This is a genomic window from Allopusillimonas ginsengisoli (genome assembly GCF_004153455.1).
In the GTDB taxonomy this organism is placed as follows: Bacteria; Pseudomonadota; Gammaproteobacteria; order Burkholderiales; family Burkholderiaceae_B; genus Allopusillimonas; species Allopusillimonas ginsengisoli.
In genome coordinates this window covers 282,666-510,941 of the sequence record NZ_SDQE01000002.1, presented here as the reverse complement: position 1 = coordinate 510,941, position 228,276 = coordinate 282,666, and the positions used below count along the sequence as shown (strand labels likewise).

215 protein-coding genes, 3 tRNA genes and 5 pseudogenes (2 of these 223 running past the window's edge) are annotated in these 228,276 nt (G+C 57.9%); 140 read left to right on the top strand and 83 right to left on the bottom strand.

What is annotated here, in order from left to right:
- Together ERE07_RS07370 and ERE07_RS07365 are read left to right on the top strand one after the other, a co-directional pair.
- Positions 1-1,340: the 3' portion of a primosomal protein N' gene (locus tag ERE07_RS07370; protein WP_425330962.1), read on the top strand. It extends 769 nt beyond the left edge of the window; only the last 1,340 of its 2,109 coding nucleotides appear in the window; the start codon falls outside the window, past its left edge; it ends in the stop codon at positions 1,338-1,340.
- 53 nt (positions 1,341-1,393) lie between these two features.
- A complete protein-coding gene (locus ERE07_RS07365; RefSeq protein ID WP_130008313.1) occupies positions 1,394-3,499 on the top strand; it encodes a UvrD-helicase domain-containing protein in 2,106 nt (701 codons plus the stop codon).
- Between the two features lie 128 nt (positions 3,500-3,627).
- Here ERE07_RS07365 and ERE07_RS07360 read toward each other — a convergent pair whose 3' ends face one another.
- On the bottom strand, positions 3,628-3,861 hold the full coding sequence (locus ERE07_RS07360) for a hypothetical protein (RefSeq protein ID WP_130008155.1): 234 nt from the start codon (positions 3,859-3,861) through the stop codon (positions 3,628-3,630).
- Between the two features lie 123 nt (positions 3,862-3,984).
- Complete coding sequence (locus ERE07_RS07355) at positions 3,985-4,974, bottom strand: NAD(P)H-dependent flavin oxidoreductase (protein WP_130008154.1); 990 nt, start codon at positions 4,972-4,974, stop codon at positions 3,985-3,987.
- Between the two features lie 232 nt (positions 4,975-5,206).
- On the opposite strand from ERE07_RS07355, the gene ERE07_RS07350 reads away from it, so the two are divergent.
- Complete coding sequence (locus ERE07_RS07350; protein ID WP_130008153.1) at positions 5,207-6,433, top strand: CaiB/BaiF CoA transferase family protein; 1,227 nt, start codon at positions 5,207-5,209, stop codon at positions 6,431-6,433.
- 42 nt (positions 6,434-6,475) lie between these two features.
- Positions 6,476-8,002: a 3-hydroxyacyl-CoA dehydrogenase gene (locus tag ERE07_RS07345; protein ID WP_130008152.1), complete on the top strand. Its 1,527-nt coding sequence runs from the start codon at positions 6,476-6,478 to the stop codon at positions 8,000-8,002.
- A gap of 137 nt (positions 8,003-8,139) precedes the next feature.
- On the opposite strand, the gene ERE07_RS07340 is transcribed toward ERE07_RS07345, so the two are convergent.
- On the bottom strand, positions 8,140-9,117 hold the full coding sequence (locus ERE07_RS07340; protein WP_130008151.1) for a c-type cytochrome: 978 nt from the start codon (positions 9,115-9,117) through the stop codon (positions 8,140-8,142).
- 259 nt (positions 9,118-9,376) lie between these two features.
- Between ERE07_RS07340 and ERE07_RS07335 the strand changes: the two genes are divergently transcribed.
- Positions 9,377-9,451 (top strand) — tRNA-Arg (locus ERE07_RS07335).
- 490 nt (positions 9,452-9,941) lie between these two features.
- Here ERE07_RS07335 and ERE07_RS22330 read toward each other — a convergent pair.
- The 3 genes and pseudogenes from ERE07_RS22330 to ERE07_RS07320 all read right to left on the bottom strand — a co-directional run.
- Positions 9,942-10,943, bottom strand: a pseudogene (locus tag ERE07_RS22330) (recombinase family protein); the annotation flags it as partial.
- 13 nt (positions 10,944-10,956) lie between these two features.
- A complete protein-coding gene (locus tag ERE07_RS07325; RefSeq protein WP_130008150.1) occupies positions 10,957-11,274 on the bottom strand; it encodes a hypothetical protein in 318 nt (105 codons plus the stop codon).
- 119 nt (positions 11,275-11,393) lie between these two features.
- Positions 11,394-11,864, bottom strand: coding sequence for a hypothetical protein (locus ERE07_RS07320; RefSeq protein WP_130008149.1), 471 nt, complete (start codon positions 11,862-11,864; stop codon positions 11,394-11,396).
- Between the two features lie 77 nt (positions 11,865-11,941).
- On the opposite strand from ERE07_RS07320, the gene ERE07_RS07315 reads away from it, so the two are divergent.
- On the top strand, positions 11,942-12,283 hold the full coding sequence (locus tag ERE07_RS07315; protein WP_130008148.1) for a hypothetical protein: 342 nt from the start codon (positions 11,942-11,944) through the stop codon (positions 12,281-12,283).
- Positions 12,284-12,312: 29 nt separating this feature from the next.
- On the opposite strand, the gene ERE07_RS07310 is transcribed toward ERE07_RS07315, so the two are convergent.
- Positions 12,313-13,953: a type IV secretory system conjugative DNA transfer family protein gene (locus ERE07_RS07310; protein WP_167670766.1), complete on the bottom strand. Its 1,641-nt coding sequence runs from the start codon at positions 13,951-13,953 to the stop codon at positions 12,313-12,315.
- Positions 13,954-13,958: 5 nt separating this feature from the next.
- Positions 13,959-14,240: a hypothetical protein gene (locus ERE07_RS21640; RefSeq protein ID WP_167670764.1), complete on the bottom strand. Its 282-nt coding sequence runs from the start codon at positions 14,238-14,240 to the stop codon at positions 13,959-13,961.
- A gap of 1,101 nt (positions 14,241-15,341) precedes the next feature.
- On the opposite strand from ERE07_RS21640, the gene ERE07_RS07305 reads away from it, so the two are divergent.
- On the top strand, positions 15,342-15,872 hold the full coding sequence (locus ERE07_RS07305) for a hypothetical protein (protein WP_130008146.1): 531 nt from the start codon (positions 15,342-15,344) through the stop codon (positions 15,870-15,872).
- 603 nt (positions 15,873-16,475) lie between these two features.
- On the opposite strand, the gene ERE07_RS07300 is transcribed toward ERE07_RS07305, so the two are convergent.
- Entirely contained in the window at positions 16,476-16,766 is a 291-nt protein-coding gene (locus ERE07_RS07300; RefSeq protein ID WP_130008145.1) for a helix-turn-helix domain-containing protein, read from the bottom strand.
- Between the two features lies 1 nt (position 16,767).
- Entirely contained in the window at positions 16,768-17,121 is a 354-nt protein-coding gene (locus tag ERE07_RS07295) for a type II toxin-antitoxin system RelE/ParE family toxin (RefSeq protein ID WP_130008144.1), read from the bottom strand.
- A 304-nt stretch (positions 17,122-17,425) separates the two neighbouring features.
- On the opposite strand from ERE07_RS07295, the gene ERE07_RS07290 reads away from it, so the two are divergent.
- On the top strand, positions 17,426-17,611 hold the full coding sequence (locus ERE07_RS07290) for a hypothetical protein (protein ID WP_130008143.1): 186 nt from the start codon (positions 17,426-17,428) through the stop codon (positions 17,609-17,611).
- Between the two features lie 739 nt (positions 17,612-18,350).
- On the opposite strand, the gene ERE07_RS07285 is transcribed toward ERE07_RS07290, so the two are convergent.
- The 3 genes from ERE07_RS07285 to ERE07_RS07275 all read right to left on the bottom strand — a co-directional run bounded on the left by ERE07_RS07285 (position 18,351) and on the right by ERE07_RS07275 (position 20,195).
- Positions 18,351-19,142, bottom strand: a complete 792-nt coding sequence (locus ERE07_RS07285) for a relaxase/mobilization nuclease domain-containing protein (RefSeq protein WP_130008142.1) — start codon at positions 19,140-19,142, stop codon at positions 18,351-18,353.
- Positions 19,139-19,576: a plasmid mobilization relaxosome protein MobC gene (gene mobC, locus ERE07_RS07280; RefSeq protein WP_130008141.1), complete on the bottom strand. Its 438-nt coding sequence runs from the start codon at positions 19,574-19,576 to the stop codon at positions 19,139-19,141. Before mobC ends, ERE07_RS07285 begins: the two co-directional genes overlap by 4 nt.
- 316 nt (positions 19,577-19,892) lie before the next feature.
- Positions 19,893-20,195, bottom strand: coding sequence for a HigA family addiction module antitoxin (locus ERE07_RS07275; protein WP_130008140.1), 303 nt, complete (start codon positions 20,193-20,195; stop codon positions 19,893-19,895).
- 297 nt (positions 20,196-20,492) lie between these two features.
- Between ERE07_RS07275 and ERE07_RS07270 the strand changes: the two genes are divergently transcribed.
- The 4 genes from ERE07_RS07270 to ERE07_RS07255 all read left to right on the top strand — a co-directional run bounded on the left by ERE07_RS07270 (position 20,493) and on the right by ERE07_RS07255 (position 24,524).
- Complete coding sequence (locus ERE07_RS07270; protein WP_130008139.1) at positions 20,493-21,020, top strand: cysteine dioxygenase family protein; 528 nt, start codon at positions 20,493-20,495, stop codon at positions 21,018-21,020.
- Between the two features lie 40 nt (positions 21,021-21,060).
- On the top strand, positions 21,061-22,044 hold the full coding sequence (locus tag ERE07_RS07265) for a Bug family tripartite tricarboxylate transporter substrate binding protein (RefSeq protein WP_130008138.1): 984 nt from the start codon (positions 21,061-21,063) through the stop codon (positions 22,042-22,044).
- A gap of 29 nt (positions 22,045-22,073) precedes the next feature.
- Positions 22,074-23,009 carry a uroporphyrinogen decarboxylase family protein gene (locus tag ERE07_RS07260; RefSeq protein ID WP_130008137.1) on the top strand — a complete coding sequence of 312 codons (936 nt, stop codon included), beginning with the start codon at positions 22,074-22,076 and terminating at the stop codon, positions 23,007-23,009.
- A gap of 363 nt (positions 23,010-23,372) precedes the next feature.
- Positions 23,373-24,524 carry a DJ-1/PfpI family protein gene (locus tag ERE07_RS07255; RefSeq protein WP_130008136.1) on the top strand — a complete coding sequence of 384 codons (1,152 nt, stop codon included), beginning with the start codon at positions 23,373-23,375 and terminating at the stop codon, positions 24,522-24,524.
- On the opposite strand, the gene ERE07_RS07250 is transcribed toward ERE07_RS07255, so the two are convergent.
- Positions 24,515-25,108 carry a hypothetical protein gene (locus ERE07_RS07250; protein WP_209021102.1) on the bottom strand — a complete coding sequence of 198 codons (594 nt, stop codon included), beginning with the start codon at positions 25,106-25,108 and terminating at the stop codon, positions 24,515-24,517. The two genes, ERE07_RS07255 and ERE07_RS07250, sit on opposite strands and share 10 nt — an antisense overlap.
- 157 nt (positions 25,109-25,265) lie before the next feature.
- Here ERE07_RS07250 and ERE07_RS07245 point away from each other — a divergent pair, with 157 nt between their 5' ends.
- Positions 25,266-25,985, top strand: coding sequence for a haloacid dehalogenase type II (locus ERE07_RS07245; protein ID WP_130008135.1), 720 nt, complete (start codon positions 25,266-25,268; stop codon positions 25,983-25,985).
- Between the two features lie 71 nt (positions 25,986-26,056).
- Here the strand turns inward: ERE07_RS07245 and ERE07_RS07240 are convergent, their stop codons facing one another.
- From ERE07_RS07240 to ERE07_RS07230, 3 genes are all read right to left on the bottom strand, one after another.
- Positions 26,057-26,281, bottom strand: coding sequence for a hypothetical protein (locus ERE07_RS07240; protein WP_130008134.1), 225 nt, complete (start codon positions 26,279-26,281; stop codon positions 26,057-26,059).
- Positions 26,282-26,297: 16 nt separating this feature from the next.
- Entirely contained in the window at positions 26,298-27,629 is a 1,332-nt protein-coding gene (locus tag ERE07_RS07235) for a S8 family peptidase (protein ID WP_130008133.1), read from the bottom strand.
- A gap of 72 nt (positions 27,630-27,701) precedes the next feature.
- Positions 27,702-28,628, bottom strand: a complete 927-nt coding sequence (locus ERE07_RS07230) for a LysR family transcriptional regulator (protein WP_130008132.1) — start codon at positions 28,626-28,628, stop codon at positions 27,702-27,704.
- Between the two features lie 108 nt (positions 28,629-28,736).
- Between ERE07_RS07230 and ERE07_RS07225 the strand changes: the two genes are divergently transcribed.
- The 3 genes from ERE07_RS07225 (at position 28,737) to ERE07_RS07215 (ending at position 32,056) form a co-directional block, all read left to right on the top strand.
- Positions 28,737-29,603: a pirin family protein gene (locus ERE07_RS07225; protein WP_130008131.1), complete on the top strand. Its 867-nt coding sequence runs from the start codon at positions 28,737-28,739 to the stop codon at positions 29,601-29,603.
- Between the two features lie 75 nt (positions 29,604-29,678).
- Positions 29,679-30,305 carry an isochorismate family cysteine hydrolase YcaC gene (ycaC, locus tag ERE07_RS07220; RefSeq protein WP_130008130.1) on the top strand — a complete coding sequence of 209 codons (627 nt, stop codon included), beginning with the start codon at positions 29,679-29,681 and terminating at the stop codon, positions 30,303-30,305.
- Positions 30,306-30,445: 140 nt separating this feature from the next.
- Positions 30,446-32,056, top strand: a complete 1,611-nt coding sequence (locus ERE07_RS07215; protein ID WP_425330961.1) for an ABC transporter substrate-binding protein — start codon at positions 30,446-30,448, stop codon at positions 32,054-32,056.
- Positions 32,057-32,098: 42 nt separating this feature from the next.
- Here the strand turns inward: ERE07_RS07215 and ERE07_RS07210 are convergent, their stop codons facing one another.
- Positions 32,099-33,019 carry a LysR family transcriptional regulator gene (locus ERE07_RS07210; protein WP_130008128.1) on the bottom strand — a complete coding sequence of 307 codons (921 nt, stop codon included), beginning with the start codon at positions 33,017-33,019 and terminating at the stop codon, positions 32,099-32,101.
- A gap of 167 nt (positions 33,020-33,186) precedes the next feature.
- On the opposite strand from ERE07_RS07210, the gene ERE07_RS07205 reads away from it, so the two are divergent.
- From ERE07_RS07205 to ERE07_RS07150, 12 genes are all read left to right on the top strand, one after another.
- Positions 33,187-34,152: a M14 family metallopeptidase gene (locus ERE07_RS07205; RefSeq protein WP_130008127.1), complete on the top strand. Its 966-nt coding sequence runs from the start codon at positions 33,187-33,189 to the stop codon at positions 34,150-34,152.
- An 88-nt stretch (positions 34,153-34,240) separates the two neighbouring features.
- Positions 34,241-35,827 carry an ABC transporter substrate-binding protein gene (locus ERE07_RS07200; protein WP_245153548.1) on the top strand — a complete coding sequence of 529 codons (1,587 nt, stop codon included), beginning with the start codon at positions 34,241-34,243 and terminating at the stop codon, positions 35,825-35,827.
- A gap of 46 nt (positions 35,828-35,873) precedes the next feature.
- Positions 35,874-36,851 carry an ABC transporter permease gene (locus ERE07_RS07195; protein ID WP_130008125.1) on the top strand — a complete coding sequence of 326 codons (978 nt, stop codon included), beginning with the start codon at positions 35,874-35,876 and terminating at the stop codon, positions 36,849-36,851.
- Positions 36,852-36,864: 13 nt separating this feature from the next.
- A complete protein-coding gene (locus ERE07_RS07190; protein WP_130008124.1) occupies positions 36,865-37,782 on the top strand; it encodes an ABC transporter permease in 918 nt (305 codons plus the stop codon).
- Positions 37,779-38,765 (top strand): ABC transporter ATP-binding protein, encoded by a 987-nt coding sequence (locus tag ERE07_RS07185; RefSeq protein WP_130008123.1) that lies wholly within the window; start codon positions 37,779-37,781, stop codon positions 38,763-38,765. The genes ERE07_RS07190 and ERE07_RS07185 overlap by 4 nt, the downstream gene beginning before the upstream one ends.
- Entirely contained in the window at positions 38,762-39,763 is a 1,002-nt protein-coding gene (locus ERE07_RS07180; RefSeq protein ID WP_130008122.1) for an ABC transporter ATP-binding protein, read from the top strand. Before ERE07_RS07185 ends, ERE07_RS07180 begins: the two co-directional genes overlap by 4 nt.
- 7 nt (positions 39,764-39,770) lie before the next feature.
- Positions 39,771-40,679, top strand: a complete 909-nt coding sequence (locus ERE07_RS07175) for an alpha/beta hydrolase family protein (protein ID WP_130008121.1) — start codon at positions 39,771-39,773, stop codon at positions 40,677-40,679.
- A gap of 31 nt (positions 40,680-40,710) precedes the next feature.
- The gene (locus tag ERE07_RS07170) at positions 40,711-41,841 is read left to right on the top strand and encodes a M20 family metallopeptidase (protein ID WP_130008120.1); all 1,131 of its coding nucleotides are present in this window, start codon (positions 40,711-40,713) and stop codon (positions 41,839-41,841) included.
- Positions 41,842-41,925: 84 nt separating this feature from the next.
- Positions 41,926-42,549 (top strand): LysE family translocator, encoded by a 624-nt coding sequence (locus tag ERE07_RS07165; protein ID WP_130008312.1) that lies wholly within the window; start codon positions 41,926-41,928, stop codon positions 42,547-42,549.
- Positions 42,550-42,680: 131 nt separating this feature from the next.
- On the top strand, positions 42,681-44,048 hold the full coding sequence (locus ERE07_RS07160) for an 8-oxoguanine deaminase (protein ID WP_130008119.1): 1,368 nt from the start codon (positions 42,681-42,683) through the stop codon (positions 44,046-44,048).
- A 99-nt stretch (positions 44,049-44,147) separates the two neighbouring features.
- A complete protein-coding gene (locus tag ERE07_RS07155; RefSeq protein ID WP_130008311.1) occupies positions 44,148-45,641 on the top strand; it encodes a nucleobase:cation symporter-2 family protein in 1,494 nt (497 codons plus the stop codon).
- 131 nt (positions 45,642-45,772) lie between these two features.
- Positions 45,773-46,645, top strand: coding sequence for a Rossmann-like and DUF2520 domain-containing protein (locus tag ERE07_RS07150; RefSeq protein WP_167670762.1), 873 nt, complete (start codon positions 45,773-45,775; stop codon positions 46,643-46,645).
- 33 nt (positions 46,646-46,678) lie between these two features.
- Here ERE07_RS07150 and ERE07_RS07145 read toward each other — a convergent pair whose 3' ends face one another.
- The 3 genes from ERE07_RS07145 to gshA all read right to left on the bottom strand — a co-directional run bounded on the left by ERE07_RS07145 (position 46,679) and on the right by gshA (position 50,182).
- Positions 46,679-48,004: a sigma-54-dependent transcriptional regulator gene (locus ERE07_RS07145; RefSeq protein WP_130008117.1), complete on the bottom strand. Its 1,326-nt coding sequence runs from the start codon at positions 48,002-48,004 to the stop codon at positions 46,679-46,681.
- Positions 48,005-48,142: 138 nt separating this feature from the next.
- Entirely contained in the window at positions 48,143-48,328 is a 186-nt protein-coding gene (locus ERE07_RS07140; RefSeq protein ID WP_130008116.1) for a DUF3008 family protein, read from the bottom strand.
- Between the two features lie 273 nt (positions 48,329-48,601).
- Positions 48,602-50,182, bottom strand: a complete 1,581-nt coding sequence (gene gshA / locus ERE07_RS07135) for a glutamate--cysteine ligase (RefSeq protein ID WP_130008115.1) — start codon at positions 50,180-50,182, stop codon at positions 48,602-48,604.
- 71 nt (positions 50,183-50,253) lie between these two features.
- Between gshA and ERE07_RS07130 the strand changes: the two genes are divergently transcribed.
- Positions 50,254-50,772 carry a hypothetical protein gene (locus ERE07_RS07130; RefSeq protein ID WP_130008114.1) on the top strand — a complete coding sequence of 173 codons (519 nt, stop codon included), beginning with the start codon at positions 50,254-50,256 and terminating at the stop codon, positions 50,770-50,772.
- On the opposite strand, the gene ERE07_RS07125 is transcribed toward ERE07_RS07130, so the two are convergent.
- Positions 50,660-50,992 carry a helix-turn-helix domain-containing protein gene (locus tag ERE07_RS07125; RefSeq protein WP_130008113.1) on the bottom strand — a complete coding sequence of 111 codons (333 nt, stop codon included), beginning with the start codon at positions 50,990-50,992 and terminating at the stop codon, positions 50,660-50,662. The genes ERE07_RS07130 and ERE07_RS07125 overlap by 113 nt on opposite strands.
- 267 nt (positions 50,993-51,259) lie before the next feature.
- On the opposite strand from ERE07_RS07125, the gene metX reads away from it, so the two are divergent.
- The 3 genes from metX to ERE07_RS07110 are packed head-to-tail and all read left to right on the top strand — an operon-like array spanning position 51,260 to position 54,419.
- The gene (gene metX / locus ERE07_RS07120; protein ID WP_130008112.1) at positions 51,260-52,513 is read left to right on the top strand and encodes a homoserine O-succinyltransferase MetX; all 1,254 of its coding nucleotides are present in this window, start codon (positions 51,260-51,262) and stop codon (positions 52,511-52,513) included.
- Entirely contained in the window at positions 52,510-53,133 is a 624-nt protein-coding gene (metW, locus tag ERE07_RS07115; RefSeq protein WP_130008111.1) for a methionine biosynthesis protein MetW, read from the top strand. The genes metX and metW overlap by 4 nt, the downstream gene beginning before the upstream one ends.
- Before the next feature lie 8 nt (positions 53,134-53,141).
- A complete protein-coding gene (locus ERE07_RS07110) occupies positions 53,142-54,419 on the top strand; it encodes a muropeptide transporter (RefSeq protein ID WP_245153513.1) in 1,278 nt (425 codons plus the stop codon).
- Between the two features lie 31 nt (positions 54,420-54,450).
- Here ERE07_RS07110 and ERE07_RS07105 read toward each other — a convergent pair whose 3' ends face one another.
- The 5 genes from ERE07_RS07105 to ERE07_RS07085 all read right to left on the bottom strand — a co-directional run bounded on the left by ERE07_RS07105 (position 54,451) and on the right by ERE07_RS07085 (position 59,492).
- Positions 54,451-55,155 (bottom strand): glutathione S-transferase N-terminal domain-containing protein, encoded by a 705-nt coding sequence (locus ERE07_RS07105; RefSeq protein ID WP_130008109.1) that lies wholly within the window; start codon positions 55,153-55,155, stop codon positions 54,451-54,453.
- 35 nt (positions 55,156-55,190) lie between these two features.
- Entirely contained in the window at positions 55,191-57,185 is a 1,995-nt protein-coding gene (locus tag ERE07_RS07100; RefSeq protein ID WP_130008108.1) for a BCCT family transporter, read from the bottom strand.
- Between the two features lie 89 nt (positions 57,186-57,274).
- Entirely contained in the window at positions 57,275-57,598 is a 324-nt protein-coding gene (locus ERE07_RS07095; protein ID WP_130008107.1) for a DUF3325 domain-containing protein, read from the bottom strand.
- Positions 57,595-59,190: a PepSY-associated TM helix domain-containing protein gene (locus tag ERE07_RS07090; RefSeq protein WP_130008106.1), complete on the bottom strand. Its 1,596-nt coding sequence runs from the start codon at positions 59,188-59,190 to the stop codon at positions 57,595-57,597. Before ERE07_RS07090 ends, ERE07_RS07095 begins: the two co-directional genes overlap by 4 nt.
- Positions 59,187-59,492 carry a hypothetical protein gene (locus tag ERE07_RS07085; RefSeq protein WP_130008105.1) on the bottom strand — a complete coding sequence of 102 codons (306 nt, stop codon included), beginning with the start codon at positions 59,490-59,492 and terminating at the stop codon, positions 59,187-59,189. The genes ERE07_RS07090 and ERE07_RS07085 overlap by 4 nt, the downstream gene beginning before the upstream one ends.
- A gap of 112 nt (positions 59,493-59,604) precedes the next feature.
- On the opposite strand from ERE07_RS07085, the gene ERE07_RS07080 reads away from it, so the two are divergent.
- From ERE07_RS07080 to ERE07_RS07070, 3 genes are all read left to right on the top strand, one after another.
- Positions 59,605-60,291, top strand: coding sequence for a response regulator transcription factor (locus tag ERE07_RS07080; protein WP_130008104.1), 687 nt, complete (start codon positions 59,605-59,607; stop codon positions 60,289-60,291).
- Positions 60,284-61,612: a sensor histidine kinase gene (locus ERE07_RS07075; RefSeq protein ID WP_130008103.1), complete on the top strand. Its 1,329-nt coding sequence runs from the start codon at positions 60,284-60,286 to the stop codon at positions 61,610-61,612. Before ERE07_RS07080 ends, ERE07_RS07075 begins: the two co-directional genes overlap by 8 nt.
- A gap of 147 nt (positions 61,613-61,759) precedes the next feature.
- Positions 61,760-63,742, top strand: a complete 1,983-nt coding sequence (locus tag ERE07_RS07070) for a TonB-dependent receptor domain-containing protein (RefSeq protein WP_209021101.1) — start codon at positions 61,760-61,762, stop codon at positions 63,740-63,742.
- Position 63,743: 1 nt separating this feature from the next.
- On the opposite strand, the gene ERE07_RS07065 is transcribed toward ERE07_RS07070, so the two are convergent.
- On the bottom strand, positions 63,744-64,526 hold the full coding sequence (locus ERE07_RS07065; RefSeq protein WP_130008102.1) for an exodeoxyribonuclease III: 783 nt from the start codon (positions 64,524-64,526) through the stop codon (positions 63,744-63,746).
- Between the two features lie 281 nt (positions 64,527-64,807).
- Between ERE07_RS07065 and pyrE the strand changes: the two genes are divergently transcribed.
- On the top strand, positions 64,808-65,479 hold the full coding sequence (gene pyrE / locus ERE07_RS07060; RefSeq protein ID WP_130008309.1) for an orotate phosphoribosyltransferase: 672 nt from the start codon (positions 64,808-64,810) through the stop codon (positions 65,477-65,479).
- A 92-nt stretch (positions 65,480-65,571) separates the two neighbouring features.
- Here the strand turns inward: pyrE and gatB are convergent, their stop codons facing one another.
- From gatB to gatC, 3 genes are read right to left on the bottom strand one after another with little or no spacing between them, the layout of a single operon-like run.
- Positions 65,572-67,026, bottom strand: a complete 1,455-nt coding sequence (gatB, locus tag ERE07_RS07055) for an Asp-tRNA(Asn)/Glu-tRNA(Gln) amidotransferase subunit GatB (protein ID WP_130008101.1) — start codon at positions 67,024-67,026, stop codon at positions 65,572-65,574.
- A complete protein-coding gene (gene gatA, locus ERE07_RS07050; RefSeq protein WP_167670760.1) occupies positions 67,026-68,552 on the bottom strand; it encodes an Asp-tRNA(Asn)/Glu-tRNA(Gln) amidotransferase subunit GatA in 1,527 nt (508 codons plus the stop codon). The genes gatB and gatA overlap by 1 nt, the downstream gene beginning before the upstream one ends.
- Positions 68,553-68,564: 12 nt before the next feature.
- Complete coding sequence (gene gatC, locus ERE07_RS07045; protein WP_130008099.1) at positions 68,565-68,873, bottom strand: Asp-tRNA(Asn)/Glu-tRNA(Gln) amidotransferase subunit GatC; 309 nt, start codon at positions 68,871-68,873, stop codon at positions 68,565-68,567.
- A 234-nt stretch (positions 68,874-69,107) separates the two neighbouring features.
- Here gatC and ERE07_RS07040 point away from each other — a divergent pair, with 234 nt between their 5' ends.
- The 5 genes from ERE07_RS07040 to rodA all read left to right on the top strand — a co-directional run bounded on the left by ERE07_RS07040 (position 69,108) and on the right by rodA (position 74,753).
- The gene (locus tag ERE07_RS07040; protein ID WP_130008098.1) at positions 69,108-70,151 is read left to right on the top strand and encodes a rod shape-determining protein; all 1,044 of its coding nucleotides are present in this window, start codon (positions 69,108-69,110) and stop codon (positions 70,149-70,151) included.
- 64 nt (positions 70,152-70,215) lie between these two features.
- Entirely contained in the window at positions 70,216-71,106 is an 891-nt protein-coding gene (mreC, locus tag ERE07_RS07035; protein WP_130008097.1) for a rod shape-determining protein MreC, read from the top strand.
- Positions 71,084-71,662: a rod shape-determining protein MreD gene (mreD, locus tag ERE07_RS07030; RefSeq protein ID WP_130008096.1), complete on the top strand. Its 579-nt coding sequence runs from the start codon at positions 71,084-71,086 to the stop codon at positions 71,660-71,662. Before mreC ends, mreD begins: the two co-directional genes overlap by 23 nt.
- Before the next feature lie 8 nt (positions 71,663-71,670).
- Positions 71,671-73,620: a penicillin-binding protein 2 gene (gene mrdA, locus ERE07_RS07025; RefSeq protein WP_130008095.1), complete on the top strand. Its 1,950-nt coding sequence runs from the start codon at positions 71,671-71,673 to the stop codon at positions 73,618-73,620.
- On the top strand, positions 73,617-74,753 hold the full coding sequence (gene rodA / locus ERE07_RS07020) for a rod shape-determining protein RodA (protein WP_130008094.1): 1,137 nt from the start codon (positions 73,617-73,619) through the stop codon (positions 74,751-74,753). The genes mrdA and rodA overlap by 4 nt, the downstream gene beginning before the upstream one ends.
- Positions 74,754-74,757: 4 nt before the next feature.
- Here rodA and mutY read toward each other — a convergent pair whose 3' ends face one another.
- Genes mutY through ERE07_RS07005 form a run of 3 tightly spaced genes read right to left on the bottom strand, consistent with a single transcriptional unit; the run spans position 74,758 to position 77,542 of the window.
- The gene (gene mutY, locus ERE07_RS07015) at positions 74,758-75,969 is read right to left on the bottom strand and encodes an A/G-specific adenine glycosylase (protein ID WP_130008093.1); all 1,212 of its coding nucleotides are present in this window, start codon (positions 75,967-75,969) and stop codon (positions 74,758-74,760) included.
- Positions 75,969-76,877: a cell division protein FtsX gene (locus ERE07_RS07010; RefSeq protein WP_130008092.1), complete on the bottom strand. Its 909-nt coding sequence runs from the start codon at positions 76,875-76,877 to the stop codon at positions 75,969-75,971. Before ERE07_RS07010 ends, mutY begins: the two co-directional genes overlap by 1 nt.
- A complete protein-coding gene (locus ERE07_RS07005; RefSeq protein WP_130008091.1) occupies positions 76,874-77,542 on the bottom strand; it encodes a cell division ATP-binding protein FtsE in 669 nt (222 codons plus the stop codon). Before ERE07_RS07005 ends, ERE07_RS07010 begins: the two co-directional genes overlap by 4 nt.
- Before the next feature lie 151 nt (positions 77,543-77,693).
- Between ERE07_RS07005 and ERE07_RS07000 the strand changes: the two genes are divergently transcribed.
- The 6 genes from ERE07_RS07000 to ERE07_RS06975 all read left to right on the top strand — a co-directional run bounded on the left by ERE07_RS07000 (position 77,694) and on the right by ERE07_RS06975 (position 83,771).
- A complete protein-coding gene (locus ERE07_RS07000) occupies positions 77,694-78,710 on the top strand; it encodes an amino acid ABC transporter substrate-binding protein (protein ID WP_130008090.1) in 1,017 nt (338 codons plus the stop codon).
- A gap of 108 nt (positions 78,711-78,818) precedes the next feature.
- Positions 78,819-80,000: an amino acid ABC transporter permease gene (locus tag ERE07_RS06995; RefSeq protein ID WP_130008089.1), complete on the top strand. Its 1,182-nt coding sequence runs from the start codon at positions 78,819-78,821 to the stop codon at positions 79,998-80,000.
- A 23-nt stretch (positions 80,001-80,023) separates the two neighbouring features.
- A complete protein-coding gene (locus ERE07_RS06990; RefSeq protein WP_425330960.1) occupies positions 80,024-81,100 on the top strand; it encodes an amino acid ABC transporter permease in 1,077 nt (358 codons plus the stop codon).
- 52 nt (positions 81,101-81,152) lie between these two features.
- Positions 81,153-81,893 (top strand): amino acid ABC transporter ATP-binding protein, encoded by a 741-nt coding sequence (locus ERE07_RS06985; RefSeq protein WP_130008088.1) that lies wholly within the window; start codon positions 81,153-81,155, stop codon positions 81,891-81,893.
- Positions 81,894-81,927: 34 nt separating this feature from the next.
- Positions 81,928-82,926, top strand: coding sequence for a Bug family tripartite tricarboxylate transporter substrate binding protein (locus tag ERE07_RS06980; protein WP_130008087.1), 999 nt, complete (start codon positions 81,928-81,930; stop codon positions 82,924-82,926).
- Between the two features lie 182 nt (positions 82,927-83,108).
- A complete protein-coding gene (locus tag ERE07_RS06975) occupies positions 83,109-83,771 on the top strand; it encodes a YiaD family glycine zipper/OmpA-like lipoprotein (protein ID WP_209021100.1) in 663 nt (220 codons plus the stop codon).
- 72 nt (positions 83,772-83,843) lie between these two features.
- On the opposite strand, the gene ERE07_RS06970 is transcribed toward ERE07_RS06975, so the two are convergent.
- Entirely contained in the window at positions 83,844-84,251 is a 408-nt protein-coding gene (locus ERE07_RS06970) for a helix-turn-helix domain-containing protein (protein ID WP_130008086.1), read from the bottom strand.
- 122 nt (positions 84,252-84,373) lie between these two features.
- On the opposite strand from ERE07_RS06970, the gene ERE07_RS06965 reads away from it, so the two are divergent.
- On the top strand, positions 84,374-85,180 hold the full coding sequence (locus ERE07_RS06965; RefSeq protein WP_130008085.1) for a helix-turn-helix domain-containing protein: 807 nt from the start codon (positions 84,374-84,376) through the stop codon (positions 85,178-85,180).
- Here ERE07_RS06965 and ERE07_RS06960 read toward each other — a convergent pair.
- A complete protein-coding gene (locus ERE07_RS06960) occupies positions 85,167-86,414 on the bottom strand; it encodes a D-amino acid dehydrogenase (RefSeq protein WP_130008084.1) in 1,248 nt (415 codons plus the stop codon). The genes ERE07_RS06965 and ERE07_RS06960 overlap by 14 nt on opposite strands.
- A 176-nt stretch (positions 86,415-86,590) precedes the next feature.
- Here ERE07_RS06960 and ERE07_RS06955 point away from each other — a divergent pair, with 176 nt between their 5' ends.
- Complete coding sequence (locus tag ERE07_RS06955) at positions 86,591-87,079, top strand: Lrp/AsnC ligand binding domain-containing protein (protein ID WP_130008083.1); 489 nt, start codon at positions 86,591-86,593, stop codon at positions 87,077-87,079.
- Here the strand turns inward: ERE07_RS06955 and proB are convergent.
- The 5 genes from proB to ERE07_RS06930 form a co-directional block, all read right to left on the bottom strand.
- Positions 87,060-88,235: a glutamate 5-kinase gene (gene proB / locus ERE07_RS06950; RefSeq protein ID WP_130008082.1), complete on the bottom strand. Its 1,176-nt coding sequence runs from the start codon at positions 88,233-88,235 to the stop codon at positions 87,060-87,062. The two genes, ERE07_RS06955 and proB, sit on opposite strands and share 20 nt — an antisense overlap.
- Positions 88,236-88,268: 33 nt before the next feature.
- Positions 88,269-89,375, bottom strand: a complete 1,107-nt coding sequence (gene obgE, locus ERE07_RS06945) for a GTPase ObgE (RefSeq protein WP_130008081.1) — start codon at positions 89,373-89,375, stop codon at positions 88,269-88,271.
- 200 nt (positions 89,376-89,575) lie between these two features.
- On the bottom strand, positions 89,576-89,836 hold the full coding sequence (gene rpmA, locus ERE07_RS06940) for a 50S ribosomal protein L27 (RefSeq protein ID WP_130008080.1): 261 nt from the start codon (positions 89,834-89,836) through the stop codon (positions 89,576-89,578).
- A gap of 35 nt (positions 89,837-89,871) precedes the next feature.
- Complete coding sequence (rplU, locus tag ERE07_RS06935) at positions 89,872-90,183, bottom strand: 50S ribosomal protein L21 (RefSeq protein WP_130008079.1); 312 nt, start codon at positions 90,181-90,183, stop codon at positions 89,872-89,874.
- 45 nt (positions 90,184-90,228) lie between these two features.
- A complete protein-coding gene (locus ERE07_RS06930; protein WP_130008078.1) occupies positions 90,229-91,128 on the bottom strand; it encodes a LysR substrate-binding domain-containing protein in 900 nt (299 codons plus the stop codon).
- A gap of 179 nt (positions 91,129-91,307) precedes the next feature.
- Here ERE07_RS06930 and ERE07_RS06925 point away from each other — a divergent pair, with 179 nt between their 5' ends.
- The 3 genes from ERE07_RS06925 to ERE07_RS06915 all read left to right on the top strand — a co-directional run bounded on the left by ERE07_RS06925 (position 91,308) and on the right by ERE07_RS06915 (position 94,593).
- Positions 91,308-92,294 (top strand): Bug family tripartite tricarboxylate transporter substrate binding protein, encoded by a 987-nt coding sequence (locus tag ERE07_RS06925; protein WP_130008077.1) that lies wholly within the window; start codon positions 91,308-91,310, stop codon positions 92,292-92,294.
- A 62-nt stretch (positions 92,295-92,356) separates the two neighbouring features.
- Positions 92,357-93,232 (top strand): N-formylglutamate amidohydrolase, encoded by an 876-nt coding sequence (locus tag ERE07_RS06920; protein ID WP_130008076.1) that lies wholly within the window; start codon positions 92,357-92,359, stop codon positions 93,230-93,232.
- Between the two features lie 59 nt (positions 93,233-93,291).
- Positions 93,292-94,593: a Zn-dependent hydrolase gene (locus tag ERE07_RS06915; protein WP_130008075.1), complete on the top strand. Its 1,302-nt coding sequence runs from the start codon at positions 93,292-93,294 to the stop codon at positions 94,591-94,593.
- A 35-nt stretch (positions 94,594-94,628) separates the two neighbouring features.
- Here the strand turns inward: ERE07_RS06915 and argJ are convergent, their stop codons facing one another.
- Together argJ and ERE07_RS06905 are read right to left on the bottom strand one after the other, a co-directional pair.
- Entirely contained in the window at positions 94,629-95,855 is a 1,227-nt protein-coding gene (gene argJ, locus ERE07_RS06910) for a bifunctional glutamate N-acetyltransferase/amino-acid acetyltransferase ArgJ (RefSeq protein ID WP_130008074.1), read from the bottom strand.
- 171 nt (positions 95,856-96,026) lie between these two features.
- Positions 96,027-96,500, bottom strand: a complete 474-nt coding sequence (locus tag ERE07_RS06905; RefSeq protein ID WP_130008306.1) for a MarR family winged helix-turn-helix transcriptional regulator — start codon at positions 96,498-96,500, stop codon at positions 96,027-96,029.
- A 213-nt stretch (positions 96,501-96,713) separates the two neighbouring features.
- Here ERE07_RS06905 and ERE07_RS06900 point away from each other — a divergent pair, with 213 nt between their 5' ends.
- From ERE07_RS06900 to ERE07_RS06875, 6 genes are all read left to right on the top strand, one after another.
- Positions 96,714-97,796 carry a M14 family metallopeptidase gene (locus ERE07_RS06900; RefSeq protein WP_245153510.1) on the top strand — a complete coding sequence of 361 codons (1,083 nt, stop codon included), beginning with the start codon at positions 96,714-96,716 and terminating at the stop codon, positions 97,794-97,796.
- Positions 97,797-97,994: 198 nt separating this feature from the next.
- Complete coding sequence (locus ERE07_RS06895) at positions 97,995-100,337, top strand: bifunctional salicylyl-CoA 5-hydroxylase/oxidoreductase (protein ID WP_130008072.1); 2,343 nt, start codon at positions 97,995-97,997, stop codon at positions 100,335-100,337.
- Between the two features lie 11 nt (positions 100,338-100,348).
- Positions 100,349-101,134 carry an SDR family NAD(P)-dependent oxidoreductase gene (locus ERE07_RS06890; protein ID WP_245153509.1) on the top strand — a complete coding sequence of 262 codons (786 nt, stop codon included), beginning with the start codon at positions 100,349-100,351 and terminating at the stop codon, positions 101,132-101,134.
- Between the two features lie 24 nt (positions 101,135-101,158).
- Positions 101,159-102,010 carry an enoyl-CoA hydratase family protein gene (locus ERE07_RS06885; RefSeq protein ID WP_130008070.1) on the top strand — a complete coding sequence of 284 codons (852 nt, stop codon included), beginning with the start codon at positions 101,159-101,161 and terminating at the stop codon, positions 102,008-102,010.
- Between the two features lie 79 nt (positions 102,011-102,089).
- Positions 102,090-103,739 (top strand): AMP-binding protein, encoded by a 1,650-nt coding sequence (locus tag ERE07_RS06880; protein ID WP_130008069.1) that lies wholly within the window; start codon positions 102,090-102,092, stop codon positions 103,737-103,739.
- 7 nt (positions 103,740-103,746) lie between these two features.
- Positions 103,747-104,157 (top strand): RidA family protein, encoded by a 411-nt coding sequence (locus tag ERE07_RS06875; RefSeq protein ID WP_130008068.1) that lies wholly within the window; start codon positions 103,747-103,749, stop codon positions 104,155-104,157.
- A 124-nt stretch (positions 104,158-104,281) separates the two neighbouring features.
- On the opposite strand, the gene hemL is transcribed toward ERE07_RS06875, so the two are convergent.
- The 3 genes from hemL to thiD all read right to left on the bottom strand — a co-directional run bounded on the left by hemL (position 104,282) and on the right by thiD (position 107,100).
- Positions 104,282-105,559 (bottom strand): glutamate-1-semialdehyde 2,1-aminomutase, encoded by a 1,278-nt coding sequence (hemL, locus tag ERE07_RS06870; RefSeq protein ID WP_130008067.1) that lies wholly within the window; start codon positions 105,557-105,559, stop codon positions 104,282-104,284.
- 84 nt (positions 105,560-105,643) lie between these two features.
- On the bottom strand, positions 105,644-106,303 hold the full coding sequence (thiE, locus tag ERE07_RS06865) for a thiamine phosphate synthase (protein WP_130008066.1): 660 nt from the start codon (positions 106,301-106,303) through the stop codon (positions 105,644-105,646).
- On the bottom strand, positions 106,300-107,100 hold the full coding sequence (thiD, locus tag ERE07_RS06860) for a bifunctional hydroxymethylpyrimidine kinase/phosphomethylpyrimidine kinase (protein ID WP_130008065.1): 801 nt from the start codon (positions 107,098-107,100) through the stop codon (positions 106,300-106,302). Before thiD ends, thiE begins: the two co-directional genes overlap by 4 nt.
- Positions 107,101-107,245: 145 nt before the next feature.
- On the opposite strand from thiD, the gene ERE07_RS06855 reads away from it, so the two are divergent.
- From ERE07_RS06855 to ERE07_RS06840, 4 genes are read left to right on the top strand one after another with little or no spacing between them, the layout of a single operon-like run.
- Complete coding sequence (locus ERE07_RS06855) at positions 107,246-107,410, top strand: rubredoxin (RefSeq protein ID WP_130008064.1); 165 nt, start codon at positions 107,246-107,248, stop codon at positions 107,408-107,410.
- A 42-nt stretch (positions 107,411-107,452) separates the two neighbouring features.
- Positions 107,453-108,046, top strand: a complete 594-nt coding sequence (locus tag ERE07_RS06850; RefSeq protein ID WP_130008063.1) for a YqgE/AlgH family protein — start codon at positions 107,453-107,455, stop codon at positions 108,044-108,046.
- The gene (gene ruvX / locus ERE07_RS06845) at positions 108,039-108,470 is read left to right on the top strand and encodes a Holliday junction resolvase RuvX (RefSeq protein ID WP_130008062.1); all 432 of its coding nucleotides are present in this window, start codon (positions 108,039-108,041) and stop codon (positions 108,468-108,470) included. Before ERE07_RS06850 ends, ruvX begins: the two co-directional genes overlap by 8 nt.
- Before the next feature lie 7 nt (positions 108,471-108,477).
- The gene (locus ERE07_RS06840) at positions 108,478-109,221 is read left to right on the top strand and encodes a lysophospholipid acyltransferase family protein (RefSeq protein ID WP_130008061.1); all 744 of its coding nucleotides are present in this window, start codon (positions 108,478-108,480) and stop codon (positions 109,219-109,221) included.
- A gap of 70 nt (positions 109,222-109,291) precedes the next feature.
- Here the strand turns inward: ERE07_RS06840 and ERE07_RS06835 are convergent, their stop codons facing one another.
- The 8 genes from ERE07_RS06835 to mpl form a co-directional block, all read right to left on the bottom strand.
- The gene (locus tag ERE07_RS06835; RefSeq protein WP_130008060.1) at positions 109,292-110,143 is read right to left on the bottom strand and encodes a symmetrical bis(5'-nucleosyl)-tetraphosphatase; all 852 of its coding nucleotides are present in this window, start codon (positions 110,141-110,143) and stop codon (positions 109,292-109,294) included.
- Positions 110,140-111,318, bottom strand: coding sequence for an LPS export ABC transporter permease LptG (lptG, locus tag ERE07_RS06830; RefSeq protein WP_130008059.1), 1,179 nt, complete (start codon positions 111,316-111,318; stop codon positions 110,140-110,142). Before lptG ends, ERE07_RS06835 begins: the two co-directional genes overlap by 4 nt.
- An 80-nt stretch (positions 111,319-111,398) precedes the next feature.
- Positions 111,399-112,118: a monofunctional biosynthetic peptidoglycan transglycosylase gene (mtgA, locus tag ERE07_RS06825; protein ID WP_130008058.1), complete on the bottom strand. Its 720-nt coding sequence runs from the start codon at positions 112,116-112,118 to the stop codon at positions 111,399-111,401.
- A gap of 3 nt (positions 112,119-112,121) precedes the next feature.
- On the bottom strand, positions 112,122-112,988 hold the full coding sequence (aroE, locus tag ERE07_RS06820; protein WP_130008057.1) for a shikimate dehydrogenase: 867 nt from the start codon (positions 112,986-112,988) through the stop codon (positions 112,122-112,124).
- Positions 112,985-113,869, bottom strand: a complete 885-nt coding sequence (locus tag ERE07_RS06815) for a TonB family protein (protein ID WP_130008056.1) — start codon at positions 113,867-113,869, stop codon at positions 112,985-112,987. The genes aroE and ERE07_RS06815 overlap by 4 nt, the downstream gene beginning before the upstream one ends.
- A gap of 24 nt (positions 113,870-113,893) precedes the next feature.
- Positions 113,894-115,780: a ribonuclease catalytic domain-containing protein gene (locus ERE07_RS06810; RefSeq protein WP_130008055.1), complete on the bottom strand. Its 1,887-nt coding sequence runs from the start codon at positions 115,778-115,780 to the stop codon at positions 113,894-113,896.
- Positions 115,781-115,820: 40 nt separating this feature from the next.
- A complete protein-coding gene (locus tag ERE07_RS06805; protein WP_130008054.1) occupies positions 115,821-116,441 on the bottom strand; it encodes a YqiA/YcfP family alpha/beta fold hydrolase in 621 nt (206 codons plus the stop codon).
- Positions 116,441-117,805, bottom strand: coding sequence for a UDP-N-acetylmuramate:L-alanyl-gamma-D-glutamyl-meso-diaminopimelate ligase (gene mpl, locus ERE07_RS06800; RefSeq protein ID WP_130008053.1), 1,365 nt, complete (start codon positions 117,803-117,805; stop codon positions 116,441-116,443). The genes ERE07_RS06805 and mpl overlap by 1 nt, the downstream gene beginning before the upstream one ends.
- 176 nt (positions 117,806-117,981) lie before the next feature.
- Between mpl and ERE07_RS06795 the strand changes: the two genes are divergently transcribed.
- The 10 genes and pseudogenes from ERE07_RS06795 to ERE07_RS06755 form a co-directional block, all read left to right on the top strand.
- Positions 117,982-118,497, top strand: coding sequence for a TlpA family protein disulfide reductase (locus ERE07_RS06795; protein ID WP_130008052.1), 516 nt, complete (start codon positions 117,982-117,984; stop codon positions 118,495-118,497).
- Between the two features lie 116 nt (positions 118,498-118,613).
- A complete protein-coding gene (gene aroQ / locus ERE07_RS06790; RefSeq protein ID WP_130008051.1) occupies positions 118,614-119,048 on the top strand; it encodes a type II 3-dehydroquinate dehydratase in 435 nt (144 codons plus the stop codon).
- Between the two features lie 82 nt (positions 119,049-119,130).
- A complete protein-coding gene (gene accB, locus ERE07_RS06785; protein WP_130008050.1) occupies positions 119,131-119,562 on the top strand; it encodes an acetyl-CoA carboxylase biotin carboxyl carrier protein in 432 nt (143 codons plus the stop codon).
- A 3-nt stretch (positions 119,563-119,565) separates the two neighbouring features.
- Positions 119,566-120,912: an acetyl-CoA carboxylase biotin carboxylase subunit gene (accC, locus tag ERE07_RS06780; protein WP_130008049.1), complete on the top strand. Its 1,347-nt coding sequence runs from the start codon at positions 119,566-119,568 to the stop codon at positions 120,910-120,912.
- A gap of 69 nt (positions 120,913-120,981) precedes the next feature.
- Entirely contained in the window at positions 120,982-121,908 is a 927-nt protein-coding gene (gene prmA, locus ERE07_RS06775) for a 50S ribosomal protein L11 methyltransferase (protein WP_130008048.1), read from the top strand.
- 23 nt (positions 121,909-121,931) lie between these two features.
- Positions 121,932-123,242 carry a zinc-ribbon and DUF3426 domain-containing protein gene (locus ERE07_RS06770; RefSeq protein ID WP_167670782.1) on the top strand — a complete coding sequence of 437 codons (1,311 nt, stop codon included), beginning with the start codon at positions 121,932-121,934 and terminating at the stop codon, positions 123,240-123,242.
- A gap of 8 nt (positions 123,243-123,250) precedes the next feature.
- Complete coding sequence (locus ERE07_RS06765; protein ID WP_130008046.1) at positions 123,251-124,192, top strand: carbohydrate kinase family protein; 942 nt, start codon at positions 123,251-123,253, stop codon at positions 124,190-124,192.
- 87 nt (positions 124,193-124,279) lie between these two features.
- Positions 124,280-124,765, top strand: coding sequence for an outer membrane lipoprotein (locus ERE07_RS06760; RefSeq protein WP_130008305.1), 486 nt, complete (start codon positions 124,280-124,282; stop codon positions 124,763-124,765).
- 886 nt (positions 124,766-125,651) lie between these two features.
- Positions 125,652-125,918 (top strand): hypothetical protein, encoded by a 267-nt coding sequence (locus tag ERE07_RS21635; protein ID WP_167670733.1) that lies wholly within the window; start codon positions 125,652-125,654, stop codon positions 125,916-125,918.
- A 79-nt stretch (positions 125,919-125,997) separates the two neighbouring features.
- Positions 125,998-126,189: pseudogene (locus tag ERE07_RS06755) on the top strand (IS256 family transposase); the annotation flags it as partial.
- Between the two features lie 819 nt (positions 126,190-127,008).
- Here ERE07_RS06755 and ERE07_RS06750 read toward each other — a convergent pair.
- The 5 genes from ERE07_RS06750 to ERE07_RS06730 form a co-directional block, all read right to left on the bottom strand.
- A complete protein-coding gene (locus ERE07_RS06750; RefSeq protein WP_130008045.1) occupies positions 127,009-127,572 on the bottom strand; it encodes a YggT family protein in 564 nt (187 codons plus the stop codon).
- A gap of 167 nt (positions 127,573-127,739) precedes the next feature.
- A complete protein-coding gene (locus ERE07_RS06745; protein WP_130008044.1) occupies positions 127,740-128,486 on the bottom strand; it encodes a histone H1-like DNA-binding protein in 747 nt (248 codons plus the stop codon).
- 156 nt (positions 128,487-128,642) lie between these two features.
- The gene (locus tag ERE07_RS06740) at positions 128,643-129,806 is read right to left on the bottom strand and encodes a ribonucleotide-diphosphate reductase subunit beta (protein WP_130008043.1); all 1,164 of its coding nucleotides are present in this window, start codon (positions 129,804-129,806) and stop codon (positions 128,643-128,645) included.
- 20 nt (positions 129,807-129,826) lie between these two features.
- A complete protein-coding gene (locus ERE07_RS06735) occupies positions 129,827-132,763 on the bottom strand; it encodes a ribonucleoside-diphosphate reductase subunit alpha (RefSeq protein WP_130008042.1) in 2,937 nt (978 codons plus the stop codon).
- Between the two features lie 312 nt (positions 132,764-133,075).
- Positions 133,076-136,684, bottom strand: a complete 3,609-nt coding sequence (locus ERE07_RS06730) for an indolepyruvate ferredoxin oxidoreductase family protein (protein WP_130008041.1) — start codon at positions 136,682-136,684, stop codon at positions 133,076-133,078.
- Between the two features lie 111 nt (positions 136,685-136,795).
- Here ERE07_RS06730 and ERE07_RS06725 point away from each other — a divergent pair, with 111 nt between their 5' ends.
- On the top strand, positions 136,796-137,254 hold the full coding sequence (locus tag ERE07_RS06725; protein ID WP_130008040.1) for an Lrp/AsnC family transcriptional regulator: 459 nt from the start codon (positions 136,796-136,798) through the stop codon (positions 137,252-137,254).
- A 74-nt stretch (positions 137,255-137,328) separates the two neighbouring features.
- A complete protein-coding gene (locus ERE07_RS06720; protein WP_130008039.1) occupies positions 137,329-137,826 on the top strand; it encodes a hypothetical protein in 498 nt (165 codons plus the stop codon).
- A 4-nt stretch (positions 137,827-137,830) separates the two neighbouring features.
- Here the strand turns inward: ERE07_RS06720 and gltX are convergent, their stop codons facing one another.
- Positions 137,831-139,240: a glutamate--tRNA ligase gene (gltX, locus tag ERE07_RS06715; protein WP_130008038.1), complete on the bottom strand. Its 1,410-nt coding sequence runs from the start codon at positions 139,238-139,240 to the stop codon at positions 137,831-137,833.
- Between the two features lie 125 nt (positions 139,241-139,365).
- Between gltX and ERE07_RS06710 the strand changes: the two genes are divergently transcribed.
- Entirely contained in the window at positions 139,366-141,837 is a 2,472-nt protein-coding gene (locus tag ERE07_RS06710; RefSeq protein ID WP_130008037.1) for a bifunctional acetate--CoA ligase family protein/GNAT family N-acetyltransferase, read from the top strand.
- 53 nt (positions 141,838-141,890) lie between these two features.
- Here ERE07_RS06710 and ERE07_RS06705 read toward each other — a convergent pair whose 3' ends face one another.
- Positions 141,891-142,565 (bottom strand): alpha/beta hydrolase, encoded by a 675-nt coding sequence (locus ERE07_RS06705; RefSeq protein ID WP_130008036.1) that lies wholly within the window; start codon positions 142,563-142,565, stop codon positions 141,891-141,893.
- Between the two features lie 2 nt (positions 142,566-142,567).
- Positions 142,568-143,185: a ribosome biogenesis factor YjgA gene (yjgA, locus tag ERE07_RS06700; protein ID WP_130008035.1), complete on the bottom strand. Its 618-nt coding sequence runs from the start codon at positions 143,183-143,185 to the stop codon at positions 142,568-142,570.
- A 59-nt stretch (positions 143,186-143,244) separates the two neighbouring features.
- Between yjgA and pmbA the strand changes: the two genes are divergently transcribed.
- From pmbA to erpA, 7 genes are all read left to right on the top strand, one after another.
- Positions 143,245-144,612 carry a metalloprotease PmbA gene (gene pmbA / locus ERE07_RS06695; RefSeq protein ID WP_130008034.1) on the top strand — a complete coding sequence of 456 codons (1,368 nt, stop codon included), beginning with the start codon at positions 143,245-143,247 and terminating at the stop codon, positions 144,610-144,612.
- 103 nt (positions 144,613-144,715) lie between these two features.
- A complete protein-coding gene (locus ERE07_RS06690; protein ID WP_130008033.1) occupies positions 144,716-145,813 on the top strand; it encodes a TRAP transporter substrate-binding protein in 1,098 nt (365 codons plus the stop codon).
- Between the two features lie 209 nt (positions 145,814-146,022).
- On the top strand, positions 146,023-146,451 hold the full coding sequence (gene rplM / locus ERE07_RS06685) for a 50S ribosomal protein L13 (protein WP_130008032.1): 429 nt from the start codon (positions 146,023-146,025) through the stop codon (positions 146,449-146,451).
- A 9-nt stretch (positions 146,452-146,460) separates the two neighbouring features.
- Positions 146,461-146,853: a 30S ribosomal protein S9 gene (gene rpsI, locus ERE07_RS06680; protein WP_130008031.1), complete on the top strand. Its 393-nt coding sequence runs from the start codon at positions 146,461-146,463 to the stop codon at positions 146,851-146,853.
- A 177-nt stretch (positions 146,854-147,030) separates the two neighbouring features.
- Positions 147,031-148,095 (top strand): N-acetyl-gamma-glutamyl-phosphate reductase, encoded by a 1,065-nt coding sequence (gene argC, locus ERE07_RS06675; RefSeq protein WP_130008030.1) that lies wholly within the window; start codon positions 147,031-147,033, stop codon positions 148,093-148,095.
- A gap of 42 nt (positions 148,096-148,137) precedes the next feature.
- Entirely contained in the window at positions 148,138-149,001 is an 864-nt protein-coding gene (locus tag ERE07_RS06670) for a DUF6776 family protein (RefSeq protein WP_130008029.1), read from the top strand.
- Positions 149,002-149,124: 123 nt separating this feature from the next.
- Positions 149,125-149,493: an iron-sulfur cluster insertion protein ErpA gene (erpA, locus tag ERE07_RS06665; RefSeq protein WP_130008028.1), complete on the top strand. Its 369-nt coding sequence runs from the start codon at positions 149,125-149,127 to the stop codon at positions 149,491-149,493.
- Here erpA and ERE07_RS06660 read toward each other — a convergent pair whose 3' ends face one another.
- Positions 149,494-150,630 (bottom strand): anhydro-N-acetylmuramic acid kinase, encoded by a 1,137-nt coding sequence (locus tag ERE07_RS06660; RefSeq protein ID WP_130008027.1) that lies wholly within the window; start codon positions 150,628-150,630, stop codon positions 149,494-149,496. It abuts the gene before it with no gap.
- 1 nt (position 150,631) lies between these two features.
- On the bottom strand, positions 150,632-152,005 hold the full coding sequence (locus tag ERE07_RS06655; protein WP_130008026.1) for a M23 family metallopeptidase: 1,374 nt from the start codon (positions 152,003-152,005) through the stop codon (positions 150,632-150,634).
- A 244-nt stretch (positions 152,006-152,249) separates the two neighbouring features.
- Here ERE07_RS06655 and tyrS point away from each other — a divergent pair, with 244 nt between their 5' ends.
- From tyrS to ERE07_RS06625, 6 genes are all read left to right on the top strand, one after another.
- The gene (tyrS, locus tag ERE07_RS06650; RefSeq protein WP_130008025.1) at positions 152,250-153,479 is read left to right on the top strand and encodes a tyrosine--tRNA ligase; all 1,230 of its coding nucleotides are present in this window, start codon (positions 152,250-152,252) and stop codon (positions 153,477-153,479) included.
- 21 nt (positions 153,480-153,500) lie between these two features.
- Positions 153,501-154,142 carry a YbhB/YbcL family Raf kinase inhibitor-like protein gene (locus ERE07_RS06645; protein WP_130008024.1) on the top strand — a complete coding sequence of 214 codons (642 nt, stop codon included), beginning with the start codon at positions 153,501-153,503 and terminating at the stop codon, positions 154,140-154,142.
- A 272-nt stretch (positions 154,143-154,414) separates the two neighbouring features.
- On the top strand, positions 154,415-155,659 hold the full coding sequence (glyA, locus tag ERE07_RS06640; protein WP_130008023.1) for a serine hydroxymethyltransferase: 1,245 nt from the start codon (positions 154,415-154,417) through the stop codon (positions 155,657-155,659).
- A gap of 37 nt (positions 155,660-155,696) precedes the next feature.
- On the top strand, positions 155,697-156,158 hold the full coding sequence (nrdR, locus tag ERE07_RS06635) for a transcriptional regulator NrdR (protein WP_130008022.1): 462 nt from the start codon (positions 155,697-155,699) through the stop codon (positions 156,156-156,158).
- Positions 156,155-157,315: a bifunctional diaminohydroxyphosphoribosylaminopyrimidine deaminase/5-amino-6-(5-phosphoribosylamino)uracil reductase RibD gene (ribD, locus tag ERE07_RS06630; protein WP_280634362.1), complete on the top strand. Its 1,161-nt coding sequence runs from the start codon at positions 156,155-156,157 to the stop codon at positions 157,313-157,315. The genes nrdR and ribD overlap by 4 nt, the downstream gene beginning before the upstream one ends.
- 71 nt (positions 157,316-157,386) lie before the next feature.
- A tRNA-Ser gene (locus tag ERE07_RS06625) sits at positions 157,387-157,477 on the top strand.
- Between the two features lie 330 nt (positions 157,478-157,807).
- On the opposite strand, the gene ERE07_RS06615 is transcribed toward ERE07_RS06625, so the two are convergent.
- The 7 genes from ERE07_RS06615 to ERE07_RS06585 form a co-directional block, all read right to left on the bottom strand.
- Entirely contained in the window at positions 157,808-158,119 is a 312-nt protein-coding gene (locus ERE07_RS06615) for a hypothetical protein (RefSeq protein WP_130008021.1), read from the bottom strand.
- A gap of 176 nt (positions 158,120-158,295) precedes the next feature.
- Entirely contained in the window at positions 158,296-158,682 is a 387-nt protein-coding gene (locus ERE07_RS06610; RefSeq protein WP_130008020.1) for a type II toxin-antitoxin system RelE/ParE family toxin, read from the bottom strand.
- A 24-nt stretch (positions 158,683-158,706) separates the two neighbouring features.
- Complete coding sequence (locus tag ERE07_RS06605; RefSeq protein WP_130008019.1) at positions 158,707-159,009, bottom strand: type II toxin-antitoxin system Phd/YefM family antitoxin; 303 nt, start codon at positions 159,007-159,009, stop codon at positions 158,707-158,709.
- 74 nt (positions 159,010-159,083) lie between these two features.
- Positions 159,084-160,301, bottom strand: coding sequence for an extracellular catalytic domain type 1 short-chain-length polyhydroxyalkanoate depolymerase (locus tag ERE07_RS06600; RefSeq protein WP_130008018.1), 1,218 nt, complete (start codon positions 160,299-160,301; stop codon positions 159,084-159,086).
- A 67-nt stretch (positions 160,302-160,368) separates the two neighbouring features.
- Positions 160,369-160,782 carry a CopG family transcriptional regulator gene (locus ERE07_RS06595; RefSeq protein ID WP_130008017.1) on the bottom strand — a complete coding sequence of 138 codons (414 nt, stop codon included), beginning with the start codon at positions 160,780-160,782 and terminating at the stop codon, positions 160,369-160,371.
- A gap of 210 nt (positions 160,783-160,992) precedes the next feature.
- Positions 160,993-161,601 (bottom strand): malonic semialdehyde reductase, encoded by a 609-nt coding sequence (locus ERE07_RS06590; RefSeq protein WP_245153505.1) that lies wholly within the window; start codon positions 161,599-161,601, stop codon positions 160,993-160,995.
- Complete coding sequence (locus ERE07_RS06585) at positions 161,594-163,312, bottom strand: N-acyl-D-amino-acid deacylase family protein (protein WP_130008016.1); 1,719 nt, start codon at positions 163,310-163,312, stop codon at positions 161,594-161,596. Before ERE07_RS06585 ends, ERE07_RS06590 begins: the two co-directional genes overlap by 8 nt.
- Before the next feature lie 162 nt (positions 163,313-163,474).
- On the opposite strand from ERE07_RS06585, the gene ERE07_RS06580 reads away from it, so the two are divergent.
- Complete coding sequence (locus tag ERE07_RS06580) at positions 163,475-164,401, top strand: LysR family transcriptional regulator (RefSeq protein ID WP_245153504.1); 927 nt, start codon at positions 163,475-163,477, stop codon at positions 164,399-164,401.
- 51 nt (positions 164,402-164,452) lie between these two features.
- Here the strand turns inward: ERE07_RS06580 and ERE07_RS06575 are convergent, their stop codons facing one another.
- A complete protein-coding gene (locus ERE07_RS06575) occupies positions 164,453-165,457 on the bottom strand; it encodes a Bug family tripartite tricarboxylate transporter substrate binding protein (RefSeq protein ID WP_130008014.1) in 1,005 nt (334 codons plus the stop codon).
- A 409-nt stretch (positions 165,458-165,866) separates the two neighbouring features.
- On the opposite strand from ERE07_RS06575, the gene ERE07_RS06570 reads away from it, so the two are divergent.
- The 14 genes from ERE07_RS06570 (at position 165,867) to ERE07_RS06505 (ending at position 178,121) form a co-directional block, all read left to right on the top strand.
- On the top strand, positions 165,867-167,057 hold the full coding sequence (locus ERE07_RS06570) for a mandelate racemase/muconate lactonizing enzyme family protein (RefSeq protein WP_130008013.1): 1,191 nt from the start codon (positions 165,867-165,869) through the stop codon (positions 167,055-167,057).
- A gap of 32 nt (positions 167,058-167,089) precedes the next feature.
- Positions 167,090-167,761: a 4-carboxy-4-hydroxy-2-oxoadipate aldolase/oxaloacetate decarboxylase gene (locus tag ERE07_RS06565; RefSeq protein ID WP_130008012.1), complete on the top strand. Its 672-nt coding sequence runs from the start codon at positions 167,090-167,092 to the stop codon at positions 167,759-167,761.
- Positions 167,762-167,802: 41 nt separating this feature from the next.
- On the top strand, positions 167,803-168,201 hold the full coding sequence (locus ERE07_RS06560) for a carboxymuconolactone decarboxylase family protein (protein WP_130008011.1): 399 nt from the start codon (positions 167,803-167,805) through the stop codon (positions 168,199-168,201).
- A 29-nt stretch (positions 168,202-168,230) separates the two neighbouring features.
- Entirely contained in the window at positions 168,231-169,232 is a 1,002-nt protein-coding gene (locus ERE07_RS06555) for a Bug family tripartite tricarboxylate transporter substrate binding protein (protein WP_130008010.1), read from the top strand.
- Positions 169,233-169,253: 21 nt separating this feature from the next.
- Positions 169,254-170,228 (top strand): Bug family tripartite tricarboxylate transporter substrate binding protein, encoded by a 975-nt coding sequence (locus ERE07_RS06550; RefSeq protein ID WP_130008009.1) that lies wholly within the window; start codon positions 169,254-169,256, stop codon positions 170,226-170,228.
- Between the two features lie 4 nt (positions 170,229-170,232).
- Positions 170,233-171,018, top strand: coding sequence for an RraA family protein (locus tag ERE07_RS06545; protein ID WP_130008008.1), 786 nt, complete (start codon positions 170,233-170,235; stop codon positions 171,016-171,018).
- 5 nt (positions 171,019-171,023) lie between these two features.
- Positions 171,024-171,899: an NAD(P)-dependent oxidoreductase gene (locus tag ERE07_RS06540; protein ID WP_130008007.1), complete on the top strand. Its 876-nt coding sequence runs from the start codon at positions 171,024-171,026 to the stop codon at positions 171,897-171,899.
- Positions 171,900-171,973: 74 nt separating this feature from the next.
- Positions 171,974-172,972, top strand: coding sequence for a zinc-dependent alcohol dehydrogenase family protein (locus ERE07_RS06535; RefSeq protein ID WP_130008006.1), 999 nt, complete (start codon positions 171,974-171,976; stop codon positions 172,970-172,972).
- On the top strand, positions 172,959-173,861 hold the full coding sequence (locus ERE07_RS06530) for a LysR family transcriptional regulator (RefSeq protein WP_130008005.1): 903 nt from the start codon (positions 172,959-172,961) through the stop codon (positions 173,859-173,861). The genes ERE07_RS06535 and ERE07_RS06530 overlap by 14 nt, the downstream gene beginning before the upstream one ends.
- 45 nt (positions 173,862-173,906) lie before the next feature.
- Positions 173,907-174,590: an RraA family protein gene (locus ERE07_RS06525; protein WP_130008004.1), complete on the top strand. Its 684-nt coding sequence runs from the start codon at positions 173,907-173,909 to the stop codon at positions 174,588-174,590.
- A 405-nt stretch (positions 174,591-174,995) separates the two neighbouring features.
- Positions 174,996-175,895 carry an amino acid ABC transporter substrate-binding protein gene (locus tag ERE07_RS06520; protein ID WP_130008003.1) on the top strand — a complete coding sequence of 300 codons (900 nt, stop codon included), beginning with the start codon at positions 174,996-174,998 and terminating at the stop codon, positions 175,893-175,895.
- Positions 175,896-175,914: 19 nt separating this feature from the next.
- On the top strand, positions 175,915-176,673 hold the full coding sequence (locus ERE07_RS06515) for an amino acid ABC transporter permease (protein WP_130008002.1): 759 nt from the start codon (positions 175,915-175,917) through the stop codon (positions 176,671-176,673).
- A complete protein-coding gene (locus tag ERE07_RS06510; protein WP_130008001.1) occupies positions 176,670-177,359 on the top strand; it encodes an amino acid ABC transporter permease in 690 nt (229 codons plus the stop codon). The genes ERE07_RS06515 and ERE07_RS06510 overlap by 4 nt, the downstream gene beginning before the upstream one ends.
- 27 nt (positions 177,360-177,386) lie before the next feature.
- Entirely contained in the window at positions 177,387-178,121 is a 735-nt protein-coding gene (locus tag ERE07_RS06505) for an amino acid ABC transporter ATP-binding protein (RefSeq protein WP_130008000.1), read from the top strand.
- A 66-nt stretch (positions 178,122-178,187) separates the two neighbouring features.
- Here ERE07_RS06505 and mdeB read toward each other — a convergent pair whose 3' ends face one another.
- Positions 178,188-180,869, bottom strand: coding sequence for an alpha-ketoglutarate dehydrogenase (gene mdeB, locus ERE07_RS06500; RefSeq protein ID WP_167670780.1), 2,682 nt, complete (start codon positions 180,867-180,869; stop codon positions 178,188-178,190).
- A gap of 141 nt (positions 180,870-181,010) precedes the next feature.
- On the opposite strand from mdeB, the gene ERE07_RS06495 reads away from it, so the two are divergent.
- Positions 181,011-181,472, top strand: a complete 462-nt coding sequence (locus ERE07_RS06495; RefSeq protein WP_130007998.1) for an Lrp/AsnC family transcriptional regulator — start codon at positions 181,011-181,013, stop codon at positions 181,470-181,472.
- A 123-nt stretch (positions 181,473-181,595) separates the two neighbouring features.
- On the opposite strand, the gene ERE07_RS06490 is transcribed toward ERE07_RS06495, so the two are convergent.
- On the bottom strand, positions 181,596-182,645 hold the full coding sequence (locus ERE07_RS06490) for a metal-dependent hydrolase (protein ID WP_130007997.1): 1,050 nt from the start codon (positions 182,643-182,645) through the stop codon (positions 181,596-181,598).
- Positions 182,646-182,658: 13 nt separating this feature from the next.
- Positions 182,659-183,003, bottom strand: a complete 345-nt coding sequence (locus ERE07_RS06485) for an I78 family peptidase inhibitor (RefSeq protein ID WP_130007996.1) — start codon at positions 183,001-183,003, stop codon at positions 182,659-182,661.
- A 102-nt stretch (positions 183,004-183,105) separates the two neighbouring features.
- Between ERE07_RS06485 and trhO the strand changes: the two genes are divergently transcribed.
- Complete coding sequence (trhO, locus tag ERE07_RS06480) at positions 183,106-184,086, top strand: oxygen-dependent tRNA uridine(34) hydroxylase TrhO (protein ID WP_130007995.1); 981 nt, start codon at positions 183,106-183,108, stop codon at positions 184,084-184,086.
- A 5-nt stretch (positions 184,087-184,091) separates the two neighbouring features.
- Positions 184,092-184,829: a glutathione S-transferase gene (locus ERE07_RS06475; RefSeq protein ID WP_130007994.1), complete on the top strand. Its 738-nt coding sequence runs from the start codon at positions 184,092-184,094 to the stop codon at positions 184,827-184,829.
- 958 nt (positions 184,830-185,787) lie between these two features.
- Here the strand turns inward: ERE07_RS06475 and ERE07_RS06470 are convergent.
- The 4 genes and pseudogenes from ERE07_RS06470 to gloB all read right to left on the bottom strand — a co-directional run.
- Positions 185,788-185,978 (bottom strand): annotated as a pseudogene (locus ERE07_RS06470) (IS256 family transposase); the annotation flags it as partial.
- Positions 185,979-186,470: 492 nt separating this feature from the next.
- Positions 186,471-187,253, bottom strand: a complete 783-nt coding sequence (gene fabI, locus ERE07_RS06465) for an enoyl-ACP reductase FabI (protein WP_130007993.1) — start codon at positions 187,251-187,253, stop codon at positions 186,471-186,473.
- Between the two features lie 49 nt (positions 187,254-187,302).
- The gene (locus ERE07_RS06460; protein WP_130007992.1) at positions 187,303-188,685 is read right to left on the bottom strand and encodes a transglycosylase SLT domain-containing protein; all 1,383 of its coding nucleotides are present in this window, start codon (positions 188,683-188,685) and stop codon (positions 187,303-187,305) included.
- 10 nt (positions 188,686-188,695) lie between these two features.
- Entirely contained in the window at positions 188,696-189,493 is a 798-nt protein-coding gene (gene gloB, locus ERE07_RS06455) for a hydroxyacylglutathione hydrolase (RefSeq protein ID WP_130007991.1), read from the bottom strand.
- Positions 189,494-189,507: 14 nt separating this feature from the next.
- On the opposite strand from gloB, the gene ERE07_RS06450 reads away from it, so the two are divergent.
- From ERE07_RS06450 to ERE07_RS06395, 12 genes and pseudogenes are all read left to right on the top strand, one after another.
- Positions 189,508-190,284: a class I SAM-dependent methyltransferase gene (locus tag ERE07_RS06450; RefSeq protein WP_130007990.1), complete on the top strand. Its 777-nt coding sequence runs from the start codon at positions 189,508-189,510 to the stop codon at positions 190,282-190,284.
- A complete protein-coding gene (gene rnhA, locus ERE07_RS06445; RefSeq protein ID WP_130007989.1) occupies positions 190,275-190,745 on the top strand; it encodes a ribonuclease HI in 471 nt (156 codons plus the stop codon). The genes ERE07_RS06450 and rnhA overlap by 10 nt, the downstream gene beginning before the upstream one ends.
- Before the next feature lie 201 nt (positions 190,746-190,946).
- On the top strand, positions 190,947-192,047 hold the full coding sequence (locus ERE07_RS06440; protein ID WP_130007988.1) for an efflux RND transporter periplasmic adaptor subunit: 1,101 nt from the start codon (positions 190,947-190,949) through the stop codon (positions 192,045-192,047).
- A 12-nt stretch (positions 192,048-192,059) separates the two neighbouring features.
- The gene (locus ERE07_RS06435) at positions 192,060-195,110 is read left to right on the top strand and encodes an efflux RND transporter permease subunit (RefSeq protein WP_130007987.1); all 3,051 of its coding nucleotides are present in this window, start codon (positions 192,060-192,062) and stop codon (positions 195,108-195,110) included.
- Positions 195,111-195,493: 383 nt separating this feature from the next.
- Positions 195,494-196,213 (top strand): annotated as a pseudogene (locus tag ERE07_RS21630) (transposase); the annotation flags it as partial.
- Between the two features lie 361 nt (positions 196,214-196,574).
- The gene (locus tag ERE07_RS06425; RefSeq protein ID WP_130007986.1) at positions 196,575-197,090 is read left to right on the top strand and encodes an Lrp/AsnC ligand binding domain-containing protein; all 516 of its coding nucleotides are present in this window, start codon (positions 196,575-196,577) and stop codon (positions 197,088-197,090) included.
- A 42-nt stretch (positions 197,091-197,132) separates the two neighbouring features.
- Positions 197,133-198,074 carry an ABC transporter permease gene (locus tag ERE07_RS06420; protein WP_130007985.1) on the top strand — a complete coding sequence of 314 codons (942 nt, stop codon included), beginning with the start codon at positions 197,133-197,135 and terminating at the stop codon, positions 198,072-198,074.
- An 8-nt stretch (positions 198,075-198,082) separates the two neighbouring features.
- Positions 198,083-199,009, top strand: coding sequence for an ABC transporter permease (locus tag ERE07_RS06415; protein WP_130007984.1), 927 nt, complete (start codon positions 198,083-198,085; stop codon positions 199,007-199,009).
- The gene (locus tag ERE07_RS06410; protein ID WP_245153503.1) at positions 199,006-200,697 is read left to right on the top strand and encodes an ABC transporter ATP-binding protein; all 1,692 of its coding nucleotides are present in this window, start codon (positions 199,006-199,008) and stop codon (positions 200,695-200,697) included. Before ERE07_RS06415 ends, ERE07_RS06410 begins: the two co-directional genes overlap by 4 nt.
- 32 nt (positions 200,698-200,729) lie before the next feature.
- Entirely contained in the window at positions 200,730-202,331 is a 1,602-nt protein-coding gene (locus ERE07_RS06405; RefSeq protein WP_130007983.1) for an ABC transporter substrate-binding protein, read from the top strand.
- A 56-nt stretch (positions 202,332-202,387) separates the two neighbouring features.
- A complete protein-coding gene (locus ERE07_RS06400; RefSeq protein WP_130007982.1) occupies positions 202,388-203,335 on the top strand; it encodes an aminotransferase class IV in 948 nt (315 codons plus the stop codon).
- Positions 203,336-203,387: 52 nt separating this feature from the next.
- Positions 203,388-204,869, top strand: coding sequence for a M81 family metallopeptidase (locus ERE07_RS06395; protein WP_167670758.1), 1,482 nt, complete (start codon positions 203,388-203,390; stop codon positions 204,867-204,869).
- A 66-nt stretch (positions 204,870-204,935) separates the two neighbouring features.
- Here the strand turns inward: ERE07_RS06395 and ERE07_RS06390 are convergent, their stop codons facing one another.
- Positions 204,936-206,012, bottom strand: a complete 1,077-nt coding sequence (locus ERE07_RS06390) for a hypothetical protein (RefSeq protein WP_130007980.1) — start codon at positions 206,010-206,012, stop codon at positions 204,936-204,938.
- 388 nt (positions 206,013-206,400) lie between these two features.
- On the opposite strand from ERE07_RS06390, the gene dnaQ reads away from it, so the two are divergent.
- Complete coding sequence (gene dnaQ, locus ERE07_RS06385) at positions 206,401-207,120, top strand: DNA polymerase III subunit epsilon (protein ID WP_130007979.1); 720 nt, start codon at positions 206,401-206,403, stop codon at positions 207,118-207,120.
- On the opposite strand, the gene ERE07_RS06380 is transcribed toward dnaQ, so the two are convergent.
- Complete coding sequence (locus ERE07_RS06380) at positions 207,115-208,110, bottom strand: LysR family transcriptional regulator (protein WP_130007978.1); 996 nt, start codon at positions 208,108-208,110, stop codon at positions 207,115-207,117. The genes dnaQ and ERE07_RS06380 overlap by 6 nt on opposite strands.
- A gap of 162 nt (positions 208,111-208,272) precedes the next feature.
- Between ERE07_RS06380 and ERE07_RS06375 the strand changes: the two genes are divergently transcribed.
- The 8 genes and pseudogenes from ERE07_RS06375 (at position 208,273) to ERE07_RS06340 (ending at position 214,444) form a co-directional block, all read left to right on the top strand.
- Positions 208,273-209,517, top strand: a complete 1,245-nt coding sequence (locus tag ERE07_RS06375; RefSeq protein ID WP_130007977.1) for an NAD(P)/FAD-dependent oxidoreductase — start codon at positions 208,273-208,275, stop codon at positions 209,515-209,517.
- Positions 209,518-209,528: 11 nt separating this feature from the next.
- Positions 209,529-210,611 (top strand): ABC transporter substrate-binding protein, encoded by a 1,083-nt coding sequence (locus tag ERE07_RS06370; protein WP_130007976.1) that lies wholly within the window; start codon positions 209,529-209,531, stop codon positions 210,609-210,611.
- Positions 210,593-211,654 (top strand): ABC transporter ATP-binding protein, encoded by a 1,062-nt coding sequence (locus ERE07_RS06365; protein ID WP_130007975.1) that lies wholly within the window; start codon positions 210,593-210,595, stop codon positions 211,652-211,654. Before ERE07_RS06370 ends, ERE07_RS06365 begins: the two co-directional genes overlap by 19 nt.
- A complete protein-coding gene (locus tag ERE07_RS06360; protein ID WP_130007974.1) occupies positions 211,647-212,519 on the top strand; it encodes an ABC transporter permease in 873 nt (290 codons plus the stop codon). Before ERE07_RS06365 ends, ERE07_RS06360 begins: the two co-directional genes overlap by 8 nt.
- 10 nt (positions 212,520-212,529) lie before the next feature.
- Positions 212,530-213,312 carry an ABC transporter permease gene (locus ERE07_RS06355; RefSeq protein ID WP_130007973.1) on the top strand — a complete coding sequence of 261 codons (783 nt, stop codon included), beginning with the start codon at positions 212,530-212,532 and terminating at the stop codon, positions 213,310-213,312.
- Positions 213,313-213,431: 119 nt separating this feature from the next.
- Positions 213,432-213,506, top strand: a tRNA-Val gene (locus tag ERE07_RS06350).
- 263 nt (positions 213,507-213,769) lie between these two features.
- Complete coding sequence (locus ERE07_RS06345; protein ID WP_130007972.1) at positions 213,770-214,021, top strand: type II toxin-antitoxin system Phd/YefM family antitoxin; 252 nt, start codon at positions 213,770-213,772, stop codon at positions 214,019-214,021.
- Positions 214,021-214,444, top strand: a pseudogene (locus ERE07_RS06340) (PIN domain-containing protein). Before ERE07_RS06345 ends, ERE07_RS06340 begins: the two are co-directional and overlap by 1 nt.
- Positions 214,445-214,780: 336 nt before the next feature.
- Here the strand turns inward: ERE07_RS06340 and ERE07_RS21625 are convergent.
- A complete protein-coding gene (locus tag ERE07_RS21625; protein ID WP_167670757.1) occupies positions 214,781-214,915 on the bottom strand; it encodes an alpha-hydroxy-acid oxidizing protein in 135 nt (44 codons plus the stop codon).
- Between the two features lie 175 nt (positions 214,916-215,090).
- Between ERE07_RS21625 and ERE07_RS06330 the strand changes: the two genes are divergently transcribed.
- From ERE07_RS06330 to ERE07_RS06305, 6 genes are all read left to right on the top strand, one after another.
- Positions 215,091-216,338: an amino acid ABC transporter substrate-binding protein gene (locus ERE07_RS06330; RefSeq protein WP_130007970.1), complete on the top strand. Its 1,248-nt coding sequence runs from the start codon at positions 215,091-215,093 to the stop codon at positions 216,336-216,338.
- A gap of 8 nt (positions 216,339-216,346) precedes the next feature.
- Positions 216,347-217,219 carry a branched-chain amino acid ABC transporter permease gene (locus ERE07_RS06325; protein WP_130007969.1) on the top strand — a complete coding sequence of 291 codons (873 nt, stop codon included), beginning with the start codon at positions 216,347-216,349 and terminating at the stop codon, positions 217,217-217,219.
- Positions 217,220-217,300: 81 nt separating this feature from the next.
- The gene (locus ERE07_RS06320; protein WP_130007968.1) at positions 217,301-218,236 is read left to right on the top strand and encodes a branched-chain amino acid ABC transporter permease; all 936 of its coding nucleotides are present in this window, start codon (positions 217,301-217,303) and stop codon (positions 218,234-218,236) included.
- On the top strand, positions 218,229-218,960 hold the full coding sequence (locus ERE07_RS06315) for an ABC transporter ATP-binding protein (protein ID WP_130007967.1): 732 nt from the start codon (positions 218,229-218,231) through the stop codon (positions 218,958-218,960). Before ERE07_RS06320 ends, ERE07_RS06315 begins: the two co-directional genes overlap by 8 nt.
- On the top strand, positions 218,950-219,690 hold the full coding sequence (locus ERE07_RS06310) for an ABC transporter ATP-binding protein (protein WP_130007966.1): 741 nt from the start codon (positions 218,950-218,952) through the stop codon (positions 219,688-219,690). The genes ERE07_RS06315 and ERE07_RS06310 overlap by 11 nt, the downstream gene beginning before the upstream one ends.
- A gap of 2 nt (positions 219,691-219,692) precedes the next feature.
- A complete protein-coding gene (locus ERE07_RS06305) occupies positions 219,693-220,574 on the top strand; it encodes an NAD(P)-dependent oxidoreductase (protein ID WP_130007965.1) in 882 nt (293 codons plus the stop codon).
- Here ERE07_RS06305 and ERE07_RS06300 read toward each other — a convergent pair.
- Positions 220,518-220,997 carry a LysR family transcriptional regulator gene (locus ERE07_RS06300; RefSeq protein ID WP_130007964.1) on the bottom strand — a complete coding sequence of 160 codons (480 nt, stop codon included), beginning with the start codon at positions 220,995-220,997 and terminating at the stop codon, positions 220,518-220,520. The two genes, ERE07_RS06305 and ERE07_RS06300, sit on opposite strands and share 57 nt — an antisense overlap.
- Before the next feature lie 166 nt (positions 220,998-221,163).
- On the opposite strand from ERE07_RS06300, the gene ERE07_RS06295 reads away from it, so the two are divergent.
- The 7 genes from ERE07_RS06295 to eno form a co-directional block, all read left to right on the top strand.
- Entirely contained in the window at positions 221,164-221,553 is a 390-nt protein-coding gene (locus ERE07_RS06295) for a DUF4148 domain-containing protein (RefSeq protein WP_130007963.1), read from the top strand.
- A gap of 84 nt (positions 221,554-221,637) precedes the next feature.
- Entirely contained in the window at positions 221,638-222,261 is a 624-nt protein-coding gene (locus ERE07_RS06290) for a TetR/AcrR family transcriptional regulator (RefSeq protein WP_245153501.1), read from the top strand.
- Between the two features lie 47 nt (positions 222,262-222,308).
- Positions 222,309-223,520: an MFS transporter gene (locus ERE07_RS06285; protein ID WP_130007962.1), complete on the top strand. Its 1,212-nt coding sequence runs from the start codon at positions 222,309-222,311 to the stop codon at positions 223,518-223,520.
- A 211-nt stretch (positions 223,521-223,731) separates the two neighbouring features.
- Positions 223,732-224,790 carry a LacI family DNA-binding transcriptional regulator gene (locus ERE07_RS06280; RefSeq protein WP_130007961.1) on the top strand — a complete coding sequence of 353 codons (1,059 nt, stop codon included), beginning with the start codon at positions 223,732-223,734 and terminating at the stop codon, positions 224,788-224,790.
- Positions 224,791-225,229: 439 nt separating this feature from the next.
- Entirely contained in the window at positions 225,230-226,156 is a 927-nt protein-coding gene (locus ERE07_RS06275) for a VOC family protein (RefSeq protein ID WP_130007960.1), read from the top strand.
- 46 nt (positions 226,157-226,202) lie between these two features.
- Entirely contained in the window at positions 226,203-228,053 is a 1,851-nt protein-coding gene (locus ERE07_RS06270) for an NAD(P)-dependent oxidoreductase (protein ID WP_130007959.1), read from the top strand.
- Between the two features lie 14 nt (positions 228,054-228,067).
- A protein-coding gene (eno, locus tag ERE07_RS06265; RefSeq protein ID WP_245153499.1) for a phosphopyruvate hydratase crosses the window boundary here: on the top strand, positions 228,068-228,276 show its 5' portion. Its footprint extends 1,090 nt past the window's final position; 209 of the gene's 1,299 nt are visible here — the first part of the coding sequence; it begins with the start codon at positions 228,068-228,070; its stop codon lies beyond the right edge, outside the window.

The window sequence follows — 228,276 nt, the reverse complement described above, 5'->3', positions numbered from 1 at the left end:
AGCGCGGCCAGGCCAGGGTATTGCTGGGCACGCGGATGTCGGTGTTTGCGCCCATGCCAGCGCTGGGCCTGATCATCGTCGACGAAGAGCACGACACCTCTTACAAGCAACAAGAAGGCCTTCGATATTCCGCCCGAGACCTCGCAGTGTGGCGCGCGCGCGATCTGGATATCCCGGTTGTGTTGGGTTCGGCGACGCCCTCGCTCGAAACCTGGCGCCACGCGGAAAGCGGCCATTACTTGCGTTGTACGCTGGCTCAGCGCGCACGGGCTGTGGAGTTGCCGCGGATCCGGCTGGTCGACACGCGGCGGCTGGCCATGGAGCAGGGGTTTTCTCCACAACTGATCGAAGCCATGGGTCAGCGTCTGGAGGCAGGCGAGCAGGTGCTTATTTACTTGAATCGCCGGGGCTATGCGCCCGTGCTCAATTGCGCCTCTTGCGGCTGGGTGAGCCAATGCCCTCGCTGCACTGCCTATGCGGTGCTGCATAAAAGCGGGCATCGCCGCAACTATCTCCAATGCCATCACTGCGGCTATCAGGCCAGCGTGCCGCGCTCCTGCCCCGATTGCGGTGATCAGGATCTCAAGCCCATGGGCCGCGGCACGCAACGTGTCGAGGAGCATCTGGGCACATTGTTTCCGGACGCCCGCATCGCCCGTATCGACGCCGACAGCACACGTTTGAAGGGCAGCGCACAGGCCTTGTTTTCCAAAGTGCACGCTGGCGAAGTGGACATTCTGGTCGGCACGCAGATGGTCGCAAAAGGCCATGATTTCACGGGGCTGGGATTGGTCGGCGTGCTCAATGCGGACGCCATGTTGTTTGCGCAGGATTTTCGGGCGCCAGAGCGACTGTTCGCGCAATTGATGCAGGTGGCCGGCAGAGCAGGGCGACACGTGAAGGGCGGAGAAGTGATCATCCAGACCGATTACCCCGAACAGTCGGTTTATCAAGCCTTGCAGCGGCACGACTACCTGGGTTTTGCCAATTACGGCCTTGCCGAGCGCAAAGCCGTGGGGCTGCCGCCTTACGCGTATCAGGCACTCTTGACAGCAGAGGCGCGAGAGCTGGCGGATGCGCTGGCGTTCCTGGCTGGCGCGCGCAGCTTGCCGGAGCAACATAGCGACCGCTACCCCTCTGCGCCGGACGTAACGCTTTATGATCCCGTTCCCTTGCGGATTGTGCGTGTTGCGCATGTCGAACGCGCTCAATTACTGGTTGAAAGCGCTCATCGGCCTGCGCTGCAGCATTTTCTGTCAAGGTGGTCCGACGAGCTTCCCGATTGCGCCCGCGGTTTCAAAGTTCGCTACCATCTTGAAGTTGATCCGTTGGAGATATGACCATAGCGGCGGACATTCCTCTTCAATCTCGCGGCCACACGGTACCGCCAGACATGAATGCCATGCAGCGCCAGGCAGTGTTGTATCTGGATGGTCCATGTCTGGTGCTTGCCGGTGCAGGCAGCGGCAAAACCCGCGTAATTACGCAAAAGATTGCCTATCTCTTGCGCGAATGCGGCTACCAGGCCCGTAATGTTGTGGCGCTTACCTTCACCAACAAGGCCGCGCGTGAAATGAATGAGCGGGTGAAGCAACTGGTGGATCCCAAGATGGCGCGGGGCCTGACCGTGAGCACCTTTCATTCGCTGGGCCTGCGATTCTTGCGAGAAGAGGCTGAGCTCGTTGGGCTAAAGCCCCGGTTTTCCATACTGGACGCCAACGATGGGCTTGGCATTGTCCAGGAACTGCTCGCAACGACAGACAAGGCGCGTCTTCGTGCGGTTCAGCAGAACATCTCTCTCTGGAAAAATGCATTGATGGATCCGGACGCGGCCGAGCGCGCAGCTGCATCGCCCAGCGAAGCGGAAGCCGCCAAAGTGTATCGCAGCTACAGTGCAACGTTGGCGGCATACCAGGCTGTTGATTTTGACGATCTCATCCGGTTGCCCGCCATGCTGCTGCAGGACAACGACGACGTTCGCCGGCGCTGGCAGGCACGGGTGCATTATCTGCTGGTGGATGAGTACCAGGACACGAACGTGTGTCAATACCGGTTGGTGCAATGGCTGACGGGCGGGCGTTCTCTGTTTACCGCAGTGGGAGACGATGACCAGGCCATTTATGCCTGGCGTGGCGCCACTGTAGAAAACCTGGCCAACCTGACAAGTGACTATCCCACCCTCAAGATTATCAAGCTCGAGCAGAACTATCGCTCTGTGCAGCGCATATTGTCTGCCGCCAATCGGGTGATTGGACACAACCCCAACATATTCGGCAAGAAGCTCTGGTCAGACCTTGGTGTCGGCGAAGCGATACAAGTTACACCGATGGCCAACGAGGAGGCCGAGGCGGAATCCATTGCTATGCGACTGTCTGCTGCGCGCTTTGAGCGGCGCGCAGAGTGGCGGGATTTTGCCGTGCTGTATCGCAGCAATCACCAGGCCCGGATACTTGAGCAGGCGTTGCGCAATCTGCATATCCCCTACACGATATCGGGCGGGCAAAGTTTTTTCGAAAAGCCAGAAATACGGGACATTCTTTCCTACATCCGGCTGATTGCCAATGATGACGATGACCCGGCTTTTATCCGTGCGGTCACCACGCCCAAACGAGGCATAGGGCAGGCGACGCTGCAAACGCTGGGGCAATTTGCCGCCAGGCACAAGCTTTCATTGTTTGCGGCTATTTTCGAAATTGGCGAGGCGGATGGATTGTCGGTGCGCCAGCTGGAACCATTGCAGGCATTTGGCCAGTTCATACAGCGGTTGCAGGCGCGTGCGGGGCGCAAGAGCGCTGCGCGTGCTTTGCCGGCTCCAGCGCAGGCGTCGCTGTCATCGTTGGATGCGCAGGAACCCGGTGATGATGTGGGCATTGATGGGGCAAGGGAAGATTCCGCAGGCGCCGTGCTGGACGATCTCCTGAACACAATCCAGTATGAGCGGTATCTGTACGATACGCTTGAGGAACGGCCAGCCCAAAATCGTTGGCAGAATGTGCTGGAACTGACAGGCTGGCTCAAGCGCAAGGCCGAAGAAGACGAACTAACGTTGCTGGAACTGGCTCAGCATGTTGCCCTGGTGACGATGCTCGAGCGCGGCGACGAGGACGACCCTGACACGGTCAAGCTTTCAACCCTGCACGCCTCCAAAGGGCTGGAGTACCCACATGTGTATCTGGCTGGCGTAGAAGAAGGCCTGCTGCCGCATTTGGGCAGGGACGACGAGGATACCGACCCCGACAAGGCAGCCGAAACGCTGGCTTCCCGCATACAAGAGGAGCGCCGATTGATGTATGTCGGTATTACCCGGGCCCGGCGAAGCCTGCACCTTACATGGTGCAAGAAGCGGCGCCGCGCACGTGAAGATTTGGTGCGGGAGCCGTCGCGTTTTATCGAGGAAATGGGGCTGGCTCAACCAAAGGAGGGGGATGCCGAGCCCGAGAGCAGCATCAGCCCCAAGGAGCGGCTAGGAATGCTCAAGGCGTTGCTGGGCAAGAGTTAACCGTGACGTTATTTGCCGAGCGCGGCGACCTGAAAAGCAAAAGCCTGCCGAATTAGGCAGGCTTTGGAACCCGGGAGTGTCTGGTCAGAGCGTTGCCTGATGGCAATCTTGACCTTCTCAACCGCTACTTACCACTGCGCGCCGGAAAAGCGGCTGTCTTTTGCGCGGGCGTCGTTCAGTGCGACGGTGACATCAACGACGTAGCTCCAGAAAGCGACGACGAAATTCTTCACGCTGACCGCAACGCTTTTGCTAAGTTTGGCAATGGAAGTCGATTCGCCGTTGGTCAGTTCCTGACGCATCAGGTCGCGTTCCAACGCATCGCTTAAACGGGTATTGGAGTTTAAAGCGTAGATCGACATAATTAACCTCACCTTTCAATGTGTCTTCAAACAACATGTTTGGCTGACAGAACCTATTATAGGGTAAACCCTAAATATAGGCAAGGGTTTACCCTAATTGATGGGAAAGGTGTGGTTTATCCGTTACAGCGCGCAAAAATGATCGCCAAGTGCCGCATAGGCTTGGCGGTATTCATTTTTCAGCGTATCCACAATTTGGGCAACGGGCTGGATCGTCTCGATGCTGCCTACACCTTGGCCCGCGCTCCAGATGTCACGCCAAGGTTTGCTCAGGGCGCTGGAAGGCGCCGTAACGGAAGAAAGACCGGCATTGGAATCTGGCTGGGTGAGCTTCTCGGGATCCAGTCCCGCCTGCACGATGCTAGGCCGCAGATAGTTGCCTGGGATACCTGTGAAAAAAGGGGTATAGACAATGTCGCTGGCCTGCGCTTTGGTGAGCATGTCTTTGTAGGCCTCGTGCGCGCGGGCTTCGGTGCTGGCAATAAAGCGGGTGCCGATATAGGCGAAGTCCGCACCCATTGCCCGAGCCGCCAGAATATCCCTGCCGCTCGAAATGGCGCCGGATAACACAATGGGGCCGTCGAATATCCTGCGGACCTCGCCCAGAAGCGCAAAGGGGCTCAGGGTGCCGGCATGCCCGCCTGCCCCCGCGCAAACCAATATGAGTCCGTCAACGCCGGCATCGATGGCTTTGCGGGCATGCCTCAAGGTGGTGACGTCGTGAAACACCTTGCCACCCCAGGCATGGACGTTTTCCACTATTTCGTTGGGTGCGCGCAGGCTGGTGATGATCAGGGGCACCTTGTGCTCCGCGCAGACTTCCATATCCTGCTCCAGCCTTTCGTTGGAGGCGTGAATAATATGGTTGATGGCGTAGGGAGCGATGACGCGATTGGGCTCGCGCTGCCGAAGCGCGGCCAGCTCGGTTTCTATTTGAGTCAGCCATTTGGTCAATTCGGACTGCGGGCGGGCGTTGAGGGCCGGCATGGCGCCGATGATCCCGCTCGCGCACTGCGCTACAACCAGCTCCGGCCCCGAAACTATGAACATGGGGGCGGACATGACAGGTAAAACCATTTGTGGATACAACGTGCTGGTCAATGGGTGAGGCATTGATGAATCTCCAAAAAAGAGTGTGCGCAAGCAGGCTCCAGGAAGGCAGGGCTGTAGGGCCTGCAATTCTTGACATGGGCTATTTTGCTGTGCCGCGCAAAAACTGTACAACGCATTCTAGGGCGAAATGAGCGGGACGCAATGGGGGGATTGCCTCTTACGCGAGCATACTGGCGGGCAGCACTGCGTGTAATGAGGCAAAATGATGCTTTTTACCTAGGATATGTTCACCATGTCGCCTATACGCTCCGCCCCGTTGGCTGGAATCAAGGTCCTGGATCTCACCAGGGTGCTGGCTGGTCCTTGGTGCACTCAGAATCTGGCCGATCTGGGCGCCGAAGTCATCAAGATAGAACGTCCGGGCGCTGGGGATGATACCCGAGGGTGGGGTCCGCCCTATATCAAGGATCAACAGGGCAACGACACGTCCGAAGCCGCCTATTATGCGTCTGCCAATCGCAACAAGCAGTCCGTAGCGCTTGACATCGCAAGCCCTCGCGGCGCCGAACTGGTGCGCGAGCTGGCCAAGCAAAGCGATATTCTCGTCGAGAACTTCAAGGTAGGCGGACTGCGCAAGTATGGTCTGGATTATGAAAGCATCAAGGCGATCAATCCCGCACTTATCTACTGTTCCATCACGGGATTCGGTCAAGATGGGCCTTATGCCAAGCGGCCGGGTTATGACTTCATGATCCAGGGTATGGGCGGGTTGATGAGCATTACCGGAGAGCGAGACGATCTGCCAGGCGGCGGTCCGCAGAAGGCGGGCGTGGCGGTTGCCGATTTGATGACCGGCATGTACGCCACTGTGGGCGTGCTTGCAGCGCTGCATGAGCGTACCCGCAGTGGCTTGGGACAGCATATCGATATGGCATTGCTTGATTGCCAGGTGGCGATGCTTGCAAACCAGAACCTCAACTTCATGACCAGTGGCGTGTCGCCCAGGCGCGCGGGCAATGCACACCAGAATCTGGTGCCTTATCAGGTGTTTGCGGCGGCCGATGGCCATCTTATTGTGGCAGTGGGCAACGACACCCAGTTCCGCGCCTATTGCGAAGTGATTGGCAGGCCGGGGCTGTCAGATGATGTGCGTTTCAATACCAATTCCAATCGCGTGATCAATCGCGAACTGCTGGTCCCCATGCTGATAGAGGCCATGAAACTGCAAAGCAGGGACTACTGGTTGGAGGAACTGGAGCGCGTAGGTGTGCCGGCCGGGCCCATCAACACGATAGAGCAGGTCTACGACAATCCGCAGGTCAAGGCGCGCGGTATGCGCCAGTCGCTTCCGCACAGCAGCGCGGGCGTGGCGCCGATCAGCGCCAGTCCGCTCAAGCTCTCTGATACGCCGGTACGCTATCAGCATGCGGCACCGCTGCTGGGAGAGCATACTGAACAGGTATTGCGCGAACGCTTAGGATTGTCGGCTGAGGAAATCCAGCAGGTTATGGCGAATTAGGCACGGCGCCCCATAGGGGGTTGGTTTCAGATGGAGAAGACAATGAGTATCAGAACGATCGGAGTGATCGGGGCAGGAGCGATGGGGCGCGGGATTGCGCAGATTGCGGCGCAGGCTGGTTTTGAGGTGTTATTGTTCGATCAGAACCAGGAAGCGGTGGCTGCGGCTCGGCAATCCTTGCAGCAGGTGTGGGAAAAACTCTCGGCCAAAGGCAAAATCACGGAGGCCGTGGCAGGCGAGTCGCTTGCTCGTGTGCGCACATGCGCTTCATTGCAGGATATGGCGCAGGCCCAATTGGTGATTGAGGCGATCGTCGAGCGGCTGGACATCAAACGCGAGTTGTTTAAACAATTAGAAGAAATTGTTGCCGCAGACTGCATACTGGCGTCAAATACCTCGTCGCTGTCGATCACAGCCATTGCCCAGGCGTGCGAAAAGCCCGGCAGGGTTGCTGGCTATCACTTTTTCAATCCCGTTCCCCTGATGAAGGTGGTCGAAATCATTGATGGGCTGCGCAGTGACGCGCAAACGGGAGACGCGTTGATCGCGCTGGCGCGCGAGATGGGGCACACCCCCGTGCGCGCGCGCGATATGCCTGGGTTCATCGTGAATCATGCCGGCCGGGGCATGAACATCGAAGGCCTCAAGGCTGTGCAAGAGTCGGTTGCCTCATTTGCCCAGGTGGATGCGATCATGCGAGAGCAGGCGGGTTTTCGCATGGGGCCATTTGAGCTTATGGATCTTACGGGGCTGGATGTTTCACATCCCGTTATGGAATCTGTTTATCGTCAATTCTATGATGAGCCGCGTTTTCGTCCTTCTCCCATCACGGCAGTCAGGGTAGCGGGCAAGCTGCTGGGCCGCAAGACCGGCCGGGGATTTTACGATTATGGCGAAGATCAAACCGCCAAGCCAGAAGCGCCCGCCGTCCCGCCGCTGCCGGATGGCCTGAGGGTCTGGCTCGCTCCGTTTCAATCGGTGGGCCATCGGCGGGCTGCGGCGTTGCTCAAAGCGCTCGGGGCAAACTTGATCACGTCGGATCGTCCTCCCCACGATGCCTTGATCGTGGTCACGCCTTTTGGGGAGGACGCAGCGAGTATTGTTGGCGCGTACGAGCTCGATGGTGAGCGCACGGTTGCGTTGGACACGTTTTTCGGTCTCGAGCAAGGCCGTAGACGTGTGCTGATGTGTTGTGCTGCCACCGCGCCGCAATGGCGCGATGCCGCGCATGCATTGTTTGCCGGCGATGGCACAGCTGTTTCCGTCATCCAGGATTCGGCCGGTTTTGTCGCGCAGCGTATTGTTGCAGCCATTGTGAACGTGGCCTGCGATATCGCCCAGCAGTCTATCGCCAGTCCTGGCGATATCGATCTGGCCGTGTCGCTTGGGCTGGGTTATCCCCATGGCGGCCCGCTGTCCATTGGCGACAAACTGGGTGCGTCGCATCTGCTCGAAATTCTGCGCGCCATGCAGCGCGTAACGGGCGACATGCGCTACCGGCCCAGCCTGTGGCTGCAGCGTCGCGTGCAATTGGGGATGTCGCTGCGCGCGGAGGCGGCGAGCCAGTAATTGAGTTGGCCGCCGCGCTTTCGGTACGACGGCCACAGGCAAAAAAACAGCCCCCGGATATGGACGCCAAGTCCGATATCCGGGGGCTGTTTGGTGCGCGTTAGGCCGCCAGCGTAGCCCTTTCTGGCTCAGCCGGCTTATTGGGCTGCGTGCACCATGTACTGAACAGCTGCTTTGATTTCGTCATCGCTGGCTTGCGAGCCACCGCGTGGTGGCATCGCGCCTACGCCGCTGATGGCCTTCTCGACCATGGTGTCCAGGCCGCTCGCGATAAATGGGGCCCAGGCGGCCTTGTCGCCGAACTTGGGCGCGCCAGCGACCCCAGCGTCGTGACAGGCAAAGCAAACAGACTTGTAGAGCTTTTCGCCGGCGGGGTCGATAGCACCGGCATCAGCGGTTTGCTCTGCCGCGGGAGCTGCAGCCTGCTCGGCCGGCGCTGCTTCAGCGGAAGGCTCTGCTTGCTCGGCGGGCTGGTCAGCGTCTGCCTTGGCAGGCTCGGCAGCTGAAGCTGTTTGAGCGGCAGCGGCAGCGGGTGCGGCCTCTGCGGGAGCGGCTGCCGCGGCTTTGTCATCAGCCTTTTCGCCTTCGGCGGCGGGCTCCTTGGGTTCGTCGAACGAGGCGCCGGACTGATTGACGATGTAGACCACAGCACGTTCGACCTCGAAGTCGTCCAGAGAGGGATTGCCGCCCTTGGGAGGCATGGCGCCGACGCCATGCAAGGCGTTCTTGATCAGATCGTCGTAGCCTTTTTCGATGAAGGGCGCCCACGCGGCCTTATCGCCCAGTTTTGGGGCGCCGGCAACGCCCGCCGTGTGACAGGCGCTACAGGTGGATTCGAATACTTGTTCGCCCGTTTTGAAGACCTTGGGTGCACTGGCGTCGACAAGCTTGAAGTCGGCAACGGGCTTGATGCGGGAGGCGATTGATTCCGGGTTCTTGGCATCGGAGCCTGGATTGTTGCTGATGCCGGCCGTAACCAGGTTGGCAAGCATGACGATGACCACGATTGGCACAATAAAGGACAGGATGACAGTGACTATCAACTGCTTGGGTGTCTTGATGAACCCCTCGTGATCCTCGATGTGCTCTTCGATGTGCTCTTCCGTGTTATTCATGATCGAATCCTGCGTCTTCCTGTTTTTGAGGGGCACCAAGACCTCATGCAGCAATAGAACCCATACTAAAGTGGGCCGAACCGAAACGAGGGATTGTGCCAGCCGTAGGCCGTTGGGGCAGGACTATTCAGCGCGCGCCCACAACGTCCAGAATGAATGATTATAACGAGAGTGCCGCAGGCGTGCATAATACGAGGTTAGGTCGCTTGAGCCGAGGCGGCTGCCAACCGTCGCCAAACACGCTACAATGTCGTCCCTTGCGCCCGTAGTTCAATGGATAGAATGAGAGTTTCCGAAGCTCTTGATACAGGTTCGATTCCTGTCGGGCGCGCCACTACCAAATTGCCCCCTTTAAAGCGATCTAAAGCCTTGAAAAGTAAGGAGAAATTGGGGGTTCTAAACCCTTCGTTTCTTGTGTAGGCCAGCTGCTCGACGAAGGCCAGTTTAAGGACGATTCGTTTGTCCTCTAGCCGCTCAGAAGTCCATAGTTTCCAAGGACTTGCGAGGAAATCGAAGGCGGTTCTAAGTGTTTCATCAAAGCTGCGTACAGGACGCCCACAATTGGCGATGTTTTCGGCTAGAACAATCTTCCGGTCTTCCAGTGTTTTGATGCGGGTTTCATAGGCCGCGATCACAGATGGCACAGAAGCATCCGCGATTCGGTCAAGGAACTGTTCGACCTGCTCGCTGACTTTCGCCAATTCGGCCTTTAGCGTCTTGGTCCGGGTCGCGCCTGTCGCAAGGCGATGGTCCCAAAGGTCTTTGAACATGGCGCGTGCCGCTTTAAAGAGATTGGCTGACGGTTGCATTTTTCTTAGCAATTCCTCGAAATCCGCTTCAATCACGCTGCGGCGGATGGATTTGCCGTAACTATCGCAGCCGCGCAAGCGGCAGAGGTAATACGGGTGATACGCTGTATTTCCCTTGGACCAGCACGCTGTTAGCGGCGTACCACAATCCCCACAGGCTACGGCTCCGCGCAATGGAAAATCAGCGCTCAGGTCCTTGCGGTTCGGCACCCTGGCTTTGCCGTTGATCCGGTCCTGAATCTTTATCAGTGTTTCATAGCTAATAAGGGCTTCGTGATAGCCTTTGCGTTGGGATATGTCCCATTTGGGCGCGGCTACGTACCCGGCATAGACCGGGCGTGTCAGAATATCGGTTACTTGCTGGCTGCGGACATTCCCTTTGCGGTCACGCGGGAATTCCGGGAACGATTCCAGAAAGCGCCCGACTTCGGCTTGAATTTGAAAGCGGCCAGAAGCAAAACCTTCGAGGGCTTCTTGAATAATGGATGCTAACGGTTCGTTGCGTATCAGAACGTTGCCATGACCGGGAACCCGCTGATAGCGGTAGCCTACCGGGCAAGCAAACGGCCAGTAGCCGTTCATGACGCGCGCTCGCATACGATTCTTGGTTTGTTCCGCATTTTTGCGGCGCTGGTGCTGCGCCACGGTTGCAAGGATGTATTCCTGCAATTCGCTATCGGCATCGTCACCGAATTCGACGCTGGGTGATTCCAGTGTTCCACCCGCAAGGCTAATCGCGGCGCGTAACTCGATATGCGCTTTCATGCCACGAGCGAGCCGGGAAATATCGTCAATCAGGACGGCAAGTCCCGCTTGACGGTGCTTTTTGAGAAAGGCCAACATGGATTTCATGCCGGGGCGTTCAATCAGGCTGCCAGAAGCATCGTCCATAAAGGTTTCGATGACTTTGTAGCCCCTTGCGTTGGCGTATTCGATACAGCGTGTCTTTTGAGAACCTAGGCCATCGCCGCGCTTGGTCTGCGCTGCGCTGGATACCCGCAATAGATGACGGCGCATTGTTGCTCTATGGTCATGTCACTTCCTCCTCGTCGTCCACCGTATCATCGGCGGAGACATTGAATTCATGCGTTGGAATAGCCTGTTCTAGCGTATTCCCGCTGTTTTCTGAAGCCTTTTGAAAGAGGATGGGCAGTGCATATTCAACAACGAACCCTAACCGGACAAACGTTGCCATGATGTCCCAAAGCGTTTGAAGGAACTCTGCCTTTTGAGTTTCGGTCAGTTCGCAATCTTCGATATGTTCAAGGTATTTTTCCACCTGAAACGGTAGAACACCAGAAGCCTGCTGCGGTGCAGAATTAGGAGTGAAAGGTTTTTTGTCTGTCATGGCAACCCCCCGCGGGTATTAATTTCCATAATACAGTCATCCCTATTAATAATTCGTAAAGGAAATGGCTGCGCGAATACGTTTGTGTGTTGTTCTCCTTGTTTAAAATGGGCCAGTTATTAACGTGATTGCTCGAAATCGCGAGTTAAGGAAGGCGAAGATGGGCGGTCCCGCGATGCGTGGTTTTCTTGCGCTTCGCGCAAAAGGCGTTCCTCCCGATGGTGGGAAAGAAAAGCGTCTTCACGTTCACGGTGTTTGTGGGTTAAGGCGTTCACGATTACCGCATTTCGGGCATACACCAAGTGTTCCGCCGATGCTTGCAGATCGGCCTTGTGTCGCTTATCCCTGCGTAATCGCCACGGTGGGGCGAGTTCGGGCTTTGGTCGTTCTGTGCTGATTTCGCGCTTGGCCGTGCCGAGGTCTTCCGCCCGGCGTGCCTGTAGCTCGTCATGCAGCCGTGCTTCTTCCCTTGCGCCTTGCTCCTGTATCTTCTTGAATTCTTTTCGGGCGGCATCTGACAGCAGGAAAATTTCTAAAATTCGCTCACCTGCTTTTGCCGAAAATTCAGAGTTGATTTGCTGGTGGTTCATAGCCACATCTCCAATTTGTGCTTGCGGGTCGGAATCCCCCGTGGCAGGGTGGATTGATCAGAAAGAGCGAGTTTCCAATGATTAACTCAAAAATCGAATTGCCGCCCACGCAGGAAGAATTGGACCAAGACGACGATGCACGGCGTGCGGAAATGCAATTTCTCGCCATTGCGCGTGGCTTGGTTGATGAGGGGATGCCGATGATTTCGGTCGTGCGTGGCCTTGCGGATTCGATCATCGGTCTGATTGATGATGAACACATGAAAGGCCATGCTGAATTTCTCTGGGTGCAGGACTTCTTGCGGGAAATCGAAGCGGGTTTTGGCGATTGGCGGGAGCGTCTGGAACTCATCGGAGACTTGGCGAATGAGATTGAGCGCAGCCGTGCGGCTGGCGGAACCGGAAACCCGTTTCAGTAGCGATTGATGGCGGAGCATGGCTTTCCCCTTTAGACAGGCCGATGGCCTTCGACATAGGCCCATTCGCCGGATTGATGCTGCGGCCAATGGGCGAGGCTGGCAGGTACGCGTTCCCGGATCACCTTCGCCCAACGGCGTGACCAGCGCCCGGCGATGTGCACGCGATCATATGGCTTGTGGTAAGGGTTGGGCAGGTATCCGCCTGCCATTTCGGGACGAGTGAAATAGGGGCGCTTATGTGCGCGGACTGGCGCAAGACCAAAGCCGGATATAAAGAGAATTTGCCTGTCTTCCGGCATATTCAGCACTTCATCGGGCGTCATGAGGGCACGGGCCTGCTTTGTGCGGTGTGACGCTGCACGTGTATGTTGGGCAAGCTCAAATCCAGTCGTAAAGGGATCGCCGCCTGCAAGGATGTTTTGAACGGCGTGTTTTGCCCGGATGCGTGCCATGCCCTGTTCCAGCACGGCATCGTATTCCAGCGTTTGCTGACCGAGCATATTAGAGGCCAGCCGTGCGGTTTCCAGATCGCGCACACCGAAGAACTGGCGGCATTGGCTGGAACCGATGAACCCGGAGAGCGCCGCCTCGCCGTAATTGCGCGTGATCTGGCCGGGGTCTTGCCAGAACGACCATGTCCGCAAGCCCATGCCGCGCCCGTAGCTATAGGCGCGTATCAGGGCTTCAAAATTGCCAAGCTGTGCCGCTTCATCGACCACCAGCAACACGCCGGGGGCGGCGGGGTGGCGATTTTTGTAAAGAATGGCGGTGCCAAAGATGGCCCGTTGCACAGGGGCCAGCAGACCCAGATATTCGGCGGGGATCACAATATAGATATTACAATCCTGCTGGCAGAGGATTTCCAGCGAGAAATCAGACCCGCTCAACGTGTCGCGAATGGCGGGATCGCTTAAGGCTTGGATGCTTTCATAAAGGCTGCCGACAATGGCACCGTATTCCTTGGGGGCTTCCTTACGCTTGCTGGACATTTCTTCGGCCACGCGGTGAATGTCGCCGTCCGGCATTGCCATCATCCGGGTAACAAGGGTATCCCAGCCTGACGGAATCGCCATCATATTGACCAGATCGTAAAAGGTGGACAGGCTGATTGCATCCCGCGTCTTGCTGGACCCGGCTCCTGCAATATGGGTTTTGATAAGCGCCTCTGATAATTCACGGGCGCGTCTGCCAAAGTAATCATCACCACGGGCGGGGAGCGTGATTAAGTCGCTGACCAGTAATTTGACGTCCGCGTGAAAGGTGGGGGAGTCTTGGCGCAAGATGTTCCACGGATTGACCCGGTGTCGGGGCAGGCCGTGCAGCCCAAAGGGATTGATGCAATAGGCGGCTTTTCCAAGACTTAGCTGGTTGCTAATGGAAATGGCGGACAACTCGCCGCGTGGGTCGTTGACGAGCATACGGCGGGGCGCGTGCCATGAGCCTTTACCATCACGGATGCCGCATAAATTATAAGCAAGGCAATCACGCAATTTGCCTGATCCCGCCCCGCCGAATGTAATCAAGGGAGAATCATTCGCCAGACGCAAGGGGCGCTGCCCTAAAAACCCCAGAAACGGACCATGAGGTATATGCAGCCCGGCTCGTGCAATCTCGCGGGATGTTGCCCATTGGGCACTGCCGAAACGGAATTCTTCATGATGGGTTGTCATGGCGATCACTCCCGGAAACTGCGTGTGGCAATGACAGTTATGAGCCAGACAATGCCCGCCGTGATGATGAAGGACACGGCGGCGTAGATGACATAGGCCTCGATTGCCGCCAGCACCCAGATGAGTATTTCGGCAGTGCTTAAGCCCCATGTCTTGGCGAGATAGAAGAAGGCGATTTGCTGGGTGGCATCGAAAACTATGGGGGTGCCGATAAGGGCCGCGCCCAGCGCAATGGCATTTCCGAGCATAGAAATGCTTTTGTAGAGTCCGCTGCTTTCCTTGTTCATGGCTGGCTTCTTGCAATGGTGGCAATGAAAACAGCTTATCGGCAAGCGTTGGAATCGGTTGGAATCCGTGACGAGGCAACAGTTCTAGGGATTGATGGCGCTCGTCTCTTAGCCCTTTAAATGGGAAGGGCTAAGGGCTATAAAGGATTCGGTACTTCCATTTGCAAAACGAGCAGGGCATCGCACAAATGATTGGCATTTTCCAGAATTCGAGTGGGGGGGTAAGACCATTTTTTGATAAGCCCTTGCTTGGGCTTCATACGTAGGGTGGGCCGTTTAAGGACGAGCCTGTTTTTCTGTGCGTTTTTATTGGGTGTATCGACTCTCTCGCCTATGCCAGCCTTTGCTGCCTGCGCTGATCCCGACGGTGTGCCGGGGAGTTAATGTATAACGATACCCATGATGTGATCAGGGCTGGAAGGCGTTCGGCGGCGAGTGTGGAAAGAGTGGTGCTTTATCCGGTCCGGCAGATTGCTCGGAGATCGGAGATAAATGCGCGGACACAACAATTTTTGTCGGCTTCCATCCGAAGACTGGCGAGAATTTATTTATCCCGCCCACGGATCAGGGGGCTATACATAACTGGAAAAACGCAACAGAAACAAACGATGTTAGCCCTAACTCTTACATTGATGGATACTTAAACCACACCAACAGGGTTGGTGCGATTGCTGATTTTTCTGCATTGAAAGCTATGGGCTACACATTAACTGTTCGAGAGCGGTCATGGTACCAACATTGAATGCTTCGTCACGATGATCCACGTGTCGACTTATTTGGGCTTAATTGCCCCGAATATGTCCGTCACATCCTTTCAGAGGCTCGCTCCGCGTGTATCCCATGATCGGGACCTATATACTAAAGTTAAGGTGCTGGCAAAGGATGGGGTCGATACGGTAACATGAGAAAGCAGGCGGTAGTCAGAAAAATATATACAAAGATATTTGAATCCTATAGTTTCTTAGTAGCAAGTAACGGTGCGGTTTTGATCGAACCCACCTTTTGCATTCGCACAACTCCTAAAGCTGCTTACATCGGGGTTTCGGGAGTTTCACGACAGAATTGTTTATGCTCAAGTTCAAGCAGTTGTAAGGAAGACGATTGACCATCATGATCGTGGCTGGTCCGCCAGCGGTGGGACATAACACAGTCTCTGACCTTGTAGGAACGTTACACCCGAACCTTGCGGTGATTGACGTTGACGATGTGCGTGCAATGGCGCGATCACCGATCGAAGGGCTGTTGGGTGGTCCTGCGTGGAATCGAGTCTATGAACGCTCGATCCGCCAATCATGCATGCTGGCACGGGACTTCGATCGGGATGGATTCGACGTAATCCTCCTCGACGTCGCTCCGCCGGAGACGCTTCCCATCTATCGTGCGGAGTTATCGGACGTTGAGACTGTGCGGATCGTGCTTCTCATGGCCGATGTTGAGACGCTTCTGCAACGAGATCGCGACCGTGATCCTAATCCTGACCCTGATCCCGAACCTCTGCGGGTCTGGCATGACCGGATACGCATGCTGCACCGTGAACTCGCCTCTGCGACAGACGCCTACGACGAGGTGATCGACAACGGATCGGTCGCCGCCGAGGAAACGGCAAAACGTCTTTTGAGTTTCTTCTTATGAATTTCGCGGTCTTGGAGCGTGAGCATGCGTAGCGGGGATGAACCGCATTAACAGGCTGGACCGCGCCGAAGCACTGCATGCCGAAACGCTGCTCGTATGCCCCATTGATTTTGCGTTTGCAGTTATTGCCATATGGTGAATGCACATCGGGCAAGTGATACTGCCCGGCAGTTCATCCGCAACTGCTCGGAGCTGTAAACCTAAGTAGCTATCTGCACTCGTAAGATAAATTATTAAGTGATCTATGCTTCGTGTTAACGGGATCATGATCCATTGATTGGCATAGTTTTTCTTCATTTCCTTAATTCTCTGCGGCACCATTTCGCGTTCGAAAAGAAAGCTATGCTCTTGACGCAGGCTTGCTACGACCGCAAGTGTTTTGCAGATTACCTAACACTTTTTAGGCACCTGCCCGCTGCGCGATCAAAAAAACAACAAATGTACCATTTGGTTAATCAGGTTGGGGCTGAGGGCGGTCCGCTTGTCCTTCAAACGCTTGAAAGCGCATAGTTTGCAAGGACTGGATCTATAAGGAAATCGACGGTGGTTCTAAGTGTCTTGTCGAAGCTGCGTACGGGACTGCTCGTAGTTGACGATGTTCCCTTAAACTTTAAGCGCGGCCTGCGCTTCCACTGGCAGTTTCTCGATAACATTCAGGTAGGCTGCTGCGGTTGCATCAGGTTGACGCCGCCCTTGTTCCCAGCCTTTGAGCGTTGCCAGAGGGATTCGGTAGGTCGCGGAAAAAGTCTGCTGCGACATATTCAGCCGTTCGCGCAGGCTGCGTACATCGGGCACTTGTACCACATGCACCTGTGCCGCTTTCGATTGCCCCTTTGCGTGGACAATCGCTTGATTCAGGCTTTCGATCAAATCATTGCCAAAAGTCTTTTCCATTTCAATCTCCTTTCGGGCCGTGCTGCTCTTTCAGCAGTCCGGTCAGTTTTGCTACCTGTCGTTTTTGGTCCGGCGTCAGGTCTGTACTTGCGGCCTTGGCATAGGCCAGCAGCAGATAAATCGGGGCGTCCGTGTGGTAATAGAAATAGATAACACGTGCGCCGCCACGCTTGCCGATGCCAGCTCTGCCCCATCGCAGTTTTCGGACGCCACCCGTTCCGGGAATGAGGTCTCCGTTTTCGGGGTTCCGTGCCACATAGTCAATCAATTCCGCCCGTTCCTCGTCGGTCCAGATTGCCCCGGCCAAATTCAGGAAAGCAGGGGTTTCGACGATGGTTATAGGCCGTATCTTCATTCTTCAACTATACGTCATTGACGCCCCGTTTGGCAAGGGAAAAAGGTGTCATTCATGCCCGCCCCTGAGTGTCCGGTGATGTCGGGGGATGGGTATGTTCTAGCGCCTGCGGCCCCGTTACGCGCCCTGTTTGGCCCTTGCTGCCGTTTCTGGCACGGGATGCTTGTGCTGACAAGCCGGAAATGTCCAGCTCCTTCTCTGGCGTTGCGGCCCCTGCGGAGTGTCGGACCCACGCTTACCCGCGCCCGTTCCGGTCTTCGCAAAGGCCGCACAGGGCGGCCTCCGAACCGAACAGGAGGCAGCGATGAACACGCATACCCCGACCATCCAAGACTTGAACCGCAAGAGCGTACAAGAATTGCATGTGATATTTCATGCCGCGGCGATGGTTGCCGAATCTGAACGACATCCAGCAGATGAGCGGGAAGCCGCACGGCAGACGCTGGACCATATCCGGCGCAGCCTTACCGTGAAAGCTCCCCGGCCATAGGGTCGGGGGCCTTCACGTGGCGCAGGCCCGGTGATGATGATTCACCGGGCCTGTTACGCGCATCCAATCCGCGCAGGGTTGGGCGATGGGGGATGCAAGGGGGAGAGCGAAGTCGCCCTCTTGCCTGATGGGTTCCAAGGGAAAGCGGAAAACGCCCTTGGTCATGGGGGTGTCGGGGGAGATGGAACGCTCCGCCCGACCTGCCTGTATTGGCGCTTTATGCCAATGCAGGCAGGCTGGTGATGCAACGGCCAAGCGTTGCAATGGTGCGGTCCGGCTCGATGCCGGATTGCGCCATAAGCAGGGGGTATCCAACAGGGGGGGCGGCACGCCTCCCTTTGGCAAGATGGTTCTGGACGTAGTACAGAACACATCTTGCGGGAGGCGCGGGTGCAGAAATTGCGACTGTAATACAAGACGGCTGCTATATCGGAGGGACAGCACAGGGCATATCTAGTATGGCTGTTCTTGCCCTGAACGTATCCGTACCACTGCTAGAAAGGGCTGCGCCTGAATACATTGTGGGGCATGATATTTGGCCCCCACGCCTCGAAAAGACGCCTGATACCGATGGGTACAGCGTTCTCTTCTGTGCGAACGAAATGGAATGTCGCTGTGCTGCCTGCTTCGCTATAGCAGTCTTCATATTCGTTTTGACTCGTTTCGTACCAAAAATAAATCTCGTCCTTGATAATTTCCATTTGGAAAATATCTTGAGTTATGGATGCAGCCCGTTCATTCAGGACTTTACATTTCGACCATACGCGTATGGCGTAGTCCACGAATTCAGTATTGCTTCTTGGGAAGACCAATCCCGTTTCGTTTTAATGCCTGTCCATTTAGCAATGGCGTAAATCTGCCCCTTGAAATCGACCGCCACGAAAGCGCGGCGGTCGCCTTGGGCAAGGGTGTAGCCACGCTCGGCGAGTGCCTGTGCGTATGCCTTGCCGGAATCGGACGCGGCCCAGCATTCCTGAAACATGGTTTTCAGGGCTTTGGGGTCTTGTTTTGCCGCCTTTGCTTGCGCCCATTCGCTACGCGTGTAGTTGAGCGGGTCGCGCTCCTTGTCGTTGGTGAACCCTCGCGGCATGGTCCAGCCATGCTCGCGGTAAAGCTGGCGGGCCACGTCCTGTAACTTCAGCTTGGAATGCGGGAGGTTGATGGCCCGCATGCTCTCCGTGTCGATGCGTGACCAGACGGCATGAGCATGGCGGCGGCCATCCTTCTCATGGAAAACAATGGCACGAGGCTGGCCGTCAAGGCCGAGTTTGCGTTCTGCGGCGGTGATAGCCGCCTCGAACTCGGCAATCGTGACCTGTTCGCGGGGTGGCGGGTTGAAGCTGAGGGAAAACAGGAATTGCTTGGCCCGTGTGCCCCGGCTGGTGGCTTCGATCTCCTGAAACGCGGCGTGCAGGTCGTCGGCGGAAAAGCCGTGCAGCTCATGCACCTCGATGTGCTCATTGTCGCGGGCATTGAGAAGGTGGGTGGCAAGCTGGCCCGCGCCGCCGCGCTGGCTGCCTTTGAGAATCATGGTTGACTCCGCAGGCCTAGCGCCAGAATTAGTGTATCCCGCATCCAGCGGACATCCCGGCAGGCTTCTTCAAGCGCCTGTCCGGTTTCCTGTGTGACGGGGAGGGAACCCGTATGCACGGCCTTGGCAAGCTGATTGAGATTATTGGACAACTTCGCCTTGCCTAGTTCTCCGAGTAGGCGGGCAAGGGCTTGTTCGTCCCTTGCGGGCCGTCTGGACGAGCGTCGGGGGCTTTGTTCGTCTTTGGTGAGTAGCTGTGACCGGATATATGCTCCAAGCGGTATATTTCCGGCGCGGCGCAGCAATTCCGCCTTTTCTTCGGCGGTCAGGCGCAAGGAAAACGGCGTGGGGGTTTTGGCGTGGCGACTCCGGGAAGTATTGTGTTCAACGGCATCCCGGAATTCTTCGGTAATGGGTGGGCGATTAAAGCTCATGGCGTGCCCCCTTGCTTGGGCGCAACGCCGGGGAATCAATGCGTTTGAGTTCCGTATCCCAGCTTGCCAGTTCCGCTAAAATGTCGTCCTGAAGGTTCGATGTATCTCCTTCCGGGCGCGCCAGAATCTGAAGAGAGCCGTCGTGGGTTGCCCAGGCTGGTTCTTTCCCATATTCACTGGCGAGTGTGAGTCGTGCCAGTTTTCCACACCCAGTCGTGCCACTTTCCCGAGCTCACGAATGTTGCGCGTAACCCGTGTCGTATCGGCGAAATTGACGCCCTGCCGCTGCAGGAGCTAGCGTTTCGGTGACGGAGCTTTACGTATGCTCCAACGGCTGTATTTCTTTGCGAATGCGCTGGGCGACCTGCTTATCGACTGATTTCAGTTTATAGGCCTGCTGCAGGCTCAGCCAAGAGTTTGCGTCACCGCCGAAGAAGGCTGCTAGACGTAGTGCTGTGTCCGGAGTGATACAGCGACGTTCCCGTACGATTTCGTTCATGCGGGTCGCTGGTACGTGTAAATGGGCGAACAAAGCATTGACGCTCATGCTAAGAGGGGCCAGGTATTCCTCGCGCAGGATCTCGCCCGGATGAATGGGACGCATGCCATTTTTGATCATGATGGACTCCGTTTCAATGGTAGTCGACGATCTCGACTTGCTCGGGACCTTCAGGGGTCCAGATAAAACAAGGCAGTTTTATGGCCCAATTGCGTCATCCGCAATCAGGGCCTGAGCTTGGTTTCTCAACCAGAATATTCGTGAGTTTGTGCGGAAATAATAAATAATCTACAAACAGTTATTTTGGTAGATTAATTTTCCATAAAAATAGCTGCTTCCGTGAATAATAGGAATTATATTAGCTCGGTCCGATGATAATCTTGTATGCCTTAACAGTCATCGGGGGATGGGCTTGTGATGGAACAAAAACTAGAAGAAGACAATCGGCTGGAAAAGCAGATTGATGGGCTTGTTGTCGATATCGAAAACGCCTGTCTCGGCCCTGCTGCACAGCTTCCTGAAGCCATCAGCACAGCGTTGAGCAAAGTTCCGGCCGACACGGTCGCAGCCCTTTCTGCTCGCGCGCCTTCGCAAGACGCTTACACCCGCCGACTGCTGCATGCCGATGTAAAAGGGCGTTTTTCCGTGGTGGCATTGACGTGGTTGCAAGGCCAATGCACGCCGGTTCATGCTCATTACACCTGGTGCGCCTATAGGGTAGTGCAGGGGGCGCTACAGGAAGAGCAATACATATACGAGTCAGCCAGCCAGAATGCGCGGCTTGCCGGCGTGATCAGTCGACACGTTGGTGACACGGCCTATGGGCATGGCGGATTCGATCAGATTCACAAGTTGGGCAACGTCGGCGCTGAGACCGCCGTGTCTTTACATGTGTATGGAATTGACGGTCAACGCGTTGCGACGCATGTGAACCGTCTCATTTAAGCCCGATAGCGATCGGATTGTATTAATAGGAGGAAATCATATGTATAAACGCATTCTTCAGGCGATAGGTGTTTTGGGCTTGACCACCACTCTCGCGGGATACGCCTCGGCCGCAAACTTCCCTGCGTCGAGCCAGCCGATCAAGATCGTAGTGCCCTACACCGCGGGTGGATCTTCTGATTTTGTCGCACGAGCCCTTGCTGCAAAGATGTCCGAGAACATGGGACACACCGTCATGGTCGATAACCGTCCCGGTGGCAGCACAGTGATCGCCGCCGATGCGGTGGCCAAATCCAGGCCAGATGGTCACACCATTCTGCTGCTGGGGGAGCTCACCCATGCATCCTTGAGTTCTTTGAGAAAAGACCTGCCGTTCGATCCGCTGAAATCATTCACGCCTATTACGAACATTGTCGAATCACCGTTGGTGATTTCGGTGCACCCGAGCGTGCCGGCCAATAACCTGCAAGAGTTTATCGAGTATGCAAAGGCTCATCCGGGCGAAGTGAACTACGGTTCAGCTGGCATCGGCAACACGCTGCATCTGGCAGGAGAGTTCTGGTCGACGGTGACGGGTGTCGAGATGACGCACGTTCCTTATAAGGGTGCCTCGCAGGCAATTGTGGATTTGGTGGCCGGCCGCATCCAGGTCATGTTCGATTTGCCGCAAACACCATTGCCGCTCGTTCAGGAAGGCAAGTTGCGCGCGCTGGCAGTGACCAGCGACAAACGGTTGGATTTTTTCCCGGATGTGCCGACCACTGCGGAAGCGGGTGTACCCGAGTATCGCTTTGTCACTCGCATCGGCCTTGCCGCACCAGCCAACACGCCTGACGATGTGATCCAGGTCCTGTATACGGAGGCGGTAAAGGCCTTGCAGGATCCAGACGTTGCAAAAAGCTTGGCCGATCGGGCAATGTTCGTTCGCACCAGCGAATCGCAAGCTGACTTTGTGAAGAGCCTGTCGAGCGGCATCGACATGGTGACAAAAATCCTTACGGACGCTGGCGTGCAGCCAGAATAACTCTAAAGCAGAATGGGAGAGAGTAGTTTATGAACAAGCGAGAGCGTTTCTTCGCGGCAGTCAATGGCGGTCCAGTTGATCGCCCGCCGGTGACGGCGTGGGTGCATTTCTTGTCCGATCATCTGGATGCGGGACGCACAGCGGACCTCCATCTGGAGTTCATGCGGGCCTACGACTGGGATATTTTGAAAGTCATGAACGACTATCGGTATCCCGTGCCTGAAGGTGTCGATACTCTTGAAGATGCGTCGAGTTTCAAGGCTTACAAAAAATTGAGCATGGACGAGCCGTGTTTCGCCATACAGCTTGATTGCCTGTCTCGTTTGCGTAGCGCACTGGGGGCAGACACGCCGATGCTTGAAACAGGCTTTGAGCCATATCAGCAAATTGTCAGAAATGTAGGCTTCGACCAAGCCGACAATCTGCTCGGCCATAAGTCGGCAGTGCTGGATGCGCTGGAGGTGATCACTGAAACGACCTGTGACTATATACGTGAGCTCAAGGCACAAGGTGTGGAGGGATTCTTTCTGTCGATCAACGGAGCTATTCCTGCAGGGCAGCCACGCGGCGTAACCGCTGAGCAGCATGAGTACTTCCAGAAGCCCTTTACCCAAAAAGTGCTGCGTGCAGCTGAGGGCATGGTCAGGGTGCTGCATGTGCACGGCAACAATCTTGAGATGGATCGTGTCGCTGATTATCCGTACGAAGTCATGAGCGTGTCTGACCGGCTCTCAGGGAACCCCAGTTTGTCTGAGCTGCGCAAATTCACCGACCGCTGCATCATGGGCGGGTTGGATGAAACGCATATACAGGAACGGTGCCTGCCGGAGCTGGCCAAAGAAATGGATGACGCCATTGCTCAAGCTGGGCGTGAAAAATTCATTCTCGCTCCCGGTTGCACGATTCCTTCGTTCAGCCCTCAGCGGAACCTGGAGTACGTGCGCGAGTACAGCAAGACGCTGTAGAGGTCTTGCCAACTGCGAAGTACTTTCGGTATGACATGTGGCCATGGCGTGTGAGGTTTACCTTCAGGCCATATGTCTTCGCATAGAAGAGACGGCGTTCTTTGGAACGCCGTCTCGTTTTTTTTGGGAGCCGTCGCGCAACCCGCGCCGCGGTATGGCAGGCGTGCTCAAGCGTGCGACTTGAGCAGGCAGGAAACCATATCCGCATGCGTTGGCAACAACCTGTGAATGAGATGTATGCCCAGCCACAGACCGGCCTGTAACGACGGCAAAGCGGCGTAGACGTGTTGCCAGCCGCAAATGCTTGTCATCTGTTAGCCTAGACGGGTAGTGATTCCGATAACGATTTCTAGGCCAGAAACCATGAATATGCGACGCGTGGTGTGGGTTGGGCTGGGTGTATTGGCACTTTCAATGGCGATCTTTACAGGCTGGCTGCTTTCCTTGCCCGGAGCAGCCTCGGTGAGTACCGCGCCGCCCGTTCCCGACGTCGAACGTAAATCCATGCTTGCCGCGTTGCAACCCGCTGGTCGACATCGTCCTGTGATTGCTGTTGTTGGGCTGAACGAGGCCACCGAAACCACGGATTATCTGATGTCCTACGGTATCCTCAAGCGGGCCGATGTGGCCGATGTGTTTGCCTTGGCGACGCAGCCCGGGCCGATCACGCTGTATCCGGCGCTCAAGGTCGAGCCAGAGGCGACTGTGGCACAGTTTGATGCGCGGTATCCAAAGGGCGCCGATTATGTGATTGTGCCGGCAATGAGTCGCGATGATGATGCCCAGGTCTTGCGATGGATCAATGATCAGGCAGCCAAGGGCGCATGGATTATTAGTGTTTGTGCAGGCGCAAAAGTGGTCGCTGCCGCCGGACTGCTCGACGGAAAATCAGCGACGACGCACTGGTATTACATTGGCGATTTGCTTGAAAAGCATCCTGCGATTCATTACGTCAGCGATCGACGGATGGTGCTTGATCGGGGCGTCGCCACCACTACGGGCATTACAGCGTCCATGCCGATGATGCTTACGCTGATTGAGGCCATTGGCGGCAGGGCCAAGGCGGACGCGATCGCCCGGGATCTGGGCGTGACGCAATGGGACGCCCGCCATAACAGCGACGCCTTCACGTTCACGCGTCCGTTTGCGCTGACTGCCCTGCGCAATCGACTTGCTTTTTGGCGTCGGGATGACCTGGGCATCAAGCTTCGGGCAGGCATTGATGAGGTCTCGCTGGCGCTGGTGGCCGACGCATGGTCGCGCACGTATCGGTCAAGCGCTTTCACCTACGCGGCGGGGCCACAGCCAGTCGAAACATTGCATGGCATGCGCCTTGTGCCGGATCGGGTCGCTGTTGACTGGCCCGCCGCACAGCAGGTGTCGGATGCGGAAGGAACAACGCCGGCCGAAGCGCTTGATCAGACCCTTGCCCGCATTGCGGGCCGTTATGGCGATGCCACCGCGGATCTTGTTGCAATGCAGCTGGAATATCCGCGGGTGGGCTATCAGCCCTGAGGTTCTGGAAAAGCGGTTTCGGGCGCGGGGGCGCTGTCTGCTGGCGTTTCGTTGAATGTTCGGGTTTCGAAAGGCGCCTCGGACGCAGGTGCCTGAGCCTCGGGTGCGTCGTTCTCCGGCTCAATCCGTTCGGGCGCGGGGGTGTCCGGCGCGGGCGCGTCGGGGACTTTGCTTTCGGGGGCGGGCGGACCGCTTCGGCAATAGCCTTCGCCTTGCTTGACGGTGAGGCAGTCGGTTTTGTCTGCCAGCCATTTCATGCCGGTGGCTTTGCCATCGGTGTGCTGTATGGTTTCCAGCACACCATCGCGCTCGAACTGAATGGTGCCGGCTCTTCGATTGCCGAGAAAGGTTCGCGTGCCGTCCAGATTGCGTATCGTAACCAGATAATCGTTGCCGCCGCCGTCAAGGCGCAGGAAGGTGGCTTCGGGGCCGTCCCATTGGCCGAGCCAGTCATCTGTGGAATAGATGCCCGTGGGCGTGGCGGGTGCGCTGGCTTGTGCTGTGGGTTGAGCTGGTCGAGTGGCACATGCTGCCAGCAGCAGAGGTGTCAGCAATATGGATACAGTCAGGGCTGATCTTTTCATAGGGTATCTAGCGTATCGAATCCAGAGTTGGGCGTGCATATTCTGTCGGCATGATGGTGAAGTTTACCTTGCCGTGACAGCGTTGCGGGCTGCACAGTTGCAGATCATGAAGTATGGTAAGGCCTGTCACTGATTGATTCAAAACACCCGGAGGCGGATGATGGAGCACGTGCGCGCGTTATTGTTCGATGTGTTTGGCACGGTCGTGGACTGGCGCCAGGGTGTCGCCAGCCGTGCTGGGCCGTTCCTGGCAAGACACAGCGCCAGTGCAGTTGATGCCACCTTGTTTGCGGATGCCTGGCGAAAGCGCTACCAACCCGCAATGGAAGCGGTGCGCAGCGGACAGCGGCCCTTCGTTCGGCTGGATGTGCTGCATCGCGAAAACCTGGAGGCTGCGTTGGCCGAGATCGGTATTGACGCCGCCAGTATCGATCCGGCGGAGCTGGATGAATTGAATCTGGCCTGGCATCGCCTTGATCCCTGGCCAGATGTCTTGCCTGGCTTGGCCCGGCTCAGGCAAAAATTCATTGTCGCGCCACTTTCCAACGGCAACATTATCTTGATGCTGGATATGGCCAAGCGTGCCGGCATCCCCTGGGACGCCATTCTGGGCGCCGAGGTGGTGCAAGCCTACAAGCCGACACCGCAAGCTTATCTTCGCACAGTGGATCTGCTGGGCATGCGGCCAGAGCAGGTCTGCCTTGTTGCTGCTCACAACAATGATCTCGCCGCAGCGCGAGCCTGCGGCTTGAAAACGGCATTTGTATTGCGACCCACTGAACATGGTCCGCAGCAGACCAGCGATTTGCAGCCGGAACAAGCTTGGGATGTGGTGGCTGGAGATTTTGGCGAATTGGCAGGTGCGCTGGGTGTTTAAGCAGCTGTTAAGCCCAAGTGTTCGCCTTTCGGGCGTGCCTGCGGACTCATTGCCTGCGGATTCATTTTTTCTTACGTATCCAGCTTCCAGTTTGTCCGTTCCGGTTCAATGGCCTGGACGCCTTCGATCTTGGCCAGAATGTTTACAGCGCTTTCGTCGATTGACCCGGAGATAATGCCCACCGCGACCAGCTCTCGTTCGATCACCATGCCCGCGCGGCGACAGTTCTCCACGACCTCGGGGAAGCGGCTGCGCCAGGTTTCGCTGACCAGAACGGTGAGTTTTATACACGGCATGTTCGTGGCACTCGTTCTAAGGTGCCTGCACGATGCCCGCGCCCGCGTCGCGTGCAGGCAGATCGATGGGTCTGGCTTGCTGGGTAAGAATGTCGAACAAGGCCTGGCTGCGATGGCTGGTGTGGGCCTCTGCGTATAGCGCGGCGATGCCGGCGACAAAAGGCGTGGCCATGCTTGTTCCGCTAATGGTGTTGTACAGCTCTGGCGCAGGCCATGCTGACAGGACGTCGACGCCTGGCGCAGCAAGATCAATTTCCCCGCCGTCCGGCTGAAGGCCGCCGCTGGAGAAGGGCGCTATGTGCAGGGCTCGGTCTATTGCCGCAACAGCCATGATGGATGGGCAATTGGCGGGGTGTGATACTGGCGCAATGTCAGCGGGACGTTGGCTGTCGTTGCCTGCGGCTGCCACAATCAGCGTACCTGCTGCCAATGCGCGTCGCCCGACTTCCTCGAAAATCTCTGAATAAGATTGCCCGGGCTGAACCGGCGTGCCGAGCGACATCGATACCACCTGGCATCCGTTTTCGATCGACCAGTTGATGCCTTCGAGCACACCGCCATCGCCGCCGCTGCCTTCATCGCTCAGGACCTTGCCGATGTATAACTCGGCATCATGAGCGATGCCATAGCGCGGTCCGGATGCGGGCGAGAGAGGCCCCGCCGCTATGCCTGCGCAATGGGTGCCGTGACCATTGCCGTCCTGGGCAGTTTGCCCTTCTACGAAAGAGCGTGACACAACGCCGCGATGTGCAAAGTCCGGATGCTTGAGATCCAGGCCGGTGTCCAGAATGGCAATGCGTATGCCTTGGCCGGAATAATTGGTGCTGTTGGCGCCGGTGGCCTGCACGCCCCAAGTCATGGCGCTTTCATCAAATGCGGGGGTGGCGGATGCTTGCCATTCATCGAGGCTGGGCAGGCGTTTTGAAAGATCCTCGATGCCGTCACGGTATCCCTGCAGATAGGCGGCCAGAACAGATGAGTCAGCCAGCGCGGGTACCGTGCGGGTATCCGGAACTGGCGTGGGAATGGAAACGCGTCGGCGCACCATGGATGCCCGGACAGTGCGTTCGGGTTCGACCGCCAGTATGGCACTGTCTTTGGTGCTGGCAAGTTCGGCCAATAGCGCATGTTTGTCGGGCGTGCAGCGTACCAGCGCAACGCCGATACGGTCGAAAACAATGGCGCAATGCTGGCGCAGCGTGGCGGATCTGCCGTAGCGGCTGCGCTTTCCTGCGCGCTTTGCCACGCTGATTTGCGTGAGCTCGGCGAGTTGCCGGATACCTTCGTCAGGTTTGTCTGGACACAGCAATACCAGATAGCGGCCAGTGGTTGTATTGTTCAGTGGCATGGTGCTTTCCCCCACAATGGCAAGACGGGTTTCGCTAGGCCTAGCATGCAACGATGAACGGGCCGGGTCAAGTCAGTCTTCGTCAATGGCCGCAAACTGGTCGGCCAGAAAGTCCACCAGCGCGCGAACAGAGGGGAGTTGTCCGCGTCTGGAAGGAAAGACTGCATGAATGATTTCGCGACGGGGCACCCAGTCGGGTATGACGCTCGTCAGCAACCCATCGGCCAGTTGATCGCGAACCATCAACTGCGGCAGTTGTACCACCCCAACCCCCGCGACGGCGGCAGTGCGCAGCGCGACCATATCTGTGGTGACGAAACGCGGCTCATGATGCACGATAGCCTGCGCGCCATCAGGCCCGGACAGTGTCCAGGTATAGGGCTGCTGCGCTCCAGTACGGGCTTGCAGGGGAGCGCCCAGGCCAAGACTGGGCCAGGCATCCAGATCGGCGGGAGACAGAGGCAGCCCGAATTTCTGAACCAATCGCGGGCTCGCAACCAGACATTGGCCGCGGTCTGCCAATACGCGCAAGATCAGGTCACTGTCCTGTAGTGGAGGGGGCCTGACGCGAATCGCAATATCCAATGCCTCGCTGAGCAGATCCACCCGCCGGTTGGTGGCTTCCAGCTGGACAGAAACCAGCGGATAGCGCGCCATGAAATCGGCCAGCATGCCGCCGATATGAACATGCAGCAAGGCTATGGGACAGGCGATGCGTACAGTGCCACGCGGTTCCGCACGGGAAACATCAATGGCTTCCTGGGCAGCTTCGGCTTCGACAAGCATCGCCTTGCAATGTTCATAGTATGTTTGCCCAACCTCGGTGACATGAAAGTGACGTGTTGTCCGTTGAATCAGCCTGACTCCCAAACGGCTTTCCAGCATGGCAATGCGTCGACTGAGTTTGGACTTGGGCATGCCCAGGGCGCGCCCGGCAGGCGCGAACCCGCCATGATCCACTACCTGTACAAAGTAATAGAGATCGTTCAAATCCTGCATGGTCTTTGATTGTTCAAAAAATAGGACACTGAGGCTTAATTTAGCAGACTACACCGAATTTGCCATCACCAGTATGATCTATTTAACGGTATTGATCAGGAGAAAGGCATGAAAAAAATCTTGGGTGTCTACAGCGCTCCCCGGGCGCATTGGGTGGGCAATGGCTTTCCTGTGCGTTCCCTGTTTTCATACACCAATCACGGCCGGCAGCTCAGCCCTTTCCTGCTGCTGGACTACGCCGGCCCAGCGGATTTCAGCGCGACGGATACACCGCGCGGCGTGGGTGAACATCCGCACCGGGGCTTTGAAACCGTGACCATTGTGTACAAGGGCGAGGTGGCCCACCGCGATTCAACTGGCCAGGGCGGCGTAATCGGCCCTGGAGATGTGCAGTGGATGACGGCGGCATCCGGCATTCTGCATGAAGAGTTTCATTCTCCGGCATTTACGCGCGCTGGCGGAACGCTCGAAATGGTGCAGCTATGGGTCAACTTGCCTGCAAGCGACAAGATGAGTGCGCCTGGCTATCAGGCCTTGGGGCATGACGCAATTCCTGTTGTTGCGTTGCCCAATGACGCGGGGTCGCTGAGGGTTATTGCAGGCAACTATGAGGGTCACCCGGGCGCCGCGCATACGCATACCCCTTTGAATGTATGGGATATGCATCTGGCGCAGGGCAGTTATAGCGCCTTTGCTGTGCCCGACGGCTGGAGCTCGGCATTGGTTGTGCTGCACGGTACAGTGCTGGTGAACGGAAGCGCGGTCGCGCGCGAGGCTCAGATGGTGGTCCTGGATCGTGCTGGTACCCAGATCTCGATTGAAGCCAACAACGACGCTACCGTGTTGTTATTGGGCGGGGAGCCGATCGATGAGCCTATTGTGGGTCATGGCCCATTTGTCATGAACGCCCAGCAGGAAATCGTTCAGGCGATCACGGACTTCAATAGCGGTCAATTCGGGCGGATCGCTGCCTGACCAGGCTGGCCGCAATCATACTGCGGCCAGCCATTCCGGCGCATGGCGCCAACTACAGAGCCAAGGAGCAACGTTATGAGCAAACCTTATGTACGTCTGGACAAAGACAACGCGGCTGTTTTACTGGTCGATCATCAAGCCGGGCTGTTGTCGCTGGTGCGTGATATCGACCCGGACAAGTTCAAGAACAATGTCTTGGCCCTGGGTGATCTGGCCAAGTACTTCGGCTTGCCGACCATACTCACCACCAGTTTTGAAACCGGCCCGAACGGACCGCTTGTGCCCGAGCTGAAAGCGCAGTTCCCTGACGCGCCATATATCGCTCGTCCGGGCAATATCAATGCGTGGGACAACGAGGATTTCGTCAAGGCGGTAAAGGCGACGGGAAAGAAACAACTCATTATTGCGGGCGTGGTAACGGAAGTTTGCGTTGCATTCCCGGCCTTGTCGGCGATCGAGGAAGGGTTTGACGTCTTCGTGGTGACTGATGCGTCGGGAACGTTCAACGAACTTACGCGCCATTCCGCCTGGGATCGCATGTCGCAGGCCGGCGCTCAGTTGATGACATGGTTCGGCGTGGCGTGCGAGTTGCATCGGGATTGGCGCAACGACATCGAAGGGCTCGCTACGTTGTTCTCCAATCACATCCCTGACTATCGCAACCTGATGACCAGCTACGATGCGTTGACGGCAAAGAAGTAGTGGTGAATCCGGGGAACACCCCGGATTGGTTCGGATGTGTATGCTGAACTCTACGCATTGACAATGCGTAACAAGGCTACCGATAATCGGCTCTCACTTTCAATCCAGAGCGGAGCCGCTTGATGAAACCACACACTAGAATGACCTTGCTGGCTGTTGGCGTAAGCCTCGCTGCCGCGCTCGGCAGCGCTGCACAAGCACAGTCCCTGACAATCGCATTGTCGTCCGAGCCTACTTCTGCGGATCCACACTATCACAAGCAGACTCAGAATGATGCGCTGGCTGCGCATGTATACGACTCCTTGATCAATCGCAGCCCTGATATGACGCTGATCCCCGGCCTGGCGACATCCTGGGAGAACGTCGATGACCTTACCTGGAAGCTAACGCTGCGCGAAGGCGTCAAGTACTCGAACGGCGAACCCTTCACCTCTCAGGATGTGTTGTTTTCCATTTGTCGAACCTTGAACAACGAAGGCAATGTGTCGCAGTCATACATGACTGTCACCAAGTTGCTTACGGATGTGCAGACACCCGATGATCACACCGTGATTCTCAAGACAACGGAGCCTTTTCCGCTGATGCCGGCTGAGCTCGCTCGCCAGTTGCCCATTATCTGGAATGGCATTGTCGAGCACGGACCATTGACCTTCGCGCCCAAAGAAGGCTGTGGTGTGACCGGCCCTTGGCCCACTGTGGTTGACTTCAATAATGGTAAGTTCGCGATTGGTACAGGACCCTACAAGCTCAAGTCCTATGTCAAGGGTACGGGCATCCAACTGGAACGCAATGAGAACTACTGGGGCGATAAGCCAGAATGGGAAACCGTAAAGTTCGTTCCGGTTCCCAGCGCGGGGCCGCGGCTGACCGGCCTGCTGTCCGGCGATTTCGATGTTATCGAAAATCCGGCCGCACGCGATTTGCCCCGCCTGAAGCAAGGCGGATTCGAATACATTGCTACGCCTTCCACGCGCCTGATTTTCTTCCAACCTGATATCGGGCGCGATTCCAGTCCGTTCGTCAAGGCCAGCGACGGCAAGAATCCGCTGCAGGATCTGCGTGTACGCAAGGCAATCAACATGGCTATTGACCGTAACGTGATCAAAGACAGGATCATGGATGGATTGTCCACACCGGCAAATCAGTACATGCCGGATGGCATGTTCGGCGCCTTGCCCAACGCGCCCGAAATCAAATATGACCCCCAAGAGGCCAAGAAACTGTTGGCCGAGGCGGGCTATCCGGATGGGTTTGAGCTGACGCTGTCGTCTACCAATAATCGTTACGTTAATGATGGCCAGGTGACCCAGGCCGTGGCGCAATATTTGTCGCGTATTGGTATAAAAACCAATATTGACGCCATGACGGGTTCCATCTATTTTCCCAAGCGTGCCAAGCGCGAGTTTAGTTTTGCAATGGGTGGCTGGCCGGCGGAAACAGGGGAAGCCTCGGCCTTGTTTCAGCTGTGGGTAGCCTCCACCGACTCAGCAAAAAGCCTGGGCACGAGCAATTACGGTGGATTCTCAAATGCCGATTTTGACAAGGTTTACCACGAGGCGATTGTGACCGTGGACCCCGAGAAACGCAAGAATCTGCTGCAACAGGCCACACAGATCGCACTGGACAATGTGCCGCTGATTCCATTGCACTTTGAAAGCAGTGTCTGGGCCTATCGGAATGGCTTGAGTTACGAAGGTCGTCGCGACCAGTACACGCTGGCCATGTCAGTACATCAGGCTGCAAAAAAATAGCGCTGATCCGACTGTCTGCCCTTGATAGGCAGGGCGGACAGTCTACCCCGCGCCCGCACGTCGTTTGGCCTCGATGTTGTCGACCACCTCTTTCACATGCGCGATAAAACGCGTAACAACCGGCGGGAGCAGGCGGTTCGTCATGGTCTGAATCTGCAGGTTCCGAGACTGGAGTTCTGCGCTGTCTACGGGAACAGCCACCAAACCGTCAGATTCCAGCCGCGAGGCCACCGAGACATAACCTGCGAACATGACGGCGTTTGAATGACGCACAAACACATGCAGTACGGGTGAGTAATTGGACGACAGCGCTGCTTCCAGCGTTAATCCTTCCAGCGCGCACTCTCTGTCCAGCAGATGCCTGGCTGTGCTGTTGCCGTCGGTGAGCGCCAATGGATAGCGTAATAGCTCGGGAAGCTTGACGGCAGCGCGCCCCGCCAGCGGATGCCCCGCAGCCATGATGGCATAAACAGGTGTGCGCCAGGAATGCAAGATGGAGACACCCTCGCCTGGGTCAACGGTAAACGATACGGCCAGATCGACTTCGCCTTCCGCAGTCAGGCGCATCGCCTCGAGAGGCGTGGCGACATGCAGCCGGAAACGGGTATGGGGATGATTGTTCCGAAATACGGCCATGGCTTCCGCCAGAAAGCCACGTGCCGCGCCTTCAGAGGCGGCGAGCCGGATTTCATCTTGAGGGGTTTGCTGCAAGTTGGATATCTGATGAAGTACAGATGCCGATTCCATGATCGTGCGACGCGCATGCGCCAACAGCAGTTGTCCGGCCTCGCTCAGCACCATGCCTCTTGGCGCGCGTTCAAATAATGGTGTGCCGATCTCCTCTTCCAGCCCTGCAATCTGGCGACTGATGGCTGACACAGCCACATGAAGCTGCCGTGAGGCCGCGCTAAGGCTACCTGCCTGTGCGACTTCCACAAAATACTTGAGTGCAATGCCGTGCATGATTTTCTGGCCTCCTGATTGAGCCTTGACCTGATTCTTGCGGACTGGAAAATAGCGTGCTGCAGCTTTGCCAAAAAAGCAAAGGGATTGCAGAATATGCTAATTGTAGAGAAAGCATAAGGACTCTAGAATTCGCCAATATCAGACTATTCGCGCATGGCATCACAATGACCTCAAATACGACGACTACGCTGCGCCCGTTTGTTCTTCCCTGTCCGGATCTTTCGGCGGAACGTCTCGGCAATACTAATACACATGGTGTCTGGCATTTCGATTCCGGGGAGCCCGGCAGGAACGTCATGTTGAGCGCGCTCGTGCATGGCAACGAGCTATGCGGGGCCTGGGCGCTCAAGGCATTTCTCGCCAGTGGGCTGCGGCCACGCCGTGGCACATTGACCCTGGCCTTCTGTAATCTGGCGGCCTTCGACCGCTTCGATGCGGACAACTATTTGCCATCCCGTTTTGTGGATGAAGATCTGAACCGTGTCTGGAGCGCAGACAAGCTGGCCGATGCCAATAGCTGCGAGCGCCGTCGGGCGGCTGAGCTGCTGCCCTGGATCGAGCAGGCAGACTGGCTCATGGATTTTCATTCAATGACGACCTCAGACGTGCCGCTGCAACTGACTGGCGTACAGCAACGCAATATCGATCTGGCGCTCAAGCTGGGCGCACCAGCCAACCTCATTGCTGATGCGGGACATGCCGCGGGCGTACGCATGCGGGATTATGGCCGCTTCGGAGCGCCTGGCGACAACGGCACCCGTTCCTTGTTGATCGAGTGTGGATTTCACGGCGCCAACGAGGCGCGCGATGTGGCCATGGATCAAATGGCGCGTTTTCTGATTGAAGCGGACACACTGAACCGGGACGAGGTGCCGTCGGGGTGGCTGGCCCCCGATGCGCCTCATCAGCAGGCGCTGCGCGTGACCCAGGCAATTTCCACGCCGAGCGGAAAGTTTCGCTTTGCACAGCCGTGGGTCGGCCTGGAGTGCCTGGATGCAGGCACGCTGATCGGATGGGAAGAGGACGAACCCGTGGTTGCGCCTTACGACAATTGCGTCCTTATCATGCCGTCGCTTGCCACCGTTCGGCCTGGTGTAACTGTTTTGAGGTTGGCACAAGCTATTTCCTGAGTGCTGCGTCCGGCAGCACAGATGGAGTGGCAATAAGTATAAGAATCCAAAGGAGATAAAAATGCTCAAGTTCTGCGCACGTGGCGTCATGGCATGGGTTGCCATGGCTGGATTTGCCGTAGGGAGCGCCTATGGCCAGTCACTGAAAATTGGATTGGCTTCTGAGCCCACTGCGGTCGATCCGCATTACCATCAAGTCACGCCCAATGGTTCCCTGACCTCACATATATTCGACACACTGGTGGGGCTGGATGCGAAGCTGAACCTGATTCCGTTGTTGGCGACTTCCTGGAAGAATGTGGATGACACAACATGGGAGTTCACGCTACGGCCGGATGTAAAGTTCTCCAATGGCGAAGCGTTCACATCGCAAGACGTGATTTTTACGTTTTGCCGAATGGTCAATAACGAACAGTCGATTGCGGGGTCATTTGAGTCCATCGTCAAAAAGCTGGCGGATGTGCAGGCGGTGGATGCGCATACGCTGCGAATCACGACGCGAGCGCCTTATCCACTGCTGCCCAATGATCTGACACGTGCGAGCATTCTGTGGAGCGGGATCGTCGATCACGGACCAATCACGTTCGATCTCGAAAACAAGTGTGGCGTAAAGGGTGAATGGCCGAAGGTCGAGGCATTCAATAATGGCAAAAATGCCATCGGCACCGGGCCGTATACGCTGAAATCATATGTAAAGGGAGCCCACATTGCGCTGACGCGCAACGAAAACTATTGGGGCGAGAAACCTGAGTGGCGCGATGTGATCTTTACGCCAGTGCCCAATGCAGGTCCCAGATTGACCGGACTGCTCGCCGGCGATTTTGATGTGATCGAGAGCCCTGCCGCTCGCGATGTTCCGCGCATCAAGAACACGCCTGGGTTTGAATATGTTGTCACCCCTTCTGTCAGGGTGGTGTTTTTCCAGTTCGACGTCGAGCGTAACCCGAGCCCGGGTGTCAAGGCGGCTGACGGCTCGAACCCGCTTCAGGATGTCAGGGTTCGCAGGGCCATTTCAATGGCCATTGACCGCAAGACAATTGTGGAAAGAATCATGGATGGCCTGGCCACGCCTGCCAACCAGTTCCTGATCGATGGTCTGTATGGAACATTGCCCAATCCGCCAGAGCTGAAATACGATCCACAGGAAGCAAAGCGGCTGCTTGCTGAAGCGGGCTATCCTGATGGCTTTGAGTTGAAGGTATCTTCGACCAATGATCGTTATATCAACGACGGCCAGATTACCCAGGCCGTGGCACAGTATCTGTCGCGGGTAGGCATCAAGGCAAGCGTCGACGCCATGACGCGCGCCATTTATTTTCCCAAGCGCGCCAAGCGTGAGTTCAGTTTCGCGATGGGGGGCTGGTCCTCAGAGGTTGCCTCATCGTTTCCGCAGTACTGGATCACATCCTATGCGCCTGAACTGGGTTTAGGCACCAGCAATTACGGACGCTATTCCAATCCGGAGCTGGATAAGTTTTTTCGCGAGGCTGCCGTAACCATGGATCCAGCCAAACGAGAAGCGCTGCTGCATAAAACGCTGACCATTGCGCTGGCCGATCTGCCCAGTATCCCGTTGCATTTCGAAAGTTCGATCTGGGCTTTTCGCAAAGGCTTGACCTATGAGGGTCGTGCAGACCAATATACGCTGGCTCCTTCAGTCCATTCGGTTAAGTAGGTTGGGCCGGCTGAAGAGACGTCCATGACTATCAAAGGTTTGTAACGTGGCTTTGTTTACCCTGCGCAGGCTTATTCAGAGCCTGTTTGTGCTTCTCGCCGTTTCCATCGTGGTTTTCTTTGCGGTATATGCGGTGGGCGACCCTATCGAGCTTCTGGTTAGCCCGGAGGCCACCGCAGAAGATCGAATGGCGACGATTGTACGGTTGGGGCTGGATCAGCCTATCTGGCGGCAATACATCACCTTTCTGTGGAATGCCTTGCATGGCGATCTGGGCACTTCGTTCGTGCATGGCATTCCTGCAATTGAGCTGATTCTGCTGCGCATGCCCGCCACGTTCGAACTGGTTGTGGTGGCGATTTTCCTGACCTGTATTCTGGGTATTCCGCTTGGGCTGGTTGCCGGCCTGTACCGGGATCGCCTGCTTGGCCGCGGCATCATGGCAACTTCAGTGCTGGGTTTTTCCCTGCCCAACTTCTGGCAAGGCATGATGCTGATCCTGCTGTTTGCCGTCTGGCTTGGGTGGCTGCCCGCGTCAGGACGCGGCGATACCGTTCAGGTGTTGGGTGTACCGCTATCCATTTTCACTGTAGACGGTTGGTCGCACGTTGCCATGCCGGCGGTAAATCTGGCACTGGCCAATATCGCACTGGTGCTGCGTCTGACCGCATCGGGCGTGGCCGAGGCGCAGTCTCAGGAGTATGTGAAGTTTGCCCGGGCAAAAGGCGTGAGGCCGGGGCGCATTGTTCGCCGGCACATTCTGCGCAACATCCTCATTCCAGTGGTAACAGTGGTGGGCATGGAGTTTGGCAGCCTGATCGCTTATTCCACGATTACTGAAACTGTCTTTGCCTGGCCCGGAATGGGCAAGCTGCTGATTGATAGTGTGTATCAACTGGATCGCCCTGTCGTCGTGGCCTACGTGATGCTGGTCACGCTGATATTTGTGCTGGTCAATTTTATTGTCGACATCCTGTACGCTGCGCTGGATCCACGCGTGCAGTTGGTCGCTGCCGCGCAATAAAACGGAAAGCTTTATGACACACCCCGCAAACAGCGAAAACGCGCGCACGATTCAGCCTCTGGCCCAGACGCCGCGACGCAGAAGCATTCTCAAGCAACTGCGTAGTCGTCCAACGGCTACCGGTTCGGTCATTGCGTTGGTCATTCTGATAGGGTTGGTGTTGATTGGCCCTTATTTCGCGCCGCAGAACCCCTACGACCTTGCAAACCTCAATCTGCTGGATGGCCGCCTGGCGCCGGGGGCGGAATCCATGGAGGGTCGTGTTTACTGGTTGGGTACTGACGACCAGGGTAGGGACATGTTGAGTGCCATCCTGTATGGGCTGCGCATTAGTCTGATCGTAGGTTTGTCCGCTGTGGGCTTGGCGGCGACCATAGGCAGCATGGCTGGCCTGGTGGCGGCCTATGTCGGCGGGTTTGTCGATACCTTGATCATGCGCGTGGTCGATTTCATACTTGGATTTCCAACCATTCTTGTTGCACTGGTATTGCTGGCCATGGTTGGGCGCGGCGTCGACAAAGTGATTCTCGCGCTTGTTGTCGTTCAGTGGGCCCATTACGCCCGCATCATGCGCAGTCGTGCGCTGCAAGAGCGACGCAAGGAGTATGTTGAGGCGGCTGAAAACCTTGGCTTTCCGGCTTGGCGCATCATGGTGTTTCATCTGCTGCCCAATTGTCTGGCGCCCGTCATGGTTTTCGCCACGATTCAGATTGCCACCGCTATTGCGCTTGAGGCGACGTTGTCATTTCTCGGTGTTGGCGTACCCATTACCGAACCTTCGCTGGGGCTGCTGATTGCTAATGGATTTCAGTATCTGTTGTCTGGTGACTACTGGATCAGCATGTTTCCGGGGGTTGCTCTATTAGTCCTGATTCTATTGATCAACATCGTGGGTGACCGCCTGCGGGCAGCACTGGATCCGCGACGATGAATAACGAAATACTGCTCGAGGTTAGTGGCCTGCGCACGGCTTTTCATACAGAAGAGGGCGCGTGGCTGGCCGTCGATGGGGTCGACCTGACAGTACGTCGAGGCGAGATTCTTGGTTTGGTCGGAGAGTCTGGATCCGGAAAATCCGTCACCGGCTTTTCGCTGCTGGGGTTGATTGACCCGCCCGGCGAGGTTGTCGCGGGCAAGATCATGTTCAAGGGTAGCGATCTTCGCCGCCTCGATGAAGAGCAGATGCGCCGCTTGCGAGGAAATCGTATTGCCCTGATCTTCCAGGATCCGCTCATGACGCTTAATCCCGTGCTACGCATTGGCGAGCAGATGATGGAGGCTATTCTGACGCACGAGAATGTTTCGGTGAGTGCCGCACGAGAGCGCTGTCGCGAAGCGCTCGACATGGTCGGTATACCTGCGCCTGAAAAGCGCCTGAACAGTTATCCCCACGAGTTTTCCGGCGGGATGCGCCAGCGTGTGGCGATTGCCATCGCAATGCTGAACAAACCCGACTTGATAATTTGCGATGAGCCGACAACTGCGCTGGATGTCACCATACAGGGCCAGATTCTGTATCGGATGCAGGAGATCTGTCGCGAGAACAATACAGCCTTGATCTGGATCACGCATGATTTGGGCGTCGTGGCCGAATTGGCGGATCATGTTGCCGTCATGTATGCGGGACGCATTGTTGAATCAGGGCCGGTCGACGAGATTCTCGATGCACCACGGCACCCCTATACGAAGGGGCTGCTGGAATCCATGCCATCCACCACAGCGCCTGGCGAACGCCTTTACCAGATTAACGGGATGGCGCCCAGTCTCACAGGCCGCCCGGCCGGATGCGCATTTCGGCCACGCTGCCCCAATGCTATTGCATATTGTGCGGAGCAGGTTCCCGATGCTACGCATGAAGGATCGCACAGCTTCTGCTGCCACGTTCCTGTTGTTGTGCAGGCAGAACAATCATGAGTAAGACAAATACGCCGGTTATCGAGCTGCGCAACGTTCACAAGCGCTTCGAGCAACGCCCGGACCTTGCGCAGCGCATCCTGTCGGTGCTGGGGCGTCCCCTGGAGCGCCGTACAGTGCATGCTGTCAATGGTGTTGATCTGTCTGTTAACAATGGCGAAGTTTTGGGTCTGGTTGGGGAGTCGGGCTGCGGGAAGTCGACACTGGGGCGTGTTGTGGCGGGTTTGCACCGGCAGACCGAGGGAGAGCTGCTCTATCAGGGCCGTTCAGTGGCGACGTTGAAAGGAGCGGAGCGGCTGGCCTACACCCTGGGCGTGCAAATGATTTTTCAGGATCCGCAAGCGTCGTTGAATCCACGTCAGCGATTGCATCAGATACTTGGCGAGGCCTTGCATGTGCACAAACTCTCGCCGTCAGGACAAATTGGTGCCCGCGTTGATCGGGCACTGTCAGAGGTGGGGCTGCACAAAGAGTACCGTGATCGCTATCCGCATCAGATTTCTGGCGGCCAGCGCCAACGCATCGGCATTGCCAGGGCGTTGATGGTCTCGCCCAAGTTTCTTGTCTGCGATGAGCCTGTGGCGGCCCTGGACGTGTCGATTCAGGCGCAGATCATCAATCTTTTTATGGATCTGCGGGAGCAGCATGGATTCACCTATTTGTTCATCAGCCACGACTTGAGCGTCGTCAAACATATTTCGGACCGCGTGGCCATCATGTATCTGGGCAGGATCGTGGAGCGCGCGCCGGCAAAAGAGATATTCGCGCGCGCGAACCATCCTTACACCCAGGCGTTGTTGGCGGAGGTGCCTGACGTCAAGCGCAGGGGTCGAAAATTTGGGCCGATTCACGGGGAGATTCCCTCGCCGTTGAATCCACCCGGTGGTTGCGCCTTCCATCCCCGCTGCCCCCATGCCATGCCGCGCTGCAGCGAGCAGGTGCCTGATCTTAACGAAATTGCGCCGGGGCACTGGTCCGCCTGTCACTTAAACTCTTGAGAGCCATATGGATTCTTCTGACAATGCCAACACCGTTCACATCAGGCGTGAACTTAGCCTGCCCGGTCGCAAAGCGATTCGTTTCATGGATGATGAGCACAATCCAAACAGGCCGATCACGCTGCATTCCTATCGATCAGAGGGCTATGCGCCAGGCCGCCCGGTCGTGATTGTGCAGCACGGAATGTTGCGAAATGGGGATGATTACCGGGATTTCTGGATACCTGCCGCAGACAAGCATCAGTTGCTGATCGTTGCGCCAACGTTCTCCAACGAAGCATGGCGGGATGTTGATCATTACAACAATGGCAGTGTTTTCGAGCCACAAGATGGAACGCTCAGAGACGCCAACAGCTGGGCCTATGCAATTGTTGGCCGTATCGTCGACTGCCTGCGTTCGTCCGGCATGATGAGCGACGATAAGGTGTATTTATTCGGACACTCTGCGGGTGGGCAGTTTGTCCATCGGCTGATGAGCAGTCAGGGACATGAATGGTACAAAGCTGCTGCGCCCGCCAATGCGGGTTGGTATAGCTTGCCGACTTTTGATCATGTTTTTCCAGAAGGAATGGGTGGCATTGGCTTGAGCCAGGATAGCCTGGCTCGCCTGTTCGCTTATCCCATGATGATTCTGGCAGGTGACCAGGATATTGTCACCGACGATCCCAACCTGCCGTCAGGCCCCGCTGCTTTGCGGCAGGGCAAGCATCGATACGCTCGAGCTCATCATTACTTCGAGGTCGGAAAACAGGAAGCGGCTCGCCTTGGCGTGCCGTTTAACTGGTCTTTGCATACCGTTCCCGGTATTGGACACGATGGCAGAGCCATGTCCGCTGCGTGCGCAAGCCTGTGGTTCGAGGGACGACTCCCCAGCGATCACGAACTTGCCGCACTGGCTGGCAAGCACGTTGCCTGATCATTCAACATTCACTCAATTTGGGTTCGTCATGACACTTACGCAGAATACCGAAGAGCTGGTTTCAGGCATCCAGGAATGGATACGATGCGAATCTCCCACGCGTTCCGCAGAGGGTGTGGCCGCCATGGCGGCGCTGGTGCATGCGCAGGCGCAGCAGGCAGGATTGAGGGCTGAGCTTACATCGCTCGGCGACGCCGTGGGGCCGCTGCTCTATGTGAGCAATCGCGCTGCTGATGACGTTCGGCCGGGCATCCTGATTCTGGGTCATCTGGATACCGTGCATCCCATTGGGACGTTACAGGAGAATCCTTGCCGGATAGAAGGCGACCGTCTTTACGGGCCGGGTACCTACGACATGAAGGCTGGCATTTATCTTGCCTTCATGGCAATGAAGGGCTTGGCGGCCCCGGGGTCCACGCCATTGCCGGTCGATTTTCTGATGGTGCCCGATGAAGAAACAGGCAGCCATGCATCGCGGGCATCCATTGAGCAGTATGCCGCGAATGCCAGGTATGGCCTGGTTTGTGAGCCAGCCCGCCCCAATGGCGGCCGCTGCGTGACCGCGCGCAAGGGAACGGGTATGCTGCGTTTGAACGTCAAAGGGCGTCCCGCGCATGCCGGCATGCAGCATGAAAATGGTCGCAGCGCGATACGTGAAATGGCCCATCAGGTTCTGGCGCTGGAAGGCATGACCGACTATGAACGTGGCGTCACGGTCAGCGTGGGCACGATCGCCGGTGGCACGGTTACCAACACGGTGCCGGCACAGTGTCGCTGTGTCGTGGATTTTCGTGTCCCCGACATGGATGCCGCGCAGGCAATATTGAGCCGTATGCGTGCCCTGAGTGCGGTGGATCCGGATGTGGAGCTGGACATTGATGTTGAGCTCAATCGTCCGCCCATGGTGAAGACGGATGCGTCGATGGCGCTGCTTGGGAAGGCGCAGGCGAGCGCCAGCAAGGCGGGTTTTGAACTCGAGGATGCGCCGATGACGGGCGGCGGCAGTGACGCCAACTTTACCTCGGCGATGGGGGTGCCGACGCTAGATGGGCTTGGCGCCGACGGTGACGGCGCGCACACATTGCATGAGCATGTGTTGATTTCTACACTGGGCAGGCGTCAGGAATTTTGGGCAACGCTGCTGCGCGAGCTGGATTGAGCAGGCGGGCTGACATGGGCATGGCATGTGCTGGAAAAACGCCGCATAGGCGCTGTCTGGTTTGAATCTTCAAGGAGCAGCAGTATTTCATTTGCCACGCTACTGCTATTCGTTCTTGCATCGGGTGTCACGATTGTGACGCCTGGTCCTACCGTTCTGCTGGCCATGAGCAATGGCTCGCGTTATGGATTGCGCGATGCATGTTGGGGCATGGCGGGCGCAGTGCTGGCTGACGTCGTGCTCATTGCTACCGTTGCCTCAGGTCTTGGCGTGCTGCTGGCTGCGTCGGAACCGGCCTTCCAGGCAATCAAGTGGATGGGCGTGGCCTACCTTGTCTATCTGGGCTGGCGTCTTTTGCATGCAGATGCACCCGCGGCACTACCAGAGAACGGCATTGTCATGCGTCCGGATTGCAGAACGCTCTTTATGCGCTGTTTTCTCGTGGCAATCACCAATCCTAAGGCCTTGCTTTTCATGTCGGCATTCTTGCCGCAGTTTCTGAACACTGCGGCACCGCTGCTGCCTCAGTACCTTGTGCTCGGCACGATCATGGTGGTTTTGAATACGTGTGCCATGCTGGCCTATGCATTGCTTGGCATACGCATGATGCACGCGTTTGACGCAGGGGGTTTGCGCTGGCTGAACCGGCTGTGCGGCGGTGCGCTGATCGGGCTGGCAGCGACGCTGGCACTGTATCGGCGATCGTGATGCCGCACCTTTTATTTGCCTTGTGACATATGGCAGGGCAAATAAAGCTCATAAACGATCGGGTATCACAGCAGCGGTACGTGACGAGTATCATCGACTTCGTATAAGCATACTTAGTCCGCACTCGTTTAATGACAGAACAACAGCAAACGCTCTGGATCAAGAATCCGCTTGGCTGCTCCGATCCGGATGCGGGCGGGGGCATCGTGGTGGCTGGTGCGAAGATCGTGGAGCAAGTGCCCGCAGGTGGCCAGCCCACGCATCCAGTCGACAACGTCTTCGACGCGTCACAACACGTGCTGTTGCCAGGGTTGGTCAACACGCATCATCACTTTTACCAGACGCTGACGCGAGCATATTCTCCGGCGCTGAACAAAGCGCTCTTTCCCTGGCTGACCACACTGTACGACGTCTGGGCTGGCCTTGATGATGAACAGATGGCGGTGGCCAGCGAGCTGGCCATGGTCGAGTTGCTGATGTCAGGCTGCACCACGGTGGCTGACCATCATTATGTGTTCTCGGGCGCTTTGCGTCATGCTATCGATTGCCAGGCAGAACTGGCGGAAAAGCTTGGCGTACGCGCGGCGTTGACACGTGGATCGATGAGCGTGGGCCGTGACGAGGGCGGGTTGCCGCCACAATCGGTGGTGCAGGATGAGCAGACTATTCTTGATGACAGTGAGCGGTTGATCAACCGCTACCATCAGCGCGACGAGGGCGCCATGGTGACCGTTGCGCTGGCGCCCTGTTCTCCCTTTTCAGTAAGCCGTCAGCTGATGCGCGAAAGCGCTCGCCTGGCTCAGGACAGGGACGTGAGGCTGCACACGCATCTGGCAGAGACCGAGGATGAAACAGCGTACTGCGAGAAGCTTTTCGGCATGCGTCCGCTGGATTATCTTGAAGATTGCGGTTGGCTTACTCAGCGCACCTGGCTCGCCCATGGCATTCATTTCAACGACGCCGAAATCGCGCGCCTGGGCCGTGCAGGTACGGGCATCGCGCATTGCCCCTCTTCAAACATGGTATTGGGCAGTGGCCTGTGTCGCACGGTTGAACTCGAAGCCGCCGGTGCGCCTGTCGGCCTGGCGGTGGACGGCTCGGCCTCCAATGATCACTCCAATCTGGCACAGGAGATGCGACAGGCGATGTTGCTGGGGCGTTTGCGGTACTCACCGGGCCGCATTACGCACGATGTCGTGATTCGATGGGCAACGCAAGGTTCGGCCAGGTGCCTGGGGCGGGCTGACATTGGCGGGCTTGAGCCTGGACAGCAAGCCGACCTGGCACTCTTCCGGCTTGATGAGCTGCGTTTTTCAGGCGCGGAAAACCCTGTTGCGGCACTGCTGCTATGTGGCGCACATCAGGCAGATCATGTCATGGTGGCCGGGAAATGGCGGTTGACCGACGGCATGCCGTGCGGCGTAGATATTGAACAACTGATGGTGCGTCACGACCGGGCCGCCCGACGATTAAGGAATCGGATTCCGGCATATCGCTAGCAGCCCGGAACTGTGCAGTAAACCCGAGCCGATGGAAATCGGATCCACACGGGAATAACAAGGAGACACGCTTTGAATACCAACGTCACGCCTACCTCAATGGAAAAGCGCCCTGAGGATGAAAACCTGGGTGTGGGCGCCAACATTGCTTATGGTTTTCAGCATGTGCTGACCATGTATGGCGGCATTATTGCCGTGCCACTGATTGTCGGCGAAGCGGCAGGGCTGCCTGCCAGCGATATCGGCTTGCTGATCACGGCTTGCCTGTTCATGGGTGGGCTGGCCACATTGTTGCAGACCTTGGGGCTTCCTTTTTTTGGTTGTCAATTGCCGCTGGTGCAGGGCGTATCGTTTGCGGGTGTGGCGACGATGATTGCCATCGTCAATACGGGCGGTGGATTGCCATCCATCTTTGGCGCGGTGATGGCCGCCTCACTGCTGGGATTGCTCATCACGCCGGTATTTTCCAAAGTCATACGCTTTTTTCCGCCGCTGGTGACCGGGTCGGTGATCACGACGATAGGTCTTTCGCTGATGCCGGTCGCGGCGCACTGGGCGATGGGCGGCAACAAGCAGTCGCCGGATTTTGGCAGCATGGCCAATATTGGTCTGGCCGGACTTACACTGGCCATTGTGCTGTTGCTTAGCAAATTAGGCAGCGCAGCGATTTCCCGCCTGTCCATCCTGCTTGCGATTGTCATCGGTACCGTCATCGCCGCTGTTACGGGGGCCGCCGATTTTTCGCAAGTTGCGCAAGGCCCGATGTTTGCGCTGCCTTCGCCGTTCTACTTCGGGATGCCCACGTTCGAAACCGCAGCGATTGTGTCGATGTTCATCGTGATTATTGTCACGCTGGTTGAAACATCGGCAGATATTCTGGCGGTGGGCGACATCATTGAAACAGACGTAGACTGCAAGCGCCTGGGTAACGGTCTGCGCGCCGATATGCTGTCCAGCCTGATCGCGCCCGTGTTCGGGTCATTCACTCAAAGCGCCTTCGCGCAGAACGTCGGCCTTGTCGCTGTGACTGGCGTCAAGAGCCGCTATGTTGTGGCATTTGGCGGGCTTATCCTGATCACGCTGGGCGTGCTGCCTGTCATGGGCCGCCTGGTCGCCTGCGTGCCGACCGCAGTGCTCGGCGGTGCGGGCATCGTGTTGTTTGGCACGGTTGCGGCCAGCGGCATACGTACGCTGGCCAAGGTGAACTACAGCAACAATATGAATCTGATCATTGTGGCAACGGCGGTCAGCGCCGGCATGATTCCTGTCGTAGCGCCGTCATTCTATGATCATTTCCCCACCTGGTTTGCCACGATTTTCCATTCTGGCATCAGCTCGGCGGCAGTCGTGGCCATTGTCTTGAATCTGCTGTTCAATCATGTGTCGATGGGTAATTCTGATCAGCAGTCGGTCTTTGCTGCCGGCACGGAGCGTATTCTCCGCGAGTCTGATATTGCCTGCCTGCACGAAGGGGACCGTGTCGTAGACGGCAAACTGTATGATGCCGATGGCAGGGAAGTGCCTGTCATTCCCAACGGGCATACCATGTCAAGTGGCGGCCCCAACCACCAGACCGTACCTGGCGCGGCCTGATCGCCAGGGTGGGGTTGCCGCTGGCCCGTCGCCGTGCACAACATGGCGACGCCGGCACTGATAGGGCTTGTTTTTACCATCGTAGTATTCTGATGGGTCGCGCATATGCAGAGGCAAGGTGACCTATGTCAATGGATACGATCTCGGCCGACACCCTCAGGATAGGTTTTATTGGTGCCGGACGCCTGGGACAGGCAATGGCCTGGACGCTGGCGCAGCACGGCTGCACCATACACGCTGCAGCCAGCCGCAGCGCCCGCAGTGCCCAGGCGCTGGCCGCCCCGTTGCCGGCCTGCAAGGTTTTGTCGCCACAACAGGTGGCCAATGAATGTGACCTCGTCTTCGTGACAACGCCAGACGCCAGCATCAAGGCGACAGTGGATCAAATTCAGTGGCGTGCCGGCATGGGTGTGGCGCATTGCAGCGGCGCGACCGAGGTCAGCGCGCTGTCGACAGCGGCAGACCAGGGCGCGCTGACAGGCGGCTTTCACCCCATGCAAACTTTTAGCGATCCTCAGGTGGCGGTCAGGACGCTGCCGGGGTGTGTCGTGACCATCGAAGCGCAGGGCCGGCTTGAGACGGTATTGCGTACGCTGGCTGGCCAATTGGGTTGCACGGTGAATGCGCTGCCGCCAGGCATGCGCGGCCGGTATCACGCCGCGGGCGCGTATGGCTCTCAGTTTGCCAACGTCTTGCTGGCCGAGGCGGCGCGCATCTGGCAGTCGTGGGGCGCCAGCGAAGAGGATGCCCTGCGTGCCCTGCTGCCGTTGCTGAAGGGTACTATCTCGTCCATCGAAAGCATTGGCCTGGCCAAGGGGATGCCAGGGCCGGTATCGCGGGGTGACACCGGCACGGTGGCCCGGCATGTCCAGGCGCTGTCCAGCGTTGATGCGGACGTCGCGGCGCTTTACCGTGAGCTGTGCCGGCGCAGTGTGCCGCTGGCGCAAAGCGCAGAGCGTATCGACGCAAAGACTGCGGACGATATTTTGCGAACGCTAGACTAGCTGAGCGTCCCGGGACGAGATCGTGCTACGTTGTCAGGGATCCTGCTCGTCTTTGTATCCATATTCTTCGAGCTTGTTATAGAGCGTTTTGGCGCTGATGCCCAGTACCTGCGCGGCGTGCTTCTTGATGCCATCGCTTTGTCTGAGCGTTTCCAGAATGATCTGACGATTTGCGTCAGCCAGCGACATGCCGAGGGGCACCGAGATTTCTGCGCCGGATTGTGGCGCAAGCACCATTTCAAAGGGATTGAGGCGGGCGCTCAGCTCGTTGTCGGCCAGGATGTAGTTGCGGTAGACGTAGTTCCGGAGTTCGCGAATGTTGCCCGGCCAAGGGTGCCGGCGCAGCGTATCGGCAATGTCGGGCGCGAAGTGTTTTGCAGTGTGGTTGCTGGCATTCAGCTCATCCAGAAAATGCTGTGCAAGAAGAATGACATCGTCATCGCGATCGCGCAACGGCGGTAGCTCCAGCGGAAACACGCTGAGCCTGTGGAACAGGTCTTCGCGAAGCAGTCCGCGGCTTACGGCCAGTTCAGGATTTCGGTTGGTGGCGGCGATAATGCGGACATCGGCTTTGCGATCCTGCTGTCCTCCCACCGGCGTAAAGTACCCCGATTCCAGTACCCGCAAGAGTCGAACCTGCAGCTCGGCAGGCATTTCCGTGATTTCGTCCAGGAACAGTGTGCCGCCTTGGGCGCGATCAAAGTAGCCCTGATGTGCCTGGTCCGCGCCGGTAAAGCTGCCTTTTTGATGGCCGAAAAGTTCGCTCTCTATCAGATTGGGCGAGATCGCGCCGCAGTTGACGGGAACAAAGGGCTGGTCGAAGCGAGGTCCGGCCAGGTGGATGGCCTCGGCCGCAATCTCCTTACCGGTTCCGCTTTCACCCACCAGCAACACCGTAGCCGTCGTGGGGGCTACTTTTTCGATGTGTGTGCGCAGTAGCTGAAGCGCGCGTGATTGACCTTTCAGCTTGGCAAAGCAATTGTCCGCGCGATTTTTTTCGTCTATGGGAGGAAACTTGACCCCCGCCAGCACACCGCGCAGGCGGCGCAGGCTGATGGGTTTGCGCAAGAAATCCGCGGCGCCTGCCCGCAGCGCGGACACCGCCGAATCGACAGTGGGCTGGCCGGTCATGAAGACCACCTGTGCGCCCCGTAGCGCCATGTCTTCCCAGAACTGCATGCCATCGCCATCGGGCAAGGTAATGTCCAGCAATACAACATCAGGTGGCAGTACCCGGATTTCGTCCTGCGCCTGAGCAATATTGCCGGCGGTGGCTACGGTGTAGCCTTCATCATTGGCAATATCGGCGATCAACTCGCAAATTGCCGGCATGTCGTCGACGACTAGTAGGTGTGGCATGAGACCATGATAGGGCCTTACGCGCAGCCCAGTTGTTAGGGCGGTGTGCCTAATGCAACAGAATCTGTTTTTCGGATTGCGGATGACCGTGGCTTTCAGCCGTCGAGCTTGGCCTGCCTGAGCCTGTAACGTCAGGGGTTAGTCGGATTTGTGTTTGGGCTTGCCCTTGGTTTCGGTATCAGCGAACTCGCGCAACTGCTTTTCGTTCATGGACTCATACATGGATTTTGATGCTCCCTTGAGTTCGCTGACCTTCTTTTCGCCCTTTTTGGCGGCGAGCGCGATACCGGCTGCTTGTTGCTGTGCCTTCGATTTGGCGGGCATGGCTGGACTCCCTTTGAGAATGACAGGAAAGGATGGATCATCACTGGCGATGCGAACGGATCGCTTGCGCTGACAAATGCCGCAGCAATCAGTGTTCCCGCCGCCTGAAGGGATGCAGATGAAGGGCTGAATGCAGCGCTTGCCCGAGCGGCAGGCGGGTGCATGCCCAGCGATGTAATGCATGGAAGGTATGACGGGCGGACGCGAGCTCGCCAGCCAACCAAGCCGCAGGCATATATTTTGTTTCAATTGTGGCTGATCAAGGACCAGCGGCTAACTGCTGACCCCGCTTTGACAGCCTTGGAGCGCCGCATGATAGCGTGCGACATAACTGGAGAAATCTTCGGTATCGTCCGCTTTGAGGCGTTGTTGTTCTGCGAACGAGTCGCTGGCCATCTGCTGATAGGCTTGCATGACGGCGGCGTCCAGTGGCTGCGCGCACAAGGTGTCGCGGTGCGCCTTGCTCTGTTGCAGAGTGAAGTCGTGCAGACTCAGTTTGCTGTCGCGCAGATCCTGCAGCAGACGAGCTGATGGGGTAAGTTCACTGTTTGCGACCTTTTTTGCCTGGGCGGACACTGCCGCAGCGTAAAGCGTGCCGCCATAGGCGCTGTCGAGCAGTTCCGCATAGGGGGCAATACGGTCCAGCAAATGCTTGCTCCATTCGGCGAGCGCAATGGGGGTGCCCTCGTTGTTGAGCATAAGGTCTGGTTTGCGCCCTTCTTTTACGACCCGCGCAAAATTACTCTGGCTGTGGAGGCAGAAACCATTGTTGGAAAAGTAGGCGCTGTCTTCGACGGCACAGAAAAGCAGAAAGGCATCCATGAAACGGCTGGTGTCGACCGAAATGCCGGTAGGCGAGTATGGGTCGATATCCAGGCAGCGTACCTCGATATACTGGACGCCGCGCTCTGCCAGCGCGCGCGCAGGGCGTTCACACCGGCCGGTGGTCCGCTTGGGGCGTATGCTGGAATAGTACTCGTTCTCGATCTGGATGATATTGGTATTGAGTTGTATCCACTCGCCGTTTCGGTGCGTGCCGATGGCCTCGTAATCGGGCCATGGCGTCGTCACGGCGTTGTACATGCGCTCCAGAAAGGTTTCGAGATCGTTGTAGCACAGCTGCAGTTCCGACTGTGCCTTGTTACCCTTGTAGCCCAGGTCGCTCATGCGCAGGCTGGTCGCGTAGGGCAGGTAGAGTGTGTTGTCGTCAAGCGTTTCCAGCTTGACCGATGGGGTTTTCAAAAAGCTCTTGGATATCGCGGGTGCACCGCCGAACAAATACATCAGCAGCCAGGAATAGCGCGTGAAGTTGCGGATCAGCGCCATGTAGCCCCGGGAGCGGCGCTGTACGCCGTCGCCCTGTATGCCGATCAGTTCCCAGAAGGGCTCGGGCACCGAGAAATTGTAGTGTACGCCGGCAATGCACTGCATGGATTTACCGTAGCGTTCGGCAAGGCCACGCCGGTACACATGTTTGAGCATGCCGGTATTGGAAGTACCGTACCAGGCGATGGGGATGTCGGCTTCTGGGGGCAGTTGCGCCGGCATGGACTGGTTCCAGATCAGCTCGTCGCCCAGCGCTTGAGCCACAAAGCGGTGCGTTTGTTCAAGCTCCGCGATCAGGCTTTCGGTAGAATCATGCGTGTCCGTAATCAGTTCGAGCAGCGCTTCGGAATAATCTGTGGTGATGTGCGGGTGGGTCAGTGCCGAGCCCAGGCTCTCAGGATGCGGTGTGAGCGCAAGTGTGCCTTCGGGCGTGACGCGCAGCCCTTCTTTTTCGATACCGCGTGCAATGCCTTTCAGTACAGGGAGGTGGTGGCACAGCGCGTTGTAGCCTTGGTTATGAGAAGTCATTGGGCGATATCTTTGATAAGTTGGTTTTTCAGGCGATTTTAACTGAGGTCTTGGGAGACAGCAGCGTGGTGATGTTTCGTACGTTTTTTTCGTTGATCCTGGTGCTGTTGCTGGCAGGCTGTTCTCCGGACTATAACTGGCGGCAGGTACAAGTGGCAGGCGGCGCGGTAACGGCATTTTTCCCGGATAAGCCCCGTACAGAAAGCCGCAACCTGCAGTTCGACGGGCATGAACTGGCCTTTTCGCTGACCAGCGCCTCGGTGCAGGATACCCTGTTTGCGGTCGGCTACGCGCCGTTACCCGGGCCAATACAGGGTGACGCCACCGCTCGCAAGGCATTTGCTTCAGCAGTGATCGCTTCGTTGTACCAGAGCCTGGGCCAGCAGCCTCCCTCAACCTTGCCAGCGATGGGAGAACCCTTTGTCATCGACGGAGAGTCGCAAGGCAGGGCGCTCAGACTGAAGGTTGCGGTGTGGCTTACAGATCAAGCGTTAATTGAAGGAATCGTGACGGCGGCGGCGGATGCGTTCCCTCAGGATCAGGCAGAAGAGTTCCTGCGTGGGATAAGCCTGGCACCAGGCCTGCGTTGAGCGCAATGGTGATGGCCGCCTGGCGACTGTGCACGCCAAGTTTGCGGCAGGCATTGTGAACATGGTAATTGACGGTTCTTTCGGACAAGCCCAGAATCATGCCGGCTTCCCAGCTGGTTTTGCCGATAGACGCCCATTGCAAGCAGGAAAGCTCGCGCGTAGTGAGTGGCTTGCTACGTTTGTGCGCTTTGGCTGTACTTGGTTTGAGGGGCTTTCGCATTCTCAATAGTATCTATCTGCTTGCAAAATATACTCAAATTTATCAAGGAGGCCCGGCCGCAAGTAGCTGAACAGGGCTTTTTTGTTGATGCAGATTGAAAGTTTGAGGCATGATCCCGCGCGGCCGTCAGGGATTTGTTGGGGCAGCGCGGGCCGACGATGCTAAACTAGTTCATTGACCCAGTGTCTACTTATATTTTTTAACGTAGCGCGCCGATTTGCTTGATCTGCTTGCGGGCGCCTCATAAATCCAGCTAAAGAGGTCCTTATGGCCGAAATTACTCCTGCTCAAGTCGTTTCCATATCCGCTCCTGCTGCATCTGCCGGTTCCGCCGGCGATATTCCTTCAGGATCAGTCGGCATCGTTACACCCCAATTCATTTCATTCAACGAGCCCCTGGCATTGGCGAGCGGGCAAGTGCTGCCCAGTTATCAGCTCGCCGTTGAAACCTACGGCGAGCTTAACGCCGAGCGCAGCAATGCCGTGCTGGTCTGCCATGCGCTGAACGCCTCGCACCATGTGGCGGGCATTTCGGCAGATGATCCCAAGAACATCGGCTGGTGGGACAACATGGTCGGACCAGGCAAGGCGCTGGATACCGACCGGTTTTTTGTCATCGGGGTCAATAATCTGGGATCCTGCTTTGGCTCGACCGGGCCGGCCAGTATCAATCCGGACACCGGCAAGCCTTGGGGAGGCGCGTTTCCCATGCTCACCGTCGAAGACTGGGTACAGGCGCAGGCCAGGCTGGCAGACCATTTTGGCATCAGAAAGCTGGCCGCGGTCATGGGCGGCTCGCTGGGCGGCATGCAGGCCATGAGTTGGGCCATCACCTGCCCGGAGCGCGTGGGCGCCTGCATTGTCGTGGCCAGCACGCCGCGGCTGTCCGCGCAGAACATTGGCTTTAACGAAGTGGCGCGCCGCTCGATCATCAGCGATCCTGATTTCCACGGCGGGGACTATTATGCGCATGGCGTGGTGCCGCGGCACGGGCTGTCAGTCGCCAGAATGGTGGGGCATATTACTTATCTGTCAGATGAAGACATGGCAGCAAAATTCGGCCGTGTTCAGCGCGCGCCGGCGGACAACGGAGCATTCCACTATGGTTACGACGTTGAGTTCGAGGTCGAGTCCTATCTGCGCTACCAAGGCGAAAAGTTTTCCAACTATTTCGATGCCAATACTTATCTGCTGATTACCAGGGCGCTCGACTATTTCGACCCGTCGCGCAATTACGGCGGCGATCTGGCCAAAGCCCTGCAGCCGGCTCTGGCTGACTTTCTGCTGGTGTCGTTCACGACAGACTGGCGTTTTCCGCCGGAACGATCGCGGGAGATCGTACGCGCGCTGCTCAAGAACAAGCGCCCGGTAACCTATGCCGAGATCAATGCCCCGCATGGGCATGACGCTTTCCTGCTGGATGACGCGCGATATCATTCGGTCGTCCAGGCCTATTACGATCGCATCGCGGCAGATCTCGGCCTGCCGGAACGCAAACGCGTCACGGGAGTCCTCGCGTGAAACCTGCCACTGTAGCGCCCAAGCATGTGCGCGCCGACCTCGCCCGTATCGCCAGCTGGATTGCGCCCAAGAGCCGGGTGCTGGATCTTGGCTGTGGCGACGGTACGCTGCTCGCCTATCTTCAGGCCAACAAACAGATTATTGGTGCGGGGGTCGAAATCAGCGACGAACTTGTCATTGCGTCGGTGCGGCGCGGCGTGCAAGTGGTGCAGCAAAACCTGGAAGGCGGACTGGCGCTGTTCGACGACAATCAGTTCGATACCGTGGTGCTCTCCAAGACACTGCAATCCATGCACAATACCGAGCATATTCTGCGCGAGATGGCGAGGGTGGCAAAGTACGGTATCGTGTCATTTCCGAATTTCGGACACTGGCCTCACGGACTGTCCATATTGCGTGGACGCATGCCCGTGACGGGCGAAATGCCTTACCAGTGGTTTGATACGCCCAACATTCATCTTTGCACCCTCAAGGATTTCGAAGATTTGGCCGCGGCGCTGCAATTGCGCATTACGCATACAGCCACCTTCAATCGCAACAAAGAAGTTAAACTCTTGCCGGGATGGCGCAGTACGCTTGCTGTGTACCGCTTCGAATCTCCAAATCACCAAGAGGCCTGATCATCGCTTTGTCCAGTGTCTATACCAGCCCCCGTGTCGTTCCCTTGCTGGTGCTGGGCTTCGCCAGCGGATTGCCGCTGGCGCTCACCACTGGCACGCTGCAGGCCTGGGCCACAGTCGATGGCGTGTCACTGCAAAATATTGGCTTTCTCACGCTTATCGGCACTGCCTACACCATCAAGTTTCTATGGGCGCCGCTGGTAGACCGCTATTCCCCGCCCGTCCTGGGACGCCGCCGCAGCTGGGTATTCTTTTCACAATTGCTGTTGGCCGTGACCATCGCCGCCATGGGCTTGCTGTCGCCTGCCGGCCACCTTGGGTTCCTGGCGGTCATCGCCGTGATTGTGGCCTTTCTGTCGGCAACACAGGATATTGCCTTTGATGCCTATAGCACAGATGTACTGCGCCAGGAGGAGCGGGCTGCAGGCGCGGCCGTCAAGGTCTTGGGCTATCGCCTTGCGATGATCGTTTCGGGCGGACTGGCGCTGGTGCTGGCTGATCAATGGCTGGGCTGGCACAACACCTATTTTTTGATGGGAGGCTTGATGGCCCTGTGTGCCGTGGCAACGGTGCTGGCGCCTGAGCCCGAGGTCATTGCCAAGGCGCCAGTGTCCCTGCGCATTGCCGTGGTGGAGCCGCTGGTCGAGTTCTTCAGCCGGCGGGGTGCTGTGACGGTGCTGTTGCTGATCGTGCTCTACAAGCTCGGAGACGCCTTTGCCGGCGCCTTGTCCACCACGTTCCTCTTGCGCGGCGCGGGGTTTGATGTCACAGAAGTGGGCACGATCAACAAAGTGTTCGGCCTGGCGGCCACGATCGTCGGGGCACTGGCGGGCGGAGGCATTATGGCGCGGCTTGGCTTGTACCGGTCGCTCATGCTGTTCGGCGTCATGCAGGCGGTCTCCAATTTTGGCTACTGGGTGCTGGCGGTGACGCCGCCGCATTTGTATTCCATGGCGCTGGTTGTCACGGTGGAAAATCTCTGCGGCGGCCTGGGTACGGCAGCGTTCGTGGCCTTATTGATGGCTTTGTGCAAGCAGGAATTCTCGGCAACGCAGTTTGCCCTGCTGTCAGCATTGTCTGCCGTTGGCCGCACCTATCTGGCGGGGCCGTTTACGCCGCCGCTGGTCGAGTCTTTCGGCTGGCCGGTTTTCTTTGTGCTCACCGTACTGATCGCCGTGCCTGGCTTGCTGTTGCTCAGATTGCGCCGTACTGAAATCGACGCGCTGGATGGAGGCGGCCGATACGCAGGGACGGAACCATCCCTGCCTGCCAAGGCCAAAAGCTAAACGTTTGCTGCTGTCCGCAGCGCGAACTTATTTATCCGCGTGGCGGGATGTTCAGGCCTTTCTCGACTGCAGGCCGTGCCACAAACGCTTCCAGGCTTTTGGCCACATGCGTAAAGTCATCGAAACCGACAAGATCACCCGCATCGTAGAAACCGACCAAATTGCGTATCCAGGGAAAGGTCGCCATATCGGCAATGGTGTATTCGTCGCCCATGATCCACGGCCTGCCGTCCAATTGCCGATCGAGCACACTCAGCAGACGGCGCGACTCGGCAATGTAGCGATCGCGAGGGCGCTTGTCTTCGTATTCCTTGCCTGCAAAGCGATGAAAGAAACCCACTTGTCCAAACATCGGCCCAACGCCACCCATCTGAAACATCAGCCACTGGATGGTCTGGTAGCGTTGAGCTTCATCCTTGGGCAAGAAGCGGCCGGATTTGTCTGCCAGGTAGATGAGGATGGCGCCGGACTCAAACAGGGGCAGCGGCTTGCCGCCGGGCCCATTGGGATCAATGATGGCAGGAATCTTGTTGTTGGGGTTCAGCGCGAGAAACTCGGGCGACATCTGGTCATTGGTGTCGAAACTGACCAGATGATGTTCATAAGGCAGGCCTGTTTCTTCCAGCATGATGGATGCCTTGACGCCGTTTGGCGTAGGCAACGAGTACAGCTGTATGCGGTCGGGATGCCGGGCAGGCCATTTATCGTTTACAGGAAAATCAGTCAAAGCGTGCATAGAAGGGTTCCGTCGTGGAGTGAAGGCCTGGCCGTTCAGCTTTCGGCCTGAGCCGGGGTGCTCGCGCCATGCACCATATGCAGATACTGGCGGTGGCGCTCGTACTGGTCGAGAATGTCGCCGATCACATCGTCCCGGCTCCATCCCATGATGTCATAATCCTGGCCCCCCTCGCGCAGATAGACTTCAGCGCGGAAATAGCGCCGTTCGTCTTCGTGCTCGACTTCGTCGGGCGTCAGGCCAGGACGAATCTGCTCCAACGGGAACACGGCATAGGAAAAATCCAGGTACTGGCCATGGTGGGACACGTGGAGCTGGACCTGATCGTTGTCGCCTTTTTCCTGCACGGTCACTTCGTAGCCCTGGCCTCGCAATTCCTTGGCTACGGCCTGCATGGCCGGCAACACCACGTCGTCGATAAAGCGCATGACGTGTTCGCGGCTTGGCATCATGACGATGTTGCGCAGCCTGCGTTGCCATTGTTGCCCGTTGCCCATTGGCTGCGAACGGGTGATGGTCTGATAGCGGATGCGCCGCTTGGTGGCGTCGAGCTTGAGTGCTTTGAACAGCCCCCAGAGCGCGAGCAACAAAATGACCGAAAATGGCAGGGCGCTGGCGATCGTGGCGGTTTGCAAGGCTTGCAGGCCGTCAGCCAGCAGCAGGGCAATGGCGACCAAACCCATGGACAGTGACCAGAAGATGCGCTGCCAGACGGGTGAATGCGCTGCGCCCCCCGAGGCCAGCAGGTCCACCACCAACGCACCCGAATCGGCCGATGTGACAAAAAACACGACCACCATGATGATGGCGACGATGGAGGTGATGCTGGACAGCGGCAAGTGCTCGAGAAACGCGAACAGCGCCAGGGAGCTGTCCTCGTTGACGATTTCGGCAAAGCCCTCGATGCCATCCACCAGGATGTAATGAATGGCCGTATCGCCAAATACGGTCATCCAGAACAGGGTAAAGCCTGCTGGCACCAGCAACACGCCGCGTACAAATTCGCGTATGGTGCGGCCGCGGGAAATGCGCGCGATGAACAGTCCAACAAAAGGAGACCACGCAATCCACCAGCCCCAATAGAATAGTGTCCAGCCGCCAATCCAGTCGTTGGGCTGGTAGGCATACAGGTTGAAGGTCTTGTTGACCAGGTCAGATAGATAGGCACCGGTATTCTGAACAAACGTCTGGAACAGGAAGACGGTTGGGCCCAGAATCAGTACGAAAAGCAGCAACAGCACGGCCAGCGCCAGGTTGGTTTCCGACAAAATACGGATGCCTCGATCCAGGCCGCTTGCCACTGACAATGTGGCCAGGCCGCAGGCGATGACGATGAGGACGATCTGCACCGGTATGGACACGGGAATATCGAACAGATGGTTCAGGCCACTGTTGATCTGGGCGACGCCCAGGCCCAGCGAGGTGGCCACACCCAGCACGGTGCCGATAATGGCGAAAATATCGACGGCATGCCCGATAGGCCCGTAAATGCGGTTGCCGATCAACGGATAGAGCGCTGAGCGAAGGGTCAGGGGAAGCCCATGGCGATAGCTGAAGAAGGCGAGCGTCAGCGCCACCACCGCATAGATGGCCCAGGCATGCAGGCCCCAGTGGAAAAAGGTGATGTTCATCGCCTCGCGCGCGGCGTGCGCGGTGCCACCGCTGCCCACAGGCGGGTCGATGAAGTGCATGACGGGTTCCGCCACACCAAAGAACATCAGCCCGATGCCCATGCCGGCAGAAAAAAGCATGGCGAACCAGGTGACATCGCGATAGTCGGGCTGGCTGTGGTCCGGCCCAAGCTTGATGTCGCCATAACGGCTGACCGCCACAAAGATGACGGCAAGCAGAATAATGGCAACCGTCAGAACATAGAACCAGCTGGCGTTGCTGAGTATCCATGACTGAATGAGTTCGAATAGTGATTGGGCTTTGGTCGGCGTGATGATCGCAAATGCGACAAGAATAAGAATGAAAGCCGCTGATGTGAAGAATACGGGGCGATTGATGGTTGATGCGGATGGCTTCACTGCTTCTCCTTTCCAGTTTCCTGAGCTATGTGTAGCACAGACCGGAAGGGCGGGCTAGTGAGGGCGGTACTGCGCTCGCAACGCCGTAATCAGAGGACGGCGAACAGGGCTGCGAACACGGCGCACGCTGTTGTCAGCCACAGGAGCAAGCGTGGCTTGTAGCTGATTAGCAGCATGGTGACGAGTGCCGCCATGGTCAATTCGGCAGCCCAGGTGGCCAGGCCAATGGAAATGCCGTAGAGGTGCACGCACGGTATGACAGCCAAGGCCAGCAGCAGCCAGCCCAATAGCCTGAACAGGCCCGTACGCCGCGTCGTGCTGATGCCGCCGAACACCTGTTCATGGTGTTTGTTCATACCCAGGCTCAGGGCTGCCATGCCTGCCATCGATAGCGCCATTCCCACGCCGGTCATGCTGCCGCTCCCTTGGTAGCGGGACGCAATGCAGTTGCCTTTGGTAACGTTGTGGCAGCCCCGGATTTGCACAAAAACCACAAGGCAAGCGCGGCCAGGGCAGCGAAAACGAGGAATACCAGATCGGTGCTGGCGAGCAACCAGTTGCCTTGGACCAGCGAAATACCCAGATGGCTGTTGGGATACCGCAGGTTGCTCAAGGGTAGCGTCACGTAGAGGATGGCGACGGCCCAGCATTGGTCTATCCAGGCATGCCGATGCGTGCGCAACATGGGATGCAGCAAGCAGATCGCCCAGGCAGCGAAGAAGCTGCTGATTTCCCAGGTCGATCTGGCGGCCATCTGTGCCGGCAAGAGCCGGTTTGCCCAGAAATACACGCCCATGGCCACCATAAGGCCGGCAATGGTACCCACATTCAGGCATTCCACCAGGCGATGGCCAAGATGGGTGCCCAGCTTGCGCCGTTGCGGCAGACGCTTGATCACCCACAATATCATCCCGGTTGCAATCATGGCCGAGCCGACAAGGCCACTGATAAAACATAGCCAGCGCAGCCAGGGGCCAGCGAAGCGCATCAAGTGCAAGCTGGAAAACACGTTGTAGACACCCACGGCGCCAGCGGTAGTGGGTTGTGCGGGTGCATCCAGCAGCGTGCCCGAGACGCCATCAAAGCGCATGCGTTCGCTGCGGCCACGCGACACCAGGCTGCTGCCTTTGCCTTCGCGCAGTTCGATGATGGACTGGTCCGTGCCTGGCGCACTGACGCTGATGCTGCCTACGCCGTTGGGCCATTGGCTTTGCGCCTGAGCGAGCAAGGGGGTGAGGTCTGTCATCGGCGCAGGGCGCGAGACTGTGCCCTGTTGCTGTTCTGCAATCCGACTGCCGCGCAAGTCGGAAAAGAATCCGCGCGTATCCCCTTGATACGCGCTCTGTATGCCCCAGGGCATGAGCATGACCATCAGGAGCAGCAGTCCGCTGTAGGTAATCACAAGATGGAAGGGCAGGGCCAGGACGGCCAGCGCATTATGCGCATCCATCCATGAGCGCTGGCCTTTGCGCCGCCGGAAGGTAAAGAAATCGGTGAAAATCTTCTTGTGTGTCACGACGCCGCTGACAATGGCGATCAGCATGAGCATGGTGGCGGCGCCCACTATCCATCTTCCCCAGATTCGCGGCATGCCGTACAGTTCGAAGTGAAAACGATAGAGAAAGTCGGCGCCGCGCGTGTCGCGCGGCGCCAGCGGTTCGGCGGTCGCGGCGTCGAGCAGGAGCCGTTTGCCCCGACGCTTGCCTTGCGGCGCGTCGTCGTCGTCGAACCATTGCACTGAGACGGCAGTAGTGCGTTCGTCTGGCAGTGTGATCGTCCAGCTTGTTGCGCCGGGTGCGATGCTCGGCATGGCCTTGGCCGCGCGCTGGACTGTGTCGGCATCGGGCTGCGACACATGCAGCTCGGGCTTCATCCAGTAATTGATCTCATCGCGAAAGAAACTGACCGTTCCGGTAACAAACACGGCATACAGCAGCCAGCCAAGCAGCAATCCCGTCCAGGTGTGCAGCCAGGCATTGGTTTGCCTGAATCCAAGTCCGTTCATTGTGATGCCCCCGCCCACAGAAGATGGCAGGCAGGAACAGCTGCCAGCAAAAGGCCGCCCATCCAGGCCCGACGAGCGGTTGCCGTGCAAAACACCCAGATGGCGAATACGCAGTACAGGACAAAAGCCAGCATGGTGGCCGTCAGGGCAGCCTGCAGGGGAGAGAGCGGCAGAATCAGGCCCAGGCTGCTTGCGCTGAGGGCCGCAAGGCCATATCCGCCCAGGGCAGCCAGCACGGAACGGGAAGCTACTTCCAGGCGGTAGGCCCGCAGTGCGGCTGGCGATAAAGAGGTTTTGGCCATTGCTGTAAGGTAAATGCGAAAAGATATCAATATTATTCTCGATTGATATAATGCATGTTTTTCCTGATCGCAGCCTGACACGGCAGCTTGTTCGAATGCCATCGGCCAGCCTATGAAAATCCTCATCGTTGATGATCATCAGTCTTTGCGGGATCTGCTGGCGGACCACCTGCGGCGTTGCGGTTTTGCGGTAGAGGTGGCAGGCACCGGCGGCGAAGCCATCGCCTGCATGCAGGCAAGTCGTTACGACGCGCTCATTCTTGATCTCGGGCTGCCGGATATGGATGGCGCGCAGATCCTGGCTGCCCGAAATACAGATCGGAATGGATCGGTCCCGTGTATTGTGCTGACGGCGCGGGATGCACTCGAAAGCCGAGTCGCCAGCCTGAACGCCGGGGCCGACGATTACGTGCTCAAGCCATTTGCGGTGCCTGAACTCGAGGCCCGTTTGCGCGCCGTCCTGCGGCGCACGGTGCCGGGGTATCAGACGCTGAGCCGCGGCAATCTGTCGTTCGAGCCAGCCTCCCGCCATGCGGTGGTTGCAGGACAAGTGCTTGATCTTCCCCGCCGCGAAGCGATGCTCCTGGAAGAAATGCTGCGCGTGGCGCCCCGTATCGTCGTGAAGGACAGGCTCGAAGAGCGTCTTTACGCATGCAATGAATCTGTCACGCTCAACGCCATCGAAGCACTGGTATCCCGCTTGCGGCGCAAGCTCGCCATGGCCGGCGCCGACATTCGTATCGACACGGTGCGCGGTCTGGGCTATCGGATTGTTATGGATGGCAGCGGGCATGTATAGCCGAAGCCTTGAGCATCGCATTTTGATGTCGCTGTTGCTGGTGCTCTTGTTGGGATTCGGCAGCCTTGCGCTGTATCTCTACGACACGCGCGATGAGCTGCGCCGCGGCATCATGTTCATGCAGGCAAATGAAATCGCCGCGGGGTTCACCGCTGCCAGCGACGTGAGCGAACTGCCCTCCGAGTACGCCGGAGAGACGCTTTCCTATACGCTTTACGCGGCCGATGGCGGGTTGTTGTGGCATTCGGATAACCTGCAGCATCCAAGGCGCCTGCGGCGCGCAACGCTGGAAGACGAACTGCGCGTATTCCGCGCCACGGTGCGCAGCGGTAACGTGATCAATATACCCGTGGCGCTCGAGGACGGCTCGGTGCTGATGGTGGCCAAGAACGACGCCAGAGAAAGGGAAATGGTTGGGGCGCTGCTGCAAACCAGAATGATGCGTGGGTTGGTGATGCTGGTGCCGTTCAGTCTGGTCGCCGTGTGCCTGATACTCTGGTTGTTGCACTGGAGCCTTCGGCCAGTCAGAAAAGCCGCGCAGATCGCAGCGGATATCGGTCCTCATGCGTCGGATCGTCGGATTCCGCTCGATAGGTTGCCACGCGAGGTTCTGCCTTTGGCGCGCGCCGCCAACAACGGCCTGGATCGCCTGGCCACAGCGTTCGAGCACGAAAAACGGGTGGTGGCCGACGCTGCCCATGAACTGCGCACGCCGCTCACAGTGCTTGATCTGCGCCTGCAAAAAAGCCGCGCGGAAGGCAAGGCGGACTGGCCGGCGATAGAACGTGAAATGCAGCAGATTCGCCGGTTGGTAGATCAGTTGCTGGCCCTGGCGCGGCAAGAGCACCCTCAGGCGGGGCTGCAACAGGCAGCGCTGCACTGCAATCTCTCACGCGCGACCCGCGAAGCCGCGGCGTCGATGGTTGTGCTGTTCGAAGAAAAAGCTCGCCGCATCGAAGTCGCCATTGCCGACAATGTCATTGTTGTGGGGTCGGGGGACTTGCTGCGCGATGCCATCAGCAATGTATTGGAAAACGCTTTGTTTCATGGTGCCGGCACGGTTACTGTGACGCTGCGCGACGACGGGCAGGCAGGTGTTGAGCTGGACATCGCCGACGAGGGCAGTGGCGTGCCGCTGGATATTCAGGATGCCATGTTCACGCGGTTTCGAAAAGGGCGGCAGGGCTCCCCGGGTTCGGGCCTTGGGCTGGCCATCGTCAGGCAGACTCTGCGGAACGCGGGGGGTGATGTGTACTTTGCCGCCGCCTCGCCCTGTATCGTGCGGATGCGTTTTCAGCGGGTGGCCGCCACGATGGCTTGAACGTCTGCGCGTCAATAACACACCCATGCGTCAGAGAATGGTCAGGAATGGTGGTTACTATCCATAATTACAAAAGATAACCATTCGCATTCTCAATACATGCACCTGCCGTAGCCCCAGGCTGCCGGGTGGATACCAGGACTTTTCATGTTTTCAACGATTTCTCACATTCCGTTCGCGCGGCGTACGGCTTTCGGTCTGGGTGCCGCAACGATGGCATCTCTTGTTCTTCCTCTGCACGCTTACGCGCAGGCCAGCAATGTGGCGACGCTGCCGGATGTGGTTGTCACGGCGTCCGGGTTTGAGCAGGCGCTGTCGGATGCGCCTGCTTCCATCACCGTCATCACGCAGGAGCAGCTCGAAGGCAAGTTCTACCGTGACGTGACCGACGCGCTGCAAGACGTTCCGGGCGTGTCGATCGAAGGCGGTGCGGGAGGAAAGATCGAATCCACATCGGTGACGATACGCGGCCTGGGCGAGCAGTATGTGCTGTTTCTGGTCGATGGCAAGCCATTGGGCGCGTCGTCAGAAGCGTACTACAACGGTTTTGGAGGGGGCGCGCAGGTGGGCTGGCTGCCGCCGGTGTCTGCCATTGAGCGGATCGAGGTCATACGCGGGCCCATGTCCTCGTTGTACGGCTCCAGCGCCTTGGGTGGTGTGATCAACGTCATTACCAAGAAGGTCACGCAAGAGTGGGTGGGCAGCGTCACCATGGATACGGTGCTGCAGAAAAACTCCGATGCCGGCAATACCTACCAGGGACGCTATTATCTGAGCGGCCCGCTGGTGCAGGACAGGCTGGGGGTTACGGTATACGGCTCAAAGTATTATCGCGGCGAGGATGATTTTGATGGGGGATATGCGGGCAAGAAAAGTCTGGACAATACCGCCAAGCTGGACTGGATACTCAACGAAGCGCATAGCCTGGAATTCGAAGGTGGCGTGGCCACGCATGATAACGAGCGTACCGTAAAAACAGGGGCGCCCGGCGATATGAACAATCGGCGGGTACATTACGGCATCACCCATGATTGGCGCTGGGGCAGAAATTTCAGTACCAAGACGTACGCGATTCGCGAAGATGTCTCGATCGAGAACGGCGGCAATGAGTCGTCTTATAGCGCATCCATCCTCAATACGAAGACGGTGATGCCGCTGGACGCGCACATGATTACCCTGGGCGCCGAATACAAGAAAGAAGAAACGGATCACGATGAAAGCCGTTTTCCGGGTTCTCGCGCGCTGAACCTGACACGCTGGCAGGCCGCCCTGTTTGCGGAGGATGAGTATTTTATTACCGATGCCTTTTCGCTGACAGGCGGTGTGCGCCTTGATCGGAATGAGCACTATGGCACCAAGGTCACCCCGCGTCTTTATGGTGTCTATCGGGTGAATCCCGATTTTCTGTTCAAGGGCGGCGTGAGCGGCGGCTACAAAACGCCGACGCTCAAGCAGGCTGACGAGAATATCGTTGAGCAGGCCGGGCGCGGACGTTCCTGGGATATGGGCAACAACGATCTGCAGCCCGAGCGCAGCACCAACTATGAGCTGGGCTTTTCATGGAATACCGCCGAGCAGGTGAACTTTGGCGTGATGGCATACTACACCCGATACAAAGACAAGATCGACAAGCAGACGATTTGCACCAGCCCGCCCGGTGCGCCCAATTGCCACTACAACGGCGAAACCCGGGAAAGCATCAATCAGTATGTGAATCTGGACGCGGCTACGCTGCGGGGCGTGGAGGTTACCTTTGGCATGCCTCTGGGGCCCACGACGCTGAACGCCAACTACACATACTCGGACAGCGAGATCACCAGCGGGATCAACGAGGGCCAGCCACTGAACAACCTGCCCCGGCATATGTTCAACCTGGGGCTGGACTGGAAGGCCACGGCTGATTTCGGCGTGTGGGGCAAGCTGCGGTACAAGAGCCGGTCTATTGAAGGCGGCGAAGAGCGCATTCCTTCGTACACACTGGTGGATATGGGCGCGACGTACAAGTTCAACCGGCGAGTCAGCGGCTTTGCCGGCATCTATAACGTCTTTGACAAGGTCGTTACCTCCGAGGAGTTTGGCAAAACACTGGACGGACGCCGCCTGTACGCGGGGGTGACCGTCGAGTTCTGATTTAGAGCGATGTATCGTAGTCGATGATCAGCGGCGCGTGGTCGCTGAAACGCTCATCTTTGTAGATGGTCGCCAACTTGGCCGTGGCGGCGATGTCCTTGGTGGCGATCTGGTAATCGATGCGCCAGCCTACGTTCTTGGCCCAGGCCTGGCCGCGATTGCTCCACCAGGTATAGGCTTCGCCCGTGGCTTCCGGATACAAGCCGCGATAGACATCCATCCAGCCGATGTCGTCGAACACGCGTGTCAGCCACGCGCGTTCTTCTGGCAGAAAGCCACTGTTTTTCAGGTTGCCTTTCCAGTTCTTGAGATCGATTTCCTTATGGGCGATGTTCCAGTCGCCACACAGGATCACGCGGCGCCCGCAGCGCGCCAGGGCGTCCAGGTGGGCAAAGAAGTGTTCCATGAACACATACTTGGCGGCCTGCCGGTGATCCCCGCTGGACCCCGAAGGCAGATACACGGAGATGATGGACAGATTGTCGTAGACCAGCTCCAGATAGCGGCCTTCGGCATCGATCTCGGGTACCCCCAGCCCTTCGATGATCTGTAATGGCTGTTGGCGGGTATACACGCCGACGCCGCTATAGCCTTTTTTCTCTGCGTAGTGAAAGTAGCCGTAATACCCTTCGGGGTTGAGCATGGCTGCCGTGAGATTGTCTGCCTGAGCCTTGAGTTCTTGCATACAGACGAAATCGGCATTCTGCTTGGGGAGCCAGTCGAGAAAGCCTTTGTTGACGGCTGAACGAATCCCGTTGAGATTGGCGGAAATAACTCTAAGCATGTGTGGGGTAACTCCGGTTGCCGTGATAGGGCCGATTGCTGGACATGCCGGGCGTGCGGGGGATGCAGGCGTTCGATGTCATGATCGGAACTTTGTTGATTGCATATGCGAAACGGGCGTGGCTCAACCATCAAGTGTAATAGATGGTTGAACGAAAATACATGTGCGGTGCCCGGCGTGTGAGCAGACGCGCACGCCGGAACTGACATCATGCGCGTCTCAAGACGGGAGCCGCCCTGATGAACGATAATGCTGGTTTCCCGTCATTTATCGATTTCAACATGAGCGATTCGTCCAACCGCGCCGACTTTGTGCGCTTTTCCCTGGAGCAGGGCGTGCTGCGTTTTGGCAGCTTTACGGTCAAATCGGGCCGCGTCAGCCCTTATTTTTTCAATGCCGGCCTGTTCAATACAGGGCGCTCAGTGGGCCGTCTCGCAGGCTTTTACGCTCAGGCGCTGGTCGATTCGGGGGTGCAGTTCGATATGCTGTTTGGGCCCGCTTACAAGGGCATTCCGCTTTCCACGGCAACGTCGGTGGCGCTGGCATCCCATCCGGGTTTGCAGGGCCGGGATGTTCCGTTTGCCTTCAATCGCAAAGAGGCCAAGGATCATGGCGAAGGCGGAATGCTGGTGGGCGCGCCGCTGCAGGGCAGGGTGGTCATTATCGATGATGTGATTACCGCGGGTACGTCGGTGCGCGAGTCTGTTCAGATCATACGCAATGCCGGCGCGGAACCCGTGGCAGTGCTGATTGCCCTTGATCGCATGGAGCGCGCAGGCGCGGATGACGCGCTGTCGGCGCATTCGGCGGTGCAGGATGTTGCCGCAACCTATGGCATGCCGGTGGTCAGCATTGCATCGCTGAACGATATCATGGCCTTGTTGCAGGATAATGCAGCATTGGCGCCGCATCGCGATGCGGTGGCTGCCTATCGCGCGAAGTACGGCGTTTAGGCAAGGCGCTGTCCTGGGCGTCAGGGCAGCGCGCCCGCGCTGGATGGCGTGGCCCGCCGCCCAGGCGCTGGCTCAGTCGTTGGGCAAACCGCCTAGCCCAGCTTCTGCTTGAGCAGGTCGTTGACCTGCTGCGGGTTGGCCTTGCCCTTGGCAGCCTTCATCACTTGTCCCACGAGCGAATTGAACGCCTTCTGCTTGCCGGCGCGGTACTCATCAACCGTCGCGGGGTGGGCGGCAATAACGTCGTCGATCATGGCGCCAATGGCGCCGCTATCGCTGATCTGCTTGAGGCCTCGTGCTTCGATGATGGCATCGGCGCTGCCGTTTTGCTCTCCAGCCCACATGGCCGTGAACACTTCGCGGGCGATCTTGTTGGAGATCGTGCCGTCGATGATGCGTTCGATCAGGCTGGCCAGCGCGACAGGCTTTACCGGACACCGGCTGATGTCGAGTTCTTCGCGGTTCAGTGCGGCGGAGACTTCGCCAAGCACCCAGTTGGCGGCCAGCTTGGCCTGCCCGGGCGGCAGTGCGGCAGCGGCCTGCTCGAAATAATCCGAGGTGGCGCGATCCATCGTGAGTTGCGCAGCATCGTAGGCGGTGAGGCCGAGCTTTTCCTGGAAGCGTTCGCGCTTGTGGCGTGGAAGCTCGGGCATGGCTGCCCTGACTTTCTCGATCCATTCGGGGGCGATCACCAGCGGGGGCAGATCGGGATCGGGGAAGTACCGGTAGTCGTGCGAGTCTTCCTTGCTGCGCATGCTGCGAGTTTCATCGCGGTCGGCATCGTAGAGCCGGGTTTCCTGGACCACCGTGCCGCCGTCTTCGATGAGTTCGATCTGGCGACGCGCTTCGAACAGGATGGCGCGCTCGAGAAAACGGAAGGAGTTGACGTTCTTGACTTCGCTGCGGGTGCCGAATTCCTTTTGGCCCTTGGGGCGCACGGAGACGTTTGCATCGCAACGGAAGGAGCCTTCTTGCATGTTGCCGTCGCAGATGCCGAGCCAGACGACCAGACTGTGCAAGGCGCGTGCATAGGCAACAGCTTCGGCCGCCGAACGCATTTCGGGTTCGGAGACTATTTCGAGCAGCGGTGTGCCGGCGCGGTTCAGGTCGATGCCGGTCGAAGACTCGCCGTGCGGGCCCGTAAAGTCTTCGTGCAGCGACTTGCCGGCATCTTCTTCAAGATGGGCGCGGGTCAGGTTGACGGTTTTCTCGACCCCATCCACAAAGAACGAAATACTGCCGCCCTGCACGACGGGGATTTCGAACTGGCTGATTTGGTAGTTCTTGGGCAGGTCGGGATAGAAGTAGTTTTTGCGCGCAAAGACTGACAGCGGCGCGACATGGGCCCCTACCGCCAGGCCAAACTGAATGGCGCGCTCCACGGCGCCCTTGTTGAGCACGGGCAGGCTGCCCGGCAAGGCCATATCAACCTCGTTGGCCTGCGTGTTGGGCTCGGCCCCGTATCGCGTGCTGCTGTCAGAAAATATCTTGGACTGCGTGGAAAGCTGCGTGTGTGTTTCCAGCCCGATGACGATTTCCCATTCCATTATGCTTGTTCCGGTTTGCGTTGATGCCAGTCCGTCGCTTGCTGGAAGCGGTCGGCCAGGGCCAGGAGACGGCCCTCGCTGAAGTAATTGCCTATGATCTGCAGGCCAATGGGCAGCGGCTTGCCGGTGCCGCCCAGGCCGCAAGGAATCGACATGGCGGGCAGGCCCGCCAGGCTGACGCCTAGCGTGTAGATATCGGCCAGCCAGTCGGCCACCGGGTCTTCGCGGTTATCGCCAATGCGCTTGGCCACCGAAGGCGTGACCGGCCCCACGATGACATCGCAGTGATCGGCAAACGCGCGCTGGAAGTCGTTGGCAATCATGCGGCGCACGCGCTGGGCCTGCAGATAATAGGCGTCGTAATAGCCGTGGGACAGCACGTAGGTGCCGACCATGATGCGGCGCAGGACTTCCGGGCCGAAGCCTTCTGTGCGCGAGCGGCTGCTCATCTCGGCCAGATCGCTGTAGGCCTGGGCGCGGTGTCCGTAGCGAACGCCGTCGTAACGCGACAGATTGCTGGAGGCTTCCGCAGGCGCGATGACGTAATACGTGGGAATGGACAGTTCAGTGAGCGGCAGCGAAATCGATACACGCGACGCACCCAGCGATTCAAGGCTTGCCAGCGCGGCTTCGATCGCCTGGGCGACATCGGCGGCCAGGCCCTCGCCGAAAAACTCTTGCGGAACGCCGATGCGCAGGCCCTTGAGCGGCTGGCTGCCGCCATCTGTGTAGGCTTTGGCGGTGGCATCGAACTGGGCGCGGATGCGGCCGGGCGCGTTGGCCACACCGTCGCAGGTTTCGAGGCTGGTGGCGTCGCGTGGATCGAACCCGCTCATGGGATCGAGCAGTTCGAGCAGGTCTTGGGCATGGCGGGCGATGGGGCCTGCCTGATCCAGGCTGGAGCCATAGGCAATCATGCCGTAGCGCGAGACCGTGCCGTAAGTGGGCTTGATGCCGCTGACCCCGCACAAGGCGGCAGGTTGGCGTACTGAACCGCCTGTGTCCGTACCGGTTGCGCCGATGACCAGCCCTGCCGCGACGGCGGCGGCCGACCCTCCCGACGAGCCGCCGGGAACGGCATCCAGATCCCATGGATTGAGTGTGGGGCCGAAAGCGGAGTTTTCGTTGCCCGAACCCATGGCGAACTCATCGCAGTTCAGCTTGCCCAGCGAAACCGCGCCCGCCTGCTGCAGGCGGCTGACCACGGTGGCGTCAAAAGGGCTTTTATACTGCGCCAGCATTTTGCTGGCTGCAGTGGTGCGCCAACCCTGGGTGACGAAAAGATCTTTATGGGCAATGGGCACGCCTGCCAACAGCGGGGGCGTGGCTTCTTCTGCCAGCAGGCGATCGGCCGCATCGGCCTGTGCGAGGGTGAGATCCGGGTCTATATGCAGAAAGGCGTTCAGCCTACTGCGGGACTGTACGGCCTCCAGGGCGCTGGTCGCGAGTTCGCGCGCACTGACGCGCCGCGCGCGCAACGCTTCGCGCATGGCGGCGATACTGTCGAATTCGTTGTGCAGGGACATACTGGATATCGCTTATTCGATGACCGTGGGAACCAGAAACAGGTTTTCGTGCCGGGCCGGGGAGTTGGCCATGAGGGCAGCGCGCTGTTCAGGCGTGTTGGTGGGCCAGGCGACATCGGGACGCAGGCGCAGGTGGATGTCCTGGTGGGCCGACAAGGGATGCGCCATGGGCTCGATGCCCTGGGTGTCGACGGCCTGCAACTGTTCGATGAGTGCCAGGATGCCGTTCAACTCCTGCTGGGCCTGGAGGTTCTGGTCTGACGAAAGTTCAATACGGGCGAGCCGCGCGATGCGGTTCACGTCATGCTCGGTGATTGCCATGGCTTTTTGCTTGGTTGCTGAAGAGAGAGAATGAGCGGACATGTATGATTGTTTTTCGGGCATAAGGGATGCCCGGTTACATTCAATAATATGCCGCTTTTTGATCCAATCAAGCGTCAATTATAAGTTATCATTGCTGGTTTAATTCGTTGGTCAAAATTTGGCGCCCATGTTGCGCTGGTTGGTTGCCTGCGCTGACGGATTCCTCTTTACTTTTGATATCACTGAGCGCCCATGTTCGGATTTCTTCGTAGTTACTTCTCCAGCGACATGGCGATCGACCTCGGTACCGCCAATACCCTTATCTATGTTCGCGGCAAGGGTATCGTGCTGGATGAACCGTCTGTCGTCGCCATTCGTCACGATGGCGGCCCCAGCGGCAAGAAAATCATTCAGGCAGTGGGACGCGAGGCCAAACAGATGCTTGGCCGGGTTCCAGGCAACATCGAGGCCATTCGCCCCATGAAAGACGGCGTGATTGCCGATTTCACCGTTACCGAGCAGATGCTCAAGCAGTTCATTCGCATGGTGCATCCGCGCAGCATGTTCGCGCCCAGCCCCCGCATCATTGTTTGCGTACCCTGCGGCTCCACCCAGGTCGAGCGTCGCGCCATTCGCGAATCTGCCCTGGGCGCAGGCGCAAGCCAGGTCTATCTCATCGAAGAACCCATGGCGGCTGCCATCGGCGCAGGGCTGGCCGTGTCGGACGCCAGCGGCTCCATGGTGGTCGACATCGGCGGCGGCACCACCGAAGTTGCCATCATCTCGCTGGGGGGCATGGTCTACAAGGGTTCGGTGCGCGTCGGCGGCGACAAATTCGATGAGTCCATCATCAACTACATTCGCCGCAATTACGGTATGCTCATTGGCGAGCCCACCGCCGAACTCATCAAGAAAGAAATCGGCTCCGCGTTTCCAGGCTCCGAAATCCGCGAGATCGAGGTCAAGGGCCGCAATCTGTCCGAAGGCGTGCCACGCAGCTTTACCGTATCATCCAACGAAATCCTCGAGTCGCTCACCGATCCGCTCAACCAGATCGTGTCAGCCGTCAAGACAGCGCTGGAACAGACGCCGCCCGAGCTCGGGGCCGACATTACCGACAAGGGCATTGCCCTGACCGGCGGCGGCGCCTTGCTGCATGATCTGGACCGCCTGTTGCAGGAAGAAACCGGCTTGCCGGTGGTCGTAGCCGAAGACCCGCTCACTTGCGTGGTGCGCGGCTGCGGCGAGGCGCTCGAGCATCTGGAGCGCTTGGGTACGGTTTTTATTTACGACTGATTCTGCTTTGCAAGGCGCTGCGGGCTGGTGCTTGCAGCGCGTTTAACAGGGCATTGCGCTTTCCATGCAAGAAACCGGCACGATCAGGCTATTCAAGCGCGGCCCCACGGCCGAGCTCAGGCTGTTCGTACTTACACTGCTGGCGGTGGCACTGCTGGTGGTCGACGCACGCTGGGCGGTGCTCGATCCCGCTCGCCAGGCGATGTCTGTGGCGCTCTATCCGTTTCAGCGCCTGATGCTGGCGCCGCGCGATGCGGTGGAGCACTTCAACGACTGGAAAGACGCCGCTTCGCTGGCGCGTTCCGAGAAAGAAGCCCTGCAGCGCCAGCGCATAGAACTGGCGCAGCTGTCCACCCACGCGGCGCAACTGGCCACAGAAAACGAACAATTGCGGCGGCTGCTCAAGGTCGCCGATGAAGTCACCCAGCCCTCCGTGGCCGTCGAAGTGCTGTACGAGCCGCCCAATGCGTTCTCGCATCACCTGATCTTCAACAAGGGCTCATCCAGCGGCATCCGACCGGGCATGCCGCTGATCGACGAGGGCGGCATTGTTGGCCAAATCGTTCGTGTAACGCCGTTCACCTCAGAAGCGGCGCTGCTTACCGACGACAAAGTGTCTATTCCTGTTCAGGTGCTACGCAATGGCCTGCGCTTGATCGCGTTCGGCGGCAATGTTTCCGGCAAGGTCGAGGTGCGCTACCTTACCGCCAACGTCGATATCGTTCCTGGGGATACACTGATCACCAGCGGGATTGGCGGGCTGTTCCCGGCTGGCTTGTCGGTCGCCAGTGTGGACACCGTGTCGCGCGACCCCGCCACGGGCTTTGCGCTGGCAGAAGCTACGCCGCTGTCCCACCCCGAACGTCATCGTCATTTCCTGGTCCTGCTGGTGGATGTTTCTCCGCAAGACCTGGAGCAAGAAGGTTTGAAGCATGGTACGCAAGCCGGACAATAGCGCGCCCGTCTCCCGGCGCGGCGCCTCATCGTTGAGCTCTCTGGAGCCCATCGATCTTTCTCCGTTCAAGCGGCCCAGCAGCGGGCTGTTCATCTGGTTCACCATCCTGCTGGTCTGGCTTATTTCCCTGTTGCCCTGGCGGCTCTGGCAGCCCGCGCCGGATCTTCTCCTGCTCGTGATTGCGTTCTGGTGTCTGAACGAACCCCAGCGAGTATCCATGCTGACCGCGTTTTTTTTCGGGCTGGCCATGGATGTGCACGATAGCTCGCTGTTGGGCGGGCATGCGCTGGTGTATGTCCTGGCGGCCTATGGCGCTGTCGCCCTGAGGCGGCGGCTGCAGCACTTCAATGCCGTGATCCAGGCTGTTCACATGCTGCTCATCTTCGTGGCGGCCAAAACCGTAGGCCGGGTGGTGTATGCCTGGATGTCCGGGGAATGGGCCGGGTGGCAGTGGCTGTGGTCGCCCGTATTTATGGCGATACTGTGGCCGCTGGCCGACTTGCTGCTGCATATGCCGCAGCGCAGGCTGGACGACAACGACGCCGGGTCGGTCTAGTCAGGCCTATGTTCGAGTTCAAGAAAACAACCCACCTGCAGAAGCGGCGCATGTTGATACGCGTCGTGGTGGCGGGTGTGTTCATTGTGCTGTGTTTTCTGGGGCTGGCGGGGCGGTTGTGGTATCTGCAGGTGGTGCGTTACGAAGGCCTGGCGGCGCGCGCGGATCGCAATCGCATTGCGGTGGTGCCCATTCCGCCGCGGCGTGGCGAAATCCTGGATCGTAACGGCACCGTTCTGGCCCGCAACTACCGTGACTACACATTGTCTGTGATGCCTGCCAATGTTACGCGGGACATGGACCAAATGCTCGACGAGCTAGGCCAACTGGTCTATCTGAGCGCGGGCGACCGGCGGCGCTTCCTGCAAAATGTCAAACAGAATGGGCGCTACACATCCATCCTGCTGCGCAACAACCTGAACGAAACCGAAGCATCCTGGTTTGCGGCACATGCCTATGAGTTTCCCGGGGTGCAACTGAGTGCGCGCTGGGTGCGCGAATATCCTCAGGGCGCATCTGCGGCGCATGTGCTGGGCTATGTCGGCCGCATTTCCGAAGCCGATCAGGAAATGCTCGAAAAGACGGGGCAAGAAGGCAATTATCGCGGCAGCAATACCATCGGCAAGAAGGGCATCGAGAAAACCTGGGAAAAATCTCTGCACGGCCGCACGGGTATTGAGGAAGTCGAGGTCACCGCCACAGGGCGTCCGGTGCGAACGCTCAGCCGGGTTGACCCTGTTCCGGGCGCCGACCTGCATCTGTCGCTGGATATCGGCTTGCAGAAAGTGGCCGAGGCGCAGTTCGAGGGCCGGCGCGGGGCCCTGGTCGCCATTGAGCCCAGCACGGGCGACGTGTTGGCCTTTGTGTCGGCGCCTTCGTTCGACCCGAATCTGTTCATCGATGGCATCGATATCGAGAACTGGCGCAAGCTCAACGAGTCGCCCGATCATCCCCTGATCAATCGTCCGTTGTATGGCACGTATCCCATCGGCTCCACTTACAAGCCGTTTGTGGCGCTGGCTGCGCTGGAGCTGGGCGTGCGCTCGGCAACCGAGCGGATTCCGGATCCGGGCTATTTTGAACTGGGCGGCCAGCGCTTTCGCAACGCGGGCGGAGCCGCATACGGTCCCACCGACATGCACCGCGCCATCGTCAAGTCGTCGGATACCTATTTTTATTCTTTGGGGCCGGAAATCGGCGTCAATGCACTACATGATTTTTCGGCGAAGTTTGGCTTTGGCCAGTTGACCGGCATTGATCTGGATGGGGAACGGCGCGGCGTGCTGCCATCCACCGAATGGAAGCGCAAGGCATACAAAAAGCTTGAGCAGCAACGCTGGTACGCCGGCGAAACCGTATCGGTGGCCGTAGGGCAGGGTTATAACTCGTTTACTCTGCTGCAACTGGCCCAGGCGACATCGGTACTGGCGAACAACGGTGTGTATATGGAGCCGCATCTGGTGAGCCTGATCGAAAATCCACTCACGGGCGCCGTCAAGCGCGCGGTCTCGGAGCCCTCGCACACGATTGCGCTTAAACCCGAGAACCTGGCGGTGATACGTAATGCCATGGCCGATGTATTGCGCACTGGTACTGCGCGCAAGGCATTCGAAGGCGCCAGGTATCAGGCGGCCGGTAAAACAGGGACGGCCCAGGTGTACAGCCTGCGTGGCGGCAAATACAATGCGTCGGAAATCGACGAGCGACTGCGTGATCATTCGTTGTTCATGGCCTACGCCCCCGTAGAAAACCCAAAGATTGCGCTGGCCCTTATCGTGGAAAATGGCGGCTGGGGCGCAACGGTTGCTGCGCCGATCGCCCGCACCATTTTCGATTACTGGCTTGATCCGGCCCGGCAGGCCGAGCCGGAGCCCAACGAGCCCTTGCCCGCTCAGCCCCCGCAACAGCCCGCCAGGCAGCAGGCCATGGCGGCCCCACAAAGGGAGGGGCAACCATGAAACGGCTCATGATGTGGCTCACGCGTGCAGTCACCGCCTTCGATCCGCCCCTGATGGCCTTGCTGATCATCATGGCGTTGCTGGGGCTGACCATCATGCATTCGGCCGTGGGCGGCACAGACTGGCGCTTTGCTGATCAGTCGCGCAACTTCCTGATTGCCCTGGCCGTGATGTGGATTGCGGCGATGGTGCCCCCGCCCGCCATGATGCGTATCGCGCCTTACTTCTACGCGTTGGGTGTCGTGCTGTTGCTGGGTGTGGAGTTTTTCGGCGAAACCAGCAAAGGTGCTACGCGTTGGCTGGATCTGGGCCTGGTGCGTATCCAGCCTTCCGAAATGCTGAAAATTGCCGTGCCGATGATGCTGGCCTGGTACTTCCATCGCAATCAGGGCCGGTTGCGCGTGATGGATTTCATTGTGGCGATCCTATTGCTGGCCGTTCCTTTCGCGCTGATTGTCATGCAACCGGATTTGGGCACGGCGTTGCTGGTGTTCGCCACCGGTTTCTTTGTCATCTATTTTGGCGGGCTTTCTTTCAAGTTGCTGGCGCCTATTGTGATTGCGATTGTCGTAGGCATAGGCACGCTGGTGTACTACGAAAAGGATATCTGCCAGCCCGAGGTCGATTGGGTCGTGTTGCACGAATACCAGAAATACCGGGTCTGCACGCTGCTGGATCCGAGTACTGACCCGCTGGGCAAGGGGTTTCATACGATTCAGTCCATGATTGCGGTAGGCTCTGGCGGTATTTACGGCAAGGGCTACATGAAAGGCACGCAGACGCACCTGGATTTCATCCCGGAACGCACGACAGACTTTATTTTTGCCGTCTATGCGGAAGAGTTCGGGCTTTATGGCGGCATCATGATGCTGGTGCTGTACCTGCTGCTGATCGCGCGCGGGCTGGCCATCGCGGCCCGCGCTTACACGCAGTTCGGCAGGCTGCTGGCGGGCGCCATGGCCATGATGTTCTTTGCCTATGTGTTCGTGAATGTCGGCATGGTGACCGGGATATTGCCGGTGGTGGGTGTGCCCTTGCCCTTCATGAGTTATGGCGGGACGGCGCTTATCACCTTGGGCATTGCAAGTGGCCTGTTGATGAGCATCGGCCATTACCGGCCAGTGCGCCATTAGCGGCTCAGATCAACGACGTTGCGGGGAACAGCCCATCCAACAGCTTGCGCACCGGCGCAGGCAGCGCGACCGATGACAGGTTTTCGACAGGCACCCAAGCTTGCCGTATCCCGGGTGACATCACCATCAATGGCGCCTCGCTGTGCAGATACCATGGCTCGATCCCTAACCTGAAATGGGTAAATACATGCGTGAGCGATGCCATGCGGCAGGGGGTATCTTGTGCAAAGCCCATGGTGTCGCAATCCCTGCGCAAGGCATCGGCGTCATCGTAGCGCGGCAGGCTCCACAGCCCGCCCCAGATTCCAGGCGAAGGCTGCTGCTCCAGCAGCACGCGGCCCTGATGGTTGAGAATAAGCATCGCGCACTGGCGATCTGGTACCGCCTTTTTCTGCCGGGGGGTGGGAAGCCGGTGCTGGCATCCCTGAGCAAGCGCGTAACAGCCCTGGCGCAGCGGGCAGATATCGCAGTTGGGTTTGGATCGCGTACAGCACTGTGAACCCAGATCCATCAGGCCCTGCGTGTAGGCGGGCATATCCAGCGTGGGCGTTGCGGCGTCGATCATGGCTTCGGCCTGTTGCCACAAGGCCGTTTCGACAGCGCGCTCGGAGGTCGGGCCGAAAATGCCGAAGCAGCGTGTGAACACGCGCTTTACATTGCCATCCATGATGGGGGCGCGTTCGCCATAGGCAAACGCGGCGATGGCGGCTGCCGTCGAGCGGCCTATACCCGGCAGAGTGGCGATGTCAGCGGCAGTGGTCGGAAAGCGGCCTGCCCACGTTGTGCAGATAACCTGAGCGCAGCGATGCAGATTGCGCGCGCGCGCGTAGTAGCCCAGCCCCGCCCAGTAAGGCATGACTTCATCCTGTGTGGCCGCTGCCAGCGACTGTATGTCGGGAAACCGAGCCAGGAAACGCTCGTAATAGGCCACAACAGTGGAGACCTGGGTTTGCTGCAGCATGATCTCGGACAGCCAGATGCGATAGGCGTCCTGGGTGTTCTGCCATGGCAGGTGCCGGCGTCCGAATTCTTTCTGCCACGCGACGATGGCCGGCGCGAATTGCGCGGGCGCTATCGTGCCAGCGTCGGCAGGCCTGCCTGGCGCTGGCGTCGTTGCGGTGGCAAGAGCCTGTGCAGGAATTTTCGTACAGGCCTGCTCGGTGGCCGATTTCGCGGCGTTGCCGGCCGCAAGAGGCCGGGTGGAGGTTGAAGACATCAGAACCGGGTGTTGCGAGTAACAGACCAGCGGGCGGACAGGGCCGCCAGGATGGCAATGACAATGGTGGAGAGCAACAGGCTCAGCGCATCTGGCAAATGCAGGACGAACTGCACGCCGTAGCTGCTGGCCAGGCGGGCCAGTGCCGCATTGAGTGGTTGCAGCGCCAGCGCCGCCAGCACAATGGCCAAGCCGCTGGCGACGATGCCGCTGATTGCCCCCAGGTAAAGAAAGGGTCGCCGCACGAAGGCTTCGGTGGCGCCCACAAGCCTTGCAACGCCGATTTCTTCTCGCTGCGTAAGCGCTTGCATGCGTACCGTGTTGAAGACGGTCGCCAGCACGACCAGGGCGACGCCGCCGGCCAGCAGCGCCAGGCCGATGCGGGCAAAGTACAGGATCGCATCCAGGCGCCGCACCCAATCGCTGTCGAGCTGGACGGCGTCAACGGACGCCAGTTTGCGCCATTCGGCGGCCAATGACGTGGCATGCCCCGAGAATGCCTGCGCGTCGGTGAGCGTGACAACGATGGCGTCAGGCAGCGGATTGCCAGGCAGGACCGCCAGTGCATCGCTCCAGGCGGGATTACTCTTGAGCTTGTCGAGCGCCTGTGCCCGTGTGACAACCCGGGCCTCCCGGATGGCTTCAGGATGTGTCTGTCGCAATTTGGCAGCCAATGCCTCTGCCGCGTCCGCCGGGGCGTCGGTCTTCAAAAACAGGGTGAGTTCAGGGGTAACGGGAATATCGCGCGCCAGCGGCTGTGCGGACACCAGTACCGACGCGGCCAGGATGGGGATGGCAAGCGCAAGACTGATGACCAGGATATTGGACAGCGATGAAAACGGATGCGCCAGCAACCGTCGGATGGCGACCTTGAGTGCGTAGCGGTGTTGTCGCAGCCAGCGCTTCATGCGACCCCCGGAACATCAGTGAAACGCCCTGCGTTGATACGCAGCGTGCGCGAGGCATAGGATGCCATCAGGGCCTTGTCGTGCGAGGCGATCAGCGTGGTGACCCCCACGCGATTGAAGTCGCGGAATACTTCCATGATGCGGCGGCCGCTATCGTGATCCAGGTTGGCGGTAGGCTCGTCGGCAATAAGGATGGCGGGACGATTGACAATGGCGCGGGCGATGGCCAGGCGCTGTTGCTCGCCGCCGGACATTTCGATGGGGTTGAGGTCTTCTTTGCCGGCCAGGCCGACCTTTTCCATGGCGGCGCGCGCGCGGTTGCCTGCCTGCCGGGAACCCAGCCCGATGACGTCCAGCGGCAGCAGGACATTGGCCATGGCGTTGCGATCAAAGAGCAGGTGCGTGTCCTGGAGTATGACGCCTACTGCGCGGCGCAGATAGGGGCGCGCACGGGTGGGCGTACGGTCTATGCGATGACCGTTGACATGGACGGAACCGCGACTGGGAGGCTCGAGGCCACCGATCAGCTTGAGCAGCGTGGATTTTCCCGCCCCCGAAGGCCCGGATACGAACACGAATTCGCCTGGCTCGATACGAAAATTGATATCGGCCAGAATATTGCGCCCGCGTCCGTACGATTTAAAAACGTGCTGGAATTCGATCATGATGCGAAAAAGTATGAAGCCTTAATCATATACGGCCCGCAAGGGATATCCCTCATGTTTTTAATAGTTTCCAACAGCTACGATGCAACACAAATGTCAGCAGCCACGAGCTGTTGCATCGTCACATCATACTTACAAGTAGAGGTAGAGCATGAAGTTCATCAAAGCAGCTGCGTTGGGCGCGTCCTTGTTCATGTTGGCAGGAGCGGCTCAGGCAGGAGAAACGTATGATGCCGTAAAGAAAAAAGGCTTTGTGCAATGTGGTGTGCATACGGGTTTGCCGGGCTTTTCTATTGCCGACAGCAAGGGTGAGTGGTCGGGTATCGACATTGACATCTGCCGCGGGATTGCCGCCATGGTATTTGGAGATGCCACCAAGTACAAGACAACGCCCGTGACAACCCAGGCGCGCTTCACCGCACTGCAGTCAGGCGAGGTCGACGTGCTTACGCGCAATACCACCGCGACCATGACGCGAGACACAACGCTTGGCCTGATGAGCACCGGCGTCAACTATTATGACAGCCAGGGCCTTATGGTACCGAACTCGCTGGGTGTGAAGAGCGCCAAGGAAATGAGCGGCGCGGCAATCTGCGTGCAGCCGGGCACGACCACCGAGCTCAACCTGGCCGATTGGTTCCGCACCAACAATCTGGAGTTCAAGCCTGTCGTGATCAACAGCCCCGACGAAGCCATGCGCTCCTATGTTGCTGGCCGTTGCGATGCGTATACAACCGATAAGTCAGGCCTGGCCACGATCCGTACCACGCTTGCCGATCCCGAAGAGCACATGATTCTGCCTGAGGACTTTTCCAAGGAGCCGCTGGGCCCCATGGTCCGCCAGGGCGATGACCAGTGGTTCATGGTGGTTCGCTGGGTGCTGAACACCATGCTTGAGGCCGAAGAGTACGGCATCACGTCCAAGAACGTGGATGAAATGCTCAAGAGCCCCAACCCCAACATCCAGCGCATCCTGGGCGTTACCGGTGAAATGGGCAAGGGACTGGGTCTGGATCAGAAGTGGGGCTACAACCTTATCAAGCAGGTCGGCAATTATGGCGAGTCGTTCGAGCGCAACATCGGACAGGATTCGCCGATGAAACTGGAGCGTGGGCTTAACGCACAGTGGAAAGATGGCGGTGTGATGTACGGTTGGCCGGTACGCTGACCCACTTCCCGCCGGCTCTCCGGCGCGCCGGGTCTTGTGGCCCGGCGCGGCTTTCCGTTCAGCGCTGACGCTTGACGCGAAAGCCGTTTTCTCCGGCAAGTAATTTTTATGGCGAATAACGTAACTGTGCCGCGTTCCAGACGGCGTCTTTCCTGGAACAATCCTGGCTTTCGCTCGCTTATCTATCAGATACTGGTGTTGGGCATCGTCGGTGTTGCTGCCTGGTATCTGGTTTCAAATACGCTGCACAATCTTGCAGTGCGCAACATCTCTTCCGGCTTTGGCTTTCTCGACAGGGAGGCGGGCTTTGCCATCGGCGAAAGCGTGATCTCCTACCAGCCGGCCGATACCTATGGCCGGGCGATCTGGGTAGGTATTCTCAACACACTGCGCGTCTCGGTCATTGGCATCGTGGCGGCAACGCTGTTTGGCACGCTGTTGGGTATCGCGCGTCTGTCCAAGAACTGGCTGCTGTCCAAAGTGGCTTCCACCTACATCGAAGTCATGCGCAACATTCCCTTGTTGCTGCAGTTGTTCTTCTGGTACGCCATCATCACCGAAGTCATGCCTGGCCCCAGGGACGCATTGAATCCCGTCCCCGGTGTCTTTCTGTCCAATCGCGGCCTGAAACTACCTTCTTTGGCGGGCGACGGGCTGGACTGGGTGATGGCCGGCGTGGGGGTGGCTATTGTTGCCATCCTGTTTGCCGGCCATTGGGCGCGCAAGCGGCAGGCCGCCACGGGGCAGATTTTTCCGCTAGGCCGGGTGGCAGTGGGATTGCTCGTTCTGTTCCCGGTACTGGGCTGGCTGGCCAGCGGTGCTTCGCTGGAGCTCGATGTTCCTGCACTCAAAGGCTTTAATTTTGTCGGCGGCATCAGTCTGTCGCCTGAGTTCGCGGCGTTGCTGGCGGGCCTGGTGATCTACACCTCTGCGTTTGTGGCCGAAGTGGTGCGCTCGGGCATCCAGTCAGTGAGCCAGGGCCAATGGGAAGCCGCAGGCTCCCTGGGCCTGAAACGCGGGCGCGTGCTGCGGCTGGTGATTCTTCCGCAAGCCTTGCGGGTGATCATTCCTCCGATGACAAGCCAGTACCTCAATCTGACCAAGAACAGTTCGCTGGCGGTTGCGATCGGTTATCCCGATATTGTGTCGGTGGTCAATACCACGCTGAATCAAACCGGCCAGGCCATTGAAGGCATTCTGATCATCATGGCGGCCTATCTCACAGTCAGCCTGTCGATTTCCATCTTCATGAACTGGTACAACAAGCGCATTGCGCTGGTGGAGCGATGATGTCTGTCAATCAATCCACGCCGATGTCGAACGAAGGGCCTCCCCATGCCAGCCGGGGCGTATTTGGCTGGATGCGGGCAAGCCTGTTTTCATCGCCGCTCAATACGCTGCTGACAGTCCTGGTGGCCTGGCTGTTGCTGATGTTTGTGCCGGCCATGATCGAATGGCTGTTCATCCGCGCCGACTTTAATGCGACGACATCGCAGGAATGCCGTGCGTCGGGCGGCGCCTGCTGGGCGTTCATTGTCGAGAAGCACAGGCTGATCCTGTTTGGCGTCTATCCTTACGTTGAGCAGTGGCGACCGCTGATTGCCAGTATCGTTCTGGTGGCTGTGATTGCCTGCAGCTGCATGCGGCGGTTCTGGAAACCCTATCTGGGGCTGATCTGGCTGGTTGCGCTCACCGTCGTGGCCATCCTCATGTGGGGCGGGATATTCGGGCTGACCTATGTCGAGAACGATCGCTGGGGAGGCCTGCCGCTCACATTGATTCTGGCCACGTTCGGTATTGCGTTCGCCTTTCCTTTTGGGCTGTTGCTGGCGCTGGGGCGGCGCTCGCACATGCCGGCCATCAAGGCTATTTGCGTGATCTATATCGAGCTCATTCGTGGCGTGCCCTTGATCAGCCTGCTGTTTATGTCTTCCGTGATGCTGCCGCTTTTCCTGCCCGAGGGTTTCAGTATCGACAAGCTGTTGCGGGCGCAGATCGCCATCATTCTTTTCGCGGCAGCGTATATCGCCGAAACCGTGCGCGGCGGCTTGCAGGCCATCCCGAAAGGGCAGTACGAAGGGGCGGATTCGATAGGCCTGAGCTATTGGCAGCAGATGCGCAAGATTATTTTGCCTCAGGCGCTCAAGATCGTGATTCCGCCACTGGTCGGTATTTTCATCTCGCTGTTCAAGGACACGTCGCTGGTGGTGATTATCGGCATTTTCGATTTGACACAGGCTGCGAAGACCGCTGTGGCCGATGCCGCATGGCGTGGCTATAGCACCGAAGCCTATTTGTTCATCGGTGTGATCTATTTTATTTTCTGCTTTTCGATATCCCGGTACAGCCAGCATCTGGAAAAGCAGTTGCAGACGGGTTATCAGCGTTAAGGGGAGCGGGCGGCGACCCGCGCCTTGAACGCGTACAGCAAGGAGTTTTCGTATGGCCGAGGCCATTATCCGCATGGAAAGCGTCAACAAGTGGTATGGGCAGTTCCATGTGCTGCGCAATATCGATCTGAATGTCGCGTCCGGCGAACGCATCGTGATTTGCGGCCCGTCCGGGTCGGGAAAATCCACCCTGATCCGCTGCATCAACAGGCTCGAAGAGCACCAGCAGGGCAAGATCATTGTTGATGGTACCGAGCTCACGGACGACCTCAAGCAGATCGAAGCCATACGGCGCGATGTAGGCATGGTGTTTCAGCACTTCAATCTGTTCCCTCACCTGACGGTGCTCGAGAATCTCACGCTGGGCCCCGTGTGGGTGCTCAAGAAACCCAAGGCCGAAGCCGAGGCAACCGCCATGAAGTATCTCGAGCGCGTGCGCATTCCGGAGCAGGCGCTCAAGTACCCGGGGCAACTGTCCGGTGGCCAGCAGCAGCGCGTGGCGATCGCGCGCTCGCTATGCATGAGCCCCAAGATCATGCTGTTTGATGAGCCGACCTCCGCGCTGGATCCGGAAATGGTCAAAGAGGTGCTGGATGTCATGGTCGGCCTGGCGGAAGAAAGCGGCATGACCATGCTGTGTGTCACGCACGAAATGGGTTTTGCCCGCAAGGTTGCGGATCGCGTTATTTTTATGGATCAGGGGGAAATCATCGAGCAGAACACACCCGATGAGTTTTTTGACAACCCTGAAAGCGACCGGACCAAGTTGTTCCTTAGTCAGATATTGCATTAAGGTTATCTTTTTTATTAATACAAGGCATTTCATCATGTTCTCTCGTTTAAAGCCTTTGGCTGCGCTGGCGGCGTTGGCTGCAAGCCTGGCCTTTCCTGTATCGGCATTGGCCGAGTCTGCGGCCGACTACCCCTCAAAGCCCATCCAGTTCATTGTTCCTTATTCCGCGGGCGGGCCGCTGGATGGCACTGCGAGACTGCTGGCTGAAAAGGCGCAGGCGGACCTTGGCCCCATTGTGGTCGAGAACAAGCCGGGCGCCGGCGGCAATATTGGCGCGGCCTATGTGGCCAAGACGAATCCCGATGGCTACACCCTGATGATGGGCGCGGTCGCGATCAATGCCATCAATCCCTGGCTGTACGAGAAACTGTCGTTTGATCCCATCAAGAGCTTCGAGCCCGTCACACTCGTTGCGTCGGTGCCCAATGTACTGATCGTGAACAAAGAGTTCGCCCAGGCCAACGGGATCGACAGTGTGCAGAACCTGATCGACTACGCCAGGCAGCATGACGGGCAGCTTAATTTTGCCTCTGGCGGCAACGGCAGTGCGGGCCATCTGGCGGGCGAATTGCTGAACGTGCGCAGCGACATCAACACCGTACACGTACCCTATGCCGGCGCATCGCCGGCCAAGCTTGCGCTGCTGGCGGGCCAGGTGGACTACATGTTTGACAATCTGGCGTCTGCGTCGTCGCTGATCAATGGCGACAAGGTCAAGGCGCTGGCAGTGACCACGGCAGACCGCTCCACCCTTTACCCGGACTTGCCGACCATGCAGGAGTCCGGCGTCGAAAAATTCGATCTTGGCACCTGGTTCGGTGTCTTCGCAACAGGCGGCACGCCCCGTCCTATTATCGACAAGCTTAATGCCGCCTACGCCAAGGCATTAAGGGATCCCGATGTGCGCAAGAACCTGCTTACCATGGGTTCGACCGCTGAGCCCACCACCCCCGAAGCCTTGGCCGACCTCGTCAAGCACGACTTGGCCAAGTACAAAGAAGTGGTTGAAACATCGGGGGCCAAGCTGTTCTGAGCCCGGTGTGGATTGTCCCCTTGCCCTGTGGATAGCCTGGGCAAGGATTTTCCCTGTGAACCGTCAAAAAACGTCAAAACAAGACTAACAGAATAACAATGTAACAACGCAAGAGCGTCTCACTTGCTAGCATGGCTGTTCGGCGGACGTTCGTCCGCCAGACAAGGAATAAGGAGAATTATATGAAGGTATCTATGCGGACAGGCCGCTTTGCCACTGGAATCGCTGCTATTGCCCTGATGGCAGGGTGCGCGAACATGAACGAAATGGGCACGGGCGGCAAGACGGCAGTAGGCGCAGGCGCGGGCGCTGCCGTGGGGGCTGGGCTGGGCGCACTGATTGGCGACAGCAGCAAGGCGGCAGCCATTGGCGCCGGCATTGGGGCGGTGGCCGGTGGCGTTGCAGGGTATAACTGGTCACGCGTGAAAAACGATGTGGAGCAGTCCGGCGCCAGCAGCCTGGGTGTGGACGTGACCGAGATGCCTGACGGCACGCTGCGTGTCAACATCCCCAGCAATGTTTCCTTCGATACCGGCAAATACCAGCTCAAGCCGGCCTTGCTGCCTGTTCTGGACAGCGTTGCCCGCGCGTTGGTGCAGCATCCCGAACTGCGCGCAAAATCGATCGGCTACACCGATAGCACTGGCTCGGCGTCGGTCAACCAGACGCTTTCCGTGAACCGGGCCACGGCCGTCACCAACTATCTGGGACAGCAGGGCGTGCCGGCCACCAAGCTCATGGCTGAGGGCCGCGGCCCCAGCAGTCCCGTGGGCGACAATGCCACGGCAGAGGGCAGGGCAATGAACCGCCGCGTGGAACTCTATCTCTACGCTGTACAACAATAAGACTTCCGGCAGTATCATCATGCAAAAGGGCGGCTCAGGCCGCCCTTTTGCATGCCCTGCAGACGCATCCGGTCAGGGCTTGGTGGCCTTTTTGCCAAATGATTGCAGAAGGCTCAATACGGTTTCTTCGATGACGAGTCGCTCTTTTGGGCTAAGCGCCCAGAAGTCGGCGGACGAAATGCTTGGAAAAGGCCAAAGCCCCTGACTGGCGGGCGGCAGGCCCGGATCGGACAGCCTGTAAGAAAAACCGGTATCCGGCGCCGCCGGGAGCGGCTCCATCGACCCTCGCCCGGTACCCAGCCACGCAGCATTGACCTTCAGGGCCTCAGCCAGGCGAAAAACGTCTTTTGCGGTTTTGCGGCTTGCGCTTTCGTAATTGGAGATGGCGCCTTGTGACAGGCCACAGGAACGAGCCAGTTCGGACTGGCTGAGCCCGCGCAGATGACGGGCATGACGAAGGCGGTCAGCAAAAAGTTTCACAATTGTGATTGAACGACGAGATCCAACCACAATGGTGATAAAGTGAATTACAAACGTGATTTCGTAATGTAAACTAAGGTAAAAAAATAAATCCTAAAGCAACTGGGGAGTCAGAAGATTCGTTGATAGTTTATGTATTCACCACACGCTACGAGGTTCGCTTGATGCAATCCAACCCCTATCCGGCCTTGATGTCCCGGTCTGCTGTCATATTGTTCGTGCCGGCGGATACCTCAAATGCCAGGCTGGCCGGCAGACACCGCATCGCGGAGCTGGAGTCATATGGCCTGGCGGTGTCGTACTGCGCCGATATGCCTCAACTCTATCGTACTACCCGTCAAAGCATGGACGCAGGCGCAACCACGGCTGCGGTGCTGTCGGGCGATCACAATCAAAACTGCACGGTGGCGGCGCACTTGCGGGCGCTGCATCCCTTGCTGGGCATCGTGGCCCTTACCCAGTCCGAATCCGAGGCCATGCTCTTGCAGTGCCTGCACAGCGGCGTCGATCATTTTTGCCCGGCCAGGGCCTCATCACAATTGTTATCGGCGCTCTTGTTCCGCTTGCTTTGGCGTCTTGATGTTTCGGCGGCCGCACGGGCTGCCGCGGGCGCCAGCGCGGTCTGGAGCCTGCCCGAGCAAGCGTGGATACTGGCCAGCCCCGAAGGTAAGCGCATTGCCCTGACCACAGGAGAGCGCGCCTTCCTGATGGCCTTGCTGGCAGCCCCCAATCAGCGAGCGGCGCATGCGGATCTTATTTCAGCCGTCAACGAGGCCTACAAGCAGGAATCCGTGTCGGCCCTGCAGAGCCGGCTCAGCGTGCTGGTCAGCCGCCTGCGCAGAAAATGCGCAGAACATGGGGCTGGCCTGCCGCTAAAGTCGGTACACAACTGGGGCTATATGTTTACCGGGCCGGTTAGTACCGGCTAATGGCCAGGTCATCGCTGCGGATGGCGGTGGCCCTGGCCGATACCAGGTCCGCAATCAGCTGTCCGCTGCCGCATGCCATGGTCCAGCCCAGCGTGCCATGGCCGGTGTTCAGAAACAGCCTGGGTATGCGCGTCGCGCCTATCACCGGCGTGCTGTCGGGGGTCTTGGGTCGCAAGCCTGTCCAGAACGAGACCTCGCCCTGCTTGCGCCCGCCGGGGAACAGATCATCAACCACCATCTCCAGCGTGGCCTGGCGGCTTGCGTTCAGGGATTTGTCGAAGCCTTTGATTTCCGCCATGCCGCCAACGCGTATGCGCTGGTCAAAGCGTGTCACGGCGACCTTGTAGGTTTCATCCAGCAAAGTGGATACCGGTGCGCGAGACTCATCCGCAATGGGTACGGTAATGGAGTAGCCCTTCATGGGATACACCGGCAATTGCATATAGGGTGACAACAGCCGGGTCGACCACGCGCCCAGCGCAAGCACATAAGCATCGGCTGTCAGAAGCTCGCTGCCACAACGCACGCCGGTTACCCCCGAGCTGTTGGCCAGTATGGCGGTGATGTTCACACCGTAGCGGAACGTAACGCCCATCTTCCGGGCTACTTCCGCCAGGCGAGTGGTAAACAGATTGCAGTCTCCGGTTTCATCGTCTGGCAGGCGCAGGCCGCCGGCCAGCTTATGGCGCGCGTATTCCAGCGCGGGTTCCGCGCTGGCCAGTTCAGCACTGGACAGCAGCTGAAAATCAACGCCGGCATCGCGCAATACTTCGATGTCCTTGCCGACCTGATCCACTTGTGCCTGCTTGCGGAAGACTTGCAGCGTACCGCGCTGGCGGCCTTCGTATTCGATGCCGGTTTCGGTCCGCAGGCTAGCCAGACATTCGCGGCTATATTCGGACATGCGGATCATGCGTTCCTTGTTGATGGCATAGCGCTGCGCATTGCAGTTGCGCCACATCTGAAACATCCATTTCAGCTGGAACAAGGAGCCATCAGGCTTGAAGGATAGCGGGGGGTGTTCCGCGAACAGCCATTTGACGGCTTTGAGCGGCACGCCGGGGGCGGCCCAGGGCGAGGAATAGCCGAACGATACCTGGCCAGCATTGGCATGGCTGGTTTCCAGTGCAGGGCCTTCCAGACGCTCGAGTACCGTGACGTCGTGGCCTGCCTTGGCAAGATAGTAGGCGCTGGTCACGCCTATGACCCCTGCGCCCAGTACGATGATTTTCATGTATCTGGTCCTGATAGTTTGGGACTGATGATAAGCCAGGAGGCAAAGCAAGTTTTCATGAATAAGTCTGTTTTTCAGGAAAATTCCCTGCCGGTTTCGCCACGATCTGCATCTGATCGGCCATAATCCCGTAGCAGGCGCAGCGGCGCCAAACGATTGATACGGAGGAAAATGCTGTGCGTATACAACGCAGCCCGATTACCGCCCTGGATAAGCTGGACAGGCATATTCTTGATCTGCTGCAGCGCGACGGCCGCATGTCCATGACCGATCTGGCAGAGCAGGTTGGCCTGACCGTCACGCCTTGCATAGAGCGGGTAAAGCGGCTGGAGCGCGAAGGCATCATCACCGGCTACCATGCGCGTGTGTCCCCCGCCGCGCTGGACGCAGGTTTGCTGGTGTTTGTAGAGGTGTCCATTACCAGCAAGTCGCAGCGTAGCTTTGATGAGTTTCGCCGCGAAGTGTTGTGCATTCCGCATGTGCAGGAATGCCACCTGGTATCGGGGGACTTTGACTACATGATCAAGGCGCGCATCAAGGAAATCGGCCAGTACCGCACCTTGCTGGGCGATATTCTCCTCAGCCTGCCGGGTGTGACGCAGACCAAGAGCTGTATCGTCATGGAAGAGATCAAGGAAACGCTGTTTATTCCGGCCCGGAAATAAATGATGGTGGCGACGCTGAGCGCATGAACACCATATTGTCGCGATGCATGAGCTCTGGATCGGACATGGTGCCCAGAATGTCCGCAATGTGCTTGCTGGGATGCCCCATGATGCGGCGGGTGTCGCTGGCAGAGTAATTGATGAGCCCCCGGCCATATTCCACGCCGTCTGGCCCGACGCAAGCCACGACATCGCCGCGCTCGAACTCGCCGTTGACATCGGTGACGCCGACGGCCAGCAGGCTTTTGTGCCCTTGCGTTAATGCCTTGACCGCGCCAGCATCCAGGGTAACGCGCCCGCGCAGCCGGAGGTGATTGACCAGCCAGCGCTGGCGCGCGGAGCGCACAGGCAGCAGGGCGCGCAGCTCGGTGCCGATGGATTCGCCTGCCGCCAGGCGGAGCAGAACGTCGGGCTCGCGGCCCGATGCGATGACAGTGTGGCCACCGCTGTTTGCAGCCCGCTTTGCAGCCAGGACTTTGGTGAGCATGCCGCCGGTGCCCACGCTGCTGCCAGAGCCTCCTGCCATGGCTTCGAGGGCTGGGTCGCCCGCCTGAGCCACGGCCACGAAGTGGGCGTCCGGACGCTTGCGCGGATCGGCATCGTACAGGCCCGCCTGGTCTGTAAGAATGATGAGCGCTTCGGCTTCGATCAGGTTGGTAACCAGCGCGCCCAGCGTATCGTTGTCGCCCAGCCGAATTTCGTCGGTGACAATGGTGTCGTTCTCATTGACAATGGGCACCACGCCCAGCCCCAGCAGGGTATAGAGCGTGCTGCGCGCATTCAGGTAGCGGCGGCGATCGGCGAGGTCTTCGTGCGTGAGCAGGATCTGTGCAGTGCGTATGCCATGGCGCGCAAACGCGACCTCGTAGGCCTGCACCAGCCCCATTTGTCCGACGGCGGCAGCGGCCTGCAGCTCGTGCATGGCGTTGGGCCGGCGAGGCCAACCCAGGCGGGCCATGCCTTCGGCGATCGCACCGCTGGAGACCAGCACCATCTGTTTGCCGCGAACATGCAGGGCTGCGATCTGGGCCGCCCACTGGTCGACGGCGGTGAGGTCAACGCCTTTGCCTTCGTTGGTCACCAGCGACGAGCCGACTTTAACAACCAGGCGCCGGGCCTGGGACACTGCGGACGACATTGAAGAAGAAGCAGCCATGATACGCAACGCGCACATAAAAGAGGTAAGGGGTTAGTCGGGTGTGGAGCGGCTTTCGTCAAAACGTGGGTCTTCGGAGACAAAGCTGCCGTCTGCCTTGTCTTGCGCGATATTTGCCTGTTGCCGTTCGGCATCGAGCCATTCCTGCAGGCGGAAAACCAGTTCCTGCGTGCCTTCGCCGGTGAGCGCCGAAATCGAAAAGACCGGGCCTGTCCAGTCGAGCGCTTCGATCAACTGACGCTGAACGCTTTCGGGGTCTTCGACCATGTCCAGCTTGTTAAGCACCAGCCACCGTGGTTTTTCGTACAGCGTGGCGTCGTACAGGCGCAGCTCTTCGGCGATGGCACGCGCATCGGCCGCGGCCTGGCCGACAACATCGGCATCGGGGTCGGGCGAAGACACATCAACCAGATGCAACAGGACTCGTGTGCGCGACAGGTGGCGCAAGAACAAATGGCCCAGGCCGGCGCCTTCGGAGGCGCCTTCGATCAGGCCGGGAATGTCGGCGATGACAAAGCTATGCGAGGCGGACGTACGGACCACCCCCAGGTTGGGATACAAGGTGGTGAAGGGATAGTCTGCCACCTTGGGCCGCGCGTTCGACACCTTGCTGATCAGCGTGGATTTGCCGGCATTGGGCAGGCCTAGCAGACCGACATCAGCCAATACCTTGAGTTCGAGCCTGAGCTTGCGCTGCTCGCCTTCTTTACCGTAGGTGAACTGGCGGGGTGCGCGGTTGGTGCTGGATTTGAAATGCAGATTACCCAACCCGCCTTCTCCGCCAGCCGCCAGGGTGGCCTTCTGGTTATGGCGGTCGAGGTCGAACAGCTGTTCGCCGGTTTCGGCATCGAAAATGGTGGTGCCCACAGGCACGCGCAAGGTGATGTCGGGGGCGCCGGCGCCATATTGATCAGATCCACGGCCGTTCTCACCGTTCTTGGCGCGGTGCAGCCTGGAAAAACGAAAATCCACCAGCGTATTGATATTGCGGTCGGCGATGGCATAGATGCTGCCGCCACGACCACCGTCTCCGCCGTCTGGCCCGCCCTTGGGGATGAACTTCTCGCGGCGAAAGCTCGACGCGCCATTGCCGCCCTTGCCTGCAATGACTTCTATGGTTGCTTCGTCTACGAATTTCATGGGTGTCTAGTAAAAAGCCGGCGCGCGGCTTGCGCGCAGCGGCGCCGGTTAACGCCTGCCCGGTTGCGGGCAAGGCGGGAATGAGGCGAAGGAAATGGCCGGATATTCGCCCGCCAACCGGCAGGCTGCCTATAGGGCTATTCTAAAGCAAAAAGCCCTGCCGTCACGGCAGGGCTTTTTCGGGTGCAGTGCGCCGGGAGTTACTCGGCAGCGATCACCGATACGGTGCGCTTGTTGAGCGCGCCCTTGATCGCGAACTTCACGGTGCCGTCGACCAGCGAGAACAGGGTGTGATCCTTGCCCATGCCGACGTTCACGCCGGGGTGAAACTGCGTACCACGCTGGCGGACAATGATGGAACCTGCCGAGATCATCTGACCACCAAAGGTTTTCACGCCCAGTCGTTTCGATTCTGAGTCGCGGCCGTTACGCGTAGAGCCGCCGCCTTTTTTCTGTGCCATGTTTAGCTCCTGCTATACAAAACCGTAGACTGCAATCAGGCCGTGATGGCGTCGATGCGAACTTCGGTGTAGTTTTGACGATGGCCCTGACGCTTTTGGTAGTGCTTGCGACGGCGCATCTTGAAAATCTTTACCTTGTCGTGGCGGCCTTGCGCAAGAACGGTTGCCTTGACCACGGCGCCGGATACCAAAGGCGATCCGATCTGGATCTGATCGCCTTCGCCAACCGACAATACCTGGTCTAGCGAGATTTCTTGCCCAATGTCTGCCGGTATCTGTTCTATCTTCAGTTTTTGACCTGCGGCAACACGATACTGCTTGCCACCGGTTTTTATGACCGCGTACATGTGGGGGATTCCTAAAAATGAAAAGCCTTGGCAAAAATGCCAAGCTCATGATTCTAACGGGAAATTGGCCGATGCGTCAAGCATCCAGGCGCGAAAGACCTGCAAGGTGGGCAGCAGGCTTTTATGCTCCGGGTAGCACAGATAATAGGCGTTGCGTGCCGTGGTGGGCAAATCCAGGGGAATGATCAGTTTGCCATCACGCAGCTCCTCTTCGACCAGGCAGCGAGGAATCAGCGCGGTGCCGAATCCGGCAATGGCGGCCTGTGCCAGCAGGGTGAACTGATCGAAGCGCGCCCCTTCCCGGCTTCGGTGAGTGTCATGGCCGTTGTCGCTGAACCAGTCGGGCCATGACTGCTGTGCGGTTGTGTGGTGCAGCAAGGGCATGGCCAGCAGATCGCCGGGCACGCGCGGTGGCGTTTTGAACAGCTGCGGATTGCAGACGGGCACGACGTCTTTGCCGCCGATGTAGTCGGCCTGGCTGCCAGGCCAGACGCCGCTGCCGTAACGTACGGCGGCATCCACCTCCGGGGATGAAAAATCGTAGCCCATGCGGTGTGGCAGAAAGCCTATATGCAGGTCGGGGTAGCGTCGGCGCAGATCGGGCAGCCGGGGAATCAGCCATTTGGCGCCGAAGGAGGGCATGCAGGTGAGGTTGAGCGTGCCCCCCATGCCCTGATGGGCGATCAATGCAAGTGATGCGGTTTCGATGCGGCTCAGGCTGGCCTGGACATCGCGCAGGTAGCTGTGGCCGGCATGAGTGAGCACCAGCCCGCGCCGGGTACGCACAAATAGCTCGACGCCAAGGAATGATTCGAGGTTTTTGATCTGCTTGCTGACCGCTCCCTGCGTGATACACAATTCTTGTGCCGCTCGGGTAAAACTTCCTTGCCTGGCAGTTACTTCGAAGGCATGTAGTTCGGTAATGGAGGGAAAGAAACGGCGCATGAGTGGCGGGAGTGATCTGGGTGAAATGATGGTTTATGCCGATTTGGCATTACCAGATGGAATAGATTAGTGAAATTCTTTCGTTTGCGCAAACCAGCGCGGGGCAGCAAGAATGTGGCTTCGACCCGGCGGAATATCTGCCTGCCGCGGCTTTCAAAACGATGAAAACCAGAGACACTATGCAACGACGCAAACTCATTCTCGGCTTCTGTGTGGCAGGTGCTGCCGCACTAACATCTACTTTTGCAGGGGTTGCCGGCGCGGCAGCTTACCCGGACAAACCCATACGCCTGATCGTGCCGTTCGCGCCAGGCGGAACAACAGATATCGTCGGCCGGCTGGTTGCAGAGCGACTGGGCAAGGAACTGGGCCAGACCATTGTGGTTGAGAATCGTGCGGGGGCTGGCGGCTCCATTGGCACCGAGTCGGTTGCCCGCGCCCAGCCCGATGGCTATACCCTGGGCGTGGCCACCGTCAGCACGCACGGGATCAATCCTGTGGTGTACAAGCAGTTGTCGTTCGACGCCGAAAAGGATTTTCAGCCCATTACCAATCTTGCATCGGTACCCAATATCATGGTGCTGAACGCCAAGGTACCGGCCAAGAACATGGAAGAATTCATTGCCCTGGCCAAGAAGGATCCAGGCAAGTACACCTATGCCTCCGCCGGCAACGGCTCAGTGTCCAACATGATGGGCGAGCTGTTCAAGATGGCATCGGGCACCGATTTGCTGCACGTGCCCTACCGTGGCGTTGGCCCTGCGCTGACCGACACCCTGGCGGGTCAGGTCAACGTGCTGTTCGACAATCTGCCGTCTTCGCTGCCGCACGTCAAGAATGGCGCGCTGGTCGCCCTGGCTGTGGCCGCGCCGCAGCGCAGCGCTGCGCTGCCCGATGTGCCGACTTTTGCCGAAGTCGGGCTTGAAGAAGTCAATGATGCCTCGTGGTTTGGCCTGGTGGCGCCTGCGGGCATTCCCGCCGACGTCCTCAAGACATTGCACGACGCAACTGTCAAGGTGCTGGCCCAGGACAGTGTCAAGGAACGCCTGGCCCAGCTTGGTGCGGCGCCCGTGGGCGATAGCCCTGAATCGTTCGCCAAAACCATTTCCGACACGATTGCCGTTAACGCCGACATCGTGAACAAAGCCAATATAGAACTGAAATAATCTTTGGTTTATCCCATTACCGGCCTGATACACAGGCCGGTTTTGCACTCTACACAGGCATCATGCATTTTTCTACACAACCGCTGTCTTACCGATATATTGCCCCGGAAACCTATCCGGACTCAGAGGCCGCCGCACCATTGGTTCTGGACTCGCCGCACAGCGGCACAGAGTACCCGCCGGACTTCGCATCGGCCCTGGAGCCAGGCATACTGCGCACGGCGGAAGACACCTGGGTCGCGGATCTGTGGGGCGGCGCGCCCTTTCAGGGCGTGCCATTGCTGGCAGCGCGGTTTCCACGCAGCTATATTGATGCGAACCGCAGCCCGGACGAAATCGATCCCGTTCTGCTTGACCAGCCCTGGCCTGAGCCGCTGCCCGACTCGGCCAAGGTCAGGCTGGGCAAGGGACTGATCTGGCGCATGATGGATGACGGCACGCCGCTGTATGATCGCAAGCTTTCTCTCGACGAAGTGCGTCACCGCATCGAGGCGTGCTGGACGCCTTATCATGACAAGCTCAAGTCGACGATCGATGCGGCGCACGCCCGTTTCGGCAAAGTCTGGCATATCAATTGCCATTCCATGCCCAGTATTGCCGCCGCCTTTGCCACCGACAAGCCGGGGCTGGTGCATCCGGACTTCGTACTTGGCGACCGCGATGGCGCCACGGCAGCGCCCGAGTTTCGCGAGTTCGTGGCCGACTGGCTGCGTGGGCGTGGCTACGATGTGGCGGTCAATGATCCCTACAAGGGTGTGGAAATCGTCAGGCGTTACGGCAACCCGGACCAAGGCCGGCATAGCTTGCAAGTGGAAATAAACCGCAAGCTGTACATGGACGAAGCGACACTTCGCCCGACCGACGGTTACGACAAGCTGCGCGGCGATCTTCATGATCTTTGCGCAGCGCTCATCAACTGGAGCCGTGCGCAGGTCTGATGCAGTCAGCGCTGCGCGATCATGCTTGCATGCGCAATGTAGATATCCAGGAAACTGATATGTCTTTCAATCCTCAAGAGGCTGCCGACCCGGCTGACGCCAATCTGCTCGCGCGTCTGGACCGCGAACGCTTGTGGGGCAGGGTAGAGGCCCTGTCGGGTTTCACGGATCCGCAACGGCCCTGGACGCGGCGTGCGTTCAGCAGCCTGCACGCCCGTTCGCGCGAGTGGCTGCGCGAGCAGATGCAGGCCGCAGGCCTGAGCACAAGACTCGATGCGGCGGGCAATCTCATCGGCCGGCGCGAGGGGCGTCGCCAGGGCGCACCGGCGCTGGCAACGGGTTCTCATTGCGACACGGTGATGAATGGCGGGCGTTTCGATGGCATCATCGGCGTGCTGGCCGGTATCGAGATTGCGCACGCGCTTGATGCTTGCGGTGCCGTGCTTGAACACCCCCTGGAAGTGATCGATTTTCTGTCGGAAGAGCCCAGCGATTATGGCATTTCGTGCGTGGGCAGCCGGGGCTTGGTCGGTCTGCTGGATGACAGCATGCTGGCCTCGCCGAATCCCGAGGGTGAAACGCTGGCGCAGGGCATGCTGCGTATAGGCGCGGATCCTTCGCGTCTGCATCCACCGTTGCGCGGCCCCGGCGACACCGCTGCGTTTGTCGAATTGCATATCGAACAAGGCCCGGTGCTCGAAAGCCGAAACCTGCCGGTTGGGGTGGTGAGCCATATTGTGGGGATACGTCGCGTCGCGCTTACCGTGGAAGGCCGCCCCGACCATGCCGGTACCACGCCGATGGATTTGCGCTGTGACGCATTAGTGGGCGCCGCCAGGTTGATTGAGGCGGTGCATGCCCGTGCCCAGGCGCTCAGCATCGGCCCGGACTACGTCGTTGCAACCGTGGGCCGTCTGGACATGACCCCTAACGTACCCAATGCCGTGCCGGGCCGCGTGGATATGGTGCTTGAAGTGCGCAGCGACAATACCGAGGTGCTGAACGATTTTCCAGAGGTGGTGCTTGCTGCCGCAGCCGGCGGGCTGAAGGCATTGCGCGTAGCGGCACACCTGCGCGAGCTGAGCCGCTCCGCGCCCACAGCCTGCGATCCGATGGTCATGCGGGCGATCGAAGCGGCGGCTGGCGCACTGGGCTACGAAAGCATGGTGCTTCCCAGTGGCGCAGGGCACGATGCAGCCTATATGGCGCGTACCGGACCCATGGGGATGGTGTTTATTCCCTGCAGGAACGGCCGCAGCCATTGTCCCGAGGAATGGACGGCGCCGCAGCAGTTGATGGATGGGACACGGGTGTTGGCGGCAAGCCTGCTGCGCCTGGACAGGGCCTTGTCGACGCGCTGAGGGCCGGGGGTATCCGGCCCTTTGCACGGTGAGCTTCAGGAACGGTAATCGGCGTTGATGCTGACATACTCATGCGAGAAGTCGCAAGTGTAGACCGTGTCGGCCACCTCGCCGCGCCCCAAGGCGATGCATACTTCGATTTCGGATTCTTTCATGACCCGCTGGCCGTCTTCTTCGCGGTAGCCGGGATGGCGTTCGCCGTGGCTGGCGACCAGCACATCGCCCAGCCAAAGGCGGGTGTTGGCGACGTCCAGGTCTTCGATGCCGGCATAGCCGACGGCGCACAGGATGCGGCCCAGGTTGGGGTCGGAGGCGAAGAAGGCGGTTTTGACCAGCGGCGACTGAGCGACGGAATAGGCAACCTTGAGGGCTTCGTCGGCATCTTTCGCCTCTTGGACGCGCACCGTAATGAATTTGGTCGCGCCTTCGGCATCGCGAACGATTTTCTGGGCGAGTTCGCGAGCGGCTTCTGACAGCGCCTGAAACAATTGCGTGTAGAGCGGATCGGCGATGGACTCGATGCGATCGCCGGTACGGCCAGTTGCGATAATGATGAAAGAGTCGTTGGTCGAGGTATCGCCATCGACTGTGATGCGGTTAAAGGACTGGTCGGCAATGGCGCGTGCCATGTCCTTGAGCAGATCCGGGGCGATGGCGGCATCGGTGGCCAGAAAGCCCAGCATGGTGGCCATGTTGGGGCGTATCATGCCTGCGCCCTTGCTGATGCCGGTAATCGTGACACTGGCGTCGCCCAGCGCGACATGGCGAGACACGATCTTGGGCTGTGTATCCGTAGTCATGATGCTGTAGGCTGCCGCCATCCAGTTGTTGTCGGCGAGGTTGGCCACTGCTGCGGGCAGGGCTGCCACAAGGCGGTCTACCGGCAAAGGCTCAAGGATGACGCCGGTGGAGAACGGCAACACCTGCTGGGGTTTGATGCCTAGCGCGTCGGCCAGCGCGACACAGGTTTGCGTGGCGGCCTGCAAGCCGCTTTCGCCTGTGCCCGCATTGGCGTTGCCGGTGTTGATGACCAGCGCTTCGATACCCAGCCCGCCCGCGAGGTGGGTTTCACACACCTGAACGGGCGCCGCCCGAAAGCGATTGCGGGTAAAAACCCCGGCAACGCTGCTGCCTGCGGGAAGCCGGAACACGGTCAGATCGCGGCGGCCGGCCTTGCGTATACCCGCTTCGGCAATGCCGATTTGCAGCCCGGCGATCGGGAGAATGTCGGATTCGGGTGGGATAGTCAGGTTGACGGCCATGGCGCGACTCAGCAAAAAGTGACGAAAACAATGATTCTATCTCAGCGCCACCGCCAAAGGGCGCAGATAAGCAATCTCGTTGCGTTTGCAGTGGACGCCGGTGAGTGCACACATACAACTGATGGCCATGGCGGCCGCCGGGACACGGCGGGCGTTCAGATGAAGGCCGGTTTACTGAAGGCGGCGCAGCAGTTTGAGCTCGCCCAATGCCTCGAACAACGCCGCGCGGCTTGAGTCCGACATGCCCGTGAACAGGGACTGTATCCACGCTTCATGCGATTGCGCCATCTTGGTGAAGGCGCGCCGGCCCTTGGGGGTGAGCTTGATCAATGAACTGCGGCGATCCGTGGCGTTACGCGTACGCTGGACCATGCCTTCTTTTTCGAGCTGGTCGGTAATGCCGGTAATGTTGCCGTTGGTGACCATCATGTGCCGCGAGAGCTCGCTCATTTTCATTCCGCCGGGCGCCCGCTGCAATTGCGCCATCAGGTCAAACCGGGGCAAAGTGGTGTCGTATTCGATCCGCAACCGACTGCGGATTTCGCTTTCGATCAGATTGCAGCAGGTCAGCATGCGCAACCATAGGCGAAGGTCCTGGTGATCCTCGGGCACCGTCCGGCTTTCCAGGTCGGGCACGTCGGGCATCACGGAAGAAGAGAGTGAGTCGCTCATTGCAGAAAGTCGATCAGGATGGGGATTCATGTATTTTAATCTTCAATTACATAAGGGGGAATGGCTGCAAGTACGAACTATCCTGTAAGGGGTGTACCGTATAAGAATCATGCAATGAAATAAATGCATTGTCCTTGACCCATGCATAATTCGCCCATCAATAATCATGAAAAAAAGGAGATTTCCGTGTATCAGAGCTGCTTTGCGCATAATTATGTCAATGCCCGTGAGCGCTTTCTGGAGGCTGCCCGTCTGCAGGAATGCCAGCTGCAGTCGTTCTTGAACCCCGTCGGCAAAGGTATTGATGGGGAAGACCTTACCATGGATATCGCCTACTACGGCGATGCGGCGGCCACCTCGGTGCTGGTCCTGACGTCTGCGATGCATGGCGAGGAAGGGTTTTGTGGCTCGGGCTGTCAGGTTGCCCTGTTGCGGGATCAGCCTTTGCTGGATGAGGCCAGGCAGGCCGGCGTGGGTATTTTGCTGATTCACGCGGTCAACGCCTATGGTTTTTCGTGGGGGCATCGCACCAACGAAGACAATATTGATCTGAACCGCAATTTCTGCAACTTCGAGCAGCCGCTGCGAGACAACCCTTATTACCAAGCCTTGCATCCCTTGCTGGTGCCAGCGGTCTGGCCGCCCGACCCGGACAATGAGGCAGCCATCCAGGCGTTCATTCGCCAGGAGGGCATGCAGGCCTACAAGATTGGCATGATGATGGGGCAGCACGTAGAACCTCAAGGGCTGTTCTATGGCGGTCAGGGGCCCAGCTGGAGCAACCGGACGCTGAGAGAAGTATTCAGGGCGTTTGGCCGCGGGCGGCAGCGCATGGGCTGGGTAGACATCCATACGGGGCTGGGGCCTTGTGGCCATGGCGAGAAGATTTTCGTGCAGAAGGGGCAGGACGAGTATGCGCGCGCGCGGGCATGGTGGGGTGCAGATGTGACATCGGTGTCGGATCCGAGCTCGAGCACGGTGGACATTGCCGGGACTGGCACGCAGGCCATGCTGGAAGAGTGCGCCGATGTGCCCGAGCTCACCTTCATGGCACTGGAGTACGGGACAGTCCCGCTGGATCAAGTCTTTCTTGCGCTTAGGGGTGACCGCTGGCTGGCTTGTCATCCTGAAGCGGATGATGCCACGCGCAAGGCAATGAAGGCGGCACACCGGGCCGCATTTTATGTGGACACCGATGCATGGCGCGGTGCGATTTTGGCGCAATCTCGCGTCTGCATTCTGCAGGCCATACGGGGGCTTTCCAGCTAGCCGAGCCTGCGCCGTGGGTCGCCGCCCGCCTTTCCGACCGGGCGCCCACGGCAATCAAACGCATAAAGCGCCACGGCGGCAAGACAACAAAGAAAAGACTTGCATCGCCCCAAAAGGAGATATATAGTTTAAGCCTAAACTAATTGGGAAAAGGGGCTTGCTCCCGGCAATACCCACAGCGTACCCTTGGAGACCCTCATGAAAATCGCATGCATAGGCGGAGGCCCCGCAGGTCTGTATTTTGGCCTTTTGATGAAGCTGGAAAACCCTGCCAACGAGGTAACGGTGATCGAGCGGAACCGGGCTTACGACACCTTTGGCTGGGGCGTTGTGTTCTCCGATGCGACGCTGGAAAACCTGAAAGAGGCCGATCCGGTATCGGCCGAGCAAATCACCGCGGCGTTCAATCACTGGGATGACATCGAAATCCATTTCAAGAACCGCAGCCTGCGCAGCAGCGGCCATGGGTTTATTGGCATCGGTCGCAAGAAACTGCTCAATATTTTGCAGGCACGGTGTGAAGAGGTCGGAGTGGAACTCGTATTCGAAACCGATGTCACCGACGATCAGGAAATCGCGCAAAAATATAATGCAGATCTGGTGATCGCCGCCGATGGCCTGAACAGCCGGATTCGCACCCGTTATGCCGACACCTTTCAGCCTGATATCGACGTGCGTGAATGCCGCTTTGTCTGGCTGGGCACAGAACAGACTTTCGATGCCTTTACGTTTGCCTTCGTCGACACTGAGCATGGCTGGTTCCAGGCGCATGCTTATCAGTTCGAATCCGGCATGTCGACGTTCATTGTCGAAACACGCGACGAAACCTGGCGGGCGTCGGGTCTGGACGAGATGTCGCAGGAAGAAGGCATCGCATACTGCGAAAACCTGTTCCGGCCCTGGCTCGGCGGAAAACCCCTGATCTCCAATGCCAAGCATTTGCGCGGTTCGGCAATCTGGCAGCGTTTTCCGCGTGTCATCTGCGATACCTGGGTGCATCAGCAGGCCCTGCCCGATGGGCGCACCGTTCCGGTGGTGTTGATGGGCGATGCCGCGCACACCGCACACTTCTCGATCGGCTCGGGCACCAAGCTCGCGCTCGAGGATTCGATTGAACTGCACCGCTCGCTACAGGCGCACCCCAACGACCTGCAGGCGGCTTTGCAGCACTACGAAGAAGTGCGCAGCCTGGAAGTACTCAAGATTCAGAACGCCGCCCGGAACTCGACGGAGTGGTTTGAAAACGTGGCGCGTTATGCGGACTTCGAGCCAGAACAGTTCGCCTATTCGCTGCTGACCCGTTCACAGCGGATTTCCCACGAGAACCTGCGTCTGCGCGACGCCGACTGGCTGCAGGCGTACGAGCGCTGGCTGGCCCAACGCTCGGGCATGCAGTACGCGGCCGACAGCATTGCGCCGCCACCCATGCTCACGCCTTTCAAGGCGCGTGACGTGATGCTCAAGAACCGTATCGTGGTGTCGCCCATGGCGATGTATTCATGCGTTGATGGCGTGCCTGGCGACTTTCACCTTGTCCACCTTGGCGGCCGCGCCATGGGCGGCGCAGGGTTGGTGATGGTCGAGATGACTTGCGTGTCGCCAGAAGCACGCATCACCCCCGGATGTCCCGGGTTGTGGAACGATGAGCAAATGCATGCCTTCGAGCGCATTGTCAATTTTGTGCATGGGAACACAGATGCCAAGATCGGTATGCAGCTCGGCCATGCAGGGCGCAAGGGCTCTACGCGCGTCAGTTGGGAGGGTACAGACATGCCGCTGCCCGACGGTAACTGGCCCTTGGTTTCTGCGTCGGCACTGCCCTACATAGAGGGTGTGTCACAAGTGCCGCACGCCATGACGCGCGAGCAAATGGCGTCGGTGCGTGATGAATTCGTGGCTGCCGCCCGTCGCGCGGCCCAGGCCGGCTTCGATTGGCTGGAGCTGCACTGCGCCCACGGCTACCTGTTGTCGAGCTTCATATCGCCGCTGACCAACCAACGCGATGACGAGTATGGTGGCTCGCTGGAAAATCGCCTGCGCTATCCGCTGGAGGTCTTCCACGCTTTGCGCGAGGTGTGGCCCGCAGGCTTGCCGATGTCGGTGCGGATTTCCGCGCACGACTGGGTCGAGGGCGGTATTACGGCAGACGATGCCGTGCGGATTGCGGCCCGATTCAAAGAAGCCGGCGCGGATCTGGTGGACTGTTCGTCCGGCCAGGTCAGCAAGGCGGAGCAGCCAGTCTACGGCCGCATGTACCAAACGCCTTTCTCGGATCGTGTGCGTAACGAAGCCAACGTCCCCACGATTGCCGTTGGCGCCATATTTGAGGCGGATCACGTCAACAGCATTATTGCGTCGGGCCGGGCAGATTTGTGCGCCCTGGCTCGCCCGCATCTGGCCGACTCGGCCTGGACGCTGCGCGAATCCGCCCGCATTGGTTTTGCCGACATTTCCTGGCCGCGCCAATACTTCCCGGCCAAGCGTCAGCTTGAAACCAATTTTGAACGGGCGGCTGCTTATGCACAGTCGATCGGAAAATGAGCGCGCGGGCCATGCAACTGCTGGAAGGGCGTCACGCGCTGGTGACAGGGGGGTCGCGAGGGATAGGTCTGGCGACCGCCAAGAGTCTTCTTGCGCTGGGCGCGCGCGTGACCATATTGGGCCGCGATGCCGCAGTGCTGAAGGCTGCCGTGGAGACACTTGCGCCACTCGGCAAGCAAGACAGCATCGCCAGTGTTGCGGGAGACATTTCCAGCCAGGAAGCCATTCATGACGCGATCAACGCGGCGCGCAAAACCCAGGGCTCCATCGATATCCTGATCAACAACGCAGGGCAGGCCGTGAGCCAGCGTTTTGATCGCACCACCGCAGAAGACTGGGAGCGCATGCTGGCGGTCAACCTGACCGGCACCTTCCATTGCATCCAGGCTTGTCTGCCCGGCATGATTCAAGGAGGGTGGGGGCGTATCGTGAATGTCGCCAGCACGGCAGGCCTGGTTGGCTATGGCTATGTGAGCGCTTATTGCGCGGCCAAGCATGGCGTCATCGGACTGACACGGGCCCTGGCCATAGAGCTGGGCGGCAAAGGTGTCACCGTGAACGCGGTCTGTCCGGGGTATACGGACACTGATATCGTGCGCGACGCCGTCGCCAACATCAGCGCCAAGACAGGCGCTGATCAGGACAAGGCGCTAGGCCAGCTTACCGCGCGCAATCCGCAAGGCAGGCTGGTTCAACCCGAAGAAGTGGCGGCGGCGATTGCCTGGCTGTGCCTGCCAGCTTCTTCTGCGATGAATGGACATGCACTCCCCGTGGATGGGGGCGAAACGGCGGGCTGACACCGCCAGCAACAGGAGGTTTACATGAATCAGATCGCTTTGACCATGGCACATCACAAGAAGCCCTACGCATCTTATGAAGCCCGTCATTTTCGTTGGAACGTATCCGAGGATGGCAAGGTCGGCGTGATCACGCTGAATCGGCCGGAACGCAAGAATCCGCTTACCTTCGATTCGTATGCGGAGCTGCGCGATCTTTTTCGCGGATTGGTCTATGCGACCGACCTGAAGACGGTGGTGATCAATGGTGCGGGAGATAACTTCTGCTCCGGCGGCGATGTGCATGAAATCATCGGCCCCTTGACCAAGATGAGCATGCCCGAATTACTGGACTTCACGCGAATGACAGGCGATCTGGTCAAAGCCATGCGTGCCTGCCCGCAGCCGATTATTTCCGCGATCGATGGCATATGCGCGGGTGCGGGGGCCATGATTGCGCTGGCTTCTGATATGCGTATCGCTACCGCCCGAGCCAAGACGGCGTTTCTGTTTACGCGAGTGGGGCTGGCGGGGGCGGATATGGGCGCCTGCGCACTGTTGCCGCGCGCCATTGGCCAGGGCCGAGCCTCGGAACTGCTGTTTACCGGGCGGTCCATGTCTTCCGACGAAGGCCTGGCCTGGGGTTTCTACAACAGCCTGCGCGAGCCGGACGATTTGCTCAAGGCGGCGACGGAACTGGCGCGCAGCCTGGCCGACGGGCCAACCTTCGCGCACAGCATGACCAAGAAGTTGCTGCATGAAGAGTGGGACATGGGCGTGGACCAGGCCATCGAGGCAGAAGCCAACGCCCAGGCGATTTGCATGCAGACACAGGATTTTCGTCGCGCTTACGAGGCCTTCTCCGAAAAGCGCAAGCCGGTATTTGAAGGGAACTGAGCACACAGGGCGGGCGTTGCGACAGGAACATGGCCATTCAGGCCGGCCGCAAAGAAACCGCCAACCAAAGGAGCAGAATATGGAAACATCCGCCCATACCGATACATTTGCGCGGGATCATTTACCACCTGTTGAAGAATGGCCTGAGCTGCTGCTGGGCGGCAACCCCGACGTGGATTATCCGCCCCGCCTGAACTGCGCCGTGGCGCTGGTGGATGAACGGGTCGATCAGGGGCAGGGAGAGCGCATTGCCGTGCACTGGCGCGAGGGTAGCGAGAAACACCACCTGAAGTATCGCGAGTTGATGGCGCTCACCAATCGCATTGCACGTGTACTGGTCGAGGATATGGGGCTCAAGCCCGGCAATCGCATTCTGCTGCGCGGGCCGAACAACGTCATGATGTCCGCATCATGGCTTGCCGCGGTGAAAGCGGGGCTGGTCACTGTGCCCACGATGCCGCTGCTGCGCGCGGGAGAGCTGCAGAAGGTGCTGGACAAGGCAGAAATTTCTGCGGTCCTGTGTGACCATCGATTGGCCGACGAAGTCGCGTTCTGCATGGACCCGCAACATCCCGCCCATAGCCCTGCGCTCAGGCAGGTCTGCTACTTTGGCAATGATGCGCCAGACAGCCTGGACACGCTGGCCGCGAGTAAGCCCGATACCTTTGATGCCGTGGAGACGGCGGTCGATGATGTCTGCCTGATTGCCTTTACCAGCGGTACAACGGGCAAGCCCAAGGGCTGCATGCATTTCCATCGCGATGTGCTGGCCATGTGCGATACGTTTTCCCGCCACGTGCTGCGCATGAGCGACAACGATATCGTTTGCGGCACACCCCCTCTGGCCTTTACCTTTGGGCTGGGCGGTCTGTTGTGCTTTCCCCTGCGTGTAGGCGGCTCGACCGTGCTGTGTGAAAAGCTGACGCCTGAAAGCCTGCTTGCGACGGTGCAGGATTTTGGCGTCACCATGACGTTTACCGCGCCAACGTTTTACCGTCAGATGGCCGCGCTGGTGGCCAAATATGACCTGTCTTCCCTGCGCGCCACGGTGTCTGCGGGGGAAGCCCTGCCAGACGCTACGCGTCAACTCTGGAAGGAAGCCTCGGGCATCGAAATGATTGACGGCATAGGCGGCACAGAGATGATACATGTGTATGTTTCCAGCCCGCCGGAAGCCATCAGACGCGGCGCAATTGGCAAGGTGGTGCCGGGTTATGTGGCCCAGGTCGTGGATGACGACTTCCGGCCGGTGGCGCCCGGGCAAACTGGCCGCCTGGCGGTCAAAGGGCCAACGGGATGCCGTTATCTGGACGACGAGCGGCAGCGGCGCTTTGTCCAGCAGGGCTGGAATCTGCCAGGCGATACCTTCTCCATGGATGAGGATGGTTACCTTTACTATCAGGCGCGCAACGACGACATGATTGTGTCGGCCGGCTATAACATCGCGGGCCCAGAGGTGGAGGGCACCCTGCTGGCCCACGAAGCGGTCGCCGAATGTGGCGTCGTTGGCAAGCCCGATGAGCAGCGCGGCAATATCGTCAAGGCGTATGTCGTGCTCAAGCCGGGCTATACGGGCGACGCCGCTTTGGTCAAATCTTTGCAGGACTACGTCAAGGCAACTGTTGCCCCCTATAAGTATCCCCGCGAGATCGAATTTGTTGATAGCTTGCCCAGAACAGAAACCGGCAAGCTGCAGCGTTTCGTTTTGCGTCAGAAAGCGAGTGAATGAGGAACACATGAAAATACTGCAACCCCCCTATTGGCAGGAACCCCGTGGCTATGCGAATGGCATCATGACGGAAATGGTCGCGGGCAGCCGTCTGCTGTTCATTGGCGGCCAGGTGGGCTGGAACGCGCAACAGCAATTCGAAACCAATGATTTTGCCGAACAGGTTGGCCAGACCCTGAGAAACATCGTCGCGGTGCTCAAGGAGGGTGGCGCGGGGCCCGAGCACATCACCCGCATGACTTGGTATGTGTGCGATAAACAGGAGTATGCCGCTGCCTTGCAGAATATCGGCCGCCATTATCGCGAGGTAATTGGCAAGCACTTTCCTGCCATGACTGCGGTCGAAGTCGCTGATCTGATCGAGGATGAGGCCAAGGTGGAAATCGAAGTGACGGCGGTGGTTCCTCCGGTAGCCTGACGCGCCAGGCCGTGCGCAAGAGCGGTCATCGCCAGCGCGCGTTGGCCGAGCGCAGAGCGGCTGCGTGTAAAAAGAGGGCGGCATGCAGTTCATCATGCCGCCCTCTCTGTGTCCACGTGTTCGCTCAGAGCTTGGCGAATACCTCTTCGGCGGCGTCCAGCGTGGCGTTGATGACTTCGTCGTTGTGCGCGCCGGACACAAACCCTGCTTCAAAGGCCGAGGGCGCAAAATACACCCCGCGTATCAGCATGCCGTGGAAGAACTTCTTGAACTGTTCCACGTTGCACTGCTGCATCTGCGCAAAGGTGGTGGGAATGCTGTCGGTAAAGTACAGGCCGAACATACCGCCCACATAGTCTGTGGCCAGGGGCACGCCCGCTGCGCGCGCGCGCTCGGCCATGCCTTCGGCCAGCTTGCGGGTTTGCTCGGACAGGCGGTCGTAAAAACCGGGCTCCGCCAGCAATTTGAGCGTGACTAATCCCGCCGCAACGGCCACAGGGTTGCCAGAAAGCGTGCCAGCCTGATAGACCGAGCCCAATGGCGCAATATGTTCCATGATATCGGCTCGCCCGCCGAAGGCCCCCACGGGCATGCCGCCGCCAATAACCTTGGCCAGCGTGGTCAGGTCGGGCGTAATGCCGGTGAGACCCTGCACCCCTTGCGGTCCGGCCCGGAAGCCGGTCATGACTTCGTCAAAAATGAGCAGCGCGCCATGCTGTGTGCAGAGTGAGCGCAGCCCCTCCAGAAAGCCGGGTATTGGCTTGACCAGGTTCATATTGCCGGCCACCGGCTCAACAATGATGCAGGCGATGTCGTCGCCGAATTCGGCGAACGCAGCCTCGACGCTGTCGATATTGTTGTAGTCCAGCACCAGCGTGTGGCGTATGAACTCTTCTGGCACGCCTGCGGAAGTGGGGTTGCCGAAAGTCAGCATGCCCGAGCCCGCCTTGACCAGCAGGCTGTCCGCGTGACCGTGATAGCAGCCTTCGAACTTGATGATCTTGCTGCGGCCGGTGGCGCCACGCGCCAGGCGTATGGCCGACATCGTGGCTTCGGTGCCTGAGCTCACCAGACGTACTTTTTCAATGGATGGAATGCGGGCCACAATCGCTTCGGCAATGTCGATTTCGGCTTCGGTGGGGGCGCCGAAAGACAGGCCATCCACAGCGGCTTCCTGCACGGCTTTGATGACCTCAGGGTGAGCATGGCCCAGTATGGCGGGCCCCCAGGATCCGACGTAGTCGATGTAGCGGGTATCTTCGGCATCCCAGACATAAGGCCCTTGGGCGCGTTTGATGAAGCGTGGCGCGCCGCCTACCGACCGGAAGGCGCGAACAGGAGAATTGACGCCGCCGGGAATGGACTGACAGGCGCGTTCGAAAAGCTGGGCATTGCGGGACATGGCTGGAAACCCCATGAAAAACAGGTGATGATCAACAAGAGAGGATAACAGTTTGGCGGCGCGGCGTTGCGCAGGGCGCGGCGGCTAGCCGAACAGTTGCGTGCAGCGCCTGGCTTCGGCCTGAATATCGTCTACCCCAAAAAGGCTGCTGATCACGGCGATGCTGTCGGCGCCGGCATGAATAACCGGCCCCGCGTTGGCGGAGGTGATGCCGCCTATGGCGACGACCGCCGGGCGGGCGTTGCCGGGTTGGGCTTGGGCCAGCTTTCGTCCCTGCGCGATATGATCGAGCGTTGCCCGCACGGCATCAGGTTTTACGCTGGACGGATACATGGCGCCGAAGGCGACGTAGTCCATGCCAATCTCCAGGGCCTTGGCGGCCAGTTCCGGCTGGTTGTAACAAGAGCAGCCGATGAGCTTGCCATCGCCCAGCGCAACGCGCGCCTCGGCGAGGCTGCCATCGTCTCGGCCTAAATGCACGCCGTCAGCATCAACCAGCGCGGCAAGGCGCCAGTCGTCGTTGATGATGCTGACAACGCCCAGTCTACGGCAATGGTCAACGATTTCGCGTGCCTGCGCGACGCGATCGGCCGCGGGGATGGTCTTGCGACGCCATTGCAAGGCGGTCATGCCGCCCGCCGCGGCTTGGGCGACAGCGTGCAGCAGCCTGTCTGTGTCGTGCCATTCAGGCGTAATGCCATACAGGCCCCGGGGGAAACGCAGCGAGGTGGTGGCAGAGGTCATGGCAGGCTTCGGTTGACCAGGCGCAATCCCATGCCTGGCTGAAAATGGCGGGCAGTCATTGGGCCGGACAGCGTGACCGCGGTATTGACCGCATCGGGAACGCTTTGCCCGCGGGCAAGCTCGGTGGTGATGAGGCAGGTCAGCGGGCCATCGGGATCTGCCAGACGCGCAGGCGGTGCCTGCCAGGGAAAGCTTGCCGTTTCGTTCTGGCGGCCCTGCAGCAGATAACTGCCTTGGCCGGGCCGCAGCGGCATGCCCGTGGTCAATACCCAGTTGGCGCCATAGTTGAGCAGGGCCTGGGCCGGCGTATCGGCATCGCTGCCTGCAAACACACCCTGAGACTGCCATTGCTCCAGCAGCAGATGGTGTACCACCACAATATCGGTCTGCGGCAGCAGCAGCTCGAACATCGCCAGTTGCAGGTCTTCGGTGTCGGTATCCTGCACCAGGGATTCGTCCGGCAAGCCGGTCAGGTGCAGAAGCAGCGGAACATGGTTATAGTCAGCGGCAATCTGCGCAACCACACTGGCCGACTCAGGCGTGTACAGCGCGCCGACCTTGATGGCCTGGACCGTCATGTCTTCCAGGACGCAACGGGCCTGGTCATCGATGGTTTCGGGCCCCACGGGATGAATGCTTTCTGTGACGGCAGTGTCACGCACAAGCAGGGCGGTGACTGTGCCCAGCGCATGGCAGCCTTGTGACGCGCAGGTAACCGTGTCGGCAGGCAGGTTACTTGAACCGCAAGGGTCAAATGGCCCGAAAATGAGGGCGAGGGGCGGGTACGGGGATTGCACTGTGATGGGTGTAAAAAAGAAATTGGCAACTTTTGGTTAACATTAGGGTCTGGCACTTGGGTTTGGACCCACTGCCCCCATTCTAATGGAAGCGCCCGGGGTTCGCGGGGACCCTTCCCGGTAATGTTCTAGTGAGTATCAAAATATGCGTACGTGGATGTGTCTTATATGCGGTTGGATCTATGATGAGGAAGCAGGCCTGCCCGAAGAAGGGATCCCCCCCGGTACGCGCTGGGAAGATGTTCCGCCCAATTGGGTCTGTCCCGAATGCGGGGCGCGAAAAGAAGATTTTGAATTGATCGAGGTGTAATTTCTACAAGAAATACGGTTCATCACTCCAGGAGGACAAGTCATGAGTACCACGCCCAAAAGGCCTCAGCCCCACGTTAGCGTAGACTTGTCCCGGCAATTGCTGGTGGCAATGCCTGGTCGCGTTACGGGCGAGCTGGCCAATACAGTGATTTACGTTTGTGAGCACACCGGAGACGGCGCGCTCGGTCTGGTCATCAACCGCCCCACCGACATCACGGTCGCTGATCTGCTCAAGCGCATCGACCTCGATCTCTCACTCGATACGGGCGATGTGCAGGATGCCCTGGTGTTTTTCGGCGGGCCTGTCCAGACAGACCGCGGTTTCGTGCTGCACGCGCCTGTAGGCGGCTATAGCTCCAGCATCAAGCTGGGCGATGTCGCGCTGACGACGTCTCGCGATGTGCTGCAGGATGTCGCCAACGGCAAGGGGCCAGCCAAGCTGCTCATCACGCTGGGTTACGCCGGCTGGGGCGCGGGACAACTCGAAAGCGAAATGTCGCAGAATGCCTGGATCAACGTCGATGCCAGCAGCGATATCCTGTTCGAAACGCCCGCAGAAAATCGTTATCAGGTTGCCCTGGGCAAGCTGGGCATTGATCCCATCATGCTGGCTGGCGAAGCCGGGCATGCGTGAGCAAACCCTGTTGGCCTTTGACTATGGCACGCGCAAGATTGGCGTAGCGATCGGCAATACCCTCACGGGGCAGGCCCGCCCGCTCGAAATCCTCGAGCCGGGTACGCGTGTGCGAAGATTTGCCGAAATCGAACGTCTGCTGCAAGACTGGCAGCCTGACCGTGTCATCGTCGGCCTGCCGCTGACGCTCGATGGCCAGGAGCAGTATGCCAGCCTTCGCTGCCGCCGCTTTGCCAATCAACTGCATGGCCGATTCGGGGTGGAGGTGGTGCTGGTCGATGAGCGAGGCTCCAGCATGGAGGCCCAGCAGTTGCTGGGCAATAACGCGCTGGATGATGCCATGGCGGCAGCTGTCATTCTGCAGCGCTACCTGGATGCGCAGTCTGTGCCGGCCGATCAGCCTTTACCTCAAACAACAAGGTAGCCCGGTTTTGTTTCTCTTGCGTTTCGTTTTGCGTTTCATCGTTGTTGCGATATGGGTCATCCTCGGATTGTGCTGCGTCGTGCTGGTCTTTCCCTTCGCCGGCAAGCGCGTCCGAGCCCGCATGAATCGTTACTGGTCGCGCGCGCTCATGGCATTTTGCGGCGTTGCCATGAAAGTACAGGGCCAGCCAGTGCAACGCGGACCAGTCATGTGGGTCGTCAATCATGTGTCATGGGTGGATATCTTTGTACTGAACAGCGTCCGGCCTACGGCTTTTGTTGCCAAAGCCGACATCCGACGCTGGCCGCTGCTGGGGTGGCTGGTGGCCGGCGCGGGCACGGTATTTATCGAGCGCGGGCGGCGGCACGCTGTCAGCAAGGTAGGCAAACAGCTCGAAACCCGCTTCGAGGCGGGTGAGGCCGTTGGTCTGTTTCCCGAAGGTACAACGTCGCCTGGCTTCGATGTGCAGCCGTTTCATTCCAGCCTGTTCGAGGCGGCGATTCATGCGGGCGTTGATATCCAGCCGGTTGCCCTGCGCTTCTTTCATCGCGGTCAGCGTAGCGATTATCTATCGTTTGTGGGCGATCAAAGCTTGATGCAGAATTTGTGGCGGCTGCTCGGTACGAGCGGCGCATGCGTCGAGCTGGATTTTCTGGCGGTGATGCCGGGCGATCATTGCCGGGAAGAGGGCCGCGCCAAGGCCGCCTCCCATGCGCACCGCGCCATACGCCACGCTGTTGTCAAAAGATAGCATCGACCGAGGCGGTGCGCCCGGGCCAAGCCTGTTTCCGCGTCCGGCAGCCAGCCAGGTTTTGTTGTGCCTAATCGGATTTTTGGGGCTGGCCCTTGGGCTTGCGCTGTTGCGCGCAAGGCACCTGGATCAGTGCGCGATCGCGCAGGCGCAGGGCCGTCAATTGGCGACCCCAGATGCAGCCTGTGTCAAGACAGATTGCATCGGGCCGCAGCATCAAACCCAGGGCTGACCAATGGCCAAAGATCACGGTGTCGTGCCGCATGGCGCGGTCGGGCAGGTCAAACCAGGGCATGATACGGCCGTTGTTCATGGGCTCGCCTTTGTGTGCGAAGTCCAGGCGGCCGTCTTGATGGCACATACGCATGCGCGTCATGATATTGATAATGGCGCGAAGGCGGTCGCTGCCCCGCAGGTCATCTGACCAGTTATCGGGCTGGTTGCCATACATCTGCCCAAGGGTAGCTTTCCAGTGCGGGCCACGCAGGGCGGTTTCCACTTCCTGCGCCAGGGCCAATGTTTTGCGCGTATCCCAGGTTTTGTGCACGCCGGCGTGCACCAGAAGATGCCCTTGTTCGTAATGCGCCAGCGGTCGGTGCCGGATCCAGTCTATAAGCGATTGGGCGTCAGGTGCATCGAGGATGTCGCGCAGCGTATCGCCTTTCTTGAGCGCGCTCGCCCCGGCGGCCACGGCCAGCAGGTGCAGATCATGATTGCCCAATACCGACACCGCCCGCTCGCCCAGCGCCATGACGCGCCTGAGCGCGCCCAGCGAGTCGGGGCCGCGATTCACCAGATCGCCCGCGAACCACAGGCGAGTGCGGGGGGCCGAGGCGATGTCAGGATGGTTGGTCAATGTATCGAGTGGCGTGCAGCAGCCCTGCAGGTCTCCGATGACCCAGGTGTCCGGGACGGCGGTCATGTGGCGGGCTTGCTCCAGGGAATCTGTGTCTGTCGGAAACGCCGCACGTTATGCTGGTTCTCCATCAGGATGAGTGCACCCAGGCCCAGCGTGAGCGCGGCGAGATTGGGCACAAGGGCGGTAACCCAGGGCGCCCATTTGCTGAGCATGCCTACATTGAGCGCCAACTGGTTCAGCATGAAGAACCCGACGCCCAGCAGTATGCCAATGAAGACCTTGCTGCCGACCCCGCCGCGCCGCGTTTGCATAAACCCGATGGGGGCGGCGATTGTAATCATGACCAGCAAGGTAAAGGGGTAGGCCATCTTGCGCCAGAGCGCGACCACCTGTCGCTCGGTCTGCAGCTGATTGTCTTTGAGATAGCTGATGTAGTCGGTGAGATCCATGAGCGACATGCGCTCGGGCGTCAGGATACGCGCGATCAGCCGTTCCGGCGTCAGGCTGGTGGACAGGGTTCGCTCGGCCAGCGCCTGCACCGTGGTGAGTGGGGCTTTGGGCTTGTGTCCATCGGCCAGCGCAGAAATTGCGCTGTCGTCGATGCGGGTTTGCTTGACGTCTCGCAGCACGAGCGTGCCATCGCCAAAGTGCCCGCGTGCCGCTTCCGAAAAAGTCGTGAGCTGCTGGTCGGGGCCGAATTCGTACAGCGTGACTTGCTCCACGCCGCCCGTGGCAAGCAGCGTCGATATGTTGATGACGCGCACGCCGCCGTGATCGTCGGATTCCTTGAACCAATAGCCGCTGGCCAGGCGGCCGCCGCCGGATTTGCCCAGCAGCGTCAGCCTGGCTTCGCTGGACTTGATCTCGGCAGCGGGGGTGATGACTTCGGAGAGGAAAAATGCACCGGCCACCAGTGGGATGGTGACGATCCACAGCATGATCAGCAGTTTCATGCCGCTGACGCCCGATACCCGCAGTATCACCAGCTCGTTGCGCTGAGCCAGCCCCGCCAGCGCAAGAATGGCGCCGATGAGCAGGCCGATGGGCAGGAGATCGTACAGCCGCGTAGGCAGCGATAGCGCCTGTATGTAAAACAGGTTGAGCAGCGTGAATTTAGTGCCCACATCATCAAGGTCGTCGATCAGCGCGAAGAACGTGAACAGCCCAAGCAGCGCCAGCAGAACAACAGCGCTGGAGCGGTAAATTTCACGGGCGAGATAGCGACGGGCGGTGCGCATGAATGGATGTTGCCAGAACAAAAAAGTTGTACGAGGGAAACTGCAAGATTACCACTACCAGAAAAATCACTTCAGGCGTATCACGGTGATTCAACCAGGCGCATGCGATGCTGTATGGTGCTGGATCTCGACTTCAGATACGAAGAGCTGCGATGCTTGTCGTAATAGGCCGGATTGGGCAGCATGGCGGCCAGCCGCGCTGCCTGGCCCTGGCTGAGTTTGCTTGCGCTGGTACCGTAATAATGCCGGGCGGCCGCTTCGGCCCCAAAGACATTGGTTCCCCATTGCGCCACGTTCAGGTAAAGCTCGAGGATGCGTTGCTTGCTCATGACCAGTTCTATCATGTAGGCCAGAATCAGTTCCTGCCCTTTGCGCAGATAGGAGCGCGAACTCGACAGAAACATATTCTTGGCGAGCTGCTGAGTAATCGTAGAGCCGCCACGCATCTTGCTCTTGCCACGTTCGGCCTGCCTGCGATTGTATTCCCAGGCTTTGCGAATGGCGTCCCATTCCACGCCATCGTGATCCGTGAATCGGGAATCTTCGGAGGCAATCACCGCGCGCTTGAGATGGTTGCTGATTTGGTCGTAAGACACCCACTGGTATTTGATGGACGCTTTCGGATCCTTGGCGCGAAGCTCGGTAATCGTGTGATTCATGAACGCGCTGCTCGACGGGTTGCGCAGGCTTAGCCACAACACCATCACGAACAGGCCGAACTGGTACAACAGCACGGCGATAATGGCCAGCAGCATGGCCGCAAAGACGACCTTGACCTTGTTGAGCCGACGGCGCGCCATTGCTCAGGCGCTGACGAGCTGGCGGCGCAGGGCTGCCAGCACTTCCTGGGTGTCGGGCGTGGTGCCGTGCCAGATGGCAAAGCTGGCGGCAGCCTGGCTGACCAGCATCCCCAGGCCGTCGGCCGTGTGCGTGGCGCCAGATTGCCCGGCCTGCTGCATGAAAGGCGTAGGCTGCGACCCGTAGACCATGTCGTACGCGAGTGCGCCAGGGGCGTACAGTCCGCCTGGCAACGCCAGCGCTGACGCGCCCAGGCTGCTGGACGTGGCGTTGATGACGATGTCCCATGCGCCTGCTGCCTGTGCCAGGCCGCCGGCTTCCAATCGCGAGGCCAGCCCCGGCTCATGCGTGGTGATGTGCTCGCGCAGGTGCAGCGCGCGCTCGGCGTTGCGATTCACCACGCGCAGGCGCTCACAGCCGGCGCTCAGCAGCGGGAAGATAACGCCTTTTGCCGCGCCGCCCGCGCCGATCAGCAAAATGCGTCGGCCAGCTGGCGCATAGCCCAGGCGCGTCAGGTCTTCGAGCAGCCCAACGCCATCGGTATTGCAACCGTGCAGTGCGGCGTCTTTCATCCAGAGCGTATTGACTGCCCCGGCAAGCTGCGCCCTTGGGCTGAGATGGGCCTGGGCCAACGCGAAGGCTTGCTCCTTGAACGGGACGGTGACGTTCAGACCGCCCCCGCCTTCGGCGAAGAAGGCGGTAACCGTGCTGGCGAACCCGTCCAGCGGCGCGAGTAGCCGGTCGTAACTGAGCGCAATGCCCGTCTGGCGGGCAAACTGCTCATGAATGAAGGGTGAGCGGCTATGCGCAATCGGATTGCCGATGACGCCGTAGCGGGTGGCGCCAGTGGTAGAGGAGAGTGAATTGGTCACGGGGCAGCGGTATTGAGTTGTTGGTTGACGAAATGCCAGGTGCGAGTAATGGCCAGTATGTCGGTTTCCCGGGTAATGGCCGGTGGCAACGGCGGAAACGGCGCCGCGAGCTGGACGATGCGCAGGGCGGCCTGGTTGAGCACGGGATAGCGGGACGGCCGGTTGATCTCTGTGTGATCCAGGGTGCCGTCGCGCCGGATATAGACGGTTAATTGCAGGCTGTCATATAACTTGCCGCGTGCTTCTTGCGGATAATGCTCAGTGCCCAGTATTTCGATTTTTTTGCGCCATGTTTCAACGTATTCGGCGTAATCCGCCCTTTGGGCCGAAGGGCCGGCGAACTGGCGGCGCGGTTGTTCATTGTAACGGTCTATGCGTTCTTTGATGGCGCTGATGCGGGCATTCAGAATCAGGCTTTCCTGCTGACGGTTGTCGGTGCCCGGGTCGCTGGACTGTTCGAACAGATCAGGCTGTTTGCGCGCGGGCAGCGTTTTGGCTTCGGCCAGCAACTGCGTATACAGACGCTGTTGTTCGGCTTCGAGTGCTTCCTGCCGCCGTCGCAACGCGGCCAGCACGATTTCGTCGGGCGACTGCGCGGCGGTGCGCGGCAGCGGAGAGGCCGCGTAGGCTTTGTGTTGGACGGTGCCGCCCCCGTCCAGCGACTGTTGAGCCAGGATACGAGGGGAGACAGGCGCTTCTTCGCTGCGCGCATTGACGAGCGTGACTTCGAGGGCGCGCGCTGGCGGCGCCGCCGGTAGCGACGGATTCGCAAAACGCCAGGCCAGCAGCAGGCCGTGTATCGCCAGCGACAGAACCAGCGCAATGGCCAGATAATCATTGCGTGGCGCGCGGGCACCCGGCAAAGTCGCAAACGTTGGCATAGGCTTTGTCCGTAAGAGGCCGGATCAGGCCGCGATGACCTCGCGCAGCCTGCAGTCCAGCTCAAGCGCCAATTCGTCAAACCCCAGAATATCCAGTGTAACGGACTGTCCACGTTCCAGCTCGGGCAAAGCAGGTACGCGGGTGACCAGCGGCACGCCTTCCAGGCGCACCAGATCGTCCCGGATCACATTGCCCTGCACGGTGCGCAGGCCCTGCTGCTGCAGCCAGCGCAGGCACCAGTAGCGTTCTATCGATGACTGGAAGTCGTTCCATGTTGCATATTGCGAATCGAAGGCACCGATAATGGCAAACAGGTCGGCATCCTTTGGTTTGAATGGCGCGACCAATCGGGCCGAGACACCATGTTCGGCCGTTGCCATGATCTGCCACTGATTGACCATGTCGACATAGCGGCGCAGTGGAGAGGTTGACCAGGCATACTGGGGCACCCCGATCGCCTCGTGCGGCAGGGCATGCGTGGACATGCGTACCTTGCCTGCCTGTTGGGAGCGATAGATGCCGGGCACCCCATGTTTGGCCAGCAAGCCGCCCCAAATATTGTTGGTCAGGATCATGTATTCGGCAATCAGGCGATCCAGCGGCGCATTGCGTCGGCGTGGAATCAGCCTGACGGGCGTATCCGGATCATCGTGGGGGCCATCCAGCTCAAAGGAATAATCCACCCGGTTGTTGTTCTCTGGTTTGCCGCGCACTTGTTCGCGCTGGCGGCACAGGTGCTGCGAAAAACGCCATAACGGCCGCAGCCATTCGGCGTAAGGCAGGTCCGCACCCGGCGTTTCCAGGGCTTCTTCGGTCACGTATTCGTCCAGAACATTGTGGCGCAGGTTCTCCTTTACCTGGATGCGTTCCAGGCGGGTTTCGGTCGCCAATATCTCGCCGGTTTCCAGGTTGGCCTCCACGTACAGCGACAGCGCGGGGCGAACCTGGCCCGCATCGAGCGAGAACTGCGCGATGATCTCGCCAGGCAGCATGGGGATCTTCAGGCCTGGGATGTACACCGTGGACATGCGCCCGCGCGCAAGCTTGTCCAGATCGCTGTCGCGCGTGACGGTCAGGCCCGGCGCGGCAATATGGATGCCGATGCGCACCACGTCGCCCTCCAGGCGGGTGACCGACAAGGCATCATCCACCTCGATGGTGGATGAGTCGTCGATGGAGTAGGCTACAACGTCGGCCTGCGGAAGAGCTTCGCCTGGCGCAGCGGTGGCAAACTGGGGCGCTTGTGTTCCCTTGGGGAAATGGGCTGCAAAGAAGCGATGCAGATGCAAGGCCAGTGGGTGCGGCCAGGCGCCGCAGGACAACAGCAGCTGTTCGGGCGTTGTCTGCAGCTGTTGCACGGCGGCATCGAATGCTTTCCATTGGAGCGAATTCTTGTCTGGCCGGATCAACAGGCTATTGGCGATTGCCGCAATCTCTTCGGGCAGCGTGCCGGCAATCAGTTGATCCGTCCATTGCTGTTGTTGTTCGGCCTGCTTGCGTTTTTTTTCTATTGCCGCGAGCGCGGCGGCAAGAATATCCGGCGGCGCCGGGCGATAGCTGCCTTTGCCGCGCCGGTGAAAGTAGGCCGGCGCGCTGCTCAGCGCGAAAATCAGCGCAGCCTTTTCGACCGCGGACGGCGGGTGCCCGAAGTAATCCTGGGCAAAGGCGGCGGCGTCAAACTCTTCCTGCGGCGCGCATTCCCAGAGAAAGTCGATTTCGAGCGTAGCGGCCAAGGCCTGCGCCTGTTCGAGCATGGCCGCGGGGGCGGGCTGGTCGAACTGGAACAGAACATTGGCTTTCTTGATCTTGCTGCGCTTGCCTGAGGCCGATTCCACTTGCATGGTGGTATCGCTTTCAGAGAAGATTTTTTCCGCTTTGAAGCTTCCGCTGTCTTCGTAAAGAACGTGCATGTATGTTCCGTTGCGATGCGCCACCAGGGGCATCAGGGTTTCAAGAAAGTGAAGTACGTGCCTGGTCGGAGGGTAGCGCGCCAAGTGCAAAGTCGAGCACTTCGGGCAGCCATTGCGAAAAATCGGACAGACCGTGATCGCTGCCTTCCAGTATGCGCATCTGGCTGCCGGAAAACCAGTCGACCATTTCGCGCCAGTCCAGCACCTCGTCGCCTTTGGCGGCCAGCAAGTAGTAGCGCTCGGGGTGGGCAGGCTTGCCCACAGCCATTTCTGCCAGCTCGTCTACATGTTCCGGCAAAAACAGGAAGGGCGCATCTGAATGGTACATGAGGTGCTCGCCCACTTGTGTCGCGAGATCGCGTGCTGCGTAGACGGCCGGGTTGAGCAGGGCGGCGCGGCATTTCCAGTATTCGGCCAGGCAGGTCGCATAGTATCCGCCCAGCGACGAGCCTATCACGGTCAGGTCGCGCTCAGGGTGCAGGCCGCGCTGCTGCGCCTGGCGAATGAGATGCATGGCTTGCTCCATGGCAGTGGCTGGGCTGGCCGGCAACTGCGGGCATAGCCATTGATCCGCGAGCCCGCGCTCGCGCATGGCCTGTGCGAGCAGCATGGCCTTGGTCGAATGCGGCGAGGAGCGAAAGCCGTGCAAGTAGAGAATCATTAGAGTTTGTCCAGTAGCTTCTGGTGTATGCCGCCAAAGCTGCCGTTGCTCATGACCAGAATGGTATCGCCAGGCCGGGCTGCCTGGCAGATGTCATCCACCATTTTATCCAGATCAGCATGCGCCGTCGCCCGCTGTCCCAGCGGCGCGAGTATTTTGGCAGGATCCCAGCCCAATGCGTGCTTGCCGTGGGTTTCACCGTAGCAGAAAACCAGGTCGGCGGCCTCGAGCGAGGCAGGTAAGCGGGCGGCCATGGCGCCCAGCTTCATGGTATTGGAGCGGGGTTCGAGCACGGCCAGTATGCGGCCCTGGCCCAGTTGCCTGCGCAGGCCCTGCAAGGTGGTGGCGATGGCCGTGGGGTGGTGCGCAAAGTCGTCGTACACGGCAATGTCGCGAACCTTGCCCCTGAGTTCCATGCGGCGCTTTACGCCTTCGAAGGCGGTCAGGGCGTGTATGGCCTCGTTCAGGGGGATGCCAACGTGCACGGCGGCCCCGATGGCGGCCAAGGCATTCATTCGGTTGTGCTCACCGGTCAGCGACCAGTCGACCCTACCGGTTGGCTCAGCGCTGTCGTCGACCACGACGTCGAATGCGGTGGCACTGCCAGCGCTGCCCGCCTGCCAGTGGCCGCCCGGTCCAAAGCATTGAACAGGTGTCCAGCAGCCGCGCTCCAGTACGCGGTCCAGCGCCTCGGAATGGGCGGGGCGCAGAATCAAGCCTTGGGCGGGAATCGTGCGTACCAGGTGATGGAATTGCGTTTCGATCGCGGCCAGGTCGGGAAAAATGTCTGCGTGGTCGTATTCCAGGTTGTTCAGAATGGCCGTACGCGGACGGTAGTGCACAAATTTGGAGCGTTTATCGAAGAATGCCGTGTCGTATTCGTCTGCTTCGATCACAAAGTGCCTGTTTGCTGCCTGATAGCGCGCCGACACCTTGAGCCCGGGCGCTACCCCGCCAATCAGAAAATTCGGCGCGAGTCCGGCGTGCTCAAGTATCCAGGCGAGCATGGAGCTGGTGGTCGTCTTGCCATGGGTGCCCGCCACAGCCAGCACATGTTGGCCAGGCAGCACGTGATCTCCGAGCCACTGCGGCCCGGATACGTAAGGCAGGCCCTGGTCCAGAATGGCCTCCATCAAGGGGTTGCCCCGCGTCACCACATTCCCCACGACGAACAGATCGGGCTTGAGGGCGAGCTGCGTGGCATCAAAACCTTCTATCAGCCGTATCCCTTGTTCTTCGAGCTGCGTGCTCATGGGCGGATAGACGCCCGCGTCGCAGCCGGTGACAGTGTGGCCCGCCGAGCGGGCAATCAACGCCAGGCCGCCCATGAATGTGCCGCAGATACCGAGTATATGTAGATGCATGATGATCCTCCGGCCGCCATTTTAGCCAGTTGGCCTGATCTGTCGGCATTGCGCATGCTTTGGTGTTGAAATGCAACAACTTTGATGGAGAGCTGTGCTTGGCCCGGCGCGAGGGCGGCATCTCCTTCCTGGTGCTATGATGGAAATTAATTCCTTATGTTTTCTATCGTTATCCTATGAACCGCCGAGATTTCATCCGCCGGGCCGCGGGTGGCGCGGCGCTTGCCGGTATTCCGTGCCTGGTGGCTCCGCTGGCCATGCAGCCGGCTCGCGCAGCCGTTGTGCATCCGTTTTATGGGCATGTGTTTCCGGATCTGAACGACAGACAGATTCCGTTTGCCTCTTACCTGGGCAAGCCGGTGGTGCTCAATTTCTGGGCGACATGGTGTCCGCCGTGTGTCAAAGAAATGCCCGATCTGGAGGCATTGCATCAGAAACATGCCAACGTGCAGTTTGTGGGGTTGGCCGTTGATACGGCCAGCAACGTCGTCAAGTTCGGTGAAAAAGTGCAGGTCAGCTATCCCTTGCTTATTGCCGGCCACGATGGCATAGCCCTGATGCGCGATCTGGGCAACAAACAAGGCGGTTTGCCGTTTACGGTCGTGTTCGACGCGAAGGGTCGGGTCCAGCGTGAAATCATTGGGCTGGTCAAGCCGGATGTGCTGGAAAAGCTCTTGCAGGATATGTCCTGATCGGGGCAGCGCGCTGTGTCCCCGAGGGCGGCCGGGGTGCCCGCCGGGCGCTGGTTTTATGGACAAATACGGCTATTTAGCGTAAAAAGGCGGTCTGTCTTCATAAAAATATCGTAATGGCGCAGCATATTCTGGTCCTGCATGGCCCTAACCTCAACCTGCTCGGCACCCGTGAGCCGGGTGTTTATGGTCGGCAAACCCTCGCAGACATCAATACCCGCCTGCAGCAAGTGGCACAAGAGCATGGCGCAAGCTGTACTTTTTTCCAAAGCAATCACGAAGGTCAGTTGGTAGACCGCATCCAGGCCGCTGCCCAGGATTCCACCGATTTCATCATCATCAACGCCGCCGCGTACACGCACACCAGCGTGGCACTGGCCGACGCGCTCTCCGCGGTCGATATTTCTTTTATCGAAGTGCATTTGTCTAACGTATACAAGCGTGAAGCATTCCGGCATCAGTCATTCCTTGCCGCCAAGGCGCAAGGAGTGGTCGCAGGGCTGGGCGGCTTCGGATACGAAGCCGCCTTGCGTTTTGCCCTGACCAACTGAAACAGCTTGCGCTTGAATCTGGTTTTTATCGATCAACATTTGCTTTGCGCAATTGTCGCGAAGTAGTACTTGGGAAGCTGGTATGGACTTACGAAAACTTAAAACACTGATAGATCTTGTCGCCGACTCTGGCATTGCCGAACTGGAGATTACCGAAGGCGATGGCAAGGTGCGGATCGTCAAATTTTCTCAGGTTGCCCAGCCCGCGGTCTACGCGCCCGAACCCGCTGCCGCTGCGCCGGCCGCCGCGCCGGCAGCGGCAGCGCCTGCTGCGCCCACTGGCCACCAGGTTAAAGCCCCGATGGTCGGCACCTTCTACCGCGCGCCGAATCCCGGCGCATCGCCCTTTGTCGAGGTCGGGCAGTCGGTCAAAGAAGGCGATGCCCTGTGCATCATCGAAGCCATGAAGCTGCTCAACGAAATCGAGGCGGACAAATCTGGGGTCATCAAGGAAATCCTGGTTGAAAATGGCGAACCTGTGGAATACGGTCAACCCCTGTTTGTTATCGGCTAATCCATGTTTGAAAAAATCCTTATTGCCAACCGGGGCGAGATCGCGCTGCGCATTCAGCGGGCGTGTCGCGAACTGGGTATCAAAACCGTGGTGGTCCACTCGGAAGTCGATCGCGACGCCAAGTACGTGCGTTTGGCCGACGAATCCGTATGCATAGGCCCGGCGCCCGCGCGTGACAGCTATCTGAATATGCCGGCCATTATTTCGGCGGCAGAAGTCACCGATGCCGAGGCCATACATCCCGGCTACGGCTTTCTGGCGGAAAATGCCGACTTTGCCGAGCGCGTCGAGAAAAGCGGCTTTGCGTTCATCGGCCCTCGCCCCGAATCCATACGCCTGATGGGCGACAAGGTCAGCGCCAAGCGCGCCATGATCGAAGCCAACGTACCCGTGGTGCCTGGTTCCGAAGGCGCATTGCCCGACGATCCCGAAGAGATCCAGCGCATTGCCCGCGAAGTGGGCTATCCCGTGATTATCAAGGCAGCGGGTGGTGGGGGCGGCCGAGGCATGCGGGTGGTCTATACCGAGGCCGCGCTGATCACCGCCGTGGCCATGACCCGCAACGAAGCCGGGGCGGCGTTCAATAACCCCGAAGTCTATCTCGAAAAATTCCTCGAGAATCCTCGCCACGTCGAGATCCAGGTGTTGGCCGATGGCGGACGACACGCCGTCTGGCTGGGCGAGCGCGATTGCTCCATGCAGCGGCGTCACCAGAAAGTCATCGAGGAAGCGCCTGCGCCTGGCATTGCCCGCCGTCTTATCGAACGTATTGGCGAGCGTTGTGCCGATGCCTGCCGCAAGATCAATTATCGTGGCGCGGGTACCTTCGAATTCCTGTACGAGAATGGCGAGTTCTATTTCATTGAGATGAACACCCGTATCCAGGTTGAGCATACCGTGACCGAGATGATTACGGGCATCGATCTGGTGCAGCAGCAAATTCTGATTGCTGCCGGCGAGAAATTTACTTTGCGCCAGCGCGATGTCCACTTCAAGGGGCATGCGATCGAATGTCGCATCAATGCCGAGGATCCGTTCAATTTCATGCCCAGCCCGGGGCGCATCACCAGTTGGCATACGCCGGGCGGCCCAGGCGTGCGCATGGAATCCCATGTTTTCAGCGGCTATGTGGTACCGCCCAACTACGACTCCATGATCGCCAAACTGATTACGTATGGCGATACGCGCCAGCAGGCTATCGCCCGCATGGAAATCGCCTTGTCCGAAATGGTGGTCGAGGGCGTTAAAACGAATATTCCCTTGCACCGCGAGCTGTTGCAGGACGCGCGCTTTGTTGAAGGCGGCACCAGTATTCATTATCTTGAGCACAAGCTGTCGCAGCGCCCTTAGGCCGTGGTGCGATGGTCAGGCTTGAACAAAAGGGGGCGGCGCCCCCTGTTTTCTTGATGGAACACTCACATGCGGGAACTCGTGCTGATTTGCCCCGAACAGCGGGCCGAGGCCTTGTCGGATGCCTTGATTGAGGCTGGCGCGCTGTCTGTGTCAGTCGAAGACGCAGACAGCGACACCGATGCTGAGCAGGCATTGTTTGGCGAGCCAGGCCATGAGCCCGATGTTCAGGCCTGGCAGCGCAATAGCGTCGTGGCGCTGCTGCCCGATGGGCTGGATCCGGCGCAGTTGCTGGAGTACGTGCGGTCAGCCGGTATTGCGGATTATGGCGAAGGTCAGTGGGCTGTGCGAGAGGTTCCCGACACGGACTGGGTGCGGCTCACGCAGGCGCAGTTTCAGCCTATACAGATCGGGCAACGCATCTGGATTGTGCCGAGCTGGCATCGCGACAGCCCAGACGTTCCGCCGATTTCCGGTCAGGATGGGCAAGATGGCGGCAAGCTGCATATCGAGCTCGATCCTGGCTTGGCCTTTGGTACAGGTAGTCACCCTACGACACACCTTTGTCTGCAGTGGCTGGAGCACAATATCCAGGGCGGCGAATCCTTGCTGGATTATGGCTGCGGTTCGGGTATTCTGGCGATTGCAGCCCGGCTGCTGGGCGCCGGCGACTCCTGGGCGGTGGATATTGACGAGCAGGCTGTGCAATCCACCCGCTACAATGCAGAAGTGAATGGCGCTCAGGTGCTCGCCATGTTGCCTGATGATCTGTCGGAGGGGCAATTTCAGGTTGTGGTTGCCAATATATTATCCAACCCGCTGAAGGTCCTTGCCCCCATGCTTTCCACCAGGGTTGCGCCTGGCGGCCACCTGGTGTTGTCGGGGGTGCTCGAGCGGCAGGCGCAGGAGGTTGCGCAGGCTTATGCACCATGGCTGGACATGGCGGTATGGCAGGCCATGGATGGGTGGGTTTGTCTGCACGGCCGCCGAGCCTGACGGCCTCTACTGGTTTTACGTTTATGGATCTGACTACGCGTTGCCCGCAATGCGGAACTATATTTTCTGCCAGCCTTGAACAGTTGCAACTGCGCAAAGGCTATATACGCTGCATCAGTTGCGCTCACATATTCGACGGCTTCGAAGCCGTTGTATCCGGCGCAGGCGAATCCGCACCCGTCACAGGGCACGAGGCGCCCCCTGCCGCGCCTCCGGTGCGGCAGGCAACTGCGGGCGGGGCCGCTGCCAGCCTGCATGCTGGCCAAGCCAGTCCTGCGCCGCCCGGCGATCCCAGCATACCTCGCGTGGTACGCCATCGCCATCGCACCGATGCACCGTCGGGCCCGCGTCATGATGCGTCTGGCGCCGCACCGGGGCATACGTTGGACAGCCACCGTCTGGTTTCGTCGCCAGGCCCCGCATTTACGATTTCATCGCGCAGTAGCGCAGATTCTCAAGACGATGACAGCCGCTTCCGGGTTGGCGAGGCAGTGCGCCCGCTGCGGCCCGAGCCCGGTATCAAGGATGAGCGCGCAGCGGCGTCTGCGCAGGTGGGCCGCAGCCATGCTTCTGCGCAAGGCGTCGATACGTCGCCGAGTTGGTCAATCTCCGCTCGAGATGAGCCTCATGTTGATGAGGCATCGGCCGATGCGGAATCGTCGCCGGCCTTCTATCTGGATCCCAAAGAGGCAGGTCAGGTTGCCAGAGGCCGCGACCCGATCGGCCGGGACGTGTCTGCGCGGACGATATCCGATCACGCCCGACGGCCGGACCACGATATTGAAAGCTATCAGGAGTCCAGCAGCATCGCAACCCTGTTCTGGCGTGTCATGGTTGCGCTGGGTGCGGTGCTTTTACTGGCGCAGCTCGCCTACGTCTATCGCGTACAAATCGCCAACGACGTTCCCTTGCTGCGTCCTGTGCTCGAAAAGGCCTGCGTCTCGCTGGGCTGCCAGGTGCCCTACGCGCGCAATATCAATGCAATCACCATCATGAGCTCTTCGTTGAGCTCGGGGGTGGGTATAACGACAGACAATCCGGGCGATGCGGGCAACAAGGACGCCAAGTCCACAGCCACGCCGGGCAGCCTGATGCTTCAACTGGTCATGCGCAATGGCTACGGCAAGCCCCAGGAATGGCCCACGCTTGCGCTCAGCCTCAAAGACGTGGCCGGCACTTTGCTGGTTCGCAAGAATCTTCCGCCTGATGCCTATCTGCCCGCAGAGATGCTGTTGCACCCCTTCGCCGCCAACAGCGAAGTCACTGTGCGTGTTCCGATTATGTTGAATGGCCAGAGCATCAATGGCTATCAACTCGATAAATTTTTTCAATAAGGCATGTAATGACCGACAGGGTTTTGATTTGCGGCTCCATCGCGTTTGATACCATCACCGTCTTCGAAGGCCGCTTCCAGGATCATATCCGCGCCGAAAGCATACAGTCTCTCAGTGTTTCGTTTTTTGTGCCCAGCATGCGCAAGGAATTCGGCGGATGCGCGGGCAATATCGCCTACAGCCTGAATCTGCTGGGTGGGTACGCGGTGCCCGTAGGTACGGTCGGGCCTGATGCCGCTGATTATCTGTCTTACATGCAGCAGTTGGGCATTGATACCAGCTTGATTCGCGTATTGCCGGACATGTTTACGCCGCAATGCTATATCACCACCGACCTGGACAGCAATCAGATTGCGTCCTTCCATCCCGGTGCCATGCTGCGGTCTGCAGAAAACGATATCAGCGGACAGGAGGCGGGTTGGGGTATTGTCGCGCCAGATTCCAAGGATGGTATGTTTGCCCATGCGCGCCGTATGAAGGCCCAAGGGATTCCGTTTATCTTTGATCTTGGGCAGGCCATGCCGCTGTTTTCGGGCGATGATCTCAACGAGATGCTGAGCATCGCGGCCATTCTGACCGCCAATGACTACGAAGCCAGCGTGGTCGAGGAGCGCACCGGCCGTAGCATGCAGGAGATTGCGTCCTCGATGCTTGCCGTGATCGTCACTCAGGGTGCCAAAGGGGCCATACTCTATACGCAGGAGGGTGCTGTCGATATTCCACCGTCGCCCCCCGAGGCGGTCGTGGATCCTACCGGTTGCGGTGATGCGCACCGCGCCGGCCTGTTATATGGTCTTACACACAGTTGGTCGCTCGTGGATGCGTGTCGCTTGGCGAACGTGATGGGGAGCTTTAAAATTGCCGAAAAGGGGCCGCAGAATCATCGTCCATCGCGGGCGGACATTGATACTGTCCTTCACCGCCAATATGGCATCCATCTCGAAGGCTGAGTGTTCGCCATGCGCACGATCTTTTGTTCTCACGTCCGGCCTGGCCGGATCAATGCTTTAAAGGAGTATTCCGTGTATCCAATTTCTATGCAGCAACCCGGCATTCGCGGAACGCGTATTATCGCCTTGGCAGTACTTGCTGGCTCGCTGGCCTTGGTGGCTGGCTGCGCCAATCATAGTGCGTCGTCTTCGGTGTATACCTACGGGCAGGCACAGCGCGAGCAGATCGTACGCACTGGTACGGTCGAAGCGGTGCGCCCTGTCACTATACAAACAGATCAATCCACAGGTGCCGGTGTAGCGGCTGGCGGTGCGCTGGGCGGTGTGGCGGGCAGCACGATTGGTGGTGGCAGGGGCAGTGTCCTGGCCGCGATCGGTGGTGGCCTGTTGGGTGCGATGGCGGGTAATACCGTCGAGAATCGCATGGGCAAATCTCAGGGCCTGGAAATCACGGTCAGGCTGGATAATGGCGAAACGCGGGTTATTGCGCAGGAGGCGGATGTTGCCATTTCGGCGGGTCAGCGTGTGCGTTTGATCAGCGGCAATGGTCCTACGCGTGTTGTTCCTATGTAAGATTTGTGTCTGTTAGCAAGCTGGCGCTGCCGTGGGCGGCGTTTTGGCTGACATGAAGCCCGTGGGCTTGAGTTGTTTTGTGAGGCGGTGTTTTCGTCGTCATAAGAGGGCTCAGGTTTGCGGGTTTTTCTTTTGACGGTCGGCCCGTTCCTCACGTTCCTTTCGGCACAAGCTGAGGCGGTTCGGCGCTCATGCGCCGAGCACTGCATCGGCTTATTCGTGGGGCCTTCTCTTCGTCTGGGTTCGCTTGTTCAGGTGCGGCTTGGGTTCTTTTGACGGTCGGCCCGTCCCTCATCCGCCTTCCGGCACAACTTCGCCGGTTCGGCGCCCATGCGCCGAGCACTGCATCGGCTTATTCGTGGGGGCCTTCTCTTCGTCTGGGTTCGCTTGTTCAGGTGCGGCTTGGGTTCTTTTGACGGTCGGCCCGTTCCTCACCCGCCTTCCGGCACAACTTCGCCGGTTCGGCGCCCCTGCGCCGAACACCGCATCGGCTCGCTCGTCCGGGCCCTTTGGCCCTCCCTTCGCCTCCGCCTCGCTCGGCTCAGATCGTGCCTGCAGGCGGGTGAGGAACGGGCCGCCCTGCATTGAATTGATGCGTCACGTCGCTGGCACGGTCAGGGTGCTTGGCCTTTTTGTGTGATGGCCTGTTAGTGCCAAAGAGCTCTTGCGCTTGTGCGTGCCGGCCCCCCTATCAGGGCCGGCACGCACGTCGGGACAGTAGTTTGCGAAAGGGGGCAAAAAAGCAGAGAGCAGAGAAAGGGTGCAACGCAGAGAAAGGGCCGCGCTGCAGGGAGGGAACTTGCCCGTCGACGATTGCTGATATTTCCGATACGTATCATCTGGCGCTTCAGTGACACGAGACGCCGACAAAACATGCGCACGAGTGATGTCAATCGCCATCGAGAGCGTCAATGCGCAGTTGCGCAAGATCATCAAGACGCGCGGACAGTTCCCCACCGATGAGGCTGCCCAAAGCTGCTGTAGCTGGCGATCCGAAGCTTCACCATCAAATGCTTCACTGACACGAGACGCCGACAAAACATGCGCGCGAGTGATGTCAATCGCCATCGAGAGCGTCAATGCGCAGTTGCGCAAGATCATCAAGACGCGCGGACAGTTCCCCACCGATGAGGCCGCCCTAAAGCTGCTGTAGCTGGCGATCCGAAGCATGGCCATCAAATGCTTCAGTGACACGAGACGCCGACAAAGCATGCGCACGAGTGATGTCAATTGCCATCGAGAGCGTCAGTGCGCAGTTGCGCAAGATCATCAAGACGCGCGGACAGTTCCCCTCCGATGAGGCTGCCCTAAAGCTGCTGTGGCTGGCGATCCGAAGCATCACCATCAAATGGGGCTGCGCCACCCATTATTGGATCGCAGCAATACAGCAATTTGCTATCCTGTACGAGGATCGATTCACGCAGACATATCGCTACGCGGATCCACAGTCACAAGAAAAGCAGGCAGATCATGATCTATTTAAACTGCCTGAACACAAGTATTCTGACACTCCCCAATCCTTCCTAAAGCCCGGCCCGGAGCGTGTCCGACATGCGGTGCTCCGGCCTATGGCTGTCTTGAAGGAGCAAGCTCCGCCAGACGCAGCCAGTGAAAGAGGCACAAGCATTGCCGACACGGCCCGCACGGAATACATGCGCGGCACGCATAGCTCAACCGCTCCACCCAAACACCCCCCGACAAACCTCTCACCAGCCACGGCTCCGACGTGATCATGGGCCCTGATAGGGGGGCCCATGATCACAAGCGCAAGAGCTCTTTGGCATTAACAGGCCATCACGCAAAAAGGCCAAGCACCCTGACCGGCCCAGCGGCGGTGCAAAACAAGCCAGTGCAGGGCGGACCGTCTCTTGCCCGCCTGCAGGCACGATCTGAGCCGAGCGAGGCGCAGGCGAAGGGAGGGCCGAAGGGCCCGGACGAGCGAGCCGATGCGGTGTTCGGCGCGTGGGCGCCGAACCGGCGAAGTTGTGCCGGAAGGCGGGCAAGAGACGGGCCGACCGTCAAAAGAACCCAAGCCACACCTGAGCAGGCGAACCACACGAAGAGAGGGTCGAAAGCCCCGAACAAGCAAGCCGATGCGGTGTTCAGCGCAAGGGGCGCCGAACCGACTCAGCATGTGTCCGACGGCCAGTGAGCGACGGGCCGACCGTCAAAAGAACCAATGCCGATCAAACGGCAGCAGCGCAAAAACCATGACAACCCTGTTCGCGCAGATTGAACGCCGCCTAGAAAGAGACCACCGAGTACGCCACGCGCTGCAGCACCATCATCGCCAACTGTGCGAGTATCAACAGTACCAGCGGCGACAGATCGAAGCGTCCGAAATTAGGCAGAATTCGGCGAATAGGGTTGAGCAGCGGCTCTGTGAGCGTATGCAAGACAGGCATGATGGGCGCCATGGGATTGACCCACGACAGAATCGCCTGAATCAGCACCACCCACAGCACCACATTGAAAGTCCATTTGAGCAGCGTGAACACCGCTGCAAGACAGATGGGCAACAACAGCTGCAGCGTGGCAGGCAGGCCGACGAACAGCGCCGATGTCAGCACCAAGGACAGTAGCGCGGTGATCCAACTTGAAACCAGGCTTGGCCAGTCTATCTTGTTGCTGGAAGGAACAATGCGCCGTACAGGCTGGACCAGCCAATCGGTAATGCGGAGAATCGACTGGGAATAAGGGTTGAACGGGTGCAGACGAATGGCATAGAGCCAGGCGCGCAGGATAAGCGCAATCCCGAACAGGGAAAAGACTATCTCGATAATAAATTGCAGGGCTTCGCGGAGCATGATTGGGCCGTGAATGTTGTCGAACACAACATTGTCGCATGTTGCGTGAGTGATAGAAAACGACCTGCAAAATAGTACTGCCCGACAAGCGTCGGGCAGTAAAAGCCTGCGTCCACAGGCGTGCCTTTAGCGATCCGGCGACCCTGAGGACAGGGCCGTGAACCGAATTAGGGGCGGCCGCCGGTCGGGAATGGCCAAGAGGCGGCAGGGTTGATCGACTGCTTGGCATCAGGCGCTGGCGTTGCTTCCTTGGTTGCCTTGGCTGCCGACTTTACGCTGGCCTTCTTGGGGGCTTTCCGGGCAGTCGTTTTCTTGGCGGCTGCAGGGGCGGCTTTTTTGGCTGGTGCTTTCTTGGCGGCGGCCTTCTTGGCTGGCGCTTTCTTTGCCGGGGCCTTCTTGGCTACTGCTTTCTTGGCGACAGCCTTTTTGGCAGGCGCTTTCTTGGCAGGTGCTTTTTTGGCGACGGCTTTCTTGGCGACTGCCTTCTTGGCAACTGTCTTTTTAGCGACGGCCTTCTTGGCTGGTGCTTTCTTTGCTGGGGCCTTCTTGGCTACTGCTTTCTTGGCGACTGCCTTTTTAGCGACAGCTTTTTTGGCTACCGTTTTTTTAGCGACTGCCTTTTTCGCCACAGCTTTCTTGGCGACTGCCTTCTTGGCGACTGCTTTTTTCGCTACAGTTTTTTTGGCGACTGCCTTTTTAGCGACGGTTTTCTTGGCTGCTGCCTTCTTGGCCGGCGCCTTCTTTGCTACTGCTTTTTTTACAGCGGCTTTCTTGGCCACTGTTTTTTTAGCGGGCGCTGCCTTCTTGGCGACTACGGGTTTCTTAACAGCGGTTTTCTTTGCGGGTGTTGCTTTCTTGGCGGTTGCAGCTTTCTTGGTTGCCGCCTTCTTGGCGGCCTTCTTGGCTGTTGCCATAGTAATGCTCCTTGAGGTCGAGTCGAAGAGAACGTCCACCCATTTGATATGGCCCCCACTATAAGGATGCGACCCATCTCAAATGGCGCAAGCGTGCAAAGTATCAAGTACCTTGCACGCCTAGAGTCTAACGTAGCTTCGCGCGACTACCAAGCATTATTCCCAGCTAAGCGCTCCACCTGTCTGATATTCAATGACTCGTGTCTCAAAAAAGTTGCGTTCTTTCTTCAAGTCGATCATCTCTGCCATCCATGGGAATGGATTTTCTTCTTGAGCAAAAAGAGGCTCAACGCCGATTTGCTGGCAACGACGATTGGCAATAAAACGCAAATATGACTTGAACATTGATGCATTCAAACCGAGCACGCCGCGAGGCATGGTGTCCTCAGCGTAAGCATATTCAAGGTCTACAGCCGTTTTGAAGAGTTCGCGGATCTCTTCACGGAACTCAGCCGTCCACAGATGAGGGTTCTCGAGTTTGATGGTGTTGATCAAGTCGATGCCGAAATTGCAGTGCATGGATTCATCGCGAAGGATGTACATGTACTGTTCGGCGGCGCCTGTCATTTTGTTCTGACGACCCAACGCAAGTATTTGCGTAAAACCAACATAAAAGAACAAGCCTTCCATCAAGCAAGCGAAAACAATGAGTGATCGAAGCAGTGTTTGGTCTGCTTGCGTGGTGCCTGTTTGGAAGTTTGGATCGGCGATGGCGTCGATGAATGGAATCAGGAATTCGTCTTTGGCACGGATCGATGGGATTTCGTTGTACGCATTGAAAATCTCTGCTTCGTCCAGATCCAGGGATTCGACGATGTATTGATAAGCGTGCGTGTGAATGGCTTCTTCGAAGGCCTGGCGCAACAGGAACTGGCGTGCTTCGGGTGCCGTGATATGGCGGTAGGTACCCAGCACGATATTGTTGGCGGCCAGCGAGTCTGCGGTCACGAAGAAACCCAGGTTGCGCTTTACGATGCGACGCTCGTCTTCGGTCAGCCCGGTGGGGTTCTTCCAGAGCGCGATGTCACGCGACATATTGATTTCTTGCGGCATCCAGTGGTTGGCGCACGTGGCAAGGTATTTTTCCCAGGCCCACTTGTACTTGAAGGGCACCAGTTGGTTGACGTCGGTCTTGCCATTGATGATGCGTTTGTCGGCGGCGCGCACGCGACCGGCAGTGCCGGTGGACGTTGCGTCGGATTGAGGCGTAGGAATGGCGCTGTCGGTCATAGCTTGCTGGCGGGCCGTTGGGTTGGTGGTGCCGGTATCGTCGGCGGGAACCGCGGGTTTCGCGGCGGAGTTTTCTTCCCAATTCAACATGATGGTTTCCTAATAGCTGATTACTGGCATGCTTCGCATTCGTCGAACCCTTCGTCGCCGGGCCGCATGGTGCATGCGGCGCCAACAATCTCGGCTTCGGGAAGCGCGGGCACGGTGGAGGACGCTGCGGAGGCAGATGCCGCAGTGCTCGCGCCCGTACCGTTGCTGACGGCGTTCAGTTCGCCGCCGCGGCCAGTGGATTTTTCGGCGTTGGTCGCGCCGATGGAGCGCAAGTAATATGTGGTCTTGATACCGCGTGTCCAGGCCAGCTTGTAGATGTCGTCGAGCTTCTTGCCCGACACGCCGGCCATGAAGATGTTCAGCGACTGGGCCTGGTCAATCCATTTGGAACGCCGCGCAGCGCACTCGACCACCCAGGTGGGATCGACTTCGAAAGCCGTGGCGTAGAGTTCGCGCAGATCATCCGGGATGCGGTCTATGCGTGCCAGGCTGCCATCGAAGTATTTGAGATCGGCGACCATGACTTCGTCCCACAGCTTGCGGTCTTTGAGATCGCGCACCAGGAAGTCGTTGACGACCGTGAACTCGCCGGACAGATTGGATTTGACATACAGGTTGCGGTAGTTGGGTTCGATGCAAGGCGACACGCCAATGATATTGGAGATGGTTGCCGTCGGTGCAATGGCAACGCAGTTCGAGTTGCGCATGCCGTGCTGGGCGATATGGGCGCGCAGCGTGTCCCAGTCCAGCGTGGCGCTGTCGTCGACCTCGAGGTAGCCACCGCGTTGCTCGCGCAGCAACGCCAGCGTGTCTTGCGGCAGAATGCCGCGGTCCCACAGCGAACCCTTGAAGGTTTCGTAGGTGCCGCGTTCGGCCGCCAGCTTGCTGGACGCAAAATAAGCGTGATAGCACAGGGCTTCCATGGAACGGTCGGAGAACTCGACCGCAGCATCGGAGCCAAAGGGCACACGCATCATGTGCAGGCAATCCTGGAACCCCATGACGCCCATGCCCACCGGGCGGTGACGCATGTTGGCATTGCGTGCCTTTTCGACGGCGTAATAATTGATGTCGATGACATTGTCGAGCATGCGCATCGCGGTGGTGATGGTGCGCTCAAGCTTGTCGTGGTCAAGTACATACTGGCCGTTGTCTGCCAGCTTGAGGTGCGCGGCCAGGTTGACGGAGCCCAGGTTGCAGACGGCGATTTCCGACTCGTTGGTGTTGAGCGTGATCTCGGTGCACAGGTTGGAACTGTGCACGACGCCCACGTGCTGCTGAGGAGAGCGCACGTTGCACGCATCCTTGAAGGTGATCCAGGGGTGGCCGGTTTCGAACAGCATGGACAGCATCTTGCGCCAGAGCTGGACAGCGGGAATCTTCTTGAACAGTGTCAGTTCGCCGTTGGCGACCTTGTTCTCGTAGCCGACATAGGCCTCTTCGAAGGCAACGCCGTACTTGTCGTGCAGGTCGGGGCAATCGGAAGGCGAGAACAGTGTCCAGTCGCCATTTTCCATCACGCGCTTCATGAACAGATCAGGAATCCAGTTCGCGGTATTCATGTCATGGGTGCGGCGGCGCTCGTCGCCAGTGTTCTTGCGCAGTTCCAGGAACTCTTCGATATCCAGGTGCCAGGTTTCAAGGTAGGCGCACACGGCGCCCTTGCGCTTGCCCCCTTGGTTGACGGCGACAGCGGTATCGTTGACGACCTTCAGGAAGGGCACGACACCCTGGCTTTCGCCGTTGGTGCCCTTGATGTGGCTGCGCAGCGCGCGCACAGGCGTCCAGTCGTTGCCCAGGCCGCCGGCGTACTTGGCCAGCAGGGCGTTTTCCTTGATGGCATCGTAGATGCCGGCCAGATCGTCCGACACCGTGGTGAGGTAGCAGGACGACAGCTGAGAATGCAGGGTGCCCGAATTGAACAGCGTAGGTGTGGAGCTCATGAAGTCGAATGAGGACAGGACTTCATAGAATTCGATGGCGCGATCTTCGCGATTGGCTTCGTTGAGTGCCAGGCCCATGGCGACACGCATGAAGAACACTTGCGGCAGTTCGATACGACGACCGCGCAGGTGCAGGAAGTAGCGGTCATACAGGGTTTGCAGGCCCAGGTAATTGAACTGCTGATCGCGCTCGGCCTTGAGCGCTGCGCCCAGTTTGGCCAGGTCGTACTCGGCAAGCTTTGCGTCGAGCAGTTCGCCCTCGATACCCGTCTTGATGAACTGGGGGAAGTATTCGGCATAGCGCGTCGTCATTTCAGACTGCTCGACTTCTTCGCCCAGGACTTCCTTGCGGATCGTGTGCAGCAGCAGGCGTGCGGTAACCTGGCTATAGGATGGGTCTGTTTCGACCAGCGCGCGCGCGGACAGAATGGCAGACTTGAAGACTTCGTCGACAGGAATGCCGTCGTAGATGTTCTTGACGGTTTCTTTCAGGATGCCTTCGACGTCGATGTCGTGAGGCAGATTGGCGCCAGCTTCGGCAATGGTGGTGCGCAGACGCGACAGATCCAGCGGACGCTTGACGCCGTTATCGATGACATTGATGCCGCTCTGCCCGGCAACCTCGGGCTGTACGGGCGGAGCGCTGCGGGCGCGCTCCTGCGAGCGCTTTTCGCGATACAGCACATAGGCGCGCGCAACATCGTGCTCGCCCGAACGCATCAGCGCAAGCTCGACCTGATCCTGGACATCTTCTATATGGAAGGTGCCGCCGCTTGGGCGATTGCGCACCAGCGCGTTGACTGCCTGCGCGGTGAGCGTTTCGACCAGCTCGCGCACGCGGGCAGAGGCAGCGCCCTGGCCGCCGTTGACAGCGAGAAACGCCTTGGTCAGCGCGATGACGATCTTGCCGGGCTCAAAACCGACCACAGCGCCATTGCGACGAATAATATGGAAGTTTTCCCATTTGTTGCCGGTATCGGCCGCATGATTGCTTGTGGCAGGAGAAAGAGGGGCGGACTGAGAGGTCGTGGTCTCGGTCGGGTTGGTTTGCATGGAGGCTCCTGAGGCAGAGTAACGGTCGCGGGCGCGCGTCTATCGTTATTTGGGTTGGCGGATGCAAACAGCCGTTTGCTGTGGTATGGCTAGGCAGGCGCTATATTTGCGTCTCGACCACAATATATTGTGGTTGCCCGTTGTTTAAGCACTAATTGTAGTAAGTGTCCCAAGGGGAAGCAAGTGCTTTTAGGCTTGATTTTTACTGAGTTTTGTGGATGCTTTGCGCATCCCAAATCCCGTCGAAATGGGGAAGCCGCGCCAGTCGTAGGCTTGCGGCACAAAGAGACGCAAGCCATGACTTAATCGCTATCAGGAATGTGCTTGTAAAAAATTGTTAACGTCTTGCGTACCTGCTTCTGGGTGAACAACTGCCCTGAGTTGTGCCTGACAGGCGCGCGCAGCCGCTTCCTTGATATAGCCGAAGCCGCGTACGCTTTGAGGCAACTCGGCCAGGTCGATGGCCGACTGATAGTTCTGACGCGTGAGGCGCGGCAGGAGGGCATCCAGCGCGCGTTCGTAGTCCTTGATCAGTTGCCGCTCGAGGCGCCGTTCCGCAGTATACGAGAAAACGTCCAGCCAACTGCCGCGCAGCCCTTTGCCGCGCGCCAGAATCTTGAACACGCGCTCCGTGGCGGGTCCCAGGCTGATCTTGCGGGGCCGGCCAGTATGCGGATCGCGTGGCGCGAACAGCGGCGGCGCCAGGTGAAAGCGCAGTGTGAAATCGCCGCCGAAGGACTCCTTCAGTTGCTGCCGAAACGCACCGTTTGTGTACAAACGCGCAACTTCGTATTCGTCCTTGTAGGCCATCAGCTTGTACAGCGAGCGGGCCACTGCCAGTGCAAGCCGGGGGCGAGCTTGTGGATACAAGGATAGCTCGGCTGCGCGCACGCGCTCCACCCGTTCTATATAGCGCTCTGCGTAAGCCTCATTCTGATAGGCGGTCAGTTCCTCGCGAAAGCGTGACACAACGGCGGAAAGCGATTCGGGCATGTGCACAACGATCGCCTGCTCGCGGGGCGCGGCGTCGGTGGCCAGCGCCTGCGGTTGGCTGGCCGCCAACCGGCCGAGTTCAAACGCTTTTTTATTGGCCTCGACAGCCACGCCGTTGAGCTCCAGCGCGCGCAGGATCGCGGTTTCGCTCAATGGAACGCCCCCAAGCTGCCAGGCATGGCCCAGCATCATCATGTTGGCCAGAATGCCGTCGCCGAGCTGTTCGGTGGCCAGCTTGTGGGCATCGAGAAAGGCCGTCTCGCTACAGCCGGTTGTCGCCTGAATGGTGTTGATCAGTCCGCCAGGATCCTGGGACGCCTGGGCATCACGCGTGAACTCGGGCGTGGGCGCCAGATAGGTATTGAGCGTGACCTGGGTGCCATCGGGTTGCAGTGCCTGCAGCGCATCGGGGCGACAGGCGGCCACCACATCACACAGTATCGCCACGTCTGCCTGGCGCGGGCCGATCCGCACGGCGCCCGGCTCGCGGCTATCCATGGAAAGCCGGATGTGGCTGATGACGGCGCCGCCTTTTTGGGCAAGACCAGTGATGTCCAGCACGGAGGCGGCGCGACCTTCAAGATGCGCGGCCATCGAAAGAATGGCCCCCACTGTGATGACCCCTGTACCCCCTATGCCGGCGACCAGAATGTTGCAATGGTGGTCATAGCGGCGCATCTCGGGCTGTGGCAATGCCTGGATCAGTGCTTGCAGTCGTTGCGGATCAGCGCTGCGGCGTCCGGCCGATTTGCGCGGCTCGCCGCCGATCACCGACACGAAACTCGGACAGAATCCCTCCGCACAGGAATAGTCTTTGTTGCAGCTGGACTGTTCAATGGCACGCTTGCGCCCAAACGGTGTTTCCACCGGTACCAGCGACAGGCAATTGGATTGAGTGCCGCAGTCGCCGCAGCCCTCGCATACCGCTGTGTTGATGAATAGCCGCCGGGCCGGCTCGGCCAGCGTTTTCTTTTTGCGCCGGCGGCGTTTTTCTGCGGCACAGGCCTGGTCATGGATCAGCACCGTGACGCCTGCCGTATCACGCAATTCGCGCTGCAGTGCGTCAAGCTCGTTGCGTGGGTGTACCCTGATCCCATCCGGCAGCTTTACGTGGCGATAGCGTGAAGGGTCGTCAGTCGTGACGACGATGCGCTTGACGCCTTCCCCCTGCAATTGCTGGCAGATGCCCGGCACGGAGATGGAGCCATCGACAGGCTGGCCGCCCGTCATGGCGACGGCGTCATTGAACAGAATCTTATAGGTAATATTGGCATTGGCTGCAACCGCCTGCCGGATCGCCAGGTAGCCAGAGTGAAAGTAAGTGCCTTCGCCCATGTTCTGAAAAACGTGCGGCATTGTCGTGTAGCGCGACAATCCGATCCAGTCGACGCCTTCTCCGCCCATTTGGGTAAGGCCGCCAGTACTCCGATCCATCCAGGTCGCCATGTAATGGCACCCGACGCCAGCCAGCGCCTGGCTGCCTTCTGGCACTTTGGTCGATGTATTGTGCGGACAGCCGGAACAGAAGTAGGGACGTCGCGTGAGCGCTTGCGTGGCTGGATCAGGCGTTTGCTGCGCAGTGCGGCGCAGCGCTGTCGTCTGTAGTTCTGGCAATGCCGGGGAGGCGCCGGCGCGGGCGTTGTCTCGGCTAATTGTGTGCTGCGTGGCTCGACGGCAGGTCGTTGAGACAGTCGAGCGCTGCATGGCGGGGTCAATCTGGCCTATCCAGCGCGTTAGCGCGTATCCGACCCGTGCCGGACAGAGCTGGCCTTCGCGCGGCAGCAAGGCGGCGTTGTCCAGATCGCGCTGGCCGCAGACGGTAGGCCGCGCAGGGCGATTGAACAGAATGTCTTTGATTTGCCCTTCGATGATGGGCGCTTTTTCCTCGACAACCAGAATGTGATCCAGGCCTTCAGCGAAAGCCAGCAGCCCCTGTTCGTCTATGGGCCAGCTCAGGCCGATTTTGTAATGGCGCACGCGTGCTATAGGTGAGTCGGGACAACGCTTGGCCAGATCGTCCAGCGCATCTTCGGCATCCAGAAAAGCCTTGCCTGTGGATACGACGCCTAGCCGCGCGGTCGGTTCAGGCCTGACCAGGCGATCCAGGCTATGCTTGCGCGAGAACGCCTTCACCGCATCAATCCGGCGCGCCATGCGCAATTCGATCTCGGGCGTGAGGAACTCACGGGCGCTGTAAGGTGTCGCGCCTTGATAGGGATCAGACTTGGGTACTGAGAAATCGGGAATCGGCTGCAGGGTGAACGACCGGCCGCTTTCAACAGTTTCGGTCACTGCCTTCAGGGCAACCCATGCGCCGCTGTAGCGCGACAGCGCCCAACCCCAGCGTCCATAGTGCTCATATTCTTCGACTGATGCCGGGTTGACGATGGGTATTTGCCATCCGATCAGAGAAGTTTCGCTGGCGTGGGGAATGGAGGATGACGCCGCGGTGTGGTCGTCGCCCACCACAAGCAGTACGCCACCCTTGGCACTGGCGCCCGCCGCACTGCCATGGTGGAGCGCGTCGCCAGCCCGATCCAGCCCCGGACCCTTGCCGTACCAGAGCGCAAACACGCCATCGACCTTGCGATCGTCCCGCATGCCAGCCTGCTGGGTTCCTATTACCATGGTCGCGCCCAGGTCTTCGTTCACGGCAGGCAAGAAGCTGATTCTGTGGGCATCAAGTTGCTTTTGCGCCCGCCACATGGCCATGTCCACGCCACCCAGCGGTGAGCCGCGGTAGCCGGTGACAAAGCCCGCGGTATTCAAGCCAGCTGCGCGATCGGCGTCATATTGAGACAACAGCATGCGCACCAGCGCCTGTGTGCCGGTGAGGAATATGCGTCCGTTTCTAGCGGTGAGGCTGTCTTCCAACCTGTATTCCAGATCAGGCTGAGGGGTGTGCTGGGTAATCGGTTGAGCGGACATCACTGCCTCCATTTCTCTTTACATGATAGACAGGTCCGGCACTGTGTTTATTGCTATTTCATGGCGTAAAATCCCTAGGAAACGAAATAAACATTTCGTGAGGAGGCAAAATTGGATAAAACAGATTTAAAAATACTCAAACATCTCCAACAGGATGGCCGTGCCTCGGCACAGCAACTGTCAGATCGTGTCGGCCTGTCGGCGGCGCCAGTGTGGCGCCGCGTCAAGTCGCTTGAAAGCGCGGGGGTCATCCAGGGCTATTACGCACAAGTGAATCGCAGCATGGTGGGCCTGGATGGCTGCATGTTTGCGCAGATCAGCCTGGAGCGGCACTCCTCAGAGGTCGTGGAAAACTTCGAACGCACCGTGCGCGATGCCCCGGAGATTCTGGAGTGTTATGCCGTCACTGGCGACGCCGATTACCTGCTGAAGGTGGTGGTCGCCAGCCCTGAGGACTATGATCGTTTCCTGCATCGGTTTCTGTTCAATCTGCCCGGCGTCAGGCAAACGCGCACCATTGTGGCACTGCGCGAGATCAAGCACGAAGTGAGGCTGCCTTTTATGATCTGATACGCTTTTTCGATGGTACGATTATTGCGTGGGCACCGCCGTGGGTGGCCCGCTTTTTTGCAAGGAAGGAATACATGCAAGATACCTTACTGCGCCCGCGCATGGTGATCGCTGGCCTGTTCACGGCTGCCATCGCAGCTGGCTGCACCGCGCCCGTCAAGGCGCCGCCTGTCGAGTCGGCGACCCAGCTTCCTTCGTGCCAGGCCGCGGCCAGCCAGGATACGGTGGTAGGAAACTGGCTGAGCGTCCGTCGCGAAAAAGGGGTGCGAGGCGAGCTCCGCACGCTCTTTACCCTGAACCCCGATGGCACCATGGCCTATACAGAGCAGCTGAAGCGCAGCAAGCAGCCCTCACAAGGGTTGGACGAAACCGGCTGCTGGCACCACGACCAGAACACCATCGTGCTGCGCACGCTGGAATCCAATGGCGCGCAGGTCAGCCTGGACGACCCCATCTACACCAATCGCTATAAGCTGGTTTCAGCAGAGGCCGACAAGCTCGTCCTGCAGGCCAGCGACGGCACGCGCATCAACGCGCGCCGCATGTCTCCAGGGTACAGGCTGCCTTTCTAGCGCGCTATGCGGCGGCCAGCCTTTCCAGCACGCACTCGCGGCCCAGTATGGCCAGCACGGCGCTGATCGACGGCGTCTGCTTGCGGCCCGTTACAACAATTCGCAAAGGGATCGCCAGCTTGGGCATCTTGACGCCATGGTCAGCCAGCATGTCTTTGATCAGCCCGTCGACCGATTCCGGCGTCCATTCAGGCAAGGCCTTGGCCTTGTCGGCAAATTCAGCCAGCAGCGCACGTGCGGCGTCGTCTATGTGCGCTGCCATCAGGTCCGGATCGGCTGGCGCATGGGGCGCGCAGAACAGCATTGCGCCTTCGGCCAACTGGTTGAGGGTTTCGGCGCGATCTTTGAGCAGATCCATGACAGCAGGCAGTGCGACCGCCTGCGGATCTCCGCCCAGCTTGACGATGCGTGGCGCAACGTACTCGGCCAGCGCTTCGTTGCTGCACTGCTTGATGTAGTGCGCATTCACCCAATTAAGCTTTTTGGGATCCCATTGGGCGGCTGACTTGGTCAGATTGCGGGTATCGAACCATTCAACCATCTGCTCCCGTGAAAAAATCTCGTCGTCGCCGTGGCTCCAGCCCAGGCGGGCCAGATAATTGATCATTGCGTCCGGCAGGTAGCCGTCCGTGTCGTACTCCATCACGCTGACCGCGCCGTGGCGCTTGGACAGTTTTTCGCCATCCGGCCCGAGTATCATCGGCAAGTGGCCATACTCCGGCACCGTGGCGCCAAGCGCGCGCAGTATGTTGATTTGTCTCGGCGTATTGTTGACATGATCGTCGCCCCGAAGCACGTGCGTGATCTGCATGTCCCAGTCGTCGACCACCACGCAGAAATTATAGGTGGGGGTGCCGTCAGGCCGGGCGATGATCAGGTCGTCGAGCTCGTGGTTGTCGAAGCTGATCGGGCCCTTGATCATGTCGTCCCAACGGGTGACGCCTTCCTGGGGGGTGCGGAATCGCACGACAGGCTTGCGCCCTTGGGGTATCGGCGGCAAAGTCTTGCCCTCTTCGGGCCGCCAGGTGCCGTCATAGCGTGGTTTCAAGCCGGCGGCGCGGGCTTTTTCGCGCATGGCCTCGACTTCCTCGGGGCTGCTGTAACAATGATAGGCGCTGCCCTCGGCCAACATGCGCGCAATGACTTCGCGGTATCGATCCATGCGCTGCATCTGGTAAAAAGGGCCTTCGTCTGGCTGCATGCCCAGCCAGGCCATGCCATCGAGTATGGCCTGGACTGCCTGCGGCGTAGACCGCGCCACATCGGTATCTTCGATACGCAGCACAAACACGCCTTGATGATGGCGGGCAAACGCCCAGGCAAACAGGGCAGTGCGGGCGCCGCCAAGGTGCAGGTAGCCGGTGGGGGAGGGTGCGAAGCGCGTACGAACGCTGGAAGTTGTTGGCGTGGTCATGGTTAGTGTTAGGCTTTGACTTGTTGTGCACTTGCTCAGGGACAGGTGCGCGTAGACAGAGGTATTGATGAAATCGCTGGCTCTATTTTAGAGTACACATAAATTCTTACAGGAATCGGCTTTTTATGCTTCGACATCGCCTGGCTGCCTTGTTTGAGCCCAGCACCATACTCGTGCTCTCCGACAGCACATTGCCCCTGATCGAGCGCTCCCCCCATTGGCTCCAGGGGGCGTGTTCGTGGGCCAAGGTCATTCCAGGGCAGGCGATTGCGCTGGATGCGGGCAGCGCTGGCGTGCCGCCAGATCAGCGTCTGGGTCAGGCGCTCGTGTGCGTTCCGCCTTCGCGCTTGCCCGAAGCGCTCGAGGCGCTCAAGCCGCTGCGTCCGCGTTGCGTCATCCTGCTGCTGCATGAGCAGCCATCGTCCGACCCGGTCGAAGACATGGTGTATTGCCGCTCGTGGGCGACGCTGAACGACTGCGTGCTGCTCGGTCCCCGCAGCTTTGGCGTGCAGCGCCCGCACCTGGAACTCAATCTCAGCCAGCAGCCACGCACAGCGCTGGCAGGTCGCGTCGCGCTGGTAGCGCAATCCCGCTCCATCGCGACAGCCGTGCTGGATTGGGCGCAGGACATCAGCCTGGGTTTTTCCGCCGTTGTGTCGCTGGGAGACGAAGCCGAGCTAGACATGGCAGAGGTACTGGAATATCTCGCCATGGATGCGCGCACTGACAGTATCGTGCTGTACCTCGAAGAGGCGTCCTCCTCCAGGCGCTTCAGCAGCGCCTTGCGGGCGGCCGCCAGCGTCAAGCCCGTGGTGGTGCTGAAAGTGGGGCATTCACTTGAAAGCCGCTCCGTCGAAGACGCCGTATTCAATGCCTTGCTGCGGCGCGCAGGCGCCGTGCGCATTCGCTATTTCGTGCAGCTGTTTTCGGCGCTCAAGGTGCTTGTCTATACGCAGCGCCCGCGCGGCCGCCGCATTGCCTTGTTCTCCAATGGCGGGGGAGCCTCGCAGCTTGCGCTCGATGTCATGGACGACAGCTACGCTGTTATGGCATCCGAGCTCTCTTCATCCACGATCAAGGCGCTGGATCAGCTGCTCGAAGTCGGGTCGCGCACCAGCAACCCGGTGGTCACCTACACACGCCTTACACCTGCGCTGGTGCAAAGTGTTGTCGATGCATTGGTCGCCGATTCCGGTGTGGATGGCGTATTGGTACTGCTGGCGCCCGATCCCTTGTCCGATCTGGAGGCTGTGGCACGGCAATTGGCGGCGCTGGCGCCGGCATCGCGCAAGCCTATCATCACCTGTTTCATGGGGGATGCAACCATGCGGCCTCTGCGCCACATTCTCGACGACGTAGGCACGCCGGCCTTTCGCACGCCGGAATCTGCCGCCAACGCCTTCGGCATCCTGGGTTCCTATCACTACAACCAGACACTGGCGCAGCAGACCTTGCCGCCCGAGCCGCTGTGGTGGGAGCCTCGTCTCGAAGAGGCGCGTCTTCTGGTGCGCCTTGCTCAGCAGGAAGGGCGCCTGACGCTGGCGGCCGAGGCCTGCGCGCAGCTGCTGGACTGCTTTCACGTGCCGGTGCGCTATATGTCGAAGGCCCAGGCGCGCGACACGGATCTGGACGAAGACAACCTGCCCATGGCGATACGCGTGCGTCGCGACGACAAGTTCGGGCCATACATCACCTTTGGCTCGGGCGGCCAGGACGCGCTGATCTCCATGTCGCACAAGGCGCTAGAAGTACCGCCGCTGAATCGTTATCTGGCGCGGCAGCTGGTTCAGCGCAGCACGCTGTGGCGTCGGGCATTATCCAAGCGCATGCTGCCGGTCGCCCACGAGCAACTGCTCGACGCGCTGGAGCGCATCTCGCAACTAATCAGCGAGATGCCCAATATTCTGACACTCACGATAGACCCGCTGCTTGCGGAAGATGATCAACTGTTGGCACTGGACATGCGGGTTGAACTGGCCGCGTCGCCCATGCTGGTATTGCCCGAAACCACCGGGTACCGGCATATGGCAATTCATCCTTACCCACGGCGTCTGGTGCAGGCCAAGGTGTTCAAGGATGGCCGCCCCTGGCTGCTGCGGCCCATACGCCCCGAGGACGCCGAGCCGCTTCAGGACTTCATCCGGGGCTTGTCCGATACCTCGCGCTACATGCGTTTTGTGTCCATGCTGCGCGAGCTCACCCCGCGCATGTTGGCGCGCTACACCCGCATCGATTACGACCGCGAACTGGCGCTGGTGGCGACGGTGCTCGAACCCAATCCCGCGCATCGTGGGCATCCTCGCGAAAAAATCATTGGCTTTGCCCACTACTTGCGTAATGCGGATGGCCGTGGCGCGGAATACGCCCTGGTCATCGGAGACGACTGGCAGCGGCGGGGCCTGGGCGCGCAGTTAATGGGCGCACTGATCGAAGCTGCGCAGGCGCAGGGGCTGACCTATATAGACGGCCTGGTGCTGTCGACCAACCGGCCCATGCTGAGCCTGATGACACATCTGGGCTTCCGAAATGATATCGATGAAGAGGATCCTTCCATGCGACGTGTCTGGTTTGATCTTGGCGAAACAAAGCTTAGCTGATCACGCTCAGAGGGGCGCACGCAGGGCCACGCAGCGCTGCGCCCGGCTGGCGCTCAGGCCAGCACGCGTTTCAGAAAAGCGGCGACGTCGTTGATTTCTTCCAGGGATACGGAATGCGGCATGGAGTAAGTGCGCCACTGGACGTCATAACCCATCTTTACCAGGGCCTGGTGCGAGGCCTGTGCGCGGTCCAGGGCGACCACAGGATCCGTGACGCCATGGCCCATGAAGATCGGCGTCTGCTGATTAGCCGCCGTGCGTTCGGCTTCAGCCTTGTCGGCCAGGGGCAGGTAGCCCGACAGGCAGACCATGCCGGCCAGTTTGCTGTTCAGCCGCAAGCCTGTTTGCAGCGTCATCGCGCAACCTTGGGAGAATCCCGCCAGCACAATGCGCTCCGTGGGGATGCCACGGCTGTTCTCGCGCTCGATCAGGGCCTCGACCGCCTGCTGTGAATCGCGCAGACCGGCTTCGTCTTCGCGGCGTACGAGATCAATGGTGAAAAGGTCGTACCACGCGCGCATGGCCATGCCCTGGTTGATACTGACCGGCCTGACAGGCGCGTGCGGGAAAACAAAACGGATCGCGGGTGAGTCCTGCAGCTGGAGTTCGGGTACCAGCGGCACAAAATCGTTGCCGTCCGCACCCAGTCCATGCAACCAGATAACCGCGCGTTCCGGATTCGGCCCGGTTTCGATTTCTATGCACTCAAGCAGGGCGTTCGTACTCATGGTTACTCCGTATCTTGGCCGGGCGATACGCCGCCGACCAGGGTTTTCAGGGCCTGGAACAGCGCACGGTAATGCTTGCGCTGTGGATCCTGGCCGGGATTGAGTTTTTCGTTGGCCTGGGCTTCTTTGCGGCCAGCGCGAATCAGCGCGCGCAGGTGCTGGGCATCTGCGCCAGGGTATGTTTGCAGCAGGTCGGTAAGGCTGTCGTCGTCGCGCAACAGCAGGTCGCGCAAGGCCTCCAGCCTGTGCATTTCCTTGGTTTGTTCGCGAGAGCCGTTTTCCCAGATATCCAATTGGGCGCGTATGGCTGGTGCATCCGCATCGCGCATCAACTTGCCTACATAGTGAATCTGGCGTCGGCGTCCTTCCCGACTGGTGGTACGCTGCGCAAGTAGCAGCGCATCGTGCAGTTTCTCCGACAAGGGGAGCTGCTTGAGTTGAGACGGCGCCAGATCGACCAACTGCTTGCCCAGATCCTGCAAGGCAAGCATGTCGCGCTTGACCTGGGACTTGCTGGGTCGATCGTAGCCGTTTTCGTCCACACCGGAAACGTCGTGGGCGCCAGTCGTGGCCTGCGCCTTGCCGGGGTGATCGGCGTCGTGGGGAGTATCGGACATCATCAACGTGAAAAAATAGTGCCTAATTGGCTATGATAACCGTCTAAACTGAAAGAGCATCAATGAGCGACCAACCTTCATCTTCACTGCCCATCGAAAAAAACCAAACGTGGTTCCGCGAACTCGTGGCCGATGCCCTGGCCCATGCCAAGACGCTCGGGGCCAGCGACGCCGCGGCCGAAGTCTCCGAAAGTCGTGGCCTGTCCGTAGCCGTTCGGAACAACGACGTCGAAACCGTCGAGCAAACACGCGACCGATCCCTGGATCTCACTGTTTTCGCCGGCAACCGGCGCGGCTCGGCCTCCACCTCGGATTTTTCCGCCAAGGCGCTGCGAGAAACTGTCGAAGCAGCCTGGCACATCGCGCGCTATACCGCCGAGGACCCTGCCGCAGGCCTGCCCGATGCCTCAGCGCTGGCCACCGACTATCCCGACCTTCAATTGCACCATCCCTGGGATATCTCTGCCGAAGACGCGGCCAGCATGGCGATTTCCGCCGAACGCGCTGCGCGCCAGGTCAGCCCGCTGGTCACCAATACTGACGGCGCTTCCGTGGATACTTACGAAGGCCATTTCGTGTTGGGCAATTCGCGGGGTTTCATGGGCGGCTATCCCTACTCCAGGCATTCATTGTCCGTGGCGCCCATTGCCGGGCGTGGCGCATCCATGCACAGGGATTACTGGTATACCACCGCACGCAATGCGCAGAATCTGGCCGATCCTGAAGCGGTCGGGCGCTACGCTGCACAGCGCACCCTGTCGCGTTTGTCTGCCAAGCGGATCAAGACGGGCCGCTTCCCTGTCCTGTTCGAGGCGCCGCTCGCCGTTGGGCTGCTGGGCGCCCTTGTTCAGGCAAGCAGTGGCGGCGCACTCTATCGCAAGGCGAGTTTCCTGCTTGACGCCCTGGGTAAACCTGTCTTGGCGAACCATGTCGATGTTTCCGAGAATCCATTTATTCCCGGCGCCATGGGCAGTTCCGGATTCGACGGCGAAGGCGTGCGCACCAGCGCGCGGGATGTGGTGGCCGGGGGCATATTGCAAGGTTACTTCCTGTCCACCTACACGGCTCGTAAACTGGGAATGCAGACCACAGGCAATGCGGGCGGTTCGCATAACCTGCTCCTGGCATCCCGGCTCACAGACCCAGCCGACGACTTGCCTGCCATGCTGCGCAAAATGGGTACCGGATTCCTGGTTACCGAGCTTATCGGGCAGGGCGTCAATTACGTCACCGGCGATTATTCGCGCGGTGCGTTTGGCTACTGGGTCGAAAACGGAGAAATCCGCCACGCTGTGCAAGAGGTCACCATTGCGGGCAATCTTGCCGACATGTTCCGCCAGATCGCAGCGGTGGGCGCCGACACCATCACACGCGGCTCCAAGACCACAGGCTCCATCCTGATCGAGCAAATGGCCATCGCGGGGCAGTAGCGGGTGATATCAATTGGTTACACAGGCCGCTGCACGGTGTAATATCCCCGGTGGCGGTTAATCACCGTAAAAATAAGTTGTTTTCCCAAAGGAGAGCGTTCAAATGCAACGTCGTTCATTTCTAAAACAGGCGGGCCTGGGAGCCGTGGCCAGCACCGCTATTGCCGCACCCGTCTTCGCCCAGAGCAATCCAAAGATCAGCTGGAAAATGACGTCCACCTATGGGCCGTCGCTTCCGCCCTTGTTTACCACTGCCCAGGCATTTTGCAAGATGGTAGAAGAAGCGTCGGACGGCAATTTTTCGATTCGCCTGTACCCGGCCGGCGAGATCGTGCCAGGCTTTGGCGTCATGGACGCAGTGGGCAATCGCACCGTGGAATGCGGTCAAACTGCCTCCTACTACTACTATGGCAAAGACCCATCATTTTGCTTTGATACGGCCGTTCCCTTTGGCCTGAATGCACGCCAGATGGATGCCTGGATGTACGAAGGCGATGGCATGAAGCTGATGCGCGAACTGTTCGCGCCGCGACACATCATCAACTTCCCCCTGGGCAACACCGGCACTCAGATGGGCGGTTGGTATCGCAAGGAAATCAAAACCATCGAGGACCTCAAGGGTCTCAAGATGCGTACGGCGGGCTTTGCCGGCGAAGTGCTGTCGCGCATGGGCGTGGTTCCACAGCAGGTTCCCCCTGGCGATATCTACCCTTCGCTGGAAAAAGGCACGCTGGATGCCGTCGAGTTCGTAGGCCCCGTCGACGACGAAAAACTGGGCTTTCACAAGGTCGCCAAGTACTACTACTATCCCGGCTGGTGGGAAGGCGGTGCGCAAGTGTCGCTGTATGTCAACGATACGGCCTACAACGAGCTGCCCAAGCAATATCAGTCGCTGATCGACACCGCAACGCGTGCCGCCGGCTCGCGCATGGTTGCCAATTACGATGCGCACAACCCCGCAGCCCTGCGCCGCCTGATCGCTGCCGGCGCCGTGCTCAAGGCATTCCCGCGTGATGTCATGGATGCGTCGTTCAAAACATCCAACGAGCTCTATAAAGAGTTTTGCGACAAGAACGCCATGTTCAAAAAAATCTACGACAACTACATGGGTTTCCGCGATGGCGTCGTACCATGGTTCCGTGTTGCCGAAGGCGCGTACGACAACTATCTGGGTATTGCCCTGGCGAGCCAGAAAAAGTAATCCCGCCAGGGCGATGTGCCCGGGCCAGCCGGCAGGGGCCTGATGCAGAAATGCACCAGACCCCTGCCGGCTTTGGTGTTTGTTGAGTAGATATTTACGCCAAGTATGTTATTATGTTGGACTTTTCTGGCTGTTTGTACGGGCAAATTACAATGCCTTGACAGGATAGTGGCAGCAGAAAATCTCCCAACTTTTAATTAGGACCCATCATGAAGACCTTTGTGGCCAAGCCGCATGAAGTCAAGCGTGACTGGTACGTGATTGACGCCAAGGGCAAAGTCCTCGGTCGTGTGGCCAGCGAAGTCGCACGCCGTCTGCGTGGCAAGCACAAGCCTGAATTCACGCCCCACGTTGACACCGGCGACTATATCGTCATTATCAACGCTGCTGACATCGTTGTTACCGGCAACAAGTCGGAAGACAAAAAATACTTCCGTCACTCCACGTACCCCGGCGGCATCACCGAAACCAACTTCCGGAAAATGCAAGAGCGTTTCCCCGGCCGTGCCATCCAGAAAGCCGTCAAAGGCATGCTCCCCAAGGGGCCTCTGGGTTACGCCATGGCCAAGAAGCTGAAGGTTTACGCCGGCGCAGAGCATCCGCATTCGGCTCAACAGCCAAAGCCGCTGGAATTCTAAGGATAGGTCATGATCGGTAACTGGAACTATGGAACAGGCCGCCGCAAAACGTCGGTGGCTCGCGTGTTCTTGAAAAAAGGCTCGGGCAAGATCGTCGTCAACGGCAAGCCTGTTGATGAATACTTTGCTCGCGAAACCGGCCGTATGGTCGTTCGCCAACCCCTGGAACTCACCAATCACCTCGAATCGTTCGACTTCCACGTCAACGTGCAGGGCGGTGGTGAAAGCGGCCAGGCTGGCGCAGTGCGTCACGGCATTACCCGCGCGCTGATCGACTACGACGAGTCACTCAAGCCCTCGCTCAAGCAAGCAGGTTTTGTGACACGCGATGCCCGCGAAGTCGAACGCAAGAAGGTCGGCTTCCACAAGGCTCGCCGTCGCAAGCAGTTCAGCAAGCGCTAAGCCGCTACATCAGGGCCCTGGGCCTGTGCAGTATCAAAACCCCCGGCTCGCCGGGGGTTTTTGCTTGGTGCGCTCGCAGACAAGGTGAGGTTGCAGCAGGGTAACGCTCATGACCAGGTCGGGAACTGTTGCATAATATTCAGACGTATTTTGGTTTAACAGGTATCGGGGATTGCTATGACTACATCAGCGGCAAAGCGTATCAAGGTTGGCATCGTAGGCGGCACGGGTTACACCGGTGTCGAACTGCTGCGATTGCTGTCCCAGCATCCGCATGTCGAGCTGGTTGCGATCACATCGCGCAAGGAAGACGGCATGGCTGTTTCCGAGATGTATCCCAATTTGCGCGGCCACGTGGACCTCAGCTTCAGCACGCCGGACAAGGCGCCGCTGGACAATTGCGATGTGGTGTTCTTTGCAACGCCGCATGGGGTTGCCATGGCGCAGGCCCAGCATCTGCTTGACAATGGCGTGCGCATCATCGATCTGGCGGCGGATTTTCGCCTGCAGGATACAGCCGTCTTCGAGCAGTGGTACAAAATGCCGCATGCCTGTCCGGACATCTTGCGCCAGTCGGTCTATGGGCTGGTGGAACTCAATCGCGACAAAATTGCCCAGGCACAAGTCATTGGCAACCCAGGTTGCTATCCCACCACGGTATTGCTCGGTCTGGCCCCATTGTTCGGCACTGGACGCAAGCTGATTGACGCGTCGCGCATCATTGCGGACTGCAAATCGGGCGTGTCGGGTGCGGGCCGCAAGGCCGATGTGGCAACGCTTTTTTCAGAGGCCAGTGACAACTTCAAGGCCTATGGTGTGGCAGGCCATCGCCATCACCCGGAAATCTCCGAGCAGCTTAATGCGCTGGCGGGCGAACAGGTGGGGCTTACCTTCGTGCCTCACCTGGTACCCATGATACGTGGCATGTTCTCCACCCTTTACACGACCATCCTCCCCCAGGCACTGGATACGGACTTTCAGGCGCTCTACGAGCAGCGCTACGCCAATGAGCCATTTGTGGATGTCATGCCGGCGGGCAGCGTGCCTGAAACCAGATCGGTTCGGGCGTCGAATCACTTGCGTATCGCAGTGCACCGCCCAGGCGGCGGGGATCAGCTTATTGTGCTGGTCGCTCAGGACAATCTGGTAAAGGGGGCGTCGGGCCAGGCGGTGCAGAACATGAATCTCATGTTTGGCTTGCCGGAGGCGGCCGGTTTGGGGCACGTAGCTGTGCTTCCTTGATTATTGGGGAACTGTTTTGCGCCAAACCCGGTCTGTGTCAGGATGACAGGCAAACAACCAGAAGCCGCTTCGGCGAAACTTTCCAGCCCTTCTCCTGCAACTTCCGACCAAGACGTTTCCTGTGCCGGGCTGGCGGCGGGCCCGGTAGCCCCCGCGCGCCGTCATGGCCGCCCCTGGGGTGTTATGCTGGTGGCATTGTTCATCGGCTTGGCATTGGGTGGCTTAGGTGGCCGCTACTGGTTCAAGGATCAGGCTACACGCCGCTACGATGCGCTCAAGCAGCGCCTGGAAGCAGAGCTCGTCATCGCCAGGGCCGATCTGGCCAAGGCTCAGGCTCATGTGGATGCCCTGTCCGGGAGCTTGATGGTCGAACAAAGCACGCGCAAGGGTCTGGAAACCTCTCTCGAGGCGGCTCAAGCAGAGCTTGGTCGTACGCGTGAGCAACTGGCATTCTTTGATCAGTTGTTCCCGCCCGGGCCCAAAGGCGCCGTAAGCATTCGGGCGCTGGATGCCGAGCTGCAGGGCAGTACGCTTCAGTATCGGGCGCTGTTTATGCGCAACGCCGTCAATGCACACAAATTTGAAGGCCGAATGCAGTTTGTTGCAAAAGGAACCCGTGATGGCAAGCCGCAAACCCTCACGCTGGAACCCGCCAAGGGTATGCCGCCTGCCGTGGAATCGGCGACCGACACGCCCGAGGAAGCCGTTGATCAATCATCAACCAGCCCGGATGCGGCATCAGATGAGGATAGCGGCAGCTTTGCCCTGGTGTTCAACGAGTTCCAGCGCAGCGCCGGCCTGCTTGATGTGCCGGAAGGCTTCACGCCGACAGCGCTGACGCTTAATGTTCTGGAGGGCGATGCAGTTCGCGCAACGCGCACGATCAACCTGAGCGCCGGCGACTAAGGCAGGTGCGGATGATGAGGCCCGGGCGTATCAGGCACGGTAAATAAGGCAGTGTGCGCACCGGAGTGTTATAGTATTTTGTATATATGAATGTGCTGCCCCCGGGCAGCCACGGAGTGTCAAATGAATACCCTTGTTGAAACCGCTGATCTTCAAGCGCCGCCTTCGCCGCTTATCTTTACGGATGCGGCTGCTTCCAAGGTTAAAGAACTTCTGGAAGAAGAGGGCAATCCCGAACTCAAGCTGCGTGTGTTTGTGCAGGGTGGCGGGTGTTCGGGCTTCCAGTATGGTTTTACCTTTGATGAAACCATTAACGACGACGACACCACCATAGATAAAGAAGGCGTACAGCTACTGGTTGACCCAATGAGCTTTCAGTATCTTGTGGGTGCCGAAATCGACTACAAAGACGACCTCGAAGGCGCCCAGTTTGTCATTCGTAATCCCAACGCCACCTCTACCTGCGGCTGCGGTTCGTCTTTTGTGCCCTGATCAGGGCGTACCGGGGTAGCGGCATCCCAGCAGGCTAGGGTGCCGTGCGCCGGTAACTGTTGGCAATCCGGCATAAACACCGGCCTCATGGGCCCATGCAAGCCAGGCAAAGGCCAAAGCTTCCACCACTTGAACCGGTACCCCCGCGTCCGACGTAGGGGTAACCGGCAGGTTCAGCACGGTTTCCAGCGCACTTACTACGCGGGGATTGCACGCGCCGCCCCCGCACACCAGGACGTCGGCCGCGTCTGGCGCATGCGCTTTTATGGCCTGGGCCGCGCTATGGGCGGTCAGCAGCACCAGCGTGGCCTGGATATCCGCATCTGCCAAGCCTTTTTTCGTGGCTTCAAAGTGGTCCAGCCGTTGCTGGAGCCAGCGTAGGTTGAAGAGGTCCCGTCCGGTAGATTTTGGCGGAGGCAGGGTGAACCAGGGCTCGCTGCCCAGCAGGTATTCGAGCAAATCCGTGTTCGCCGTGCCGGTAGCGCCCCAGGCGCCGTCAGCATCGTAGGCCTGCCCGGTTTTGTCGTGGATCCAGGCGTCGAGCAGTATATTTGCCGGCCCGGTGTCGAATCCACGGACGGGTGAGTCAGACCCCAAGGGCCGCAAAAGCGTGACATTGGCGATGCCACCGAGATTCAATACCGCACGCGGGCGCGTACTCGAAAACATGGCTTGATGAAAGGCCGGCACCAGCGGCGCGCCTTGGCCACCCGCAGCGATATCGCGGGCGCGAAAATCAGCGACGACCGCGATGCCCGTGCGTTCCGCCAGCAAGGCGGGCGCGTTGATCTGTATGGTGTAGCCCGACGCGGGATCGTGCCTGACGGTTTGCCCATGGGCACCGATCGCGCGAACCTCGCAGGCGGCCATGTTGGTTTCCGATAAAAGCTGCAGGCAGGCTTGGGCATAGAGCTCGGCCAGCGCATTGCCGGCCTGCGCCGACCGGGCCAATTCATCAGGCCCGGATGTGTTGAGCGCCAGAAACTCGTTACGCAGCGGCGCCGGCATGGGCAGGGCCGTTGAGGCCAGCACGCGAGGATGGGCCGGATCGGCAAAGTCTGCCAGCACGGCATCCACGCCATCGGTGCTGGTGCCCGACATCAACCCCATGAAGAGCGCGGGCGTTGCGGCGGCCATGTCAGCGGCTGGCTAGCTGCACGTCCTGCGCCAGGGGCTCACGCGAGACAACATTGATCTGGTCGCGGTATTGGGCAACGAGCGCGTTGAATGCCACGCGCTGGGTGTTGTCGAGCGTGCGGGCGACAGGCAGGTCTACCGAGAGCGGGTCGATTGCCTTGTTGGCGACGCGGAACTCGTAATGCAGATGCGGGCCTGTTGCCCAACCGGTGGAGCCAACATACCCGATGATATCGCCCTGGTTCACGCGCGCGCCTTTGCGCAAGCCTTTGGCAAATCGGCTTTGGTGGGCATAGAGCGTGGTGTAGTTGTCGTGATGCTGAAGGATGACAACATTGCCATAGCCATTTTGCCGCCCGACAAAGGATACGACGCCATCCGCGGTTGCGTGGATAGGCGTGCCGGCCGGCGCTGCATAATCTACGCCTTTGTGGGCGCGCCATTTGCCATGTACAGGGTGCTTGCGCAGGCCAAAGGTGGAACTGATGCGGGAGAACTTGATGGAATTGCGCAAGAAAGCGCCTTTCAGGCTGCGTCCGTCGAAGTCGTAGTAGGCGCCGGAGCCGCCTTCGGGTGCGAACCAGACGGCTTCGTAGACTTTGTTTTTGTTCTGGAACTCCAGCGCCAGTATGCGGCCACCGCCAAGCTCTTCGCCGTTGCGGGCATAGTTTTCGTAGACGACCCGGAAGCGGTCGCCGTGGCGAAGATCGCGCAGGAAATCGACCTTGCTGCCCAGAATGTCGGTCATTTGCATGGTGATCGAATCAGGGATGCCGGCGCTGTCTGTTGCGCCGAATAGCGAGCTGTTGATGACGCCTTCGGCGACACGCACCTGCGCCTCGGCATGGGCGCTATGCTCGGCTGCGGCGAAGCTGCCTTGTCCGTCGGGACGGATTTCCAGCCAGCGCGACACATAGCTGCCATCGTCCTGTCTGGCCCCGGGAGTGTGGTTGTACCGCAGCCAGACAAGGGCGCCGCTGTCGTCCAGAGCCGCCTGCACGGTACGGCCGGGGTACAGCTTGTAGATGGCTCGGGCGTTTTTGTTCTGTACCAGGAACTGCTGCAGGCCGGACTCGCTGATGCGCAGGCGTTGAAGCAGCGCCGCTAGCGTATCGCCGCGGCGGATCTGGGTTTCGCTGATGTAGGGGGTGTTGGAGCGGATGGGAGTAAGCGTGGCACTGTCGGGGAGGTCTAGCGTTTGGCGGGCCTGGTAGAAGGCGGGCGCTTCGGGTGGTTTGACCACCGCCAGCGCGGCGGCGCCAGCAAATAAGGCAAGGGCGACGAGGACGACCCCGTTCCGGATGAAGTGATGCGAGCGGTGTGTGCGAGTTGTTTCGCGATAAGAGGGAGAGCCAGTGATCCCTTTTTCGTACATAAGAACAGAAACCTAGAAATGCGCTGCGTGAATGACGGATAATATTGGGGTGGCTATAGGGCCGGCATAGGCCGCCAGAGGTAAACCTCAAGCCCGTATTTTGTAGCCTGGCGCTCTGATAAGATGGCGTTTTAAGCCTTGCTTTTAACGATGTCTACCCAGCAGGGTTTGCGCTTGCACGTTATGCTAGCTTATTAGGCTCGAATTTTCGAGCGTTTTTTCAAAATTGCCGTATAAATCCTCTATGTCGTCCACCGAAGCCCCCCTTACATCCGAAGTCCAGGAAGCGCTGCGCATCACCAAGCGAGGCTGCGACGAGTTGCTGGTCGAGTCCGAGTTCGCCCGCAAGCTTGCGCGCAGCCAGGCCAGCGGCACGCCGCTCCGAATCAAGCTGGGCCTGGATCCCACGGCACCGGACATTCATCTGGGGCACACCGTTGTGCTCAACAAGATGCGGCAGTTGCAGGATCTTGGCCACACGGTCATTTTCCTCATTGGGGACTTCACTTCCATGATCGGCGACCCCAGCGGGCGCAATGCCACCCGGCCTCCGCTCACCGCCGAGCAGGTTCACGAAAACGCCAAAACCTACTACGCCCAGGCCAGTCTGGTGCTTGATCCCGCCAAAACCGAAATCCGCTATAACGCCGAATGGTGCGACAAGCTCGGATCGCGCGGCGTTATTCAACTGGCCTCGCGCTATACCGTGGCCCGCATGATGGAGCGAGACGACTTCACCAAGCGGTTCAAGGGCGGTATCCCCATTTCTGTGCACGAGTTCTTGTACCCCTTGCTGCAAGGCTACGATTCCGTCGTCCTCAAGGCCGATCTGGAACTGGGCGGCACCGACCAGAAATTCAACCTGCTGGTCGGCCGCGAATTGCAGAAAGAGTACGGTCAGGAGCCGCAGTGCGTGCTGACTATGCCATTGCTCGAGGGCATGGACGGTGTCGACAAGATGTCCAAGTCCAAGGGCAACTATATAGGTATTACCGAAACGCCGGACTCCATGTTCGGCAAGCTGATGTCCATTTCGGACACGCTCATGTGGAAGTACTACGAACTGCTCTCCTTCCGTTCCATGGATGATATTTCGGCGCTTCAGGCGCAGATCAGGCAAGGGCTGAATCCGCGCGAGGCCAAGGTCATGCTGGCCCAGGAAATCATCACGCGCTTTCACGACCGCAAGGCCGCCGAGCATGCGCTGGCGAACTTTGAAGCCCGTTTCCGTGATGGCGCCATGCCTGAAGACATGCCCGAGGTCCAGGTTGGCAAGGGTCCCCTGGGCATCCTCAAAGTCCTGCGCGAGGCGGGGCTTGCTGCGTCAGGCGCCGAAGCACAGCGTAATGTCGAACAAGGCGGCGTCCGGGTAGACGGCGATCGCATTGAAGACAAGTCCCTGCAGTTGCCTGCCGGCACGTACGTTGTACAGGTAGGCAAGCGCAAATTTGCCCGTGTCACCCTTACTGGCTAAACCATTTCTGAGGAGTACGTCATGAAGTTAACCAGCAAGTCCTTTACGGATAATGGGAACATTCCCGAGCGTTATGCGTTTGGCAAGATTGATGCCCAAAGCCATGTCGCGCTGGCGGGCAACGTCAACCCGCATTTGGCGTGGTCTGATGCGCCTGCTGATGCGCAATCCTTCGTAGTGATCTGCCACGACCCCGACGTACCCAGCAAGCCAGACGATGTCAACCAGGAAGACCGCGAAGTCCCGAGCGACCTGCCACGCGTCGACTTCTACCATTGGGTGCTGGTCGACATTCCCGCCGGTACGCACGAAATCGCGGAGGGTTCGTATTCCGACGGCATTACGCCGCGGGGCAAGGCTGGCCCGCTCGCGCTGGATGGGACGCGCCAAGGCGTCAACGACTACACCCACTGGTTCGCCGCCGATCGAGACATGAACGGCGACTACTTCGGCTACGACGGTCCGTGCCCGCCGTGGAACGATGCCATCCCGCATCGCTATGTCTTTACCGTGTATGCATTGGATATTGCCGAACTGCCCTTTGAAGGTCGCTTTACGGGCAACGACGTCATCAAGGCCATACAAGGCCATATTTTGGCCCAGGCCTCCATCACCGGCACCTATACCCTGAATCCGCGCGTTGCCGAGGCAGGCAAGGCGTAAAGGGGGCTGAGTTCCCGCAGCCAGCTGCTGCGCCGCCACACGCTCGGCACAGTGGCGTCGCGCTTCAACGGCCTTTTGCCCAGTCGTCGGGCAAGCAACATGAGAACGGCTCAAGCCAGCTTGAGCCGTTTTTTTTCAATGGCACGAATGCGGCTGAATCAGCCTTTCGATCGTGGTTTATCGCGATACTTTGCCGGTAATCACGGATATTCGGGCTAAAATGAGGCAGTTTCTCTACATACCCGCTTCACTCTATTCCAGGATCCTCCCCCATGTTTGATCGTTCACTCACTCTCGAGAAAATCGATGCCGATGTCTGGGCTGCCGTCCAGAAAGAAAACGTTCGCCAGGAACAGCATATCGAGCTGATCGCTTCCGAAAACTACACCAGCCCGGCTGTCATGCAGGCGCAGGGCACGCAGATGACCAACAAGTACGCAGAAGGCTATCCGGGCAAGCGCTACTACGGTGGTTGCGAGTATGTGGACATTGTCGAACAACTGGCCATTGATCGTCTCAAGACGCTTTTCGGCGCCGAAGCCGCCAACGTGCAGCCCAATTCGGGCTCCCAGGCCAATCAGGGCGTCTACATGGCTGTTCTGAATCCGGGCGACACCGTGTTGGGCATGAGCCTGGCCGAAGGGGGGCACCTTACCCATGGTTCCCCTGTCAACGCGTCCGGCAAGCTGTACAACTTCGTCTCGTATGGGCTTGATGCCAACGAGGTCCTGGACTACGACCAGCTTGAAAACCTTACCAAAAAGCACAAACCCAAGCTGGTCGTCGGCGGTGCATCCGCCTACTCGCTGCGGATCGACTTTGAACGCATGGCGCGCATCGCCCACGAGAACGGCGCATTGTTCATGGTTGATATCGCCCATTACGCGGGCCTGGTTGCCGGCGGCGCCTATCCCAATCCTGTGCCCCACGCAGATTTTGTCACCTCGACCACGCACAAATCCCTGCGAGGCCCGCGCGGTGGCGTCATCATGATGAAGGCCGAGCACGAGAAGATCATCAACTCCGCCATCTTCCCCGGCATACAGGGCGGCCCCCTGATGCATGTCATCGCCGGCAAAGCCGTGGCCTTCAAGGAGGCGCTGCAGCCCGAGTTCAAGGAATATGCCGCACAGGTGATCAAGAACGCCGACGTGCTGGCCCGCACATTGGTCGAGCGCGGCCTGCGCATTGTGTCCGGCCGCACCGAAAGCCACGTCATGCTGGTCGATCTGCGCGCCAAAGGCATCACCGGCAAAGAAGCCGAGGCTGTGCTTGGCCAGGCCCACATCACTGTCAATAAGAACGCCATCCCGAACGATCCGGAAAAGCCTTTCGTCACCAGCGGTATTCGGCTGGGTACGCCTGCCATGACAACACGCGGCTTCAAAGAAGCCGAGGCGGAGCTCACCGGTCACCTGATTGCCGATGTGCTGGACAACCCCCGCGACGAAGCGTCTGTCGCCGCGGTTCGAGCCCGTGTCAACGAGCTGACTGCTCGTTTGCCGGTCTACGGCTGATAGCGCCCGCCCCGCGCTTGCGCGGGGCCTGCCCAACATGAAATGCCCATTCTGCAGCAGTTTCGATACTCAGGTCATCGACTCTCGTGTTTCCGAGGAGGGCGACACGATACGGCGTCGCCGCCGCTGTACGGCCTGTGAGCGCCGCTTCACCACTTACGAGCGGGCAGAGCTTGTCATGCCTGCCGTGGTCAAGCGCAACGGCACCCGCACCGAATTCAATATCGACAAACTGCGAGGCAGCCTGAGCCTGGCACTGCGCAAGCGGCCCGTCAGCACCGAGGATGTGGATGCTGCCGTCGCCCGCATAGAAGAAAACCTGCTGGTCAGCGGCCGGCGCGAGGTTGAATCTGGCTATATCGGCGAACTGGTCATGGCCGAGCTCAAAAAACTGGACCAAGTGGCTTATGTGCGATTCGCCTCTGTCTATAAAAGCTTTGAAGACATCGGCGAATTCGTCAAGGCCATCGATGAAATGCAGGATAAGCCCAGGCCGTGAGCACACCGCTGCCATCCTCTGTATCTCGCGAGGCCGCGAATCAAGACCTGCACTGGATGCGCCGGGCACTCGCCCTGGCGGAGAGCGTCCTCTACATCACCGACCCAAACCCTCGCGTCGGATGTGTCATTGTGCGCGATGGGCAACTGATTGCCTCGGGCGCCACGCAGCCTGCTGGCGGCCCCCATGCCGAAGTCATGGCACTGCGCCAGGCCGCGGCGCAAGGCGTCGATATCGCGGGCGCTACGGTCTACGTCACGCTTGAACCCTGCAGCCACCATGGGCGCACACCGCCGTGCGCGGACGCGCTAATTGCCGCACGACCCGCTCGCGTGGTCATCGCCCTGAGCGATCCCAACCCTTTGGTAGCGGGGCGCGGCGAACGACGCCTGCGCGAGGCCGGAATCGCCGTGACAGTGGGCGTCTGCGCAGAGGAATCTCTGGCACTCAATCCAGGTTTTGTCGCTCGCATGACGCGCGCCACGCCTTGGGTATGGCTCAAGCTGGCCGCCACGCTGGACGGGCGCATAGCCCTGCCCAACGGCAAATCCCAATGGATCACCGGCGATGCCGCCAGGGCGGACGGGCATCACTGGCGCGCCCGCAGCAGTGTTGTGCTCACCGGCTCCGGCACGGTCGCGGCAGACAATCCTCAACTGAATATACGGCATGTTGATACCGTACGGCCTCCCATCAAGGCGGTGGTCGACAGCCGTTTCGAGATCGATGAAAATGCCCGTCTCTTTGATGGCACGCAGGTCTGGGTTTTTACCTGCTCGCCTGAGGCCACGAAATCGGCCCGGCTGGCAGCCAAGAACGCGCTGGTCATTCCCATGCCAGCCAGCAATGGCCGAGTCGATCTGGCCGCCATGATGCGCTGGATGGGCGAGCACGAGGTCAATGAGGTCCACGTCGAGGCTGGCGCCCGGTTGAGCGGCGCATTGCTGCAGGCAGGATGCGTGGATGAGTTGCTGATTTATCTGGCGCCCATGCTGATGGGGCCAGGGTTGGGGATGGTGCGCCTGCCGGAACTCGATGAACTGACGGCGATGCAACGCTTCGCTTTTACCGGCGCTGCCCCGGTGGGCGAAGATATGCGGCTGCGTGCACGCCATGTGGAACACTGGCTGGCGCTACGGCAATTTGCGCGAATCTGATGCCTGGCAGTCCAACGACATAGAATTCTGCTAGAATAGCGGACTTCGCTTTAGCCTACGCTAGCGTTGCAGGACAGGTGGCCGAGTGGTTGAAGGCGCACGCCTGGAAAGCGTGTATACGTGAATAGCGTATCGGGGGTTCGAATCCCCCTCTGTCCGCCAGGAATACATCTACAGTTGTACACAACAGTCTATAAGGCCCGCATGGTTAAACGCTATGCGGGCTTTTGTTGTCTACGGCAGTGCATGGCAGACTATAGCCATATACCCTCATCTAGGGGTACATTTGGGGGTATCTCTTGGGCCCTCTAGAAAAAGTACCCCCAATATGGCCCTAACCAACATCCAATGCAAACAGGCTGTACCCAAGGAAAAGCCCTATAAGCTAGCGGCTGGGGGCGGGCTCTCGGGGCCTGCTGGATATGGTGTATCAGTAGGGTTTGGCATAAGAAAGCCCTCTGAGTGGAGAGCGTGTTTGCAGTCCGCGAGGACTTAGGCAGCTTTCTTAGGCTTATCCTTACCATTGGCAATGTACTCACGGAGGATGCGGCGTGTTTCGTTATCCGCGAACCTCTTTAGTACCTGCCTCATCATAGGCTGATAGGAAAGCCCATGGTGCTTGGCGATCATTTTGAAATCGTCGATTAGACATTCTTCGAGACGAATGGAAATTGGACGCATTGCCAAGTTGTCATTGATAAGAGATTCCAAGTCGTCATCATCTACTTTTACATAAGCCTCGTCAGCTCCTAGAGCCCCTGTCTCCCAATTCTCTAAAGTGCTTTCAATCTTAGGTGCATTCATGGCTTTTCTCCATATTTTTTGTATATACGAATTTCTTCAGCATTCGGCTCATATGCCGTCTTGATTTCCAGATGATCATGGTAAGGAATAAAGCAAATTTTTAGCCTCATTCCCCAGTCAGTCTCGTAGCTCTCTGATACGCAACGGGAAGGGGCTTTTTCATTGACGACTCTCGTTTACGCTGGCCAGTGACTTGCCAAATCAAATGACAGTTGCCGCTGATGGCGAATCGAGAGCAGATACACCGTGCCTTTGATGTGCGCATACAGCAGCAGGTAGTGCGCCATCACATATTCGCGCAGTTCGCTGCCTGGGGTAATGGCATTGAGTTGTTTGGTCAGTCGCGTAATGCCGTTGCCTACCTCGACGGAGCGGGCGGGCCGGTCGAGGAATGATCGGCCCATGCCGGGAAAGCGCTCCAGATTGGGGATAACGGCCTGCGTTAGTTCGTCCAGCAGCGCATCGTATGCTTGGGGGGATTTGGCTTGCAGCAGGAACGCTTGGACTTCTTCAAGGTTGCGCTCGAAGTTGGCGGTGAGCTTGACGGTACGACGGGCTGTCACAGTGCGAATCTATCTACTGTCTAGTTAGATGGCTGTTCTGGTGGTGCGGCGAGATTTGAGCGCGGAGAGGGTGCTGCGAGCGTCTTTGACCTTGCCTGCCGATATGTCGGCCAGGCCCTTGCTGGCGTCTTCGATCAACAACAAATGGATACGCTCGCGCTCCAACTGGTGGTAGTAATCCAGTCGCTGGGCGTCGATGATGGCAACGTAGCTTTCGCCGTTTTTTGTGACGATTTTCTCGGCCCCAGCCTTCACCTGGTCGGCCAGTTCGGACAGATTGGCCCTGGCTTGGGACAGCGAGATAATATCGCCGGCTGAGATCGACATAATCGCCTCCATAGGCTCATAGGTTGTACAGAATAACGTACATTATAACTTAGGCGTGTATCGTCGCGAAGCGCTTATCTCTTCTTAGTCTGGGTATAAAAGAAACGCATCATTTCCCGGCTGGCATCGGGGCCTCTGGCATCTGTGTAGCTGCCCTGGTTGCTGCCGCCGGACCACGCATGAGCGGCGCCGTGGATAAGCCATTGTTCGGCGTCGACATGCCCTTGTGCATCGGCATAGGTAGTTCGGGTAAATGCGTGACCATTGGGCGTTTTTCCCACCTGCACGACCGGTTCGGATTTGCCGCTCGTCGTCGCGAGATCCGGATCAGCAGATTGCATATGTTTATCTTGGGATTTGCGGTGTGGCGCACTTTGTACCACGATGGTGTCGCTGTTGCTGGGATGGACGGTTGAGTCTCGGTCGCCATGAAAAACGATGATGGGGATTGCCGCCAGACGGGCAGCGGCCCCAGTGGGTGTTCCGGATTTTGCCTGATATGCCGATGGTCCATTTTTCATTGCTGCCAGCGCTGAGGGCAGGTCTTGTGCCGAGGCATAGGGCAGGCCTGAATGAACACCGACAGCGGTGTATAGATCCGGATAGAGCGTGCCCATGATGACGGCCATCGCGCCCCCCGCCGACATGCCAGCTATATAAACGCGTTTCGCATCGATATGATAAGTGTCGATAACCTGACGCGTGATGCCAGCGATGAGTGACGGCTCGCCTTGATCACGCTTTTGATCGATGGCCTTGAACCAGTTCCAGCACCGCGCACTATTGGCGGATTGTGCCTGGGCGGGATACACGACGAGGCATTGTTTTTCTTCGGCGATCTCGTTCATGCGCGTGCCGCTGGCAAAGTCGTCTGGATCTTGTGTGCAGCCATGCAGCATAACCATCAATGGCAGAGTCTGCCCGTGATAACTGCTGGGAACGTACAGTTTGTAGCTTCGCTGGCCTGCGTTGTTGCGATACGATCCGGCGATAAAACGGTCTGGCTCGCCGGCTTCTTCAGGCTGACAGGCATCGCCTGCCTTGTCTGTACCGAGTGTGTGGTGTGTGTCGGAGATATCTATGCACTCGATTGTCGCTTCCTCTGGCGCAGGGGTGATATCGCGCATCGGGCGCGACTGCTGTGGGCGCCAGGCCGGGTGTTCGCCTGCGTCCCAGCAGCCGTGTTGCTGCAAGGCTTGCTGAATAGCGATCGTGGCTGCTGCTGGTCCGCTTGTCATCAAGGTTGACGTCGCATCCCGCATTTTTTCGAACATCTTTTCGTTCATTTTCATTACAACGGTTCCTTCCAAACGTCGTCAGGCGGATAAGCCAGGGGCGCAGAGTGTTTACGGTCATTCATTAACGAATACGCTGAGCCAGGGCTTTCTTGACGGCCGAACTCGCGCGCAAGGCGCCTAACACGGTTATGGATTCTATGGTTGCCAACGCCAGTTCCGGTGATACATCTGTGCCGATACTGGCCAGGCCCAGCACTTGGATTTGCAGGCGCTGCCCGGCGGCCTGTAGCGCCTCAAGGTCTGCGCGCGAGTAATGCTGCAAACCCAGCACCAGGCTTTTACGAGCTACCGTCTGTTTGACGACATCCGTATGGGTATTCAACTGATTGCGGATGGCGGTGCGGATCAAATCTGTGCGATTTGAATAAAAGCCTTCCTGTACCAACAGATCTATTTGTCCAAGATCAATCAGGCCAAGGTTGATCGTGACCTTCTCGCTTTCATTGAGCTTGGGTCGAATGTCATGCACGCTCATACTGTTCCTTTATACTCTACTTGGATGGTATACACCATCCATTTACCATCCGTATGGAGTTCAGTATAGGCTGTGCAATTCAACAGTCAAGTAACGAAATGAACCAGTTGTTCCGTTCATTCAAAAAAAAACCGGCGCTCCGGCCGGATGAAAGAGGACGGCCGGGATAGGCCGCCAAGCTTTAAATTGTTATGGCAAGCAACCGCCGCCTCAAACTACCTCACATGCGGTTTCGAAGCTCAAGCGTGGAAGACGCGGATGCAACGCCTGATCGTCGCCGTAACCCAGATTACAAAGAAAATTCACCTCATACGGCCGATCCGGGAAAAACGCCTGTGCCACGGCCTCTGCGTCAAACCCGCCCATGGGCCCGCAATCTAGGCCAAGGCTGCGTGCGGCCAGAATGAAATAACCGCCTTGAAGGCTGCCGTTGCGTAGCGCCGCGATTCGGGTGGCGTCGGCGCTGCTGGTGAACCAGGATGGCGCCGACGGCTCATGAGGGTAAAGCGTGGCCAGTTGCTCAGGGAAGTCCAGGTCGTAGGCCAGAATGGCGGTTACCGGTGCCTGGCGGGTTTTTTCGCGGTTGCCGGCTGCCATGTGTGGCAACAGCCGCTCCTTTGCCTGTGGGCTGCACACAAATATCACGCGCAAAGGCGAGCAGTTGGCTGAGGTCGGCCCCATGGCGGTCATGGCATACAGTTTCTGCAGCAGCTGAGGAGCCACGGGCTGGTCCAGCCAGGCACTGTGGGTGCGGGCTTGTAGGAAAAGCTGGTCTATATGTTGATCTGTCATAGCGCTGGATGATACAGAATCACGCATGGATGCCTCCTTTGCGGCTACGCAGCAACCGACCTGGCAGTGATCCGGTCGACTGGCCATGTTCGAAAATGGGCTCTCCGTTGACCAGCGTCGCGACATAGCCGTCTGCACGCTGTACTAATCTACGCCCGCCTGCCGGCAGATCAAATACCATCTCCGGTCCATGCAGCTTGAGCATGGCGGGGTCGATCACATTGATATCCGCCTTGAATCCCGGCATCAGCGTGCCTCGATCGTGCAGGCCATACACGCGCGCGGTATCAGCAGTCTGGCGCTTTACCACGCGTTCCAAGGGCAATGTATCGCCACGCTTGCGATCACGGGTCCAGTAGCTGAGCATGAAGGTGGGTAAACTGACGTCGCAGATGTAACCGCAATGGGCGCCGCCGTCCGACAAGCTGTTCACCGTATTGTCGTGCTGGAGCATTTCGTGCACATGATTCAGATGCCCATAGGCGTAATTGAAGGACGGGTAGTACAAGAATGCTTTGCCTTCCTTCTCCAGCATCAGATCGTAGACGATGTCCAGGGGCTGCCGGCCTGTGCGCGCTGCCATCGCGGCCACGCTGTTTTCCTCTCGCGGCTCATAGTCCGGCTCGTCGCCCAGCGGGAAGATCTTGTGAAAGCTGCTGAATAACGTTGTGGCGCGCCGGTCGAGCAGGCCAGCGTTTTCACCCATCAGTTTGCGGCGTACGTCCGGGTCGCGCAACTGCGCAATCATCTCGTCGAATGGCAGGGTTTGCAGCACCTTGAAGGTCGGGTGCGCGACGAAAGGATGCAAGCTGCTTTGCCATGAGAAAAGTATGCCCAGCGGTCTGCCGCTGATGCCGCCCAGTAAGGGGATGTTCTGCTGGCGGGCTTGTTCCAGTTGGTCCATAAGCTGGCGCCAAACATCCGGCGCATCATCGGTCTGCTGCAGGTTGAATAGAACGGGCAAGTCGTTGTGCCGCGCCAGAGCACCGAGCCAGGGCATTTCCTGTTCCATCGCAGGGTGGTTGGCAGTCATCTGGAACACACCGTGGCCTGCCTCGCCCAGCACGGTACCCAGGGACATCAGTTCCTCTTCCGTGGCAAAAGTGCCGGGAGGATACTTGCGCTCGTCATACTTGTGCAGAAATGTCTTTGAAGTGGAAAAGCCCATTGCCCCGGCATCCATTGCCTGGCGTAAAAGATTGCGCATGTCCTGCAAGTCCTGGGGGGCGGCTTCGTCATGATGTATGGCCCGATCGCCCATGACATAGGCGCGCAAGGCAGAATGCGGCAATTGGGCGCCGATATCCAAGGCTTTGGGCTTACGTGCCAGGGCGTCCAGGTATTCGGGGAAGGTTTCCCACTCCCATTCGATGCCTTCGGACAGCACCGAGCCTGGTATGTCTTCCACGCCTTCCATGACCTTGATCAACCAATCGCGTCGATCCTGGCGCACCGGGGCAAAGCCTACGCCACAGTTGCCCATGATCGCTGTCGTCACGCCATGCCAGGTGGAAGGGCTGAGGTAAGGATCCCACGTGGCCTGGCCATCGTAGTGAGTGTGAATATCGACCCACCCCGGCGTCACCAGACATCCATCCGCATCTATTTCGCGCCGCCCGGCGCCTGCCTTGCCACCTGCCTGAACAATCTTCCCCGCGCTGATGGCAAGGTCTCCACAGAATGCAGGCTGCCCGCTGCCATCGACAATCGTGCCGCGCCGGATTACCAAGTCGTACATGTTGTCTCTCTCCTGATGTCACTGATGAATTTTGCGGGTAGCTGATGCCGGGTCATTTGGGTTGCCGGCCTCTGAAATCCGCCTTCGATCGATAAATCTTAGGCTTGCGGTTGGTTTGAATCAAATGCATACTGTTGGATAAATTAATGATAAAAACTCATTATGCTTAGTTTGCGCGCCTTAAAACACTTTTCCACGCTGGCTGAGGAGCGTCACTATTCTCGCGCCGCGGCAAAATTGCATCTGACGCAATCCGCGCTGACCCGCAGTATCCAGTCGCTGGAAGAAACCCTTGGCCTGAAATTGCTGGACCGCAGCGCAGCCGGTATTCGCCTCACCAAACCTGGCCGCAGCGTTCTGGCGCACGCGCACCGGGTGCTGGCCGAAGCGGCGGCGCTCAAACGTGAAACGGAACTGATCCGGGGCCTGGCCAGCGGCGAGGTCGCCATGGGGGCGGGGGTGTTTCCGGCCGCGGGTTTTCTGTCGCCTCTGCTGACACAATTGGCGCAGGATTACCCTGGCATCAGCATGCGTGTAGAAATAGAAGGCTGGGCCAGTCTGGTGGAGATGCTTGCGCAAGACAGGCTGGATTTCGTTGTAGCGGTCACCCACAGCCTGCCTCCTTCAGCAGAGTTCACGGTACGTCCCTTGCCGCCCCAGCATGCCGGCCTGTTTGTCCGCGCAGGGCATCCGTTGCTGGCGATTCAAGGCCGAAGTGCGTTGCGGTCCGCTCTGATGAATTATCGTTTGGCGGCCACGCCCTTGCCGCCTCGAACACGGGATCATCTGGCAGCGCTGTACAGGCTGACCAGTGTCGATGACCTTCCCATGGCGCTGGAGTGCAACAGTGTTGCCGCGTTGCGCGCCGTCGCGCTGGGCAGCGATGTCATTTTTCTGTGCATGCGAGAATCGATTCGCGGGGAACTCGAAGACGGTAGCCTGATCCAGCTGCCCATTTTCTATTCCAATCAAACAGAACTTACCTGCAGCATTATTCACCATGCCGGACGCACACTGTCGCCCGCTGCCGTACAGGTGATCAGCATGGTAGAAGCATTGATGAGCGAGGGCGCGGCCGTAAAAAAATAGCGCAAGGCGAGGCTGGCGCACGCACATCCAGCCCGCCCGCTGGCTCAATCCCTATTGATCGAGTTTCAGATCAAGCGCCTTGATGATCTGCCCCCAGTGTTCATAGTCCCGACGCACGATACTGGCAAACTCCTTGGGGCCTGCTCCGCTGACTTGAACGCCTTGGGATTCAAAGCTCTTCACAATTTCAGGGTCGGACAGCGCGTGGCGAAACACGCCGGCGATTTGCTCGGCTAATTCATCTGGCACATTGCCTGGCGCGAAGATGGCTTGCCATCCCACTATGTCCAGACCCTCAATGCCCTGCTCCGCCAGGGTGGGCAAGTCCGGGAGAACCGCCAAACGTTTGTCTGTGGCGGTGCCAAAGAGTTTCAGCTTTCCTGCTCTCGCCTGATTCACGGCTGTTGCCGTGTCCACGAAACCGAAATGGATATCCCCTGCAAGCAGGCCTATCAGGGCGTCGGCAGAGCCCTTGTAGGGAATATGGACGGCATCGATTCCGGTATTGCGCAAAAGTATTTCCGAGTTCAGGTGTGCTGTCGACCCTACGTTGTATGAGCCGTAATTGAGTTCACCGGGATGCTGCCGTGCGTATTCGATGAGCGCCTGCATGGAGTCGAACGGAGCGTCTTTGTTCACGGCCAGAATGGTCGCAGAGTCGACGACTTTCAGAATGGGGGTGAAATCCTTGAATGCGTCGTAGGGCAGTTTTTTGAAAAGATGGGGATTCTGGGCATGTGTCAGGACGTAGGTGTAGAGCAGCGTATATCCATCCGGCTTGGCTCTGGCCACCGCATCAGCGCCGATGGTCGTGCTCGCCCCGGGCTTGTTTTCGACAATGACGGGAACCCCGGTTTCCTTGTTCACTTGTTGTGCCAGCCTGCGCACGAGCCCATCAGCGCCTGACCCCGCGCTGAAGGGCGCGACGATTGTGATGGGTTTGCCCGAAGCGGGCCAGGTCGATGAACTGGCACAGGCCGGTGCTGCAGCAGACAGCATTCCTACGGCCAATGTGAAGGCGAAAGGGCGCCAATTATTTCGGAAGATGTTTCTCATTGTGCTGATGTCTCCAATTTGCTCATTGAGTAAGTCAATGGATATGGCCAGGCGATATCCAGGCTCGCCGGGCGACCTCTTAGGGTCTCGCAGGCATTCTAGGGAGAATCCGTGAAGCTAGTCCAATGTATAAATATTCAGAAAAGCCGAGAAAAACTCATAATGACGCGCTGAGTGGCTTTGCCAGTCTGTGGGTGGGCTCATTGATTGCGCGTAGGGTGTCGTTCGGCCCTAAAGCTGGTAAGCGCTAACTCGTTGGGTAGCTCATCGAGCTTATGAAAAAAAACGATCCTAAACGTCAAAAATAATTCGCTTTTTAAATCCATAGAGCTATGAGAAAGTTCTTTTGTCTAAAGATAAAAGTACCGTTCCGTCCCATTGAATTTTTGTTTCTGGAAGAGGTCGTGGCGTGAAGATAGCTCATATAGAAACTTTTCTTTTCTATCCGGGAAGCGGCAAGAACTTGTTGTTTTGCCGCGTTGAAACTGACGATGGACACTATGGCTGGGGTGAGTCATATGTAGGCGTAAACAAAGAAAAGATAGTGGATGAATACCTGCGGGCGATGGCTCCCTATATTGTCGGTCGCTCGCCGTTCAACATACGCCACCTCGGTCAGATTATGTTCGATGACTTCGCTATCCGGCGTACATCAGTGGATTTCCTGTGTGCATGGAGCGCCATTGAAATTGCATTGTGGGACATCGTTGGCAAAGCGACAGGGCAGCCTGTTCACAATTTGCTTGGCGGCGCATCACGTGAGCAGGTGCGGGTTTATGCCAATGGCTGGTGGTATGGGGCAGGAACGATTGACGAAATCGTGCAACGAGCTGTAGAGGTAAAGGAAATGGGCTACACGGCGCTCAAATGGGATCCTTTTCCTGGGCCGTGGCGAACATTTGTTTCCCGGCAGGAAGAAGATCATGCGGTTGAGTGTGTTCGGCAAGTTCGTAAGGCCTTAGGTCCAGACATGGACTTGCTTATCGATGCGCACCGTCGAGTAGCGCCGTATCACTCTATACGAGTTGCAAGACGTTTAGAAGAGTTCGATATCTTCTGCTTCGAAGAACCCTGCCTTTCGGACAACATAGCACTGGTAGCAGAGGTGCGCACAAAAATAAACACGCCGGTGGTAACAGGCGAAACACTCTACACCAAGGAACAGTTCAGCGAAGTACTTGCCGCGAGAGCGGCCGATATTCTGAATCCGGATATTTGTGCTGTAGGGGGCATCTTGCAGATGCTGGACATCGCAGCGATGGCCCATCCGCATGCGGTTGCCATCAGTCCCCATAACTACAACAGCACCATCGTTGGGCTGGCGGCCACCATCCATTATTCGGCAATGATTTCGAATTTCGTGATCGCGGAATGCTTTATCAACCTGCAGGACGCCTGTAATGATATCGCGGTGAATCGGATTGAAATAAAGGATGGCTGGATGGATATTCCTACAGCGCCTGGACTGGGCGTGGACATGGATGTCGAGGTGATGAGACGGCGCCCCTACAAGGCCTTTCCCAGCAAGGGTATGCGCCAATATTGGGAAGAGTTTCCCCGCAAAAACTATGTCTGGGGAATGGCAAACGTTACCCGATAAGTGATTACCAATTATTAGTCAAGGAGACTGAGATGCCAGTAGCACAAGCAGAACGAGGCGCACCTGCGCAAGATATCACCATGTATGAGGGAGTGACCGCAGCGACGGCACACGAAGGTATGGGCAGGCGAGGGGCAATGGATTCCGCCATAAAGCCCATAAGGCAGGGCATGACGATATTGGGCCGAGCCTATACCTGTCAATGCCATCCTGGCGATAACCTCACTCTGCACGCCGCTTTGAAACTTGCTCAGCCGGGTGATGTCATTGTCTGCGATGCGGGCGGATTCACAGAGCAGGGCCTGTTTGGAGATGTGATGGCGAGTTGCGCGGTGGGACGTCAAATCGTTGGTCTTGTCGTGGACGGTGGCGTACGGGATTCTTCGACGATCCATAAAATTGGCTTCCCGGTTTTCTCGCGCTCAATCAGTGTGAAGGGCACGGTCAAGGAAACATTTGGAACATTGAACCAGCCTGTTGCCGTGGGTGGCGTGACTGTGCATCCAGGAGACCTGATCATTGGTGATGATGATGGCGTCGTGGTGGTCCCTAAAGACGAAATCGAGTCTTTGGCGGAGATTTGCAAAACGCGTGAAGAGAAAGAAGTACGTTTTCGCGAAGCACTTATCACCGGAAAGACTACATGGGACATGTTGAACCTGGATGCATTGGTGAAAGCCAAGGGAATCCGGCTTGATATTTGATTGCACTGGCAGGGTTTGATTTTCAGTAAAAGGAGAGAATCATGGCGATGACGTCCCCCATCGAATATGAACACGCGTCCCCTCAGGTGCGGCAGGTATTTGATGACATTATGCAAACCAGAAAAATAGATAAGCTCAACAATTTTTGGAAGTATCTGGCTAACGATCCCAAAACGCTGGCCCGTACATGGTCAAGCATCAAGGAAATAATGGCCCCGGACGGAGCGTTGAGCCCTGCGGTTAAAGAAATCATCTATCTGGCAGTGAGTGTCTCAAACAATTGCCCTTATTGCGTGGCAAGCCATACTGCCGCCGCATACAAGGCGGGCATGACTGATGAGATGTTCGCCGAGATGATGGCAATTGTCGGTATGGCCAATGAGACAAACCGTCTGGTGGCAGGCTATCGCGTTCCCATTGATGAGGCGTACCAACCTTGAACGCGATCGCTTCATATTCTGGAGACAACATGAATACCTTGTCACGTCGGCAAATCCTCTCGATGATGCTCGCCTTCGGAATGGCTCCATCTTTTGCGACGGCCGCTGGAAAGTATCCGGTGCGTCCATTAAGGCTGATAATCCCATTCGCTGCAGGAGGCGGGCAGGATATCTTCATGAGGCATGCCGGCCCCATTTTAAACAAGCACCTGGGGGAAACAGTAATTCTGGAGAACAGGGCGGGGGCTTCCGGAATCGTAGGAGCGTCACATGTGAAGAATGCTGCCCCCGACGGCTATACGTTATTGCTGGGCACGGCAGCGACCCATGGCATGGATCAGGCGTTGGCAGAAAGTATGCCGTACGACGCGGAGAAGGACTTCGTGCCAGTGTGCCAGATTGCCAACGTGCCTTTGGTACTTGTGACTAATGCAAAGCTTCCAGTGGATAGCCTGGAAGAGTTCATCGCGTTGCTCAAGCAGCATCCGGGCAAGTATGCCTATGCGTCATCTGGTATAGGCGGGCCTTTGCATCTGGCTGGTGAACTATTCAAGAAGGTGGCGCAGGTTGACGCGTTGCACGTCCCTTACAAAGGCTCCGGGCCCGCGATGGTCGACCTTGTTGCCGGGCGAACCAGTTTTATGTTCGATACCTTCGCTGCGACCAATGCGCATGTGGCCGACGGCACGCTTAAGATATTCGGCGTAGCAAGTGCAGAGCGCTTTTCCGGTGCGACGGATCTGCCGACACTTAAGGAGCAGGGTTACGACGTCCAGGCCAACTCTTGGAGTGCGATTTTTTCTCCGGCAGGAACCCCGGATTCGGTAGTTGCCGCTTTGCTCAAGGCCTTCCAGGCGACTGTTCGTGATCCAGAGCTGGCCCGCAAGATGCTTGATATCGGATTTGAACCGGTCGTCGATTCTAATCCTGAGTCGCTTGGCAGGTTTGTGAGTGCAGAATTAAAGAAGTGGGCAGATGTAGTAGAAGCCGCCGGTTTGAAAAAAGTCAAAGTGGCCGGTCCCGTTAGGTAATCGTGAGGGAGGAGACCCATCATGAAAAAATGGATGACGCGATTGTGCATTCCGGTGTTTGGCTTGTCTATGCTGGTATCGGCCGGAGCGCAGTCGGCTCAGTGGCCACAAAGTACTGTGAAGCTGGTCGTGCCGTTTCCGCCCGGCAGTAGCAACGATTCGTTTGCGCGCATATTGTCTCAGGCGCTTCAGGAAAAGACTGGGCAGACATTCATCGTCGAAAATCGACCTGGAGCCAGTGGTAGCATCGGTATACGTGAAGTGGCTCAGGCAAAGCCTGATGGACACACCGTACTCGTTGTATCGAATAGCATGGTCACTAATCTTACACTGCCGAACCAAGTTAATTATGACGTTTTTCGCGATTTTGAGCCGGTGAGTATGGCGGCTACTTTGCCGGTTGTGATGGTCGTCAATGGCGGCTTGCCTGTAGCCAATATATCTGAGTTCATTGCGTTGGCCAAAAAGGAACCTGGCACGTTGAAATATGGTTCTTCCGGCACTGGTTCGCCGCACCAGTTGACGGCGGAATTGTTTCAATCACTGACTGGCACGCGTCTTCTGCATGTGCCTTATAAAGGTCAGAATCCTATTTTGATGGACCTGTTGGCGGGTCGGATTGATGTTGCTTTTCTAACATTGGGACCTTCTCTTCAGTACATTGAAGCAAAGAAACTGACGAGTATGGGAATGCTGGGCGAAGAACGTACCGAACTGGCTCCGGATATTCCAACCCTTGAAGAAAATGGCGTAAAAGGGCTGGATATGGGTTGGTGGCTCGGGGTATTTTTGCCCAAAGGTACAAATCCGGAAATTGTGGATGCCTTGGGTCAGGATATTGTACGCCTGAGTAACGACGATGCTTTCAAGAAGAAACTGAAACAAGTAAGCATTGGTGCCGTAGGTAGTACACCCGCAGAATTCAGGAGTGCGTTGAAACGCGAGATTGAAACATGGAAGAAGGTGGCAAAGGCTGCTGGGATCAAGGAGCAATAGTGATATGAAGGCCACGCAAGAAACAGCAAATGAGTTGGCGGAGTATGCGGATAAATTGCTTGGTTTGATTTCGCCAGAAAAAATCCGCAAAGTGAAGATTGAGCGCGTGGACCCCGCCCTCATCAAGCGCTACGAAGCATTGGAAGACGTTACTTCTACTGTGGCCGATATTTTGGATGAACTTGGGATTGACAGCGCCATTCCGGGGCATGAAATCTGCTCCCGGTCTGGCGGGAAAATGGTGGGAAGCGCCGTTACTGTGCGTTATGTACCGGCCCGGATTGCGAGTGGATTCAATATTGCTCACCAGCAGCCCAGTGCAGCCTTGGGTGGCAGCGATATTGTTACGTTGAGCCAAGCAGGCGATGTCCTGGTCATTGAAAGTAATTGTGATCAGGCCGTGTCTAGCTTTGGCGGCATCATGGCAACGAGCGTTGCGGCCGCTGGTTTGGCTGGCCTGGTCGTGGAGGGCAATGTGCGGGACGTCGCCAATATGCGTAAGCTGGGTCTGCGCGTATGGTCCCGCGGCATTACGCCGCGTACCGGCAAGCATCGGCTTGAGCTCGCCGATTTCAACGGCGCTGTGCACATTGCGGGTGTGCAGATTCGTCCGGGTGACCTTATCCTCGCAGATGACGATGGGATCGTGGTGGTACCCATAGCGCTCGCAGAGACAGTCATCAATCGCGCCGAAGCGGCTGCGTCCTCAGAAGGACTGCTTATCGATGCCATCGCCCGTGGAGACTCCCCCAGTGATGTGGTCAAGATCGTTCCTTCCCACAAGTGGTAGCAAACATGACAACGGCATCAGATATTTGTGTTGCATTCATTGGATTGGGCCAGTTGGGATTTTCGCTGGCAAAAGGGATTGCTGGAAGAGGCGATGCGAGAGTAGTGGGTATCGATCCTTATCTCTCTTTGGATCGAAAAGAGGCGGCTCAGAAGGCAGGAATCGATTTACAAGACGCAGATTCGGGCTTGGGCGATGCCGCCTTTGTTTTTTCGACAGTTCAGCCTCAGCACTCCCTGGCGGCGGCGGAATTGGCTTGCACGCGGATTCAGACCTCTGCGGTATTCCTTGATCTGAATTCAATGGGCCGCGATGAAAAAATACGCAACAGTGAAGTGCTTGTCGCCGCGCAACGTCATTTTATTGATGGTGCGGTATTAGGGCCCGCGCAGGATGGCATAAGGGTGCCCATCGTGCTCTCAGGTATAGACGCAGATCGCATATCTCAACAGATCAACGCCCTAGGATTGAATACGCGCTGTGTAGGTGACTCGCCCGGCCAAGCATCCGCCATCAAGATTGTGCGCAGCGTTCTGGCAAAGGGGCTGGAAGCATTATACGTAGAAGCGCTAGTCGCAGCGCAGCGTTTTGATATACGGGATGAAGTGCTGAATTCCTTTTGTCAGATGCTGGATGCGCGTCCTGCGAAGGAGATGGCGGAGCTGCTGGTAACCACTCATGTAGTGCACGCCGAACGGCGATTGCACGAGATTGGCATGTCGGCGTCGGCGATCGCCTCTGCGGGGATTGAGCCTAGCATGGCGAGAGCGGCATGTGATGTTTTTCGGCGCAGCGTCGAGGCAGGGGTGCCTGCGGCTGCCGCTAATGTTGTGCCGACTTCGTTAGAGGCTGCGCTGGATATACTGGCGCGACGCCTGTAAGTACACAAGGTTAGTGTCGAACGATCGCGCCCGTTATATAAATTTGCTAGTTATCAAAATCGGAGGTACTCGACATGCAAGCTCTCATGCTGAAGCAGCACGGTAACGTTGATCAGTTTGAGCTTCAGGATATACCAATGCCTGAAATCAAGCGTGGATATGTGTTGATTAAGGTTGCTGCGACATCCGTCAACCAGGTTGATATCAAGATTAGAAATGGATTGCCGATTTCGCCGGCGCTGCCTGGGCCCATAGGCTGCGATGCGGCAGGAACTATCACGAAAATTGGCGAGGGTGTTACCGGATTTGAAGTAGGTGATGCGGTTTATGGCTGTGTTGCCGGTGTGAAGGGTATGGGTGGTGCATTGGCCGAGTATGTGTTGGCAGATGCGCAGCTTATCGCAAAAAAGCCGGTAAATCTTTCAATGAGAGAGGCTGCCGCTATGCCTCTGGTTGCCATTACTGCTTGGGAGGCTATAGAGCGCGCTCATGTGAAAAAGGGTGAGGCGGTACTGGTGCACGGCGGCATGGGTGGCGTTGGGCACATTGCCGCCCAGCTGGCAGTGCAGCGTGGTGCACGGGTGTTCGTGACGGTGTCGCGTCATCGCGATGACGCGTTGCTGCGCAGTTTTGGCATTGATGGCATTATCGATGCAGGCAAGGAAAGCGTAGAGGATTACGTCGAAAAGTATACGGAAGGTCGTGGTTTTGACGTCGTCATCGACACAGTAGGGGGCGAGAATCTCGACAGGTCGCTACAAGCTGCGGGATTGAATGGACGGGTCAGTGCTATTGCCGCGCGTAGTACCCACGACTTGTCCCCTATGCACGCGAAAGCACTGACGCTGAATGTTATTTTTATGCTGATACCCATGCTGCACGACAAAAACAGGGAGCAACATGGAGAGATATTGGCGAGGATTGCCAGGCTTGTCGAGGCCGGCGGGTTAAAGCCGATTGTCGATCAGACAGAATTCACCCTGCAAACTGCGCCACAGGCACATTCACATTTGGAGTCGGGTCAGGCGCACGGCAAGGTTGTTATCTCGGTCTCATCAGATGCCAACCTTTAAGCAGATCGAGGCGGTCTATTGGGTGCATACGCTAGGCGGCTTCTCGGCGGCGGCAGAGAAACTGCACGCAACGCAATCAACTATCTCAAAACGGATCATTGATCTGGAGGACTTCCTCGGTATCGACATCTTTGATCGTCAGAATCGAACCAGGTTGACGGTCGAAGGCCGTAGCTTGTTGGATGCTTTTACCCGCATGCTGGATATTCGCCAGGACGTGGTGGCACGCACGCAGGACCCTGGCTCGTATTCCGGGTTCTTCAGGCTGGGGGTGACCGAAATGGTGGCACTTACCTGGTTGCCCGACCTGATTGCGTTGATCAAAAAAGACTATCCGAAGATGATCCTCGAATCCAGGGTCGACATGGCCCGCACGCTTTGTCAGCAGATCGCTTCCAATGAGCTGGATTTCGTCATCTCTCCCTTAATGGAGGATATGGATTCCCATATTGCGACGAGCTTTCTTAGCACGCTTGAACTCACCTGGGCGATACGTAGTGAGCTGCTGGTGTCACCCCGAAAAATCTATTCGATGGCAGAGATCGCGAGCTTCCCATTGCTATCGCATTCTGATGGCTCAATGCTCCACAAGACATTAAAGGACTCTTTCCTGACAGGTGGCGCAGCGCCTAAGGACAAATTGTTTTGCGGCAGCATGATCGCGATGGCTGAGTTGGCGCGTGCCGGTTTGGGTGTGGCATACCTGCCTAAGGCTTACTTTTCGGCCTATTTCTGCAGACGGGGGCTACGCGCTATCAAAACGGACTTCCCTATGCCGAAGATGGATTATTACGCTATTTATCGTGCCGACAAGATCAGCGACAGAATCGCGCAGCTCGCTTCTGCGAGTTGCAATTTTAGCCACAAGCGCCAAGTGTTGGCGCCCTGACATCGTGTGCCCGGTTGTCAGGAATACCGCCTTAGGAGAGAGACAATGACCACGCAGAAAACTTCAGACGACAGTGTACTTGTTGCGTTGAGAGGATTGTCTTCGTCGGTGTTGTCGGACGCGATGTTCGGCCTTGGACTCGATGATACGACACTGGATCCTTCCATTCGCCTATTGGCGGGTGAAACCATACTTGGACGCGCCATCACTATTGGACGCATTCCAATGCCGCCCAATGCGACGCAGGAATCGCTAGATGCGTCGATGACGCTCGCGATTCAAGAGGTGATTGATAGCGCTGGAAAAGACTCTATTCTGGTCACTGCCGTTCAGGGCATTGCCTCTCACGCGAACTGGGGTGGCAACCAAGCCCTGCGCGCCAGCAAAGTTGGCATTCTGGGCATAGTGACAGATGGCGCCATACGTGATCTGAATGAAATGCAAGGTTATGGCATGACGGTATTTGCAAAATGCACTTCACCAAGGGCTGGCCAGCATCGTTTTGCCACTACCGTTAAAAACGGTCCGGTGGTCTGTGGCGGGGTGCTGATCAAGCCTGGCGATATCATCGCGGGGGACGCTGATGGTGTACTCTTGATTCCAGAGCACGCGGCCGAAGAGATAGCGCTCAAGGCCCGGCTTTTAATCGAGAGCGAGGAAAAAATGCAGACCTATATGAAAGGCGGGGGCTCGCTGACAGACGCCGTTAAGCGGTTCAAAATACGTTAAAAAAACAATCCTCCTCAGCCGCATGGCGTGCTTGTAATAGTCATAGTAATAAGAAGAAGGTCATGATTTATTGACTCCCGATACAGAATCATCTTCAATGTAGTGGTAAGTTATGCAAAAAAAGCATAGGAATTGAACAATTTGGTATTGGGCAAAGTGCATCGCTGTGGGTACGATGAAAATCCGCAGATTACGCTTGTTCGCGCAAGCAATGGTAGCGATCCCGAGTATGGGATGAGTGCGCGCGCGCTGCAGTGTGCTCCGGAAATAGTATGGCAGGCCTGATGGCGTGGTTACGCGCAGGTCACTTCAAAAAGAACGAAAACGTGGTGTTTACAGAGGGCGACGGTGCTGTCGGCCAGTGCGAATACCGGCAGATTTTCTGAATTACAAGGAGACAAGGCCATGAAGACATCCACCATTGCAATATTGACGGTGTTTGCCGTCTTGGCGGGTTCGCCGGCTTATGCCGACGGCCGGCTGGACAAGATCAAATCCACGGGTGAAATCGCATTGGGACACCGCGACTCGTCGATTCCCTTTTCATATCTGGACGATAAGCAGCAGCCGATCGGCTATTCCATGGATATTTGCCATGAGATTGTCAAGGCTGTTGAAGAGAAGCTGGGCATGGACAGCATCAAGGTAAAGCTGGTGCCCGTGACATCGTCCACACGCATACCGTTGCTGGCAAACGGCACGGTAGATTTGAATTGCGGCTCGTCAACCAATACTAAAGAACGCCAGGCGCAGGTAGCATTTGCGCCTACGACATTTGTGACCGCAACGCGCTTTGTGGCAAAGAAGTCATCCAACATCAATAATCTTGAGGACCTGAAGGGCAAGACCGTGGTTTCCACGGCGGGCACCAGCAATATTCGCTGGGCTACCGGGGCCAACGATAAAGAAAAGCTTGGCATGAACATCATTCCCGCCAAAGATCATGCCGAGGCGCTGCTGACGGTCAATAATGGCCGTGCCGCTGCCTTCTTCATGGACGATATCCTGCTTGCCGGGCTGGTGGCGACATCGCGCGACCCTGACTCATGGGTGATCAGCAAGGACGCATATACCATTGAGCCCTACGCCATTATGGAACCCAAGAATGATCCTGAGTTCAAGAAGCTGGTGGATGACACAATTATTGCCATGATGAAGGATGGGCGCCTCGACACCTTGTATAAAAAATGGTTCGAATCGCCAGTGCCTCCCAAGAATGTCAATCTGAACTGGCCGATGAGCGAACAGCTGAAAAAGGCAATCGCCAACCCGACTGATTCACCGGATCCGGACGATTACCGCTGATTCGTAGCGCAGGCCAGCTATGAATTACAACTGGAACTGGCACGTACTGCTCGAGTCAGCACCAGGCGGCGAAACCTATCTCCAGACCCTGCTGAGCGGGCTGGTCTGGACGATAGGTACCGCAGTGCTGTCGTGGGTGCTGGCGCTGAGCATGGGCACGCTGATTGGTGTCGCCCGCACGACCCGTGTGCCCTGGCTGCGGCGGGTGGGTACCGCCTATGTGGAGCTTCTGCGCAATATTCCTTTGCTGGTGCAGATGTTTCTGTGGTATTTCGTGATGCCCGAGCTGGTGCCCAAAGCGCTGGGCGACGCCATCAAGCAGGTCCCGCCGCCCTGGGGGATATTCATTCCTGCCGTGCTGTGCCTGGGTTTTTATACCTCCTCCCGCATCGCTGAACAGGTACGGGCAGGCATTGACTCTCTGCCCCCGGGCCAGCGCATGGCCGCCACAGCACTCGGGCTGAAACCTTGGGAGGTCTATCGGCATGTGCTGTTGCCTACCGCGTTTCGCATCATCCTTCCGCCTCTTTCGTCAGAGTTGCTCAATCTGATCAAGAACACATCGGTGGCATTCACGATTGGCCTGTTCGAGTTGGTCGGCGCCGCGCGATCCGTACAGGAGTTCAGTTTCCAGGTGTTTGAGACATTCGCGGTGGCGACGCTGTTCTATCTGATACTGAACCTGGTGGTCGTGCGCGGAATGTTGCTGCTTGAGCGGCGCCTGGCGGTGCCCGGATTCATCGGGCCAGCGGTCGCAACAAAAGTGGGGCCGCTATGAACGGATTCGATTTTGATGTGATCGCGCGTTCCTGGGTGTATCTGTTTCGCGACGGCATGACATTCACGCTCAAGTTGACGGCGCTGTCGACATTGGGTGGCCTGTTTCTGGGAACGCTGCTGGCGCTGTGCCGCGTGGCAGGCCTGAAGCCACTGTCCACCATTGCAGGCCTGTATGTCAATCTGCTGCGGGCCTTGCCGCTGATTCTGGTGATCTTCTGGTTCTATTTCCTGGTGCCTTATATTGGCGCATGGGTAACCGGTTCGGATAGGCCGGTCGCTGTCGGCGGTTTTACGTCCGCGTTGATTACGTTCACATTGTTTGAGGCGGCGTACTTCTGCGAAATCATGCGCGCGGGTATCCAGTCGGTGCCGCGTGGTCAGGTTGCAGCTGGCTATGCGCTTGGGTTCACTTATTGGCAGGTGATGCGCAACGTGGTGCTGCCGCAGGCTTTTCGCAACATGACACCTGTGCTGCTCACGCAAGTGATCGTGTTGTTCCAGGATACATCGCTGGTGTATGTATTGTCTCTGACGGATTTTCTGGGCGCAGCGGTCAAGGTTGCCCAGCGAGACGGCAGGTTGATAGAAATGTATATGTTCGTCGCCGTGGTGTACTTCATAATCAGCTATGCTGCATCTTTGCTCGTGCGCTATCTGCGGCGACATACTGAAATTGCACGTTAGGCTGGGCCATATCCCGCAGGAGACCGAATGATAGAGATCAAGCAAGTCAGCAAATGGTATGGGCAAACTCAAGTGCTGGATGATTGCAGCACAGAGGTTGCCAGCGGTGAAGTGGTCGTTGTCTGTGGCCCTTCCGGTTCAGGCAAGTCTACGCTGATCAAGACGGTGAATGGACTGGAGCCTTTCCAGAAAGGCGAGATATTCGTGGATGGTATTTCTGTCGGCGCAAAGTCCACCAACCTGCCCAAGCTGCGCGCGCGTATTGGCATGGTGTTCCAAAGCTTCGAGCTTTTTCCGCATCTGACCGTCATGCAGAATCTGATGCTGGCCCAGGAAAAAGTATTGGATCGCAGCGCCGACGACGCCAGAGCGCGTGCCATTACGCTGCTTGATCGAGTTGGTCTTTCCGCGCATCAGGATAAGTTTCCCGGTCAGTTGTCAGGCGGGCAGCAACAGCGCGTAGCCATTGCCCGGGCGCTGGCAATGGATCCGGTGGCCATGTTGTTCGATGAGCCTACCTCTGCGCTCGATCCCGAGATGGTGACCGAAGTACTGGATGTCATGGTCGATCTTGCCAAGGAGGGCATGACCATGATGGTGGTTACGCACGAGATGGGGTTTGCCCGTAAAGTGGCTGACCGCGTGGTGTTCATGGATATGGGGAAAATCGTCGAAGACTGTAGCAACGAAGAGTTTTTTGGCAATCTCACGGCGCGGTCCGAACGCGCTCAACTGTTCCTTTCCAAGATCCTCCCGCACTGAGTGGGCTGGCTCGCCTGGACCGTCGCGGCAAGCGGGGGGTGTTCCGCTTGCCTTGCGCGCCCGCCGCTATCCCCGCGCTGGCTGATTCTGATCGAGCAGCCGGCCAGCAACATCCACGATATTCTGTGCATCCACGCCAAAGAACCGCCGCAGCTCGCTTCGGGTGTCGCTGCGTCCAAAACCGTCGGTTCCCAACGTCACGTAGCGTCGGTCCGACGGCAGATAGGCGCGCACCGATTCAGGGACCAGACGGACATAATCCGTGGCGGCGATGATGGGGCCAGAGCAGCCCTCGAGCAGTTGCGCAAGATAAGGCTGCTCGGCGGGTTCCCCGCGCAGGGTTTGTTCTTCGCTTCGCCGGCCGTTCCGCGCAAGCTCGCTCCAGCTGGTAACGCTCACAACGTCACTGGCAATGCCGTGCTGTGCCAGTTCTTCGGCGGCCTTGATCACTTCACCCAGAATGGCGCCGGATCCCATCAATGTGACACGTAACTTGGCACCGTGCTGGTCGATGGCGGCTGGCCGCTCGTCTGCCTTGTGCCCCGCCATCACGTCAAATCTGGCATGAACATAAGCGCCTTGCAGAACTTGCTTGTGTACAGCTTCGGGCAGGGCAGGCTGAGCATAGTTTTCGTTCATCACCGTGATGTAGTAGAAAACATCGCGCTGTTCCTCCACCATCTCGCGCATGCCATGGTCAATAATCACGGCCAGTTCGCCGGCGAAGGCTGGATCGTAGGCCTTGCAGTTGGGTATGGTGGCCGCAGACAGATGGCTGCTGCCGTCCTGATGCTGCAGGCCTTCTCCCCCCAGCGTTGTGCGTCCCGAGGTCGCGCCAATCAGGAAGCCACGCGGCCGCTGGTCGGCGGCGGCCCAGATCAGGTCGCCCACGCGCTGAAAACCAAACATGGAGTAATACACATAGAAGGGCAGCATGGTGGTGCCGTGTACGCTATAGCTGGTCGCCGCCGCCACCCAGCTGGAGATGGCGCCGGCCTCGCTGATGCCTTCTTCCAGGATCTGACCATCGAGTGCTTCACGGTAGGTCAGCATCGAGCCGATGTCTTCGGGCTCGTAACGTTGCCCAACGCTGGAGTAGATACCTACTTGTTTAAACAGGTTGGCCATGCCGAACGTGCGAGCCTCGTCGGCGACGATGGGTACTATGCGCTGTCCAAGCTGTTTGTCGCGCAGCAGGGTGCCGAGCATGCGCACAAATGCCATGGTGGTGGACATTGCGCGGCCATCCGACTCGGTCGCAAAGCGCGCATAGCTGGCAAGTTCGGGAACGGGAACAGGTGCGGCATCGGTGCGCCGCGCGGGAAGATAGCCCCCGAGCGCCTTGCGGCGGGCATGAAGATAGCGCAGCTCAGCGCTGTCTTCATCAGGTTTGTAAAAACCAACCTGACGCACTTGCTCATCGTCCAGCGGTAGTGCGAACCGATCACGAAAACCGATCAGATCCTGTTCTTCAAATTTTTTGTGCGAGTGCGTGGTCATGCGGCCCTGGCCCGCGCTGCCCATGCCAAAGCCTTTCTTCGTATGAGCCAGGATGACTGTCGGCTGGCCGGTATGGCGGGCCGCCAGCGCATACGCGGCATAGATTTTGACCAGATCGTGGCCGCCTCGGCGCAGCTGGTCGATCTGCTCATCGGTCAGACCTTGCACCAGGCGGGTCAGCGCCTCGTTCTGGCCAAAAAAATGTTCTCGATTGTATTGACCGTCCTTGGCAGCAAAGGTCTGCATCTGGCCATCGACAGTCTGCGAGAGCGCGTGCACCAGCGATCCGCTCAGGTCGCGGGCAAACAGGCCATCCCAGTCGCTGCCCCACAGCAGCTTGACCACATTCCAGCCCGCGCCGGTGAACAGTTTTTCGAGTTCGGTGATGATGCAGCCGTTGCCGCGTACTGGCCCATCCAATCGTTGCAGATTACAGTTCACGACCCAAACGAGGTTGTCCAGGCCTTCACGTGCTGCCAGCGTGAGTGCGCTCATGGATTCCGGTTCATCCATCTCGCCATCGCCAAAGACGCCCCATACTTTACGGCCAGTGCAGTCCAGCAGTTGGCGATGGGTCAGATAGCGCATGAAGCGGGCATGATAGATGGAGCTGATGGGGCCTATCCCCATGGAGCCCGTAGGGAACTGCCAGAAGTCGGGCATCAAATAAGGATGCGGGTAGCTGGACAGGCCTCGCGCGCCATTGCGGGGGCCGCGCAGTTCCTGGCGATAGTGGGCGAGATCATTTTCATCGAGGCGACCTTCCAGGTAGGCGCGCGCGTACACCCCTGGCGCGCTGTGCGGCTGAAAGAACACCAGATCGCCCCGGTGCCCGGTTTCGTCATTGCGGCCATGAAAAAAGTGGTTGAATCCAACCTCGAACAGATCTGCAGCGCTGGCGTAACTGGCAATATGGCCGCCGAGCTCACCATAGGCAGCGTTGGCGCGAACCACCATGGCCAGGGCGTTCCAGCGCATCATGGCGCCCAGGCGTTGTTCGATGTTGAGATCGCCTGGGAAATCCGGCTGCTGATCTGCGGCGACGGTGTTGACATGGGCGGTTTGCCCTGTAGGGCGCCAACCCACTTGAGCGTCTCGTGCCAGTCGCTGCAGTTCTTCCAGCAAAAACACGGCACGCTGCGGCCCACTGGCATCAAGCAGCGACAAAAATGCATCGCGCCACTCAACGGTTTCTTCGGGATCGATATCGATGGCGGGGCTATCGTGGCCACTGGTATTCATCAGCATGGCAGGCACCTGACTCAGGAGATTCATCAAAAAGGGGTATTCATCATTCTGCATTCAAGTCAGACGAATGTGCTTTCGAATTTGCGGAGCCTGGCGGTGGTTTTCAGCATAAAATGCTTTAAAACGCCTGCTGGGGGACATATGAAGCTTGATGCTACCGATTTGCGCATACTCGAAGAACTGCAGCGCGACGCTTCGCTCAGCAATGTCGAGCTGGCCCGGCGCATTCATCTGTCGCCGTCTCCCTGTCTGGCCAGAGTCAAAGCGCTTGAGGCCGCCAATGTTATCCGGCGCTATGTGGCGCTGGTCGATCCGCCGGCATTGGGGCTGGGGCTGAATGTGTTTATTTCCATCAGTCTCAAGTCGCAGGACAAGCAGGCTCTGGCGGATTTCGAGCGCCGTATTTCGGAACACGATGAGGTCATGGAGTGCTATCTCATGACGGGCAATGCCGATTATTTGATACGTGTTGCTGTCACTGATATTGGCGCACTTGAGCATTTCATTCTCGAGCATCTGACATCCATACCCGATATCGACAAGATACGCTCCAGTTTTGCGCTCAAGCAGGTTTCCTACAAGACGGCGCTGCCTTTGAGCTAGCGTTGGTGTACCGCGCGACGATATTGCCTAAGGCTGGCGTGCGTGCTCCATGTGGTGGTGCATGCGGCCCCCGTGGCATCAACGCAGGCGGCCCATCGGGGCCGCGCAGTCCTCGCGCTGAGACTATTGTCCCGGCGTGCTGGCCTGCATCAGGGATTCCCACTGCGCCAGCGGCACCGCTGGCGTCTGCTGCCAGATGCGTCGGGTTATCAGACCAAGCTCTTCGATGCCGCGATTGCGTGGCCAATACGTGGGCGTGATGGGGTGCCAGGTGTTATCTTGCTGGTTGCGCTCGGCCACCACAAAGCGGAAGGAATAAAAGCCGGTGGCCAAGCCCATGCGAAGATCGGTGACAACAAGCTTGTCATCGATTTCGTCGTAGCGCAGCCAGTTGCCAGTAAACCATTTCAGCCCGTTCAGCGATGGCAGGTTGCGTGCGAGTTCTGAATTGAGTGGCAGGCGTATCTGTTCAGGCGGCTTGCGGTCCAGAATGCTCGAGATGACTTCGATGTAGTGATCGTCGTCCGTACGGGCAGCGATTCGCCATAGCAGAATGTTGAAGGGCCCGGGCGAGGAAAACATGGCCTGCACCTGGATGCCCTCTTGCGCCAGCGTGCGTTGCACGCGGGCTTCGATGACGGCCTTGGCGCCAACTGACAGAGCAAGATACAACACACACCATGCCAGTGCCCAGCTTAAGGCTTTCCAGGTGCGAGGACGGTCGCCCACGATCGCTGCGGCTATCACAGTGCAAAACAGCGGCACAGTGAAAAAGGGATCGATGATGAAAATGCTGGACCAACTGGTAGGGATAGGGCGCAGCGGCCACCATAGCTGGGTGCCATAAGAGGTGAAGGCGTCCAGCAGCGCGTGCGTGCACAGCACTAACCAGAGCGTAAGAAAAAGGCGGCCTGCGCCATAGCCGGCGGACGGTCGCCATCGCCGGTATAGCCACGTGATCAGCAGCGCCAGTGCCGACAGCACAAACAGCGAGTGCGAAAACCCACGGTGATTGATCATGCCCGAAATCGGGTCGCCATGATCAATGAATACATCGAGGTCGGGAAGTGTGGCCAACAGGGCGCCGGCCGCGAGCGCCTTGCGGCCATGGAAGCGGCCGAGCAGGGCGCCTTGTATGCCGGCGCCGAGTACGGCCTGCGTGAGAGAATCCATGCGCCCCTTTACATTAACTGCAGTTGACGCTGGTGACGATATCCTGCTCGTCTACGCGAAGATTCAATCGCTGCGGGTTGTATTCCATCGTGATGACGTCATTGGGGCGCAGGGCGCGAGCCATCTTGGCATGTGCCTGCTTGCGCGACGTTTCGACCAGGTCGGGGCTGACTTTCTGCCCCACCGCATTTTCGGCCAGATCTGAATTGCAGGTATTCTGGTTGGATGAAGTGTCGGTCGTGGCGCTTTGGGTGTCGCCGGCGCCGGTATCCGCGCCGGAGATATCGGGTGCGTGGCTGGCGCAGCCCGCCATGAGGGCCAGGGCCGCCAAAGTTCCGGTAATAGATTTCCAGAGCATGGTTGGTTCCTTTCAATGGAAGAAAGCGGCTTCCATCATACTGGAAACAGCGCTGTGGCCGATAACGGTAAAATTAGGTGTCCACCTTGGTATTTCATATTTATGTCTAGATTTCTCGTTGCCGCACTGTATAAATTCGTCGAGATCGCAGATTATTGCGAACTCCAGGCCCCGTTGTTCGCGTTCTGCGAGGCGCGTGGCATCAAGGGCACACTATTGCTTGCGCGCGAAGGTATCAACGGCACGATTGCCGGGCCAGCGCCAGCGTTACGCGAGGTTTTGGCTTATCTGCGCGAAGATCCGCGCCTGGCGGGGCTGGAGCACAAGGAGTCCTGGGCGGAAACCATGCCGTTCTACCGCATGAAGGTCAAACTCAAGCGCGAAATCGTGACCATGGGCGTGCCCGATATCAAACCCACCACCATGGCAGGTGCTTACGTACCGCCCGAAGAATGGAATGCACTGATTGATGATCCGAATGTGGTGGTGGTCGATGTGCGCAACGATTATGAAGTGTCCATAGGTACCTTCCGGGGCGCGGTCAACCCACACACAACAAGCTTTTCGGAGTTTCCGCAGTGGGTGCAGGCGCAGTCCTCGGAAGGCGGGGTGTTGGCAAAAGGCGCGCGCGTGGCCATGTTCTGCACTGGAGGAATACGCTGCGAAAAATCGACGGCGTACCTGCGATCGAAGGGCTTTGACGAGGTTTATCATCTACAGGGCGGCATTCTTAAATACCTGGAAACGGTGCCGGCCGAGCAAAGCCTCTGGGATGGCCAATGTTTTGTGTTCGATGAGCGGGTTTCCGTGGGGCATGGACTGGAGCCGGGCGATTATGCGCTGTGCCGTGCCTGCCGCCTGCCGCTCAGTGCGGCGGATAAGGCCTCATCGCTGTACGTTGAGGGGGTCAGCTGTCCGCACTGCCACGATAAACATACACTCGAGCAAAAGCAGCGCTTTATGGAGCGCCAGAAGCAGGTTGAGCTTGCACGCCAGCGCAAGCAGCGCCATATTGGGGTTCGCTTCGAAAAGCCCGAAAAAGCGCCACAAGATAAAGCCTCTGCGGCGCAAGCTGCCGACTGATGGTGATGGCACCAGATTCCGGCCGCGATGGCGCAGCAAGCCATGATCCGTTGACCAGGCAGGATGTGCCGATTCTGTACTCTTTCCGGCGCTGCCCCTACGCAATGCGTGCACGCCTTGCCATCGTCGCCAGCAGGCAGCGCTGCGTCGTTCGAGAAGTGGTGCTGCGCGACAAGCCACCTGCGCTATTACAGGCCTCTCCCAAGGGCACTGTACCTGTTCTGGTCTTGCCCGAGGCAAGGGGAGAGCGCATTATTGACGAAAGCCTGGACATCATGCGCTGGGCGCTTTCCTGTGATGATCCGCATCACTGGCTCCACCCAGAGAGGGGCGATTTGCGCAGCATGCTGGCGCTCATTGCACAGTGCGATGGTGCCTTCAAGCGTCAGTTGGATCGTTATAAATACCCTCAGCGCCATGCGGAGTTTGAGGACGACGAGGCGGCCAGCGCTTTTGCCCGGGATCAGCGGGAGCAGGCGGCTGAATGGCTGTCAGCGCTTGATGCGAAACTGGAATCCGGTTTTCTGTTCGGTACGCGCCCCGCACTCGCGGACATGGCCATCCTGCCGTTTATCAGGCAGTATGCTCACGTTGATATGGCATGGTTCGCGGCCCAGCCGTGGCCGCGTTTGCAGGAGTGGCTGGATGCTTGGAAGAGCAGCGATCTTTTCGCTGCGGTCATGCCCAAGTTTCCCCAGTGGCGCGAGGGTGACCCGCCAACGTTTTTTCCGGCGCTGGATTAAAGTGGTGTTGTGGCGGCAAGAGTGCCTCTGGTATTGCTTTTGGCGGCGGGTCTTTTCTTTTGACGGTCGGCCCGTTCCCCACGTTCCTTTCGGCACAAGCTGAGTTGGTTCGGCGCTCATGTGCTGAATACCGCATTGGCGTGTTTGCCTGAGCCTTCGGCGTTCTCTTCGTCTGGGTTCGCTTTGTTCAGGTGTGGATGCGGTTCTTCTCCGGTTTTTTTGACGGTCGGCCCATCTCTTGCCCGCCTTCCGGCACAACTTCGCCGGTTCGGCCCCCTTGCGCTGAACACCGCATTGGCTTGCTTGTTCGGGGCTTTCGACCCTCTCTTCGTGTGGTTCGCCTGTTCAGGTGTGGCTTGGGTTTTTTTGACGGTCGGCCCGTCTCTTGCCCGCCTTCCGGCACAACTTCGCCGGTTCGGCGCCCACGCGCCGAACACCGCATCGGCTCGCTCGTCCGGGCCCTTCGGCCCTCCCTTCGCCTGCGCCTCGCTCGGCTCAGATCGTGCCTGCAGGCGGGCAAGAGACGGTCCGCCCTGCACTGGCTTATTTTGCACCGTCGCTGGGTCGGTCAGGGTGCTTGGCCTTTTTGCGTGATGACCTGTTAATGCCAAAGAGCTCTTGCGCTTGTGATCATGGGCCCCCCTATCAGGGCCCATGATCACGTCGGAGTCGTGGTTGATGAGAGGTTTGTCGGGGGGGGGGGAGCGGTTGAGCTGTGCGTGGCGCGCATGTATTCCGTGCGGGCCGTGTCGGCAATGCTTGTGCCTCTTTCACTGGCTGCGTCTGGCGGAGCTTGCTCCTTCAAGACAGCCATAGGCCGGAGCACAGCATGTCGGACACGCTCCGGGCCGCGCTTTAGGAAGGATTGGGGAGTGTCAGAATATTTGTGTTCAGGCAGTTTAAATAGATCATGATCTGCCTGCTTTTCTTGTGACTGTGGATCCGCGTAGCGATATGTCTGCGTGAATCGATCCTCGTACAGGATAGCAGATTGCTGTATTGCTGCGATCCAATAATGGATGGCGCAGCCCCATTTGATGGTGATGCTTCGGATCGCCAGCCACAGCAGCTTTGGGCAGCCTCATCGGTGGGGAACTGTCCGCGCGTCTTGATGATCTTGCGCAACTGCGCACTGACGCGCTCGATGGCAATTGACATCACTCGCGCGCATGTTTTGTCGGCGTCTCGTGTCACGGACGCGCCAGATAAGAAGTATCGGACGTATCAGCCATCATAGACGGGCAAGCGCCCTCCCTGCCGCGCGGCCCTTTCTCTATGTTGCACCCTTTCTCTGCTCTCTGCTTTTTTGCCCCCTTTCGCAAACCACTTCCCCGACGTGCGTGCCGGCCCTGATAGGGGGGCCGGCACGCACAAGCGCAAGAGCTCTTTGGCACAGACAATCCATCGCGCAAAAAGGCCAAGCACCCTGACCGTGCCAGCGACGTGACGCATCAATTCAATGTAGGTCGGACAGTCCCTTGCCCGCCTGCAGGCACGATCTGAGCCGAGCAAGGCGTAAGCGAAGGGAGGGCCGAAGGGCCCGGACGAGCAAGCCGATGCGGTGTTCGGCGCAGGGGCGCCGAACCGGCGAAGTTGTGCCGGAAGGCGGGCAAGGGACTGTCCGACCGTCAAAAGAACCCGTTACGCCATCCCCGGCACAACCGTAGAAAACCCGCCATCCACATGCGTAATCTCCCCGGTAACCCCCGCGGCAAGATCCGACATCAGGAAAGCAGCAACATTTCCCACATCCTCAATCGTTACATTTCGGCGCAAAGGCGCATGCGACTCCACATACTTGAGAATCGTGGAAAAATCCTTTATGCCGCTGGCCGCCAGCGTCTTGATCGGCCCGGCCGAAATACCATTGGCGCGGATCCCCAGCGGGCCCAGTGCCGACGCCAGATAACGAACGCTCGCCTCTAGCGAGGCCTTCGCCAATCCCATCGTGTTGTAATTGGGAATCGCCTTTTCTGCGCCGAGATACGTAAGCGTCAGCAAACTACTGTTGCGGCCCTTGAGCAGCGGCAGCGCAGCCTTGGCCAGCGCCGGAAAACTGTAGGCCGAAATATCGTGCGCAATACGAAAACCCTCGCGCGACATCCCCTCGAGAAAATCCCCTGCAATCGCCTCGCGCGGCGCAAAACCGATGGAATGCACCAAACCATCCAGCCCGTCCCACCGCGCAGCCAACGCATCCATTGCGCCGTTAATCTGCGCATCGTCAGCGACGTCGCAGGGGATCACGATGTCGCTGCCCAATTGCGCTGCGAACTCGGAAACGCGATCCTTGAAACGGTCGCCGACATAGGTAAAGGCCAGTTCCGCGCCCTGCTGCCGGCAAGCGTTGGCAATGCCATAGGCAATTGAACGGTTGGATATGACCCCGGTGACCAGAATGCGTTTGCCTTCCAGGAAGCCCATATGTTGATCCTTGATAGCTAAAGGGATGGATTATATGAATAAGGCAGCGCTAGCCGCGTATCTGCGTTCCCGGAATACGCAACTGCTTGCCCTTGGAGATACTGTTGCCTTTCAGGTTGTTCAGCTTGCGCAGCTCCGTAACGGATGTCTTGTACCGTTTGGCCAGCGCGTACAGCGTGTCGCCGTTCCTGACCGTATGCGTGCGTACATTAGCCTGGCGCCGAAGAATCTTGACATCTCCCTTGCGGCGGCTTGGCGCGGCAACATCGGGCTGTTCGAGCGATGCCAGGACAATGCCGCCAGTGGGGGCCGACTTGCTGCCTGTGGCAGGTATGAGCAGGGTCTGGGCGAGCGCGCGGCTCTGCTTCCTGCTGATACCGTTGACATTGCGCAGCGTGGCGACACTGATGCCATGGCGCTTGGCAATGGCATCATAGGACTCGCCCTTTTTGCTCTTGTACACCTCCCAGGAACTGAGCCTGCCCTTGTAGGCGGCCAGATTCGCGTTGAAAATGTCGACGCGGTCTGTGGGCAGCAACAACGCGGGATTGTGTGCGGCAAGAATAATGGGCCGATTGAAAGACGCATTCAGCAACTTGAATTCGTCAAGCGGCATTTCTGCCAGCTGCGCAGCCAGTTCGAGGTCGATATCGCTATTTTTCTCGACCACCGCAAAATAGGGCTCGTTGTTCACCTCTGGCAGGGCAATGCCGTATCGGGCGGGATCCGCAATGATATTTTTGATGGCTTGCAGCTTGGGCACATAATTGCGGGTTTCGTCGGGCATCGATAGCGACAGATAGTCTGTCGGATTGCCGGCCATCGCGTTCTTTTCCATAGCGCGCTTGACCGCGCCTTCGCCCCAGTTATAGGACGCCAGCGCCAGATACCAGTCGCCCTGGAAGTCGTACAGATAAGCAAGATAGTCGAGCGCTGCCTGCGTGGAGGCGACGGGATCGCGACGCTCGTCGCGCCACCAGTCCTGCTCCAGATTGAAGTGTCGCCCAGTGCTCGGAATGAACTGCCAGAGGCCCGATGCCTTGGAGCGAGACAGCGCCGTGGGGTTGTAGGCGCTTTCGACGAAAGGCAACAGCGCCAGCTCTGTCGGCAAGCCACGGCGGTTGAGTTCGTCGACAATGTAATACAAATACTTGCCCGCGCGCTCGCTCATACGCTGGACGGCTTCGGGGTGGGAAGCGTAATAGTTGGTCCAGTGATCGGTCAGATCGGTATGAAGATTGGGGATGGCAAAGCCGCGGCGGACGCGGTCCCACATGTCGCGGGGAGGATGGGTAAGGTCTATGGTGCGGGAGGTTTCCGCAGCCGAATACGCCTTGGGGGTGGGGGCGTAAGGGTTCTTGGGTTGTTGTTGCGTGGCGCAACCGGCCAGCGCTGCTACGATAAGCAGGAGGAATAGTCGCAAGCAAGTCATGGGCAGTTCATTAAAAATTGTTCTTCCATTCTCGCAAGCCGGCGAATACATCGATGGAGTTGCTCAGCGCCTCGCCAGCATGACGGGAGGCGGCCTGTACGACGTCTGCTTGCTGGGTTCTGATAAACGGATTGGTGTTAAGTTCTGACTCTATCGTTGACGGCAGGGTTGGCATTCCTTGCGCCCTGAGCTGCGAGGCGCGCTCCCATCTTTGTTGCAGCGCAGTGTTGCCGGGTTCGACCTGTAGCGCCCAACGTAGATTGGACAGCGTGTATTCGTGGGCACAGCAAACCAGGGTCTCAGGCGATAAAGCGCTTAGTTTACCCAGAGAATCCACCATTTGTGCAGGTGTGCCCTCGAAGAGGCGGCCGCAGCCGCCCGCAAAAAGCGTATCTCCACAGAACAGCACAGGAGGAAAACCGTTGAGCTGGCCATGGTAAGCGATATGGCCCGCAGTGTGGCCGGGAACGTCCAGCACCGTGAGCTGCAGGCCAACGCTGGGCAATTGTACCGTATCATTTTCGCTCAAACGATGATCGCACGCGGGCAGGCGTTCGCTGGCGGGCCCGTATACAGTGGCCTGATAGTGCTGCAGCAGCTCCAGCACCCCGCCGACATGATCCCCGTGATGATGAGTGAGTAAAATGGCGTCCAGTGTCAGCCCGCGCGTGCGCAGCATCTCGAGAACAGGCGCTGCCTGGCCGGGATCCACCACCACGGCGTGTTCTCCTTTGCGTATCATCCAGATGTAGTTATCTGTAAATGCGGGGATAGGAAGCAATTCGGTATTTACGTCGGTATTGTTCATGAGCAGGAGTAATAGTGTCTGCAGACCAACCCATTATTCTGGACCTGGCCGAATGGCTGGAAACGCCGCCTGGCAGGTATGTGCGTGGCTGGGAGCAAAAGCAGGTGGACACGATTGTCAGCAATGTGTTTGGGTATCATGCCATACAAGTGGGTCTGCCGCATTGGGATTTGCTACAGGCGAATCGCATCCCCTACAAGGGGCGCACACATATCGAATACCCTCAGGCTGCGGAACTTGGCGCCACGATGGTGATCGAACCCGAAAGCTTGCCGTTCGAATCCCAAAGTATAGACCTGCTGGTTCTTCCGCATGTGCTGGAATGCTCATCGGATCCGCACCAAGTACTGCGCGAGGCAGAACGCGTGCTCATGCCCGAAGGCCGGGTGGTGATTACGGGGTTCAATCCCTGGAGTCTCTGGGGGCTGAGCGACCGGACGCCGGGGCTGGATCCCTTGCTGCCCGTGCCGGCCCATTTGCAGGTTTCGCTGCCCCGTATCAAAGATTGGTTCAAACTTCTGTCATTTGAACTCGATCGTGGTCGCTTCGGGTGCTATCGTCCGGCCTGCAACGATCAGGTGTGGCTGGATCGCTGGGCTTTCATGGACAAGGCAGGAGACCGCTGGTGGCCTGTTTGCGGGGCGGTTTATGTCGTGTCTGCTATAAAGCGGGTGGCGGGTATGAGGCTGGTGGGGCCCAACTGGAAAAAGGCCAAAAAGCGGATGCGACGACAGGCGGTCGTCACGGGGCGTCAGCATGTGGCGCGTGAACGGCAGGAAAAATGGCAATAAATAGCAGTCAGGTAGAAATCTGGACGGATGGCGCCTGCAAGGGCAATCCGGGTGTTGGGGGCTGGGGGGCATTGCTGCGTCAGGGGCGCCACGAAAAAGACCTGTACGGAGGCGAGCTCGCGACGACGAACAACCGCATGGAACTCATGGCGGTCATTCAGGCGCTTCGAGCCCTCAAGCGTCGCTGCGATGTCGTCGTACATACAGACTCTCAGTATGTACAGAAAGGCATGAACGAATGGCTGGTCAACTGGAAGCGTCGCGGGTGGCGCACCGCCGATAAGAAGCCTGTCAAGAACGCCGACCTTTGGCAGGAACTCGATGAACTGGTCGGACAGCATACGGTGACTTGGCGTTGGGTGCGTGGCCATGCAGGTGACCCAGGAAACGAACGGGCCGATGAGCTCGCCAACCTGGGGGTGGCGTTGGTACGGGATGTTTCTCCGAATAAAACCATGTAATGTTTTGATAACTAATGCTAAAGTCACCTCCTGTATCGCGGGGGTGCCCAATTTGTCAGCATATCCATCTCGGGGAACAAATTCCCTGCGCATCCCTTATTTCTACTGTTTGTGTTCTGAGTAGCGTTGTTCATGATGATTTCCGTATTTGTTTTCGGATCGGGCTGTGTTCCGGCCGGCACGCCAAGAGTAGAGGCCTGAATGACGCGCTCGGCTTGGGGTTTTGTCTTAATGCTTGTGGCGGGCGTTGCTTTGGGCGCCTATGGTGCGCAGTGGCTGGGCGACCGGCGTCCCGCAGCGCAGCAATCTGCAGCCGTTCCGAATACTGCCGCTGACGAGCCCGTAAAGTCACGTGTCGAGGCCGTTACGGTCGAAGCCGTGACCCTGCCGCGCAGTATTTCTGCCGTCGGAAGCCTGCGCTCCGAGAATTCCGTCATGTTGCGTTCAGAAGTGAGCGGCCGCATTTCGGAACTCAACTTTCAGGAAGGCGGGCGGGTCGACAAAGGCCAAGTGCTGGTGCGCTTGGACGACAGCGTGGTGCGGGCCGAACTGCAGCAAGCGCAAGCCAATCTCAGTCTGGCCAGCAGCCAGTACAAGCGCGCGCAAGCGTTGACCAAGCAGGGGTTTATCAGCAAGCAGGCGCGCGACGAAGCGGCCAGCCAATTCAAGGTACAGCAGGCCGCTGCCGCGCTCGCCCGGGCCCATCTGGACAAAACCGTTATTGTGTCGCCCTTTGATGGCCTGATCGGCTTGCGCAACGTGTCTGTCGGCGACTATGTCAGTCCGGGCAGCGATCTTGTACCGATCGAATCCATTGATCCGCTCAAGGTGGATTTCCGCATTCCCGAGCAATACTTCGGGCAGGTCAAAGTTGGCCAGCAACTGACGCTCAGCTTTGATGCGCTGCCCAACGCGGTGCGCCAGGGCGAGGTCGGGGCCATCAGCCCGCTCGTCGATGTCGGCGGGCGTTCCATCCTGTTGCGTGCCAATGTACCGAATGCGGATGCTACCCTGCGCCCAGGCATGTTTGCGCGGGTGCGCCTGCAGTTTGCCGATGACCACACCTTGGTGGTTCCGGAAACGGCGCTGGCGCCCTCGGGCGATGAGCAGTATGTATACCGCGTCAATCAAGGGGTTGTCGAACGCGTCGTGGTTCGCATCGGCTTGCGCCAGGCGGGTAGGGTAGAGGTACTCGACGGGTTGAAGGCGGGAGACCTTGTGGTGACCTCGGGGCTGCAGAAAGTGTCTGCGGGTCAGGAAGTCGACGTCGTGGCGCCTGTGGCGCCTGCGGCAAACTCCTGAGGGCGCACTGGCATGGTTATCTCGGAAATCTGTATCAAACGGCCCGTTTTCGCAACGGTTTTGTCGTTGATCATTCTGCTGATAGGCCTCATATCCTATGAACGCCTGACCGTGCGCGAATACCCCGCCATCGACGAGCCCGTGGTCTCTGTTCGCACCGATTACAAAGGCGCTTCGCCCGAAGTCATTGAGTCTCAGGTCACCAAGCCGCTGGAAGATCAACTGTCGGGCATCGAGGGCGTGGATGTCATGACATCGCGCAGTCGTTCCGAAACCAGTTATATCAACGTTAAATTCAACCTGTCCCGCGATCCGGATTCCGCGGCGGCCGATGTGCGCGACAAGGTATCGCGGGCGCGCCGTTATCTGCCCGACGAGGTGGATGAGCCCATCATCAGCAAGGTCGAGGCCGATACGACTCCGATTATTTTCCTGTCTGTCACGACGGGCAATATGTCCACCATCGAAGCATCGGACTATATCAACCGTTATATCAAGACGCGGCTGTCCGTGCTGCCCGGCGCTGCCGAAGTACGCGTGTATGGCGAGCGCCTGCCGTCTATGCGCATCTATGTGGATCGCGCCAAGCTCGCGGCCTACGGCCTGATTGTGCAAGACGTAGAAAATGCCTTGCGAGCACAGAACGTGCTTATTCCTGCCGGTCGCATCGAATCGAAGCAGCGGGAATTCACCGTGATGTCGACCACGGATTTGCAGACGGTTCAGCAATTCAAGGAAGTGATTGTTTCCAACGTCAATGGATATCCCGTACGCATGAGCGACGTTGCGGATGTTCAGATCGGCGCACTGGATGATCGCGTGCTGGCTCGCATCAATGGCAAGTCCAGCCTGCTGATTGGCATCACCAAGCAATCCACTGCCAATCCGCTGGACTTGTCGCGCGTTGCCCGCACAGAGGTCGACGCCATCAACGAAAACCTGCCTTCGGGGATGCGGCTGGACATCACCTATGACACGTCTGTGTTCATTCAGGAATCCATACGCTCGGTGTATCACACCGTTGGCGAAGCCGTGCTGCTGGTCGTGCTGGTGATTTTCTTTTTCTTGCGCAGCGTGCGCGCCAGCCTGATCCCCATCGTCACGATTCCCGTGTCGCTGATCGGTGCGTTTGGGGTGATGTATTTTTTTGGATTCTCCATCAATACATTGACATTGCTGGCCATGGTGCTGGCCATCGGGCTTGTGGTGGATGATGCGATTGTGGTGCTGGAGAATATCTTTCGCCACATGGAAGAAGGCAAAACGCGGCTGGAGGCGGCCTTTCTGGGCTCGAAGGAGATAGGCTTTGCCGTGGTGGCCATGACCCTGACGCTTGTCACGGTCTACGCGCCATTGGCGTTCGCCACAGGGCGTACCGGCCGGCTGTTCATTGAGTTTGCCTTGACGCTTGCGGGTGCGGTGCTGGTGTCGGGCTTCATGGCCCTGACGCTGACACCCATGATGTGCTCAGTGCTGCTGCGGCACCAGAAAGGCCATGGCAGGGTGTACACCTTTATTGAAAGGCTGCTGGTGGCGCTCACCAATCGCTATCGAAACGGCCTGAAGCGCGCACTTCGGCATCGCATGCTGGTACTGCTACTCGGTCTGGTGGTGGCGCTGGGCAGCGGGATGTTGTTCAAAGTGGTCAAAAGCGAGCTGGCGCCGCTTGAAGACCGCGGTGTCATCTACGGCATGTTGACCGCGCCGGAAGGATCGACCATCGATTACATGCTGCATAGCATGGAAAAGGTGGAGCGCATCTACAGCACGATACCGGAGGCGGCGGCCAACCAGTCCATCATCGGATTTCCCACCATCACGGACGGCATCGCCATTTTGCGCTTGAAGCATTGGGATCAGCGCGACAAGAAGCAGCAAACCATCACACAGGAACTCAAGCCGCAGTTCGACCAACTGTCCGGCGTCAGGGCGTTCCCGACCAATCCTCCGTCGCTTGGTCAGCGCGCCACGTCTAAACCAGTGAACTTCATGATCATGAGTCAGGCCAGCTATCCCGAAATGGACAGACTGGTCAAGGTGTTTCTGGACGAGCTGCGCAGTTATCCTGGCTTGCAGAACGTCGATACCGATCTTCGCCTCAATACACCGGAGTTGCGCGTGATTGTTCAGCGCGACAAGCTTGCTGACGTGGGCGTTGACGTGGACGAAGTAGGGCGTACGCTGGAATCGATGCTTGGCGGGCGACAGGTCACGCGTTTCAGGGATAGCGGTGAGCAGTATGACGTGATCGTTCAGGTCAGGAAAACAGACAGGGCCGACCCTGCCGACATTTCGGATATCTTCGTTCGTACCCGCGACGGCACCATGGTTCAACTGTCGAATTTTGTGCAGGTGGTCGAAAGTGTTTCGCCGCAATCGCTCAATCACTTTAATCGCTTGCGAGCGGTCAAGGTGGAAGCGGCGATCGCACCCGGCTACGCGCTGGGCGAAGTCCTTGAACACATGGATCAGGTTGCGCGCGATGTGCTCCCGGCAACCGTGCAGACCGATCTGGATGGCCAGTCGCGTGAGTATCGCGATTCCTCGGGTGGCATCTATCTGGTGTTTGCGATGGCGCTGGCGTTCATTTACCTGGTGTTGGCGGCACAGTTCGAGAGTTGGCGCAATCCGCTCATCATCATGCTTTCAGTGCCGCTGTCCATGACAGGTGCGTTGCTTGCCTTGTATCTGTCCGGAGGTACATTGTCCATCTACAGCCAGATCGGGTTGATTACCCTGGTCGGGCTGATCACCAAGCATGGCATCCTGATCTGCGAGTTCGCCAATCAACTGCGGGCAGAGGGTGCTGAAATGATGGAGGCGGTTGTTCAGGCCAGCGTGATGCGTCTGCGGCCCATCCTGATGACGACCGGCGCCATGGTGCTGGGCGTGCTGCCGCTAGCCTATGCGACGGGCGCAGGCGCTGAATCTCGTCAACAGATTGGCTGGGTTCTGGTCGGTGGGCTCGCATTGGGCACCATACTCACGCTGTTTGTCGTGCCGGTGGCCTATACCTTGATCGCCAGCAAAGCCAGGCCCACGGCGAGCACCAGCGACGTTTGAGGCAGGGCAGGCGTGCGCGATGCCAGACGCTGTATGCCAAGTATCTTCGTTGCTCGGGCCTGCCCGAAACTTTGAACGGCGCGGCGACGCCCCGCTTGTGCAGCGGTGTTTACAATGGCATCTGCATGCCGCGCCATCGACGCGGCCGTATTTTGAGTTTTGTTTCTTGGATAAGCCATGCGTCAGATCATGACGTTCTATATAGTTAGAAGGTATGTCAACAGCGACTGATTGAGCGATTTTTCCTCTGTGCTGCACCTTTAGATGGTTGTAAGATTGCATGGGTTGAGACGTGTTTTGTAAACCATAGCTATCATACAAGCCCAACCGTTTACATTTTCCCGCTTGTCGCTGGGCAGGCGGCAAGCCAGGCACGTTGCGTGATGACCTGCTACAGGCTAGGACGCTGCTATTCCTTCAACCTGGATGATCACGTGTCTCGGTCCCATTTGTTGCGCGGCATTGGTCGCTTTTTTTGGCCTGGGTGACTTGCGCAAGCATCTCGCCCCTTTTTATAGCCACACGGGTCGGCCTTCGATTGATGCGGAGTTGATGGTGCGTATGCTGCTCTTGGGTTACTGCTTTGGCATTCGCTCTGAACGCCGACTATGCGAAGAGGTGCACCCGAACCTGGCGTATCGTTGGTTCTGTCGCCTGGGGCTGGAAGATGCAGTGCCCGACCATTCAGCCTTTTCAAAGAATCGACATGGTCGCTTTCGCGATAGTGAGACGTTACGCCATGTGTTCGAATCCGTCCTGCGCCGGTGCATGATCGAAGGCCTTGTGGCAGGTGAAGGGTTTGCTATTGATGCCAGCGTCATCAAGGCTGATGCCAACCGAGCACGTGGCATTCCCGGCACTGAAGTCATCGACTGGCGCCAAGGCGACCGACAAAGCCGTGCCGTGCGCGAATATCTCGAAGCGTTGGAAGAGAACAATCCAAGCGATGACAACATCTGCGCTTCATCAGAGTCGACAACACCCGCGAAGAATATTTCGCTGACCGATCGGCCGCACGCTCGACGGCCGCCCCAGGCGATCCGGCTTTCTATGCCTTTTCGACCAACTATCTGATAGACCTGCAAGCGGGCATTATTGTGGATGGTCGCAGTTATGGCTGCCTCAGCCCAATGATCTGTTTAGCCCGTTCAATGAAGGCCATGCCCACCATTTTCCAACCGACTTGAAACGGTCGTGCCTGCTTCTTGGCAACTATTGTTTTATTTTTGCAGTTGCAATACGGCTGTCGGGGCTGAGACAAACGAGCCAAGCACCCCTACCCTTCCGGCTATGGATCCTGTAATTATTATAAAAGGCAGTTAAACTAACTGCTAAAATGGCGATTTGTAGCATAGGTGCTAACACCTATATTGTTTTTGTAGATACATTCATATACTAAAGGTTGTAAAGAAGACTGGCCATGAAGACCACAGTGGTCACGGCATGGACATACCGGAGTAGCCAATGACTCGCCATCCGCCAAATATTCGACAGGTCGCTAATGAGCGCAACAAGCGAGAGCTCGATGCCATCGACAGAAAGATTTTGAAGCTGCTACAGGAAAACGGCCGCGCCACCAACCAATGGCTTTCCAAGCAGGTCGATCTAAGCCCCACGCCTTGCCTCGAGCGAGTACGGCGACTGGAGAGCGAAGGCTTCATTCATGGCTACCGCGCTGTGGTTCAACCCGATATGGTCGGCTACCCGATGTTGATCTTCGCCTTGATTTCGTTCGATCGCGCCATAGACGGTGTGTACGAGAAATTTAGCGAAGCCATTTCACAGATCAAAGAGATTGTCGAGTGCCACATGGTCACCGGCGATGTCGATTTCGTCATGAAGATCCGCGTCGAAGATATCAATGCGTTCCGCCACCTGCTTGAGGACAAGATTCTGAGGTTGCCGGGGGTGCGTATCACTCATTCATACGTTGCCATGCACGAGGCCAAAGCGGGCGGCATAGCGCCGATCCCTGACTAGCGGCGTGCCCAGACATCTAACACCGTTGTCGGAGTAGACAAAATGCTGTCATTCATCGCAAAACGATTAATCGCAACAATTCCAGTGATGCTAATGGTTGCCATCGTCGTGTTTGCCATTCTTCGGCTAACGCCAGGTGATCCCGCAGCGCTGCTTGCCGGAGACTTGGCGACCCCCGATCAGCTACGACAGATACGCCATAGTATGGGCCTGGACGAGCCCCTGTACATACAGTTCGTGCATTGGATAGTGCAACTGCTGCAGGGAAACCTGGGGGTCTCCCTCATATCAGACGTCCCTGTCACGGAAATGATTGTGAACCGTATCGGACCAACCCTTTCCATCTCCACCTTCACCATCATATTCAGCGTTCTTGTGGCGGTACCTCTGGGGACGATTGCTGCATGGCGTCGCGGAAAACTACTAGACCGGGCGGTCATGTCATTCTCGGTGCTTGGGTTTTCAGTGCCCGCCTTCGTTGTCGCCTACGCTCTGATCTTCGTCGTCTCGATCAATCTTCAGTGGCTGCCAGTGCAGGGCTATAAGCCGCTTTCGGAAGGATTCTGGCCCTATTTTCAGCGGCTCATCTTGCCAACCATGACCCTGAGCACTGTCTATGTTGCCCTGATCGCTCGAATCACGCGGACCAGCATCATCGAAGTTTTGGGTGAAGATTACATTCGCACCGCAAGGGCAAAAGGACTGAAAGAGCGTGCCGTCGTTATGCAACACGCTTTGGGCAACGCGGCGGTACCCATCATCACCATCATAGGCATAGGCGTCAGCATGCTGATCGGCGGCGTGGTGGTTACCGAGTCCGTGTTCAACCTGCCCGGCCTTGGACGCCTGGTTGTCGAGGCGGTCCTCGCCCGCGACTATCCGGTCATTCAAGGGCTGATCCTGCTGTTTTCGTTCGTCTACATCCTTATCAATCTCGTCGTAGATATCCTCTACTGCGTGGTCGATCCAAGGATCAGGTATTAAGGCCAGCCATGACTTCTGCATCCCACAGCAAAACCAGTTTGCAAGCTACGCCTTCCGACCTCAATGGCTACGAAGAGATTTCATCACGCCCCACGAGCCTGCTGGAACATTTTCGTCAGTTGTTCAGCAGTGGCCCAACGCTACTGGCGTTTGTCATTCTTCTTCTGATTGTCGCCATCGCGATCTTCGCGCCGCTGCTGGGCACTACCGACCCGCTTGCGCTCGATCCGGCGCAACGGCTTTCTCACGCTTCGTCGGTGCACTGGTTCGGTACTGACGCCTTCGGTAGGGATGTCTACTCTCGGGTCGTCTATGGCTCCAGAGTCTCCCTCATTGTGGGCCTGGGGGCTGCCATGACGGCAGTAGTGGCCGGCCTGTTCATCGGCGTGATCGTTGGTTACTTCCCATGGGTAGACGCGATCATCATGCGTCTCATGGACGGCATCATGGCCATCCCCGGCGTACTGCTGGCTATTGCACTGGTTTCATTAAGCGGCGCAAGCCTCGTGACAGTCATGGTGGCAATTACCATCCCCGAGATCCCGCGGGTGGTGCGTCTGGTTCGCGGCACGATTCTGACGGTAAGACACGAACCCTATGTAGAAGCCGCGCTAACGCTAGGCACCAGCCTGCCAGTGCTTTTATGGCGACATCTGGTGCCCGCGGCAACCGCCCCTCTTATCGTGCAAGGTACTTACGTTTTTGCATCCGCGATCCTCACGGAAGCCATCCTGAGCTTCCTGGGTGCCGGACTGCCACCAGAGACGTCCTCATGGGGCAACATCATGGCAGAAGGTCGAATGTATTTTCAGCTTAGCCCTAGCCTGATTCTTTATCCCGGTTTGTTTCTATCGCTAACCGTGCTTAGCGTGAACGTGCTCGGTGATGCGCTGCGCGACGCTCTCGATCCACGAATGGCAAGGAGGTTGAAGTGACGCATAAGGAACACGCAAACGTCGTAAACGGAGCAGTTACCGAAATAGTGCCTGTATTGTCGGTCAAGCAGCTGTCTATCCGTACCCGCGGTGAGCACATGCCCGTCGTGAAGGACTTGACCTTCAACGTGAAAGCCGGCGAGGTGGTTTGCATCGTCGGAGAGTCCGGCTCCGGAAAATCGGTAACCTCCCTGGCCATCATGGGGCTGTTACCGCGCAATGAACTCGTCGTCGAGGCCGGAGAGGCTCTTGTCCAGGGCCAGAATGTTTTGGCGGCGACTGACGAACAGCTGCGCCGTATGCGTGCCGCCCAGATGTCCATGGTGTTTCAAGAGCCCATGACGGCCCTGAATCCGATCCAGACAGCAGGCTCGCAGATCGAGGAAGTTCTACGCCTGCATACCGACCTTGGCGCCGCCGAAAGGCGCCAGCGCGTGCTCGATATGCTGGCTTCAGTACATTTGCCAGACTGCGAACGTATCTATGCCTCGTATCCACATCAGCTTTCTGGGGGACAGCGGCAACGTATCGTCATCGCGATGGCGCTGATATTGCGGCCAAAGCTGCTGATTGCCGATGAACCGACAACGGCCCTGGACGTTACGACGCAAAAGCAGATCTTGGCGCTGGTAAGAGAGCTTCAACAACAGCAGAACACAGCAGTGCTGTTCATTACACACGACTTCGGCGTGGTCGCCGAGATCGCCGACCGAATAGTCGTCATGCGAAGAGGCAGGATCGTCGAAACAGGTACCCGTACTGATATTCTCACCCGACCCGCCGACCCTTACACGCGCCACTTGGTTACCTCGGTGCCCAGTCTCGTACCTGTCGAACGCGTACCATTGACCGGCGAGCCTGTCCTGGACGTCGTCTCATTAAGCAAAACCTATACACGAAAACGCCTGTTCGGCACCGGCAGTTCCGTTACCGCGGCGCAAGATATCAACCTTGGACTACAACGCGCCGAAGTTGCGGGCATCGTGGGGGAATCCGGTTCCGGAAAATCGACAGTCGCACGTTGCATCATGCATCTGATTCACCCGACGTCCGGTCAGATCTCCCTTGGCGGAATGGACATCTCTCGCTATTCCCGGCGCGAACTCGGTCCCCTGCGGCGGCGCATTCAGGTGGTATTCCAAGACCCCTACCGATCGCTGAATCCCAGGATTCGCATCCGCGACTCCATGATTGAAGGGCTTACGAACTTTGGCATGGCGCGCCCCGAGGCGGAGGCGAAGGCCATTGAAATGCTCGAATTCGTCGGGCTGGAGGCGGACGCCATGCAGCGCTACCCCCATCAATTCTCGGGAGGGCAGCGCCAACGAATATGTATTGCGCGAGCACTGTCGCTGGAGCCGGACATCCTGGTAGCAGATGAGGCGGTATCCGCCCTGGACGTATCGGTACAAGCCCAGGTTCTGCGCTTGTTGGACGATATCCGCGAGCGTACAGGCATCGCCATTCTTTTCATAACGCATGATCTTCGCGTCGCCGCACAGATCTGCGACACCATCATCGTCATGCAGCAAGGACGCATCGTGGAACAAGGATCCGCTCTGGATATTCTTAGCCACCCACAAGCCATCTACACCCGCTCGCTGCTGGCGGCGGCCCCTGGACGCAATTGGGACTTCAAGAACTTGCGCGTCCTCGACGATAAGCAGGCTCGTGCCATTGCCTCGTAGCAGCGATAAAAGCCAACTTCTAGGAGAGTAGCATGCCACCCAAACCGCAGCCTTTATCTATCTTACGATTAGTCCAGTCTTTCTTGTCCGCCGCACCCGTCGCCGTCGCTTGTCTGGCGGCACCAAGCGCCTCGGCGCAAACGATCACCGCAGTGATGCAGTCCGGCCTTCGCATGTTGGATCCTGCGATCACCACGATCAGCATGTCGACCTACCACGGTTATATGATCTATGACACGCTGCTGTCGCTGGATTCAAACTATAAGGTCCAGCCGCAAATGGCGGACTGGGAAGAGTCCGCCGACGGCAAAGTCTACACGTTTACCTTACGAGACGGACTGAAGTGGCATGACGGCGCGCCTGTTACCTCCGAGGACTGCATTGCGTCCATCAAGCGCTGGGCGCAACAGGACAAAATTGGGCAGATGCTGATGCCTATGGTTTCGGCCATGAATGTTCTCGATGAAAAACGCTTCGAGATCGTCGTGACCGATCCCACCCCGCTGGTGCTGCAAGGCTTGTCCAAGGTAGGCGGGCCTGTGCCCGTCATGATGCCCAAGCGGATGGCCGAGACGCCCTCCACAGAAGCGGTTAAAGAGCACATAGGCTCTGGTCCCTTCAAGTTCATCGCCAACGAGTTCCGACCCAACACCAAGGTTGTCTACGAGAGAAACACCGATTACATTCCCCGTTCCGAGCCCCCAAGCTGGACGGCCGGCGGCAAAGTCGTGAAGGTCGACCGTGTGGAATGGGTCACGATGCCGGATCAGATGACAGCGGTCAACGCACTGATGAACAACGAAATCGACTACATGGAGGTCATGCCATTCGACTTGCTGCCTGTGGTTCAACAGAACGAAGATATTCAGGTTCAACTGATCGGAAAGCTGGGCTACCAATCCGTGTATCGATTCAATTTCACGCAACCGCCCTTCAATGACAAGTTGCTGCGGAAGGCCGCGATGCACGCCATCGGGCAGCAAGGCGTCATGACGGCTGTAGTCGGCAATCCTGAGTATTTTCAAACTTGCGGCGCAGTGTTTGGATGTCGCGGACCTTTTGCATTTACGGACGATACCGACTGGATCATCAAGCCTAATGTAGAGAAGGCCAAAGCTTTGCTGAAGGAAGCGAATTACGACGGCGCTCCGGTAGTACTTCTTCATGCCACCGACAACCCGCTCTTGTCTGCCCAACCCGTCGTCATGGCGCAAGATTTGCGAAAAGCGGGATTCAAGGTGGAAATGCAATCCATGGATTGGCAGACACTTGCATCGCGACGGACGAGCACCAAGCCTGTGGGCGAAGGCGGATGGAACATATTCGTAACGAGCTGGCCCCTGACCGACATGCTGGACCCGCTGCGTTACCCCGCTGTTGCCGCCAATGGCCCCAAAGCGTGGTTTGGATGGCCAGACTTTCCGGAGATCGAAGAACTACGCGACAAGTTCTCACTTACCACCGACTCCGCAGAACAGAAATCACTGGTCCACCGGTTACAGGAGATCATCCTGGACGAAGGGGTCATCGTTCCGCTGGGCGAATATCAAGTCCCGTCCGCGTACAGCAAGAAGCTTAGTGGCGTCATCGACGCTCCGGTATATCTGTTCTGGAATATCGAGAAAGCCAAGTAACAAACAGGGCGCTGGAGCCGCTGCAGCGCCCACCTTACCGATATGGTTGAATCACTATGCCGAATACAAATTACCTACAGATTGCGGACGATGAGGCGTCCACCACCATTTCCCAGTCCGTCGCAACCGAAGGGGTCGGATTCGTAGACGGAAAAATTGTGCCCATAGCAGAAGCTAGAATACCTATTCTGGACCGGGGGTTTATTCATTCGGATGCCACTTATGACGTGGTTCACGTATGGGAAAACCATTTCTTCCGGCTGGACGATCACTTAGATCGCTTCATGAACGGCATTGATCGGTTGCACATGTCCATCGACTATACGCGGGAGGACATCAAAAAAATTCTTGCCCGCTGTGTCGTGGCGTCGGGATTAAAGAGCGCTTACGTAGAAATGATCTGCACGCGCGGAGTTCCCGATGGCAACTCGCGAGACCCTCGCCGCTGCACTAACGCATTCTATGCCTTCGTCGTACCCTTCTCATGGGTTGCTACGCCTGAAGAACAAAAGAAAGGCGTCCGGCTGCATATCAGCAAGGTTGAACGAATCTCGCCGCAATCTGTGGATCCTACCATCAAGAACTACCATTGGCTGGATCTCGTGCGTGGTCAGTATGACGCTTTCGACGCCGATGCCGACCTGGCGGTCCTTACCGATCGACATGGCAATATCGTGGAAGGGGCCGGCTTCAACGTGTTTACCGTTAAAGGAGACACGGTGGCCACGCCGGGCACAGGCGTCCTTAAAGGCATAACCCGCAAAACGGCAATCGAGCTCTGCGCCCAGTTAGGGCTAGCGGTACAAGAACGCGACGTGCCTACAGCGGACGTTTTGTCGGCAGACGAAGTCTTCCTTACCACCACCGCCGGTGGGATCATACCCGTCCGCTACGTGAATGATCGCAAGATCGGTAACGGAGGATCCACGACCTCATTACGCCTCAGAGACCTCTACTGGGAAGCTCACCGCGACCCGCGCCTCAGCGTACCGGTATCTGTGTGAGGAACTGTCAGCACTTAAAGCCCCTTTGGATAAGCAAAACCAGGAGAAAGAAATGAAGATTGCGGTCGGTGGCATACTTTTCGAGGGAAATACTTTCACGTTGAGCAAAACGACGATTCAGGCCTTCCACGATACCTACTACTTTGAAGGCGGAGATATGCTTTCGTCGCTGCGCGGCGGCGAGGTCGAGGTTTCCGGTGCCTTATCAGTGTTCGACGCGGCGGGTGCTGAAGTCCATCCCCTGATCGCTACGCATGGCGGTGCCGGCGGTATGGTTACACGGGAGTGTTTTGAAGAACTCAAGGAACGCCTTCTTGCCCAACTAGGGCAGGCCTCAGTAGACGGTGTTTACCTCGCACTGCATGGCGCAATGATCTGCGAGCAAACGGACAACGCCGAAGTAGAACTCTTGCAGGCTGTACGCGACCGAACCGGGGCGGTGCCGCTGGTCATTAGTTGCGATTTGCATGCCCATATCACGCCCGCGATGGTTGAGCTTTGCGACGCCATCGTAGGGTATCAACATTACCCACATGATGACGCCTTCGAAACCGGCGCACGAGCGGCCGGCCTTCTGATCAGTACGATATCCAAGGCGACCCCGTTGAAGCTGCACATGACCAAGCTGGCCATGCTGGTGTCGCCGACCATGGCTGGCACACGGAACAACACACCCATGCGTGAGGCGTACAAGGCTAGTCGCGCGTTGGAGGCGTTGCCAGGTGTTCTATCCGTAAGCTATTTTCCGTCCACCCCCTGGGCTGAGCGCAAGGATGGCGGCACTGCATTTGTCATGGTTTCCGACGGGAGTCTAGATTCACCGGAAACCTTGCTTAGTAAGGTAGTCACCGACTTATGGAAGGCACGAGATCGCTTTGAGGTCCAGTTGGTTACCCTGGACGAAGCACTAGAAGGGGGAAGAGCCGTCGCCGGCAAACCGGTTGTGCTGAGCGAGATGTCCGACGCAGTGGGTGCGGGCGCCGCCGGCGACAGTGCATACGTGCTGGACCAATACTTAAGCTCAGGCGCCAAGGAGAGCCTCCTTGTGCAGATCGTCGATTCGGATGTAGTGGAGCAAGCCAAATCACAGGGCGTCGGCGCTTTTATCGAATGTCGCATCGGCAATAAGATCGAAAACCGGCATGGCGGCCCCGTCACCTTATCGGCCCAGGTGATCAGCATGCCTGATGGCCGCTTCACGTACAAAGGTGGACCCATGGCAGGCGCACGCTCTACCGTCGGCCATGCAGCGGTCTTGCGCAGCGGCAACGTCACTATCCTCGTTACCAGCCGGTCTGCGTACGAGTATGCAGACGAGCAATATGCGGCTGCCGGCATAGACATCAGAGGTTTTAAGTTTGTCGTCGTGAAAAATCCAATGAACTACCGGCAAGCCTACTCATGGGCACCACGCCTGTATGCCCTGGATACCCCCGGAGCCGGTCGAGCGGACCTGCAGAAACTGAACTGGACCATCTGCGCTCGACCCTTCTACCCCCTGGACGACAGCGAAGAACCCCTTTATAGATATTAAGACTGCTACATGTCGTGCATGCAAACACCTGACGAGAGAGACATGAGCAAGATAGTTCGCTGCGGTTCAATCCAGACAGCCTTTCCGGGCGTGACCGTTTCTTCTAGCACAATTTTGAATTTTGGTTTTGGCTGACCGTGGGACTCTTCTCACTGTTATATGACTTTCGGTATTTAGGATTGCAACTTCTTTTCTTCGAGAGGTTTCATCTGTTGCTCGCGCTTGAGGCCGTGTACCGAGGCATTGTAGATAAACCGTTAGGCAATTTCCGCCATTTTGGCAATCTCTGCCTTCAACTGATCGTTCTTTTCCTGAAGTTTGGCTATTCGCTCCATGGCCTCCATCCGCTGCTTCGCCCAGGTCATTATCGAGATAGGTCAAGGTTTGCCGACTTGAAGTGCGACTGCTCCACGCCGTGATTACATCGATTGAGATTCCGCTTTGTTTCGCCAGCCGGTTGAGCAAGTGGCGTGGCGAGTGCGACTTGAGCTTGACCGGTTCAAAGCCATGGCGGGTGTAGAAGCAATAATGACACGGCTTTCCATTTTCTTTCGTTGATGCGCTCAGCCGCGCTGAATAGTAACTCGGGTCGAAGGGGGTGAGTAGGATGGGGCTAGTAGTCCATTCGGTCGAGAATTGGTAGCGCAGGCAGCAAAGCAGTGATTCGGACATTTTCAGAGGAGGAACCGCAGCAAACCCAACAGGCCCCTGGTATGGAAAATGAGGATTCAATCGCCGGATGGCTTCAATGGCCGTCTCCGCCATTGTTTCCGGTATTGGTTTGCGAGCAAAGGAGTTGATTTTGGGGACCCAGTATTTCAGGTAATACTGGGTCTTGCCGTCTTTGTCCTTGTCGCGGGCTAGACAATCGACTCTAAATTGTACGGTTTCCATGATGCGCATCTGCGCAGAGAGCAGAAGTGCGGTAATGCTGGTGACCAGCACATCGATGTCTTCAAGCGGGTGGAGATACCTGCGACTGAATACTTCCGCAATCGCGAGCAAAGCGTCCTGGTCTGGAACCTTTTTGTTTTTTACAGACTGTGGAGCAAAGGCTCCGCGCGTTTTCGAGTAGCTGCGGTCTCCCATGTATGGGTGTGTCCAGTAATAGGCGCTAGGGGTAACAATGGCATAGTCGGCCAAGAGCTTGCACCATACATTGAAATGTGCGAATCGAATATTTGCGTTGCTTGGCAAATAAAATAAGGTGATCTCGAAGCGAGCGCTGGGTCTCGGGTGCCAATACCTTGAAAGCGGAGTAATTCACACTCATCATGCCAATCCACTTTAATGAGTCCCCCTCCCAGAAGAGATCACCGTGTTTGAACTCCGGACGGTCAGTACGATCCAGATTTACATCGAGATTTAGTTGCTTATCCGATTCTTTCAGTGCGGTAGCTGTCATTATCCGGCCCTCTTGTCATTTGGTATTGGCTACTACAAGGGCAAGTTTCTGGGCTTCGGCCTCTGTGATATCTTAGAGGGCGATAGGGAAAATCGTTTAGGTAAGCATAAATGGAGTTTACAAAATATGACTAACAGGGTGGTAATTCTTGATACCGAAACCACCGGCCTGGATCCTTCCCAGGGGCATCGGGTTGTCGAACTCGCCTGCGTAGAAGTCGAAAACCGGACATTGACCGGACGGCATCTTCACTTGTATCTGAATCCCGACCGCGACAGCGATCCCGAAGCGCTGGCCGTGCATGGCCTGACCACAGAGTTTTTGTCTCAGCACCCTCGTTTCGAAGAAGTGGCGCAGCAACTGGTGGACTTCGTCAAGGATGCGGAGGTGATCATCCATAACGCGTCATTCGACACCAAGTTTCTGAATGCCGAGTTGGCCCGATGCAGGTTGCCCGAATTCGACAGGCTGTGCGGAAAAATCACCGACTCGCTGTTGCATGCGCGCGAGATTCACCCGGGCAAACGCAACTCGCTGGATGCTTTGTGCGAACGCTATGGCATCTCCAATGCGCATCGCACCCTGCACGGCGCCTTGCTTGATTCCGAGCTGCTGGCCGACGTATGGCTGGCCATGACGCGCGGGCAGGATGCGCTGTTGATGGATTTTCAGGAAGAACAGGGCAATGGCATTGATGGTGTCGAGATCGGACACGTAGACTTGTCGTCGCTCAAGGTCGTCATGGCCAGCGAGGCTGAACTGGCTGAACATGACGCGTACCTGGACGCGCTGGACAAAGCGGCGGGCCAGCCTTGCGTGTGGCGCGGAGAAGTCGTGGCCTCATGAGGCAGGCCAGGGCTTGTTCTGTGTCAGGAAGTTGAGCGGCTTGTTGCCTGCAAAACCGTGCTTTTCGTTGTCGGCGGCACTGCCGGTGCGAATCAAATCAACGAGCAGATCGGCAAGCAGCGACGCGCTGGGCGTGAGCGTGCGGTTTTTTATTTTGACCAATGCCCATTCGCCGAAACGATTGCGTGCCATGGGGATATTGAGCTTGACCACGTCATTGCTGCAGAACTTTTCCTCCATCATCAGATTGCTGCTGACAAAAAGAATATCTGATCCCGGGATCAGCCGGTTTATCAGTGCAATATCGTCGCATTCTATATTGACGGCAAAGGTGTCGTTATGCCCCAGGCCCATGCTCTGCTTGAGCTCGAGGAATACGGGTGTAGGCAGGCTCACAGACGCCAACGTATAGTCCAGTATTTCGGTCGGCGCAATCAGGCGCTGCGGGTCATCGGCGACCAAAGGATGGTTGCGGTCACAGAATAGGGCAAGCGTCAGCCCGCCTACCGGCGTGAAATCCAGCATCGGATCATCATCAATATTGCGGATATCAGCCATGAAAAAATCAATCTTGCCCGCGTGCAATTCTGTCAATAGATTGCCCCAGTGATTGATATTCAGGGTCAAGGATACCTTGGGGTAGCGTGTGTGGAATTCCCTGACGGCCGCATCCAGATAACACGTTGCGGGAAAAGGCCCCGATCCGACCGAGACGCCGCCCAAGGCACCGGTTTTCAGGTATTCGATGTTCTTCCTGAAATTGGTGGCCTCGGACCACAGATGCCGGGCATGGGCCAGAACATGGCGGCCTGACGGCGTGACCTCGACTTTGTTCGTCGTCCGTTCAAAGATCTGAATGCCTATTTCTTCTTCCAGCAAGGCAATGCTCTTGCTCAGGGCCGATTGGCTCAAGTGAACGTTGGCAGCCGCCTTGCTGAAGCTGAGCGTTTCGGCAAGCGCAATGATATGAGAGACCTGTTTCAGATTCATTATGAGTTTAACGAATTAATAGGCATTGTTTTTTTCATTTTACATATTAAGTGACTGCGGGCACATTAGGCACTGGAGAACACAGCGGGCAGAACAAAAGAATGACGTATTTCTGCCCATGAGCATTCATGCGCTTCGCACGAAGACAGCACAGGGAGCAATATGGAGCGGGTCAGCATTGTTGGTGCAGGCATAGTCGGTATATGCACGGCCGTGGCGCTGCAGCAGCGTGGCGTCGCGGTGCGGATCATCGACGAGCGGGATCCGGGAACCGGCGCCTCCTTTGGCAATGCGGGCCTGGTCAGCATAGACAGTTGCATTCCCATTGCGATGCCGGGCATGCTCAGGAACGTCCCCAAGTGGTTGTTCGACACGCAAGGGCCACTCAGTGTCCGCCCCGGCTATCTTCCTTACGCTTCGCCATGGTTGTTGAAATGGATCAGATCGGGAGCCAGCGAAAAGCACGTATCGCTTCTCTGTCGCGCACTCAGGCGACTTCACAAGGATGCCCTGGTCCACTATCGGAATCTGCTTGGAGCTAGGGGTTTCAATGAAGTGATACGGCTGAGCGGGCAATTGCACGTATGGGATACACCCAGAAAATCCGCGGGAGACCTCCTTGCCGACCGCCTGCGCGCGGAGCAGGGGGTGGTCGCGCGAGACCTGAGTGTTGAGGAAATTACCGAGCTGATGCCTGGCATGGCGCGCACAGTGCGCCGCGCACAGCTCTACGAAAACAATGGCTATGTTGCCACGCCTTATCAACTGGTGCAGCGTCTGTTCCAGCAATTTATCGATGGCGGGGGCGAGTTCCTGCAGCAAAGGGTCAATGGAATCAGCCCTCACTCAGATGGGGCAGGTTTTCGCATCATTACCAGTTGCAGCGATCTGCGCTCGAGCCGCGTCGTGATCTGTGCCGGCGCCTGGAGCAAAAGGCTGCTCAAGGGTTTGGGCATTGATATTCCACTTGAGACCGAGCGCGGCTACCACGTGTCTTTCGACAGCAGTGCACTGGATTTACCGATGCCTGTGATGCATAAAGAGCATGCGTTTGGCGTAACGCCCATGGGAGAAAGCATCCGGGTTGCTGGTTTTGTGGAAATTGCCGGCCTGGACGCTGAGCCGGACATGAGCCGGGAAGCAGCCCTTGTCGCGCATGCCAAGCGGCTGTTTCCCGCACTGGACACCAGTCGAAAAGACCGTTTCTGGCTGGGGTTTCGCCCCTCGACGCCAGACAGCCTGCCCATCCTCGGGGGGCTCGACAATATGCCCGGTTTGTTCTTGGGTTTTGGCCATGGCCATACCGGCATCACCGGCGCGCCTGTATCTGCCGAAATACTGGCAAACCTGATTACAGGTACCGCCAACACCATCGACGTTGCACCTTACGCTATAAATCGATTTTAGGAGACAGCATCATGAGCAAACAAAACAGATTGGTGACCAGCCCGGTTTCGCGGCGCTCGGTCCTGAAGCTGGCGGGCGCCACCTTGGCAGCCCCGATGTTCTGGGTAAAGAATGCGGAAGCGGCGCAAGAGCGGGTTGTGATCCGCTCTCCGGGTGGGGCCTACGACGACATCCGGAAAAAGCTTATCTATGAGCCCTTTGCCAAGGAAACCGGCATTCGTGTGATCCCGGTAGCGACGACGACGGGAAAGCTGGAGGCGATGCTGAAATCGGGCAATGTGGAGATCGATATCATCGACAACGATGACAGCGTGTTGCTGCAATGGGAAGACGAGCTCGCGCCGTTGAACTATGCGGGGTTCAAGTACACCGATCCGGACGATATTCTTCCAGAGTACAAGCACGACAACTATGTCGGGAATTTTGTATATGCGGATGTAATGGGGTACAACCTCGAAAAATTCAACCAGGGCTCCGTACCCGCAAATTGGGCCGATTTCTGGGATTACAAGCGCATTCCCGCAAGCAGGGCGCTGGCAGATATCGATACGGGCGCCCCGAATATCGAGTTTGCGTTGCTGGCCGATGGCGTCCCTATGGACAAGCTTTACCCGCTCGATCTTCCTCGTGCGTTCGCGTCCTTGTCGCGTATCAAACCGGCGATTGCCAAGTTCTGGTCATCCGGCGCGTTGTCAGTACAGATGCTGTCAACCCGAGAAGCCGACGTAAGCTCGGTGTGGAGCACACGCATTCTCAAAGGCATCGAAAGCGGATCGCCGCTGGCCATCAACTGGAATCAGCATGGGGTGCATGTGCAGGCATATTCCATACTCAAGAAGGCCAGGAATCAGGAAAATGCGCAGAAACTCATCGACTTCTGTCTCAGCCAGGAAGTGCAAAGCAAATTCAGTTCCTTATGGAATAGCGGGCCGGTCACCAAGACAGCTTATGAGGCGCTCACCCCCGATCTGCGTGAAAAGATTCCAGGCGGGGATCGCACGCGTGAGCATGGTTTTCTGCTGGATGCCAAATGGTGGGCCAAGAACCGTTCGGAAGTTGGTAAGGAGTGGGCAAAATGGGCACTGCAAGCGTGAGCAACGGCGGACGCATTCGATTCGCCGGCATTACCAAAAAGTACGGCGAACTGACCGTCGTTGATGACATCAACCTGGACATTGCGCCCGGCGAGTTCTTTTCCTTGCTGGGGCCGAGCGGGTCAGGCAAGACCACCACGCTGATGATGCTCGCCGGTTTTGCAATGCCCGATTCAGGTCAGATACTGCTGGATGAGGCGGACATCAGCTATCTGAGTCCGCAGCAGCGCAATCTAGGCATGGTGTTCCAGAACTATGCCTTGTTCCCGCACATGAGTGTGCTGGAAAATGTGATGTTTCCTTTGAAGGTCAGGAAATTTTCCGGCAAAGAATGTCTTGAACGGGCGCAGTGGGCTATTGATCTGGTGCGGTTGTCGTCGTTCGCCAAGCGTCTCCCCAAAGAATTGTCCGGTGGCCAGCAGCAACGTGTTGCGCTGGCCCGCGCCGTGGTGTTTCATCCCAGAGTCGTATTGATGGATGAACCCCTTGGCGCGCTGGACAAGAATCTGCGATATCAGATGCAGATGGAGATCAAGGAGCTGCAGCGCAAGCTGAACATGACGGTCGTCTTTGTGACGCACGATCAGGAAGAAGCCATGAATATGTCTGATCGCATCGCGATCATGAACAATGGCAGTATAGAGCAACTGGGCCGGCCAAAAGAAGTGTACGAGTCGCCGCGCAATGTCTTTGCCGCAGGCTTTCTTGGCGAGGCCAACATACTGCCTTATTCACGGCTTGCGGTTGATTATCGGCAGCGCATGGGCATGCAAGACGGCGACCATCTTTTCATTCGCCCCGAGCGAGTGGTGCTGGCGCCCCTGACCGGCACCATGAGCCAGAGCGACAGCGGGCTGACAGGATGCATCCGGAACGTTTCGTTCCTGGGCAGCATTGTCAGGTATCAGATTGGCCTGGATGATGAGTTCAGCATATATGCCGACTCAGCCAACTTATCTGATATGCGTTCCTTTGATGTGGGCGACTCTGTAGCCATAGGCTGGAAGCAAGCCTCGGATATAAGGATTATCAATCATGGCTGACCTTGCCTTGCCGCGCGAGGGCGCGCTGAGCGCACAACGGCCTTCGTCGGGCACCGACCGGTTGATCTATCCCGTTCTGGGCTTTCTTCTTTTGTTCTTCGTGCTGCCCATTGCATGGTTCTTCATCAAATCGGCGATCGATTTCGAAGGCAACTTCGCAGCGATGCTGTACGAGACTTTTACCTCGTCGCTGTTTGTGACCGTTGCCTGGAAAACCGTATGGATATCGTTCGTGGTGACGCTGCTGGCTCTGTTGGCGGGCTATCCCATCGCCTACACGCTGGCCAGATCGCATTCACTCAAGTTCACATTGATCATCATCTGCGTCATTGTGCCGTACTTCACGTCCATTATTGTCAGAACCTATTCGTGGATGATTATTCTGGGCACAAAAGGCGTCATCAATGAGTTCTTGATGTATATCGGCCTGATCGAGAAGCCGCTCAATCTGATGTACAACATGACCGGCGTCGTGATCGGCATGACGTACGTCTTGCTTCCATACTTTGTGCTGACTCTGTTTTCAACAATGAAGGGCATCGACATGTGGCTCATGCAGGCAGGACGAAGCATGGGGGCGTCGAATTTCTATGTCTTTCGCCGGGTGTTCTTCCCGCTTAGCATGCCTGGCATCGTCTCCGGCTTTCTGATTGTCTACATTCTGGCCGTCGGGTTTTTCATCACCCCTGCGCTGATGGGCGGCCCGAGCGATGTCATGATGGCCATGCTCATACAGCGCAATATCGAAGTCACCATGAACTGGCCGCTCGCCTCGGCGTTATCGCTGTTTCTGCTGCTCATCACCCTGGTGATCTACGCGATTTATTGCCGGTACACCGACCTGGACAAGATGCTGGGCAAATAGGAGAGGCGACATGAACATGCTCAAGCAGATAAGCATCACCAACCTGATAACAGGCGTCCTGTGCCTGATTCTGATTGCACCGATACTCATCGTTGTCGTCATGTCCTTTGGGAAGAGCAGCTACATGATCTTCCCACCGACTGCCTTTTCCACGCGCTGGTATGTCGAGTTCTTTTCGAGCCCGGAGTGGATGAACGCTTTGCTATCGAGCCTGATGATCGCCGTGCTATCCAGCCTGATTTCGACATCACTCGGGTTTCTTGGCGCCTATGCGCTGGTCAGAGGCAAGTTCGGCAACAAGAAGCTGATCATTTCATTCTGTCTTTTGCCCTTGATCATTCCTACCATTATCACTGCCGTAGCACTGTATTTTGCGTCCGTACCGCTGGACCTGGTGGGCTCGAGAATATGGATTTCCATTTGTCATGCCTCGCTGGCACTGCCCATCGTGCTGTTGATTCTGATCAGCTCGCTGCAAGGGATTGATGTGTCCATTGAACGCGCTGCCGAAGGTCTCGGGGCAAGCAAGACTTATACGTTTACACGTATTGTGATTCCCATGGCGGCACCGGGGATCATTTCGGCGGCCTTCTTCAGCTTTCTGACGTCTTTTGACGAGCTGATTATTTCTCTTTTCCTCTCTGGCCTGGAAAGCGAAACATTGCCGGTGAGGATATGGAACAGTCTGGTCATGAACATGGAACCCATCATCGCCGCCATCAGCGCGTTCCTGATCATCATCACGGTCTTGCTGCTGTTGCTGGAACTGGCGGGGCGGAAATTAAGGGCGTGACGGCTGAGGGCAGGCTTTGTCCTGCCGCCAGCCGCTTATCCGCCAGCGCTGGATGTTCAGGTTCAGGTTTGTGCTAAACTAGCGGCCTCAATTCTCCAGCACGATAGTATCGTTGCCTGGGGCGGTTAGCTCAGTGGTAGAGCACTGCCTTCACACGGCAGGGGTCACTGGTTCGAACCCAGTACCGCCCACCATTCACAACACGGCTTGGCCCAGACATGAATCTCTCGGCCTCGCTCGACATGCTCAACTACTAAATCTTGGATTCCTAAGATAGAATCGACTGGGGACATCGGCATTCCTTCCATTAAGCTCGTTCTTCGCAAAAACAAGTTTAATGAATGTCGCTGTCCCCCTTTAATGATGGAGAGCCGTCGGTGTCCCCTTTAATGAGGAAGAGCCCTTTCGATTGGTTTTGTAGTAACGTTCCTACTATTGCTGATGCTGGAGGCGCTCTATGACCATCACGACCCTATCTAGTCGAGAGTTGAATCAGGACGTGACGCGAGCAAAGAAGGCCACCAAGAGCGGCCCGGTGTTCATCACGGATCGCGGTAAACCTGCTCACGTGCTGTTAAGCTTCGATGACTATCAGCGGTTGACCAAGCAGCGACGCAACATTGCTGATGCGCTGGCGATGCCAGGTGTTGCAGACATCGAGTTTGAGCCACCGCGCGTGACCATTGGAGCCCGACCGGCTGATCTCTGATGATGTATGTGCTCGATACCAACGTCCTGTCCGAGCTGCGCAAGGTACGGCTTGGCAAAGCCGATGTGAATATGACGGCATGGACGGAAAGCGTCGATGCCGCCGACCTCTTCGTATCGGCGATCACCATCATGGAGTTGGAGCTTGGCGTTTTGTCGATTGAACGCAAGGACGCAACTCAGAGGGTCATGCTGCGCGCGTGGCTGGATCAGCACGTCTTACCCGAGTTCTCCGGACGCACGTTGCCTATCGATACCGCGGTGGCGCAGCGCTCGGCTGCATGTGCCTGACAAGCGCGGTGAGCGCGACGCGCTCATAGCGGCGACGGCATTGGTACACGGCATGGAGGTGGTCACGCGCAACGTGGCCGATTTCAAGCCTACGGGAGTGACCATCGTCAATCCGTGGGAGCCATTGCCATGACCTCCTACGGGTTCAATATTGCTCCAGAGGGCGGTACTCCAGCGGTACAGAACTTAGTTTTGCCCACCTTCTCCAAGCTGCCCTAAACTAGTGTCGCAGTTTATTTTTTTGTTCTGTAGCTTACGCTCACCTATGCTTGATTTTCCTAGGCGTAGCCCGTTGGCGACGAACTTATAATCCGTTGGTGCCGTGCTCGACTCACGGGGGGGCACCAGCGAATGCTTACTGCAAACACCAATTTACGCAAACAATCATAGAGCGTGGTAGGTATTTGCAGGCACTCATAAACAAACAAATTTCGGCTCTTGCTCCTACTGCGTCACTGATGCCTCTTAGCTAGCAGTATGCGAACACACTATATAAATATTTGGCATCCACATCGGTGAGTCGAGTCAACCCTAGCATTGCTGTATTACGGCGCAACTCCGTGGCAAACAAGTCCATAGCGTGCAATACGCCCTTTTCGTCCACTATCGCCGCTGCATAGTTGAAGGATCTGCCCAGGAAAAAACTAATCGCGTTCCATGTGCAAGAGCTTTGACTGCATCGGAACCACGGACCCGTTATTGTTAGGGTTTCACCCGATTGCACACGTGTGCATTAATTTGCATCATTGCTCCATCATGTTCATAAATGGGCGAAAATCATGACTACACGGCGAGAGCTTCTGAGTGCAGCAGCACTTTCACTTGTGGGCATTCCGGCAATAAGCCACGCGCAGAGCCCCAAGCCTATAAAAATTGGCTTTTCAATATCCCTTTCCGGAGCGTTGGCAGCCAGCGGCAAAGCGGCACTGCTGGCAACCCAGATTTGGAACGAAGAGATCAACGCGCAAGGTGGGTTGCTTGGGCGTCCCGTAAAGCTCGTGTATTACGATGATCAAAGCTCGTCTTCGGCGATACCGGGCATCTATGCCAAATTGCTGGATGTTGACAAGATAGATCTAGTGCTCTCTGGATACAGCACCGCACATGTCATCGCAGCGATGCCCTCCGTCATTCAGCGTAAGATGGCCTACATCGGATTGTTTGGTACCCAAGCCAACTCGCTGTTCAAATACAACCGCTACTTTTCGATGATGCCTTTGGGCCCCGAACCTGCACTGTCGCTATCGAAAGGCTTCGTGCAAGTTGCCACGACTTTGAACCCCGCTCCGAAGTCGATTGCCATTGTCGGTGCCGATGCAGAGTTTCCGAAGAAGGCCACTGACGGTATCAGGCAGAACCTGGAGGGCCACTCAATCAAAGTGGTGTACGACCGTTCATATCCGCCGTCGACTGTGGATTTCAGCCCGATAGCGCGGTCGATCAAGGCGGTGGAGCCCGACCTGATTTTCCTTGCTACCCTACCAGGAGATTCTGCAGGCCTCGTTCGCGCATTCCAAGAGGTAGGTGTACAGGCGATGATGGTCGGAGGCCCTGTGATTGGACCACAGGTAGGCCAGTTTAAGAAGCAAATGGGCCCAGCGCTGAACAACTTGGTGACGTGGGACGTATATGTACCAGAGAAAACGATGGACTTCCCAGGTGTTAGCGCGTTCCTGCGCAAATACCAGCAGCGTGCGGAGAAAGTAGGAGCTGATTCACTGGGTTTCTATGTGCCCCCGTTTGCTTATGCGCGCATGGAAGTGCTTGCGCAGGCCGTGGATAAGGCTGGGTCGCTCGATCAAGGTTTAATAGCGAACGTCCTGCGCTCGGCTGCGTTCAAGACAGTAGTCGGCGAGGTGCGGTTCGGTGATGGCGGCGAGTGGACGCAAGAACGTAGTTTGCTCGTCCAATATCGCAATGTGACGCCAAACAGTCTTGAGCAATTTAAGCATCCTGGCGTCCAAGTAATCCTTTATCCGCCACAGTTCAAGACGGGCGATGTTGTCACGCCCTACCTTGCCAGGTAGGGCACGCCATGATGATAGATCTCTTCGTCAATACGCTAATTTCCGGTTTACTGCTTGGAGGTTTCTATGCCCTCGCAACCCTTGGCCTAACACTCTCTTTTGGAATGTTGGATGTGGTCAACATAGCTCAGCCGGCTGTTATGGTCTGTGCCGCCATCTTGACCCAAGCTGCCGCAACACGTTTCGGGCTGGACCCCTTTCTGTGCGGGCTCTTTGTTCTGATAGGCTTCTTTTTTATTGGCAAGTACTTTTACCGGCAGTACTTCAAGGTTTTTGAGGTCAAGCGAAGCGGATCCATCGAGGCATTGGCTCTTTTCTTCGCTCTGCTGTTTTTGCTTGAGACGGGGCTGGCTATGATATTTGGGCCGGAACGTCGACAAATAAACACGGCATGGTACGTCTCTACAACTCTGCAAATCGGCCGATTCAGTTTGCCAATGCGGCTGTTGATTCCATTTGTGGCGGCTACCATACTGGGCGGAGGAATGATCGCGTTCTTGCGGCACACCTTCATTGGCAGGGCTGTTGCGGCTGTCGGTCAGGACAAGCTTGCCGTCAGATTCGTAGGAATTGACCCACTACGTATCCGCAGCTTCGCCTTCGGTCTAAGCTTGGCGCTCGGTGCATTTGCGGGCATCTGCTTGCTGCTCATTCAACCTGTAGACCCCTGGGCTGGCCACACTTATTTGGGCCGGATGTTCTCTATCTGCATCCTCGGCGGCTTGGCAAGTGTACGAGGGACGTGGGTCGCAGCAGTCGTCTTCGGGGTTCTCGAAAACTTCACCGCCACGTACGTAGGGCCAGAGTGGTCTCTATGTGTGGCCTTCGTACTACTTCTTGTGACGCTGGTAATTCGGCCGCAAGGTCTATTTGCACGCTAGGAGATAACAGTGCAGAACTCATTAGAATCCTATATTGCCTTGCGCACTCATCGGATCGCAGTCGCCAATCAAAGGGAATGGATGTTTAATGCCATGTTCGTGGCGGTTGGCGCGCTCCTGTTCGGCGCTCTGCATCTCGCCGGTTCAGAATATCTCTGGTTCGCTTCTTACACTGTCCTACAATACGTAGTGCTGGCGGTAGCTTGGAACATCTTGGGCGGTTACGCAGGCTATGTCAACTTCGGCACTGCGGGTCTTTTCGGCGCTGGCTGTTATGTCGCTGTGCTGCTACTTAAGCTGGGCGTCGGCAATCTCGCGATACTCATTGGCTGTGCGGCCATCGTCAGTGGCGTGCTTGGAATGTTGATCGGTTATCTGACGCTGCGTGTCAAGGGGGCGTACTTTTCGATCGCGACGTTGGCACTAGTAGTGTTGCTGGAGACGTTGATAACGAACTGGGACTACATCGGCGGCGCGCGAGGTGCCCTCGTTGTTCGGCCGGATCTCACCACGGGTTTTCTAAGCAGCTATACCGAGTATCTTTTTATGGCAATGCTGCTGATGGCCATCGCAGCTGTGTGGTTAGGACGCTTTATCGAAGAATCACGCGCGGGCGCGGGTTTGAAGGCATTGAAGGACGACGAACTGGCGGCGGAAGCTGCAGGTATTCCCACACTCAAGCTCAAATTATGGGCAGCCGTCGTGAGTGGCGCGCTCATGGGGGCGGCTGGTGCGCCGGCGGCCTACTTCCTGACGTTTGTTGAGCCGTCGTCGCTTTTCGGGCTGACCATGTCGGCCAACACGATGGCCATGGTGCTAATCGGCGGCATCGGTACCTGGGTTGGGCCGGTATTGGGTGCCATTTTCGTCGCCGTGATCCAGCAGATAGCAGTCGTTACTATATCGTCATCGTTTCACCTGCTGCTCGTTGCCATTCTAATGATAGTGTTCCTTGTAGCGGCACCCAACGGTTTGGCAGGGATACGTAAACAGTTGCGAAAGGCTCGCCATGACTGAGCCAATCAATCCACAACTCTCAGTCACAGGGCTTGTAAAGAAGTATGGAGGTTTCACCGCCCTAAACGGCGTTGGCCTTGAGCTTAATCCAGGTGAGCGACTTGGCATTATCGGCCCCAACGGCTCTGGCAAAAGCACGCTGGTAAATTGCATTACTGGTGTTACAGCCTCCAGTGCAGGGTGTATCCAGTTTCAGGGCTCGGACATCACACGCCTGCCGCCACACGAGCGCGCCCATCGCGGTTTGGTTCGCACTTTTCAGTTGCCCAGGCCTTTCTGGAGCCTGACGTTGCTCGACAACGTGTCCACGCCCCTTCTTCACCGACCGGGTGCCAATTCCGCTGAAGTAATCAGGGGGGTCGCCGCACGCGCTCTTTGTGATGTTGGGTTGGGCCGCAAGCTAGATGTCATGCCGGACAAGCTGACTCAGGTGGAACTGCGTAAATTGGAACTGGCCAAGGGCATCGCGACATCGCCCCATCTTCTCATCGCCGACGAGGCGATGGCTGGATTGTCTGGGTCAGAGGTGGACGAGATTCTCGATCTACTGCTGAAGTTCAACTCCAACGGCACATCGGTGATCATGATTGAACACATCATGCGAGCCGTTACGCGATTTTCGCAGCGGCTGATCGTCATAGTGGCTGGCGAAAAAATCGCGGACGGAGTGCCGGACAACGTTCTGGCACTTAGCAGCATAGAGAGGGCATATCTTGGACAATAAACACGCAAGTCTCACAGTCAAGGGTCTGTCCGCTGGATACGGTGCCATCCAGGTACTGAGCGAGGTGTCGCTCGACGCTGATTCCGGTCAAACGACACTATTGCTGGGCACCAATGGCAACGGTAAGTCGACAGTTATTCGTTGCATCATGGGCATGCTGCCGGCGAATAGGGGCACAATCACTGCGAACATCGACGGAAATGAAATCGATCTCCTGGGCCTCAGTACGCAGGAAATCGTGGAGCTGGGAATCGTGCTCGTGCCCGAGGGGCGTCGACTGTTCCCGCAGTCTACCGTGGAAGAAAATCTGCTGCTGGGGGCATTTCCACGCCACGCTCGAGCAGCACGATCAGCCAATCTGGAAGTTTGTTACTCAATCTTCGGCCGTCTTGCCGAGCGTCGGCGCCAAGTGGTGTCCACGATGAGCGGTGGCGAGCAGCAGATGGTGGCTTTGGGCCGCGCGCTGATGTCTTCGCCTCGCCTTCTGATCATAGATGAGCCATCCGTAGGATTAGCGCCGATCCTTGTGACTCGAACAATGGAGACTATTGCCAAGTTGAAGGCGTCACTCGGCTTGACCGTACTGATGGCGGAGCAAAGCTTTCACCAAGCGTCGCGAATCGCAGACGCAGGCTATGTGCTAGTACACGGCAAGATCGAATTAGAGGCTTGCACTCGTACGGCTCTGAACAACAGCGATTTAATCAGGCGTCTTTATTTCGGTGCATAAAAATGGAAACTAAACTTCATGTGGGATGGATAGGCTTGGGCAAGATGGGCACGCCTATGTGCAGACGCCTACTGAACAACAACATACCGGTTGCCGTTTATGATTTGCGTGCTACAGCAACCAAGGAGCTGGCAAAGCAAGGCGCGACGGAGTGTGGCAGCGTTGCAGCGCTGAGCCGAAAATGCGATCTAGTGTTCTCAATGGTGTCAGATGATGAAGCTCTTCTTAAGGTCGGATCCATGCTTGATCCGGCTGTCACCCTGGTCGACATGAGTACCGTATCGTTGAGCGCGTCGAGGCAGGTTGCTGCCGGACGCCAAGCAGACAGATATCTCCGCGCGCCAGTTTCTGGTAGTGTCAGCCTTGCCGAGTCTGGCACACTGACCATCTACTGTTCCGGGACGCAACGCGCGTTTGCCGCTGCGCAGTCTTATTTATGTCATCTTGGATCTCGTGTGATTTTCTGTGGTGAATCTGAAGAGGCGCGCGCCATCAAGCTCGCTATCAATATCATTGCGGGCTGTGTGCCCTTGTTAGTCGGCGAAGCCATTGCTCTGGCCACGCGATTGGGCGTTTCTCGCGAGATGATCGTCGATGCAATGGCTGAAAGCGCCGTGTCTTCGCCGCTGATACAGTACAAGGCCGACATGCTGAAGTCATTGGGATGGGCGGCCACATCGGCGAGCCTGGACACTGTAGCCAAGGATGCCGGCCTCGCAGTCCGAGAGGGTGCTGCAGTTGATTTGGCACTGCCTCTGAGTTCGATGGTCCGGCAGGTCAGCGCGTCGTTCCAGCAGGCCGGAATGGGACAGCTCGACTTTTTTGCACTATCGCAATGGGCTGATTCCGGACTGCCGTTGCATGACAGGATGCACAAGCCATAAAGAACAAGGCACCTGAACGCTTGAGTCGGGCTGCCCGCTCAGGCCGTATTTGTACTGAATTTCGGGATAGCGCAGCCCAAATTCCTGGATAGCCTGCGGCATATAAGTAAGGGCAAAGCTGGAGGGCATGGATATTCGCAACTTTCCTTTGGGTTGCTGGGCTGTCTCGGTCAGTTGTTCATGCGCGATGCGGGCTTCGGTGATAATGTGCTGGCAGCGCTCAAAGTAAACGGCGCCCGCTTCGGTAAGCTCAACTTTGCGGGTGCTCCGATGAAGCAGACGTATGCCGATATGCTGTTCCAACTGACTGATTCGGCGCGAAAGCGTAGACGCGGGCATGTCCAGCGCCGAGGCGGCACGCGTAAAGCTGCGGCTCTCGACAACCTCTATAAAGAGCGCGATATCGTTGAGGGATGGCTCCATATTTGTTCTGCTAATGATACTAACAGCGATGAATTCTCCATCAAGCAACAAGTGGTTATTACTGCTGAGTATGGAATTATGAATTCGTTCTTCCCATATTTATCTGTTCGCTAGCTTGTCACATACTGAACCCGTCAAAACAAAGTCTTGATCCGGAGCACAGCAAATGCCCGGCTTATTTTTCTACGAGGTTCGTACCGTGAAAGTTATTACTATCGCAGCTTTACTTGCTTTTTCCACTGTTGCTGGCGTTGCGAACGCCGCTGCGGATATTCCTAAAACCCGCACCCAGGTTGTGGCTGAACTGCAGGAGGCCCAGGCCAAAGGCCTGGTGACCATCGGCGAACAACCCTATCCTGTAGAGGTAGCATCGTCCAGCAAAAGCCGTGCGGAAGTGTTGGCGGAACTGCAAGAAGCCAAAACCACTGGCCTTATAACACTGGGCGAGGACTCCGAGTACCCCGTCATTGTTCACAGTTCAGACAAGACACGCACTCAGGTGCAGAGAGAGTTGGATGACTACGTGTCTAGTCATTCCACCTTTGTTGAGCCTTGATATTGTTCGCGACAGCTTTTTTCAAGCTGTCGCCATCGGTGATAATATAGGGAAATTATATTTCCATATTTACATGCAGAAGCAATGATTGTTCTACACTCGCCCAGCTCAACCTTTCCCCGCAGCCGTGGGCGTCCTCGAGAGTTCGACATGGCCGAGGCGCTGGACAAGGCTGTCCTGATGTTTTGTGAGCGTGGCTATCACGCAACCTCCATCGCCGAATTGACAGAAGCGATGGAGCTGGCTTCGGGTAGCGTGTACAAGGCGTTCAAGAATAAGCGGGGGGTATTCCTGGCAGCATTCGACCGCTACAAGAGCGTACGAGATGCTCGCCTGCGCGATTCAATCGATCGGGGGCGAAATGGTTACGAGCGGGTGCGCAATTTCCTCGATTTCTATGCCGCGTCGTCTTACGGGATACAAGGTCAGTTGGGATGTATGGTGGTAGGCGGCGCGGCTGAGCTGGCTACGTTCGACGACGAGATTGCTCAGAGGGTTACGGCCTCAATAAAACGAAGCGAACTCATGCTGGGCGAACTGATCCGGCAAGGACAATCCGATGGCTCGATTCCCGCCGCCCTCGATCATCGGGCAACGGCGCGTCTGATGCTATGCATATTCCAAGGCATGCGTGTGATCGGGAAGACTGGGCGCAGCAAAAAAGAGATGCTGGCGGTGTCCGAAGCTGCGTTGAAATTGCTGATTTAATTTTTTTACCTATTTAGGACATGAACGTTCTCTTATACAAGGATTCTATGAGCTCTCCACTTTCAATGGTCAATGCGAGGCCTGAAACCCAGACATTCTCGCGATGGTTGGTCTTGCTACAAGCCGTCGCCTGTGGCCTGATAGCTGCAAACATCTACTACGCCCAGCCATTGGCCGGGCTAATCAGCGTTGAACTCGGGCTGTCTGCCGGAGCAACTGGACTGATCGTAACGCTGACGCAGATCGGCTACGGCATGGGTTTGCTACTGATAGTGCCTTTGGGTGACTTGATCGAGAACCGCTTGTTGACACTCGTGCTGCTGGGCGTTTCGGCGCTAGCATTGTTGGGTGCAGGGCTTTCCACGAGTCCCTTACCTTTTCTGCTGTCGTCGCTGGGTATTGGCGTCGGAGCTGTTGCGGTGCAGGTGTTGGTGCCCTATGCGGCACACATGGCGCCGGAGGTAATGCGCGGACGCGTGGTTGGTAATGTGATGAGCGGCCTAATGCTGGGCATCATGCTGGCTCGTCCGGTATCGAGCTTCCTTACGGAAATTTTCTCGTGGCATTCGGTTTTCTTCGCATCTGCTGCGACGATGGCACTGTTGGCAGGCGCACTGGCTTTGAAATTGCCCACGCGTGTACCAAGAGGGCAATTGCATTATGGTCAACTGCTGGCATCTATGGGACGACTTGCTCGCCACACTCCCATTTTGCGCCGCCGCGCTCTCTATCATGCTGCACTATTCGCGGCTTTCAGCCTGTTCTGGACCACTACGCCGCTGTTGCTGGCGGGGCCAATATTCGAACTCTCTCAAAGCGGCATCGCCCTATTTGCGCTGGCCGGGGTGGCGGGCGCCATAGCCGCGCCCATCGCTGGGCGCGTGGCGGATCTAGGTTGGACACGCCCTGCCACAGCACTGGCTATGCTAGCGGTAGCGGCGGGCTTTCTGTTAACCCACATCGCCACGCCGGGATCAACATGGTCACTGATATTGCTGGTACTGGCTGCCGTGGTGCTCGACTTTGGCGTGGCGGCGAATATGGCATTAGGGCAGCGCGAAATCTTCGGGCTGGGGGCGGAGTTTCGCGCGCGCTTAAACGGGCTGTATATGACTACCTTCTTTATCGGTGGGGCAATCGGTTCCGCTTTGGGCGGGTGGGCCTACGCTCAGAACGGATGGCCGCTGGCATCGTGGATCGGAGTCGCGCTGCCAGTGCTAGCCCTGGTCTACTGGTCGAGCGAGCGAACGTCGATATAATGCACACGTATGCGCTACTGAACGCTGGAACGGTGGGTACACAGGAATCGTGTATGCGATGAGAATGATCGTTAGTTAAATTAGCGAGTTTCTCCAGTGTAGAATGCCTCATTGACACGATTGCTAATGATTGGTCGTTAGCAACCACTGTGGCGCTGACCTGCCCAGAGGTGCGCGAAATTTAACGTACTCAAGTGAAGGGGATGTCACCATGGATGCCAACGATACACCCGGAGCGAGGCTCCCGCTGCGGGGAGAAGCAGGGGTCACGATACGAGATGTGGCGAAAGCGCTGAATATCTCTCATACGACGGTCTCGCGCGCGTTGGCTGATAATCCAAAGATTAGCGAGAAGACCAAGTCGCGCGTTCGCGCGATGGTAGAGCAGATGGGATATTTGCCATCTGCCTCAGCGAGAATGATGCGTGGCCGGCGCAGCTCTCTTGTGGGCCTCATTATTCCTGATGTGCAAAATGACTTTTATGCGACCGTTGCGAAAATCGTAGCGGATTCTCTGGCGTTGCATTCGATGCAGCTTTTACTGTCGGTCACTGACGATGACCCGGAGCGTGAATTGCGCGAACTACGAGCAATTCTCGAGACGCGACCGGCAGGAATTATCATTGTTCCGACTGCCTCGCCGCGTCCGGAAACCTGCGCGCTATTGCAGAACGTCGAAACAGTTCAGCTCGTGCGAGTGCACACGGATCTTGTCGGAAATGCGGTGGTTATCGACGATCGCGGAGGCATTAGGAGCGCGACCCGACACCTTATCGCGAGTGGTCATAAACGCCTTGCATTCGTGGGCGGGGACGAGACGCTCAGCACCGGACGAGAGCGGCTTGGCGGATTCCAGGATGCGCTTAACGAGCACCGCTTGAAGGCGACGAATATAGCGCTTGGATTGCCGCGCCCGGAGTTTGCACGGTACGCGGTTACCGCCATGATGTCGGCAAAGAATCGTCCGACAGGAATCATTCTTGGCAGCGCTGAATTGACGCTGGGCGCCTTACAGGCGCTAAGAGCGTTGAAACTCGAATGGCCACTGGACGTATCCGTCGTTGGATATCATGATCCCCCGTGGTTCGAACTCGCTGAGGAGGGCATCACAACAGTGCAGCTGCCCGTAAAAGACATTGCCACCACAGCAACGACAGTCCTTCTCTCACGTCTCGAAACTCGTCATGCGACTATCCCACCAAGCGCTTCGGCCGGTACGCTTCAGTTCGAAACATCGTTGGTGCTTCGTGGGTCCACCAGGCCTTTGTAATAGATCTGCTATGTAAGTAGCGCGTCGAGATAGATAACTATTCAATGAGCAGCATCTGGTGCCGTCCAACTCAGCGTGACTGATGGCTGATGCGGCCCCGCCGGCAGCTGCCCGATCCTTCCGCAGGCGCACTAGATAGTGCGTCCGCGGGTTCAATCCCTGACAAGTTCCCCGCCAGCTGAAAACATTCAACGTCAATTGCTGCCGATTTTGGAAATATCCGGGTAAACCATAACGCACACGTGTGCCCAAATTGGTCTACACTGGCGTCAAGCATGAGAAGTAAACCTTGTTGCTGATGAACGGACAAGCCTGCCAGACGCGCCCCACGCTCTTGGCTGCTGCTTGAGCCATGTCGAATGCGCGTCTTATGAGGCCTAGTCGCGTACCACTGAGCGCAATGTTTTGATCTAGTTAATTCAGGTATGTGGGAGACATCATGATTAAATCAATCAGCTACGCAATATACCGGCATCGTGATCTCGATGCCGTGCGGACCTTTTTCGAGGACTTCGGTTTGACTGTCGCTGAAGAAACGTCCGATCGAATTTTCTTTCGAGGATGTGGTGATGCACCGTATCTCTATATTGCTGAGCGTGGAGAAGAGGCGGCTTTCGTTGGAATGGCATTCGAGGTGGATTCGCAGGAAAGTCTGCAAGCGTTGTCTGTGCGTTTGGATGCTCCGATCGAGGAGCTTCATTATCCCGGTGGCGGGAAAAGGGTGACGACGACGGATCCGGATGGCCGGAGAGTCGAGCTTGTTTATGGCATGGCACGTAGCGCGCCGATAGCGGTGAGTCGCCCCGCAGTCGCTTGGAATTCATGGGGAGAGCGTCGGCGCCTTGGAAGATTTCCGATTTTTGATCTGCGGCCTGCCGAAGTGGTGGGGCTCAAACACGTGGTGATGAGTTCTCCAAATCCGCCAGCCATTATTAAATGGTTTACAGAGAACCTGGGGGCATATTCCTCGGATTTGATCTGTGACGAGAACAAAACAGTGATTGGCGCGTTCATGCGGTTCCCGCAAGGCGCTGAATATGTTGATCATCACAACGTTGCAGTTTTCCTGGGTCCGACAAATGGTGCACACCACGCCTGCTTTGAGACAATTGATCTGGATGCCATCGGCGTAGGCCGCCGATACTTGATGTCAAAAGGCTACAAGGCGTCTTGGGGTATTGTGCGTCACGCACTCGGCGGGGCAATTTCCGATTATTGGTACGACCCCTCAGGTTTTCGCGTCGAGCATGTAACCGATGGAGATCTGCTCAATGACACATACCCAACGAAAGTGAACCCCCATAACCAAGAATCCCTTGAGCAATGGTCCACTATGGCAATGCCGGAAGACTTCCTGCGCTCATGAATATTGCGAGGCTGCTAGCCAGCTCTCCTCTAATTGACTCTGAAACATGATGAAAGTGCTTATCACAGATTATGCATGGCCCGACTTGAAGATCGAGACCGGCATGCTTGAAACGGTCGGTTTTGAGTTCGTTGCGGGTCCCGCCGTTCCCGGGAGCGAGGCGGAAGTAGAGCGCCTGGTGGCTGAGCATGATCCTGATGCCATTCTGACCTGTTGGGCTCCCGTGTCCGCAACAGCTATTACGTCTGCGACTAAGCTCAGGATCGTCGCCCGCCTGGGTGTAGGGCTCGACAACATTGACATTGGCGCAGCAACTGCCGTCGGCGCCTGGGTCACCAATGTACCGGACTATTGTGTTGAAGAAGTTTCAGACCATGCGCTTGCGCTGTTGCTGAATCATTTCAGGGCAATCTCCGGGTATAACGGCGACGTCAAGAGAGGACGATGGGCGCCAGGCACCCGCCCTTTAAAACGTATTGCCGAATTGAGCGTTGGCATTATTGGGTACGGGCGAATTGGCCGTGCAACCGCTCGCAAGCTGGCCGCCTTCGGATGCACGGTGATGGCGACCAACGGCGTTCAACCACTGGCCCCGAATGCAAAGGTACAGGTGTCCACCATCGAAGATATCCAGGAAAGAGCGGATGTCATTATTCTGCACGCGCCGCTCAACGAAGAAACGCATCATCTTGTAGATGAGGATTTCATATCCGCCTGCAAACGTAAGCCGTTACTCATCAATGTCAGTCGTGGAGGGCTTGTCTGCAACGAAGCCCTTTTGAACGCGCTCGCTGACGGCCGGCTGTGTGGCGCTGCGCTGGACGTTGTCGATGGAGAACCTAGTCCGCCTGCCAGTATTCTAGGGCATGCACATGTCACGGCAACTCCCCATGTGGCTTTTCTCTCAACGACCTCGGTCACCGAATTGCGGATCAAGGCGTGCGAAGAAGTGGTACGGGTTCTAGAAGGAAAAGATCCCATCAATGCGTGCAACCGACTTCAGAATGGTCAAACGCTACCGGGTGGCGTGGCGAGCGATATTCATGTAATTCAGACTGTTCAAGGTTCGATCGTACTCAAGAGAGCTCTGGATCAACTGAAAGTCGCTGCAGACTGGCGATCGGATCCGGCACGGTCCTTGACGGAAGTTGCGGCGCTGAACGCCGCAGCTGAATTGCTGGGAGCCGAGGCGGTACCGCGAGTCTTGTGGAGCGATCGTATTCGCAACCAGTTCGCGATGGAGCGCATCTCGCCTATCCAGACAAATTGGAAACAAGAGCTTCTTGCAGGCACCGTCAATCTCGCGACGGCCCGAAGGGTGGGCGAGCTGCTAGGAATGCTGCATAAACGCTCATCCAGGAGTCAAGTGCTTGCTGAACGCTTCGCCGATCAGACATTTTTTCGAGAGTTGCGTGTTGAGCCGTATTTCGAGCGCGTCGCGCAGCGCAACCCCGAATATCGCGATGCGGTTGCTGCCGTCATCGAAGGCATGCGAACCCGGCGACAGGCGCTCGTTCACGGTGATTACAGTCCGAAGAATCTCCTGGTCGATAACACGAACGTAACGGTAGTCGACTGGGAGGTCGCGCATTGGGGTGACCCTCGTTTCGACTTGGCCTTTGTGCTTGCGCACCTGATGCTCAAGGCGCATCGTCGGAATGCCATGGTGGATGAGCTGTTGCTTGCTGAGCGATCGGTCGTGGAAGGCTATCGCTTAGAAGGCCTGGCCATCTTTGATGCCCACTTGCTGCCACTGGTTGGATGTCTGCTGCTGGCGAGACTCGATAGCGACTCTCCTGTTGAGTATGTTTCCGAGCTGGATACAGTTGGTATACGGCGCATTGCAAAGACACTGCTGAGCGGCGACATGAAGTTCGCAGATCGGTGGTTTAACTAATCGGTGGATATGACGTGACACATTTTTCTTTGAACTCAGCTCGCTCTGCCGATATCCTGCATGTGCGTGGTCGTCAGATTCTTGACTCTCGCGGTCGTCCGACGGTCGAGGTTGACGTAGAACTCAGAGACGGCTCGTATGGACGAGCCTGTGCACCATCAGGTGCGTCCACTGGGCGGCATGAGGCTCTCGAACTGCGCGATGGTGACGACACACACCATCA

Bases quoted from the DNA above. Each gene is read 5' to 3' on its own strand.
- ERE07_RS07260 (WP_130008137.1), top strand. From the start codon at position 22,074: ATGAACAAGCGAGAGCGTTTCTTCGCGGCAGTCAATGGCGGTCCAGTT.
- ERE07_RS06960 (WP_130008084.1), bottom strand. From the start codon at position 86,414: ATGAAAATCATCGTACTGGGCGCAGGGGTCATAGGCGTGACCAGCGCC.
- ERE07_RS06395 (WP_167670758.1), top strand. From the start codon at position 203,388: ATGAAGATTGCGGTCGGTGGCATACTTTTCGAGGGAAATACTTTCACG.
- ERE07_RS21635 (WP_167670733.1), top strand. From the start codon at position 125,652: ATGTCAATCGCCATCGAGAGCGTCAATGCGCAGTTGCGCAAGATCATC.
- ERE07_RS06280 (WP_130007961.1), top strand. From the start codon at position 223,732: ATGGATGCCAACGATACACCCGGAGCGAGGCTCCCGCTGCGGGGAGAA.
- ERE07_RS06795 (WP_130008052.1), top strand. From the start codon at position 117,982: ATGAACCGCCGAGATTTCATCCGCCGGGCCGCGGGTGGCGCGGCGCTT.
- ERE07_RS06315 (WP_130007967.1), top strand. From the start codon at position 218,229: ATGACTGAGCCAATCAATCCACAACTCTCAGTCACAGGGCTTGTAAAG.
- ERE07_RS07230 (WP_130008132.1), bottom strand. From the start codon at position 28,628: ATGCAGGATTTGAACGATCTCTATTACTTTGTACAGGTAGTGGATCAT.
- ERE07_RS06295 (WP_130007963.1), top strand. From the start codon at position 221,164: ATGCCCGGCTTATTTTTCTACGAGGTTCGTACCGTGAAAGTTATTACT.
- ERE07_RS06545 (WP_130008008.1), top strand. From the start codon at position 170,233: ATGAAGGCCACGCAAGAAACAGCAAATGAGTTGGCGGAGTATGCGGAT.
- ERE07_RS06705 (WP_130008036.1), bottom strand. From the start codon at position 142,565: ATGAGTACGAACGCCCTGCTTGAGTGCATAGAAATCGAAACCGGGCCG.
- ERE07_RS06995 (WP_130008089.1), top strand. From the start codon at position 78,819: ATGGCGAATAACGTAACTGTGCCGCGTTCCAGACGGCGTCTTTCCTGG.
- ERE07_RS06540 (WP_130008007.1), top strand. From the start codon at position 171,024: ATGACAACGGCATCAGATATTTGTGTTGCATTCATTGGATTGGGCCAG.
- thiE (WP_130008066.1), bottom strand. From the start codon at position 106,303: ATGACCTCTGCCACCACCTCGCTGCGTTTCCCCCGGGGCCTGTATGGC.
- ERE07_RS06355 (WP_130007973.1), top strand. From the start codon at position 212,530: ATGAACATGCTCAAGCAGATAAGCATCACCAACCTGATAACAGGCGTC.
- ERE07_RS06300 (WP_130007964.1), bottom strand. From the start codon at position 220,997: ATGGAGCCATCCCTCAACGATATCGCGCTCTTTATAGAGGTTGTCGAG.
- ERE07_RS06750 (WP_130008045.1), bottom strand. From the start codon at position 127,572: ATGCTCCGCGAAGCCCTGCAATTTATTATCGAGATAGTCTTTTCCCTG.
- ERE07_RS06365 (WP_130007975.1), top strand. From the start codon at position 210,593: ATGGGCACTGCAAGCGTGAGCAACGGCGGACGCATTCGATTCGCCGGC.
- ERE07_RS06745 (WP_130008044.1), bottom strand. From the start codon at position 128,486: ATGGCAACAGCCAAGAAGGCCGCCAAGAAGGCGGCAACCAAGAAAGCT.
- ERE07_RS07170 (WP_130008120.1), top strand. From the start codon at position 40,711: ATGACACTTACGCAGAATACCGAAGAGCTGGTTTCAGGCATCCAGGAA.
- ERE07_RS06345 (WP_130007972.1), top strand. From the start codon at position 213,770: ATGACCATCACGACCCTATCTAGTCGAGAGTTGAATCAGGACGTGACG.
- rpsI (WP_130008031.1), top strand. From the start codon at position 146,461: ATGATCGGTAACTGGAACTATGGAACAGGCCGCCGCAAAACGTCGGTG.
- gatA (WP_167670760.1), bottom strand. From the start codon at position 68,552: ATGTCCCTGCACAACGAATTCGACAGTATCGCCGCCATGCGCGAAGCG.
- gshA (WP_130008115.1), bottom strand. From the start codon at position 50,182: ATGACTTCTCATAACCAAGGCTACAACGCGCTGTGCCACCACCTCCCT.
- ERE07_RS06810 (WP_130008055.1), bottom strand. From the start codon at position 115,780: ATGCACGTTCTTTACGAAGACAGCGGAAGCTTCAAAGCGGAAAAAATC.
- ERE07_RS06580 (WP_245153504.1), top strand. From the start codon at position 163,475: ATGCTTAGTTTGCGCGCCTTAAAACACTTTTCCACGCTGGCTGAGGAG.
- ERE07_RS06740 (WP_130008043.1), bottom strand. From the start codon at position 129,806: ATGTTGAATTGGGAAGAAAACTCCGCCGCGAAACCCGCGGTTCCCGCC.
- mdeB (WP_167670780.1), bottom strand. From the start codon at position 180,869: ATGCTGATGAATACCAGTGGCCACGATAGCCCCGCCATCGATATCGAT.
- ERE07_RS07180 (WP_130008122.1), top strand. From the start codon at position 38,762: ATGAGTAAGACAAATACGCCGGTTATCGAGCTGCGCAACGTTCACAAG.
- ERE07_RS06615 (WP_130008021.1), bottom strand. From the start codon at position 158,119: ATGAATGCACCTAAGATTGAAAGCACTTTAGAGAATTGGGAGACAGGG.
- ERE07_RS06285 (WP_130007962.1), top strand. From the start codon at position 222,309: ATGAGCTCTCCACTTTCAATGGTCAATGCGAGGCCTGAAACCCAGACA.
- ERE07_RS07360 (WP_130008155.1), bottom strand. From the start codon at position 3,861: ATGTCGATCTACGCTTTAAACTCCAATACCCGTTTAAGCGATGCGTTG.
- ycaC (WP_130008130.1), top strand. From the start codon at position 29,679: ATGAGCAAACCTTATGTACGTCTGGACAAAGACAACGCGGCTGTTTTA.
- rplM (WP_130008032.1), top strand. From the start codon at position 146,023: ATGAAGACCTTTGTGGCCAAGCCGCATGAAGTCAAGCGTGACTGGTAC.
- ERE07_RS06645 (WP_130008024.1), top strand. From the start codon at position 153,501: ATGAAGTTAACCAGCAAGTCCTTTACGGATAATGGGAACATTCCCGAG.
- ERE07_RS07155 (WP_130008311.1), top strand. From the start codon at position 44,148: ATGGAAAAGCGCCCTGAGGATGAAAACCTGGGTGTGGGCGCCAACATT.
- trhO (WP_130007995.1), top strand. From the start codon at position 183,106: ATGTCTAGATTTCTCGTTGCCGCACTGTATAAATTCGTCGAGATCGCA.
- argJ (WP_130008074.1), bottom strand. From the start codon at position 95,855: ATGGCCGTCAACCTGACTATCCCACCCGAATCCGACATTCTCCCGATC.
- ERE07_RS07000 (WP_130008090.1), top strand. From the start codon at position 77,694: ATGAAGTTCATCAAAGCAGCTGCGTTGGGCGCGTCCTTGTTCATGTTG.
- ERE07_RS06305 (WP_130007965.1), top strand. From the start codon at position 219,693: ATGGAAACTAAACTTCATGTGGGATGGATAGGCTTGGGCAAGATGGGC.
- ERE07_RS06520 (WP_130008003.1), top strand. From the start codon at position 174,996: ATGAAGACATCCACCATTGCAATATTGACGGTGTTTGCCGTCTTGGCG.
- ERE07_RS07065 (WP_130008102.1), bottom strand. From the start codon at position 64,526: ATGCTTAGAGTTATTTCCGCCAATCTCAACGGGATTCGTTCAGCCGTC.
- ERE07_RS06990 (WP_425330960.1), top strand. From the start codon at position 80,024: ATGTCGAACGAAGGGCCTCCCCATGCCAGCCGGGGCGTATTTGGCTGG.
- ERE07_RS07070 (WP_209021101.1), top strand. From the start codon at position 61,760: ATGTTTTCAACGATTTCTCACATTCCGTTCGCGCGGCGTACGGCTTTC.
- rpmA (WP_130008080.1), bottom strand. From the start codon at position 89,836: ATGGCACAGAAAAAAGGCGGCGGCTCTACGCGTAACGGCCGCGACTCA.
- ERE07_RS06720 (WP_130008039.1), top strand. From the start codon at position 137,329: ATGCAAGATACCTTACTGCGCCCGCGCATGGTGATCGCTGGCCTGTTC.
- ERE07_RS06320 (WP_130007968.1), top strand. From the start codon at position 217,301: ATGTTTAATGCCATGTTCGTGGCGGTTGGCGCGCTCCTGTTCGGCGCT.
- ERE07_RS06655 (WP_130008026.1), bottom strand. From the start codon at position 152,005: ATGTACGAAAAAGGGATCACTGGCTCTCCCTCTTATCGCGAAACAACT.
- ERE07_RS07150 (WP_167670762.1), top strand. From the start codon at position 45,773: ATGGATACGATCTCGGCCGACACCCTCAGGATAGGTTTTATTGGTGCC.
- ERE07_RS07300 (WP_130008145.1), bottom strand. From the start codon at position 16,766: ATGGAAAAGACTTTTGGCAATGATTTGATCGAAAGCCTGAATCAAGCG.
- yjgA (WP_130008035.1), bottom strand. From the start codon at position 143,185: ATGATGTCCGATACTCCCCACGACGCCGATCACCCCGGCAAGGCGCAG.
- ERE07_RS06525 (WP_130008004.1), top strand. From the start codon at position 173,907: ATGACCACGCAGAAAACTTCAGACGACAGTGTACTTGTTGCGTTGAGA.
- nrdR (WP_130008022.1), top strand. From the start codon at position 155,697: ATGAAATGCCCATTCTGCAGCAGTTTCGATACTCAGGTCATCGACTCT.
- ERE07_RS06440 (WP_130007988.1), top strand. From the start codon at position 190,947: ATGACGCGCTCGGCTTGGGGTTTTGTCTTAATGCTTGTGGCGGGCGTT.
- ERE07_RS06595 (WP_130008017.1), bottom strand. From the start codon at position 160,782: ATGAGCGTGCATGACATTCGACCCAAGCTCAATGAAAGCGAGAAGGTC.
- tyrS (WP_130008025.1), top strand. From the start codon at position 152,250: ATGTCGTCCACCGAAGCCCCCCTTACATCCGAAGTCCAGGAAGCGCTG.
- ERE07_RS06835 (WP_130008060.1), bottom strand. From the start codon at position 110,143: ATGACCGCCGTCCCGGACACCTGGGTCATCGGAGACCTGCAGGGCTGC.
- ERE07_RS07160 (WP_130008119.1), top strand. From the start codon at position 42,681: ATGACAGAACAACAGCAAACGCTCTGGATCAAGAATCCGCTTGGCTGC.
- ERE07_RS06565 (WP_130008012.1), top strand. From the start codon at position 167,090: ATGCCAGTAGCACAAGCAGAACGAGGCGCACCTGCGCAAGATATCACC.
- rodA (WP_130008094.1), top strand. From the start codon at position 73,617: ATGAAACGGCTCATGATGTGGCTCACGCGTGCAGTCACCGCCTTCGAT.
- ruvX (WP_130008062.1), top strand. From the start codon at position 108,039: ATGCGTGAGCAAACCCTGTTGGCCTTTGACTATGGCACGCGCAAGATT.
- ERE07_RS07205 (WP_130008127.1), top strand. From the start codon at position 33,187: ATGACCTCAAATACGACGACTACGCTGCGCCCGTTTGTTCTTCCCTGT.
- ERE07_RS06600 (WP_130008018.1), bottom strand. From the start codon at position 160,301: ATGAAAATGAACGAAAAGATGTTCGAAAAAATGCGGGATGCGACGTCA.
- ERE07_RS07105 (WP_130008109.1), bottom strand. From the start codon at position 55,155: ATGCACGCTTTGACTGATTTTCCTGTAAACGATAAATGGCCTGCCCGG.
- ERE07_RS07225 (WP_130008131.1), top strand. From the start codon at position 28,737: ATGAAAAAAATCTTGGGTGTCTACAGCGCTCCCCGGGCGCATTGGGTG.
- ERE07_RS06515 (WP_130008002.1), top strand. From the start codon at position 175,915: ATGAATTACAACTGGAACTGGCACGTACTGCTCGAGTCAGCACCAGGC.
- ERE07_RS06360 (WP_130007974.1), top strand. From the start codon at position 211,647: ATGGCTGACCTTGCCTTGCCGCGCGAGGGCGCGCTGAGCGCACAACGG.
- ERE07_RS21640 (WP_167670764.1), bottom strand. From the start codon at position 14,240: ATGAACAAGGAAAGCAGCGGACTCTACAAAAGCATTTCTATGCTCGGA.
- rnhA (WP_130007989.1), top strand. From the start codon at position 190,275: ATGGCAATAAATAGCAGTCAGGTAGAAATCTGGACGGATGGCGCCTGC.
- ERE07_RS06885 (WP_130008070.1), top strand. From the start codon at position 101,159: ATGAATCAGATCGCTTTGACCATGGCACATCACAAGAAGCCCTACGCA.
- dnaQ (WP_130007979.1), top strand. From the start codon at position 206,401: ATGACTAACAGGGTGGTAATTCTTGATACCGAAACCACCGGCCTGGAT.
- ERE07_RS06485 (WP_130007996.1), bottom strand. From the start codon at position 183,003: ATGCTCTGGAAATCTATTACCGGAACTTTGGCGGCCCTGGCCCTCATG.
- ERE07_RS06770 (WP_167670782.1), top strand. From the start codon at position 121,932: ATGGATCTGACTACGCGTTGCCCGCAATGCGGAACTATATTTTCTGCC.
- ERE07_RS06890 (WP_245153509.1), top strand. From the start codon at position 100,349: ATGCAACTGCTGGAAGGGCGTCACGCGCTGGTGACAGGGGGGTCGCGA.
- ERE07_RS07185 (WP_130008123.1), top strand. From the start codon at position 37,779: ATGAATAACGAAATACTGCTCGAGGTTAGTGGCCTGCGCACGGCTTTT.
- ERE07_RS07190 (WP_130008124.1), top strand. From the start codon at position 36,865: ATGACACACCCCGCAAACAGCGAAAACGCGCGCACGATTCAGCCTCTG.
- mreC (WP_130008097.1), top strand. From the start codon at position 70,216: ATGCAAGAAACCGGCACGATCAGGCTATTCAAGCGCGGCCCCACGGCC.
- ERE07_RS07245 (WP_130008135.1), top strand. From the start codon at position 25,266: ATGATGGAGCACGTGCGCGCGTTATTGTTCGATGTGTTTGGCACGGTC.
- ERE07_RS06490 (WP_130007997.1), bottom strand. From the start codon at position 182,645: ATGGATTCTCTCACGCAGGCCGTACTCGGCGCCGGCATACAAGGCGCC.
- ERE07_RS06330 (WP_130007970.1), top strand. From the start codon at position 215,091: ATGACTACACGGCGAGAGCTTCTGAGTGCAGCAGCACTTTCACTTGTG.
- ERE07_RS06660 (WP_130008027.1), bottom strand. From the start codon at position 150,630: ATGGCCGCCGCAACGCCCGCGCTCTTCATGGGGTTGATGTCGGGCACC.
- ERE07_RS07140 (WP_130008116.1), bottom strand. From the start codon at position 48,328: ATGCCCGCCAAATCGAAGGCACAGCAACAAGCAGCCGGTATCGCGCTC.
- ERE07_RS07235 (WP_130008133.1), bottom strand. From the start codon at position 27,629: ATGCCACTGAACAATACAACCACTGGCCGCTATCTGGTATTGCTGTGT.
- ERE07_RS07215 (WP_425330961.1), top strand. From the start codon at position 30,446: ATGACCTTGCTGGCTGTTGGCGTAAGCCTCGCTGCCGCGCTCGGCAGC.
- ERE07_RS06325 (WP_130007969.1), top strand. From the start codon at position 216,347: ATGATGATAGATCTCTTCGTCAATACGCTAATTTCCGGTTTACTGCTT.
- ERE07_RS07255 (WP_130008136.1), top strand. From the start codon at position 23,373: ATGAATATGCGACGCGTGGTGTGGGTTGGGCTGGGTGTATTGGCACTT.
- lptG (WP_130008059.1), bottom strand. From the start codon at position 111,318: ATGCGCACCGCCCGTCGCTATCTCGCCCGTGAAATTTACCGCTCCAGC.
- rplU (WP_130008079.1), bottom strand. From the start codon at position 90,183: ATGTACGCGGTCATAAAAACCGGTGGCAAGCAGTATCGTGTTGCCGCA.
- ERE07_RS06895 (WP_130008072.1), top strand. From the start codon at position 97,995: ATGAAAATCGCATGCATAGGCGGAGGCCCCGCAGGTCTGTATTTTGGC.
- ERE07_RS07005 (WP_130008091.1), bottom strand. From the start codon at position 77,542: ATGATCGAATTCCAGCACGTTTTTAAATCGTACGGACGCGGGCGCAAT.
- ERE07_RS06405 (WP_130007983.1), top strand. From the start codon at position 200,730: ATGCCACCCAAACCGCAGCCTTTATCTATCTTACGATTAGTCCAGTCT.
- ERE07_RS07265 (WP_130008138.1), top strand. From the start codon at position 21,061: ATGTATAAACGCATTCTTCAGGCGATAGGTGTTTTGGGCTTGACCACC.
- ERE07_RS07290 (WP_130008143.1), top strand. From the start codon at position 17,426: ATGAACACGCATACCCCGACCATCCAAGACTTGAACCGCAAGAGCGTA.
- ERE07_RS06605 (WP_130008019.1), bottom strand. From the start codon at position 159,009: ATGTCGATCTCAGCCGGCGATATTATCTCGCTGTCCCAAGCCAGGGCC.
- ERE07_RS06670 (WP_130008029.1), top strand. From the start codon at position 148,138: ATGACAGGCAAACAACCAGAAGCCGCTTCGGCGAAACTTTCCAGCCCT.
- ERE07_RS06760 (WP_130008305.1), top strand. From the start codon at position 124,280: ATGCAGCAACCCGGCATTCGCGGAACGCGTATTATCGCCTTGGCAGTA.
- hemL (WP_130008067.1), bottom strand. From the start codon at position 105,559: ATGTCCCGCAATGCCCAGCTTTTCGAACGCGCCTGTCAGTCCATTCCC.
- ERE07_RS07210 (WP_130008128.1), bottom strand. From the start codon at position 33,019: ATGCACGGCATTGCACTCAAGTATTTTGTGGAAGTCGCACAGGCAGGT.
- argC (WP_130008030.1), top strand. From the start codon at position 147,031: ATGACTACATCAGCGGCAAAGCGTATCAAGGTTGGCATCGTAGGCGGC.
- ERE07_RS06980 (WP_130008087.1), top strand. From the start codon at position 81,928: ATGTTCTCTCGTTTAAAGCCTTTGGCTGCGCTGGCGGCGTTGGCTGCA.
- erpA (WP_130008028.1), top strand. From the start codon at position 149,125: ATGAATACCCTTGTTGAAACCGCTGATCTTCAAGCGCCGCCTTCGCCG.
- ERE07_RS06420 (WP_130007985.1), top strand. From the start codon at position 197,133: ATGCTGTCATTCATCGCAAAACGATTAATCGCAACAATTCCAGTGATG.
- ERE07_RS06985 (WP_130008088.1), top strand. From the start codon at position 81,153: ATGGCCGAGGCCATTATCCGCATGGAAAGCGTCAACAAGTGGTATGGG.
- ERE07_RS06765 (WP_130008046.1), top strand. From the start codon at position 123,251: ATGACCGACAGGGTTTTGATTTGCGGCTCCATCGCGTTTGATACCATC.
- ERE07_RS06915 (WP_130008075.1), top strand. From the start codon at position 93,292: ATGTCTTTCAATCCTCAAGAGGCTGCCGACCCGGCTGACGCCAATCTG.
- ERE07_RS07075 (WP_130008103.1), top strand. From the start codon at position 60,284: ATGTATAGCCGAAGCCTTGAGCATCGCATTTTGATGTCGCTGTTGCTG.
- mtgA (WP_130008058.1), bottom strand. From the start codon at position 112,118: ATGGCGCGCCGTCGGCTCAACAAGGTCAAGGTCGTCTTTGCGGCCATG.
- ERE07_RS06505 (WP_130008000.1), top strand. From the start codon at position 177,387: ATGATAGAGATCAAGCAAGTCAGCAAATGGTATGGGCAAACTCAAGTG.
- ERE07_RS07350 (WP_130008153.1), top strand. From the start codon at position 5,207: ATGTCGCCTATACGCTCCGCCCCGTTGGCTGGAATCAAGGTCCTGGAT.
- ERE07_RS06855 (WP_130008064.1), top strand. From the start codon at position 107,246: ATGCGTACGTGGATGTGTCTTATATGCGGTTGGATCTATGATGAGGAA.
- ERE07_RS07355 (WP_130008154.1), bottom strand. From the start codon at position 4,974: ATGCCTCACCCATTGACCAGCACGTTGTATCCACAAATGGTTTTACCT.
- prmA (WP_130008048.1), top strand. From the start codon at position 120,982: ATGCGGGAACTCGTGCTGATTTGCCCCGAACAGCGGGCCGAGGCCTTG.
- ERE07_RS07085 (WP_130008105.1), bottom strand. From the start codon at position 59,492: ATGGCCAAAACCTCTTTATCGCCAGCCGCACTGCGGGCCTACCGCCTG.
- ERE07_RS07175 (WP_130008121.1), top strand. From the start codon at position 39,771: ATGGATTCTTCTGACAATGCCAACACCGTTCACATCAGGCGTGAACTT.
- ERE07_RS07090 (WP_130008106.1), bottom strand. From the start codon at position 59,190: ATGAACGGACTTGGATTCAGGCAAACCAATGCCTGGCTGCACACCTGG.
- ERE07_RS07295 (WP_130008144.1), bottom strand. From the start codon at position 17,121: ATGAAGATACGGCCTATAACCATCGTCGAAACCCCTGCTTTCCTGAAT.
- ERE07_RS06920 (WP_130008076.1), top strand. From the start codon at position 92,357: ATGCATTTTTCTACACAACCGCTGTCTTACCGATATATTGCCCCGGAA.
- ERE07_RS06370 (WP_130007976.1), top strand. From the start codon at position 209,529: ATGAGCAAACAAAACAGATTGGTGACCAGCCCGGTTTCGCGGCGCTCG.
- mpl (WP_130008053.1), bottom strand. From the start codon at position 117,805: ATGCATCTACATATACTCGGTATCTGCGGCACATTCATGGGCGGCCTG.
- ERE07_RS06425 (WP_130007986.1), top strand. From the start codon at position 196,575: ATGACTCGCCATCCGCCAAATATTCGACAGGTCGCTAATGAGCGCAAC.
- ERE07_RS06585 (WP_130008016.1), bottom strand. From the start codon at position 163,312: ATGTACGACTTGGTAATCCGGCGCGGCACGATTGTCGATGGCAGCGGG.
- ERE07_RS06690 (WP_130008033.1), top strand. From the start codon at position 144,716: ATGCAACGTCGTTCATTTCTAAAACAGGCGGGCCTGGGAGCCGTGGCC.
- metX (WP_130008112.1), top strand. From the start codon at position 51,260: ATGGCCGAAATTACTCCTGCTCAAGTCGTTTCCATATCCGCTCCTGCT.
- ERE07_RS07315 (WP_130008148.1), top strand. From the start codon at position 11,942: ATGATTAACTCAAAAATCGAATTGCCGCCCACGCAGGAAGAATTGGAC.
- gatB (WP_130008101.1), bottom strand. From the start codon at position 67,026: ATGGAATGGGAAATCGTCATCGGGCTGGAAACACACACGCAGCTTTCC.
- proB (WP_130008082.1), bottom strand. From the start codon at position 88,235: ATGGCTGCTTCTTCTTCAATGTCGTCCGCAGTGTCCCAGGCCCGGCGC.
- ERE07_RS07240 (WP_130008134.1), bottom strand. From the start codon at position 26,281: ATGCCGTGTATAAAACTCACCGTTCTGGTCAGCGAAACCTGGCGCAGC.
- mreD (WP_130008096.1), top strand. From the start codon at position 71,084: ATGGTACGCAAGCCGGACAATAGCGCGCCCGTCTCCCGGCGCGGCGCC.
- ERE07_RS06380 (WP_130007978.1), bottom strand. From the start codon at position 208,110: ATGAATCTGAAACAGGTCTCTCATATCATTGCGCTTGCCGAAACGCTC.
- obgE (WP_130008081.1), bottom strand. From the start codon at position 89,375: ATGAAATTCGTAGACGAAGCAACCATAGAAGTCATTGCAGGCAAGGGC.
- ERE07_RS06435 (WP_130007987.1), top strand. From the start codon at position 192,060: ATGGTTATCTCGGAAATCTGTATCAAACGGCCCGTTTTCGCAACGGTT.
- accC (WP_130008049.1), top strand. From the start codon at position 119,566: ATGTTTGAAAAAATCCTTATTGCCAACCGGGGCGAGATCGCGCTGCGC.
- ERE07_RS06930 (WP_130008078.1), bottom strand. From the start codon at position 91,128: ATGCGCCGTTTCTTTCCCTCCATTACCGAACTACATGCCTTCGAAGTA.
- ERE07_RS06275 (WP_130007960.1), top strand. From the start codon at position 225,230: ATGATTAAATCAATCAGCTACGCAATATACCGGCATCGTGATCTCGAT.
- ERE07_RS06805 (WP_130008054.1), bottom strand. From the start codon at position 116,441: ATGATTCTCTACTTGCACGGCTTTCGCTCCTCGCCGCATTCGACCAAG.
- ERE07_RS06550 (WP_130008009.1), top strand. From the start codon at position 169,254: ATGAAAAAATGGATGACGCGATTGTGCATTCCGGTGTTTGGCTTGTCT.
- ERE07_RS06530 (WP_130008005.1), top strand. From the start codon at position 172,959: ATGCCAACCTTTAAGCAGATCGAGGCGGTCTATTGGGTGCATACGCTA.
- ERE07_RS07275 (WP_130008140.1), bottom strand. From the start codon at position 20,195: ATGATCAAAAATGGCATGCGTCCCATTCATCCGGGCGAGATCCTGCGC.
- ERE07_RS06730 (WP_130008041.1), bottom strand. From the start codon at position 136,684: ATGTCCGCTCAACCGATTACCCAGCACACCCCTCAGCCTGATCTGGAA.
- ERE07_RS06400 (WP_130007982.1), top strand. From the start codon at position 202,388: ATGCCGAATACAAATTACCTACAGATTGCGGACGATGAGGCGTCCACC.
- glyA (WP_130008023.1), top strand. From the start codon at position 154,415: ATGTTTGATCGTTCACTCACTCTCGAGAAAATCGATGCCGATGTCTGG.
- ERE07_RS07125 (WP_130008113.1), bottom strand. From the start codon at position 50,992: ATGCGAAAGCCCCTCAAACCAAGTACAGCCAAAGCGCACAAACGTAGC.
- ERE07_RS07040 (WP_130008098.1), top strand. From the start codon at position 69,108: ATGTTCGGATTTCTTCGTAGTTACTTCTCCAGCGACATGGCGATCGAC.
- gltX (WP_130008038.1), bottom strand. From the start codon at position 139,240: ATGACCACGCCAACAACTTCCAGCGTTCGTACGCGCTTCGCACCCTCC.
- ERE07_RS06270 (WP_130007959.1), top strand. From the start codon at position 226,203: ATGATGAAAGTGCTTATCACAGATTATGCATGGCCCGACTTGAAGATC.
- mutY (WP_130008093.1), bottom strand. From the start codon at position 75,969: ATGTCTTCAACCTCCACCCGGCCTCTTGCGGCCGGCAACGCCGCGAAA.
- fabI (WP_130007993.1), bottom strand. From the start codon at position 187,253: ATGGGCTTCCTGGAAGGCAAACGCATTCTGGTCACCGGGGTCATATCC.
- ERE07_RS06880 (WP_130008069.1), top strand. From the start codon at position 102,090: ATGGAAACATCCGCCCATACCGATACATTTGCGCGGGATCATTTACCA.
- ERE07_RS06510 (WP_130008001.1), top strand. From the start codon at position 176,670: ATGAACGGATTCGATTTTGATGTGATCGCGCGTTCCTGGGTGTATCTG.
- ERE07_RS07010 (WP_130008092.1), bottom strand. From the start codon at position 76,877: ATGAAGCGCTGGCTGCGACAACACCGCTACGCACTCAAGGTCGCCATC.
- ERE07_RS06290 (WP_245153501.1), top strand. From the start codon at position 221,638: ATGATTGTTCTACACTCGCCCAGCTCAACCTTTCCCCGCAGCCGTGGG.
- aroQ (WP_130008051.1), top strand. From the start codon at position 118,614: ATGGCGCAGCATATTCTGGTCCTGCATGGCCCTAACCTCAACCTGCTC.
- ERE07_RS07340 (WP_130008151.1), bottom strand. From the start codon at position 9,117: ATGAATAACACGGAAGAGCACATCGAAGAGCACATCGAGGATCACGAG.
- ERE07_RS07250 (WP_209021102.1), bottom strand. From the start codon at position 25,108: ATGAAAAGATCAGCCCTGACTGTATCCATATTGCTGACACCTCTGCTG.
- ERE07_RS07320 (WP_130008149.1), bottom strand. From the start codon at position 11,864: ATGAACCACCAGCAAATCAACTCTGAATTTTCGGCAAAAGCAGGTGAG.
- ERE07_RS06560 (WP_130008011.1), top strand. From the start codon at position 167,803: ATGGCGATGACGTCCCCCATCGAATATGAACACGCGTCCCCTCAGGTG.
- ERE07_RS06495 (WP_130007998.1), top strand. From the start codon at position 181,011: ATGAAGCTTGATGCTACCGATTTGCGCATACTCGAAGAACTGCAGCGC.
- ERE07_RS07325 (WP_130008150.1), bottom strand. From the start codon at position 11,274: ATGACAGACAAAAAACCTTTCACTCCTAATTCTGCACCGCAGCAGGCT.
- ERE07_RS06475 (WP_130007994.1), top strand. From the start codon at position 184,092: ATGGCACCAGATTCCGGCCGCGATGGCGCAGCAAGCCATGATCCGTTG.
- ERE07_RS06575 (WP_130008014.1), bottom strand. From the start codon at position 165,457: ATGAGAAACATCTTCCGAAATAATTGGCGCCCTTTCGCCTTCACATTG.
- ERE07_RS06375 (WP_130007977.1), top strand. From the start codon at position 208,273: ATGGAGCGGGTCAGCATTGTTGGTGCAGGCATAGTCGGTATATGCACG.
- mobC (WP_130008141.1), bottom strand. From the start codon at position 19,576: ATGAGCTTTAATCGCCCACCCATTACCGAAGAATTCCGGGATGCCGTT.
- ERE07_RS07095 (WP_130008107.1), bottom strand. From the start codon at position 57,598: ATGACCGGCGTGGGAATGGCGCTATCGATGGCAGGCATGGCAGCCCTG.
- ERE07_RS06535 (WP_130008006.1), top strand. From the start codon at position 171,974: ATGCAAGCTCTCATGCTGAAGCAGCACGGTAACGTTGATCAGTTTGAG.
- ERE07_RS06555 (WP_130008010.1), top strand. From the start codon at position 168,231: ATGAATACCTTGTCACGTCGGCAAATCCTCTCGATGATGCTCGCCTTC.
- ERE07_RS07200 (WP_245153548.1), top strand. From the start codon at position 34,241: ATGGCATGGGTTGCCATGGCTGGATTTGCCGTAGGGAGCGCCTATGGC.
- ERE07_RS06850 (WP_130008063.1), top strand. From the start codon at position 107,453: ATGAGTACCACGCCCAAAAGGCCTCAGCCCCACGTTAGCGTAGACTTG.
- ERE07_RS07270 (WP_130008139.1), top strand. From the start codon at position 20,493: ATGGAACAAAAACTAGAAGAAGACAATCGGCTGGAAAAGCAGATTGAT.
- ERE07_RS06710 (WP_130008037.1), top strand. From the start codon at position 139,366: ATGCTTCGACATCGCCTGGCTGCCTTGTTTGAGCCCAGCACCATACTC.
- ERE07_RS06875 (WP_130008068.1), top strand. From the start codon at position 103,747: ATGAAAATACTGCAACCCCCCTATTGGCAGGAACCCCGTGGCTATGCG.
- ERE07_RS06905 (WP_130008306.1), bottom strand. From the start codon at position 96,500: ATGCCCGACGTGCCCGACCTGGAAAGCCGGACGGTGCCCGAGGATCAC.
- ERE07_RS07365 (WP_130008313.1), top strand. From the start codon at position 1,394: ATGAATGCCATGCAGCGCCAGGCAGTGTTGTATCTGGATGGTCCATGT.
- ERE07_RS06460 (WP_130007992.1), bottom strand. From the start codon at position 188,685: ATGACTTGCTTGCGACTATTCCTCCTGCTTATCGTAGCAGCGCTGGCC.
- ERE07_RS07080 (WP_130008104.1), top strand. From the start codon at position 59,605: ATGAAAATCCTCATCGTTGATGATCATCAGTCTTTGCGGGATCTGCTG.
- ERE07_RS06975 (WP_209021100.1), top strand. From the start codon at position 83,109: ATGAAGGTATCTATGCGGACAGGCCGCTTTGCCACTGGAATCGCTGCT.
- mrdA (WP_130008095.1), top strand. From the start codon at position 71,671: ATGTTCGAGTTCAAGAAAACAACCCACCTGCAGAAGCGGCGCATGTTG.
- ERE07_RS07310 (WP_167670766.1), bottom strand. From the start codon at position 13,953: ATGACAACCCATCATGAAGAATTCCGTTTCGGCAGTGCCCAATGGGCA.
- ERE07_RS07285 (WP_130008142.1), bottom strand. From the start codon at position 19,142: ATGATTCTCAAAGGCAGCCAGCGCGGCGGCGCGGGCCAGCTTGCCACC.
- gatC (WP_130008099.1), bottom strand. From the start codon at position 68,873: ATGGCAATCACCGAGCATGACGTGAACCGCATCGCGCGGCTCGCCCGT.
- ERE07_RS06925 (WP_130008077.1), top strand. From the start codon at position 91,308: ATGCAACGACGCAAACTCATTCTCGGCTTCTGTGTGGCAGGTGCTGCC.
- ERE07_RS06815 (WP_130008056.1), bottom strand. From the start codon at position 113,869: ATGCCAACGTTTGCGACTTTGCCGGGTGCCCGCGCGCCACGCAATGAT.
- pyrE (WP_130008309.1), top strand. From the start codon at position 64,808: ATGAGCGATTCGTCCAACCGCGCCGACTTTGTGCGCTTTTCCCTGGAG.
- ERE07_RS07130 (WP_130008114.1), top strand. From the start codon at position 50,254: ATGTTTCGTACGTTTTTTTCGTTGATCCTGGTGCTGTTGCTGGCAGGC.
- ERE07_RS07345 (WP_130008152.1), top strand. From the start codon at position 6,476: ATGAGTATCAGAACGATCGGAGTGATCGGGGCAGGAGCGATGGGGCGC.
- ERE07_RS06415 (WP_130007984.1), top strand. From the start codon at position 198,083: ATGACTTCTGCATCCCACAGCAAAACCAGTTTGCAAGCTACGCCTTCC.
- ERE07_RS06735 (WP_130008042.1), bottom strand. From the start codon at position 132,763: ATGCAAACCAACCCGACCGAGACCACGACCTCTCAGTCCGCCCCTCTT.
- ERE07_RS07145 (WP_130008117.1), bottom strand. From the start codon at position 48,004: ATGCCACACCTACTAGTCGTCGACGACATGCCGGCAATTTGCGAGTTG.
- pmbA (WP_130008034.1), top strand. From the start codon at position 143,245: ATGAGCGACCAACCTTCATCTTCACTGCCCATCGAAAAAAACCAAACG.
- gloB (WP_130007991.1), bottom strand. From the start codon at position 189,493: ATGAACAATACCGACGTAAATACCGAATTGCTTCCTATCCCCGCATTT.
- accB (WP_130008050.1), top strand. From the start codon at position 119,131: ATGGACTTACGAAAACTTAAAACACTGATAGATCTTGTCGCCGACTCT.
- ERE07_RS06590 (WP_245153505.1), bottom strand. From the start codon at position 161,601: ATGCGTGATTCTGTATCATCCAGCGCTATGACAGATCAACATATAGAC.